Raw genomic sequence first — 214,747 nt, forward strand, 5'->3', positions numbered from 1 at the left:
AGTATTGCAAATAATATCGAGATGGCCGCATTTTTCTGGTGGCTTTTCGGAATACTGATGATCTCTGCTTTGATATTTGTATCAAGCATGTCCGGATCCGGAGGTATCGTTCTTGCAGGAACAGGATTGTTCTATATCATTATGGTGCTTGCGGGGATGTTTCCGAAAATCAGAAAATATATATGCCTCAGGCTGACTGACGGAGTTGAAATACTTAAAGGTACGGTATCGGTTGAGGATTATCTGATACCGGCTGTGATCGCCGGGGCAGTATCGCTTTTCATGTTGATACTCAGTATCTGTATATTTAATAAGAGAAGGATATGATACTGATCGGATTATGCTTCCGGAGGATTTTCAGGAAGATATTGATATATAAAATTTTAGAAATAGCAGAATAAATAGTGACCGTAGTCATATATATAAATATGACCGCGGTCACTATTTTGATGTGAAGACGGATGATATTATAAGTGAAGAAAATGACTACATGATACCAATACTACCTCATTTTGAAAGGGGATTTTGAATATGAAGAAAAAATATTTGATGGCAGTAATGATAATTATGATATTATGCTTTGGACTGACTGGTTGTGATAAATATTCATCCAGCTATAGTGCAGTACTTCTTGTAAGAAGTAATACCTCAAAGAGCGCAAGTACAAGTTTTTATAAATTAAAAGGACAGTTAGCATTTAAGCTTAAAAGCAAAAAAGCTAATGGAGTTATTAAGTATAAGGGGAATGTTGAAAAAGGTGAGATTACTGTTTATGTAGATGATGGGGATAAGAAAGAACTTTTTACTGTAAAGAGCGGAGAAAAGGTCGATACTTCTTCGGTTTCCGTGAATAAAGGAAGTGTTTATGTTGTCATCAAGACAAAGGGGACATGCACAAATGGGTCATTTGATTTTGAGGTGAAATAAATTATACAATTTTCATTTTTTGCAGGGAGGAAATTAAAAATGAAGAGTCGTCTATCGGCTATGAAGTATATAAAAAATAATAAAAAGATATGTGGAGTGCTTATAAGCTCGCTGGCCATGACATTTATGGTCATGTATATAGTAGCATTTGCTTTATATGTAAATGTTGAAAGTGCTAAGACTTCGATCATCTCTCAAAGAGAAAATATCATTTATGTAGACCTAAGTATGGAAACTTTGGGTGTAAACAGGGATGATTATGAAGAAGGGCGAGAAGGCTTTATTAAATTCACTGAGGATTTAACTGCCGCAAAGGAAGAGCTGGCCCAAAAGCTTGAGGCGATAGACGGAATAGACAAGGTATATCCGTATGAGCAGGTTCTCAATGTGAATTATGAAGCTTTGATAGGTGAAACAGGTTATATATTCCCTTTGGTAGCTCCTGAAAAAGTTCCTGAAATTCTTGAACATTCCGGTGCAGAGCTTATAGACGGAAGACTCCCGGAAGCGGAAGGTGAGATTGTAGCCGACGAAGCTATTATGAAAAATCAGTCCATAAAAATAGGTGATTATTTCATGAGTGATACTTATGGAAGAGGTTTCAAGGTCGTGGGTGTTGTTAAGTCTGATAATCTTACTGTGGTAGGAACCCCAACAGGAACAAACTGCGGTTATTATATGATAATACTTTGTAATAAAGATACCGCATCATTCTATGAATTGGCTGAAAAGATCGGATTAAAGTGTTCTGAAAAGGATAATATCGATGATCTTACGGAAGGCCGGAGATTCTATGAGGATGAAGTTGAAGGAGCCATGGTACCGGTTATAAAAGGAATTATTTTGGTTGTTGTGGTGTTTCTCGCAATATCTCTTATCATCGCATATATTTCATTTTTACGAAATAGAGTTAATGAATACTGCCTTTATACATCTTTGGGATATTCACGAAAAGATGTATATATGATGATCATGAAGGAATTGCTTTTTATGATTGTGGCGGGGGTCATTATTGGATTCTTTATTACCTTAGGCGTAATGAAAATCTTTGATGTGACAATGATCTACCCGAGCGGTCTTAAGTCAAAATGGCTTTTGACAGAACAGCTGGAATTTATATTTGCTGCTTTAATCGTGATAATCGGTATTCTGCAGATTCCTGTTATTCTTGCAATCAATAAGATAAAAACGATTGATATGATGGAGGATTAAGATATGTTTGAGATAAAAAATCTTAGTATGATATATGACATGGAAAGTGATGATAAATTATATGCGCTTGATGGTATAAACCTTGAACTGCCGGACACGGGACTGGTAGGTATAATAGGCCCTTCAGGAAGCGGAAAAAGTACCCTTATGTACTGCATGTCATCGCTTAAAAAGCCTTCAGAAGGAGTAATAAAATATAAAGATAAAGATATTACCTCTATAAAGGACAGGGAGCGGGAAGTGCTCAGAAGAAAAGAATTCGGATTTGTATTCCAGAAGCATTATCTGGTTCCTTATATGAGCGCCCTTGATAATATACTTGTTGCAGGAACCGACAGCACTGAAGAATTGGTTGAAAATGCAAAAACATATATGAAGCAGCTTGGCTTAAAGGAAGCTGAATTTAGAAAAAAACCGGCGAAGCTTTCCGGCGGACAGTGTCAGAGAGTTGCTATAGCAAGAGCTATGATCAATAATCCGAAAGTTCTTTTTGCTGATGAACCTACAGCATCACTGGATCATGAAAATTCATTTAATGTAATGAAGATTTTGAAGAAATATTCTAATGACAGACTGGTAATAGTTGTTACACACGATAGAACAGTATTAAGTGATGTCGATATCTTGATCGAGATGTGGGATGGAAAGATCAGCGGTGTTAATTCCGGAAATTAATAGAAAGGGATAAAGTGATGAAGCCTTTTTCAGCAGGATATTATATAAAAAAGAATAAGGGAAGAGCGATAATCATTATCTTTATGATGTTACTGACTACCATGATGTATATGGTGGGTAATTATATCGAAAGCCTGTGGTGGAACTGGGGCAAAGGAATAGAATATGATGACAAGATGGCGATTGCCACAGTTGTACCACCGAATATTGATGAATATAGAGACTTTGTTAATGAAATCAACGCTGATGAAAATTTAATTGTGTTTGGACAGTCAGGTCATAGTTTCGGCGGAGAATTATGGAAAACAACTATGGGATTTGAAATGGGAGGACCTTCCATCTCATTTAAAAGTGTTGATGATATGAAAGTTGTATTTGAACGTTTGGGGATCAAATGTGATTATACAAATCTGAAAAATCATAGTGTGGTTATGAGCAGGATGTATGCTGACAATCTTAATAAGAATATCGGTGATACATTTAAGGATGGACTTTTTACTCTTGATGCTCTGATAGATGATGATAGTTTTGTATTCTTTTACATTTATGAAGAGCCTGATCCTGACGACTGGTACAATATGATGATCATGAGTGACACGATGTCAGGTGATGAGCTTAGAAATTATGTCAGAAATATCATAGGTGATAGAAACATTGCGGTAGGAGATGGGGTAAAGCATGGACTTGAAGGACCTTTAGGTTCAGTGAAGTATATATTTTATGCTGTAGTGGCTATCATATCAATAATGATAGCTGTAACTCTTAACTCTGTAATTACGGGACAGTATATTAAGAGAAATTATGAATTCGCCATCTATGGTGCGATAGGAATATCAAAGAAAATGATAAGGCGAAAAGTGGCGAATGAGCTTCTTACCATGGATTTTATCGCTATCGTAATTGGTACAATAGTTATATTCCTTGCGTCATTTATATTAAATGAAATGCTCTACAAACCAAAGGGAATGTATCTGCCGTATTTTTCAATCATCGGAGTGATTGGAGTTATAATAGGAAATGTACTTGTTGTAGGACCACTGATATTTTTCAAAGGTCGCAAGATGTGCAAGATCGATGTTACGGAATTCTAAATTAAAAACGGTGAAGGATAAATAATATAAGAAAAGCCGGGTCGTATCTCGAAAGATATGACCCGTTTTTTGTCGTACCGATTTGAATTATAAAAAATGATGTAAGAATTTTTATATTTTTATACTGAGAGTATATTGAATAAAATTTTGATGTTTGTTAATCTCGATAATGCTGATACTATATTTATATTATATTATTCAGCAATAGTAGTTTGGAAAATTATGGGATTTTAACGGGAACGATAGATTTTACAGGGACGATAGAGTTAAAAAACGATATATTTTCTGTAGAAACGATAGGATTTTGAACAGACAATAAAGGTAAGAAATTTGAATTAGGTGATAAAGTTATGAAGTACGCAAATAAAAATCAAAACAGTATATATAAAAAGGCACTTATACTGGCTGTTCCGATGATGATACAGAATGGTATAACCAATGCTGTCGGACTCGTTGATAATCTTATGGTTGGAAGCCTTGGAACTGAGCAAATGACAGCTGTTTCCATAGTTGGACAGCTTATATTTGTCTTCAATCTTGCTATATTCGGAGGCTTGTCCGGACCGGGCATCTATAGTGCTCAGTATTTTGGTAAGGGTGATATTGACGGAGTCAGGAAGATATTCAGATTGAAGTTCTGGATAGGACTGACATGCACAATACTTGGAACGATAGTATTTATACTCTTTGGAAAAAATCTTATAAATCTGTATCTTCACGGAAATAGCGAAGAGATTGATAAGGTGAAAACTCTCGATTTTGGAATGAGCTATATGTGGATAATGATCATAGGATTTATTTTCTTTACGATCACGCAGGTTTATGCATCAAGTCTTAGAGAAACCGGTGAAAGTATAAAACCTATGATAGCAGGTATATGCTCCGTTGCGACTGATGTTGTACTGAATTATTTACTTATTTACGGTAAATACGGTGCGCCTAAAATGGGAGTAAGGGGTGCTGCAGTTGCAACAGTAATTGCAAGATTTGTTGAAATGACGGTTATCATTACGTCTGCTCATTTAAGAACCGATAAGCATAAGTTCCTTAAGAATATTTACAGAACACTGAAAGTTCCGAAGAATGTTGCATTTACAGTTATTAAAAAGGGATTTCCGATATTTATAAATGAATTTTCATGGGCCGGAGGAATTGCTGTTTTAACTCAGTGCTACTCACTTAGAGGACTTGAAGTTATTGCAGGAATGAATATATCAAATGCAATATGCAACCTTCTGAATGTTGTATTTATCGCTATGGGAGGTGCCGTTGGTATAATCATCGGACAGATGCTTGGAGCTTCACAGTATGATGAAGCTGAAAAAAGTGCCATTAAACTTATGTGGTTTACCGGGACTATATGTATAATCCTGACGGCTATTCTTATTTCCCTATCCGGTATATTCCCGAAGGCTTATGATACAACAGATATAGTAAAAAGATACGGAACAAGATTCATTATCATAACCGCGGCATTTTTCCCGCTTCAGGGATTTTTGAATTCTTTATATTTTACATTGAGATCCGGAGGAAAAACGCTTATAACGCTTTTCTTTGACAGCGGATATACATGGGCCGTAGCTGTAACACTTGCATTGATTTTATGTAATTTGACAAACCTTTCGATATTTACGATATATCTGATAATACAGCTTATGGACATTATAAAAGTAATTATTGGATATATACTTATCAAAAAGAAAATATGGCTCAATAATCTCGTTGTATGATAAAAAGGCACAAACCATTTTATACATTCGCTGAAAATACAGACATAAGAACCGTAATGGAAATAATCGACACTATTGTCGATATTGCAATGGCATTGGATAATATCTCTGTGTCTTCACCCATTTTTTCCGACTGTATAAGAGGGAGATTTCCCACAGGCATTGCAGCCATAAGGCAAAGCCCAAGTATAGTTACAGAATTAAATTTCATGGCTTTAAGTGCGAAGAATAATCCTATAGGTACTATGATCATTCGTATAGCTATATAAAGCCAGATACGGATATTCTTGAAACCTTTAATAAAATTAGATCTTGCGATACTTACACCGAGAAGAGTCATTGAAAGGAATACAGTTGCATTTCCTATGAAACTGATACTGTCATTGATGATTCTCGGTGGTTTATAATCAAACCAAAATACAACCAGGGCAAGGATTGCTGTGATCGTTCCCGGACTGAAGATCTTGCTGAATTTCATTTTTTCTTTTCCGTTACTGAGAACCACAAGTCCGTGAGTATAGAAAAGAAGGCTGTACATTACGTTACATACGATAACATAAAGGATCGCATTTTCCGGAAGTATAGCCCTTGCAACAGGAAGACCGATAAAACCGACATTGGTATAAATGGTCATAAGATTATAAAATCTGCTGCTATATTTGTCGCATCGAAGTATCTTCGGAAGTATGAAGCCGAGTATAATAAGGCCTGCATAAAATGAAGCGCCGAGAATAAGCGCTGTAATGAGGTCCTTATGTGTGGCAGTGATATTTCCGGATAAGATTGACGCAAGTATAAGAGCCGGGTTGCAAATATCCATGATGATCACGGAAAGCTTTTGAGAAACGGTGTCATCTATGGTTTTTCTTTTGTATAAATATATTCCTATTGCAACAAGTATGGTGATGACGCCCATCTGCTGCAAAACTATTTCTGAACTCATTTTCTTCCTCACATATCATAAAGTATCAGTATTATAGCACATCTTTTATTTTTTCCAACAAATATTTATCTTATTACAATTTACAATAACGGTATTTATCTTATTACAATTTACAATAACGGATCTACGATCATAAAATTATATACCACGAGGCGATTGACAGAATGCCCTCTAAATTATACTCTAAAATGTATCACTTAAGAGTAAGGAGGGCACTATGAAGAATAATCTGAAGAAAATGGCAGGGTATTATAAACCTTATATGGGAACGTTCCTTACGGATATGTTCTTTGCATTTTTAGCGTCCATTATCAGTTTGGTGATCCCTCTTGCAGTAAGATATATAACTTCGGAAATTATAAATATGTCCTCAAATGAGGCTGTCAAAAGAGTTCTGATAATCGGCGGAGTGCTTATTGCTCTTACATTGATCCAGTGTCTTGCGAATTATTATATTATCAACATCGGTCACGTCATGGGAGCGAAAATGGAATATGACATGCGTGCTGAGATATTTGCCCATTATCAGAAATTATCATTTTCATTCTTTGATGAGCAGAAGGTCGGTCAGCTTATGAGCAGGATCACATCGGACCTTTTTGATATTTCCGAGCTTCTTCATCATGGACCTGAAAATATAGCAATTTCAGTTATCAAGATACTTGGAGCATTTATCATCCTTATGAATATAAGCGGTTATCTGACTATAGCTGCATTTGTACTTGTGCCGGTTATGTTTATCTATTCTTATTTCCTGAATAAGAAAATGAAGAAAGCATTTATGGAAAACAGGGTTCAGATAGCTGAGATAAATACTCAGATTGAGGATAACCTTTCGGGAATAAGAGTTGTAAAATCATTTGCAAATGAAGATATTGAAAGAGAAAAGTTCAAGGTTGGAAATGACGGATTCCTGAAGGCCAAGAAGCAGAGCTATTATTATATGGGACTTTTTCATTCGGGAATGAAAGCATTTACGATGCTCATAAATGTAGTTGTAATTATGAGCGGTGGTGTACTTATTGCGAAGAATAAAGTAGATGTTTCGGATTTTGTGGCATTTCTGCTTTATATCAATATTTTCACTGATCCGATAAGAACCCTGATCGATTTCACGGAGCAGTTTCAGAATGGATATTCGGGCTTTGAAAGATTTATGCAGATCATGGCTATTGAGCCGGATGTCAAAGACAGTAAGAATGCGGTACCTCTTAAGGATGTAAGAGGAGATATAGTTTTTGATGACGTATCATTTAAATATAAAGATACAGAACATAGAGTTTTAAGACACATAAATCTGGATGTAAAAGCAGGTTCGTATGTTGCTCTTGTAGGTTCGTCGGGAGGTGGAAAGACGACTCTCTGCAGCCTTATACCAAGATTTTATGATGTTACTAATGGAAGCATAAAGATAGACGGAAAAGATGTAAGAGATGTAACTCTTCAGAGCCTCAGGGAGAATATAGGTATAGTTCAGCAGGATGTTTATCTTTTCTCGGGAACCGTATATGACAATATAAGATATGGTAAGCCCGGGGCTACGAGAGAGGAAGTTATAGAGGCTGCGAAGCTGGCAAATGCTCATGATTTTATCATGGAACTTCCGAATGGATATGATACCGATATCGGACAAAGAGGAGTTAAGCTTTCCGGAGGACAAAAGCAGAGACTGTCTATTGCAAGAGTATTTTTGAAGAATCCTCCGATTCTTATATTTGATGAAGCAACAAGTGCTCTTGATAATGAAAGTGAAAATATAGTCAAAGAATCCTTGGAAAGACTGGCTTCCAACAGAACAACATTTGTTATAGCACATAGACTTTCAACGATTAAAAATGCTGAAAGGATACTTGTTCTATCCGAAAATGGAATAGAAGAAAGCGGTACTCATGATGAACTTATGAAGAAGGACGGTCTTTATGCTCAGTTATACAAATGGACAAAATAGAATTATAACGCCTGTTATAACGAAAAAGACCGAAAAAATGAGTGATTTGCAGGGTTTGAAGGCCTAAAAACAAATGTTAAGATTTTATTAATGAAACAGGATCAATGTGTAAATCTTCATATTGCATTGATCCTTTTTTATTTGTCGAAAATAGCCGAAAATCCGCGAAAAATATAGGGAAAAGCAGAAATCGGTACCGGTTGAAATGAATGTTAATAATTTATTTAGAATTAAATATAGCCAAAATTATTCGTCAAAATGCACAAATTAGATTTGTTGATTTATGCATATCGTATGTATTATCATATTCCAAGAGTCATAAACGGGGCGTGAGTTTATGATCTTGCATATTTATTTATGTAGTGAGGTTAAAGTTTTTTAAGAGAGAGTCGGAAAAAACAAAGTATTGAAGGTGATAAAGTATTTATTGAACGATAGTTCGGTTATCAAATGCATTTCATATGCATAAGGGCTTTATGTTTAGGAGGTAAGTTTCACGTGGCAAATAATGAGAAGGCAACATTGATTGCTACAATTAAGGCACAGATGGAAAGAGAGCAGAACGCAAAAAAAACTCAGGTTTCCATCAACCAGGATTTGTTGGAATTAGTAGGTAATTCAAAATCCAAAGTCGTTGTTGAGGAGAAGAAAAAGAAAAAACCTCTTAGGTTTTTGTCTCCTGAAGAAGTAGATATGATTGAAGAACGAAAGAGAATCAAGATGAGACAGGAGTTCGAGGGCCTGGCTCAGTAACTTTAAAAAAGATGTGTTTTGGCGGCGCATCTTTTTTAGTTGACAATAAGTGAAATTGTATTATACAATCAAAAAAAATAAAGTAACGGAGGATACCAATGAAGAGATTTTCTTGCTAATAATTTAAGATACCCATTAATAGCATTAGGATAATTATGCTTATTTTTGGATGGATATAGCAGGAAAATTCATTGCGTTTATTATATATTGTGATAAGAGCTTAATTAAGACTCTTTATTTCGGTTATTAATGCTACGGATTTTTTCCGTAGCATTTTTGCTTTATATGTAATTATGTTTTTGATAAAGCAGAAATCGCTGTTCTATATGAAACTTTTTGGTGAAACAGAACATGATGATTACCTGTGCATGATCCATCCTGCTTATCGGAAGGGAGAAGATTATATGTCATTAATAAAAGTTTCAAATCTAACATTTTGCTATGAAGGTAGTTTCGATAATATATTTGATAATGTATCATTTTTGGTTGATACGGATTGGAAGTTAGGATTCGTAGGAAGAAATGGAAAAGGAAAGACAACATTTCTGAAGATTCTTCAAGGTGAACTGGAATATGAGGGGGCTATATCCAAGAGTGTCGAATTTGATTATTTTCCTTATACATTTGATAAGGATGATAAAGAGATTACGGCAATCGATCTTATGGATAAATGGAAACCGGGTGTGGAGTTCTGGAGAGTTATGATTGAACTGTCTGAATTAAAGCTGGACAGTGAGATACTTTATAGACCATTTATTACATTAAGTCACGGTGAACGCACAAAGGTTATGCTTTCGGTTCTTTTCTCGGGAGATAATGATTTTCTTTTGATCGACGAACCGACAAATCATGTTGATATAACCGGGCGCGATATTATAAAGGATTATCTGGCGCGAAAGAAGGGATTTATACTTGTATCCCATGACAGAGATCTGCTTGATGAATGTGTCGATCATGTGCTTGTACTGAACCGTTCGTCCATAGAAGTTCAGACAGGTAATTTCAGCAGCTGGCTGGAGAATAAAGAAAAAACAGATGCTTTTAAATTAGCTGAAAATGAAAAGCACAAAAAAGAGATAGTCAAACTTAAAATAGCAGCTGACAGAATGTCCAGATGGGCTATTAAAAATGAAAGTACCAAGATCGGATTTGATCCATTAAAAGAGCCTGAAAGATGTATAAGCACCAGATCTTACATCGGTGCGAAGACAAAGAAAATGCAGTCAAGAGTAAAAAGCGTTCAGAACAGGATTCAAAAAGAAATAGATGAGAAAGAAGGGCTTTTGGCCGATATTGAAAGCATATGCGAGCTGAAGATCAATCCGCTTACTCATTATAAAGATACGCTTATTGTGTGCAAGGATGTAAGCATCGGATATTCCGACAGCAGAGTCGAAGTGAGCAGCGAATGTTCGGATAGCAGGAGCGATGGAACCAACAGAGATTCCGGGGATAAAGTCGATGTGATAAGCGGCATTTCATTTAAACTTAATCGCGGAGACCGTATGTTTATTTCAGGGCAAAATGGCTGCGGCAAATCAAGTCTTATAAAAGCCATACTTAAAAAACTTGGTAAAGAAGAGGCGAGTGCTGAGAATATAAAGATATCCGGGGAGATGTATCTGGCTTCGGATCTTACGGTATCATATATCAATCAGGATACTTCAAGGATAAAAGGAAAGCTTAAAGATTACGCGCTAAATGAAGGGGTAGATTATACGCTATTACTTACATTGCTTAGAAAGCTTGATCTAAATGCAGTTCAGTTCGAAAAAGACATAAGTGAGTTTTCTGAGGGACAGAAAAAGAAAGTGCTTATAGCTACAAGCCTTATTACTCCGGCACATATTTATATTTGGGATGAGCCCCTTAACTATATTGATGTTTTTTCGAGAATGCAGCTTGAAAAACTGATAGAAAGATATAAGCCTACAATGATCATTGTCGAGCATGATAAGTATTTCGGAAGTAAACTTGCGACAACTGAATTAAAAATATCAGATGGTACTGTGAAGTTTATCTCGGAGGTATCAACAACAGAAGGTTTATGATATACTCTATAAAGACAGTTTATGACTTATTTATATAGAAGGAAGGTAATAAGATGTATAAGAAACTTGCTAAACTTGTTATGTATAGAGACGCAGGTGAAAATAGTATTTTATATAATGTTTCAAGGATCATATATGATTATAAGAATAATTGTATAGATAAAGAAGAAACCGTGAGCCGCATTTATCAGGAGATAAGAAATCTGCTTGAAGTGGCAACAAGCTTCGGTTTCGATAAGAATCTTTGGAGAGATTATATTGCATTTTATATCATCATGAATGAAAATCCATTTTCTTTGACATGTGAACGTTCAGGCGCAAGTGACGGAAGTGTAAATGAATTTGCAAAAAATGATATGAAGATATTTAAGGAAATATCGGAATATGATTTCAGCGAGCTTGAAAAGGAGCTGGGCATTGATTGCTTTTCTGTCATCACGGATTACAAGTCAATCGAGAAAAGAGAGCAGCTTTATAACAGAAATGTAAGCAAATATGTTCGAAGAATAAGCGATGGTATAGCTTCTTCAAAGGATGAAAATGAAATATTTGATATAATCACTTCCTTCTATAAAGATCATGGCGTGGGAATGTTCGGTCTTAACAAGGCATTCCGAGTAAATAGAGACAGAAGGGGTAGACTTGAGTTTACAGCTATCAAAAATTCGGACGAGGCATCTCTTGATAAGCTTGTGGGATATGAGATACAGAAGAAAAAACTTCGTGATAACACTGAAGCTTTTGTTATGGGAAGAAAGGCCAATAACTGCCTTCTTTACGGTGACAGAGGAACAGGAAAGTCTACAAGTATCAAGGCTATAATAAATGAATATTACAGCAGCGGTCTTAGAATGATCGAGATATTTAAGCATCAGCTTGGTGAATTGGCAGCTGTCATTTCAGAGGTAAAGAATAGAAATTATAAATTCATAATCTATATGGATGATCTTTCATTTGAGGATTTTGAGACAGAGTATAAATATTTAAAGGCTGTTATAGAAGGCGGTCTTGAAGAGAAGCCGGATAATGTTCTTATCTATGCGACTTCAAACAGAAGACATCTTATCAAAGAAACATGGAATGATCAGAATGATTATGATATGGATAAGCATCATTCGGATACAATGCAGGAGAAACTTTCCCTTGTTGATAGATTCGGTGTAACTATTAATTACAGTAAGCCTAACCAGAAGGAGTTCTTCGAAATAGTTAAAAAGCTTGCTGAGAGAAATCCGGATCTTGATATTGATGAGGCAAAACTTCTTGCTGAAGCAAATAAATGGGAAATGATGCATGGCGGCCTTTCGGGAAGAACAGCCCAGCAGTTTATTGATTATATGGTGGGAACTGCGATTCACGAGCAGTAATTTCAAATGACATCGAAAAGGAAGACAAGATGACAAAGAAGGAAAGAGCGGCAGCTGTAGTGGAAAAACTGAATAAGGAATATGGCACGGATTTATATTGCTATCTTCATTATGAGACACCGTGGCAGCTTCTTTTTGCAACCATTTTGTCTGCACAGTGTACAGATGAAAGAGTGAATATGGTGACGAAGGATCTTTATAAGAAATATCCTTCGGTTAAAAGCTTTGCTGAGGCTGATGAGAATGAACTTATGAAAGATATTTATTCCACAGGATTTTATAAGAATAAGGCGAAGAATATCATAGCCTGTGCCAAGGTCCTGATGGAGGAGTATGACGGAGAGGTTCCTTCGGATATAGATAAGTTGGTGGAGCTTCCGGGAGTGGGAAGAAAGACAGCCAACGTTATCAGAGGAAATATTTATAATGAACCAAGTATAGTTGTTGATACCCATGTGAAAAGAGTATCAAAATTGCTGGGACTTACCTCAAATGACGATCCGGTCAAGGTTGAATTCGACCTTATGAAGATCATCCCGAAAGAGCAGTGGATTCTTTATAATTTCCAGGTTATAGCTCACGGAAGAAAAGTATGTATAGCAAGACGTCCGGATTGTGATAATTGCACTCTTCGTGATGTATGTAAATCGGCAAAGTAATGCAACATATTTTTGACACTTATAAAAGATAAATGTATAATTCTAAGCATCGATTATTACGAAGAGCGTAAATGATTTTTGGGATAAAATCGGAACAAAAAAGAGTGTAACGAATCTTGTGATAAAGAATGACAAGGTTTTTTTGAAAGGAGAATTTAAAATGATAGATTTCAGTAAAAAGGGAAGTAAGAAGAAGAGAATGATAGCAGCTGCAATATGCATACTTCTTATTGCCGGAATGATAATCGGAATGCTTATAGCAGGTAGATAGGATAAGAATCGGGCCGGGAGAAGTTATGAATAAAGGAAGTATTTCGGAACTCGTATTAAAAAGAAGTGTATTGAAACATGTTCGTAGAGATAAGGATGTAGTCATAAATGGAGCAGCCATCGGAAATGATGCGTCGCTTATAAAGATTGATGATAATGAAATCCTTACAGCAAGCGGATATGCAGACAGTTTTGAGATTGGCTCCGGTGCGACAGATAAAACGGAAATAAGTGTCATGGATATGGCATTTATAAGAGCCTGCAATAATATATATGCATCAGGAGGAAGTCCTGTAACAGCCGAGATAACCGTAACTCTTGGGGCTTCTAAAAGAGAAGGATGCATCAGAAAAATGATGCATGATATCGTTGTTTATGCAGCGGAAAAAGGCATATCCATAATCGGTGGTGATACGAAAATATCAGGAGCCTTAAAAGATGATGCTGTTACTGTATCAGTCAGAGTCATCGGCAAAAAGGTTTATGAAACCGATAAGATAAAGGCCGGCGACAGATTGATCATTTGCAGAAATGCAGGAAGTTACGGCGCGTCAAATCTTGTGACTGAACATAGAGACAGATTATCCGGAAAACTTCCGGAGAGTTATCTTGATGAAGCAATCATAAAAGATAAAGAATATTTTGATATTTCTTCTCTTTCTGCTGCAGCATATGGCAGCGGTGCGAAATATGTTCATGATATTTCATTTGGCGGTATTTATACAGCCATATATCAGTCTACTGATAGAGCGAGTCTCGGAGTAAAAGTGATACATGAAAATATTCCTATCGATCAGAAAACCATAGAGATATCAGAGGCACTTGGCATTAATCCATATCTTCTTTGTGGAACAGGCGGACTTATAGCAGTATGCAGTCCTGAACATGAGGAGGAAGTGCTGAAAAACCTAAGCGCCATGCTTTATCAAAAAGAAGGAATAAATCCGGGAGATGATATTTCCGGTATTTGTCATCCGGAAGTAAAATCTGCAGGTGAATATACCAAGGAGAAGCTTAGATATATAACTTCCGAGGTATATAAGATCAACAGAGTAATAGATCTTCCTGACGGAGACAGTATATTTATTTAATACAAACCCGTAACTCAAGTGTTTATAAGATACGAGGCTACACAGGATTCAGGTGTTTATATGAAACGGGCTACACAGGATTCAAGTGTTTATATGAAACGGACTACGCAGGATTCAAGTGTTTATAAGATACGAGGCTACACAGGATTCAGGTGTTTATATGAAACGGGCTACACAGGATTCAAGTGTTTATATGAAACGGACTACACAGGATTCAGGTGTTTATAGAATCCGGAGTTACATAGGATTTATGACATAGAAATAAATTATGCAATTATAAATCGGAAGATAAATGTAGTGGGCTAAAAGATTAAGGAGGCAGCAAAATGAGTGAAGATATAAGAGGTAGTATACTGAATATTCTTGAGAAAGACAGCAGATTATCGGCGAAAGATATAGCTGCCATGCTCGGAACAGAGGAAGATATAGTAAAAGAAAAGATTCAGGAAATGGAAAAATCCGGTATCATTGGTGGATATCATACGATGATCAACTGGGATAAATATGAAAATGATGAGAGAGTGACTGCACAGATCGGAGTTAAGATCGCGCCTATCAGAGGTGAAGGTTTTGACAGAATAGCTGAAAGGATCAGCAAGTTCGATGAAGTCAGTTCGGTATATCTTATGTCCGGAGCATCACATGATCTTATCCTTATAATTGAAGGCGAAAGCATGAAGGATATAGCTCATTTTGTTTATGACAAGATTGCACCGATGGATTCGGTGGTTTCTACTGCAACATTTTTTGTGCTCAAGAAATATAAAGAGCATAATGTAATATTTAAATCTGATAAAGATGTTGATGAAAGGATACAGGTACTGTTATGAGAAATCCTCTAAGTAAAGTGGTAACTGAACTTAAACCTTCGGGAATCAGAAAATTTTTCGATATAGTTAGTGAAATGCCTGATGCTATCTCGCTTGGAGTCGGTGAACCTGACTTTGATACACCATGGCATATTTGTGATGAAGGAATATATTCACTCGAGAAGGGTAGAACTTTTTATACCTCAAATTCAGGCCTCATCGAGCTTAGATCGGAAATTTGTAACTGGTATAAGAAAAAATACGGATGTAATTACGATCCTAAGAAGGAATGCCTTATTACGGTAGGTGGAAGTGAAGGTATAGATGTTGCTCTCAGGGCACTTATAAATCCCGGAGATGAAGTCATTATACCTGAGCCGAGTTATGTTTCATATGTACCTTGTACTCTTCTTGCCGGCGGAAAACCGGTTATCATAAATCTTAAAAATGAAAATGAATTCAAGCTTACTGCAGAAGAGTTAAGTGCAGCAATTACAGATAAGACAAAGGTACTTATTCTGTCATATCCTAACAACCCTACAGGGGCTATCATGACTAAGGAAGAACTTATTCCGATAGCAAAACTTGCGGTTGAAAAGGATATAATCGTCATTTCTGATGAGATTTATTCTGAACTTACATATGGTGACGAAGGACATTTTTCTATAGCGGCTCTTCCGGGAATGGCAGAGAGAACTATAGTTGTAAATGGTTTTTCAAAAGCATATGCAATGACAGGATGGAGACTTGGGTATGCACTTGCACCTGAAATGATCGCAGTTCAGATGACTAAGATTCATCAGTTCGCAATCATGTGTGCACCTACAACAAGCCAGTATGCTGCGATAAATGCAATCAAAGAAGGCGACAAAGATATAGCAAATATGCGTGAGTCTTATGATAAGAGAAGAAAGTTCCTTTTGAAGCAGTTCGAAGTTATGGGACTTCCTTGTTTTGAGCCGCACGGAGCATTTTATGTATTTCCGTCTATCAGTAAATTCGGTATGAGCAGTGAAGAGTTTTGTACAGAACTTCTGAGGAAGGAGAAACTTGCGGTTGTTCCGGGCTCTGCATTCGGAGAGTGCGGCGAGGGATTTGTAAGAATCTCTTACGCATATTCAATAGATGAATTACGTGAAGCTATATCACGTATTGAGCATTTTATCAGTGAGTTAAATGCGTAAAAAAGAGTTTTATTTTATGTTTTTGGGGATTACAAAATGAATGAATTTTTTACTTTAAATGATGGTTCTAAGATACCGAAGATCGGATTTGGAACTTACAATGAAGAATTTGCTGACAATAAGGAGGCAATACTTCAGGCAATTGATTGTGGATACAGATTTTTTGATACAGCTTCTCTTTATGAGACAGAGAGACCTTTAGTTAAAGAATATTCTTGAAAATGCAGAGATTAAGCCGGTTGTTGACCAGCTTGAACTTCATCCGGGTTATTCACAGGAAGCAGCAACGGAGTACTGTAAGAAAAATGATATAGTACCGATGGCATGGAGTCCTCTTGGAAGAGGAAGAGAGAATGCGACCATCGGAAATATATCCCACAGGCTAAGAGTAATCCGAATAATTAAAAAGGAAAATGATTGAGGTTTTTGCCTCAATCATTTTCCTTTTTCTTATCTGTTTTAAGATTTTTTGTTGAAGACAGTATCGCTGAAACATTTTGAGGAGACAGAGTATCTGTTGTTCCCTTTATATGTTTCTTGGTAAGTGAGAATGTGAATACTGAACCTTCACCTTCCGTACTGACTACATCAATATTTTCATTATGTGCTTTAATAACTTCTTTGGTGATAGCAAGACCGAGACCGGTTCCCTGCTTATCCTTACCTCTTGAAGGATCGCCTTTATAGAATCTGTCGAAAATTCTCTTCTGAGTCTTTTCGTCCATTCCCACACCTTCATCTTTAACTGATACGAATATCTTTTCTTTCTTGTCTGTGATGGTAACAGTTATCTTCTTGCCTGAAGGAGTGAACTTAATGGCATTGTCTATAAGATTGTAAATAACCTGCTGAATCTTTGATTTATCAGCAGTTACAAGCGTATTCTCAACATGGTTGTTAAGATAGATTGCTATATTCTTATCAATACATTTCATTTCAAATGTATTGAGTGTAGGTTTAATGATATCAATAAGATCGAAATCCGAAAGCTTAAGATATGGACCGTATTTCTCCAATTTACTAAGCTCCAGAAGACCGGTTGTCAGCTTTGTGAGTCGCTGAGTCTCGTTAAGGATGATATTGAGATATCTGTCCTGCTTGTCAACCGGGATAGTACCGTCCTTTATAGCCTCTACATATCCTTTGATAGATGTAAGAGGAGAACGGAAATCGTGGGAAATATTTGAAATAAAGTCACGTCTGTAATCTTCGAGTTTTGATAATTCTTCAGCCATATATTCCATCGACTGCGCAAGCTGGCCAATTTCATCATCGGACTTGATCTCTGTTTTTGTATCGAAATTACCTTTTGAATACTCAGTGGCTACAGCCGAGAGTTTCTTTACAGGTGACATGACCTTTTTGGAAATGATCTGTATAAATGTAAAGGCAATAACAATAATTATAAGACATGGCAGATAAACAATACTGAAGATACTTCTGAGAAGAGTATTTACCTGAGTTGCAGGTGTATGTATAAGAAGTGTTCCTGCGAATGCAGGTTCATTTCTGGTCTGCACTTCATTAACTGTTGAATCCTCGCCATCGGAAGGGACAGTGTTCGTATACATCGGTATATTTACAGTTATCATGTCCTGTGAAAATACATTATAAAAGTTACCTGTTTCAGTATGTTTATTCTTCAACTGGAAGGTTCCGGATATCATGAAGATACCTGCCGGAAGCTTGTCTCGCAGATTACTATCAGATGAAGAAACTATGATTCCGCTTTTGTCTACATACCAGATATCTGAGTTAAATGTATTGGCAAAAATGTGGAAATCATATGTCAGCTGTTCATCTGTAATCTGTCCGTTGAGATAACTCTGGATGAAATTGTTAATTATAAATTCGCCTTCCTTATACATTGTATGTTCTTTTTCGGAAGTAAGAGTTCTTTTGGTTGAAATAGTTGTAAATGTAATAAGTATTCCGAAAGAGAATATAAGTATAAGCAGGAATGATAAATATATCCTATCAAAAATCGAATGTTTCATATTATCTTACCTCAAATTTATATCCTATACGCCATACTGTAGCAATTGTCCAGTTATACTTATCAGATAATTTTTCACGAAGTCTTTTAACATGAACATCAACGGTTCTTGTATCGCCCATGAATTCATAACCCCAAAGCTGGTTAAGAAGCTGCTCACGGGTAAATACCTGGTTTGGACGACTGGCCATAAAGTAAAGAAGCTCAAGTTCTTTAGGCGGCATTTCAACATGATGGCCTTCAAGTGTAACTGTATAATGAGATATGTTTATGATCAGGTTATCATATTCAACATATTCGCCGTCATGATCATAATTGGCCTTGCCGATAGGCTTATCTTCTGAGGCAGGTTCGTCCTTACTTATAGTTGCAGAACGTCTTAATACCGCATGAACTCGCGCAACAAGCTCATTGGAATCAAATGGTTTCATGATATAGTCGTCGGCCCCCATCTTAAGACCGAGAACTTTATCAAATACTTCACCCTTAGCTGAAAGCATGATAATAGGTGTGCTGAGAGTTTTTCTTATCCTCTGGCAGACCTCATATCCATCGATGCCCGGAAGCATGAGATCAAGAAGTATAAGATCGGGCTTGAAAGATTTTACTTTTTCAAGCGCAGTCTCGCCATCATTTGCTATATCTGTATCAAAACATTCTTTCATAAGATAGAGTGAGATAAGTTCTGCTATATTTTCATCATCATCGACTATAAGTATTTTTTGTTTAATCATCATGCACCCCCTGTTTGTTAAAATGATACGATGGTTACACCGGCATCGCCTTCACCGAATTCACCGAGTCGGAAGCTCTTTACGTAAGAGAGGCGTTTCAGGTGGTCGTGGATACCCTTTCTGAGGGCTCCGGTTCCTTTACCGTGGACAATACGAACATTTTCAGCATGTGAAAGCATTGCATCATCCAGGAATTTATCGAGTTCAGCTACAGCTTCATCTACGGTTTTTCCAAGAAGATTAATCTCAGGTTTGAAACTGTAGGATTTGTTGAAATTATGATTTCCGGCAACTTTCTTGCCTGCCTTTTCTTCTTTGACATCATCAATGATTATGAGGTCAGAGATAGGAAGACGGGAGCTGAGGATACCCATACCAACAAGGGCGGTACCTTTCTGATCCGGAAGTTCGAGGATATGTCCCTCAGTATCAAGGCTTATAACTTTTACAGTATCTCCGATATGGAAATCCTTCGCTTTATGTCCGGAAGTAACCTTGCCGGATGTTTCCTTCTTGCCGTTTGAAAGTTTTTCTGCTTTCTCTCTTAAGTTGGTACGAAGCTTCTCCATACTCCTTGCATCTGCAGATGTAGGATTTTTAAGCCATTTATTGTAATCTCTGATTGCACTGTCAGCTTCTTCCTTGGCATTTTCAAGTATTTCCCTTGCTTCTTCGCGTGCCTTGGAAAGAATTCGCTGTCTGTCTTCATTTGCAGCCTTTTCACGTTCGGAAAGGCGCTTCTTAAGATCTTCTATCTCAAGACGGCTCTTGGCAATCTCTTCTTTATCGCGTTCAGCCTCTCTTCTTGCTTTATCAAGATCGGCTATAAGCTCTTCAACATTGACAACATTTTTGTCAATTCCCGAACGGGCTCTTTCGATGATCTCATCCGAAAGACCGAGTTTCTTTGAAATGGCAAATGCATTTGACTTACCCGGAACACCCATAAGAAGTTTATATGTTGGCTGAAGTGTTGAAATGTCAAATTCACAAGAAGCATTTTCAACTCCGGGTGTTGCGATAGCAAAGCTCTTCAGCTCACTGTAGTGGGTTGTGGCCATTACAGTTGCTCCTTTTTCCTTGAGATTTGAAAGGATTGCTGTTGCAAGTGCTGCTCCTTCAACAGGATCTGTTCCGCCACCCGGCTCATCAAAGAGACAAAGGCTCTTATCATCCGAATGATTAAGTATATATACAATATTGCTCATATGAGATGAGAATGTAGAGAGGTTCTGCTCTATACTTTGTTCATCACCGATATCAGCAAAGATATCAGTATAGATAGAAAGCTTTGTTCCGTATCTTGCAGGAATATGCAGTCCTGACTGAGCCATCAGCGTAAGAAGACCGAGGGTCTTAAGTGATACGGTCTTACCACCGGTGTTTGGTCCGGTAACTATAAGAAGAGTGCAGTCTTCACCGAGTCTAAGATCGATAGGAACAGCAGTCTTTCTGTCCAGAAGAGGATGTATGCCGGACTTGATATCGATGATTCCGTCTTCGTTGAGGAGTGGCTCAGAACCGTCATATGAGTTGCTGAACTTGGCCCTTGCAAAGATAAAATCAAGATCTGTAAGAAGTTTAAAGCATTCCGTAAGCTCTTCAACATGTGAAGCACAACGCTCCGAAAGTTCGGTAAGTATACGTTCTATCTCGATATGTTCTTCATTTTCAAGCTCTCTTATATCATTATTGAGATTAACTACATCAAGCGGCTCGATAAATAATGTTGAACCTGTCTGAGACTGATCGTGGATCATGCCGGGAACCTTTGAACGGTATGCCGACTTTACAGGTATACAATAACGACCGCTTCTTGTTGTGATCAGAGAGTCCTGAAGATAATCCTTTGCCGCCTCCGAGTGTATAAGTTTTTCAAGCTTCTGTCTGATCCTGTTATATGAAATCTCAATATTCTTTCGTATCTCTTTTAATGCTCTTGAAGCATCATCTGCAATCATATCAGTTGAAATGATACAGCGCTTTATTTCTGATGATATTTCAGGAAATGCGGTAACAAGGCTGAAGTAGCTGATAAGACTGTCGCTTATAGGAGCGTCGCCTTCAGGTCTTTTCTCACTGTAACTGATCACTTCGGCAGCTGTATCAAGCATTGAAGCGATTCCAAGGAGCTCTGCAGCCGAAAGCGGAGAGTTGATGGAAAGCAGTTTAAGTGAAGCTCCGATATCCGTAAGTCCGGAGAATGAAAGGTTACCGTTTTTTCTGATCCTTTCTGATGCATCACGTGTTTCTTCCTGAAGTGAGCGTATCTTCTCGAGCTCCTTATACGGAAGGAGTCTGAGACAGCGTTTTTTCGCCATCGGAGATGCTGCATATTCAGAAAGCATATTAAGTATTTTGTTGTATTCCAGTATTCTTAAAGTTCTTTTATTCATGTTAAATATAATACCATATTTACATATTTTTTGTACTAATTTTTCTTAAATACTTATGAAAAAGAAAAATATAAAATGACGAAATTTTAAATTGGTGTTATAATGGTGCATCGAATAACGTTTAAATCATTCTGAAAGGTTGATCGAATATATGTCAGAAGTAAAGAAACAACGTGGACAGAGCTTCGTTAAGGCCACTACTATCATGGCGGTTTTAAGCCTTGTATCGAGCTTCCTTGGAATAGTTCGAAATATGGTAATGAATGCTATTTTCGGACTTGGTACGGATCAGGACTGTTATCAGGCGGCATTTCTTATTCCGGATCTTATATTTATGATGCTGGTAGGCGGTGCTCTTAGTTCTGCATTTATACCTATATTCAGTGTTTATATTTCGAATGGTGAAGATGATAAGGGATACAGAATGGCAAGTACCATAATGAACCTTGCAATCATATTTGCTTTTGGTCTGTGTCTTATCGGTGAGATTTTTACACCACAGCTTATGAGGATCATAACAAAGCTTACAGGTGACAGATTCTGGCTGGCTGTCAAGCTTACGAGAATTATGTTCTTCCAGTGCTTTTTCATGTGTTTATGCGGCGTTGCCCAGGGTATATGTCAGTCATACAGAAATTTCACTCCTTCATCTGTCGGTGGTGCTTTATATACATCATGTACGGTTGGTATAGGATATTTCTTATGGAAATTTTTTGGATTCGGTATCGAGGGATTTGCCATAGGTGTTGTTATAGGTGCTCTTGTGAACTTTCTTGTTCATATCAGGCCTATGAAGAAAGAAGGATTTAGATATTATCCAAAGATTGATCTAAAGCAGGAAGGCGTTCGAAAGTTCTTCGGACTTTTCTGGCCGATGCTTCTCGGTATTTCCGTAACCCAGATCAATCAGGTTGTAATAAAACGTTTTGGTTCGGGACTCGGAGACAGCGTTCTTTCCGCTATGGGAAATGCCACAACAATTACAGAGCTTCCGGTCACCCTTTTCGGAGCTACTATTTCACTGGCTGTTTTCCCTGCAATGTCACAGCATTACGCTTCGGGACAGGTGGATGAATATAAGAAAGACCTTTCTCTTAGTATGAGAACCATGATGTTCATCACAATACCTGCTTCAGCAGGACTTATGGCTATAAGAGAGCCTCTTATAAGAGCTTTATACAGACAGGGAATGTTTACGGAAGAAAATGTTCATGCCGTTTCTGTTCTTATGATCTTCTACATTATCGGTATAGTCGGATATTGTTGCAGATCTGTATTTTCAAGAGGTTTTTATGCGATAAATGAAACTAAGGTTCCGGTAAGGATCAACATAACAATCCTTACGCTTAATATTATCCTTAGTATGATATTTGTTAAATTCTGGAAAGCTAAAGGATTGGCACTCGCTTATTCCGTTGCAGGTCTTTGCAGTATGACTCTTCTTGGTTTCTTCCTTAAGAGAAGAATAGGAAATATGCGTGGCCGCGAGATGTTTGTATCATTTATAAAGAGTCTCATCGGAAGCTGCGTAATGTTCATTGCATTAATTCCGATAAGGAATTATCTTATGGACGTAATGCCTCCTGACAGAAAGCTGATACAGATAGCTCATGTTGCTATACTTATAACTATCGGTGCGATCATCTATGCTGTAATGGCATTGATACTTCGCATGCAGGAAGTGTCGGCAGTTACTGATTTTATGAAGAAGAAGTTTAAAAAGAAGAAAGCTTAGTAGAAATTTAAGAGGAAAGCTTAACAGGAAATGAATATAGATTACGAGATTAAAACAGATAATGACGGTATTGATTTTGAAGAAGTTGCCGAAATACTTCATTTTCATGGATTGAGTGATCTCGATACCGAGACGCAGAAAAAAGTATTTTTAAATAGTTATGCGGTTGTATATCTTATATCCGAAGGAAAGATCATCGGACTTGGAAGAGCTATCTCGGATGGCGTTTGCCAGGCGGCGATATATAATATTGCCGTACGGGATGAATATAGAGGAAATGGTCTTGGCAAAGTTATAGTTGATGAGATCTTAAAGCAGGTTGAAGGATGCAACGTTATCCTTTATACTCATCCGAAACATTTCGGGCTTTATGAACATTGGGGCTTTTCAAGACTTAAGACAGCATATGCTATATATCCGGATGCGGATCATTACAGAGAAGCAGGATTTATTGACTGATCGGCTGAGGCTGAGATAATGAGAGGAAACAGGTGATAATATGAATTATTTACTGTACTGTATTAGAAGAATTGATTTTAAAAACTGGATGAGAGTATCGAAGAATGTTGCAAAAAGAGCTCATAAGCCAAGAGCACTTATACTGCTTGATATGGCTCAGTGCGGTCTTCGTTATCAGATAGGATATAATGATTATGACTGGGATGATTTCTATATGCTTAATCATAAGCAGCGTAAGACTATGCTCTCACGAGGAATCAACAATAAGATCATAGCAAAGTATAACAACAGAGAATTCTACAAATATTTTGATGATAAGGGCCTTTTCTATAAGACTTATGATGAATTCCTTCACAGAGACTGGCTTGATCTTCGTTATGCAGATCAGGAAGATTTAAAGAAATTCATTGAGAAGCATTCTGAGTTTATTGTAAAGCCTGCAGACGGACATGGCGGAGCAGATGTAGAAAAGCTTTCAGCTTCACCTGAAGATGCAAATGAACTTTACAAAAAGCTTCTTGATAAGGGACAGAATCTTGTTGAAGAGATTATTGTTCAGCATAAGGAAATGGGAAGACTTCATCCTGAATCCGTAAATACAATGCGTATCTTCTCATTCTTCGATGGTGAGAAGGGACACATCGTTCAGGCAGTTCTTAAAATGGGAAGACATAATGCCATAACTGATAACTTCAGCGGCGGCGGACTTTATACTTTCCTTGATAATGATGGCGTGGCTCTTTATCCTGCTACCAATTCAGATGGCGAGATTTATGAAGTTCATCCACAGAGCGGAACTGACATAGTAGGATTTAAAGTTCCTTTCATTAAGGAAGCATTCAAGATGGTAGTAAAGGCATCAGCCGTCACTCCTGAGATGAAATATATCGGATGGGATGTTGCTGTTACAGAAGATGGCCCTGTTATAGTAGAGGGTAACAATATTCCGGGTGTATTTGAACCTAGAGGCCGTTTCCTTAAGGGAAAACCGGGATGCCTTGTTCGTTACAGAAAATATATGGATATATAATCATAAAGAAGTCCCCCGGGACTAAATATCTTAGTCAGTCGGATTTGATCCGGCAAGACGAAAGATATTTGGCTCCGGGGGATTTTTATATCATCCATAAGGATTCTTTGTCAGAAAGTCATTTCTTGACTAGAAATTCATATACCATAAATATTTTGCTTCATCCTGATTCCATGCGTTTTTTATTTTTTTAAAAAAACAAAAATTCATACACCTTGTAATTATTAGATTGAAACAGGACATTTTAAGAGATATGATATAAAGTGTAACTGATCAAAATGTATCAGTTTCAAGAAAATGAAGCAATTTGCGGCTCATTTTTTTATATTTGGGAGTTGCCACCTGCATGTAGGGAGAAGGAGTTTTTATGTGGATAGCTATTTTTGGAATTGCCCTGTTTCTTATGTTAGGAGCATTAATATATATATTTAAAAGATTCAGATATTTCCGGTTTGTCCAGAAATTCTCTAAAGAAGATAAGAAGATGTCCGGTCTGATAAGGCTCATTCCTATAGTCGGATTTGTCATATATGGTATTTTTGATCTGGTAAATGCGGCAATCGTTTTGATCCATCTTGCAATCATATGGATGATAGCAGATCTGGTTGCTTTTATTCTAAAAAAGATAACCTCTGCCGGTAAGAAGGAAGATGAAGCAGTAAGTGAGACGGCAGCAGTAAGAGAAGAGGCAAGTGAGGCGACAGCAGTAAGAGAAGAGGCAAGTGAGACGGCAGCAGTAAGTGAAGTGGTGAGTAAATCGGCGAGTGAGCCGGCAAGCGATAAGAAAGTATATTGGCCGGGCCTTATAGCTTTCGCGGTAACGTGCATTTATCTTACGATAGGATATTATTTCGCCCACCATCTTTATGAAACAGACTATAATCTCAGATCTGATAAGGATATCGGTGGAAAGCTTGTGATCGCTCAGGTTTCGGATTCTCATGTAGGTGCAACATTCGATGGAAATGGATTTAAGAAACGTCTTGAAAGAATCCAGAAAAAGAACCCTGATATTCTTGTTATAACAGGAGACTTTGTTGATGATGGAACCACAAGGAAGGATATGGAGATTTCCTGCAAGGCGCTAGGAGATTTTAAGGCAAAATACGGTGTTTATTTCATTTATGGAAATCATGATAAAGGATATTATAACAGCAGAGATTTTAGTGTGAGTGACTTGGTTCGAGAGCTCGAGAAGAATAATGTTTATATTCTTCAGGACGAAGCTGTGCTTATCGAAGATAGATTTTATCTTGTGGGAAGACAGGATGCGAGTGTCGAAAACAGGATGGAAATAAAAGATATCGTGAAAAATCTCGATAAGGATAAATATATAATAGTGCTGGATCATCAGCCGAATGATTATGATAATGAAGAAGCTGCGGAGGTCGATCTTGTACTTTCCGGTCATACTCACGGTGGACAGATGTTTCCTATCGGAATTATCGGAGAAAAGCTTTTCAAGGCGAATGATAAGACATACGGTCTGGAAAAAAGAGGAAAGACAACATTTATAGTTAATTCCGGGATTTCAGACTGGGAGATAAAATTTAAGACAGGAACCATAGCTGAATATGGTATTATAACTATTGAAGGAAAATAAAGGCCGGAATGTACACGCAATTATTTTCCGGTAAGACTAGTATATTACCAAAGAATAAGAGGAAAATGATATGTATAAAATATACGTGATTGAAGACGAAAAATCCATCAGAGACGATCTTGTAACATTTTTGTCGAATTCCGGATATGACGCCGATGCATTGACAGACTTTAAAAATGCTAAAGAAGAAATTATTAAAGCAAATGCCGATCTGATTCTCATGGATATTAATATTCCATATCTTAACGGGCAGATGCTTCTTGCAGAATTACGAAAAGAAATTGATACCCCGATAATAATGGTAACAAGTAAAGTTTCAGAGGCAGACGAAGTTCTTTCCATGAGCTTTGGTGCGGATGATTATATTACGAAGCCGTACAATCCGACAATACTTCTTTTAAGGATATCGGCAGTATTGAAAAGATATAATAAGAATACTGTATCATCCGGTACTCAGAAATACGAAGGACTTGATGTGAATGTTGCTAAAGGCAGTCTGACCGACGGCGAAAGAGAGTTGATACTTACCAAGAATGAAATGATCATTTTTGAGGCGCTTCTTGAGAAGAAGGGTGAGATTGTTTCAAGAGACTATATCATGGATAAACTCTGGAACAATGAAGAGTATATCAATGATAATGCGCTTACGGTGAATATAAGCAGGCTTAGAAGTAAACTGGCTGATTTTGGCATTCCGGATGCGATTGAGACAAGAAAAAAGCAGGGGTATGTTTTAAAATGAAATTTATATCTTATTTAAAGGATAAATTGTACAGTATTATTATATATTTTGTTACTATGCTGCTTATCATGGCATTCTTGAGTGTGGTAGGAACACATTTGAGCTTTATCATTGCAGTTGAGATATTGTGCCTTCTGGCATGGATAAGTATAACGGTTATTGATTACTCCAGAAAAAAGAATTTCTATAATGAAATCATCAACAAAGTAGATACGCTCGATCAGGCATATCTTGTAAATGAGATAGTTGAGGAGCCAAACTTTTATGAAGGTAAAATTTTCTATGAGATCATTCAGACCACGGATAAATCAATGTATGAAAATGTCGCAAAGGCAAAAAGATACAGTACGGATTTTAAAGAATATATAGAAATGTGGATCCATGAGGTAAAGCTCCCGATAGCAAGTCTTGTTCTTAAAGTCAATAACATGAAAATGAATGATGAAGAAGGAGAAAGCGAAGGATTCTCGGAGATTCTTAATCGTCTCAACAATATGATCGACCAGGTTCTTTATTATGCAAGATCAGAGAATAGCGAGAAGGATTATATATTTAAAGAGGTTAAGCTTGGTAAGGTCATTAATTCCGTTCTTCAGAGGAATCGTCTTGATATACAGGCAAGAGATGTTGAATTGGATGTCAGGGATGTTTCAGAAAGCGTTCTGACAGATGCTAAATGGATGGAATTTATCATAGGACAGTTTTTGAGTAACAGTCTCAGATATACAGCAGGAAAGAAGCAACCGAAGATTTCTATTTACTCTGAAAAATCCGGAGATGATATCATACTTCATTTCAAAGATAATGGTATAGGTATTCCGAAAGAAGACATTAAAAATGTGTGGGAGAAATCATTTACCGGATCAAACGGAAGATGGGAAACCGATTCTTCCGGCAATATGAGTTCAACAGGAATGGGACTTTATATCGTAAGAAATTTATGCAATAAAATGGGGCATAAAGTTGCGGTGGAATCTGTTCAGGGTGAGTTTACGGACTTCATGATATATTTTGGGAAAAATGATATGTATAAGATTGGCGATAAGTAGTAAAGCACCTTGACAAGGGATACTTTGCGGATTAAAATCTCGTTGTTTAAAAATATATTACCGGCGTAAGGAGACATAAACAATGAGATACAGAAGCAGAAGTATGAGACGTATGTTTAGGAGACTTGTAGCAGGCATACTTATTGCAGGGACGGTTTTTGACCTTGGTGCAAGACCTGTTTTAGCGGCAGGAGGCGGCACCGTAAGGCATGAGGCGCAGATATCGTATGATCGAGAAGATGAAGGTTATCAACTTCAGGATAGTCAAACCGATGATAAAGATTCAGGCGATTCATCAGATAAAGGGTCAGATAAAAAATCGGTATATCTCAAAAAAGAAGACTGGAAGGGACTGGAATATGCCCTTTTCTCAGCTGGCGATAAAGAAAATTTAAATCTATATCTTGATAAGATAAATGTAAAAGGTTCTATTCATACGAATAGTGCCTTTTATTATAGTGGCAGCAAATTCAGAGTCAGCGACGCACTTGAAGCATCTAAGGGAATAAATATATACGCAAATACTGATCCTGAAAATTTCTCAGTTAAATCACAGGCAGCCAATTCGGCAAAAATCGAAATGCCTGATATCACAAAAATCATCATATCTGACATTGAAGAAAATACTTGGGATAAATATAAATCCGGAAAAGTATTCAGTGGTAAAGATATAAATCTGTCAAAAAATGTATATTCGGACGGAGAACTTACCATCAGTGGAAATAAGCTTGCATCAGAAGGAATGATCGTTGCAAAAGAAAATATAATGGTGGCAGTGGATGAAGCTCATTCTGTAAAGAAAGCTGATAAAGAATCCTGTGACGACAATAATAAAGAATCCGGTGATGATGAAAAAGATAATAAAAATGATGACAAGGAAGAGAAAACCCTTCCTTGTTTTATCATGTCTGAAAATGGAAATATAAGTATTTCCGGAAACAACATAACACTTGATGCGGTAATCTATGCACCTGACGGAACTGTTCAGATTAATGCAAATGAAATCCACTTGAACGGAAGAATCATAGCTAAAAATATAAATATCAGCGGAAGTCTTTTGGAAGTCAATACGACTGCTATGGATTTTGATGTGTTACCTGAAGTTGATGAAAAAGATGATGAATCATCAGAGGCAACAACAGAAGAAGTGACAGAAAAAAACACAACAGAAGAGGTTACTGAATCTACAACAAGTGAGGACACTACTGAGAAAGTAACAATAGAAGAGATAACTGAAAAACCAACGACCGAAGAAGTAACAGAGAAACCGACAACAGAGGAAGTAACAGAAAAACCAACGACCGAAGAAGTAACAGAAAAACCGACAACAGAAGAAGTAACAGAGAAACCGACAACAGAGGAAGTAACAGAAAAACCTGTTACAGAAGCTCCAACAACAGAAGAAGTTTCTGCAAAAAAAATCAAGTATGTTATTTCAGATATTAAAGAATCATATAAGTTTGACAACATTACTCTCGATGAAGAAATTTCCTTAGAGAATGACACAGAGCTTGATGGAAGCATAGATATTGACATAAAAAAAGAGGAAAAGGCAAATGATTCAGCTGTTTTCTTTAGAAATAATCATGCTTATTTTGTGTCGAATGATTTAAGAACATGGAAAGATGCGGAAAAAGTATGTGAGGATATGGGAGGCCACCTCGCATGTATAAATGACGGGGGCGAAAATGAGTATATAAGATCTATAATCCAGCAAGTAAGTCCTAATGGATATACCGCAATCGGATTTACAGATGAAGTAAATGAAGGCGAGTGGAGATGGATTAACGGTCAGCCTGTAACATATACACGATGGGATATAGAAGAACCTAACAACGGTTTTGGGGGTCAGAATTATGCATACATGTATGATGATGGTACCTGGGATGATGGAAAAAGTGACAGAGATAGATACTATATATGTGAATGGGATGATGTAAAGAATTTTGGTATGTTCGAGACAAATGCAGTGATCATCTGCATTACAACGGACAAAGATGTGATCATAGATAAAGACTTTCTTGAAAAGAATAAAGCGGTAGTAGATGATACGAATCCGGATGAGACAAGCATATATTGGAAGGTTGATCTTAAAGAAAACTCTTCAATCAAGATACCTATAAGTTATGACAAAAATATAATATATAAAAATATAAACAATGACAAAATGCATGATGGTACAGAGAATGATACAAGTCATGAAAACATACCGGAAACAGGAAAAACTCTGATAAAAAGTATAAAGATAATCTATGCATACAATGGTGAACTGAAAGAAGGTCAGCTCAAAAGTGTAAATGCCCAAATAGATGATGAGGTATTAAAACTTACATCAGGAAATATAGATGATATCACTGAAGGAAAAAGCATTTCGGATGATTATAAGAAAAAGCTATCTGAACTGATTGAGTATCCATTTTTCAATATATTTCTTGATAAATCATCATATGTAGACGGTGAAGATATCAATGTGACAACTGATATAAATAAGATCCTTGGGGATAAAGATAAGATCAGAATCTTTGTTAACAGAACTGAACTTTTCCCGGAAATGGTAGATGGAAAATTCAGTATAAAAGGACTGGATATCGGTAATTATACACTGAAGATTAAAGTGGAGAAAGAATCGGGATGCTCATTCACAAGAGAGGTGTCCTTTTATGTTTATGGAGAACCGCCGGCTGTTAAGATCAGTTACGATAAAGATAAATACTATGACAATGATGATGTAACTCTTTTTGTAGATGATGCATATAGCATTACGGCCTGCAGATTCGATAATGAAATACAGGATGTAAATGAAGGGGATAAATCTCTTACATTTGAGAAAGTTAAAGGCGGACTTCATAACATTGTTCTTACAGTGTCTTCTGAAAATGTAAAAACAGAAACCTTATATCTTTATCTCTATGTAAATCAAGTGAAGATTGGTCCGAAGTTAAATGATGAAGCAGTTAAGTATGATGTGACATCGCAGATAACAGGAATAAGATTCAGTGAAGATGAAAAGTATATTGAAATTCTGGGAAGTGCCGGTGCAGAAGGATATCTTGATAGGTCTGTACTTTCTTATTCGTGCATTAATACGGAAAAAGAAAGCTATATCTTAATCTCAGAAGATGTTGAGGATAAATATGACACAGTCCTTGGAAAGATAAATGTTGAAGATCTAAAAGATGGACAGTACAGCATCCTTCTTAGTGTTACAGATATTCTTGGAAATACTGCAAGAGGAAGGGCGGCATTTACATATGAGGAAGGTAAGGAACTTACTATATTGATTCCGAAGGGATCGCAAAATATCAGTGGGGAAGATTCGGGTAGTGAATCCGGAAATGATGAAAATCCGGATGTTCAGGAGAAATATAAAAATGATCATGAATCACCGATAACAGATATAAGCTCACCTGATGAGACAACTGAAATAAAAGATAAACTTACTGTCATAGGAACGGTAAGAGATGAAACGGCTCTGGAAAAGTATGAGCTTACACTAAATAAGGTTATTAATAAGGATGAGAAAAACAAAACTGATAATACAGAATCAGAAGATGCTCTTGCTTCAGAGGGAGATGCTCTTGCCTCAGAGGGAGATGCCACACTTTGCCGAGTCATTGCAACAGGTACAGAACCGGTTAATGAGGGGGTACTGGGTGAAGTAGATATAAATGAATTAACAAATGGTCACTATATCATCCGCCTTGAAGCCTGGGATAAGAACAAAAACAGCAGCTTTGCAGAAGTTGATATAACTGTCACAAAGGATGTGCAGGCCGGTGACGGAGAAAATAGTACAGAAAAGATAGAAGAAAAGACAGAAGATATAACAACTGAAAATCCGGGAGAAGAACCGGGAACAGAAGAACTGCCTGAGGATCCGAAGGATAAGGATAAGCCGGTTGTTCAGTTTACAGCGCCTGAAAGTGGCGATTCATTAAAAGTGCCGACAGAGATCATAGGAACGGTATATGATAATGAGTCATTAAGTTCATGGAAACTTGAATACAGAAACTCTGCAGATGAAGAGAAATATAATAATGCAAACAGAACTGAAGGAGTGGATAAAGCAACAGATAATCACGAGATTCAAAACAAAACCACATCCGAATCATCAAGTGAAAATGATGGATATATCCTCATCGCAGAAGGAAAAGATGAAATAAAAAATGCATCCCTTGGTACCCTCGATACAACTATGTTAAATAATGGTCTGTACGAGATAAGACTTACTGCAAAGGATAAGGGACAAAATGTAAGCAGAGTTTCAAGATATGTTTATGTTGAAGGAAACTTAAAAGTCGGAAACATGAATATCGGATTTACTGATCTGACAGATAATTTCGGCAAGCTAAAGGTAAATGTTAACAGACTCTATGACAGTAGGAATAAGGAAAGTAAAGATTTCGGATATGGCTGGAATTTAGACATATCAGGGATGAAACTTATAGAAAGCCATCCGATCACAGATGGATACAACATGTCGATAGACGGTGCAGCTTTCAACATGACATACAGGATGTATGAAACAGTAAGTCATGATGTGATGATAACTTACGGTGATGGAAGCAGTGATAAATTTTCGCTTGTCATAAATAATGGAATAAGCAGGCTTACTCCGGTTTCTGAAGTGAGCTTTGGTTATCGCTGCGTAACAAATCCTAAGAATAAGCTGGAGATACTCACAGATACAACAGCTGTTTACGAAGGTGGAAGTCTTGCATTTGTTGATGATGAAGTTTATTCATCATTGACTTATAAGCTCATCTCAGAAGATGGAATGAGCTACTACATAAATAAAGAAAATGGCGTGTTCCGAATAGAAGATAAAGACGGTAACGCTATAAGTGTAGATAAAAATGGATATCACAGCGAAGACGGTTCAGGAATCACATTTGTCAGGGGTGAAGCAGGAAGAATCACGTCAGCGACAAATTCAACCGGTAAAAAGATTGAATACATTTATGATAAAAATGGCAATCTTAGCGAGGTGGTAGATTCATCAGACAGAAGTGTCAAATTTACATATGATGATAAGCATAATCTGACCGGAATCACAGATCCTACAGGCAAAAATGTTGCAAGAAACGAATATGATGACGATGGACGCCTTATAGCAACGATAGATGCAGATGGTAACAGAGTAGAATTCAATCATGACATTGAAGGCCGTGAAGAGGTTATCACTGACAGACTCGGAAACAGTACGATTTACGTATATGATGACAACGGAAATGTAATAGCAAAAACTGATGCAAACGGAAATACAGTTAAGACAACATATGATGAATACGGAAATATACTGACTTATACAGATGCAAGAGGAAATGAAACTGTATCAAAATATGATGACAAGGGAAATCTGACTTCAGTAAAAGATGCAGAGGGAAACAGCATTTCCGTACAGTATGATGCAGAGAACAGACCTGTAAAACTTGTTACAGTTGATGATGCAGTCATGCATATCAGCTATGATGATAAAGGCAATGTCACAGAGACAACAGATGTAGATGGAAGTGTTATACAGTACGAGGTGGATAATGACGGAAATGTAACGGGCATAACTGATGAGATCGGAAAGGTAATATCATCAGAATACGACTCTCATGGAAGGGTTATAGCTTCAACAGATGCTGCCGGAAACAGAGTCGAATATACTTATGACAGTCAGGATCATAAGCTCACAGAAACTTATACAGTCATAACACAGGAAGGCGAGAAAGAAAGGACAATAAAATATAACTACAATGAGGCCGGAGAACTTATAAGTACGGAAGATCCTGATGGAAATATAAGTACAGTTGAAAGAAATATCCTTGGATATGCATCAGCTGTTATTGATTCTGAAGGACATAAAACGTCATATGAGTACGACGTTAACGGAAATGTTGAAAAGGTTACATATCCGGACGGAACAAGTGAAAGCTTTACTTATGATGCTGAGAGTAATCTTATTAAGGCAGTAAGCAGAACAGGAAATATAGCTGAATATACTTACGATAAGGTTGGAAATCTCAAAAAGATTGTGGATGCAAGAGGGAATGAGACTCTTTATGATTATGACGAAAACTACAATCTAACATCTGTAACATATGCTACAGGAGCGAAGATCAGTTATAAGTATGACAGCCTGAACAGGAATACCGAAGTAACGGATAATGACGGAAATACAACATATTTTGCATACGACTCAAGATCTCTTCTCACATCTGTAACAGATGCGAAGGGTAATGTAACTCGTTATGAATATAATGCAAAAGGCGAGAGAGTAAAGGTAATCTACCCTGACGAAACATCAGTATCTATCGGCCTTGATGTAAGAGGACGAGTAACATCAAGGACAGATGTATCAGGAGGTACAACTTATTATACTTATAACAACATTGACAGACTTATATCCGTAAAGCAGCCGGATGGAGCAGTAACAGAATATACCTATGACAGGACAGGAAATCTGCTTTCATTTAAGGACGCAAAGGGAAGAGTCACACGTTATGAATATGATGAATCAGGAAGAGTTATAAAAACTGTCATGCCTGATGGAAGTGAAACTTCAGTCGAGTATGATAAACACGGTTATGTTATAAAGACAGTCGACATGGACAAGTCTGTGACAACATACAGTTATGATGATCTTGGAAGAGCGGTAGCTGTTCAAAAGAGCGGAATAAGGAATGAAAATGAAGTAAAGGAAAAAGCTGAATATAAATATGATAAGCTCGGAAGAGTCGCTGAGATCATTTATACAAAGAGTGGATATTCAGATAGAGAAAATCCGAATAATTATACATCAAGAGTTGATTATACATATGATAAATTTGGCTGCATAACAGAAAAAACATATGACAACGGTCAGAAGGTTTCATATGGATATGATAAATTCGGAAGAATAAATGAAGTCAGTGTAAATACAAAGAAACTCACAACCAAGTATGAATATGACGCTATGGACAGACTGGTAAGAGTCATAAGTCATGATGGAAAAGCTACGGTATATACATATGATGAAAATGGAAACCGAAGCACAGCCAAGTATGCAAATGGAATAACGATCACATATACATACGATGAGTGTAACAGGCTGAAAATTGAAAAGGTAACAGATAAAAATCAAAAACTGATATCAGAGTATAGATATACCACAGAAAAAGGTGAACGTACAAAAGTAAGTGAGAAAGACTCTGACGGAAAAGAAATCGAAACAGTCTATAAATATGATGAATGTTCTAGACTTCTGTCAGAAAGTATATCAGTTAAAAAATCTGGCGAAGAAGATGTTACTGATATACAATATACATATGACAGCGTAGGAAGCAGAATATCCAAAACTGTCAACGGATTAAAAACTGAATATAGTTATAATGAGCTTAACCAGTTGATCGGTGAGAAGATAGTTGGCGAAAATGCCTCAGATGATCAAAGCCAGAATTCATCAGATAACAGTAAGACGTCAAATACAAACAATGATTCGTCAAGTGATGTAGATTCATCATATGACACTGTATATCGATATGACAAAAATGGAAACCTTATCGAGACTGTAAGTAAAGACAAGAAATGCACATATACATATGACCTGTTCAATCGTATGACAGGTTACACGGATGGTGTAGTAAACTACACTTACACATATGATGCAGAAGGTGTGAGAAGAACTAAAACCTGTTATTCAGGTGATCACAGCACAACAGTGATGTATATAACAGATACACTTACAGAATTCTCACAGACACTTGCAGAAACTGATGAAAATGGACAGATAGGTACATGTTATACTTCAGGATTTGAACTTATAGGCAAAACAGACTTTATCTATGAAGTTAGTGGCGGTTCGAAAGATAAAATTGAAAATGAATCGGTAACAAATGATAGTACCGTAGAATTAAGTAATGAACCGAAACACGAAGACAGCTACTATATCCTTGATGGTCATAGTGATGTAAGAATGGTTCTTGGTTCATCAGCTGAAGTTAAGGCATCATATAGATATAGTGCATACGGTGAAATCCTCGAAGGAACAGCGGATTTGGAGGATGGTTACTATTATACCGGAGAATATATGGACTCCGAGACAGGACTCTACTATCTCAGAGCGAGATACATGAATCCTGCAACGGCAACATTTACTTCTATGGACAGCTACGCTGGTAATATCTACGATCCTGCGTCCCTGCACAGATACCTCTATGCAAACGCAAATCCAGTAAAATACACAGATCCAAGCGGACATAAGCCTTTTTTGCAAGTAATGGTAGCTGTCAGTATAAAGGTTATCCTTTCGGCGGCGGTAACATCATGCATCATGGGAGTTATCGGCGGAATTGTAAGTGCAGGTTATGCAATAGTTAAAGGTGGTGATGGTAGGCAGGTCGTAAGTGCGTTTATCGATGGCTTTAGATCCGGTGCAAAGATCGGAGCCTATCTTGGAGCACTGACTGCTTTTGTTTCATATTATTTCTCAATAAGCATAATAAAGGCTAGCGCAGCTGTCGCGCTTAGCCATGACGGTGCTATTGCCTTGGCGGAATTTGTAATCGAAAGAGATGCAAAAAAACTAGCTAAACGGGTGCCTTTCATTCTTCTTGATATAGTGTTTTTCAGAGCGGCATGGATTAGCGAAGCAAAGTCATTTCTGCCTGGGTATGATGGCCATAAGGGAAGTATAAGTGAGTATAATAGCAAGATGGCTGAGTATTTAGATGAGGCAGGAGGGGATAGACCCAATATAGATATAAAAATAAAATCTCAGCAGTTAGGGAAAAAATGGGGAAAGCATATGAATGATTATCCTGATATCTCGTCTTATACCGAATATGAAGAAAAGGTTAAAGATATATTCAATGATCCTGATAAAATAATTTTAGATTCAGCAAATGGTGAATATTTATATATTAAAGGAAAGGATTTACTTAGAATAAAACTGAGTGGTGAGTTTGTAAGTCTATATCCTGGTGTTGATTCAAGTAGGGTGGCAGATGCTTTGAATAAAGGAGGGTTACTGTGGGAGAAGTAGTGGAAATTAGTATGTTAGGGAATAAATTAGATATATATGCTCAGTTATTGAGATTTTTAACTGACTATATTAACGAGGACTATACCATTCAAAGTATACAAGCAATAGATAATTGGAAATACGATAATTTAGTTTCGTTGAATTCGTTTTCAGATATTAGCGAGGTTGTCAAGGACAAAATTATATGCGTTACAATAAAGACAAAAAATAAATATATAGGAATATCCGTTGAAAAAAATAAAAATCTATTTAATGTAGAAGGGTGGATTAATTCTAATGAGGAGATTAAGGGGCGAGAATATGATATATTTATTAATACTTTTGTTGATACATTTAAGCATAATAAATCAGTGAAAGTTTGTGGAATTGGAAAGGAGATATATGTAGATTTTAATCTGGGTGTTGGTCAAGCAATTGAAAATGCTCACAATATTGATGTATGGTTAATCAATAGTGATGAAAATATTAATTTTAGAAGAATAAAGCAAAAAGTGATATATATTCAATAATGGTCAGTGACAAAATCAAAAAAACAGCAATATTGGAGGGGGGCTTTGCAACATTTAAGGGTCAGATTTATAAACTTTATTTCCGATAATTGTAGTGACAAGTAGGTGTTTTTAAGCTTTTAAATAATACCCAAATATGATAAAATAAAAATGTGTAATGGGGTTTATTTGAATATTTGGAGGGGTCATGTTTGGGTATGTAGCATCTTTGTCAATTTTGGCATTGGCGGTTATAATATGCATCATGCGCTCGTACGGAAAGAACAAGAAAATTGCAAAGACCGTGCGAGTTATTCTTTATGCGCTCCTTCTTCCGGTGGCAACCAATTTTGTGATGGCAATATCCATCAATAAGCAAACTCATGAAATCTTAAATATAGTTTATTTCATGAGTGTGGATGTGTTGCTTTATTTTCTTATGAAGTATGCTTACGAATATAGCGACTACAGTTTCAAGAAGATAAAGTACTTATGTATGTTGGTGCTGGCGGGGGATATGGTGAGCCTTGCATTTAATCCGTTCAAACATCATACGTTCACCTTGTTAAAGGTTGTAGACAATAATAAGGTCAAGTATGCCGTGATTTCAGAATGGTATAATTTTGTACATCTGAGCATATCATTTGTCTTTATTGTTGCGCTGCTTGTTGTTTTTGCGATTAAAATGGCTCATGTATCAAAACTGTATTTTGAGAAATATCTTGTTATTGAACTGGCTTTGGGATTCGTTGCTATTTGGGAATTCTACAGTGTGCTTCTTGATGAATTATATGATAGGTCTATCATTGGTTATGAGATTGCGGGAATACTTATCTATTTCTTTAGCATAGAGTATAATCATGTGCTTTTGTCACATCAGATGTTTGATAAACTCGTGACAAATGTATCCGCTCCGACATTTTTCTTTGATGACAGTCACAATTGTATTTATATGAATCCTGTTGGAATGGAAATGTTCAATATAGATAAAGATGATTTTGAGAAGCCGAAGAAAGTAATACTTGATTTCCTCGAGAAGAATAATAAAATTGATTCGGATGGATTTCAAATAAAAATCCCTTTTGTCAAAGAGGATGGAGAACATATATTCCAGACCGAATATAAGAAATTATACGATAAGAAAAATGAACTGATAGGTTCTTACATCATTTTCAGCGATGTAACCGATGATGAGAAGAAGGCGGAATTTGAGCGCTACAGAGCAGATCATGACAGCCTCACAGGGCTTTATAATGACAGCGCTTTAAAGAGAAAAATCGAAGAGAGACTGCGTGAAGATCCGGATACGGAATATTATATTGTTACGTCTAACATAAAAGAATTTAAGATAATAAATGATGTATTCGGTCGGGCATCCGGTGATGCGCTTCTGAAGCAGTGCGCCGAAATTTTAAGTAAGATATCCGTAAACGATGAAATATTCGGAAGAATAGGTGCTGACAAGTTCGGACTTCTTGTGCGTAAGGAGTTATTTGATGAGGAATTATTCCTTAAATCCAGCAAGGATATGGTGAAAATTCCGGAAAATGAAGATTATCCGCTTATAATACAGATAGGTGTTTATGAAGTGGTTGACAGAAATATGCCTGTTTCAGCCATGTTTGACAGGGCATATATGGCAATGAGCAGTATTAAAGATGATGTAAATATCAGGATTGCTTATTATGAAAATGAAATGCGTGAAGATCTGGTTTGGGAGCAGAAGATACTCGGAGAGCTTGAGGATGCAATCAAGGAAAAGCATCTTCTTCCTTATCTTCAGCCGCAGGTTGATGTTGACGGCAAAATCGAAGGTGCAGAAGTACTTGTAAGATGGCGCCATCCTCAAGAAGGTCTGCGTATGCCGGGCAAATTTATAAATGTTCTTGAAAAAAATGGTAAGATTGTCAACCTTGATATGTATATTTGGGAAGAAGCCTGCATAATTCTTAAGAGTTGGAAGGAAAGAGGCTTTGACAATATGTATCTTTCTGTTAACATATCACCTAAGGACTTCTACTATGTAGATTTGTATGAGGTATTTATGAAGCTCATTGAAAAGTATGAGCTTGATGCTAAAAATCTGAGACTGGAAATTACAGAATCAGTTGTAATGAATGATATAGAGCAGAAGCTTCTTGTTATAAATAAGCTTCGTTCTGCAGGATTCCTTATAGAAATGGATGATTTCGGAAGCGGATATTCATCACTTAACCTTCTTAAGGATCTTCCTGTAGATATACTTAAACTGGATATGGTTTTCCTTAAAGAGACCAGAAATCCGGAAAGGGCAAAGATAATTCTTCAAGAGATAATAAATATGGCTCGTAAACTTATAATTCCTGTAATCTCGGAGGGCGTTGAAACCGAAGAGCAGGTTTCATTCCTGTCTGATATGGGATGCGGAATGTTCCAGGGATATTATTTTGCAAAGCCTATTAGTCTGGAAGAATTTGAAGAAAAGTATTTAGTAAAAAATGAATAACAGTGATACTGAAGAAAAAAGCAGAGCAGAGAAAATAACCGAAGAAGAGACAAAAGATGTAAACAGGGAGAAGAATTCGGATTTCGCCGGATGGTTCATGTTAAGCCGCGTTAGGCAGGAATTATTTGGCGTAGCTATGATTGGTGTTATACTTTTGCACATCTGTCAACAGATCGAAAAATGCGGAAAAGGCAGTAAGCTATATAGATTTGGATTCTTATATGATCTTATGTTTAGCAGCTCGGGAGTTGAGATATTTCTGATGCTTTCCGGCGTGGGACTTTGTTTTTCTTATCATAAAAATAAAAATCTTATAGCATACTATAAGAGAAGATTTCTAAGGATTTTAGTTCCGTATGTGATATTCGCAATTCCGTTTTGGCTGGTCACAGATCTTGTTATAGAAGATAAAAAAATGAATGATGTCTGGGAAGACTTCTTCTTCGTAACATTTTTCAGGGGTGAAAAAACAACATTTTGGTTTATTATATTCATACTGGCTATGTATATAATATATCCTCTTCTTTTCAAGCTTTTCTGTTACAGGACAGGAAAAGAGAAAAGTAAGAGTGAAAGAATGCGGCTAATGATTATTGCTTTGGTGCTGATCGTTTCCCTTTATATGTTGTTATATTTGACAAAAAAGGTGTGCCCGATATTTTATAACAATATTGAGATAGCGATATTAAGAATACCTGTATTTGTATATGGTGCATATATCGGAGAAAAAGTTTACAGAAGAAAAATGCTTTCCGTACTTGATATTCTGTTACCTGTGATCGGAATGATACAGAAGATGGTACTTATTGTCGACAGGGCTGACAGAAAAATAGACATCAAGAGGGTTTTTAATGCAAGACTTACAGCATTTCTCTACAGTACAGCACTCATATTAATATTTGCGCTTATACTGGATATGCTTAAGTCAGCGGACAAACTGAAAATACTTAGAAAATTTTTATGTATTATCGGAAAATATTCTCTCGAACTTTATATAAGTCACATTATGATAAGAAGAGTCATGATAGGGCATTATGGGAATAGAGGCTTCGTTGAAAGACTTTATATTTTTATCCTGGCAACGGCTGTTTTGGCTTATATAATCAAACTCGTGAGTCAGCTGATATTCAAAAAAATTTACAAAAAAATATAATCTTATAATTGATATATTTGTGAATTTAGATTAAAATAGAAAGTAGCTGTATAGTATATGATTCAGGGCAGCTTTATTCAGTTTTTTGAATATTCCGTTTTACTAGATATTATATCTAAAAAGGGATTCTGTCATAATGGCAGGTTACTTATTTCAATATAATCAGGAGGGTCTGTTACTATGGAAGATGAAGAGAAGAAGAAACCTTTTACTAATGTTTTTCAGAAGTTGAAGAACATTCTGAGGAGGATGTCTAAGAAAAAGCGAGCAGAAGACGAGGCAGCTAGACTTGCCGCTGAAGAAGAGGCAAGACTTGCAGAGGAAGAAGCTAAGAAGGCAGCTGAGGAAGAGGAAAGGCGAATCTTAGAAGAACAGGCCAGAAAAGCGGCTGAAGAGCAGGCTGAAGTCGAAAGACTTATGAAAGAGACAGAAGCTGCTAAGGAAGCTAAGGCTAAGCGTGAAGCTGAAGCCAAGGCTAAGAAAGAGAAAGAAGCTAAGAAGAAAGCTGCAGCTAAGAAGGCTGAGGCAGTTAAGAAAGTTGCCAGCGGTGAAGTTGGAACAAAAGAAGATCAGGAAAAAGATAAGAAATATCAGGAAGAAGTTAAGAGAAGAGCAGAACAGGCAGCAAGAAGAGCTCAGCAGGATGCTGAGGAAGAAGCTGCAGAGGATGCATCAATCGATCCAGTTACAGGAGAGAAGATTTCTACTGATGATGGACTTGATCTTCCTGTATATCTCAACAAATATCTCAAGCTTGCTAAGACAGGTGATGATATAAAGGTTGCTATCAGTTCAATCCAGACACATCCGGAAACATCAAAGAACCTTGTTATTCTCGGACATAATGGATTCGGTACTGTAAAGGTCGGTGAAGACCTTGCAAGAAGTTACTTTGATCTTGGATTCGTTTCATCAGATAAGATTGCCAAGATTAAAGCTAAGCAGCTCAACAAGATAGGTCTTGAGAAACTTTCAGGACTTAAGGGAGGATGCCTCATCATCGAGAATGCAGGTCTTGTATCTCCTGATAAGCTTGTTGAAGTTATTAGGGATTCTAACAAAGATGCTAACGATTATGTCGTTGTTCTTACAGGTGAGATTGATTCACTTGCAAGATTCTTCGAACAGAATCAGGAAATCGTTGATGAATTTGTTTACCTCATTGATATCCACAAGATCAAGGAAAGAGGTATGTCAATAATCGCTAAGGGATATGTTAAAGAGAAAGGCTACAAAGCTGATAAGGTTATCTTTGATAGATTTAAGTCAGCACTCGGAAGCATGGAAGTTGGTAACATCGACAGATTCCTTGAATTCATTGATAACGTAATGAAGAAGTGCGATGACAGAGAAGCTTCAAATGGTGAGACCGGTAAGAAGGTTCTTTCAACTGAAGATTTTTAAGTTAATGATATCAAGTCCTCAGTTTTCTGAGGACTTTTCTTTATGCACAAAATAATAAAAGAAGGGGATAAATCTAAAATATGTAGGTGTATTTTTCTGGAACTTTCGTGTAAAATTTATTATGTGAAAAAATGTTTATTTATATCGACAAGGGTGTAAATATAGTTCTATGGGTGTCAGGAGGTATTTATTATGGCATGTTTTTTAGTTTCAGGCGCTGAGGCGGTTGCAGTAACTGTAGTTAAAAAAGTAGAAGAGAAAAAAGAAAAAAAAGCCCGGGAAAATGGTGACGATATAAAGGCAGATACAAGTAATTATCGTATTCCATTATCAAGAAAGATAGGATGGCTTACTAAGATGCTTTGGGGAGGTGCATTTCTCCTTTTGATCGAGCATATATGGCATGGAGAAGTTGTTCCTTGGCCACCATTTCTTACAGCAATGAAATCAAAAGAAGATACTAAAGTGATGCTTAAAGAAATCAGTACAGTCGGAGTCGGTATGGCACTTCTTGTTACAGCTGTATGGTTGGTTATGTTTATAGTATCAACAGTTATGGAGAAGAAGGGTATGATCAAAGAATCAAAACCTTCAAAGCTCAACCTTTCAGTACTTTTCCTTGCATATCTCGGAGCTAGACTTATGTGGTGTGTTGACGGAATTGCAGCTGTACGTGAGGGTGAGAAATTTTACGAATTTACAAAAAACAATATGTTACTTGAAGGACTTATCATTGTATGCGCGATCGCATATTGGTTACTCTATCAGCTGATCCACAGAAAAGAGATAAAAGCAAGATAACATTTGTCTTAGATGAACTAAAAATATAAGAAAGCGTAGGTAGAGAGATGTTAGAAGAATTAAAGAAAAGAGTTTATGAAGCTAATATGCTTCTTCCAAAATACGGTCTTATTACATTTACGTGGGGAAACGCAAGTGAGATAGACAGGGAATCGGGACTTGTTGCTATTAAGCCAAGTGGAGTTGAATATGACAAGCTCACTCCTGATGATATCGTTATACTTGATCTTGACGGAAAGATAGTTGAAGGAAAGCTTAATCCATCAACAGATACACCGACACATATTGAGTTATATAAAGCATTCTCTGATATTGGCGGAGTTGTTCATACACATTCGACACATGCTGTTGCATGGGCACAGGCAGGACTTGATATTCCATGTTACGGAACAACACATGCTGATTATTTCTATGGGGCAATTCCTTGTATAAGAAATCTTACAGCGGAAGAGATCGAAGACGGTTATGAGGAAAATACTGGTCTTTCCATAGTAGAAAGATATACAAAATCTGACATCAATCCTAAGTTTGTACCGGGATGTGTTTGTAAAAATCATGGTCCATTCACATGGGGCAAAGATGCAAAAGAAGCAGTTCATAATGCTGTAGTACTTGAAGAAGTTGCCAGAATGGCTATTTTAACAAGACAGGTTAATCCTTCAGCAGGAGAAACACCTCGCTATATGCAGGATAAGCATTTCATGAGAAAACATGGTCCGAATGCATATTACGGACAGAATAATTAATAAAATAAATGGGAGAGGTCACGTCTGTTTGGTGTGGCCTTTTTCAAACGAAGGGAGACATAAAAAATGAGTAAAGAGAAGATTGTTAACGGAGAGACATCGCTGGGTATCGAGTTTGGCTCAACCAGAATTAAGGCAGTACTTACAGATTATTCCGGTGCAGTTCTTGCCATAGGTACATATGATTGGGAGAATTCCCTTGTGGACAACATATGGACATATAGCGAGGAAGAGATACTTGCCGGCCTTAAGGGCTGCTATTCTTCGCTTGTTTCAGCCGTTGATTCAAAGTATGGTGTTAAGATAACAAAGATCGGTGCTATGGGTATCTCAGCAATGATGCATGGTTATCTTGCTTTTGATAAAGACGGAAAGCTTCTTGCACCATTCCAGACATGGAGAAACAGTAATACAGGTAAGGCAGCAGACGAACTTACAGAACTTTTCGATTTCAATATTCCTCTCAGATGGACAATATCACATCTGTATCAGAGAATCCTTGATGGAGAAAAGCATGTAAAAGATATTGCATTTGTAACAACTCTCGATTCATTTATACATTGCCTTCTTACAGGCGAGAAGATAACAGGTATAGGTGATGCTTCAGGTATCTTCCCTATTGATTCAAAGACATGTGACTATGATCAGACTATGGTTGATAAGTTTGATAAACTTCTTGATGATAAGGGTTACAGAAAGAGCCTTGGATTTAACTGGAAGTTAAGAGATATTCTTCCTAAGGTTCTTGTTGCCGGGGAGAAAGCAGGACAACTTACAGAAGCAGGTGCAGCTCTTCTTGATGAGAGCGGAAATCTTCAGGCGGGCGCAGTATTCTGCCCATCTGAAGGTGATGCAGGTACAGGAATGGTTGCTACAAATTCAGTTGCTCCTAAGACAGGAAATATTTCGGCAGGAACAAGTACATTTGCGATGATAGTTCTCGAAAAGCAGTTATCAAAGCTTCATAGAGAGATAGATATGGTAACAACACCTGACGGTTATCCTGTTGCTATGTCACATGCTAATAACGGAACATCGGATCTTAACTCATGGGTTGGTCTTTTTGCGGAATTCGCAAATCTTCTTATGGCAAAATATTCAAATGAAGATATAGAAGAACTTGAAAAGTTAGATGGCGCTGAGGCACAGTCAAGAGTAGATATCGGCGATATCTATGAGATCCTTTACAAGAATTCTTTGAAGGGTGATCTTGATGCAGGCGGACTTCTTTCATATGGTTATCTTTCAGGAGAAGGAATTACAGGATTCAACGAAGGTCGTCCACTTTTTGCAAGAAGACCTGACGGAAATATGAATCTTGCAAACTTCATGAAGTCACATCTTTATACATCACTTGGTGCCGTTAAGATGGGTCTCGATATAATCCTCAAAGAAGAAGGAATGGCTTGTGAGAGTATCAATGGCCATGGTGGTTTCTTCAAGACAGAAGGAGTAGGACAGAGATATCTTGCTGCTGCAGTAAATGCACCTGTAACAGTAATGGCAAATGCAGGAGAAGGTGGACCATGGGGAATGGCACTTCTCGGAATCTATATGCTTGAAAAAGATAATTATGCTTCTCTCAGTGAGTTTTTAGAGAAGAAAGTATTTAAGGATGTTGCTAAAACTACAGTTTGTCCTGATGCTAAGGAAGTTGAAGGATTTGAGAGATTTATGGATAGCTACAAGAAAGGTCTTGCTATCGAGAAGGCAGCTATCGAAAGTTTATAATTGATGATAAGCCACCGCACAATTATGATTATGTATGACTATAGTTGTGCGAGGCTTCGCTTAGAAATGTAAATAAATATGGGGAGGGGATAATATGCAGTATCGTAAAGATAAATACGGAAATGATATATCGGTTCTTGGTTTCGGGTGCATGCGTTTTACCAAGAAGGGAAGTTCCATTGATATAGATAAAGCTGAAAAAGAAGTTATGGCAGCTGTTAAAGCCGGCGTTAATTATTTTGATACAGCATATATTTATCCCGGAAGCGAAGCGGCAATGGGTGAGATCATTGCGAGAAATAATATCAGAAAAGATATTAATATAGCTACAAAGCTTCCTCAATATTTGATAGTCAGCAGAAAAGCCATTGATAAATATTTTGCTGAAGAGCTGCAAAGGCTCAGAACAGATTATATTGATTATTATCTGATGCATCATCTGACGGATGTTGATATGTGGGAAAAACTCAAGAAGATCGGCATTATTGATTGGATCGATGAGAAGAAAAAGTCTGGAACGATTAGAAATATCGGATTTTCATATCATGGAAATACAGAGAATTTTCTGAAGATACTAAATGATTATGATTGGGACTTCTGTCAGATACAATATAATTATATGGATGAAGTTTCTCAGGCGGGAGTTGAAGGTCTTAAGAAAGCTGCCGAAAAAGGTATACCTGTTGTTATCATGGAACCTTTGAGAGGCGGACGACTTGTGAATCTTCTTCCTGAAAAGGCGAAGAAGCTGATAAAGGAAAATAAAAAGCATTATAGTCCTGCAGAATTGGCATTCAGATGGCTTTATAATCAGCCGGAAGTTACCTGCGTACTTTCAGGAATGAACAGTATCGAAATGGTTGAAGAGAATTGCAGGACAGCAGATGATGCTTTGGCAGGTCATTTTACGGAAGATGATCATGCACTTATTGATAAAGTAAAAGAGATCATAAAAGAGAAAGAAAAGGTTGGTTGCACAGGTTGCAGATATTGTATGCCCTGCCCTAAGGGAGTTGATATTCCGGGAATTTTCAGATGCTACAATGCCATGTATACCGAAGGAAAAAGTGACGGAAGATTTCAATTCGCGCAAACGGTGGGGCTTACAAAAGAACCTGCATTTGCAAGCCAGTGCATAGAATGCGGTAAATGTGAAATGCATTGTCCGCAGAATATTCCTATAAGAAAGAAACTTAAGGAAGCCGACAAAAAACTTAGACCATTGCATTATAAGATAGCAATAGGCGTTGCCAGAAAGGTAATGTTCAGAAAAGCTAAAGTTAAAAAGAATAAGGACTGACTTTGCTTATGATGAGGTCAAAAAAACAGCTTTGATAAAAATCAAAGCTGTTTTTTGTAGTGCTTTTGTATGATTATAAATCTTTACCTGTAAGCATCTTATAGGCCTGAAGGTATTTGTCGATAGTCTTGTCAACAATCTCCTGTGGAAGGAACCAATTTTCAGGCTCTTCCTTATTCTCGTCAGACTTGAGCCAGTCACGAGCAAACTGCTTATCAAATGATGGCTGTCCGTGTCCTGCTTCATATCCGTCTGCAGGCCAGAAACGTGAGCTGTCAGGTGTGAGCATCTCGTCACCAAGAACGATATTTCCGTTCTCATCAAGACCAAACTCAAATTTTGTATCAGCGATGATTATTCCCTTTGTAAGAGCATAATCAGCACATTTCTTATATAAAGCTATTGTATAGTCACGAAGTTTCTCAGCGTATTCTTTTCCTTTTCCAGGGAATTCTTTCTCAAGAACATCGATACTCTGCTCAAATGAAATATTTTCATCATGATCACCGATCTCAGCCTTTGTTGAAGGTGTGTAAATTGGTTCAGGAAGCTTATCTGACTCGATAAGTCCTTCAGGAAGTTTAATGCCGCATACTGTGCCGTTCTTCTGATAACTAGCCCAGCCGCTGCCTGTTATATAACCACGAACGATACATTCAACAGGGAGCATTGTGAGTTTCTTAACCATCATGCTGTTACCGTCGAATTCAGGCTTCTGGAAGAATTCAGGCATCTCTTTAACATCTGTTGATATCATATGATTAGGAAGAATATCCTCAGTCATATCAAACCAGAATTTAGACATCTGTGTAAGAACAGTTCCTTTTTTGTGAATGATATTTTTAAGAATAACATCAAAGCAGCTGATTCTGTCAGTTGCAACCATGATAAGACTGTCGCCGTTGTCGTAAATTTCACGAACTTTACCTTCTTTAAAAGGCTTCATCTCGTTTGCCATTATTAAAATCCTCCTTAAAATGAAAACGTATCACAGATTAATAATGAGAAATATAGCATTCTCAGAATGAATGTAACTAGCATAGTTTATTTATATGTAAAAATCAAGCAAAAAAATCATTCTGAGATATCTTTTTTTGTATATATGATATATCCTGCCACGACACCGAGTATCATATAAAGCATTCCGGGAATTAGATATTCCGGCTTTATTGAATGGGTGGTTAGAATGTCCGAGCCTTCGGTATAACCAAAAGGAGTGATATATTTTAAAAACTTTGCATTAGAAGTTATGTTGGCAATGAGGTTGATAAAATATAAAAATGTGGCGAGACCTATTCCAAGACCGATTCCGGATTTATTCAAAGCTGCAGATATTCCAAAGCATATTCCTGCGATTTCAAGCTGAAGAAATACATTGGCAATATGTATTAAAACAAGTTCTTTAAATGCATTTCCCTCTCCGATAATAATGAGCGACGAAATTGAAAAGATAAGTATGATCACGTTAAGCAGAAGGATTATAACAGTTGTACCTATAAGTTTTTCTGTGAGCACACGTTTTCTTGAAACGGGATGCATAAAGAGGAAACTTGCGGTACGGTCTCTTTCTTCTTTCATGAGAACGGATATACCGGTAATCGCCGCAAAAAGAGCGCCGCCTATACCAAGGAGGTTTCCGCTTTCAACAGAATAAAAACCTGTGATGGTTCCGAGACTCAGCTTGTCGAGACCGAACATTGTAGAGAAAGAACCGATGGAAGAGAACATATCCGTAATCTGATCGGACTGATCCTTCATTTGCGGGAAGATAAATACGCAGATGGCCATAAATATTCCGATGGAACAGCTCCATATGATGAGTGACAACTTTTGTGTTTTAAGTTCATGTTTACAGATTGGCATCGGATTCACCTCCCTTTGTATCATAGTAATGCATAAATATCTCTTCAAGAGACGGCTCGGAAATATTGATATCCGTTATTTCCTGATTGGAAAGATTATAAAGTAGGCTTTTTATCTCTCCGTTATATAAGAATGTTGTTTTGCCGTCATCCGATGTGGATAAATGAGTTATTTCTTTTAATATGTCGGTATTAAGAGAACCGGCAACTGAAATCTTCTTGGCACCGGTCTTTTTAAGATTTTCAACTTCGTCTGCCACAAGAATTTTTCCATCTTTAATAAATGCAGCCATGTGGCAATGTTCCTGAACTTCGGTAAGAATATGAGATGAGAAGAAAATAGTAGAGCCCCTTTTATGTTCTTCCTTCAGAATATTAAAAAACTCTCTTTGCATCAAAGGATCCAGACCGGAGGTAGGTTCGTCCAATATCAGCAGATCCGGATGATGCTGAACCGCGCATATGATGCCAACTTTTTTTCTGTTACCGAGAGACAGCTCATCAACTTTTTTCTCGGTATCAAGACTTAACTGATCGCAAAGTCTTTTTGCTTCGCTGGTATCCTTGAGATTTCTGAGGGAAGCGGAATACTTGATGATATCTTTTACCTTCATTCCTTTGTAGAAGGTTATCTCTGACGGAAGATATCCGGTTTTTTCATGTATCTTATCAATATCATTTTCTATATCAAGATCCAGAATTTTGGCAGTTCCGCTGCTGGCTTTTATATATCCGAGAAGAGTTCTTATGGTTGTTGATTTACCTGCTCCGTTAGGACCTATAAAGCCATAGAATTCGCCGGCTTCCACTGATAATGAAAGGTCGGTGATTCCTCTTGAGGTTCCGTATTTTTTTGTTAGATTTTTGGTTTCGATAGCTTTCATATATTCTCCTTTTTATGTGACTAAGCATTTCGAAGATAGATCGATCTCCAGAAATCAATCATTTTCTTATAATCATCGGCCATTTTATCTATACTGAAATCTTTACTTTGCATTTCATGATATAAGAATCCTTCTGATGCGAGATACATATCTCTATACATCATTGAAAGATCGAGACCTTCTTTGAAAAGGGCAGGATCAAGTTCGGGAATCAAGATGTTGGTAGAGAGCTGGCGGAAAGGTTCTATAATCTGGGATAATTCATTTTTTATATCCTCATCATCGTCATAGTAAGCTTTCAGTGCAAAATTGGACATGTCCGGATATTTATGCATCATTTCGATTTTTGCCTGAAGTCCTTTATACATCATTTCAAATATATCCTTTTCTTCATATATATTTGAATTACTTAGATGATCGATAGTTATCTGTCTTACGCAGGACCAAAGAAATATATAGAATTCTTTTTTATTCTTAAAATAGAAAAATAAAAGAGATTTGCTTATGCCTGCCTCAAGAGCTATCTCATTCATAGGACTTTTCCTATAGGTATTTTGAGAAAATACTCTAAAGCCGGCATTTATAATCCGATTTCTTTTTTCTTCGGGAAGGGCAAAGAACTTATCGTTCATATAGTTAGTCTCCTCGTATTATAGTCATACATCGAGTTATGCAATAAAAATATTACGTGATCGATTCATTTTTTATTCAAGCTTCTTTGACAGGTATGGTTTTTAAACTCGTACCTCGTTGACCGATTCGGTTAATTAAAATTATACTCCATTGACCGTTTTTGAGAAGACATAATATTTATGGTGTGATATAATTTTTTTTGGCTTGAAAATTATAATAAAACAAGAGGATGTATTATGAATGTAAAAATCAAAAATATAATTGTATCTTATTTGTGTATGTTTTCTTTGTCGTTTTGGTTCATGTTTACATTTTGTGCGATCACTGATACCTTAATATTTAAACACAGAACGCTTAAGTCATTTGGAATCATGATTCTGGCAGTGATAATTGTAAGTGTTATTGCTTTACTGATATATATAAATACCAAGTCTTACAAAGCCAGGGTGGGAATAATTGCGGAATATTATGAAAAAGGTTATACACCGACACTAAGAGATCTGGTGACAACTGAGATAAATCGCATATATGAAGAAGGTAATCTTAACGTTAAGATTGATTGGTACAATTTGTTAATATGTATTTTAACGGAATATTATACTATCAATGGAGATATAGAGAATGCCTATATGACAATAAATAAGATTAACCGAAAGTTTATTTATGATACAGGAATGCTCAATCATCAAAAAGCATTTTTCTCACATTATGCCAGCAGGGCGGAATTATATGAAATAACGAATAATATTCAGGGAATGCTCAGTGTAATTGATGAGACAAAAATTGCTATTGATAAGTGGTATCATAAGAGTAAAGCTACAGATATATGTATAGATTATATTATTTCAATATACATGATGATGGTTGGAAATTACGATAAGGCATTTGAATATGCAAACCATAGCATGAAAAAAGGAAAAGTTGGAAAAGAGTATGCATTTATCATTTTGGGACGCCTTTATAGACGTATGGGAAATTATGCGGAGGCTGAAAAGAATTTCAATATGTGTTGTTCCCTAACAAAATGCGCGAGTGTTAAACAGAGTGTCCTTTGGGAGATGACAAGAACAAAACAGAATTAAGGAAAAATCCGATAAGAAGGCGATGACTGATATGAATGAAAAATTAGGTAATTCAGTAAATGATGAAGAGAAAGTTAAAAGATATAATGATCTTTTGGCGGAAAGATACGAGCTTCTGATGATAGAATGTCCGATTATCGATTATAAGTACTGGGATAAAATTGAAAATATGCAGGCTGAGGTATTTCGTAAAAAATTGAAGCTTCTTGAACTTACTGAGGAAGGAAGAGATTTTTCAAATCAGTATAAGGCTCTTTCAAAAATGGAAGAAAAAAAAGCGGAAGTTGAAAGAAGATATAAAGATGCCTGTCATCTTAAGGAAGAGGGGAAAACCTTCAGCCCGGAAAAGATAAAAAGAGGAGAGGATCTTGAGAAAAAGATTCAGGAACTTACAGAAGAGATCAAACAAATAAAAACATCTTATCCATATAATAAAAGGTTTATCGTGAATAGTCCCAGAGCTGTTGCGAGACATAGGGAAAGACTTCAGTTACTTATTGATGAGTATGATAAGGAGATAGAAGAATGTTATATAAAGATAAGATCACAAAAGAATTGATAAGTGTACTTATAAAATCAGCATTTTCAGCAAGAGAAAAGTCCTATGCTCCATATTCGAAATTCCATGTCGGGGCAGCGGTGCTTGCGGATGATGATAAGATTTATACAGGATGTAATGTTGAAAATGCATCATATCCTGCAGGAAGTTGTGCTGAGACCATAGCTGTAAATAAGGCGGTTTCTGAAGGCGTGAGAGCCATAAATGCAGTAGCTATTGTCGGAGGTGCAGATAAAGTTACCGATTTTATATATCCTTGTGGAATATGCAGACAGGTGATCTCAGAGTTTAAAGGTAGCGAAGGCGTTGCAGTGATCATCGCAAAGAGTGAAGAAGACTATAAAGTTTTTGACATATCCGAGCTTCTTCCGGGGGCTTTCTCAAGTGATGATATGAACTAAAGTCGGGATTAATGGGAAGACCTCAGGTAGATGTAATTATTATATGACATGGGCATATGACATGGGCATATGACATGGGCATATGACATGGATATATGATATAGGTAGATGTATTAATCCGGTAAGGATACTCCGAATATGATTATTGGGTGTCCTTTGCCATTGTTATATCCGGTAACGGCATCATAGAGAGTCGGATATGACTTGCTTCCCTCATAATCATTATGGATTCGGTAAGAAGCTTTTTGTGAGGCAGATAAGGAATCTCTTGTGATACACATTGTATGAATCATTGACCATGGATTCTGACCTTCATTAAAAGTAGAAAAAATATATACAGGATATTTTTCTTCAAATGACCTGCAGTTTTTTTCATTTATCTTTGAAGATTTTATTTTTTCAACATTATATTTATGATTCAAAAGATATTTATATAAGGCATTAGGATTTGTGCCAAACATTCCGCGCAGCGATATCCCTTTCTTGGAAAAAAGTCGAAGGAGCTGTGGGAAAGAATGATGAGACGGTTTAAATGAGTCGGGAACAGATTGTTCCGGGCTCTTTTTTTGTGCAGAAAAATTTTGATACTCCAGAAAATGCATAGCATTATAAAGAGCTATTACCTCACAGGTGTTATCGGCACCTGTCATTTCTTTGCCGTTAAAAAGTTTCTTTCCGATAAATCCTTTATTGGTTCCGTATCTGAATTCGGACAAGAGGGTCTGGTCTTCTATAAGATAAATGGAACCTGCGGCCGGAGTATTGTTTAGATACTTATGCCATGCTTCTTTGTTGTTAAGATACTGTTCATTAATAAGTTTATTTTTAATATGTCCTGAAAGAACAGACATTACAGCCAGCGATAATCTATCTATTAAATTAGAAATTATTCCTTTTTTCTTCATATAAAAAACCGCCATTTTTCTACAAATTCTCTGGGTTTATCTCTTTGTTGATTATAACATTTTCGGGCGTATTGCTGTCAAGTTGTGAGGGTATCCCGGCACAGTTATTCTTAATTAATCATTTTTTAATGTGTTTTTAATTTTCGGCACATTCTAAATTAATTTTGCGTTGTTATATTTTTCACATGAAATCTTGATAAGGAGGAAAGTTATGAAAGTATTTATAAAGTATATTTTCAAAAATATGACTGAGAAAAAAGGAAGATTTGTTCTGCTGATCTTATCCATCGCTTTAAGTACCGCGCTGCTTGTTGCATGTACCGGTCTTGTGGATGTGATCAAGGATGGATTTACATCTCAGTTGACAGAGATGAGTGAAGGTCAGGATATATATGTGGTCAATAATAGTGATAATCCGTACTTCACTGAGCAGGATATAGATACAAGTAACCTGGAAAACATCGTAGGAAGATTGGAAACGGTGGGGGTTATATCTGAAAATGAAAAGATAAGATATGTATCTGTAAGTGGTAGAAAATCATATGATAAAAGTATTATCGAAGGTGAAATGAATTATGAAGATAATTCAGCATCATGTATGATCTCCAAGAGAATTGCAGATGAGAGAGATATCAATATCGGTGATATCCTTTCAATCAATATTAACGGAGAAGAAAAGGGCTTTGAAGTAGCATCCATTGCTGCAAATGAAGGAACCTTCTACGGTGATACAAATAACAGTTTTAATATAATCGTTCCATATGAATATTTGAACGAGGAAATGGATGCTCACGACACATATAATGTTATAACAGCTCAGGTTAAGTCGGGAAGCGTAAAAAAGTTCGTTAAGCAGTTTAATAATGCAAATGAGTTTTTTGAAGCAAGTAACATAGGTGATATTTCCTTTATAGGAGTTGGTACCCTGAATGTATCATTATACGGTATGCTTTCAATAGTCGTTTTGGTAAGTTCGATCATTATTTACGGAGTATTTAAACTTATAATAAATGAAAGACTTTCTGTCATAGGAACATTTATGAGCCAGGGAGCTACCAAGAAGAAGATAGAACGCATCATCCTTTCGGAAAGCTTAATGTATTCTATCATAGCAGGAATAGTCGGATCGGCGATTGGTGAGTTAATCCTCTTTGGCATAGGCCGTATGGTATCCCCTCTCGCAAAATATAAAATATACCTTCCGTTTAATGTTAATTATGTTCATGTAATAATCGGAATCATTTTTGCCATCATTCTTTCGATACTTTCCGCATATATGCCGGTAAGAGCAGTCAGAAAGCTGGAAGTAAAAGACGTAATTTTAAACAGAGTTGAATCAATAAATAAAAAAGGCAAAGCTAAGTTTATTATTGGACTGATCATTTTCGTAGCATCAATTGTTTTATATGAAGTTGATAAAAAGCCGAGCGTATTAAGTGTAATAGAGATGATAGGCATCATCGTAGGACTTATAATGATTGTTCCAACTATTGTGAAATTAGTATCGTCACTGTTCTGCAAGATATTTAAAAATAATACAAATGTCTACCTTGCAATGAATAATGTAAGAACTTCAAAACTTCTGAGAAATAATATAGTTCTTATAATCATCTCTCTTACATCGGTATTCTTGGTATCTTCGGTAGGAGAAACAATGAAAGATGTTGTAAATGATGCATATGAAGAAATGAAATATGATTACAAAATTCAGTCTATCATGGCAAGTAATGACAGAATATCTACAACAGATCGAATCATTGAAAAGTTAAATAGTATTGATGGAGTTGATAAGGATTCTATTTGTCCTGAACTTCGTACAATGGGCGAAATAAAAGGACAAACGATCTTAGTAATGGGTGTTGAACCCAAAACCTATGCAGATATGAATCTTTATTTAAAATTAAAGGAAAAGAAATATAAAGATGACTATGAAGAGTTTGCAAATGCTGAAGATAATGCAGTTGTGATCACAGAGGTTAAAGCTAAGGAATTTAACAAGAAAAAAGGCGATATGATAGATATCGTTGTTAATTCTAAAACATATACATTCAGAGTTGCAGCAATCATTGATGGCGGACTTTATAATAACAGCACCTTCTGCCTTATCAAAAAATCCGATATGATCCGCGAAATGCATATAAAGGAAGCGGATGAAATCACATTCAAAGTTAACGGCGATTCAGAACAAGTAATGGATGAAGTAAGACCATACCTTTACAGTATTGGTGTTCAGTATTCAACCAGAGCTGAAGATACACAGAAGAATATTGAAAATAATGAAATGATGAGTAAAGTAATCTCAGCCTTCTCATATCTCGCAATGTTTGTCGCTTCAATAGGTGTATTAAACAATATCGTTATTTGTTTCAATCAGAGAAAGAAAGAATTTGCAGTACTTGCATCTGTAGGAATGAATGTAGGCAAGAGAAGAAATCTGATACTTACAGAAAGCTTAATATGTGTATTATGGAGCATCATAATAGCAATTCCATTTACATTATTTGTAAATCTGCTGGTTTCTAATTCACTTAAATATTCAGGATTGCTGTTTGATATCGCATTTTCATGGACATCGGTTCCGGTATTCTCAACCCTTATAGTAGCAATCATTCTTCTGGCTTCACTTTCTACAGTAAGAAAGAGCAAAAAGTTAAGTGTAGTCGGAGAACTTAAATATGAGTAAAAACATTTAAATTTATCAATAAATCGTAGTGATCGATTTGATTACAGTATGGAGGAAAAAGTTATGAATATTATAGAAGTAAAAGATCTCAATAAGAAATTTGTAAATGGTAAGCAGGAAGCACATATTTTAAAGAATATAAATCTTACAGTTGAAAAAGGAGAATTCGTTTCGATAATGGGTCCTTCAGGAAGTGGTAAATCAACACTTCTTTACCTTCTTGGCGGACTTGATAAGCCAACAACAGGCAGTGTCAAGATTGAAGGAACAGACATTAGTACTTTATCCGATAAGCAGTTATGTTCAATGAGAAATGACAAGATCGGTTTTGTATTCCAGTTTTATAACCTTGTTCCAAACTTAAGCGTTGAAGATAATATTGCGCTTCCGTTAATGATCAGCGGAGCCAACAAATCTGATTATAAAGATAAACTAAATGAATGCCTCGAGATTATCGGAATGAAGGATAAGAGAAAGCTTACACCTCGTGAACTTTCAGGAGGTCAGCAGCAGAGAGTAGCAATTGCACGTGCACTTGTATTTGACCCTGAAATACTTTTCCTTGATGAGCCTATCGGAAACCTTGATACTAAAACAGGAATGAAGATCATGGACCTCTTCAGAAAGATAAATCATTCTTTAGGAATGACAATAGTTCAGGTTACACATTCTGAGAAATCAGCAGAGTATGGAACAAAACTTGTAAAACTTGTTGATGGAGAAATCGACATCGTCAAGGACATTGATCAAATTACTAAAATTGCATAAAAATATTTAAATATAAATCCAGCCCCTAGGGTTTTCGCTCGCTAACAAAATGCTTCGCTCAAATCCCCGGGGGCTGGATTTATTCAAGGCAACCTCCAACAGATTTGAGCAAGGAATTATATTGAGCGATATATCTGTGAGTGAAGAATGTATAAATACAGCCGACAGGACTTTGAACGTATAATATTGTTAACAGGTGATATTCTGGAGTGAATCATATAAAAATACAGCCGACAGGACTTTGAACGCAGCATTTTGTTAGCAAGTGAAAAGTCCTGTCGGCTGTATAAGAATTAAACGTAGCATATGTTAGCAAGTGAAAAGTCCTGTCGGCTGTACATGAATTATTTACCACGCTAAATATAATTCTTAGCGCAAAATCTCAATAAATTTTTTGAATGAATCCATCCCCTCCGGCGTCCTCTTAAACACCCCGGCGCACTCAAGCACCTTCGTGAATACATATCCTATTTCAGTCTGAAGCGCCTTATGAAGCGACTCTCTGTCACTTAAGATCTGAGGACTGTATTTGTGCAATACATCTGTAAGCCAGTCAACGTGCTTAGAGAGAGTTTCATTATTTGAAAGCTCCGATATAGGCTTTCCGCTTAATATGTGATCCTCAAGTTCTTCAACCTCTTTCTTAAGTCTGGCAGGAAGAACCGCAAGTCCCATGACCTCTATAAGTCCGATATTTTCCTTCTTGATATGATGATATTCGCTATGAGGATGATATACGCCCATAGGATGTTCATCTGTTGTAATATTGTTGCGGAGGGCGAGATCAAGAACGAATTTTCCGTCTTTCATTCGAGCTATAGGTGTTATGGTATTGTGAGGCACACCCTCTGTTTCCGCAAAGATAAATGCATCCTCATCTGTATATGAACGCCATGCAGAAAGTATTTTATCTGCTGCATTTACGATGTCTTCTGAAGATTCGGAACAAAGTCTTATGACTGAAAGAGGCCATTTGATATATCCGGCTTCCACAGATGGAAACTCACTCATGGTAAATTTATATTCATAATCGGCTTTTGCCATTGCAAATGTATAAGCGCCGCCCTGGAAATGATCGTGGGAAAGTATGGATCCTCCGACTATAGGAAGGTCGGCATTTGATCCCGCGGTATAGTGAGGGAACTGCTCAACAAATGAAATGAGCTTTTTAAATGTATCTTTATTTATGACCATAGGAATATGATTTTCATTAAGAATGATACAGTGCTCATTGTAATAAACATATGGAGAATACTGGAGGAAATAGTTTTCACCGGCAAGTACTATAGGAATTAGTCTATGATTCTGTCTTGCAGGATGTGAGAGGTGACCGCTGAATCCTTCATTTTCCTTACAAAGAAGGCATTTAGGATAGCCGGAAGCTTTAGCTTTTCCGGCTGCAGCGATATCTCTTGGATCCTTTTCAGGTTTAGAGAGGTTGATGGTTATATCGATATCGCCGTACTCTGTGGGAGTAATCCATTTTTCATCCTTTACAACACGACTTGTACGGATGTAATTGGTTGCCTTGCTGAATTTATAATAGAAATCTGTTGCCTCTTTTGAATTGTGAGCCATTTTTTCAGAAAATTTTTGACGGATAACCGATGGAGCGGGAGTGAGGCAGCCCATTATTTTTGTATCGAAGAGGTCCTTCTGATTTATGGTTGTAAGTGGGGCCAGATCTTCAACTGCCGCATAATCCAGGATGTCATCAAGAATGTCCTGAATAGGACGGATATTATCATTGTCTGTAACTTCCGGGTCTTCCACAAATGATGAAAGCCCTAAAGTAGCCATGACTGAATTAATAACATAAACTTTATCGGCTTCATCAATAAGATCATTTGCCATTCCGTATTTGATAAGTTCAGTTACCAGACTGTTTACATTATTCATAAATTTATTCCTCCTTATACTCGATACAATCATGTCTGGTTAGAAGAAATTAAGATGTGCTGTAGAACCTATATATTTCGTGCATTTTATCAGTCTGACCGACAGATTGTTTTGATTTTAGAAAAGTTTGATTCCGCCTACAGGGCGTATCTGGAGAATACTGCATGAGCCTTCTCCGAAAGTCTTGTCCATTTTTTCTTTATAAGTTGATACATAATCATTTTCCACAAATGCTGCTATAGTTCCTGCAAAACCGCCGCCGTGAACTCTTGCAACACCGTGATGGGAGTTGTCTTTATGAAGAAGGATATCGCTTATTGCAAGGGCTATGGAAACAGCCTGGTGGTCGATATCTCTGTTGGTATATACATTCTGAAGATACTTAAATGAAGAATCTCCCGATGCACTGACGGACTTAAGGAATCTGCTAAAATCGCCGTTTTTGAGCGCATTTACCTGTTCTTCAACACGGGCATTTTCGGTTATAAAATGAAGTGCTCTTAATGCTGCGCGGTCGCTTACCTTTTCTCTTATAAGAGAGATGTTGGCAAATATTTCTTCAGGTGAAACTTCGCGGAGATATTCTTTGCCGAATACAGCCGCTGCCTTCTTCATTTCCTCAGGAACAGCTGCATAATCAGGCGTAAGATTAACATGATCAGCCTTTGTGTCTGTGATGCAGAGAGAATAACCCTTTGAAGAAAGGTCAAAATCAACCTTCTCAACGATAGGTGTTGATGGATCCTTAAAATCAATGGTCACAAGACCACCTACGGAACTTGCCATCTGATCCATAAGTCCGCAAGGTTTTCCGAAATAAACATTTTCTGCATACTGGCCTATCTTGGCTATTTCGATAGGAGAAATCTCTCCGTTATTATAAAGTCCCGAAATGATGGTGCCGATCAGAGTTTCGAATGCAGCGGATGATGAAAGACCGGCTCCGATAAGTACATCGCTTGTAACATAAGCATTAAATCCGCCAATCTTAAATCCGCTTTTCTTAAGTCCAGCCAAGACACCTCTTATAAGAGACTCTGTTGTTCCTTCTTCGGAATCCTTTTTATCAAGATCGTTAATATTTATAGAAATGATTGAATCACTTGCACTTGACAGGAGTTTTACATTTTCTGCAGCCGACACAACAGCGATTGCGTCCTTATTTATAGAAGCGGCAAGTACTCTGCCGTGCTGATGGTCTGTATGATTTCCTCCAACTTCTGTTCTTCCGGGAGCACTGTAGATTTCAATGTCATCATCATGAAAGATATCATGAAAACGATCGATCGCAGTACAAAAACGCTCCTGTAGATATGGGATGAGAGAGCTATCCTTATAAATTTCAAGCAATACATTGTCGAGTGATTTGCTGATTATTTCCTCTTTAAGTTTGCAGTAGTTTGTCATTGTTAGTTCCTCCGAAATGTGATTTACAAATACAGTTTACTAAACAATATCATTAGTTTACTAAAATGTCAATTAATAAAATTAAATAATATATAAATCAAATCTTAATCTTTGAATATCGACTTTTTTAGTAACGGATGATACACTGTTTACTAAACATAAGTAAACGAAAACGCAATTTTTAACCTATCAACCATTATACACGAAAAAGGACAATCATGGCAACTATAAGACAAATTGCGGAGAAAGCGGGTGTATCACCGGCTACTGTCTCCAGAATACTCAATAATGACAGTACTCTGTCAGTTGCAGAGGAAACGAGAATCAGAGTTTTTTCGGTAGCAGAGGAACTTCATTATACTAAAAAAGGAAATAATGATAAGGCTGCATTTAAGATGGGTATCCTTCAGTGGTTTTCGGCTGAAGAAGAGCAGAGAGATGATTATTATCTTAAGGCAAGACAGGGCATAGAGGATTACTGCATACGTAATTCTATTTCCATCATAAGAGCCTACAGGTCGGATGCAAATTATAGGGAAGTTATCAGTTCTCTTGACGGACTTATATGTGTCGGCAAATTTAGTGTTAAAGAAACCAAAGAACTTCTTGAAAGCTGCAATAATGTTATTTTTGTTGATATGGCAGTTGACAGCAGAGATGTTTCTACTCTCACTATTGACTTCAGAACGGCTGCAAAAGAAGCGCTTTATTACCTTAAAGCTTTAGGACATGAGAAGATCGCTTATATAGGTGGTCTCGAATATGCTTCCGGCACAGAGGCTATAGAAGACAGTCGTAAGAAAGAATATCTTGCTTTCATGAAGAAGCATAAATTTTCAACAGAAGGACTTATTAGAGAAGATCAGTTCAGCACTGCATCGGGATATGAGATGATGAATAATATTCTTGATGAGAAAGTTTCGGTTACAGCTGTATTTGCTGCGAGTGATGCAATCGCATACGGAGTGCTGAGGTCTATCAAGGAACATAAAATGTCAGTTCCGAAGGATATTTCTGTTATAGGTATAAATGATTCGGAAATGAGCCGCTTTTCAGAACCTGCGCTCACTACGATGCATGCACCTGTTTATGAAATGGGTCAGCATAGTGCAAATCTTGTTTACGCAATGTCAAGGCTCAGTATTAAAACGCCGCTCAAGGCACATCTTTATTGTGAACTTGTTGAAAGAGAATCATGCGGCAAAGTAAAAAAATAATTAATTAAACTGATATATATACTAAAATGTGGGGCTTAAAAGTGATCAGGTATGAAAATTAGGAGGATATTATGAATATCGAAGAAACTATGAAAAAGCTTACACTTGAAGAGAAAGCCAAGCTTGTTGCAGGCAGGGATATGTGGAATACAGAGAAGATTGAAAGACTTGGGATTCCTTCAATAATGGTATCTGATGGCCCTCACGGACTCAGAAAGCAGAATCCGGCTGAAGGCAGTGACATGAATTATGGTGAGGGTGGAACCATTGATGCGGTTTGCTTCCCTGCTGCCTGTGCTACATCGGCTTCTTTTGATAGAGCGATGATGGAAGAAATGGGAAAAACCATCGGTGAAGAATGTCTTGCAGAAGATGTACAGGTTATACTTGGACCTGCAGTCAATATAAAGCGTTCACCACTTTGCGGTCGTAATTTTGAATATGTTTCTGAGGATCCGTATGTTGCAGGTGAACTTGCTGCTTCATTTATAAATGGTGTTCAGTCAAAGGGTGTCGGAACATCAATCAAGCATTTCGCAGCAAATAATCAGGAATTTGAGAGAATGTACGGTTCATCTGAAGTAGATGAGAGAACTCTCAGAGAGATTTATTTCCCTGCATTTGAGACAGCTGTTAAGAAGGCTGATCCATGGACATTTATGTGTTCATACAACAAGATCAACGGTGAATATTCAAGCGAGAGTAAATGGCTCCTTACAGATTTACTTCGTAAGGATTGGGGATATAAGGGCCTTGTTATGAGTGACTGGGCAGCTGTTTCCGACAGAGTTAAGGGCATCGCTGCAGGACTTGATCTTGAGATGCCGGGATGCCATGGTGTTAATGAAGAACTTATTATAAAGGCTGTTAAAGAAGGAAAGCTTAAGGAAAGCGCTCTTGATAAAGCAGTTAAAAATGTTCTTAAACTTGTTAAGAAAGCTCTTGCCGGAAGAATTGAGCCGGGAAGTAAAAAGTTTGATAGAGAGAGTGATCATCGTAAGGCAGTTGAGTTTGCAAGAAATTGCATTGTTATGCTTAAGAATGAAGGAGAAGCTCTTCCGCTTAGAAGAAATATCGGAAAGAGTGAAAGAGTTACATTCATCGGTGAGTTTGCAGAGAAGCCAAGATATCAGGGCGGCGGAAGCTCTCATATAAGCACATCAAGAATCGATTCTGCACTTGTTGTGGCAGAAAGATATGCTGAGAGATACGGAAATGTTGAATATGCAAAGGGATTCCCTGCTGACAAGGATGTAACTAAGGAAGAAGAAATAGAGAAGTATATTGATGAAGCTATCAGAGCTTCACAGAGTGCTGACAAGATCGTTGTATTTGCCGGACTTCCTGACAGCTTTGAATCTGAAGGATATGACAGAAATCATATGAAGCTTCCTGAAATCCAGAATAAAGTGATCGAAACGCTTCTTACACTTGATAAGCAGGTTATAGTTGTTCTTCATAACGGTTCACCCGTTGAGATGCCATGGGCAGATGAGGTATCAGCAATAGTTGAAGCCTATCTTGGCGGTGAAGGAATCGGTGAAGCAGTTGTCGATGTACTTTACGGTGCAGTCAATCCATCAGGAAGACTTGCTGAAAGTATTCCATACAGATATGAGGATAATCCAAGCTATCTGAATTTCCCTGGTCATTCTCATAAAGTTAATTATGCAGAGGGACTTTTCGTAGGATATAGATATTATGACAGCAAGGATATGGATGTTCGTTATCCATTTGGTCATGGTATATCATATACAACATTTGAATATAGTGATCTTAAGGTTATGTCTGATGCTAAGAATAATACAGCAGTTGTAACTGTAAATGTTAAGAATACAGGCTCTATGGAAGGTAAGGATGTTGTTCAGCTTTATGTAGCTGATAAGACAGGATTTGTAACAAGACCTTCACATGAACTTAAGGGATTTGAAAAGGTTGACCTTAAGGCCGGAGAGCAGAGAATGATAAGCTTCACTCTTGATAGCAGAGCATTCAGTTACTATGATGTTGACAGACATAGCTGGGAAGTTCCTGAAGGAAAGTTCGTTATCGAGATAGGTCATTCATCTAAGGATATCGTTCTTACAGAAGAGATTTCACTTGATGGAACGATCAAGAATATTCCATTCATCAGTAATGATGTTCAGCTCGGAGAACTTCTTGAATGTGATCTTACAAAAGATTATATTGTTAAAGCTATTGAAAAATACATTACTGCTTTCGGAATTGAGCAGGGTGAAAGCAATTCATCTGAAATGATGGCTGCCGTACTTAAATTCATGCCTCTCAGAGGATTAAGGAATTTTGGCGGCATTACCAATAAAGAGATTGATAAGATCGTTGAAAAGCTTAAGAAACTTGTAGGTCAGAATTAAGCTAATTTTATATCATAAATGGAATTAAGAGGGATACGTTCATTGATTATAAGAATGTATCCTTCTTCTTTTTTTATCTTTCCGACGGCACCGGTTATCTGTTCATAGTTAAAACAACCTTTGCCATTTTCATCCAGATAAGGAAGTCTGTAAATGATGGTTACTACATCGCCGGGATTCAGTGAATAAAGAAGCTGATTGATCTCTTCTTCTCTTTCAGGTGTAAGATCGTTGGTCGGAGCCGGAACTTTGATCCTTGCGGATAGAGATTTATTCAGACCGCGGAGCGCAGAAAAAGGCGCAAAAATCTTAGCCCGTTCCATAAGGTCCATTTTAGGATGATCTGCACTGAACTGATCATTATCATGAACCGGGCGTTCCTTATCGATTATATCCTTATATTTCCTTCTTGTTTCTTCTACGTCCATTGCGTTTATTATTTTCTCCTAAGCTTTGTGACCACCAATCTGACTGTTTCTATCCTTAGCAGTCGCGCCTTCCATAAGACTGGTTCCGCGGAGAACGGCATTATTTCCGAACTTTTTTCTGATGGAAAGCATGGCTTCCTGAAGATTCTTCTCTTCCTGCAATGCTTCAGGTGAAGTAAAGATGTCATATTGATACGAGCCTTCCTCTTCCGGAAGAACATTATTGGCTGATATATTAAGTCTTCTGACTGTAAGATTTTTGTTGATGATCTTATCAAAGAGATTCATGGCAGCTTCAGTTATGATTGAACCGGAAGACGTATGAGACCCCAGGCGTACTGTGCCGTGAGCCTGTTTCGGAATGCTCCTGCCGTATCTATCTGTATGGGTCTCGCCCTTATAAAATCCACTGTCAACGGATTCTCTGTCATATCCTATATCAACTCCGATACCGTCCGTTACAAGTCCTTTATCAACAAGGTCATATACCAGGGAATCAACCATTTCAAAGAAAACAATCCTTGCTTTATCAGCCGGATAAGGCGACTGAAGAACCTGACCGCTGCTTATACTGCGGTTGCCGGCTTTGTAATTCTTGATATTTTTCATGGTTGTCGGTTCGATACCCCAGGCGTGGTCAATCAGTATCTCTGCATCGATACCGAAAATGTTGTAGAGACGATTTTCATTTATAAGGCTCATTCTTGCAACATCGCCCATGGTGAACATGCCGTTTTCCATAAGCCTTTTTGCTGTGCCGGGACCTATGCGCCAGATGTCCGTAATAGGTGTATAGTTCCACATCTGTTCGCGGAAGGTCTGTTCATTCAGCTCGGCGATACGTACACCGTCTTTATCAGCCTGGCAGTGTTTTGCGACTATATCCATGGCAATCTTGGCAAGATAAAGATTCGTACCTATACCTGCAGTTGCAGTGATGCCGGTATTCTTGAGAACGTCCTTGATCATGCGCATGGTAAGTTCATGAGCGGTAAGGCCGTATAAAGTCAGATAATCCGTTACATCGATAAATACTTCATCTATGCTATATACATGCATATCTTCCGGAGCGATATATTTGAGATAAATGGCATAAATATCTGATGAAACCTTGAGATAACGGGCCATCTGTGGAGGAGCGATGATGAAATCCACCTTCTCTCCGGTAGTTCTTTCCACTTCGCGGAGCTTCTGCTTTGCTTCGAAAAGTCTGGCTCTTCCGGGGATTCCATAGGCTTTTAGGGCAGGAGAAACCGCAAGACAGATGGTTTTATCTGTCCTTGATTCATCTGCCACAAGCAGTTTAGTTGTGAGTGGATCCAGTCCGCGTTCACGGCATTCCACGGAAGCATAGAAGGATTTAAGATCTATGCAAATGTAGCATCTATTTTTATTTGTCTTTGAAAATTTCTCCATGATCGCACCTCGAACTTATATTCGATTATAACATATTGCAGATTTATATCAAGCATTCATAGCAAATTGAACAGTTTAATGAAGGGGAGATTTATGATAAAATACAGTTATAAGATTAATCAATAATTTTGGTTTTAAATTGTTCTTCAGACCGGTAATAAGTCTTAGACTTTGCCGGGGAACGATAGTTATATGTGGGGGAGGCATATGAAGAAAAGAATACCGGAAATGATAAGGAAGAAGATATGTATCCCATAACGATATTCAATCCGAAAAAGGTTGATAAAAAAGAACAGAAAAGACTGGAGAAGATATTTCGTAAGTATGATCTCGAATGGGATAATATAGAATTTAGCGGGACAGTCAGCGAGAAGAATCTGAAAAAGATATATGCTATTTGTGACGAAGAGGGGCTCAGACTTAAGATAAGAAATTCCCTCGGGCATAGGAGAACGGATTACAGAAGAAGATTCTTTTCTGAAAATAAAGGCGATATCGGCGGAAAATATATATGTGCATATTGCGGGAAATGGCTAAAAAAAGATAAGGTCGTGGTTGATCATCTTTATCCCGTTAAAAATGCATCCCAAAGTGTCGAGTATCAAAAGAAGCTTAGAAGGCACGGGATCAGAAATATAAACGACAATAAAAATCTTGTGGCCTCATGCGATAAATGTAACAGGAAAAAAGGTACCAAAGGCGGTTTGTGGATACTAAGAGGAAAGATAGGAAGACACAGAGCAGTATGGTTTATAAGATATTTTATAAGGTTTCTTATCATACTCTTCGGAGCGTACAGCCTATGGTATTTATATAGAGTTATAGCGGTTTTCTAGAAGTTTTAAAATGAATCATTTACATATGAATTACCCGGAAAAAGTTCGGGAGAAAGGGGAAGGTCCAAGCAAAAATGTTTGGATTATACAAAATGATATGGCAGAAGAAAGACCATTTGTTCCTTGGAAACTTATGAATGATTTTATTACAGATGCATTTAAGGGTTACGGAGTACCTGAGGAAGATGCAAAGATATGTGCGGATGTGCTTCTTGAGTCTGACAGAAGAGGCATAGAAAGTCATGGGTGCAACAGATTTAAACCTATTTATCTGGACAGGATAAAGAAGGGAACTCTGCTGCCGGTGACTAAGGTGGAAATAATCAAAGAAACCCCGACGACTGTAGTTATGGATGCCCATGATGGAATCGGCATGGTTGCAAGTTACCATATGATGAAGAAGCTTGTTGAAAAGGCGAAAACCTATGGAATGGCTGGGGGAGCGATCAGGAATTCGACTCATTACGGTATAGCCGGATACTGGACTACTATGGCCAGCGATGAAGGTCTGATAGGAATAACAGGTACAAATGCAAGACCATCCATCGCACCGACTTACGGTGTTGAAAATATGATGGGAACTAATCCGCTTACATTTTCTCTTCCGACGGATGAGGAATTTCCTTTCTGCCTTGACTGCGCAACTTCGATAGTTCAAAGAGGCAAGATAGAGTATTATGCAAGAGAAGGTAAGGAGAGCCCTGCGGGAACGGTTATTTCAGATCATGGCGAAGCTCTTACCGACAGTAAAGAAATACTGAAGGCCCTGGTTGACGGAACGGCGGCTCTTGCTCCTCTCGGTGGAATAGGCGATGAGCTTGCAGGCTATAAAGGATACGGCTATGCAGCGGTTGTTGAGATCCTTTCGGCTGCCCTTTCCGGAGGAGGATTTATGAAGGCTCTTTCCGGAGTTGATGAAAATGGAAAGCCTAAAATGTACGGGCTTGGCCACTTCTTCTTTGTGGTGGATCCGGATGCATTTATGGGACGAGAAGAATTTAAAAAGACGGCAGGCGAGATCTGTCGAGAACTAAGAAAATCCAAAAAGGCACCGGGGCATGACAGGATTTATACAGCAGGTGAAAAAGAGTATGAAACATGGGAATTCAGGAAAGATAAGGGGGTTCCGGTAGGTAGCGGAGTGCAGAAAGATATTATTTCTGTAAGAGATGAACTCGGTCTTGATTACAAATTTCCTTTTGAATAAATATTAAGATTTAATTAACGGTCGGCTTGATAGCCGGCCTTTTTTATGATATGATATTGTCGGCTGTTTGTAGGAGGAATACAGCTTTCGAAAAGTTAAAAACTTTAGCGCCAGGCTGATATAAGTCAGCTGACGAGGTGAAGGGTTATCGAGGTGATTTCGGCGGGTGCCCTTCCGGACCGCACAATACGTTAGCTTCATTACAAAAAGGGAGGCGACTCCTGAACAAAAGGTGGAGCAGTGCATAAAAACTGAACAAAGGATAGGTGATTTTATGTGCGGAATAATCGGATTTACAGGCGATAAGCCGGTGAAGAATATACTTATTAATGGACTTGAGCAGCTTGAATACAGAGGATACGACAGTGCCGGAATCGCTGTACTCGGAGATAAAGGAGTCATCATCAAGAAGAGAACCGGAAAGGTTGCACAGCTTAGAGAAGCTGCAATGGATCTTTCTGATGGTGCTTTATGCGGTATTGGTCATACAAGATGGGCTACTCATGGAGGAGTTACAGATGTAAATGCTCATCCTCATAAATCAGGAAAAGTTGTAATCATTCACAATGGTATCATTGAGAACTATAGAGAACTTATAGTTGAGTACGGTCTTAAGAATAAACTCGTTTCAGAGACAGATACAGAAGTTGTAGCTGCACTTCTTGATACACTTTATTCGGGAGATCCGATCAAGACTATCAAAAAAGCAGTTGAACGTATTTCAGGATCATTTGCACTTTGCATTATGTTCGAAGATCATCCGGGAGTAATCTACGCTGTAAGGAATGTCAGCCCAATGGTTGCCGCAACATTCGGAGATTGTTCTATGATCGCTTCTGATATTACAGCAATTATTCCTTATACAAAGAAATATTTTGTTGTACCGGAGTATCATATCCTTACAATCGATAAGGGAAATATCAAATGCGAAAACTTAAGCGGTGAAGTTATTGAACCTGAGATGCTTGAAGTCAGCTGGGATATCTCATCTGCTCAGAAGGGCGGATATCCTCATTTCATGCTTAAAGAGATTTATGAGCAGCCGGATGCTCTCGACAGAACAATCAGACCAAGAGTATCTGACGGACTTCCTTTCCTTGAGGAAGACGGAATCAGTGATTCATTATTTGATGGTATCAAGAATATCACTGTTGTTGCATGCGGTACTGCTATGCATGCCGGAATGGTCGGAAAGTATGTATTTGAGAGTAAACTCAGAATTCCTGTAAATGTTGAGATTGCATCTGAATTTAGGTATAAAGATCCGATAATTGATAAGAATACTCTTACTATTGTTCTTTCACAGTCAGGAGAGACAATTGATACACTTGAAGCATTAAGACTTGCTAAGAAGAAGGGAAGTCCTGTGCTTTCAATCGTAAATGTTAAGGGTTCAACTATAGCAAGAGAAAGTGATTATGTTTTATATACTCATGCCGGCCCTGAGATTGCCGTAGCAAGTACAAAGGCTTATACAGTACAGATCTCAGCGATGTATCTTATCGCTTGCAGATATGGACTTGTTAAGGGAATCATTTCAGAGGATGAGGCAAGAGAATTCATTAAAAATCTCGAGAATGTAAGAAGCATTATCGAGGACACTCTTAAGAATGCGAACACAATCAAGATGGTCGCCAATCGTATAATGATCTCACCTGATGTATTCTACATCGGAAGAGGAATCGATTATACTCTCTGTCTTGAGGCATCACTTAAACTTAAGGAAATATCATATATCCACTCTGAGGCATATGCAGCGGGAGAACTTAAGCATGGTACTATCGCGCTTATTTCTGAAAATGTTCCTGTTATAGCAATCGCTACAGAGAAGGATGTTTACAGTAAAGTTATTTCAAATGTCAAAGAGGTTAAATCAAGAGGCGCATTTGTTATTCTTGTAAGCCATGATGATGACATAAATGATACAAGTGTCTGCGATATGCAGATAAAGCTTCCTGAAGCAGATAGTGTATTTTCAGTATTTGCAACAGCTGTTGTGCTGCAGCTTATTGCATACTATACATCAGACGCTAAGGGATTAGACGTGGATAAGCCGAGAAATCTCGCAAAATCAGTAACAGTAGAGTAAAGGAATTAAAAATGAAACTTAAAAAATTTATAACTGTGGTACTTGCATTTTCATTAATACTTACATTAACAGCTTGCGGCAAGGACAATAAGATCAAGAAATACAGTACATATATCGAAAATCTTATAGCTGTAAATTATCTTGGAGCATCTGATGCTTATATCGAATCTACGGGAGCCAATAAGGAAGACGCAGAAGCGATGTATGCTCAGAATGTCGACAGACTCGCAATTGCTCTCAAGAATTATTACGGACTTGTTCTTACAGAAGATGATGAACTGTTTAAAGATCTTCATACCCTTGCTGAAATGGTTTACGGAAATGCAAAATATTCCGTTGATAAGACATATAAGAGCAGTGGTCATTATAAAGTTGATATAACTATTTATCCGATAGATATCATTACTCAGGCAGATCAGGATGCCAAAGCCTATGTAGAAAAATTCAACGAGAAAGTCGCAGCAGGTGAGTTCAATAATTACGATAAAGAGACTTATGAACATGAATTTGCTGAAGGATTGGTTGATATCCTTAAAGATGCGGCAAAGAATATGACTTATCGTGATCCTCAGACGATCACAGTCACAATTGTTGAAGATGGCGATACATTTTATATAAGTAATGAAGACTTTATAAAGATTGATGATGCTATGGTTGCAGGCAGTACTGCTGTAGAATCAACAGAATCAGAGACAACGGAGTCTGAAAGCACAAGTGAATAATTTTTTAATGTGACTATATAAATTCTTTGTGCTATACTGTTTAGCGTATAGTTGATTATATCATTTTTTATATAATTATATCTATCACCCAGGTGATATGAAAGGAGTTTACGAGATGGAATTTAAGACAGTATCTTTCGGTGGATATGATAAGAAGGCAGTTGACACTTATATCGAGGAATCTGAAGCAAACTATACTAAGGAGATTGAGGAATACAAAGCTAAAGCTGAAAAGCTTGGAGATACAGTAAAGAGCCTCCAGACAATGAGAGACGTTAATATGAACGAATCAAAGGAGACTATCGATAACCTTAAGTCAGTTAATGAGAATCTTCAGAATGAGCTTACACGTTTAAAGGAAGAACTCGAGACATATAAGAAGAAGGAAGGCGAGTCAGCAGCCAGATATGAGTCTATTTCCAGAACTCTTCTTGCAGCTCAGGAATCTGCAGCTGCTCAGATACAGAGCACAAATGATCAGTGTGAAGCAAGACTTGCTGAGACTACAGCACAGTGTCAGCAGATGATTGAAGAGACAACAGCACAGTGCGAAAGCCTTAAGGCTTCAACTGAAGCTGAGTGCGAACAGCTTAGATCAGAAACAGAGAACAATTGTGCAAATAAGAAATATGCAACAGAAGCTTATTGCGAAGACCTTACAAAGAAGACAGAAGAAGAAGTAAATGAGCTTAAGACTCGTACAGAACAGGAAGCAAACGAACTTAAGACTCGTACAGAACAGGAAGCAGAGAACCTTAAGAATGTTACAGAGGTTAACTGTGCTAATCTTCTTGAAGAAACAACAAAGCAGTGTGATGAGAAGAAAGCTGCTACACGTGAGGAAGTACTTCAGACAAGAACAACAGTTAAGCGTGAGTGTGAAAGCATCAGCGAGTTCATCGCTCAGCTTATGGAATCTGTTAAGAAAGTTTCTGAAGCATGTGAAGAGACAAAGGCTTATGCAGACAGCGCATTTGGGGATGTAAGCGGCCGCTCATAAGTATAAAATCTTTGCATAAATGTAATTTATTATTCGGTGTAAAGGCGGATATATCTGCTCCACCACTATTTTCAAGGTAGTGGTGGAGTTTTTCAGCAATAGAATTTTTGGGGTGTCTAATATTCATGAAGGGGGTGTTCATGCGTGAATTCGGAATATGGGTATATTTCACATGCTCTGAATAAGGAGAAACTTGTGGTTATAGTCCAGAAGGTCAGTTTTTCGGGGTTTTCCATAAGACGTAAGATCGAATTTGTGTCGGATAATGCCGACTTATTTGGTATGAACACTAGCGCCATGAAGAACGGACTGCGCCTGCCGGTTGATTATATTCATCCGGAAGACAGAGATGATTTTGAAAATGCTCTTCATATGGCAACAAAGAGCGGTTCTGATTTTATTTATTGCTGTAGAGTTGTCGGAGATGACGGAAAGATCTATAAGGTAGAGATAGATGTTTCATTTATTTCCAAGGGTGAAACTGAGTCTGTAGTTGAGTTTATATATAGAGATGCTGAAAGAATCGTTGCAGAGCAGACTGTTAGTATTCCTGACGAAGACGATGATGACGAGGAAGTGAAGAAGGTCGTAAATGATGAGGCCAGAATTTTGGATATTCTCATACGTAATGATCTTGCCGGATTTTTCCAGAATGTGTCATCGGCATTTGATATATATTCAAGCATAGTTGATAACAGAGGTCGTATACTTACGAGACCTATCGGTCCGGAAGGCTATCTCGGGGATTTCTATGATCTTTTTGAAAGAACTCAGTATAAGGACTTTTTCAACGAGATTAAAAGGCAGATCACAGAGAAGAATGAACCATTCATAATGGATATGTCGGAATGTCATCCGGGAAGCAGCATTTCAGCAGCGCCTGTATATGTTGAAGGTCGTCATGTTGCGACATGGCTCCTTTGCGCATATGATGAAACTCAGTCCAAGGTGCTCCGGAAGATATACAAAAGGCAGTGGGATATAGCTGAAAATGTTACTACCTATGTGGACAACATAAATGCTAATTCTAATAAGGCATTAAAGCTCAAAAAGCTGGAAGAAGATATAGAGAGAAGGATACATCAGAAGGAAATAATCTCTGATGCTATCATGGAGCTTTCAAGAGGAATAACCGGAGTCGGTAATCTATTTAAAGCTGCCGGAAAAGAATTAAATCTTGACTACATTATAATGTTTGGACTCATGTCTATGGATTCAAACGTATTTGAATATAAAAAAGGCTGGTTCAAGAATACTCGTGACAGAGATATCATGGGAACGACATGGACTGCCGGAAGATATGAAGATCAAGGCAAGATCATTCGTGAAAACGGTGCCCTTGTTATTGATCACAATAATATGACTAACAGGATCAGAGTAGGAATATTCAGAGGTAAAGTCAGAGCCGTAATGATATTTCCTGTGATCATAGATGGTATTACAGTCGCATATGTTTCATTTTGCGAGAATACCAGAGAGAGAGTCTGGACAGAAAATGAGATAGAATTTGCGAAGGAAGTAAGCTGTGTTGTTGCCAGAATAATCAAGTTTACAGATGTTGAAGAAACATCCGACATGGCCAACAAGACACTGCTTGAACTTTTCAATTACCTCCATGCAGGTATATATGTTAAAGATGATAAGACGGGTAAGGTTCTGTTCTCCAACAGAACGTTAAACGAATTAATTGGATATGATTTTACGGGTAAGGATAGTGCTATCCTGATACCGCCAACCGGTGGTGTTACCGGATATCCGGATAGTCACAATCAGGATAATGTGACTAATTGGCGGAAATATATTGATTCTCTGGTTAAAATCGTAGATGTTACAGAGATCAAGATTAAATGGCTCAGAGGTGAGCCGGCAACGGTCTATATTGTCAGACCGGTTGAAAATTAGCAGGAAGGAAAAGAAAAATGGCAAGTACAGATATTGGAATTGATCTCGGAACAGCGAGTATACTTGTGTATGTTAAAGGTAAGGGGGTTGTTCTGAACGAGCCTTCCGTAGTTGCTTATGACAGAGATACGGATAAAATAGTTGAGATTGGCGAGGAAGCAAGACTTATGCTGGGAAGAACACCCGGTAATATAGTTGCGATCAGACCACTCAGACATGGCGTTATTTCAGACTATACTACAACAGAAAAGATGCTTAAATACTTTATACGTAAGGCCGTCGGACGAAATCTTTTCGGAAGAAGACCATGTATAAGTGTTTGTGTGCCTTCCGGTGTAACTGAAGTTGAGAAGAGAGCTGTGGAAACAGCTACATATAATGCAGGTGCAAGAGATGTTACTATCATTGAAGAACCTGTTGCTGCAGCTATAGGTGCAGGTATCGATATTATGAGACCTTGCGGTAATCTTATAGTTGATATCGGTGGTGGTACAACCGATATAGCAGTTATTTCCCTTGGAGGAACAGTTGTAAGTTCTTCTATAAAGGTTGCCGGTGATGATTTTGATGATGCGATAATACGTTTCATGAAGAAGAGATTTAATCTTCTTATCGGTGATCGTACAGCTGAAGAGATTAAGATAAATATCGGTACATGTTATAAGAGACCTGAGAATATTTCTATGGATGTAAGAGGAAGAAATATGGTTTCAGGCCTTCCAAAAACTGTTACTGTTGCTTCTGATGATATTGAAGAAGCTCTTAGAGAAACTACAGGTCAGATTGTTGAAGCTATTAAGGGAGTTCTTGAGAGAACACCACCTGAACTTGCTGCTGATATTTCAGACAGAGGTGTTGTTCTTACCGGTGGAGGTGCACTTCTTCACGGTCTTGAAGAACTTATTGAAGAGAAAACCGGTATAACTACTATGACAGCGGAAGACCCAATGTCAGCAGTGGCTATAGGTACCGGAAAGTATGTTGAATATTTCAACGGAAATGTATAAATGATTACTTTGCACCGCCATGGGAAGTTTTGGCGGTGCTGTCTTTTGGAGAATATTAAATGATCAGAGAAGGCTATATAGAAAAAATCATATTTAGAAATGAAGAAAATGGATATGCAGTCTTTAATGTAGAAACTGTTGAAGGGGATGAGATATTTGTCGGAACCCTTCCTCAGGGCGGAGAGGGCATGTTTATTTCTGCTGAAGGTGAATATGTTCATCATCCTCAATATGATATTCAGTTTAAATTTACTTCCTGTGAGATAAGATTTCCGGAGGACATTAATGGTATAGAGAAGTATCTTGCTTCCGGTATTGTAAAAGGAATTGGCGAAGTTACAGCCAAAAGACTTATACAGAAATTCGGAACAGATATACTTAGGATTATGGATGAGGAGCCGGAAAGATTGGCCGAGATAAAGGGCATTTCCATGGCAAAGGCAAGAAAGATCGCTGAGTCTTATTCGATGAACAGAAAGTTCCAGGAAGTTATTATTTTCCTGGCACAGTATAATATCAGCATAAATCTTGCGATGAAGATCTATAATGAATACGGCGATACCATTTATTCGGTTATTGCAAATAATCCTTATAAGATCGCAGAAGATATTCCCGGAGTGGGATTTAAAACTGCGGATGATATAGCGAGAAAGGTTGGTATTCCGGATGATTCGGAATTCAGAATAAGATCAGCTATACTTTATGCTTTGGGACAGGCGATGAGTATGGGGCATATGTATCTTCCGAGAAATATCCTTGTAAATGAAGTGCGAGGACTGCTTAATCTTTATGTAGATATTCCGGATGATATTATACATGACCAGATTGAAGTGCTTCATGTCGAAAGAGAGATATTTGTTGAAATGAATACTGCCGAGGATAATGAAGAAGAACCGGCAGTTTATACTACATATAATTATTACATAGAAAAGAACAGTGCAAGGATGATCACTGATCTTAGAGTCAGCTATGAGATTGCTGATGATGAATTTGAAAAAGCTCTAAACCGAGTTGAAAATTATCAGAAAATAAAGTTTGATGATAAGCAGGTTGAAGCTATCAAAAGTGCAGTCTGCAATGGCGTTGCTGTCGTTACAGGCGGTCCCGGAACAGGTAAGACCACGATTACTAAAGCCATCATTGAATATTTTATTTATAGTGGGATGACAGTCAAACTTGCTGCACCTACAGGAAGGGCGGCGAAGAGGATTACCGAAGCCACAGGCTATAAGGCTGTAACGGTTCATAGACTTCTTGAATTTGTTGGAGAACCCGGCGAAGCAGAGAATACAAAAGGGCTTAAATTTGGAAGAAATAAGGAGAATCCTATAGAAGCTGATGCTATACTTGTTGATGAGGCTTCAATGTTAGACAGCATTTTATTCTGCTCACTCCTTGCAGCTATAGATGACGGAACGCGACTTATTCTGATAGGAGATACAGACCAGCTCCCTCCGGTTGGAGCAGGAAATGTTTTAAGAGATATAATCGACAGCGGATGCTTCCCTGTTACTGAACTTGAAATGATATTCAGACAGTCAGCTGAGAGCAGGATTGTAGAAAATGCTCACAAGATAAAAGTTGGAGAATATATTTCAATAGATAATAAGAATAATGATTTCTTCCTTATTCCGAGAAATACACCGGAGCAGATCATAAATGAGATCAATAAACTTGTCACAACGAGCATACCGGATTTCCTGAAAATAGGTTCTGAAGATATTCAGGTTCTGACACCTATGAGAAAATACGAGCTGGGCGTTGAGAATCTCAATAAAAGATTGCAGCAGACACTTAATCCTGCGGGCAAGGGGAAGAAGGAGAAAGAAAAGGCCGGAATCATTTACAGAGAAGGCGATAAGGTCATGCAGATACGCAATAACTATAAGCTGGAGTGGCGTATCTATGATGATGACTCTAATATTGAAGAAGAGGGCATCGGTGTATTTAACGGCGATACAGGTGTCATTACTGAGATAAATGAAATAGAAGAAGAATTAGTAGTTACATTTGATGATAAAAGAGTTATAGTATATCCATTTTCAATGTTGGACGAGATAGAGCATGCATTCGCCGTCACCGTCCATAAATCCCAGGGTAGTGAGTATCCTGCGGTTATTTTCCCGATATTCAATGGAAATTGGAAGTTGCTTAACAGAAATCTTCTTTATACAGCTATAACAAGAGCCAAGAGAATGGTAATAGTTGTTGGAAATCTTCAGATGTTAAACAGGATGATAGATAATATTTCCGAGTTGAAAAGATTTACTAAGTTTTCCGACAGAATAAAGGAATTTGCATAAGTACCTTTCAAATAGGCTTAAATAGCATTTATAAGAAGAATGTTATAAAGGGATATTGAAAGAGGTATAAATGTTTGATAATTTAATAGATGCCATATTCCCGCCAAGATGTGCAGTATGTGATGAAGTGCTGCCTGTGGGAAGAAAGGGGATATGTGATTTTTGCCGTGGAAGATTAAGTTATATCACTGAACCGAGATGTTTAAAATGCGGTAAGGAGATTGACAGCGAAAATGATGAATACTGCTTTGATTGCAGCCAAAATATAAGAAGCTACGATCTTGGATTTCCTGTATTTAATTATATTCCGCCAATATCGGACGCATTAGTCAGGTTCAAATACCATGGCAGAGAAGAATATGCTTCATTTTACGGCAGAGAAATTGCCGGAAGATTTAAGGATGAATTCAGAAATTTATGCATAGAAGCAATCGTTCCTGTGCCTTTATCTAAAGAAAGATATAGGAATAGAGGGTATAATCAGGCAGAGCTTTTGGCGGATGTTATCAGCGAGCGGACAGGGATTGTTAAATTAAACCTTCTTGCTAGAGTTAAGAATACAGCACCGCAGAAAGAGCTTGATGATGTCCAGAGAGAAAAGAATCTTCTTCAGGCATTTGCTATTGACAAAGCATATTCAGGTGGTATACCTAAAAGCATACTGCTTGTGGATGATATATATACTACCGGTGCAACCATAGAAGGCTGCACGAAGATCCTAAAAAATGCAGGAGTACAAAGAGTTTATTATACCAGTGTTGCCATTGGAAAGGTTTAAGTTCCGGTGACGTCAGAGGTAAGAATATAAGGAGATTACAGTTATGAGTAAGAAAAAAGTTGTAGTTGTTTACGGTGGGCGCTCTTCGGAACATGAAGTATCATGCGTTTCTGCGGCTACGGTTATAGATGCTATCGATAAAGAAAAGTACGATATTATAATCGTTGGAATTACAAAAGATGGTAAATGGCTTCTTGCCGACAGCGTTGACAGTATAAGAGACGGCAGTTGGAGAAAGAGCAAAGTCGGAGCTGTTATATCTCCTGATACTTCTCGTCAGTTACTTCTCATATATGATACAGAGAAGGTTGAGAAGATAAAGATTGATGTTGTATTTCCTGTTCTTCACGGACTTTTCGGTGAAGACGGAACTATACAGGGACTTCTTGAAATGGCTTCGATTCCATATGTTGGCTGCGGTCATCTTGCATCAGCCATCACTATGGATAAGTTCTTCACAAAGGTTATAGCTGATTCTGTAAATGTAGCTCAGGCAAGTTATGTACCTGTTCGTTCATTTGAACTTGAAGATGTTGAGAAGGTAGTTGAGAAGATTGAAAGCGCTAAGGAATATCCTGTATTCGTTAAGCCTTCAAATGCCGGTTCATCAGTAGGTATAACAAAAGCTCACAACAGAGAAGAACTTATCGAAGGACTTAAACTTGCTGCTAAACATGATACAAAGATTCTTGTTGAAGAGACAATTAACGGTCGCGAGATCGAGTGTGCTGTATATGGATACGGCGGAAACGCATTTGCCTCCGGTGTAGGTGAAATAGTTGCTGCTGCTGAATTTTATGATTATGATGCTAAATACAATAATGCGGCCTCTAAGACTGTGCTCGATCCTGATATTCCTGCTGATAAGCTTGAGGAGATCAGAGAGGCAGCTGTTAAGATTTACAGAGCATGCGACTGCTTCGGAATGTCCAGAGTTGATTTCTTCCTTGAGAAAGACACCAACAGAGTTGTATTTAATGAGATCAATACTATTCCGGGTCATACTTCTATCAGTATGTATCCTATGCTTATGGAGAGAGCAGGACATCCTATGGGCGAATATGTAAACAACCTTCTTGAGATGGCTTACGAAAGACATAATTATACTGATAAATAAATTGATTTTGGAGACGGATATATTTGGAAAAGATAATAGATTTAAGCATTACCGGTGCATCAGAGGCAGGTAATGTTGAAAATAAAACAAAGGGTACTTTAGAGGAAATAGATGGAAATATCGTCATAAAATATTATGAGCAGTTTGAAGGCGACAGTATTCGTACTGAGAATATTCTTACTATTTCCGGCAATATAGTTACATTAGAGAAAAAGGGCGGCGTGAATGTCATTATGAGATTTGAATCAGGCAAAAGCCATGATGCAATCTATAATACTCAGGCAGGGCCTGTAAGTCTTCTGATCAAAACAATCAGTGTTTACAGTAAAACCCACGAAAAAGGGGTTGATCTGGAACTTATTTATAAGATTTGTTTTTCACCTCAGGATGAGGCAGAGAACAAATTGAATCTTAAAGCAGTATATAATTAATAAAACCCTTCCGTATCGGAAGGGTTTTAAATTACCTTTATTTATTTACATTCTTTCTTTTATTGCGGTTATTTATATTATTATTTTTTTTACTAACATTATTTTTGTTAGTGTTGTTATCGGTGGCATCGGATTTCTTGCTGCCGTCTTTTGCATCACTGCTGTCATCGGCGGCATCGGATTTCTTGCTGCCGTTTTTTGAATCACTGCTGTCATCGGCGGCATCGGATTTCTTGTTGCCGTTTTTTGCATCACTGCTGTCATCGGCGGCATCGGATTTCTTGCTGCCGTTTTTTGCATCACTGCTGTCATCGGCGGCATCGGATTTCTTGCTACCGTTTTTTGAATCATTGTTGTCAGCGGTAATATCAGTTTGTTTCGACCATATAGTTCCGTATTTTATTATATAAATCACAAGGAACATAAGGCTCGCAGAACCGACTAAAGTAAAGAGCAGTGTGATTATATTCTTGAAAAGTATATCAGGAACAAGATACGCACTGAGGTTTATAACTACATGCAGCATAATGGCAGGTAGTATTTTTCCGGTCTTCGCAACGATGATTCCGAGTATGATACCTGCTATAAATGCATAAACTCCCTGAACTATATTGCCGTGATATATAGCAAACAGAACAGATGATATGATGATAACTGTCTTTGGTGGGAAGAGTTTATTTGAATATGTTGTAATAACTCCTCGGAATATAAGCTCTTCGGCAATAGGCGTTATGATAATGACAGTAAGCATAAGTATCACGGAAGTTTTATTATTTACAAGGCTTCCGATATTTTCATCATATTCCTGGATGAGCTTTGGCGCAACTTTCTTGACCAGATTTAAAATGGAATCTATAAAAAGCTGGAAGCTGTAACCGAAAACGATGATAAGACCGGCGTTCTTAAGGAGACTGCCTTTCTTAGAAGTTTTTTTCTTGCTTTCATTATTGTTGCTACTGTTATTTTTTATGACAAGATACCACCATCCGAAGATTATGAGGCAGAGCATTGCGTATAAAAATAACATGACCACTGTATTTACAGGCATCGATCCTCCCGCGAATGATTTTTCGTCAAACTCGATGGATGCGCCCATGTAAGTATTCAAAACGAATACAATGGCAAATGCTGCGAAATATGCTATTAAATTTAGTAAATAAGTTAGGAGGAATGGTACTATTATAAGTACCAACCCTCCTATGATATTCATATTAGTTTGTGATTTTCTTGGCTTTTTCTCTTTCACGTTTAGCCTTTTCCTTCTCAGCCTTAAGCTGTTCTTTTGTTTTCTTATTATCTATATCGGCCTTAAGCTGTGCCTGATACTGTGCACGTTTTGCACGAAGTCTTTCGTCGAAGCTCTTTCTCTTTTTCTTCTTGCCGTTTGTTTCTTCTTCAACCGGCTGATTCTTCTGCTTTCTTACACTCTTAACGCTAACGATATAGATACCGCTTACCATGGCTTTAACTTCACCTTTTGTAGGGATATCATCGTAAATTGCTTCGTCACACATAAGTGTTACGATCTGTGGTCCAACCTTAGCCTTTACTACAGGAACTTTAGCCTTCTGATATTTCTTAGGTGTCTGTTCCATAACGATCTTAGGGAATTTTGCATCCTTAAGAGGCATATACTTCTTATCGATAATGAGCATATTTGCTGGCTGAGCCTGTGCAAGCATCTCTTCCTTCTGCGCAAGTTGTTTTTTCTGCATCTTATTACCGGCGATATAAAGTGCTATTAATGCACCGATTATAACGACGAGAACGATGATGAATATTATCCATCCTATACTCAATTCTTTGTCCTCCAATTTCTCATAGCTTTATAGATTTTTATTATTTTTTTGAAGCTTTTCGTTTATCCTGTTAGGGATGTCTGCATAAAAAGCTTTTCTTTCGTGAACAGGTAATTCCGAAGGATATACCGGCTCCATGAATTCGATTATAACATGTCTTTTCTTAACCGCAAAATGTTTATTTTTCTCCCATATATCATCTGTACCGCTGTTGGCAACCAAAATGATAGGAGATTTAGACTTTTCAGCCATTTTATAACCACCCTCTTTGAAAGGAAGAAGAGTATCTTTGTGATTTCTTGTTCCCTCAGGGAAAAGGCTGAGTGAAAGTCCTTTCTTCATTCTTTCGCCACCCTCTTTGATGGTTTTTAACGCCTCTCGAGGATTCTCTCTGTCGATATAAAGTGTACCGATATCTCTCATATACATTGAAAGAAGCGGAGTGTGTGCGAATTCTTTCTTGGAAATATATCCTATAGGATTCTTCGCAAGTGTTTGAAGAATAATTACGTCAAACCAGCTTCTGTGGTTTCCGACGAATAAACAAGCGGTATTTTCAGGAATGTTTTCCTGACCGATGACAGTGACTTTGGTTCCTGCGATAAATAGCAGGTCTTTAAAGAATCTGTTTACAGCCTTTGTAGCTGTCCTCCATCCATTCATCGGATCTTTTTTGATCAGATGCTTATAATATAAATGACGTGGGATAGAGAATACCATAACTATGACAGCCCAAATATAGCATATAATAAGTCTTATCATATATTACCTTTCTTGATATTGAATTTAACGACCGTACATTTTTGCTGTCTCAAAAAGTCTTGAAGCGAGCTGATCGGTTAATGCTTCTTTTTTATAGCGCCATGACCAGTTTCCGCTTCCGACTCCAGGTGTATTGAATCTTGCCCATGAGTCCAGCTCGAGAACATCCTGCATAGGGATTATGGCCATATTTGCTACCGAACCGAAGCAGGCGCGTATCATTACCCAACATATATCACTTGCATCAGTACTGTAATATCTTCTCAGCTTATCCTTGGATGCCTCATATGCATGTTTGTACCAGCCCAGTGTTGTATCATTATCATGAGTTCCGGTATAACATACACAATTTCTGATATGATTATGTGGAAGAAAATGATTTTCATTTGGATTTTCAAAAGCAAACTGAAGTATCTTCATGCCCGGGAATCCAAATTTATCTCTTAAGTCGATAACGGATTCGTCAATCTCGCCAAGGTCCTCGGCAATGATAGGCATATGATATCCGAGATTTGCTTCAAGCATGGTGAAGAAGTTTTCACCCGGTGCTTCGATCCATCTTCCTTTAACGGCGGACTCATCACCATATGGGACTGCCCAGAATTTATCAAATCCACGGAAATGATCGATTCTCAGAAAATCAGTTAATTCCAGTTGGTGTCTGATTCGCTTGATCCACCACTCATACCCGGTCTTTTTATGCTCTTCCCAGTTATAGAGAGGGTTGCCCCAAAGCTGTCCTGTTGCTGAAAAATAATCAGGCGGAACACCGGCAACGTCTGTCGGATAACCTTTTGAATCCAGCATGAAAAGCTTCTGGTTGCGCCATACATCGACACTGTCCCAGGCAACGAAGATAGGAATATCACCTATTATCGAAATGCCTTTTTGATTGGCATATTCTTTAAGCTTTGTCCATTCAGTATAGAAAAGATACTGAAGGAATTCATAGTAGCCAATCTCTTTTGAAAGCTTTTCTTCCCACTCGGCACGCTCACTGTCTTTTGGATTCTTGAGACTTTCGTCCCACATATACCAAGGAGCGCCCTTATGATAATCTTTGCCGGCCATGAAGAGAGCATAATCTTTGAGCCAGTCGGATTCATTTATGAATTTGTTGTAGTCAGCCATTAACTCTTCATCGGTAGACAGTTTATCGGTAAACTCTTTATCAATGAATCGTTCATAAGCTGTGCGGTAGAGTTCTGTCTTAAAGGCGATAACGTCACCATAACTTATATCTTCCGGATTCCACTGAGGCATATCCTTGAGATCATCCTCATCCAAAAGATCAAGCTCAATGAGATGATCTATACTTATAATGAGTGGCTGACCTGCGAAAGAAGAAAATGGCTGATAAGGTGAATCACCGAAACCGGTATGGCCCAGCGGAAGCACCTGCCATGCTGTCATGCCTGCTTTCTCCATGAAGTCTATAAAGTCAAATGCACCCTTGCCAAGATCGCCAATTCCGTATGGATTAGGAAATGAAGTAGGATGCAAGAGTATTCCTGCGTACCTTTTAGTTGCAACATCCAAATGTTTTTTATCCATAGTTACAGTCCTCCAGTCCACAATTTTACAACCTATTAATTATACATAAGTAAAGCTTAAAATACAAGTTTACTAGGCGAACATTTTATACAGTTTCTCAAACAGAGGGATTGCTTTTTCAATCCTTTCTGTCGGAACACAGTAAGAGATTCTGAAGTGACCCGGACACTCAAATGAATTACCCGGAACTGTTATAAGTCCAAGCTCCTTTGCGCCTGTCCAACAGAATTTATCTGCATCATCTATAGGTGTCTTAGGGAACATATAGAATGTTCCGCCTGGTTTTACGCAGTCATATCCGATGTCTGTAAGTGCATCATAGAGAAGTGTTGCATTTGTTTCATATATTGAAAGATCACTTGTATCATCGATAACTTTCTCAACTGCGAGCTGAATTATAGAAGGTGGGCAGTTGTGACCTGTGAATCTTGAAATCTGTCCACACATAGGAACTATATAATCGCTGTCCTTTGCCTTAGGATTAACTGCCACATAACCGAGTCTTTCTCCCGGTATTGAGAGAGATTTACTGAATGAATAGCAAGAGATTGAGTTGTCATAGTATTTTGATACATATGGCGAATCGGTTCCCTTGAAGACGATCTCTCTGTATGGCTCGTCGGAAATAAGGAAGATCTCGTGAGAATATTCCTTTTCCTTAGCTCTAAGTATGTCAGCAAGTTTCTTGATTGTTTCTGTTGTATATACGATTCCTGAAGGGTTGTTAGGTGAGTTGATGAGAACCGCAGCAACCTTTTCATTTAACATTTCTTCGAATTTTTCAAAATTGATCTGGAATGAAGATATATCTGCAGGTACAACCTTAAGAGTTGCGCCGCATCCTGTAATATAAGGGATATATTCAGGGAAATAAGGTGCAAATGTAATTATCTCATCACCTTCACCAGCTATACATCTTACTGCATGTGCGATAGCACCGGCAGCACCTGTTGTAGGGAAAATGTGCTTTGCTTCGTAATTCATTTCAAATCTTCTGTTAAGAGAAGAAGCGATAGCTTCTCTTGTTGAGTCAAGACCGAGAGTTGGGCTGTAACCGTGAAGCTTAACAGGGTCAACATTGTTAAGAAGATCATTCATAGCTTCTGTAAATGAAGCAGGGGCAGGAACGGAAGGATTTCCGATAGAGAAGTTATAAACCGAATCAGGTCCAAGTTCTTTCTCACGCTCCATGCTATATGCGAAAAACTGTCGGATAACAGATGATTTACCTGTCATTTCCTTGTAAAATTCTGAAATCATAATTGCCTCCCATTTCGGCACCCGGAACTGTTTCATTTCTAAATCTGATGCCGGATACCTATTATAAATATCAGAGTTTATTTTAATTCATATTAGGGTAAATGACAATAAAAAGAGAGAAAATAGAAGTTTTATTTAATAATAGGAAAAATAAAGGAAATATCTTGCTATGGAAAAATATATTGAAATAAGTTAAACTGAATCATTATACAGATTCGGGAGATATTCCCGTGGGAAGAGGATAGTTGTGAAGATATTTGAAACACATGCTCATTACGATGATGATGCATTTGATGATGACAGAGAAGAACTTATAGAAAAAATGCATGCTTCCGGTATTGAAAAGATAGTAAATATCGGTGCAAATATGAATAGCTCAAGAGTAACGGTTGAACTGGCGGATAAGTATGACTTTTTCTACGGTGCAGTCGGAGTGCATCCGAGCGATACCGATGAAATGGTGGAGAAAGACATAGATGAACTTAGAAAAATGGTAACTGATAATGATAAGATAGTTGCAATAGGCGAGATCGGACTTGATTATCATTATGATGAGCCGTCAAAAGAGCTTCAGCAGAAATGGTTTAAGGCGCAGATTGAACTTGCCAAAGAATTAAATGTTCCGATAGTTGTTCATTCAAGAGATGCGGCAAATGATACTGTGAAGATCATGGAAGAGTGCGCGGCCGGTGAGGCGGGAGGAGTTATTCACTGCTTTTCATATACCAAAGAAATGGCAGAAAGATTCGTCAAAATGGGCTTTTATATAGGAGTCGGAGGTGTTGTGACATTCAAGAACGGACGAAAGCTTGTGGAAACTGTTGAGGCTATTCCGATTGAAAGGATAGTTATCGAAACCGACAGCCCTTATCTTTCACCGGAGCCCCTTCGCGGCAAGAGAAACTCATCGTTAAATCTGAGAAATGTTATCGCAAAGATTGCAGAAATCAAAGGAATCAGCGCCGAAGAAGTCGCTGAGATAACATACAAAAATGCATTTGATATGTATCGGATAAAGTAGACTGAATTAGCTTAGTCGACTCGGTGTTGGACAAATGGATTGCTCCGGCGTGGTAGATGCAGGATTGGATAATGCAAATTGAATTAACTTAGTCGACTCGGTGTTGAATAAACGGATTGCTCCGGCGTGGTAGATGCAGGATTGGATAATGCAAATTGAATTAACTTAGTCGACTCGGTGTTGAATAAACGGATTGCTCCGGCGTAGTAGACACAGTGTTGGATAATAGATAAATAAAATTGATTTAGGAGAATGTAATGATCCCTGATAATGAAAAACTCAGTAACCCACAGGTTACTATATCGGTAATAAAAAAATATGATTTCAGTTTTGCCAAGAAGTTCGGACAGAATTTCCTTATAGACGATCATGTGATCAAGAAGATAATTAAGGCAGCGGAAATCACAGAGAAGGATATGATCATCGAGATTGGACCGGGAATCGGTACTATGACACAGTATCTTGCAGAGAGTGCAGGACATGTCATTGCGGTTGAGATCGATCAGAGACTTCTGCCTGTTCTGGCGGAAACTCTTGCTCCATACGACAATGTCACAGTGGTAAATGAAGACATTTTAAAATGCAATATCGAGGAGCTTATTAAAGAAGTAAGCGCCAAGATGGGAATGAATGTTACAAAAGAAAATATCAAGGTTGTGGCTAACCTTCCTTACTACATTACAACACCGATAATAATGGGATTATTTGAAAATCACATTCCTGCAGCAAGCATCACTGTAATGGTGCAGAAAGAAGTTGCCGATAGAATGAATGCCGAACCGGGCGGAAAAGATTACGGCGCACTTACACTTGCGGTAAAATATTATTCAGAGACATATATAGCTGCAAATGTTCCGCCAAACTGCTTCATTCCGAGACCGGGAGTCGGTTCTGCGGTTATCAGACTGAAGGCATTTACTGAACCGCCGGTTAAAGTTAAAGATGAAAAAATGATGTTCAGACTTATAAGAGCTTCATTTGAACAAAGACGTAAGACTTTGAAAAATGGAATCGGAAATGCAAATATTCCGGGAATTACAAAAGAAGCAGTTGATGATGCATTAAGAGAAATGGGACTGGATGAGAATATCAGAGGAGAGAGACTTTCTCTCAATGAATTTGCTGAATTAACCGACAGACTCATAGGATAATCGGGCGAGCATTAGACTAAGATGATCAGACGGTAGTGTGTGTTATTGCGTAATAAACGCATAGATGATCAGATGTAGTCGTACTAAAAAGTGGGAAGAAATATGAGAAAATTGTCAGAAGATGAAAAATACATGCGCCAGGCCATAAGACTTGCGAAGAAGGCTGAAGAAAACGGAGACGTTCCGATAGGCTGTATAATAGTTTATGAAGGAAAGGTCATCGGAAGAGGGTATAATAAGCGTAATAAGGATAAATCTACCCTTGCCCATGCGGAGCTTCTAGCAATGAAAAAGGCAGGTAAGATAATAGGTGACTGGAGGCTGGAAGGCTGCAAAATGTATGTCACTTTGGAGCCTTGTCAGATGTGTGCCGGAGCTATAGTTCAGGCGAGAATTCCGGAAGTTGTGATTGGATGTATGAATTCCAAGGCGGGATGTGCCGGTTCTATAATCAATCTCCTGGAAATGCCTCAGTTTAATCACCAGGTCAAAGTAACAAGAGGTGTGTGTGAAGAAGAGTGTTCAAACATGCTGAGTTCATTTTTTGCCAAGCTTCGCGAAAAGAAGAAAGCAGAAAAAACTTGCTTGACGTAAATAGCACTCTTGGTTATACTAACTATGTTTAAAATTTCCGTACAGCCGGGGAGTTAGCGGTGCCCTGAACCTGCAATCCGCTATAGCAGGGGTGATGGCTGGCCTCGGGTTGAATACTGTAGGGCTGCCCTCGGTAAGTGATGTTGATATCTGGGTCTTACGCGACAGAAATCTATGAACCGTGTCAGGTTGGGAACAAAGCAGCACTAAGTAGAAACTTCTGGGTGACGTGAGGTTGCCTGGATTGAGTTAACTGCTGAGGTAACGCCTATTGGTTCATCACAAAGCCAGCCGTGCGGTTTATTTTTTTCGCTAAATGACGCATTTACCTTGATTTGAGTATATCTGACATATAAATTTGTGCAATTTTATGTAAATAAAAATAAAGTTTTTATGGAAATAAATCTAGGAACGTGTTAATATTACATATGATGTATTTTTCCAGAATAATGAAAAATTCTGGATAAGGGGCGAAGAATGAATTATTCAGAAGTAATAGATTTTGTTAAAAAGAAAACATTGGATAACGGCAGACCGTCAAAATATCCATTTAGGAACAGATATGAACACATTATGCGTGTTTATAGATGGGCCATAAGACTTCAGGCAAAGCTTGGAGGAGATTTGGATATTATAGTTCTTGCCGCTCTTTTACATGATGTGGGTTGGGATGATACGAAGCCTCATGCGGAAGTTAGCGCGGAAGTTGCGGTCGATTATCTTGATAGTATAGGTGTTGATCCTGAAAAGATTCAAAGGGTTGGCGAAATAATCATGAGGCATGAAGACAAGGATACAGAGGATGATCTGTCGTTGGAGTGCCGTATTGTTATGGATGCGGATCTTCTTGATGAAGTAGGAGCAGTTGAGATTATGTGGGACTGCATGGCAACAGCACTTGATGAGGAAGCTAGTTATAAGAGAGCTTACTACAGAATCAAGGAATATTATCGTGGAAATAAACCTAAGATCAAGAGATGTAAAACAGATGCAGGACGCGCTGAGTTTACAAAGAGAATGCAGTTGATCGAAAGTTATATATATCAGCTTGAAAGAGAATTGTTTTAAAAACAGGAGGATGAAAAAATGTTTAATAAATTATTGAGAATCATTCTTGGAATAGCTATTGTATGCGGAATCTTATTCCTGCTTTATACATATCTTCCATTGAATATCACAGGTGGAATCAGACAGTGGATTCAGGAACAGATGGAAAGCGAATCTAAGAACATTGCAGATGGTGCAAGAAATGCTTTGGTTCCAACAGTTGATCCTGTTACAAAGAGAAAAGTTTCGAGTGGTGTAACATATGGTCAGCTTATGACAAAGAACTGTAGTGATGTTTCATGGTACGTTAGAAAGAACGGCGAAGGATGGAAGGTCGAGTGTAACGGATACAAAGTAACAATCGAGGTTGATGACCTTGTTACTCCTGATAACTCAAAGACATGGACAGATGCTCACCTCAGAATTAACTACTTTGTTTCAAAAGATAAAGATGGAAATTACGTTCTTGATAGTTACAAGATAAAGATAAATGATGATGACGAGCTTGATGATACTTATGCAGCACTTGTTATCGATGATCTTCTTTCGAAAGCTAAATAATAAGGCAAAAAAAAAATTACCGGCTGAACAGTCGGTAATTTTTTTTGCTTATAAATATTTAAAATACAAATCAGTATAAGAAAATTGATACATGAATCTTACATTGTATATTTGTAAAAGAGTATTTATTTAACAGGATTTTTATTAACAAGTGTTTCAATCAGTTCTGTGATCTTTGTGATGGCATCACTCTGCTGACTTTTACTCATTGATTCAATATAATTCTCACGGTTATTATATGCTTCCTTTATAGCACTTACCAGTGTGTCAGGAGTCATGTCCTCTTCTTTAAGAAGCTTGCTGTAACCGCTCTTCTCAAATGAAGCTGCATTTAAGATCTGATCGCCTCTGCTGGCTCCGAGTGAAAGAGGGATAAGCACATTTGGCTTACGTAAAGCAAGAAGCTCGCATATAGCATTTGCACCTGCTCTGGAAACGGCTATATCCGCTAAAGCAAAAAGATCTGCAAGTTCCTTCTTGATATATTCAAACTGAACATAACCTGCCTTATTGGCATTTTCCTTGTTGGCCTTGCCTTTTCCGGTAAGGTGGATGATATTGAAATCCTCAAGGAGAGTATCTATACATTTTGCTAAATTGTCATTTATGATCTGGCTGCCCGAACTTCCTCCGATGAAAAGGATGACAGGTTTATCATCTGTGAATCCACAGAATTTTTTAGCTGCTTCTTTATCACCTTTGAAAAGTTCTTCTCGTATAGGTGTTCCTGTAACTACGGCCTTTCCATCAGGAAGGGTTTTAGAAGTTTCAGGGAAATTGCAACATATTTTATCAGCCTTTTTAAGTGCAAGTCTGTTGGCAAGTCCCGGAGTCATATCAGATTCATGAAGAATGACAGGAATATGCTTTTTGGCAGCTGCACGTGTAACAGGCATACTTACGAATCCACCCTTTGAGAAAACAATATCAGGTTTGATCTTTCTCATGAGCTTTTTAGACTGTAAATATCCGATCACAACTTTAAAAGGATCTATAAAATTTCTGAAATCAAAATATCTTCTCAGCTTTCCGGATGAAACCCCGTGATAAGGGATACCCAGTTCTTCTATAAGTTTTTTCTCAATACCTTCATAACTTCCAACATAATGTATCTCGTAGCCAAGCTCTTTAAGACGTGGCATAAGAGCGATATTAGGTGTGACGTGACCGGCGGTTCCGCCACCTGTAAGTATTATCTTTTTCATTACGACTCCTTATTGTCTCATTTTTTCAACTTCCAATTATATGACTAAAAAATGATGATTGCAATTTATAAATATATAATATATTTTTCATTGAAAAACCATGGGGCATTTGCTATCATTTAATGGAATGTGCATATGCTTGATGTGCAAGGGGACATGGAAGAGCAGACAGCCTTTCATAAAGAGTTTAGAAAAGGAGTGTAAGATAATGACACAGAAAATTTCATTTGATTTCAGCAATGCAAAATTTATGGCAAAAGATGCGGATATTGAGGCTATAAAGTCTCGTGTTTTAGAGGCTAAGAAGACTCTTGTTGAGAAGACAGGAGAAGGAAATGACTTCCTTGGATGGATCGATCTTCCTGTAAATTACGATAAGGAAGAGTTTGACAGAATTAAGAAAGCTGCCGCAAAGATCAAGGATGATTCTGATGTGCTTTTAGTTATTGGTATCGGTGGTTCATATCTCGGAGCAAGAGCAACTATCGAGGCGCTTCGTCATTCATTCTATAATATGGTTGATAAGAATGTTCGTAAGACTCCTGAAATTTATTATTGTGGTAACAACCTCAGCAGTACATACTATGCAGAACTTGTAGATGTACTTGCAGATAAGGATTTTTCTATTAATGTTATAAGTAAATCAGGTACAACAACAGAGTGTTCTGTTGCATTTAGAATCTTCAAGGAACTTCTTGAGAAGAAGTATGGTAAGGCTGAAGCTTCTAAGAGAATTTATGCAACAACAGATAAGGAAAAGGGTGCTCTTAAGACACTCGCTAACTCTGAAGGATATGAGACATTCGTTGTTCCTGATGATATCGGAGGCAGATTCTCAGTACTTACAGCAGTAGGACTTCTTCCAATTGCTGTTTCAGGTGCTGATATCGATCTTCTTATGCAGGGTGCTGCAAACGGAAGAGAGTACTGTCTTAATAATGATTTTGATAATAATGATGCTCTTAAATATGCTGCAGTAAGAAATGTGCTTCATGAGAAGGCAGGTCTTGGAATGGAGATTCTCGGTAACTTCGAGCCATCACTTCATTATGTATCAGAGTGGTGGAAGCAGCTCTACGGAGAAAGCGAAGGAAAAGACGGAAAGGGTATCTTCCCTACAGCTGTTGATTTCACAACAGATCTTCATTCACTTGGACAGTTTATCCAGGAAGGAACAAAGAATCATTTTGAAACATTTATCAATGTTCTTAATCCTAGAAAAGTTGTTACAATGCAGCTTGAGGAGACAGATCTCGATGGCCTTAACTATCTTGCAGGTAAGGATGTTGACTTCATCAACAAGTGTGCTATGAACGGTACTATCCTTGCACATGTTGACGGTGATGTTCCAAATATCAGAATAGATATGGATGCTATCGATGAGCTTTCACTTGGAGAGCTTTTCTATAAATTTGAGTTTGCATGTGGTGTAAGTGGTTATACACTTGGTGTAAATCCATTTAACCAGCCTGGTGTTGAAAGTTACAAGAAGAACATGTTTGCACTTCTTGGCAAGCCGGGATTCGAAGATATGACAGCTAAACTTAAGGCAAGACTTGGAGAGTAATAAAAGTTTTTACTCTGTAATTTATGTCTGATGAACTGTTAACCGGTTCGGAGGATTTTTGGAGATTTATATGAACGATGAAAAGTTTACTCTTATAGCACCATGTCATTTTGGACTTGAATCAGTGCTTAAGAGAGAGATTCAGGATCTCGGATATAATATAATAAATGTAAGCGACGGAAGAGTAACTTTTGAAGGTGATTCAAAAGCTATTGCCAGAGCGAATATTTTCATCAGAACTGCAGAGAGAATACTTCTTAAATGTGGTAGCTTTAGGGCTACCACATTTGATGACTTATTTGAAGGTGTTAAGGATATTCCATGGGAGAGATATCTTCCAAGAAATGCAAAGTTCTGGGTAACCAAGGCTACGACCAACAGAAGTGCGCTTTTCAGTGCTTCTGCTATTCAGTCGATTGTTAAAAAGGCTATGGTTGACAGAATGAGTAAGACCTACCACACAAGTCATTTTGATGAGGATGGCGATGAATATCCGGTAAGGATATTTATACTTAAAGATGAGGTGGAAGTAACTCTTGATACTACAGGTGTTTCCCTTCATAAGAGAGGATATAGGAAGCTTGTTGGTAAGGCACCAATATCTGAGACACTTGCGGCGGCACTTATAATGCTTACACCTTGGAGAAGCGACCGTATACTCGTGGATCCATTTTGCGGTAGTGGAACATTTCCAATCGAAGCAGCTATGATAGGAGCGAATATTGCTCCGGGACTCAACAGAGAATTTACTTCAGACAAATGGCTTAAATTCATGACTAAGAAGGAATGGTATGAAGCCTACGATGAAGCTGCATCTTTGGAAAAGACAGATATAGAGATGAATATTCAGGGCTACGATCTTGATTCTGAGATGGTTAAATGTGCTATCCAGAATGCGAAGGAGGCTGGAGTCGACAAATATATTCATTTCCAGGCAAGAAATGTAAGAGATCTTCGTAATCCTAAGCCATACGGATTTTTGATAACAAATCCGCCTTATGGTGAAAGACTTGAGGAAAAGGAAGCTTTACCTGAACTTTATAACATGATAGGTGAGAGCTACAGAGGTCTCAAAGATTGGTCAATGTTTATCATCACTTCTTATGAAGATGCTGAACGTTACCTTGGTCGCAAGGCCGATAAGAACAGAAAGATTTACAACGGTATGATCAAATCATATTTTCTTTCATATATGGGTGCTAAGCCACCTAAGAGAAAACCGACAAACGGAGAGTAAGTGTCGGTAAATAACACCGGTAAATGGAGAATAAATGTCGGTAAATATTACCGGCGAAATATCACCGGTATATGTGATGCCGGTGTAAGCTTACAGGACTAAAATTGATTGGTAAAGGAATAGATTACCGGCGAAATTTGGGGTAGGATAAATAATATTTTAAGAAGGTTTTAACGAATTGAAAAGGGGAATCTTTGTATTGGTGCTGCTTATTATAGCAGCACTTGGATTTTATAAAATTTCAAATAAAAAATCAGGCGAGATAAAAAAATCACAAAATTACGATGCGGCAGTTGAAACCTATAAGACAGATACACTTTCAAGAAATGAAAGTAAACCTGTAGCTGTAAAACTTGCGGATAAAAGTCTTGGAGATTTTTACAAGGCATATATGGATGAAAATCTGAATATCCTTGTAGAAGAAGATTTTTTTGAGGAAGTAATGGCTTGTTCCGTATTTAGATATAAGGACGGCAGAATAAGGATTGATAAGGGCAACATCAGCATCATTATGAATCTTGATAAGAATGGCTATACTGTTGATAAGGCAAGCCATGAGTCAAAGGGAAATCCAACTTTGGTCGATGATATTTTATATATTCCGGCAGATGGACTTTCTGATTATCTGGATTACAAATGTGAATATGATTATATAGAAAACAGCATTAATTTTGTGCGTGGCAACATTCAGACAAGCCTTCCGGAAAAGTATGATCTTAGAGAAATGGGACGTGTTACTCCTGTAAGAGATCAGGGAAGATACGGGACATGCTGGGCATTTGCGTCTCTTGGGGCGCTTGAGACTACACTCATGCCTCTTCAGGAGAATATTTATTCTACTGAGCATATGACGCTGAATAACAGCTACAATCTTAATCTGTCAACAGGTGGAGAACATACAGTAAGTATAGCTTATCTTGCTGCATGGCAGGGACCTGTATATGAAGAAGATGACAGATATGGTGACGGTTATACCAACAAGTCCCTTAAAGCAGTAAAGCATCTGGAAGAAGCAATCATCATTAAGAATAGAAATGATGATACCATTAAGAGAGCTATTTTCAGATATGGCGGAGTAGAGACTTCACTTTACCTGCAGATGTCATATACCGGAGATTATTCTGAATTTTACAACGAGGAAACTGCGGCATATTACTATAATGGCGACAAGGCTTCAAATCACGATATCGTTATAGTCGGATGGGACGATAATTATCCTAGAGAAAATTTCAGGAGTATGCCTGAGAAAAATGGAGCATACATCTGCAAGAACAGTTGGGGAAATGAATTTGGCGAGGATGGATTCTTCTATGTCTCATATGAAGATGTAAATATATGCAGTCAGTCTATAGTTTATACTAAACTTATGGGCGATGATAACTTTGATAATATCTACCAGTCGGATTTAATGGGCTGGGTTGGACAGATAGGTTTCGGAAGTGACAGCGGATATTTTTCAAATGTTTATACAGCTAAAAAGGATGAGAAATTATCTGCGGTTTCATTTTATACAACAGACGATGATACGAAGTTTTCGGTTTATGTTGTTCATGACTTCGAGAGCGACAAATCATTTGACAATAAATATCTTATAGCATCCGGAGAGATGCGATACAGCGGTTATTATACTGTTCGTGTAGAAGATAAGGTTAATCTGAAGGCTGGAGAGAAGTTTGCGGTTGTGGTAAATATCATCACACCAAATAGTACAAAGCCGATTGCTATTGAGTATAGAGCGGACGACAGAACTAATATGGCCGATATCACAGATGGCGAGGGATATATAAGTCTTTACGGCGATGTGTGGCATAGTGCTGAAACAGGACAGAAATGTAATGTGTGCCTCAAGGCATTTACTGATGATATAGATGGTGACGCCGAGACAGAAGCGAGCCCTGAAGAAACCGGTGTGAATGCGGGTGAAAAATCCGGTGATGAAACCGGTAAGAATGCAGGTGAAAAGTCAGGTGACGAAGCCGGTGTGAACGCAGGTGAAAAGTCAGGTGACGAAGCCGGCGAGAATACGGATGAATAACTTAATGTAAATATATGTTTGCCGATGGAAGAATACAGTACGATTGGTATGAGTAAGGAGGAAGAAATGCAGAAGATAATATTTGCAACAGGAAATAAAGATAAAATGCGCGAGATAAGAATGATCATGGAAGGACTTCCATATGAAATCCTTTCTATGAAGGAAGCAGGGATCAATCCGGAAATAGTAGAAGACGGAAAAACATTTGCTGAAAATGCTCTTATCAAGGCGAGAGAGGTTGCAAAATATTGTGATGCGATAGTACTTGCCGATGATTCGGGGCTCGAGATTGATGCGCTTAATAAAGAGCCGGGAATATATTCAGCCAGATATATGGGAGAAGATACTTCTTATCATATCAAGAATGCGAATCTCATAAGCAGACTTGAAGGTGTAGCTGACGAGGATAGAACAGCAAGATTTGTATGTGCAGTTGCGGCTGTATTTCCTGATGGAAGAGAAGAAGTTAAGATTGCCACAATGGAGGGCAGGATAGGATATGAGGAAAAAGGCGAAAATGGATTTGGATATGATCCTATTCTCTTTATTCCTGAGTTCGGATGCATGTCGGCCGAACTGTCTCCGGAGCAGAAAAATGCAATCAGTCATAGAGGAAAGGCTCTCAGAATGATGAGAGAATGTTTGGGAAATAATGATGGAAAAGAAGAGAATTCTAATAATCAGTGATTCTCATAGGCATACTGAAAATGTAGAGAAAGCGATAAAAAAATCAGGACCGTTTGATATGCTCATTCATCTTGGGGATATCGAAGATGATACGGAGAAGATCAAGCAGAGTGCCGGATGTCCTTGTTATTTTGTAAGAGGAAATTGTGATCTTGATTATAAGCTTCAGGAGTGCCAAATAATAAATCTGCTGCCGCATAGAATATTTGCTGTGCATGGGCATAAGTATGCGGTAAGAGGAGATACTTTCAGACTTGAATATGCAGCCAGAGAAGTTGGTTGTGATATAGCTTTATTCGGACATACTCATGTTCCGTATTTCTATGATGGAAGAGAGACGGAGTATAAAATGGTTGTACTTAATCCGGGCAGCTGCTCACTTCCGAGACAGGCTGACGGAAAGAAAACATATGTCGTAATGACAGCGGATGAAGAAGGAAATCTGTCATTTGAATTTTGTCATATTTAGATGCTGCGGTAATTTATTTGCCAAGTAGTTCGTGATTGTGAAATTTACAGGTGATATTTATGTTAAGGCGACCGAAACACCTGCATTTCACTATATTTTCAAATGATTATTTATTGATATATACAGTGGTATAGGATGATAAGGAGGCAGTATTGAAAAAAGGCGATATTGTTGAGGGCGTAATTGATAAATTCAGCTTTCCAAATAAGGGAAGCATGATGGTTGAGGATAAGAGAGTAACGGTTAAAGGAACAATTCCGGGACAGACAGTCAGAGCTAGGATCATTAAGAAAAAGTCAGGACTGTTTGAAGCTGCAGTTGTAGATACACTGAAGCAGTCAAAGCTTGAAAATAAAAAACCGCTCTGTCCTCATTTTTTTGAATGTGGCGGATGTACATATCAAACTCTTTCTTATACTAATCAGCTTCGTGTTAAGGAGAAAATGGTTAAGGAACTGATTGACGGTGCTATTGGCGAGGGTACTTATGCATGGGAAGGCATACTTGCCTCACCTGCCCAGTGGCATTACAGGAATAAAATGGAATTCACATTCGGAGATGCTCAAAAGGACGGACCGCTCACATTAGGACTTCATAGACAGTATTCAAATTTTGATATTCTTCCGATAGACGGATGTGCCATAGTTAATAATTCATGGAATGAAATTTTAAAATATACTCAGAACTTTTTCAGAGAGAAGAATGTTTCATTTTATAAAAAAATGCAGCATACCGGTATCCTCAGAAATCTTGTAATAAGACAGTCTGCGGCAGACGGTGGAATTCTCATAAATCTTGTTACAACTACAAAACATGCGCTGGACGTGGAAAGCAAAGAAGATAAGAAGGAAAAAACTGTTTTAGATGTTATTTCCGGCGAAAGACGAAATGAGATCATAGAAGAACTTTGTCTTCCTGAATATGTTTCGGGCCTTGTTGCATTGTCTGAATCAGGCAAGTTTGAAAGCCTTGAAAGCTACAGTAAGATAGCGGGAATTTTGTATACAGAAAATGATTCTGTGGCTGATTTTGTTAAGAGTGACTCAACTACACTGCTTTATGGTCAGGATTATCTTATCGAAGAGGTGCTGGGACTTAAATTCAAGATATCTCCATTTTCATTTTTCCAGACAAATACCAGGGGATGCGAAGTGTTATACAGCAAGGTTCGAGAATATGTACTTTGGGCTCTGAATAAGGATTCTTCCGAGAACGAGAAGTCTGAGAAAGATGGAAAACTGGTAGGAACAGTTTACGATCTTTACAGTGGAACAGGTACTATCGCGCAGCTTATGGCACCTGTAGCTGAGAAGGTTATAGGAATTGAAATCGTTGAGGAAGCGGTAGAGGCAGCGAAAGAAAATTCTAAGAGAAATAAACTTAAAAACTGCGAATTCATAGCAGGAGATGTTTTGAAAAAACTAGATGAGGTTGAGGATAAGCCGGATCTTATCATCTTAGATCCACCGAGAGATGGAATTCATCCGAAGGCATTGACAAAGATAATCGATTATGGTGTTAAAAACTTGGTATATATAAGTTGTAAACCAACTTCGCTTGCAAGAGATCTCATCATTCTTAAAGAAAATGGATATGAAGTAATTAAAGGCTGTGCTGTGGATGAATTTCCAAATACACAGCATGTGGAATCCATCGTGCTCCTTGAGCGTGTGAGCAACCGAAAAGCGGATTCTTATGTGTAACTGAATGTGAAGATGGCGGGAATTCTTGGATGTTCCGATGCGACTATAAAGAGAACGTTAGGATCTATGGTACAGAAAAATGTTATACGTCGTATCGGGTCAAACAAGAAGGGCGAATGGATCATCAATCTGTGAATAGGACAGCTAAGTGATTAAAGACTAAGAGAGAAGGAGTTTTTTGGAAATGCCGATTTACAGGATAATGAACATAGATGATTATGAAGCCGCTTATGCCCTTTGGATCAAATGCGGGAACGGGCTTAATGATAAGGATGATTCCAGAGAGGGCATCGAAAAATATTTAAAGAGAAATCCGGGAACATCCTTTGTCGCGATAATTGACGAAAAGGTCGTTGGAGTAATTCTCTGTGGGCATGACGGAAGACGCGGTATCATACAGCATGCCTGTGTATCCCCTGATTGCAGACGTATGGGTATAGGCACAGAGTTGGTAAATCTGGCACTCACTGCTCTGAAAGAAGAAGGAATTAATAAAGTTTTGCTTGTAGCATTTAAAAAGAATGAAAAAGGCAATGCTTTTTGGGAATCACAGGGATTTACGCTTCGTGACGACTTGAATTACAGAAACAAAGCGCTTGCTGAGATGGTCAGAATCGATCCTGATTATTTGAATGATTGATAACTTTTTGCAAAAAGTATTCATGAATCCTGGTATCGTTTGTCATTTCGGGGTGGAAAGCTAATCCAATTTGATTTTTATATTCTACACCTACGATATGTTGATCAACTGATACCAGTCTTTTTGTATCTGGCGAAACATTTGTAATATATGGAGCTCGAATAAAAACCAGAGGGAAATTTTCTATCTCTCCTACATTAGAAGAGACAGAAAAACTTCCAAGTTGTCTTCCATATGCATTTCGCTGAACTGTGACAGGAAGTGTGGATAGATGCTTTGTAGAATCATTCTCCAGTGTCTGTGCAAGAAGAATAAGACCAGCACAGGTAGCAAGTGTTGGAACACCTTGGAGAATCATGGCTTGTAATGTATTGAAGATTTCAAGGTCTCTTATTAGTTTTCCTTGGACAGTACTCTCACCTCCGGGAAGAATGATTCCATTCAGATTTTCCAAATCTGTTTTTTGTCGTATTTCAATGCACTCTATCTGTTCGTCAAAATGATCGGCAATGGAAACAAGTTGTTTTTCATGTTCTATAAATGCCCCTTGAACTGCTAGGATTCCAATTCTCATATTCTACTTTCCTCGTTCTTCCATAATAATTTTTATCTCACTTGGATTTATACCGACCATAGCTTCACCTAAATCTTCAGAAAGCTTTGCAATCAGCTTTGCATCCTTATAATTGGTTACAGCCTGAACAATGGCTGCGGCTCTTTTTGCAGGATCACCTGACTTGAAAATACCTGAACCTACGAATACACCTTCTGCCCCAAGCTGCATCATAAGCGCTGCGTCAGCTGGAGTTGCTACTCCACCAGCTGCAAAATTTACAACGGGAAGCTTACCATTTTCGTGAACATACAAAATCAAATCAAATGGAACCTGAAGCTGCTTTGCTTCTTCGTATAATTCATCCTTTGACATAGCAGTAATTTTTCTTATTTCTGAATTCATCTTTCTCATATGACGGACTGCCTGTACGACATCTCCAGTACCTGGTTCACCTTTGGTGCGAATCATGGATGCGCCTTCGTTGATCCTTCTAAGGGCTTCTCCAAGATCTCTGGCTCCACACACAAATGGAACCTTAAATTTTTGTTTATCAATATGGTAGATATCATCTGCAGGTGAAAGTACTTCAGATTCATCAATATAATCTATTTCAATGGCTTCTAGTATCTGAGCTTCAACAAAATGTCCGATACGGCATTTTGCCATGACAGGAATGCTGACAGCTTCCTGTATTCCCTTAATCATTTTTGGATCACTCATTCTTGATACACCACCAGCTGCACGAATGTCTGCAGGAATTCTTTCAAGGGCCATTACGGCACATGCACCAGCTGCTTCTGCAATTTTTGCCTGCTCAGGTGTAGTTACATCCATAATCACGCCACCCTTTAACATTTGGGCTAAGCCTTTGTTTAATTCATATTGTGTTTGACTCATTTATAGTATCCTCCTTCAAAATATTGTTTGTATTTTTATGAAAGCTATTATACAATTAGACTGGTTATAAAAAAATGCTCAAACACGTAATAAATAATATTCCAGATGGAGAGAAGAATATGCTGACATATAATTTTGAAAATATAGATTGTCCGATATATGAATATATCTATAAATGTATTAAAAATGATATATTATCGGGAAATATTCTGCCAGGAACAAGGCTTCCATCTAAAAGAAGCTTTGCTAATAATCATGGGATTAGTACCATAACGATTCAGAATGCATATGACCAGTTGATTAGTGAGGGATATGTATGTACAATACCCAAGAAAGGCTATTATGTGTCAGATCTTCAGGAAATGACCAGCAGAGTAGTTCCTTCGGGACATATAACCTACGATATTACTATTCCGGAGAAGGAAATGTATGAAATTGATATTTCTGGAAATAGTGTTTCGTCTGATATGTTTCCATTTTCTGTTTGGACAAAAATATCACGAGAGGTTATGGCTGGTAAAAAAGAAGAACTGATGAGGACGTCACCTGTATGCGGTGTAAAAGAATTAAGAGAAGCAATTTCAGATCATTTAAGATCTTTTCGAGGAATGATTGTAGATCCTAATCAGATAATGGTAGGTGCTGGAACGGAGTATCTTTATGGTTTGCTGACGGAGCTATTGGGGAATGAAAAGAATTACGTTATAGAATCGCCAGGATATAAGAAGCTTGTTCAAATATATAAACAACGTGGAATAGATTGTAGATTTGCGTCCATGGATAAGCAAGGAGTCACGGTAGAGGGATTAGAACATTCACAAGCGGATGTGGCACATATTTGTCCTAATCATCATTTCCCTACGGGTATAACTATGCCTGCAAAAAGAAGGTATGAGATACTGTCATGGGCTAATGAAAAGGATGGAAGGTATATTATAGAGGATGATTATGACAGCGAGTTTAGAACAGTAGGAAAGCCAATGCCAACTTTATTTTCTATTGATTCTTGTGAAAAAGTGATCTATATGAATACATTCTCAAAGTCTTTATCCCCTACGATCCGTATTAGCTATATGGTTTTGCCAGTGCATTTAGTATATCTTTTATTTCGTTCGTTATATTTTTATTCTTGCACGGTGTCAAATTTTGAACAATATACGCTTGCTGAATTTATTAGACAGGGATATTTTGAAAAACATATTAACCGAATGCGTTTGTATTATATGAAAAAGAGAGCATTGGTTATGGATGTCGTTATGCAAAGCAAACTTGTTCCATACTGTGAAATATGGGAAAATGATTCTGGACTTCATTTTCTTCTTAAACTGAAAACCACTATTTCTGATCAAGAAATAGAACATAAACTTATGGAACGAGGAATACGAATAAATACCTTGTCAGATTATAATCTGCTAAATGAAGAAAATAAATCACACTATTTTATAATCAATTATTCAAATTTAGATATGGAAAAGATTAAATATGCACTTGATGTAATCGAAGAGATTTTAACAGAAAAATACACCAGTTAATGATATGGAAATTTCGGTTATTTCCAAGAAAATAGGATACATCCGGTGTTGGTAATTTCGTGATTTGGATTGATTAATAGATTTGCAGATTATCCATGTTTTTTGGGACAGAGTAGGAAGTTCAAAGTAAATTGAAGTTCATTTGAAGTTGACATTGAAGTAACATTGAAGTGGTATTGAAGTAGTTCAAGAACGAGAGGTGAATTGTCACGTATTTGGAAGAGATAATTGAAGATGTGTAGTTGGAGAGTGATAAATTTGAGACAAAAGGGGTTTTGAATCGTGAAGATGTTGTTGGCTGGTTAAAAAGTATTGCAGGATTTGCCAACGCTTCTGGTGGTGAGTTTTATATAGGAGTAGAAGATAAAACAAATAAGTTAATTGGCTTCGATAGAAGAAATGCTGATAATGAAAGGAACTATTTTAATAACCAGGTAAATGAGCATTTAACACCTAGACCAGCAATGAAGATTTCCTTTGTGAAACAGAGAATGAACCATTCAATGATAAAATTGGATGATGAGAGAATTAATATAGATTCATATCCTGCCAGAGCATTGTTTGAAGGTGTGATAAATGCTGTGGCACATCGTGATTACTATTTGGATGGAACACAAATCCAAGTGGATATATTTAAGGATCGACTAGAGATATCATCACCGGGAGGATTTTACAGGGGAGAAAAACTTGGTAAGACATATGACTTGTCAGGGGTAATATCCAAGAGAAGAAATGAGCTGATAGCAGGAGTATTGGTAGCCTGTAATGTAATGGAGGCTGCTGGAACAGGATTTGATAAAATCACAGAAGAGTATGCATTTGCTGATGAAGCTCATAAACCATACATTTATTCATCATCAGATCATTTTACATTAGTACTTCCTGATTTAACTTATGAGAATGGAGTAGAAGATGAGGCATTACCTATCTTAAATTTTGCTCCAGTTCCTAATGGAACTGAGCTTGATGGAAAGGTCTTGTCATTCTGTTATTTGAAGGCACACAAGGTATCGGAAATTGCAGGACATCTTGGAATTAGTGATTCAACATACCTCAGAAAGCAGATTCTTGGAAATATGGAGAAAAACGGATATTTAGAAAAGAGTAAAGTTTCCAGAGCGACCTATTATAAGACTAACCCGGATGTAGTGACTGTCATATAGTTGATATGTTCCCTGTTACGAGCGAAGCCCTAAAAATGGGTGGTTTGACATTCATAGTGTTTTCGCAACCCATGTGGAGACCATCGTATTGATCGAACGGACCAGAAATGCGTAGGATTTTGTGCAGATAGGTAAAGACGCTGAAGATTACTATAGGATAAAGGATTCGGGGAAGGATCCTTATTAGACATGCTTCCAATGAAAGGAAAAGGAAAAGGTAAGTATCTCTTCAAAAGGAAATGATTAAGGAGAATTATTGTTTGATCAAAATTGAATTATTATCAGAAACAAATTTTAGTTTGAATTCATTAGATTCATACAACAGAAAACAGGATGTAAATAAGGTTTATCGCAGAATAGGCGGAGAATATGCATTAGTAGAATGCAAATATACCGAAGATTGGGACCTGGACAAAAAGCGTGCTATAGCAAAGAAAATATGCAGTGATGAATATATTACATACATTGCATTAGATAATGATAAAGTGGCTGGCTTTATAGGACTGTTAAGGAAGCTTAGTGGTCCGTATATGATTCTTGATATGATGCAGGTATCTTCTGAATGCCGAGGACAAGGCGTTGGCAGAAAACTATTTGAGGCAGGAAAAGAGGAAGCAAGAAAAGCCGGTGCAGAGGCTTTGTACATATCTGCCTGTTCTTCTGAGGAGACGATCGCATTTTACAGAGCAATGGGAAGTGATCTGGCAAGTAATCCCATAAAAGAAATTGCTGAAGAAGAACCATTTGACCTTCAGATGATTTGTCCTGTAAGATAGTATATAAGCTTAAGTTTGAGAAAATAAGTGGTTAATCAACGAAAACGACGTCGAAAGCTGTGTGCTCCTTGAGCGTGTGAGCAACCGAAAAGCGGATTCTTATGTGTAACTGAATGTGAAGATGGCGGGAATTCTTGGATGTTCCGATGCGACTATAAAGAGAACGTTAGGATCTATGGTACAGAAAAATGTTATACGTCGTATTGGGTCAAACAAGAAGGGCGAATGGATTATAAAACGATGAAGAATATGGTTTTGAGAAAAATAGACAGAAGTGAATATATAGAAGACCTTAAATATGCCAGAGGGTGTACAGCGAACCGAGTTTATCCGGTATCAATTGCGACCGGGACTCAGGATGGAGATATTTATTTTGATGGCAAAGGCTGTGTACTGTTTTGGCATTATTGTGGTTTTGCGTATATCTCCGGGGATGTGAGCGAAGATGTTCTTGAAGAAGTATATCACAATTTTTTGGTGTCTGATACGGAGCGAAGATTTTTACTCATTACAGATTCGAAGTTTGTTTCCGACTATTATTCGGGCATGGACTTGCTTCGAGTTGATAAAAGGATTGAATACACTCATAGCGGAATCCTTGAAAAGCAACCGGAACTTGATGGCGGCTTTGTCATTGAACGTATAACTTCAGACAATATACGTGTCATTCAGGGAAGAATCACTCCATCTTTTTCCTGGAATGACAGTGACATGTTCCTTCGAAATGGATTTGGATTTAAGCCAATAGGAATAAATACGGTAATCCATAAGAAGTAATAAACTTAAGTCACACATGCGGCAGTAGAGGATATTATGATATTCGGTTACTCAAGTAAACAACAGTCGAGACGGTTGTCTGCTTGAACGACTTCGAAGTGCAAAAGACCATATTAGCTTTACTCTTGATATGGAAGACTATTACAGACTCAAAAATGAAACAGAGAAGGCTTAGTTGGAGACTCAATCGGAGGTAGAGTTGCTGGAAATCAACCTGTGGTTCGTGTCAATCCACAGTGCCTTTGGTTATGCTTTGACTATGAAAGGAGGTGCCTGATATGGATCAGATCAAAATCGGTAAATTCATAGCATCCTGTCGTAAAGAACAGGGCATGACTCAGGCTGTACTTGCTGAGAGGCTCGGAATTAGTGATCGGGCGGTTTCGAAATGGGAGACCGGAAAGTCAATGCCGGATTCCGGGATCATGTTGGAACTATGTGATTTTCTGAAAATAAACGTTAACGAACTCCTGTCGGGCGAAAGAATTATGGCAGAAGCATATGACAAAAGGGCAGAAGAAAACCTGCTGGCGATGAGACGAGAGGTTGAAGAAAAGAACAGACAGATGCTCGGGACGGAATACTGGATTGTGTTTCCGACCGTAATTTCCGGGCTGGTCATGGTATTTGTGGCTTCATTTACAGAGATGCCGGTTTGGCTGCGAATCGTACTTATCGTATTCGCTTTCGTGATGATATTTACGGTCGCTTTTATTGCTGTGGGAATTGTGCAAAAGGCTGGATACTATGAATGTCAGCATTGTCATCACAGGTACGTACCCACCTATTGGAAGACAAATCTTGCTATGCATATTGGCAGGACAAGATACATGAAATGCCCTAAATGTGGGAAAAAAAGCTGGCAGAAAAAAGTTCTGACAAAAGAAGATTAAGACACATTGTTGGGATGATGGAGGTGCTATGGTAATAATTTTAACAGGGGCGTCCCATACGGGAAAGACACTACTTGCTCAGCGGATGCTGGAAAAACATAAAATACCATATTTTTCTATAGACCATATGAAGATGGGGCTTATCAGAAGTGGAAATACTCTTCTTACTCCATCAGATGATGAAGAAATGACGACATTTGTCTGGCCGATAGTCCGTGAAATGATCAAGACTGCCATAGAGAATAAGCAGAGTCTTATAGTCGAAGGATGCTATATTCCGTATGACTGGCGAAAGGATTTTGAAGAGGAATATCTGAGGGATATCAGATTTTTCTGCCTTGCTATGACGGAAGAATATATCGACACTCATTTTCATGAGATAAGAAAACATGCTTCGGATATAGAGTCAAGATTAGATGATTCCGATTGCACTGTCGATTGGATAAAAGAAAATAATAACAGGTTTATAGAAGGATTTGAAAAGACCGGTGAATTTATAGATCTGATAGATGCGGATTACGAACAGGTTATAGAGAAAGTTCTTCTACTGATTCCGGATAGCATCAGAAAAATGATCGCGGGAAAGAAATATGAGACCAATGACATCGGAATGTCCGGTTCAAAGGTGCTGATATTTGACGACTGTGTTTTTAAAATATTAGAATTTTATGCCTGTGACAATAAGGAACACTGGCTTAATGAAATTGAAAAAAGTGATTGGAGAGCCGGAAAATATTTATATGAGCTGCTCCGGGATCAAAAATTGAAGGAGCTGTGCGGTGAGTCAACCAAGGTGCTTCTTCTTGTCGAGGGTGAAAAACTGATTGCATTTTGCACATATGCTGAGCAGGATGAAATACAGGATGCTTCACTTTCACCTTGGGTTGGTTTTGTTTATACATTTCCGGAGTATAGAGGAAAAAGACGTGCAGGGAAACTGCTGCAATACGCCTATTCTCTTGCTAAAAAGGAAGGACATAAGCACATTTATATCTCAACCGGTGAGACAGGTTTATATGAGAAATACGGCTACACTTTCTGGAAAATGATGAAAGATATCAACGGAGATGATAGCCGTGTTTACAAAACTGATATTGTCAGCATGGACTACAGTGAAGTGCTTGGAACATCTGTTAGCGGTACGATAGACAGACCCCTCGGAAGTGGTCACCCGAAGCATCCTGAGATGATCTATCCAATCAATTATGGATATGTAGATGGTGTATTTGCCGGTGATGGAGCCGAACAGGATGTTTATGTGTTTGGAACCGATAAGCCACTGAAAACTTATACCGGAAAAGTTATTGCTGTTTATCACCGTCTTAACGATGTGGAAGATAAATGGATTGTGAGTCTAAATGGAGAGAGTATTCCACCCGAAGATATTCTGGATGCCATAAATTTTCAGGAACAGTACTACATGGGCGAACTGTACACACTATGATCAAGTTTAGATTTGCTTTGATCGAAGCAAAAGGAGAACATCATGTATAACGAATATTTAGAAAAATCAGAATATGTGGATTATGACGATCCGGAAATTAAAAGTTTGGCGGAGCGATTAAGAAATGAGTCAAAGGATGAATTATCGCTTATAAAGAATACATTTTATTTTGTAAGAGATGAGATTAAACATTCCTGGGATGCACAGGATAAAAGAGTTACTGTATCTGCAAGTGATACACTCAGGGAGGGTGTCGGGATCTGCTGGGCAAAGGCGAATCTTTTGGCGGCTTTACTTAGAGCGAACGGTATCCCTGCAGGCTTTAGCTATCAGCGACTTACTCTTGGCGATACACCTGATACAGGATATTGCATTCATGCTATGAATACGGTTTATATAGCCGGAATAGATAAATGGATAAGACTCGATGCGAGAGGAAATAAGGAAGGTGTGAATGCAGAGTTTTCGACGAATGAGGAGAAGCTTGCTTTTGAGACTAAGAGTGAAGGTGAGATAGATTATCATGATAATCATTCTTATCCGGATGAAAGCCTGATGAAAGTTTTACGTGAGAGTACGGATGCTATAGATATGTATCTTCATCATTTGCCGGATCAGCTTAGTTATGCTCCGGAGTATAAGATTGCAACAGCTGAAGATATGGAGCTTCTGATGAGTAGTAGGATTGAAATGCTTAAAGTTGTAAATAATCTTGACTTTTCATATGAATTCAGTGACGAGTTGATCAAATGTAGTAGAGAATATTTTGAAAAAGGGGAGCATACAACGGTTCTCGCTATGGATGGTAACAGAGTTATAGGCTGTGCATCGATATGCTACATGTATATAATGCCGACCTTTGATCATCCGACAGGAAAGAGAGCTCATCTCATGAATGTATATACGATGAAAGAATGGCAGAGAAAGGGCATCGCTAAGAAAATGGTATCGATGCTGATTGATGAAGCCTGGAACCGTGGAGTTACTGAAATAAGCCTTGATGCAACCGAGGAAGGTCGTCCTTTATATGAAAAGCTTGGATTTGTTCCGACGACAGAAGGGATGGTTAACATTCGTAACCGCGTTCATTGATATTCACATAAATGTATTTTAAAATATTCTTATAAAAGAATAAGGAGGTACATTGTTATGGGGTTTGATGATTTTGATTTTAATGATCCGATGGATGATCTCGATTATTTTGAATACATGAATCGTACTGGTATGTATGATGACAATGAAGAGCTCGAAGAAGAGTTTGAAGATGACCTTCTTATGGCAGGACTTGATCCGACAGATCTTGAATTAATGTCGGAATCGGAAAGAAGGGAAGCGCTTGAAGAAGCGGGGCTTGATCCGGATGACTATGACGAAGAGGATTTTCTTACTATTTTCGGAAGTAGACATTCTGCAGGTAATTATCGTCCGCCGGCGCCATATCAACATTCCAACACTCGTAATATGACGTCAGGTAGTAGCGGAGCAACGTCATATAGTGGGGGCACATCGTATAGCGGAGCAACGTCATATAGTGGAACATCATCACATAGCGGAGCAACGTCATATAGTGGAACATCATCACATACCGGAGCGACGTCATATAATGGGGGCACATCGTATGGTGGAGCTGCATCAAATAACAGTATCTCGTCAGGTAATAGGACGGCGGCATCATACAACAGGAATACGACTTCATCGTATAGGACTCCGAAAACAAATAATACATGGGGGCCTCTGAAGTTTATTCTTTTAGTTGCAACAATTTATCTCATAGGATATGCCATTAAATTAGCTTTGGGCGAATTGGTCGCAGTGGTATTTATTATAATTGTGGGAGTTGTTCTTATGAAATCGTAAAAGGTTCTGAATTTTAGGGCAAACAAGTTTGTTTGCTCTTTTTTATTTTGGGCATGGACAAATAAGTTTGAAGGTGCTATCATACATTGTTAGTTATAGCTAACATAAATTGTAAATAACTAACATGCGACTGATATGCGATTGCCAAGTGATCGGCAAATAGCAAATATATGACTGATAACTGACAGATGGAGAATGAATATGCCTAAGGATAAAACACTGAGTCATATAAAGGTTAATAAAGCTATCAAAGAGGAATTCCTGGAAAAAGGTTTTGAAGCAGCGTCGATTCGTGGTATAGGTGCACGTGCGGGGATGACATCTGCCGGACTGTATAGGCATTATACCAGTAAGGAAGCCATGTTTAGTGCGATGGTGGATCCTTTGATAAATGACATAAAGGAGTGGACGAGAAAACATACCGAGAAGAAGCAGAAGATGTTAGATGGTGATTTTGATGAGGAAGAACTTTTTGATGAATCATTTGTAGATCTGATAAACATGGTAATACTACCGAAACGCGATGAATTTAAGTTATTGATGACTTGTTCAAGAGGTACAAAATATGAAAATTTCATCCGTGATTATGTGAGTGATGGTCAGATGATATTTCATGATGCTATTAAGCGCATGAGGGAAAAAAGATGTATAGATAAAGAGATTGAAGAGGAGGAATTACACGTGCTGTTTTCAGCATATATAACAGCATGTTTTGAAATAATCATGTATGACTGTAATGGGGATAAGATAGAAAAATATTTAAATACGCTTCATGATTTTTTTATGCCGGGATGGTCAAAAATGATGGGATTTAACTAAAGAGCCGTAAGGCTCTTTTTTAATGCTGTTAGCTATCAAGCGGGCACTAATGATAACTAACCACACGTTGCATGATCATTTAGCGGTGGGTTGTTATTATAAATAAATTTATATACAGTAGGAGGATAAAAATGGGCAAGAAAATGGGATTTGATCACATGAAACTGATCAGGAAATATGCCGGAGGGCATAAGAACTTGATCACGCTCGGAAGATTGATTGCAGCAATCAGTGCGATTGTCGTACTGATACCCTATTATGATCTCTGGAAGATCATAAGAATAGCAGTAAAAGGCGAGGATACATCTCGAATAAGTCATTATGCATGGCAGGCTGTACTGCTAACGGTTGCGTCTTTGTTAATATACATAGCTGCGCTTTTATGTACACATATAGCAGCATTCAGAGTGCAGGCAAATATGCGTAGTTCCCTGATGAAAAGGATTATCACACTTCCACTTGGAGTATTTGATGAAGATGGTACGGGAAAGATAAGACGTGTTGTAAATGACTCAACAGCGGCTACTGAAACATTCATAGCTCATCAGCTTCCCGATAAAGCTGTTGCAGCGGTCACTCCGATAGGACTTCTTGTTCTGATATTTGCATTTAACTGGAAGATTGGACTTATTTGTCTGATACCGGCCGTCATAGGATTTTGCGTTATTATGTCCATGATGGGAAAAGATATGCAGGAGAAAATGAAGCAGTACCAGAATGCACTTGATACCATGAGTTCCGAGGCAACAGAGTATGTCAGAGGTATACCTGTTGTAAAGACTTTCGGTCAGACTATACATTCATTTAAAAGGTTCAAAAATGCTATTCAGTCATATGGAAAATGGACGACAGACTATACGATCATGCTTCGAATACCGATGACGGCATTTTTGACCTGTATCAATTCAATTTTTGTATTTATCGTGATAGCGGCATTTGCATTTTCAAAGGACGGAGTAACTTCCGGACTCATTCTGAATATTATGTACTACATAATCATTACACCTCTTATTACCGTGGCGCTTACCAAGGTGGCATATTCCGGCGAAGCTGAGATGACACTTATTGATGCACTTATGAGAGTGGAATCCATAATGGAAATACAACCTCTTCCGGAAAGCAGTTCCGGTAAAATGCCAAAGGATCACAGCGTAGAACTTAAGAATGTTACTTACCGCTACAAAGATGCAACAAGAGATGCGGTAAAAAATGTGTCACTAAAGATCGGTTCCGGAGAGCATATCGCTTTAGTCGGACCATCAGGCTCCGGTAAGACGACCCTTGCAGAACTGATAGTCAGATTCTTCGATGTAAGTGAAGGAGAGATACTTGTCGGTGGCGTTAATGTTAAGGAGATTCCATCAAGTGAACTGATGAAAATGGTTTCATTTGTATTCCAGGATAGCCGCCTTATAAAAAAATCTATTTTTGAAAATGTAAGAATGGCCAAACCGGATGCAACCGAAGAAGAGGTAATGGATGCTCTTAAGAAAGCTCAGTGCATGGATATCATTGAGAAACTTCCAAATGGCATACATACGGTTATAGGCGAGAAAGGTACCTATCTTTCAGGCGGTGAACAGCAGAGAATAACTATTGCAAGAGCAGTGCTTAAGAATGCACCGATTCTTATTCTTGATGAAGCTACTGCATTTGCGGATCCGGACAATGAATCGAAAGTTCAGGCGGCTTTTGAGGAAATGTCTAAGGGTAAGACGATCATTATGATCGCACACAGATTAAGTACTGTCATGAATGCTGACAGAATAGTTGTATTTGATGATGGAAGATGTGTGGAGAACGGAAAGCATGGTGAACTTATGCAGAAAAATGGACTGTATAAGAGAATGTTTGATGAATATTCAAGATCCATTAGTTGGAAGGTAGGTGCATAAAGGATGATAAATAAATTAAAACATAAATACGCACTGTCAACCCAGGGTGCTAAAGATATGATCAAAGCCTGCATCAGTGTTACTGTAACAAATATCACGATGATGATGCCGGCAGGAATTCTGTACAGCCTGATCAAAGATCTTTTGGATAATACACTTACAAGGGGCAAGATACCATTTTATGCAATAGGGTCTGCGGTGGTTTTGATCTTGATTGCGTTAACTAATTTCATTCAGTACAATACAACATTTTTAACGACGTACAGAGAAAGCGGAGTCAGAAGAACAACGATTGCTGAAAAGCTTAGAAAACTTCCTCTTTCATATTTTGGTAAGAAAAATATAACGGATCTTACAACTAATATCATGGGCGACTGCGCGCTGTTGGAAACAGCATCCAGCCATTGGATTCCGGAACTTATAGGTGGAGTGATTTCTGTATGTATCGTGGGAACAAGCCTCTTCTTTGCATTTGATTTTAGAATGGTACTGGCTAGCTTCTGGGTTATACCTGTTGCGTTTATCATCATAATCAGCTGTTCAGGTTTGGAGAAAAAAGCAGTCAGAAAAAATGCTGCAGTTATCCTTGATATGAATGACGGAATACAGGAATGTCTGGAATCCATGAGAGATTTAAGAGCGAATAATGCCGAAGACAGATACATGGAGGAACTGGACGGCAAGATAAAACATGTAGAAAAAATGGCGCTCTTTACTGAGTTAAAGATGGCAATATTTGTTAATTCAGCGTCCATAATCCTTAAGCTGGGAATAGGCACTACGGCCGTGGTTGGTGGATCGCTTTTTGCCAAAGGTGAGATATCACTACTTACATTTTTCATGTTTCTTATGCTTGTTGCAAGGCTTTATGATCCTATGCAGATTTCACTTCAGAACTTTGCGGCCATCATTTCCTGCGATATTCAGAGTGAAAGACTGGATGAGATTCTTTCAACTAAGATTCAGACCGGAACTGAAGATTTAAATAATAAGAGTTACGATATTGTATTTGATCATGTGGCATTTAGTTATTCTGATGATGCCCGAGTTCTGAAAGATGTAAGTTTCAGAGCAAAGCAGGGACAGGTTACGGCCCTCATTGGACCTTCAGGCGGAGGAAAGACAACTATATCAAGACTCGCTGCAAGGTTCTGGGATATTAATGATGGAAGGATAACTTTGGGTGGAAAAGATATATCCAAGATTGAACCGGAGACATTGCTGAAGAATTATTCCATCGTTTTTCAGGATGTAACTTTATTTAATAATTCAGTTATGGAAAATATCCGAATCGGCAAAGAAGGTGCGACGGACGAAGAGGTTATTAGGGCGGCAAAGCTTGCCAATTGCGAGCAGTTTATAGAGCAGCTTCCTGATAAATACAACACATTTATCGGCGAGAACGGAAGTGAATTATCCGGTGGTGAGAGACAAAGAATATCAATTGCGAGAGCATTTTTGAAAGATGCACCTGTCATACTGCTTGATGAAGCTACAGCATCACTGGATGCAGAAAATGAAACCGTGATACAGGAAGCTTTATCAAGACTTATAAAGAATAAGACAGTCCTCATTATTGCACATCGTATGAGAACTATTGCAAATGCGGATCATATAGTAGTCCTTAAGAATGGAGTTGTTGCCGAGCAGGGTAGTCCTAAATTTTTGGATGGCTATGACAGCATTTATAAAAATATGAAAAAGCAGCAGATGATTTCGGAAAACTGGAGAATGTAAGAAAAAATGTCTGCCGGAAATAAATTAAACAATTGGTGTTAAGGTTGATATTTTTTTAAAGCTATTGCAGAAAATAAATAATGCATTTATAATCTGAATCGAAATGTTTGGTAATTTCACATGGGGATATAGAAATGAAAACAAAGAAAGATTATCTTACGTTGATCAGTGTTGTTTCTGCATTTGCAGTACTTTTGCTACACACTAATAACTGCTTTTGGAGCTTTAACCCAACGGAAAGATATTGGAAAACAGCTAATATTATTGAATGTGTTAATTATTTTGCTGTGCCGCTCTTCTTCATGATAAGCGGAATAACATTAATTGATTTTAGAGAAAAATATACGCTGAAAACTTATTTTATCAAAAGAATAAAGAAAACTGTGATTCCATTTGTATTTTGGAATTTTGTAGCATTGGCATATTTGATAAAAAGGGATAAGGTTGAAATAAATCAGATAAATCTGAAATTTATCTATCAGGGAATCTGCAATTCAAAACTTGTTTCAATATTCTGGTTTTTTGGTCCTTTGTTTATTATCTATCTGTGCATGCCTTTATTCGGAGCAATTGATAAAAGTAAAAGAAAAGAAATATTTACATATCTGGTGATCTTAGGCGGTATTTTAAATATACTAATCCCATTTTTATTTGCAGTATTTTGGCCGGATCTTACCTTCCCATACAGTATAAGAGCTGTGGGTGGTTATCTGTACTGGATACCTCTCGGATGGATACTTGATAATACAGAATTCACCGGAAAGCAAAGATGTATGATCTACTTAGGAGCTATTGTGGGCCTGGTTCTTCATATTGTCGGAACTTACAATCTGTCCATGGAAGCCGGAAAGATAGTTGAGACATATAAAGGATATGAAAATTTACCGAGCGTTTTATATGCGGCCGGAATGTTTGTATTCCTTAAACAGGTCGGGCTTAAATGCATGAATGGGAAAAAAGGTCGATTCATCAATTGGCTTGGAAAATATACTTTCCCAATTTATCTCATTCAGGTATTTTTACTCTGGGAAGTTCGTTACAATACATCGATTGATGTTAAGTCCATAACTTACAGACTTGGCGCACCGTTTGTAATGATACCTATCATCATAATATTTACGGCATGTCTTAGAAAGATACCGATTGTTAAAAATATAGTTCCATAAGATAAATCAGAGAACTTTGAGTTAATCCTTGAAGTTCTCTTTTTTTGACCGCATCTTTTTATTATTGAGATAAGTTAAAATATGGCATAAAATAAAATGATGAATATGAAAGGTTTCTGGTATCGGAATTTTGGATATAAAGTTAGAAATAATCAGGTCAAAACGAAAAACATTTGCTATTCAGATGGTCAGCTCAACTCATTTTAAAGTCAGAGTTCCGAATAGGGCAAGTAAGAAGGAAATCGCAAATGTCATTGAGAAGAACAAGACATGGATAGAGAAGCATTCTGCCAAAAGATATAAGGAAGAGCAGGAAGTTTCGGAAGTTAGAACTATTTCACCCCTTGAGCTTAGAGAACTTATGCAAAGTGCAGCGGTGGTTTTCAAAAATAAGGTTGAAGCATTTGCGCCCATAGTTGGTGTCACATACGGCAGGATCAGCGTTAAAAATCAGAAAACCCGCTGGGGAAGCTGTTCTGCAAAAGGAAATCTGAATTTCAATGTTGCTTTAATGCGGGCGCCTATTGAAGTTCTGGAATATGTGGTTGTTCACGAACTTTGCCACAGGATTCATATGGATCATTCGGCGGACTTCTGGAAGGAAGTTGAGAAGGTGATCCCGGATTATAAAGAGAGAAGAAAATGGCTTAAAGAAAATGGCAGACGCCTGATGAAGGAAAGCGGAATTAAGTAGATAAATTTAGTGGATTGGTACATTAAAAACTATTTGTAGATAAATGGTGACAAGATGTCGGAGTTTCAAGAGCTTATTAAAAAATTTGATAAGTGCCGCGATTATGTAAGAGACTTTTATATTTACGGGTTTAAAAGCAGAAATGATTTTACCGGAAAAAGTACGAGAACATATGACGATGAGAGAAGAAGGATTGTGGATTGGCTTGGTGAGATAGTTTGTGAAGATATCTCCGATGCTACATCAGAGAAGAATCTTTCTTTGCAGATTTCTGCAAATCTTCTCGGCACGAATCCTCTGTACAAAGTATGGCAGACAAAGAGTTTTACGGACAATGATGCGATACTTTATTTTCATTTGCTTGAACTGGCAGAAGATAAGCATACCGTAGATGAACTGACTGATGAGCTCGGAGAACGTTTCGGACTTATTTTTGATTCGCAGATAGTCAGAAGAAAATGTAAGGAACTGGCGGAGGAAGGGATTTTCCTGGAAATAAAAGAAGGAAGAGCACTTTATTATGTAAGAAATATTACCTTTAATGAGATGCTTCAGGATAACGAAGAACTGAAAAATCTGTATGACGATCCGGAGAGATTATTCGATGCTATATGCTTTTTTCATCTTTGGTATTCATTTGGATTTGCGGGATATACAATCATGGAAAATGAAAATGTTTCGAATGACATTTTCAGAGTTAAACATAGCTTCCCTTCATTTTGTCTTGATGATGAAGTGCTTTATCGCATTATGGAAGGAATCAGAATCGGAGCAAAGATGAAGCTTATAACTGCGCCGAATCTTAAAAGAGATTTGGAAAGCGAAAATGTCGGAATACCGATCAAAATATTTTTCAGTTCCAGAACCGGAAGAAGATTTGTTGTAATATATGATGCGGATAGATATAAAAGATTCTCAGCCATACGTTTGGATCAGGTTAAGGACGTGACAATCATAAAGCCTGACAAGGATCAACCGGCTTATGATATTGAGAAGATACGAGGCAGTCTCGACAAGAATCTCGGATATATGTGGAATGTTTCATTTTCCTCTGATATAAGAGGCAGTCATTATCAGAAGGTTGAAATGAAACTTCATATTGATGAAAGAAGAGAAAAATATATTATTAACAGAATCCATAAGGAAGGAAAAACAGGAACCCTTACAAAGATAGCCGACAATACATATATGTATGAAATTGTTGTATTTGACGCGCGTGAAATGATGCCGTGGCTAAGAACATTTATCGGGCGAATCGAAGATATAAGATTTTTCTTTGTTGATCAGGAAATGGAAAAGTTGAAGGAAGTACCGAAACTCAGGGACACCTTCATTTATGATATAGAGAAACTTTACCGTATGTACGACATATAAGTATTTGGATTAATCTAGGTGTGATATGAAGATATTTTCGGAAATATATGGTTGCTATTATAATATTATATATAGGCTTCTGTCTGACTACAGAAAGATCAGCGACAAGGATATTTCAGATATAATAAATGAAAAAGGCTTTGGCGAGTCGATGCTATTTCTGCTTCCAAAACTTAAAGATGATGAATGGAATCTTTTTGGTGAGGCGAGACCGGAATTTTCTATGCCGCTTACAGATTATCAGAAGGCATGGCTGAAGACTATTCTGATGGATAAGAGAATAGGGCTTTTTCTCACGGATGAAGAGAGAGATGGAATGCTTGAAAAACTGTCAGCTGTTGAGTCTTTATTTGAGCAGGATGATATATATGCGACAGACATTTTCTTGGATGGAGATGATTATGAGAATGACACTTATAGGGAGACCTTCCGAAGTGTTGTTGATGCCATAAAGAATCATGAAGTTCTGGATATTGAATACAGTCAGGCTCCGGGAAAAAGACTAAGACATTATTATATTCCTTGCAGGATTGAGTATTCCATCAAAAATGACTGCATAAGGGTTTACTGCATCGAGAAGAAAAAAACAGGAAAACTTCAGCTGATCAATCTTGGGAAGATTAAAGAAGTAAAGCATACAGGGCAATTTATTCCTGAAGACGAATGGCCGGATATTGATGAAATCATGGATAGGTCTTATCTGGATGAGCCGGTTACGGTACTTATAAAGCAGGAAAGAAATGCGCTGGAAAGATTTATGCTTCAGTTTGCCAACTACAAGAAGAATACTTCCCGCTATGTTGAAAAAAGAGATGATGGATTCGACGGTTCGGAGAATCCGATATATAAATGTGAAATATTATACAGTTCGGACAATGAAACAGAACTTCTTATAAATATTCTTTCATTTGGTCCGGTGGTTAAAGTTATCGGAAGCGAAAGATTTCTGAATCAGCTCCGGGAAAGACTTAAGATGCAAAAGTGTCGGTTTACTTAGTGAACCGACGCTTTTTTGATATCTCTATTTTTGTTCTCGTTTTCTTCCTCGTTTTTGCTCGTGTTTTACTATATCCATTTTTATCTTTTGCATATTTTTACCGTTCGCAACTTTTTTGAAATGAATAAAAATGTTGTTGATGATATCTTATGTACATCGAAGCGATACACAAGCAAACGTGAGGAAAAAATCAAATAAACAGATTAGTGAAAATAGCAGAAAAAAGCTGACAACAAAGAAAACGAAAACAAAAAATAAAAAAAGAAAGAAGGAATGGATATGTTCGTATTAAGTGATGCAAAACATCCAATGAAGATTTGGACTAAAGATATAAATTGTATAGAGGATTCATGTGTTGAACAGATTAAAAATCTTGCAGACCTTCCATTTATTCACAAATGGGTAGCTTGTATGCCGGATGTGCATACCGGAAAGGGAATGCCTATAGGAGGAGTTATCGCAACAAAGGGTGTGATCATTCCAAACTCTGTCGGTGTTGATATCGGATGTGGAATGAACTTCATTGATACAGATATTGATGCTGCAGATATAAAGGAACTCAAGACAGGAAATGGTACAGGAGTTCAGGCGATTGTCGGAGGATTCATGAGAAATATTCCTGTTGGAACAGAAAGATATAAGAAGGCGCGTCCTTGTGCAAGTATCGATAAGGCAAAGGAGGAACTTGATAAATATCAGATGGATGAGGAACTTATTCCACTGCTTGATGATGGATATTTTCAGGTGGGAACTCTTGGGGGCGGAAATCATTTCGTAGAGCTTCAGGAGGATGATAAAGGAAAAATCTGTATCATGATCCATTCCGGAAGCCGTCATCTTGGTAAGAAAATCTGTGATTATTTCAACAAGCATGCAAAGAGACTGAATGAAATGTATTACAGTGAGGTTCCGGCTTCAACCGGACTTGCATTTCTCCCGGTTGATTCATCAGAAGGTCAGCGCTACATCGACTGGATGAATCTTGCTATGGACTACGCATTTGAAAATAGAGCACAAATGATGGACATTGCAAAAAATGTAGTTTCAGATGTTGTGAAGAAATATCTTGGAAGAGATGTTATTTTCGGTGAGGAGATTAACTGTCATCATAACTATGCTGCCCTTGAGAATCATTTTGGAGAGAATGTTTGGGTACATAGAAAGGGTGCCAACAGAGCTCGTATCGGTGACAAGGCTGTCATACCGGGAGCTATGGGATCTTACAGCTACGTTGTTGAAGGGCTTGGAAATCTTGATAGTTTTACATCTTCATCACATGGAGCAGGCAGAGCTTATTCCAGAACAAAAGCGATGGAGAAGTTCTCTGTTGAAGAGGTTATAACAGATCTTAAAGCTCAAGGTGTTGTACTTGGCAAGTCCAGAAAAAGTGATGTGGCTGAGGAGTGCAGATTTGCATATAAGGACATCGATGAAGTTATGGAGCAGCAGAAAGATCTGGTGCGTCCGATCAGAAAGATGAAAACCATAGGTGTTCTTAAAGGATGATCAAAGTAAGTGATGTATTGTATGAGAGTATCGTTTTTGTGCTTCAAAACGCACTATTCTTCTCCATGATGCCTGAAAAGGTATATCATACATGCTTAACATATTGGTTAGGTGAGTAAACTTAACCATTAACCAAGTGATTTTTGGTTTTTTTAATCTAGTGTTGAGGGTTCGAATCCCTCCGTACTCCGGTACGTAGCTTAAAGGTAGAGCATAGATACAAATGAATTGTGCCGGTGGAAGATTCTACCAAACTATTTCTTCCGTATGGAAGTTATGGTGAGGACCTTTTTTCACCCCAGCAGTGCCAGGATACCGTTTCAAGTTATTACCCTGATGGGTGACAGGCATCGGATAATAATTTGATACTGAATGAAACTCCGGGCGCAAAGAGGAGAATCTTTCCGCGGGTACATTTAAAAAAGTTAATTATTTAATTCACATATTATTTTGGATAGATTTTTGAGAAAAGAAGGTGAAAAGAAATGAAGTATTTAATAAGAGATGATGAAATGGGTTTTCTTATAAAGAATGGTAAGTTTGAAAGATTACTTACACCGGGAAAATATTCATTTTTCACAAAGAGAGGTTACGAAGTTCAGGTTGTAAATGCAACAGGCGAAGTAAAGAGTAATATACCATTTGAAATTTTGGAAAAGGATGAAACCTTCAAAAAGTCTGTGGTTAGATATGATATAGACAAGAATCAGATTGGTTTTGTTTATGTAAATGGAAACCTGATAGGCGTAACAAATAAGGGCACATATGTATACTGGAATTTATTCGAAAAGATTGAAATGAAGGTATTTACAATGGATGGATACAGAATTCCGGATGAGATAACAAAGGATATGATCCAGTTTATTCCGGCAAAGTATTACACAAAGGTTGTTGTATATCAGGGCCAGATAGGTCACGTATATGTCAACAAGGTATTAAGCGAAAAGCTTGAAAGCGGTCTGTATTATTACTGGAATGTAGTAAGAGAGATAACAGCTGATACTGTTGATATGAGATGGAGAGAACTGAATGTTGCAGGTCAGGAAATCCTAACAAGAGATAAAGTTGGAATAAGACTAAATATGGTGGTTAACTTTAGGATTACAGATGCTGAAAAGTATTTATCCGACAGAACCAACATGGAGGAACAGCTTTATTCGTTCGTTCAGATGGTATCAAGAGAGATGATAGGAAACTATAAGCTCGATGAGATACTTGAGAGGAGAGACGAAATAGGCGAGTTGATGAACAAGAGACTTATTGAAGCGGAAAATGATTTCTGTGTTGAGCTCAAGAATTTTGGTATCAAGGATATCATTCTTCCGGGCGAAATAAGAGAGATCATGAATACAGTGCTTGTAGCCGAAAAGAAGGCACAGGCAAATGTTATAGAAAGAAGAGAAGAGGTTGCGTCGACAAGATCTCTGATGAATACAGCGAAGCTTATGGACGAGAACAAAACATTATTTCAACTTAAGAAGCTGGAATATCTGGAGAGAATCTGCAACCGTGTCGGTGAAATATCCGTATCGGGTAAGGGGGACTTGATAGAACAGCTCAGTCAGTTGATATAGATGTATGAGAAAAAAGTATAAGATAAAAGTATAAGGAGCTTCGGTTCTGTTAGGACTGAAGCTCCTTTTTCTTAATGTATGCCTTGATAGCATCAAATGTTTTATCGCTGATATAATGCTCGATGCGGCATGCATCGTCTGCAGCGGTTTGTTCGTCTACACCGATCTTAATGAAAAGATCTGTAAGAAGAGTGTGGCGTTCATATATACGTATTGCGTGATTTCTACCTTTTTCTGTCAGGATGATATGTCCATCGGAATCTTTTTCAATGAAACCGTCATCCTTAAGAAGTCCCAATCCTCTTGTAACAGAAGGTTTGGAAAAACCCATATGATTAGCGATATCGATGCTTCGAACCGCGTTTTTCTCAAGTGAAAGAACATATATAGTTTCCAAATACATTTCTCCGGATTCCTGTAAATGCATAATGCTCACCTCTTTTACTGATCTTCCTATCAGTAGCTTATCATAGTACATAGTGTGCTTCAATACTTTATTTGAGACCGGTAGGCACGGACCATATAGTAGATCTCAGCCATGTAGTCGCGGACCATATAGTAGATCCCGGTTTCTGTGATCGTGCACTACACAGAAGTATTCGATATAGTATTTAAACAGTGCAAACTCATTAGGATATATTTATATAAAAAATAATATAAAAAACTTCTTGACAGGTTAGCAAAAGCTAACTATTATTTACATGATAGGTTAGCACGAGCTAACTTTTATTTAAAACCTTATGTTAGCATTTGCTAACTTATATTTTTAAATTACAGTTAGCATCCGCTAATCATAATAAGAAGTGGGAGGAATGAGATGATGCCTCTGGTTTATGCGGAGCCGGGAGTGCCTCAGATCATCAGAAAGATCGGAGGAAGTCCTGAATTAAAGAAACACCTTAATGATCTGGGCTTTAATGTCGGAGGTCAGGTTAGCATCGTAAGTTCACTTGGAGAAAACCTGATAGTAAAGGTCAAGGAAAGTAGAGTGGCCGTTAGTGATGAACTGGCGAGAAAGATTTATGTATAGGAGGAAAGCCGGATGAAGACATTAAAAGAAGTTAAGGTAGGAGAGACAGTTACAGTGGTGAAATTACATGGTGAAGGCGCAGTTAAGCGTAGAATCATGGATATGGGGATTACTAAAAATACAGATATTTATGTGCGTAAGGTTGCACCGCTTGGTGACCCTGTCGAAGTGACAGTAAGAAATTATGAATTATCACTTCGTAAAGCGGATGCCGAGATGATCGAAGTTAAGGAGGCATAAAAAATGAGTATACGTATTGCACTTGCGGGTAATCCTAACTGCGGAAAAACCACGCTTTTTAACGCTCTTACAGGATCAAATCAGTTCGTTGGTAACTGGCCGGGAGTTACAGTTGAGAAAAAAGAAGGAAAATTAAAGAAACACAGCGATGTAACAATCACTGATTTACCTGGTATTTATTCGCTGTCGCCATATACTTTGGAAGAAGTTGTGGCAAGAAATTATCTTATAAATGAACGTCCTGATGCAATTTTAAATATTGTTGACGGAACAAATCTTGAGAGAAACCTTTATCTTACAACCCAGGTTACAGAACTTGGAATACCGGTTGTAGTTGCGGTAAATATGATGGATATCGTTAAGAAGAACGGTGACCAGATCAATATTTCCGAATTATCACGTCGTTTGGGATGTAAGGTAGTTGATATATCAGCTTTAAAGGGTGACGGAATCACAGAAGCTGCTGAAGAAGCTATAAAAGCTGCAAAGAATGGAAAGACTATTCCTCAGCATACATTTTCAGGACCTGTTGAACATGCGATAGCTCATATCGAAGAGGCTATTTTACATGATATGCCTGAAGAGCAGCAGAGATGGTATGCAATTAAGATCTTTGAGAGAGATGATAAGGTTCTTGAAAAGTTAAATATTCCTGCAGACAAAATGACTCATATTGAAAATGACATTAAAGCTGCAGAGAAAGAACTTGATGATGACTCAGAAAGTATCATCACAAATGAAAGATATATTTATATCGCTGAAGTTATAAAGTCATGTTATAAGAAGAAAAATGTCGGATCCAAGTCAACATCCGATAAGATAGATAAGATCGTAACAAACCGCTTCCTCGGTCTTCCGATATTTGCGCTTGTAATGTTCCTTGTGTACTGGATTGCAATGGTTGCAGTGGGAACACCGGCTACAGATTGGGTAAATGATAACCTCTTCGGAGATGGTTTCCACCTCTTCGGTAAGGATGGCGGTTACGAAGAAATTGCTGAACGTTACGGCGAAGCATCAGCTATTGTTGATGGATATGATGCATATGTAGAAGAAAATGGAGTTGCTCCTGAAGGTGACTTTATCTACACCATAGAAGATGAAGAGACACTTGAAGTCAGCGAAATAACAGCAACCAAGGAAGAATATGCAGAAGCTGTTAAAACTCTTGAAGAGATAGGTGAGGAACCGGATCCTGCTGATTACGGAACATGGGTTCCAAGTATACCTGCTCTTGTTGAAAAAGGTCTTGATTCTGCGCATGCTGCAGGATGGCTGAAGGGACTTATTCTCGATGGTATAGTTGCAGGTGTTGGTGCGGTACTTGGTTTCGTTCCTCAGATGCTTGTACTTTTCCTTCTTCTTGCTTTCCTGGAAGCTTGCGGATATATGTCAAGAATAGCATTTATCCTTGATAGAATATTCAGAAAGTTCGGCTTATCAGGAAAATCATTTATACCTATGCTTGTTGGTGTAGGATGCGGTGTTCCGGGAATCATGGCAAGCCGTACTATTGAAAATGAACGTGACAGACGAATGACTATAATGACAACAACATTCATACCTTGCGGTGCAAAGCTTCCATTCATTGCAATGATCGCCGGTGCACTCTTTAGCGGTTCTGCGTGGGTATCAACATCTGCATACTTTATCGGTATGGCTGCTATAGTCATTTCAGGTATCATGCTTAAGAAGACAAAAATGTTTGCAGGTGATCCGGCTCCATTCGTTATGGAACTTCCGGCTTACCATATGCCAACACTCGGAAATGTACTTAGATCGATGTGGGAAAGAGGATGGTCTTTCATTAAGAAGGCAGGAACCATCATCCTTCTTTCAACAATTGTTGTATGGTTCACATCAAGATTCGGATTTGTTGAAGGCTCCTTCCGTATGCTTGAAGAGGAGGAACTAAAATTCTCTATTCTTGCCAAAATCGGAAATGCTATCGCTTGGGTATTTGCTCCTCTTGGATGGGGCAATTGGCAGGCAACAGTTGCTTCTTTCACAGGACTTGTTGCAAAGGAAAATATTGTAGGAACAATGGGTATTCTTTACGGTGGCGGAGATCTGACAACATGGCAGGCTCTTGCTGCAGCATTTACAGGAGTTACAGGATTCTCATTCCTTGTATTTAACCTTTTATGTGCACCTTGCTTTGCAGCAATCGGAGCTATAAAGAGAGAAATGAATAATGCAAAATGGACATGGTTTGCTATTCTTTACCAGTGCGGATTTGCTTATGCAGTTGCTCTTATGATCACACAGTTTGGAAATGCATTTACAGGTAAAGCTGATGCAATTGGACTTGCATTTGCGGTTGCAGTACTCGGAGCAATCATTTATATGCTGTTCATAAAGGGATATAAGGAAGCAAATAAGCTGGAAAAGGTTGGCGCTTTCAGATAAAGAGGTAATTAAAATGGTTGGATGGATAACAGATAATCTTGGAACATTGTTGATATCGATGCTGCTTATACTTATGGTTGTGGGAATAATCATTTCGATGATTAATGATAAGAAGCAGGGCAAATCAAGCTGCGGCGGTAACTGCGCTAATTGCAGGTTATGTACGGCCTGCAAAACTGTGAATAAAAACGGTAAAGGTATCAGGAAGAATTCCGGACATATCTAAGATTCCATCCGGGTTCTTATGAATATAATATTGTAGCAAAATAGGGCTATAGCGGCTGTATGATTTAATTGATCTGCAGCCGCTTTTTTATCTATACCGGTAAATAGTTGATTTTGATAACTAGCCGCCGCACACTTGTGACTTTAGTTGTATGAGGTTTCACATTTTCTCATTTTACACAGAGAGGGTCAAAGCAGTGGTTTTACAGAAAAAATAATGTTAATTTAGCATTTTATTTGAGATAATTTTTTGTTAAAATAAAATTGATTACTGATATATTGGGTTACTATGGAGGGGGTATCATATGTCAGATTATTTCTTGTACTATTCAACCATAAATGTCGTGGGTGCGATTACTTTCGGCATTATGTTCTTACATGACAAGTTCAGCATAGACAGACAGGAAAAACAGTTAAAGTACGATCATGCTCTTTTGGCATACATTTCGTATTTTCTTATTGATGCTATATGGGTTGGCATGGACTCCAGATTATTTCCGTTTAATGAAACATTTGTAATTGCGATAGACCTGGCGCTTTTCATTGCAATGACGGCCATTACTTATATGTGGCTTAGATTTGTTATGGCTTATGAACAAGTCGGCAACAGAAATAAGCTTTCGATGCGTATCAAACTTATTATGCCGCTGATATGTTCTACCATCATTTTGATAATTACATATATTATCGATCCGGCTCTTTTCATTGATGAAGATTACAAGACAACAGGAATATATGACATCTTTCTTGTATGCATTCCTTGCCTTTATATCGCGGCAGTGATTGTTTATACGATGAGAATGGCAGTGAAAGAAAGTAGCAGATCCGAAAGACAAAAGCATATGTTTATAGGTTTATTTCCGATAATGGTTGTTGCGGGAGGACTTATTCAGATGCTGCTCATTCCGAGGCTTCCGATTTACTGTTTCAGTAGTACGATCCTTATGATCATATTTTATATTCAGTCAATGGAAGCGCGTATTTCAACCGATCCGCTTACTCTGCTCTGTAACAGGGGACAGCTGGAAAGATATATTTCTCAGGAGAATAATCTGAGAATTGAAGGCAGGAAGAACTATGTTCTCATGATAGATGTAAATGATTTTAAGATCATCAACGATACCTACGGTCATGCAGAGGGAGACAGTGCTTTGGTTATCGTTTCCAGATCTCTTATAAGAGGCGTAGAGAAGATGGGAATTCCAACATTTATCGGTCGTTACGGCGGAGATGAATTTATCATGATCACTCATCCTTATTCTTTTGAAGATGTGAAAATGATGATAGCCATAATTCGTGAGGAAATAAGAAATTCATGCAGAGTACTTAGTAAACCGTATCTGATATCTATAGGTGTAGGATGTGACGAACTTCTTGATCCGCCGGATACATTTGTTCAGTGTCAGGAGAGAGCAGACGAGAAGCTCTATGACGATAAAAAACATCTTAAAGACACCGGAAAGAGTACCAAGATTGGGTGAGATGAAATACCGGGATTCGAAGGGGATATTTATGAATGAATCAATGATATCAGCTAAAAATGAATATATGAAAGAAGCTATAAAAGAGGCTTATCAGGGAATAGAGCAGAAACATGGCGGACCATTCGGAGCAGTTATTGTTAAAGACGGGAAGATTGTAGGGCGCGGTCATAATAGCGTTCTCATTAAAAATGATCCAACATGTCATGGAGAGATTGAGGCTATCAGAAATGCATGCAGCAATCTTAAAACATATGATCTTTCGGGATGCGAATTATATACAACAGGCGAGCCGTGCCCTATGTGTCTTTATGCGAGTCTTTGGGCAAAGATAGATAAGGTTTATTATGGCTGCACCATTGCAGATAATTCTATGATCGGTTTTAGAGATGAAGAAATGGATAAGCTTGGAACAGGCAGAGAACAGTTGGGGGATTTTTTAGAATGTATTGACAGAGATGCATGCCTTGACCTTTTTCATTATTATAAAGAAATGGAACATACGATATATTAGTTTATAATATACATTTCTTATGTTTTTTTATTGACACATATCAATATCAGGTTATATCATATTCTTTATGTGCCGGGTCATAAAAAGGTAATTTTTATCCGGCGGTTTCAGTTTCTAACTTGAAATATCCGGTTAAAAACTGAATTCAGGGGGGCGAAATAAAATATGCAAGGGAATAAGATTATTGCATAATAAATGTGTTTATATGAAAGGATTTAACATGCAGGCGAATAATACAAAGGAAAGACTGCTTCTTTCCGCATTGGAGTTGGTTTCTGAAAAAGGCAGCGCTGCTACAAGTGTTGATGAGATTGCTGAAAAGATTGGGATGAAAGGTCCTGTTATTTATAAATATTTTAAAGGTAAAGAGGCTCTGTTACATGAACTTTTTGATATGACTTCAACATATTATAAAAATAATATGACTATGCATAATAAAGAAAGTATTGTACTTAAGAGTGGTCAGGAATTAAAAGAATTCAGCTTAAAGCTGATCAACTTTACCATAAGTGATGATATTGTCATTAAACTCAGAAAAGTAACAATGCTTGAGCAGTATAACAGTGACGAAAATCGAAAAAAGATGACTGAGTATCAGTTCTATAATATTATCAGACAGTTCACAGGTATATTCAAATCAATGATGGAAGCAGGTGCTATAAAGGAAGTCGATCCGGAAGTCCTTGCCCTTGAATATACAGCACCGATAACGATTCTTATTCAGTTGTGCGATAGAGAACCGGAGCTTAAAGATGATATTATTAAAAAGATAGAAACACACATTGATTTCTTCATCAGTAATTACTGTACTAAATAATCAATCTTATATGGCTTATCGGCCATATAAATATCCTTTTTTTTGACTTAGAAACTCTGCGGGAGTTGAATAAATCAAATAAAAAACGTATCGAATTTTGGCTATATTTTTCCGGGATAAATGTTGACTTTTTTATAACGCGCGTTATAATGTCAATATAACGAACGTTATAAAAGCAATGAGATATTTGCGTTGTTTGTGGGCATCGTATTTCATTGCATCGCTAAAATCGGTAGTTTTTCATAGTATTACAATACATGCTTTGGCAGTGACACTTCTGTAGTCACTGCCAAATCTATTTTACGGAATCTTATAAAAATTCTTATTAAAAATCTCCATTTATACATATTTCACAAATATATTTGTACATTTAATTTATGAAGAAATTGTTGACAAAATACATGTAATATTATATCACTATATTAATAGTTAGTGCTCGTTAACGTTAACGGGTATATGGGTCAAATTTGGACTAAGATTAGTGAGGTATTGTATTGCAAAGGGTTTTGGCAACGGTGGAAAACATCGTTGCCAAAATTTCTTTTATTTATTCTTTTTTTGTGTTATTGTGTTTGTATGAAAAAATATGCTGAATTTTGTCGAAATTCAGAAATTTATTTCGTGAGGGTTATTTGCGGAGGTGGCTCCGTTTTGTATTTCTATTTATTAAGCATGAAAAATTATGAAAAACTACAAAGAGGAAATTTATGGAAGAGAATAACAAAAGACAAGCTATTCTTAAGGCTGCCCTTGATCTGTTTGCTCAAAAAGGTTATAACTCAACCAGTATTGATGCAATAGGTGATGCAGTTGGCATCAAAGGGCCTAATATCTATAAGTATTTCAAGAATAAAGAAGATATTTTTCTATCGCTGAAAGATTCGATAGAAGCTTTATATTTGACCAAAATGAAGGAAAATTCCAAGGCTAAGGTGAGTAGCGGCAAGGATTTAAAAGAATTCAGCATTAACCAGCTGCTATTTACAATGGACAATAATCTGATCAAGAAGATGAGGCGTATGGGGGCCGTAGAACAGTTCAGAAATGAAGAGCATAAAACTATGTCTACCCAGTATCAGTATGTCAAAATCAAGACAATGTTCACGGAAATTTTCAAGAGTATGATAGAAGATGGGATCATGGTAAATGAAGATCCTGAGATTCTTGCGCTCGCATATATGTCACCTACTTCTGTTCTTATCCAGGTTTATGACAGAGATCCTAAGAGAAGAGAGGAAGTTATTAAGTTAAGTGAAGCTCATTTTGATCTATTTATAAAGACATATTGTTTGAAATAAAGTTAATAAAGGTTAAAAAATATCAATAATGCACAAGTAATTTTATGCATTACATTGAAATATTATTCGTAAAGTTGCGAAGACTTTAATTAGTGCACAAATCCTACCAAAATAAACGAACTTTTTTCGTAAAAATGTATAAAAAGTTGTTTAATTTTTATAGCTGCAATGCTATAATGTATATATATTCTAGCTTAAAGGGGTGACACTATGATCAAAAAGGAAATGATAGCAATGCTTCTTGCCGGGGGACAGGGAAGTCGTCTCGGAGTTCTTACCTCGAAGCTTGCTAAACCGGCGGTCGCATTTGGGGGCAAATACAAGATCATCGATTTTCCACTTAGCAATTGTATAAATTCCGGTGTTGATACAGTTGGAGTTCTGACGCAGTACAGACCACTCAGACTTAATCAGCATATTGGGATAGGTATGCCATGGGATTTGGATAGAAATCTTGGCGGTGTGACTGTACTCCCTCCTTACGAGAAGAGTACTAACAGTCAGTGGTACACCGGAACCGCAAATGCCATTTATCAGAATCTTGAGTATATGGAGTATTACAATCCGGATTATGTACTCATCCTTTCGGGTGATCATATTTACAAAATGGATTATGAAGTAATGCTGGATTTTCACAAGAGTTCTAAGGCTGATGTAACTATTGCAACTTATCAGGTGCCTATGGAGGAAGCTAGCAGATTCGGTGTTGTTATCACCGATGAAAATGGGGTTATTCAGGAGTTTGAGGAGAAGCCTGAACATCCAAGAAGCAACAAAGCTTCTATGGGAATTTATATTTTCAGCTGGCCTGTCCTTAGGGATGCACTTATTGAGATGAAGGATGTACCTTCTTGTGACTTCGGAAAACATGTTATACCGCATGTTCACGAACAGGGCAAAAAAATATGTGCATACGATTATAAGGGTTATTGGAAGGATGTAGGAACACTCGGTTCTTACTGGGAAGCCAATATGGAACTTGTTGACATTATTCCGGAATTCAATCTTTATGAAGAGTTCTGGAGAATTTATACAAAGAGTGACACACTTCCACCGCAGTATATTGCTGAGGGAAGTAAGGTCATTAAGAGTATTGTGGGCGAAGGAACGGAGATACATGGTATAGTAGAAAATTCCGTTATAGGCTCAGGCGTAACTATTGGTAAAGACGCTGTAATCCGCAATTCCATCATCATGAACGGTGCGGAAATTGGGGACAATGCAGTTGTTGATAAAGCCATTCTTGCAGAAGGTGTAAGAATAGGCGAAAATGCGGAACTTGGTGTCGGAGAAGAACTTCCGAATGAATTTGCTCCGCATATCTATTCATTTGGCCTTGTAACTATTGGTGAGAATTCAGTAATTCCTGCAAATGTCAAGATCGGTAAGAATACCGCAATATCAGGTGTTACTGTTCCGGAAGAATATCCGGATGGAATTCTTAAGAGCGGTTCTAGTATTATAAAGGCAGGTGAGTGATAATGAGAGCCATTGGTATTATATTAGCAGGTGGAAATAGCAGCAGAATGGGTGATCTCTCAGCAAAGAGAGCGATTGCAGCAATGCCTATAGCAGGCAGCTACAGAGCTATCGATTTTTCACTCTCAAATATGTCGAATTCACATATTCAGAAGGTTGCTGTATTTACACAGTACAATTCAAGATCTCTTAATGAGCATCTTAATTCTTCTAAATGGTGGGATTTCGGTAGAAAACAGGGTGGACTTTATATAATCACTCCTACCATAACAGCTACGAACAGCTATTGGTATCAGGGTACAGCTGATGCATTATATCAGAATATTAATTTCCTTAAAGATGCCCATGAACCATACGTAGTTATAGCATCCGGCGACGGTGTTTATAAACTCGATTACAATAAGGTTCTTGAGGAGCATATAGCAAAGGGAGCTGATATAACAGTTGTTACAAAGGATTTAAAACCTGATGAAGATGACATAAGTAGATTCGGTGTACTTAAATGTGATGAGGACGGCAAGGTGATTGACTTCGAAGAGAAGCCGCTTGTAGCTGAAACTAACACAGCATCGATCGGTGTATATGTTATCAGAAGACGTCAACTGATCGAACTTCTTGAGGCATGTGCCCAGGAAGGCAGAACGGATTTCGTTAAAGATATAATCGTTAGATATAAGAGTGTGAAGAAAATCTATGCATATAGACTTGGCACTTATTGGAGAAATATCGGTTCAATTGATTCTTATTACAGAACCAATATGGATTTCCTGAAGAAGGAAGTAAGAGATTATTTCTTCAGAACACAGCCGGATGTATATACAAAGGTAGAAGATCTTCCACCGGCAAAATTTAACGGAGAGGCAGTTGTTTCAAACAGCCTTGCATCAAGTGGTTGTATCATCAACGGAACTGTTGAGAATTCGCTTCTGTTCAAAAAGGTTTACGTAGGCAACAATACTGTAATCAAAAATTCTATAATTCTTAATGATGTACATATCGGAGATAATTGCTACATTGAGAACTGTATAGTAGAGAGCAGAGATACGATCAGGGCAAACACAGTTCATACCGGAGAAGTGGGTAATCCGAAAATTATCATAGAAAAGAGCTTTAGGTATACTGTTTAGAAATGCATAAATATAAAAGGGGTTATAAGCTCAAAGGAGGGTGTAGTAATGGAGATTACGGACGTAAGAGTAAGGAAAATTGATAAAGAGGGCAAGATGAAAGCTGTTGTTTCAATAACAATAGATGATGAATTTGTAATTCATGACATCAAAGTTATTGACGGAGAGAAGGGGCTTTTCATTGCAATGCCTAGTAGAAAATCTACGGATGGCGAGTATAGAGATATCGCTCATCCTATCAATTCTGACACAAGAAGCAGAGTTCAGGATATCATACTTAAAAAGTATGCAGAAACTGAAGCTGAAGCAGCGGAAGAGTAATTCGCTGAACTAAAAAAAGAAGCATATATCTTCTGTTTAAACGGAGGATATGTGCTTCTTTTTTTGTTTAATCTAAATCGTTACATTAAACGGCAATTTTACCGTTGAGTTTATCGATGATGATCGGAAGTTCTGCATCCACAGTGTCATTATCAAGCTGGCAGGTACCTGCATTTTTATGACCGCCGCCTCCGTAAGAGAGGCATAATGCACCGATATCAAAATTTGAATTTCGATTAACAATGGATTTACCAATCATGACTGCTGTATTCTGCTTCTTGAATCCCCATGCAACATGCACAGATATTTCAACTTCAGGATACATCGCATAGACCATGAAACGGTTACCTGTGTATATAACTTCCTGATCTCTGAGATCGATAACGGCAACCTTGTCATGAATCTTTGTTATCTCTTTAAGCTGAGCCTTGAAAAGTTCCTGCTGTTCGAAGTACATTTCTGTACGTTCCTTGACATCCGGGAGTTCAAGTACATCTTTGATGCTGTGATCAACACAGTAATCAATAAGCTCCATCATGAGATTGTAATTGGAAATTCTGAAATTATGGAAGCGGCCAAGACCGGTTCTCGCATCCATAAGAAAGTTCATAAGTACCCAGTCGGTAGGGTTGAGAATCTCTTCCTTGGTGAAATCAGCGCTGTCGCCTTTATCAACAGCTGTCATGATCTCATCGGAAACTCGTGTGAAAACCTTAGCACCGCCGTAGTAATCATAAACAACTCGTGCAGCGGATTTTGCATTTCCGTCAATGATATAGCGTCCTTCATAAGCGTCGACTTTATTTCTGATAAGCTCACTTTCGTGATGATCGAATGCAAGTCCGACTCTCGGATCAAATGGAAGGTTGGTTGTGATATCATTTTCGGATATGTCTATCTTGCCATCCTGAACATCCTTCGGATGGACGAATTTAATCTCTTCAATAAGATCAAGCTCCTTAAGGAGCATCGCACACACTAACCCATCGAAATCGCTTCTTGTAACAAGTCTTTTCTTCATGATATGCCTCCTCTCTTTATATGTAACCCCATGTAAATATTATATCGAATCTGAGGGGATTATACAATGATATTTTCATCCGCGCTCGTTGACTTTGAACCCTTATATTGTTAGAATTAGTAAGGTTAAACAGGCACAATAAACCGAGTTATATGGGCGGTTAAAATACAGGAGGGGTATTGAAAATGGATAACAATTTAAAGGTAATAATTCTTGCGGCAGGAAAAGGTACCAGAATGAAATCGGACTTGCCAAAGGTTGTGCATAAATGCATGGGAAGCTCAATGGTTCATCACGTTATTGAAGCTTCAAAGAAAGCCGGAGCCGGTGCAATCTGTGCGATAGTCGGTTATAAGGCTGATGAAGTGAAAAATGTGATCAAGGCTGAAAATGCTGCAGATATAGAAAATGGAATCATTTCATTTGCGCTTCAGGAAGAGCAGCTCGGAACAGGGCATGCAGTTAAATGCGCAGGTGATTTTATAAAGGGTAAAGGAAATGTCATCGTTCTTTGCGGAGACACACCTCTTATCACAGGCGAAACACTAAAGAAGCTTTATGAGAAGCATGTTGAAGAGGGAAATGGAGTTACAGTTCTCTCGGCTATATTTGATGATCCTTCAGGATACGGACGTATCATCAGAGATGAGTCAGGTGCATTTCTTGCGATCACAGAGGATAAGGATTGTACAGAGGAGCAGAAGAAGATTCAGGAGATCAATTCCGGAATGTATATCTTCGATGAGGAGATGCTTTATAAGGCTCTTGACGAGATTAAAAATGATAATGCTCAGGGCGAATATTATCTTCCTGATGCCATCGAGATCATTAGAGGTTACGGAAAAAAGGTCAATGCATTTGCAACAGGAAGCAAGGAAGAAATACTTGGAGTAAATACAGTCGAGCAGCTTAAGAACGCAGAAAAGATTTATGCATCAAGATAGATTTTATGGGGAAATTAGCTTAGCTGTGTGAGCGGTAGGGATTATAATACTGAAAAGTCAGAGGATATAAAATGAAAGTTATAGCAGGTCTTGGGAATCCAACCAAAAAATATGAAGGAACAAGGCATAATATGGGATTTTCTGCGATATATCAGATCGCAGACAGATATAATATCAAGATGAATATCCTTAATCACAAAGCTTTGATCGGAACAGGTATCATTGCAGGTGAAAAGGTTATGCTGGTGATGCCGCAGACATTTATGAATCTCAGTGGTGAGTCCATTGGTGAAATTTTGAGATATTATAAGCTTACACCGGAAGATCTTATTGTTTTATATGATGATATAGATCTCGATATCGGTAAGCTTCGTATACGCGCAAAGGGAAGCGCCGGCGGACATAACGGCATCAAGAATATCATTGCTCACATCGGAACGACAGAATTTGACAGAGTGAGAATAGGCGTTGGACATAAGCCGGAGGGACGCGACCTTGCAGATTATGTTCTCAGCAGATTCAGTAGCGAGGAACTTCCGGTAGTAAGGGATTCGGTAAGTAAGGCGGCAGACGCTATAGAAGTTATCATTACAACAGGCATTGACGCTGCGATGAATAAGTTCAACTAAGCATATTTATTTCATAAGAGATTTATAAGGAGAAAATGAAATGGAAGCTGTAAGAGCAGTCTTCAGAAAAGCTGATGAATTTAATATTATAGATAAAGCTGTGAAGAAAGAAGAGTATCCGCTTCACATCTGGGGACTTACACGTGCAGCGATACCGCTTCTCGTTGAAGAGATTAAAGGTGATCAGAAGGTTTCCCTTATTGTTACTTACGACGATGCAAGAGCGGACAAGTTATATAATGACTTCAGGCTTTACAATAAAAATGTATTTATCTATCCTGCGAAGGATGCCCTTTTCTATTATGCTGATGTGCACGGAAATACAACCGTCAGAAAGCGTCTTGAGATCATAAGACGTCTCAGCGAGGGTAAAGACACTGTGGTTATCACAACTGTCGACGGACTTATGGATAAGATTCCAAGAATGGATGATATTACAGGCGGTGAGATAAAACTTAAAGCTACAGAAGAAGTTGATATAGAGGAACTTAAGAAAAAGCTTGTAAATCTTGGATATGAAAATGCAGCCCTTGTTGAGTCGGAGGGTGAGTTCTGCGTACGCGGAGGCATTATTGATATATTTCCTCTTACAGAAGATACTCCTTATCGTATAGAGCTTTTTGGCGATGAGATCGATTCCATAAGAAGGTTCGATCCTGAGACTCAGCGTTCGGTTGAAGAAGTTGAAGAATTCTGTATTTATCCTGCAAGTGAGTTTGTTATGTCTGAAGGTAGAGTTGCCAGAGGACTTAGACGTATCCAGGATGATTATGAGAAGGAAGCGGCGGCATTTAAGAAGACCTTCCATACTGAACAATATGCAAGACTTACAAAGGCTGTTGAGGCCATCAGAGAAGAGATAGAAGAATTCAATTCAACCACAGGACTTGATAGTCTTGTGAATTATTTCTATGATGAAACGGTTTCATTTTTATCTTATTTTTCCAAGCAGACAGCTGTATTTGTGGATGAGCCTGACAAGGTGGAGGAGAGAGCGAGGGTCTATGCCACTGAGATAGCTATGTCCATGGAAGCCAGACTTTCAGGTGGATATATACTCAGCAAACAGGCGGACATCCTTTATGATGACAAAATGGTACTTGGCATGCTTGCGGACAGAAAGACATTTACGGTTTCGGAAATTTATGCCGAAAGCAAGATGATCAAATCCGCAAAAACACTGAATTTTGAAGCCAGAAGTATCAGTTCATACGAAAATAACTTTAATTTCCTTAAAGATGATATAAAAAAATGGAGAGGCGAAAATTACTGCGTAATTATTGTTTCACCTTCAGGTACCAGAGGTAAGAGACTTGCAGACAATCTTTCAAGAGAAGAGATACCTGCATTTTTCTCTCAGGACACAGGAAGAAGACTTCAGGCGAGAGAAGTAATGGTAACCAAGGGAAACCTTGACGAAGGCTATGAAATAAGAAGTGCCGGCCTTGTTGTTATCAGCGAAAGTGAAATTTTCAGTAACAATAAAGTACGCAAGAAGAAACATTTGCCTAAATTCAAGGGAGAACATATAAATGCGCTGGATGAGATCAGTGTTGGTGACTATGTTGTACATGAGAGACACGGTATCGGAATCTATAAGGGCATTGAAAAAGTTCAGACCGACGGACGTTTAAAAGATTATATAAATATAGATTATGCAGATGGCGGTAAACTTTTCATCCCGGTTGAGCAGCTTTCGATGATAGGAAAGTATGCAAATAAAGACTCTGCCAAGCCGAAGCTCAATAAGCTTGGTAGTGATAAATGGGAAAAGACGAGAAGTACTGTCAGACAGCATGTTGAGACTATTGCTCAGGAGCTTGTGGATCTTTACGCACTGAGAAGTGCAAAAAAAGGTCATATCTATCCGCCTGATTCGGTATGGCAGACAGAATTTGAGGAATTATTCCCTTATGAGGAAACTCCTGATCAGATGAAAGCAATAGAAGAAACCAAGAGTGATATGGAAAGTGACAAGATCATGGACCGTCTCATTTGCGGAGATGTTGGATTCGGAAAGACGGAAGTTGCGATACGTGCTGCATTTAAGGCGGTTCAGGACAATAGACAGGTTGCATATCTGGTGCCTACAACCATACTTGCCCAGCAGCATTTTGAAACATTTGCGGAAAGAATGAAGAATTATCCCGTAAATATAAGCATGCTTTCAAGATTCTGTACTCCGAAAGAAGTTAAAGCTACTCTTAAAGGTATCAAGGAAGGAAGTATCGATATTGTTATTGGAACCCACAGACTTCTTTCGTCGGACATCGCATTCAATAACCTTGGCCTTCTTATCATAGATGAGGAGCAGCGTTTTGGAGTTAAGCATAAGGAAAAGATCAAGCAGCTTAAGACAAATGTTGATGTTCTTACTCTTACAGCAACTCCTATACCAAGAACTCTTCACATGAGTCTTATAGGTCTTCGTGACATGAGCCTTCTTTCGGAAGCGCCGGTTGATAGACGTGCTATCCAGACTTATGTAATGGAATATGATAAGGAATTCGTCAAAGAAGCAATCGGACGAGAACTTGCAAGAGGCGGACAGGTTTACTACGTTTATAACCGCGTTGACAATATTGAGCATATTACTTCGGAACTTCGAAGCATATTGCCGGATGCAAGGATAGAGTTCGCTCACGGAAAGATGCGCGAGCGAGAGCTTGAAACCATCATGCATGGTTTTATAAATAAAGACATAGATGTTCTCGTTTCAACAACCATAATAGAGACCGGTCTGGATATTCCGAATGTAAATACTATCATTATCCATGACGCTGATAATTTCGGACTTTCACAGCTTTATCAGTTAAGAGGACGAGTAGGAAGATCCAGCAGAAATGCTTATGCATTCCTTATGTATAAGAGAGATAAGGTAATTAAAGAGGTTGCAGAGAAGAGACTTAAGGCGATAAAGGAATTTACCGATCTTGGATCGGGATATAAGATTTCGGTTAAGGATCTTGAGATACGAGGCGCCGGAAATCTTCTGGGAATGGATCAGTCGGGACATATGGAATCCGTTGGTTACGACCTTTATGTAAAAATGCTTAATGAGGCGATTCGTCGCAAGAAGGGCGATATTACAGAGGAAGATTTCGATACCTCGATCGATCTTCCGGTAGATGCTTATATTCCGGATGATTATGTCAAAGTATCATTCCTTAAGCTGGAACTTTACAAGAGAATCTCGAGAGTTACAGATAGCGAAGATACCGACAATATCAGAGAAGAAGCGAGAGACAGGTTCGGAGATCCACCGAAACCATTTGAAAGACTTCTTAGGATTGCGCTTCTCAAGACCGCGGCACATAAGGCCGGAATGGTTGAAATCAGATTCAGAGATGATGAAGTGCAGTATCTTATCAAAAATGATACTCCTGTTGATGTGGAAAGCATTCCGAAATTCATCAGAAGATATAAGAGAATGGGCAAGACTGTACGTCTTATAACAGGCAAGGTTTCAGGACTCGGAATACGTGAGTCAAAGCTTATCCAGGATGAGCTTATCGAAAATGCAGAAAAGGCTATTGCAGATATTTACGATTCACTTATAATAAAAGAAGCGGAACCTGAAGAAGAATGATCATTTATAGGTTTAATATAAAGGCAGAAAAATGATATTTAACAGAGAAAGAGAAACGAATAAATTTTTATTCAAAAGAATTCCTTTAATCCTTGTTATGATATTTACGTTTGCATCCTTAAGTGGTTGTGGCAGTAAGAAGGATGAGGAAAAGAAGGATACGGTTTTTGTATTTGCGGGAAATCCTATATCCAAAGGTGAGGTTTATATCTACGCTCAGACCATTATAGAGGATTATGAAGCGACCTATGGTAAGGATGTCTGGAATATGCAGGTAACTGTTTCGGACGGAACTGAAATGAATATGGAAGAAGCAACCCGAAGAGATATTATCGATGCAATCGTTAGAGTAAAGGTTCTTTCATCCATGGCAAAGAATAAAGGCATAGAGCTTGACGATAATGAAAAGGCTGCCGAGATCAACAAAGCAGACATTTTCTTCAACAGGCTTACTGATGAACAGATAGACAGAATGGAACTTACAGAAAGCCTTGTTCAGAATGTCTTCTGTGAAAATCTTCTTGCAAATAAGGTTTATACAGCCATTGTGAAGGAAGCGGGCATAGAGATGTCTGATGAGGATGCCAGGGTTACCACATTTTATGATATGTTCTTCTCTTATTATACAGAGAATATAAATGGTGAGATTTTCGAGATTAATGATGAGAAGAAGAGCGAACAGTTAGAAAAAGCTGATCAGGCATATGCGACTCTTACAAATCCTTCAAGTGAGGATGGAGTTGATATCGAAGGGCTTTCGACATTTTATAAGCTTAAGAATTCCGGTTACTATACTCTTACTCCAAAGGAGATAAAGGCTGAGTATGGTGAGAAGATATATGATATTCTGTATGAACTTGAGGATGGTTCTTACAGCGTCGTAGTCGAGACAGAGTATGGTTATCATATCTTCTATATGAAATATAAAACAGACCAGGAAGCAACTGCTGAGCGTAAGGCAAAGCTTGTTGCAGAAGCTGAGGAAAGGTATTTTGCTTCCAAGCTTCCACAGTGGATAGCTGACCTTGATAAGGGATACAGTTACACCGGATCTGTTAACTTTGATGTTTATAAACAGATATCATTCAGATAAAAATACGCTACACTTTTGTGTAGCGTATTTTTTATACACATGTTATTGCAACGTGTTTTCAACGTGATCATAGATGAAGTGCGAATGATGCAATCTGAAAATAAATGAAAAGTGAGATGGCATCAACGATGGTTGTGATGAATGGGCTGGCCATAACTGCCGGGTCAAATCCGATTCTCTTGGCGAGGATAGGAAGTGAACAACCAACGAACTTTGCTATGATAACTGTAAGTACAAGAGTTAAACATACAACAAGTGCAATGGTAAGTGACACCTTATCGAATAAAAGGAGCTTTACGAAGTTCGCAACAGCAAGTGTTGAACCGCACATTAAAGCAACTAATAACTCTTTACTTTGTATTTTGAAAATGTCTTTATATTTTATCTCATCAAGTGAAAGACCACGGATGATGGAAACTGACGCCTGGCTACCTGCATTTCCGCCTGTATCCATTATCATAGGGATATAAGCTGTCAGGATGACATAGGCACCTAGGGCGGCTTCATATCGGTTGATGATCGCTCCGGTAAATGTCGCTGAGATCATGAGGAGAAGAAGCCATGGGATTCTTTTCTTGTATGTCTCAAATGGAGTCGTCTTGATATATGGCTTATCGGTAGGTGTGATAGCGGCCATCATTTCGATATCTTCTGTAGCCTCTTCTGTGATGACATCAATAACGTCGTCGATAGTTATGATACCAACAAGGCGCTTTTCATTGTCAACAACAGGGATGGCAAGGAAGTTATACTTATCGAATGAACGAGCAACATTTTCCTGGTCTTCAGTAGTATTAACGAAAATGATATTCGTGATCATTATATCTTTGATCTTTTCCTCATAATTTGAAAGGAGCAGATCCTTAACTGTTACGATTCCGAGAAGTTCTTTCTTCGGGTTAGTAACGTAACAAGTATAAATAGTTTCCTTATCAACACCGACATTTCTGATACGCGTAAATGCCTGTTGAACAGTCATGTCTTCTTCGAGTCGTACATACTCGGTTGTCATGATACTTCCGGCGCTGTCTTCCGGATACTTAAGGATTTCATTGATCTCCTTACGTGTAACAGGGTCCGTATTCTTGAGAATACGTTTAACAACACTGGCCGGCATTTCTTCAATCATGTCGACGGTATCATCCATGAAAAGATTGTCGATGATATAACGGAGCTCCTTATCAGAGAAAGCTTTGATAAGTTCCTCCTGGATGTCCGAATCAAAGTAAGAAAATGCATCAGCAGCCAGCTCTTTTGGAAGAATACGGAAAGCTATTGAAAGCTTTTCTATATTCAGGTCAGAAAGACAGGCAGCTATATCGGCTTCATTCTGTTCGCTGAGCATTTGTCTTAATTCATGAAGTTTCTTGTCATCTATAAGTTGTTCGATCTGGTCTTTGATAAGTTTTTCGTTCATTTTTTCACCTTCTTTCCGATTATAAGAAAGTGTGCCGTTTAAGACACGAATTATACCATTTCGAAATAAAAAAACTCCGTAATGATACGGAGTTTCGTAATGTCTGTCATATAACAAAGTTAAACAAGGATATATTTAATGTGTTCCTGTTGAACCAAATCCACCGGAACCTCTTTCTGTATCTCCTAAAGCATCAACTTCTGTGAAGATACCCATGAGATAAGGAGTTATAACCAACTGAGCGATTCTTTCGCCCGGTTCAATAACTGCATCCTTGTTTGAGTGATTATGGAGTGCAACCATAACCTCTCCACGATAGTCCGAATCTACTACACCAACTTTATTGGCAGGGGCAAGCCCCTTCTTACTGGCAAGACCGCTACGGGCATAGATAAGTCCCGCATAACCTTCGGGGAGTTCCATTGAAAGACCTGTAGGTATAAGTATTGTCTCACCGCTTGCGATTGTTATATCGCTGTCAATGCATGCATACAAATCCGCACCGGCAGCGTTAGCGGACCCATAAGTTGGGACAGTGGCATTCGGCTTTATCTTCTTAATATTTACAGGTAACTTGTTGATCATGATTTTATCCTTTATCCAAATAACTTTTGATAAGTTATATAATTCGAATTTTATTAGACTGTTTTGTTCACAAACTGTTGTATCCGCTGACTGTTTGTAGCGGGTTGCTCGTTTGCAGACTGTTTATCTGCGGAATGTTCGTTTGCAGATTGTTTATCTGCAGAATGTTTGTTTGCAGATTGTTATCTGCGGATTGTTTGTTCGTGAAACATTTTGCCCACAGACTAGTTTAACACATAATAATAAAAAAATATAGGTTTTATTTTTAAATCCTTCCTTCCATATATTCGGAAAGAACAACTTCGCCTTTTGCAAGGCTTTCAGGGACGTTGATGATGCGCTGATTATCACTTCCTCTGAATCGGAGTCGGAGATTTTTTCTCTCAAGGATAAACTCGCCGTCCACAAGGACATCTGTCAACTGAAGCATCGGAAGAGTATCTTCTGAGTGACATCTTTTATTATCCGGATCGATGAGTTCTTCGAAGAGATATCCGGAATAAGTCCAAATAGTTTTGTCAGGGCATTCCTTACGGCAACGCTCGATAAAAGGACGAAGAACCTTCTGGTTTGATATTTCCCAAGGCTCGCCGCCGAGAATAGTAATGCCTTGTATATAAGGTTTCTTTAGTGAATTGATTATTTCATTGGCAATCTCTTCGGTAAAGAGCTTGCCGAAATTGAAGTCCCAGGTATCTTCATTGAAGCAACCCTTACAATGATGAGTACAGCCTGAAACATATAATGATGTTCTGATACCGACACCATTTGCGGTATCACAATAATATATTCCGCAACAATTCATACGTAAATATGGTCTGATCGGCCTGCCTTTCGGAGGATGATCTTTTCCTTTCTAAATTTATAGGGGACCGGATGACCGATCCCCTGAAATGGTTTAAATCTTATTACTGAGTAGAAACTGTATTCTTTTCAGAAACTGTTTCAGCGATATAATCAGGAGTACCTACATGAAGCACACGTGACTTGATCTCTTTTGTCTTACCGACATTCCAGAAGTTTTCACCAAGATAACCGCAGGTTCTTCTTGTAACATTCATCTTGGAATGATCTTTGTTGTGGCAGCATGGGCATTCCCATTCATTATTTTCATTTACCTTGATCTCACCATCGTAACCACATACATGGCAATAGTCAGATTTTGTATTGAACTCAGCATACTGAATATTGTCATAAATGAACTTAACAAGTTCTGAAAGTGCTTCAAGGTTGTTGGCCATATTTGGAATCTCTACATATGAGATAGCTCCACCGGATGAAATACTCTGGAACTGGCTCTCGAACTGGAATTTCTCAAATGCATCGATGTCTTCACGAACATCAACATGGTAAGAGTTTGTGTAATAACCCTTATCTGTAATGTCAGGAATTGTTCCAAAACGCTCTTTGTCGATTCTTGCAAATCTGTAGCAGAGAGACTCAGCAGGTGTTCCGTATAAAGCGAAACCAAGACCTGTTTCCTTCTTCCATTTCTCGCAGGAATCTTTGAGTTTATGCATAACACGAAGAGCAAATTCAAGTCCTTCAGGAGTTGTATGGCTAACGCCCTTCATGAGTTTAGTTACTTCGTAAAGTCCAATGTATCCAAGTGAGATAGAAGAGTATCCGTTAAGAAGATACTTGTCGATTCTTTCGCCCTTGCCAAGTCTTGCAATGGCACCGTACTGCCAATGAATTGGGCTGACATCACTTGTTACACCCATAAGTGAATTGTGTCTGCACATAAGTGCTTCGTAGCAAAGGTCAAGTCTCTCATCAAATATCTTCCAGAAGAGTTCCTCATCACCTCTGGCAATGATACCAATCTGTGGAAGGTTAATGCTGACAACACCCTGGTTGAAACGACCTTCGAATTTATAATTACCCTTTTCATCTTTCCAAGGAGCAAGGAATGAACGGCATCCCATAGGAGAGAATACATTTCCTTCATAATTCTCACGCATCTTCTTAGCTGAGATATAATCAGGGTACATTCTCTTAGCTGAACATTTAACAGCCATCTCTGTGATGTAATCATACTTACCGCCCTTGAGACAGTTGAACTCGTCAAGAACATAGATAAGTTTAGGGAAAGCAGGTGTTACATATACACCGGCTTCATTCTTGATGCCTTCATATCTCTGACGAAGAACTTCGATGATGATACGAGCATTTTCCTCAATATATTCATCATTTGGATCAAGGTGAAGGAAGAGTGTAACGAATGGTGACTGACCGTTAGTAGTCATCAGAGTATTGATCTGATACTGGATAGTTTGAACACCTGAACGAAGTTCGTCGTTAAGTCTTTCCTGAATCATCTTCTCAAGAGTTTCGTCATCAACCTTGTCTCCGAATGATTTGGTAAATCTTTCTTTATATTTTTCATAACTCTTTCTGAGATATTTTCCTAAATGAATGAGGTCTACTGACTGTCCGCCGTACTGAGAAGATGCAACAGATGCGATGATCTGTGTCATAACAGTACAAGCAACCTGGAATGACTTTGGACTCTCGATGAGCTTACCGTTCATAACGGTGCCATTTTCAAGCATATCTTTGATATTGATAAGGCAGCAGTTAAATATAGGCTGAAGGTAATAGTCAGCGTCATGGAAATGTAAAACACCTTCATCATGAGCCTTGCTGATCTTTTCAGGAAGAAGAACTCTTCTTGTAAGATCCTTAGATACTTCGCCGGCTATAAGATCACGCTGTGTAGATGCAACAGTGGCATTCTTGTTGGAATTCTCCTCCATAACATCTTTGTTGCGGTTTTTAATAAGACTGAGTATTGAATCGTCAGTGGTATTGGCCTTACGAACGAGTTCTCTTGTATAACGATAGATGATATATGTCTTCGCCAATACATATTTACCATCTTCCATAAGATCCTGCTCGATCATATCCTGTATATCTTCTACAAGGATTCTCTTGCGTTTTTTAGTCTCAATACCATGTACAATATCTTCGATCCTTTCTTCCCCTATCTTTTCTTCAGGATCTACTTCTGCATTTGCCTTTCTGATGGCAGTCACAATCTTACTTCGGTCAAAATCAACTATATGACCGTCTCTCTTTACAACCTTCATCTTACCTCTCCTCACATAATTTTGTAATATATATAGTATGAATGTAGTAGTATTTATACATTAAATAACACTGGTCGATTCAAGAACAAATTATAGCAAACGGTATATGGTTTGTAAATACCAAAATACTAAATCTAGTGTCTGACTATTTGGGTAGTTACTATATTTAGTAGACATAAAATTAAATGAGTAAACACGGGAAAACCTTGGAAATACGTATATAGAGCGTGTAGATTATGTGAATTAAGAAAATAATCTTTATTTTTTATATTATTTGTGATATATATTTTAAGGTATAAAATTTCCTGGGAGTCGCAAGATATTGTTTCTTATATAAAAAGGTATTTAAGGGGTGCTATACAGGATATAGTGTCATGAAGAGAATACATCAGGGATATATTTATATAATAAGAAGAGTTTCAATTTTAGAAGGGATTGTATTATGAAGAAGAAAATTTGTCTTGTTCTTGTCGGAGCTATGTGTCTCACAGCTTTTGCATCCTGTGGTAAAGGAAAGAACAAGGATAAGAAAGATGAGAGTACAGTTGCAACATCAACAAGTGCTGAGGAAAATGACGTTATCGCAAAGATGAAAGATAAGTACAGAGATTGCGTTAAGGTGTCAGACTATAATGGCGTTGAATATGTTCCGGTAAAGTCAGAAGTTACAGATGAAGAGATTGAACAGGATCGTCAGTCACTTATCAATCAGGGAACAACTCATACAGAAGATAAGACAAAGGTTGCTACATATGGTGATGCAGTAAATATTGATTATACAGGTTATGTTGATGATCAGACATTTGAAGGTGGCAGCACACAGGGACAGGGAACACAGATCACCCTTGGGTCAAGCGGATACATCGATAATTTCGATGAGCAGATCGTTGGTCACAAGCCTGGTGATAAATTTGATGTAAATGTTACTTTCCCTGATCCATATTCAGGAAATCCTGATCTTTCAGGAAAGAAGGCAAGATTTGAGACAACACTTAACTCAATCATCATTCACCATATTCCTGAATATAATGATGAACTTGTAAAGAATAACACTTCATATGAAAATGTTGCTGAGTATGAAAAGGCAATGAAGGAAAAGCATGAGGAAGAACATGCAAAGAATGATCTTTCAAGTAACAAGGAATCAGTTATTTCAAGCATAATTGAAAGTTCAGAAGTTGTTCAGTATCCTGAGGAAGAAGTTAAGAAACTCATCGATCAGATGATCAGCCAGGTAAAGCAGCTTGCTGAAAGCAACAATGTTGATTTTGAAACAATCATTTCTTATTACTATGGTAAGAGTACAGAGGATGAGTTCAAGGAATACATCAGCGATTATGTTCGTGATTACATTAAGCAGAAGATGATCCTTGTAAATATCGCAGATAAGGAAAATATCTCAGTTACAGCTGATGAATATGATGCTAAGAAGAGCGAATTAAAGAAGAACTACAACATCGCAGATGATAAGCAGTTCGATCAGTATTACTCAGAAGAAGATGTTTATTACATGATCCTTGCAGATAAGGTTATCGACCTTGCATTTGGTAAGGCAAAGGCAGTAGATAAGCTTAGCTCAGACAAAGAAGTTCCTAATGATAATGAGAAGGTTCTTGAAGAGCTTGAGAAGAATAAATCAAGTGAAGAAGCATCGACAGGAGAGGCTACAACAGAGGCGGCAAGTGTGGATGGCGAATAAGTCCTGCAGTCTTGACATAATAAATTGAAAATGATAAGATTCAGAATGTTCGCGGGCTTAAGCGGACATTCTGATATATAAGCAGTTGTGGCGGAATTGGCATACGCGCATGATTCAGGTTCATGTCCACGCAAGTGGGTTCGGGTTCAAGTCCCGTCAACTGCACTAACAGGAGCGGTAAATACCGCTCCTGTTTTGCAGTTAGACCTTGAACCTCGGGTTCAAGGTCTCGCCTACCGGCTCGGTCGGTGCTAAACGCTTGCCACGGGCAAGCAGCACCCCGTCAACTGCACACGAGGGAATACATACTACGAGTTATGCAGATAAGAAACTGAACCCCGGGTTCAAGGTTAATATTTGTTTCTTGACTTTGGGAATGTGTTGGGTTATAATTGACTCCGTGTCTATCGAAATAATATTTCAGGAAGGAAGTTAAAGATATGGCAGAGCAGAAGAAAAATATTCTTACCAGTGCAGGTCTTAAAAAGCTTGAAGATGAGCTTAATGATCTCAGAGTATTCCGTCGTAGAGAAGTTGCTCAGAAGATCAAGGAAGCAAGAGAGCAGGGAGACTTATCAGAGAACGCAGAATACGATGCAGCTAAAGATGAGCAGCGTGATATAGAAGCTAGAATTGAAGAGATAGAGAAAATCCTGAAAAATTCTGAAGTTATTGATGAAGATTCGCTTGATAAAGAGACAGTTAACTTTGGTGGTACTGTTCATATTCAGGATATTGACAGCAAAGAAGAATATAAATATATGATCGTTGGTTCAACTGAAGCAGATGTTCTTAATGGAAAGATTTCGAACGAGTCACCAGTAGGAAAGGCTCTTATCGGACGCAAAGCAGGACAGACTGTTATTGTAAATGCACCAAGCGGTACATTTAATTATAAGATATTAGACTTTACAAGAGGTTAATATATCTCGAGAATACTGCAAGATCAGGATGAACCGCCGTTCCGGAAGAGGGATGGAATCATTTTGGTGATGCGGTATTTTGTAATAATATGAATTAAGTGAGTATTGTCCGTGCAGGTGTATGTGTTAGCATGTATCATATGCATGGACAATAGTTTTTTTATGACTTATATCAGTTTGATGGATGGTTTTGACATTTGTGCGGATTCATTTTGAAAACTGTATTATCAGAATATATTGAATTATAGAGGATGATAAAATGGCAGAGAATAATCAGAACAATAAGAAGGGACAGGCAGCTCAGCCTGTTCAGGATATAAATCAGCTCCTTAAGGTTCGTCGCGAGAAGCTTGCTACACTTCAGGAAGCAGGAAAGGATCCATTTGTTATAACAAAATACGACCAGACATATCATGCAGAGCAGGCAAAGGAAGAATATATCGCCCTTGAGTCAAAGCTTCTTGTAGGTAAGGATATGCCTGATACAGAAGGTATGGATCCGGCTGAAGCAAAGCAGGTTAAGACAGAGGCATACAATGAGAGACGTGCCATAATGGATGCAAATCCTATAACAGTAAGCATTGCAGGTAGAATGATGTCAAAGCGTGTTATGGGTAAGGCTTCATTCTGCAATGTTCAAGATAAGAGCGGAAATATTCAGGTATTTGTATCTAAGGATACTCTTGGTGAGGATGCATATGCTGCATTTAAGAAGCTTGATGTTGGAGATATTGTAGGTGTTACAGGTTATGTATTCCGTACAATGATGGGTGAGATTTCAATCCATTCAGACGGAGTAACACTTCTTTCAAAGTCGTTACAGGTCCTTCCGGAAAAATTCCACGGACTTACAAATACAGATATCAGATATCGTCAGAGATATGTAGATCTTATAATGAATCCGGATGTTAAGGAAACATTTATTAAGAGATCTAAGATTATTGCAAGTATAAGAAGATTCCTTGATGATCAGGGATTCATGGAAGTTGAGACACCTATGCTTGTAGCTAATCCGGGTGGAGCTGCTGCCAGACCATTTGAAACTCATTTCAACGCACTTGATGAGGACCTTAAGCTTCGTATTTCACTTGAGCTTTACCTCAAGAGACTTATCGTTGGTGGTCTTGAAAGAGTTTATGAGATTGGTCGAGTATTTAGAAATGAAGGTGTTGACACAAGACACAATCCTGAATTTACACTTATGGAGCTCTATCAGGCATATACAGATTATCACGGCATGATGGACCTTACTGAGGCTATGTATCGTCATATAGCTAAGGATGTTCTTGGTACAACAACTATCACATATAATGGTGTTGAAATGGATCTCGGCAAGCCATTTGAGAGAATCACAATGGTTGATGCTGTTAAGAAATATGCAGGTGTTGATTGGAATACAGTTTCAGATCTGGAAGCTGCTCGTGCGCTTGCAAAGGAACATCATATTGAATTTGAAGATTTCCACAAGAAGGGTGATATACTTAACCTCTTCTTTGAGACATATGTAGAAGAGCACCTTATTCAGCCAACATTCGTAATGGATCATCCTGTAGAGATATCACCTCTTACAAAGAGAAAGCCGGAAGATCCAAATTATGTTGAAAGATTTGAGTTCTTCATGAATGGATGGGAAATGGCAAATGCATACTCAGAGCTTAATGATCCTATCGATCAGAGAGAAAGATTTGCAGCTCAGGATGCCCTTGCAGAAGCAGGTGATGATGAGGCGGAGCATACAGATGAAGACTTCCTCAACGCTCTTGAAGTTGGTATGCCACCAACAGGAGGTATCGGATATGGTATCGACAGACTTGTCATGATCATGACTGATAGCCCTGCTATAAGAGATGTACTTCTCTTCCCGACGTTGAAGAGTTTGTCGTAAAGAATCCAGTATTTATGCGGTTTTATGGCGCGTTTTATCCTTTAGGTCACACAAAGGTCACACATATTATTATTGAATAATGCGTAATAATACGCGATTTATGAGTCTATAATAGAGAATTAAGGATATAAGGACACTTTCTAAAAGAAAAAATTTAGAAAGTGTCCTTTTTTGCGTTATGGTCGTAACTCGTGATTAACAATGGTTCAGTGATAAAGGTGGTGATCCGTAAAAAACAAGCAACTGTCATCTATGAGGCTCCGATGGAAAGAGTTCATTCCATCGCAGTCTCATAGGTGACTTTTTTATTTTGGGGACTGCCCGTCCCCAATCCCCGGGGAGAGAGAAGAGCAATTCTTAGAGTATGTTTCATATGATAAGAGGAGTATTTTGGTTTACATAGTGTATCTACATAAGTGGTGGCCTTTTTATCGACCACCATTTTTGAGACAATGGTATCAGAACCGTATCAGAACAATCAGAAAGAAATCAGAAAAATCAGAAAAATGCAAAAAGTAAATGTTGGGTTAAAAATGATATATTTTCGAAGATCTCAAGAAGGAGGGAATGGTTTATGAATAACAGCAATAACAAGAAAGATAATGCTCAGGCAATTCCAGTAGGTTGGACGATAGCAATAATAGGGCTTTCTGTAATAGGGTTTTTCTTTATGTGTAAGGATATAAAATCCGCTCTTAATCAGAAAGATCAGTGTATTCTTTGTAACCGCGAAGCAGTTGATGGAGAGCTATACTGTTATTACCATCAGAATCATAAATACAGTTTTTCGAATAGTAGAAATACAGGAAATTCTTCTTCGACAAAAAGCACAACACAAAGTACTGGAAAATCATCCGGAAGCACTTCGTCTTCAAATAAAGCGTCAAAAAAGAAAAATAGTTATTCAACGCCTAAGGTTGATCCTTCTGATCATGATATAGATATGTATTACGAGGATTACAAAGAAGAGTTTGAGGATGAGGATGACGCTTGGGATGATTTTGAAGATAACGAAGAGTATTGGGATGAATACTGATGGGAGGATATATGTTTAAGAGATTTAAGTTTTGGATGATGAAGAAGAGAACATGCAGGTGCTGCTGTTTGACTTGCAAGTATTATGTTGAATGCAGGAAGGAACTGTTGGGAGATAAGAATTAATGGAAGGATGGTGAGCGGATATGATGAACCTACTGAAATTATGTTTGTTTCCATTTTGGCTGATGCTTAAGGCGATGGGGTTTATGTTAAAGTTTCTTTTGGTACCACTGATAATACTGGGATTTATAGCGGATGACGGAAAAGGTGTGTTTTGATTACAGGAATAAATGGAGGAAATTCCGGTGTTTGTAGGAGTGCTTATCACGTATAAGTTTAGATGATAAAGGAGGCTGAGCATATGGGACAGGCATATAGTGGAGTTTGTACGAATTGTGGTTTTAAAATAACAAAAAATATAGGTGTAGGCTTTATGTTTCCGACGGTCTATGGAGAGGTCAGAAAAAGAGCATGGGATGGAGAATATGGAGAAGAGATGATGTATTTTCTCAGGAAGAACCCTCAGAGAGCTATTGATGCAGAAATTGATCTGTATGTTTGTGAAGAATGTGGTGATATCTCATCGGACTATAATCTGGGAATGTATATTCCTCGGGAAGAGGATGAAGAGATGCTCAAAGAAGCCGATTTTTCGTCAGACGACACAGGTAATTCAAATTATTTCATGCACGATGAATTAAGGCGCAAATTCAAGAAATTCAAGGACTATGATCATAGATGTGAGAAGTGTCATGGAAGACTTAAGATTGTTGTGGGAAAGGGATATGATAAACTCAAATGCCCTCGCTGTAAGAATAAGCTTATTCCGGGGGATATAATCATGTGGGATTAGCTGGTTGTGAGAAGAAAATCATGTGGATGTCTCTGTTATAACCCTTTGTATAATGCCTCGAAATGTGGTACAATTAGAACGTGGTTGTGGGACCACAAATACAAGGAAAACCGCAAGGAGAAGGCGGGTTTTCCGGAAGACAGGGGTAGGCCGTTATGAAGGGGAAAAATCAGAAGCTTAAGCTTCTTTATTTGGCGAAAATAATGCAAGAGCAGACAGATGACACTCACGCTCTTTCCATGTCCGAAATACTTGCGGAGCTTGCGAAGCATGAAATTCTGGCACAGCGGAAGAGTATTTACGAGGATCTGGCTGCTCTTGATGATTATGGGATAGAAATAATCAAAGAGCGTGACGGCTCGAAGACGCTGTATCACTGCGGCAACAGGACATTTGAGATCGCTGAGCTGAAGTTCCTGGTGGATGCGATTCAGTCCTCGAAGTTTATTTCCGAGAAGAAGACCAGGGAGCTGATTAAGAAGCTCGAAGAAAACATCAGCGTGTATGATGCGAAGCTCCTTGACCGTGAGGTGAAGGTGACAGGGCGCGTCAAAAATATGAATGAAAGTATCTATTATGCCATCGATTCCCTTCACAATGCGATAAGCGAGGACAAGGCCATCCGCTTCAAATATTTCAGCTGGAACGTTAAGGGCGAAGAGGAGTTCCGCAGGGACGGGGCGTTTTACAATGTGAGTCCGTGGGCGTTGCATTTTGACGATGAACGGTATTATCTGATCGGGTATGATCATGATAAGGATGAGATCCGGCATTTTCGCGTGGATAAGATGCGCGAGGTTGAACTTACGAATAAGAGACGTAAGGGCAAGATGAAGTTTAATAAACAGGACAAGGCGAAGTGGAGTGAGCAGTATTTCCGCATGTTCGGTGGAGAGATAGAGACCGTAACCCTGAAATGCAAAAATGAGATGGCAAATGTCATCATCGACCAGTTTGGCAAGGATGCCTGGCTGCATCCGATAGATGACGAATGGTTCACCGCAAGTGTAAATGTGGCGGTGAGTGACCAGTTCCTCGGATGGATCGTGGCGCTGGGCGGAAATGTAGTGATTACTGGCCCGGAGAGTGCGAAAGAGAGGATGAAGGGGCTGGTAGAGAAAAAGTTTGTGGAGTAGTACTGTTGGTTTGGGTTATGAATTATAGTTTTGAAGTGGGACAGCGTTGTTATGAGTAAGAGACCAAGATATAAGACAATAGATTTATGTGCGGGTATTGGAGGCATAAGAAGAGGCTTTGAAATGACTGGTAGATACGTGAATGTGTTATCTGCCGAAATTGATAAATATGCATGCCAGACGTACGAACGCTTATTTGGAGTTAATCCTTTTAATGATCTAACAAGCGAGGATTTTAAGAAAAAGGTTGCTTCTGTCGAATATGATGTTTTATTGGCAGGTTTTCCATGCCAAACATTTAGTAGAGTTGGGTTGCAAAAAGGATTTAATGATGAGGAAAAAGGACAAATCTTTTTCCATATTTCCGAAATAATTAGGTCAAATAGACCTAAAGCTATTTTCCTTGAAAATGTTGATAGATTGATCACTCATGATGAAGGTAAAACATTCGAGAAAATAATAGATGTATTGGTAAATGACCTTGATTATCACGTTGTTGGGGTAGATAGAGATGATAATGGACAGATTCGTTATGATAAGGACAGCTTTATAAGAAATTCAAGATTTTTTGGTATGCCTCAAAATCGTCCAAGAACATATATAGTATGTTTTGATAAAAAAAGATATGACGATAAGGTAAAGAAAGCCGTCCCTGTAGCTACACCTGATAAAGGGAGTATGATGGTTTATGAGAATTTAGATGAGTTACTATCACATGATGTTGATGATAAGTATTATTTGTCATCGGGCTATTGGAATACGTTAAAAGAACATAGAAAGAGACAAGAAAAAAAAGGCTATGGTTATGGATACAGAATAGTAAATATGCCAGATGATGGTGTTCATATTGCCAATACAATTCTTGCTACTGGAGGGTCAGGCAAAGAGAGAAATTTGCTTATTGATTATAAAGATGGTGTTTCAGGAAAAAGCATTGTTGGGAAAAAAACCCCATTGAACGATGAGTATGTTAGAGTGATGACTCCTACGGAATGGGGCAAGCTTCAAGGCTTTATTAATTATGGATTCATAGACAAGGATGGTAAAGATCAATTTGAGTTTCCAGAGGGAATGTCGGATGCTCAAAAGTATAAGCAATTTGGTAATTCGGTTACAATACCAGTAATTAAGGAGTTTGCCGTTTTTATAGATAGATGTTTGAAGAAACTCGAGGAGTCGTAGACTGAATGGGGTGATTACATGAGAATAGATGAGGCGATGAATAAACTCATAGATCAATGTAAAATATTCTATAAAAAAGAGTGTATTTCTGGTGAAAGAATAGTAAAGGATTATTTGCACTTTTTTTCCAAGACATTCAACCTGTCAGAAAAGAGAACAAGCTTTTGTATGAATACGGGGTCAGTTGTATTTGATATTGTTGCCACGGTTGCAACAGTAATAAGTAGTCTCGGCTACAATGAAAATACAAATGATGATATTATCTCGAGCCTTAAAGAAGGAAATATTGTCTTATACAATAACAAACGATACAGATGGGCTGGACTTCAACAAGATAATGGTAAGTGTTATATGGTTCTTGTTAAAGATAATGGAGAAAAGACTTTTTCATCATATGAAAAGAATAAGCATTTAATTAAAGAGTATCATGGTCAATCTCAAACAACTGACGGAAGAGGAATAAAGAAGGGGAAGTCTAATAGAGAAGATTTTTTTGCGTTTCTTTATAATGTTGGCGCTAATGATATCCCAAGTGCAATAGATGCTTCCTTTGTATTTGTTGCAGATAAAGGCTTTGATGAAATCTTAAAAAATGTAAGCATAGAATACGATGGAAAAAATGTTAAACTACTGGAATTGGTTGCTTGTTCTTATTATACAAGTGGGTTGGAAGAAATAATTATCGGAAAGAATCCATCAAAAAAAGAACCAGTAATTAAACTGACGAGTCATATATCGGTTGCTCGTCAAATCGCTTTAAGCAAGGAAGGCAATAATACTGCTGGAATTATTGTATGTACTTCGGGCGGCGTATCAAATGACAATTCAGAATTGAACGATCTGATAGGGAGAAAGAAAATTCGATTTGTTCATTACATGACAAAATATGATACTTCTGTTGGCGAATATATTGTCAGGGAATACACTAATTCGTCTGTGTTTGCATGTACTCCATCCTATTTGAAGGGTACAAATACTATTAGCGGTAATGATAGTAAATTGTTGGATGATTTACATAGACAAATGTATAATTTGGCCAATCTTAGTATAAATGAAGTGGTTGTGGGATCGGGAATATCATTTAAAATGTTAAAAACAATTAGAAACGATATTTTTGCGCTTAAAGACTCTGTTTTAGATGACGATAATAAGAATGATTTTCTAATTAATATCTATACATTACAAAATCTATTCCTTACAGCACCATTTGATTTGATATACATGGAAGAATGTGTTTCGGAAAACAAACTTCACCATGGTGTTATGTCTCCTAAAGAAAGAATTGGAAAACTTGAAGAACACATATCGCTGTTTGATAATGCGAAAACTAAAGCTAAAGAAGTACTTGATTGCATCAAACAAGAATATAAAATGTTAGTGAGGAATAACCCTAAACAGAAAGCATTAGATGAGATCATCAGGAAAAATATTAAAAAGAGAATAGTAGTTGTTGTACCAAAGTCATATTACATAGATGTATTGAAATCCACATCAATCTTCGGCATAAATACGTCGAATGTATATTTTAAAACGACTAAGGAGTTTAGTCCAGAGGAGTTTTATGATGTGGTAATTGTTGTTAGTAATAAGGTGAGTGATAAATTTAAAATATTCGAATGTTGTTCAACTTCTCAAATGTATGTCATATTGCACGAGGCAGAGAATATGTCATTTATGTTGAAGAAGAAAAAAGCCAGAGTATTCGAGGGTAATATTTACAAGAAACATATGAAATATTCCTATGTTATAGATGATGCAAAGGAAAGAGCGGAAATCAATGATAATATAGAAACGCAAGAAGCTGAAGAAGTCGAGAATGGATGGAATGAATTGTCTGAATTTATCGATAACCTAAAATTCAAAGTCCCAATGCAGTATACATACAACAGTGGTACAAAGCTGGTATCAGATACTGGGACAGCGTTGTCGGAGGTATCATATGTTGGAATGTTCGAAACGGGAGAGAGTATATATCTTTCAAAGTATTATTCAGCAGTTGTATATGACGGATGTTCTATAGAAGAAAAAAAACCAGAAAAACTGCAATCTGGAGATGTTCTGGTATTTACGCGTAATGATAACTATACCAAGAACATAGTTGATTATATATTTGATGAGTTACTGGAAAAGAATAAACTCAACGCAAGTGTTAAGGAGGCAAATCAGAAAGCAGAAAAGTGGAAAGAACTTTTGAGGGCATATAAGGATAATGGTGATTATTCTTATAGAGATGTAACGGATTCGTTAAATAAACTTGGACTAAAACATGATGAAGTGACTGTAAGACAATGGATCTATCCGGAAAGTCATATAGTCGGTCCAAGAAGTATGGATGATATAAGAATAATTGGGGAATTGGTTAATGATGACGATTTGAAGAATAATTATACATTATATGATGATGCTTTCAAGATAGTAAGAAAACAGAGAAGGAACATTCTTGGACTTATTTTCAAAGCGATAAATGAAAAACTGTCAGGAAGAAGATCCTCAGGAGATGAAATAATCCAAATGGTATTTGATAATGTTGATAGATTATCACAAACATATGAACTTGAGTCAATAAAGAAGGTAGATGAACAGTATTATATTCCGATAGGATATGCAAATAGACCTATTGATTCGGAGGACGATTAATGAATAGAAGTGATTTAATAAGTGAAATGCTTAAGGCTAGAGATTCATATATTGATATTATCAAAGCGGATATGCTCGGACCTGGCTCGGAGTTTGATATTCCAGATAGAGATCATGAGCTTATTTCAAGCAGTCCAATAAGTAGGTATTCTATGGGGATTCTCTTTCCACAAGGAAACAAGAATGAACAAGATAACGATGAAACTGTATCAATTGGCAATGAAGTCGAGAAGGAACTAGTTGTTGATAAATTCAATGATTCATCTGATATAAAACCAGAAAAAGATAAGAGCATGAGTCAATCTGACTATGGAGAGGATAGTCTTGATGAAGAAGTTGAAATGGCTTCTCAGTATAAGCAGTCTTCAATCGGGATGACATTCATGATTAGTGGTAATCCTGATTCACTAGTGTTAAGGATTTCCTATGCCACATATCATAAGGCTACGGTATCCGAATGTGCAGTTCCATATAAGGTTGACAATTCAGAAAGATATACTATACCAGATTCTCTGATTGGAATTGTTGATTATGATAGAACCAAGTCACACTTAAAACTAAAAAGATCACTTTCATACAAGGAAATAAGAGAATTAAAAGAACGAGAGGCATTTCCAGAAAATGAAGCTGCTACTATAGAAAAAGCATTATACAAGTTATCGGGATATATTAATAATGGGTATGCTAGAGATCCACATAATGATATCAGTGTAAGACTGAACTTTGGAGATAATGATTTTGTTGAGACTGTAAATGTTGAAGGCTTGGAAGACGTTTCGCTGAAGTTGGTAGCTAGAAAGACGGCCATTTCAGATACGGTTGTTTCTGTTACTGTTATGATGGTTAATACTAATGTGGGAAATGCATCTGCAGATAAGTGTATATTTCAGCCTGTAATTAGTGTTGATACAAATGATAATAGTTTTCAATTCGTTCAGTATGATTCGGATGATTTCTATGATTATGATTCTGATGAAAAGTCATTAGCTTTGCTGTATAGAAATAAGGAGAATTATGCTACAGGACTAGGTGTATCGGTAGATTGGAATATCCTTGATGGGACTGGAAAAATTTGGACGGATTTCTTTCCAGTTTCGGAAGTTCCTCAGATGGATTTCAATCTCCCGAAGGAATCAGCTATGTCTTCTGATGAGTTGTCAATGAAGTATTATTCTGATTTGAATTCAATACAACGAGATAAAAAGATAGAGTCCTTAAGAAAACTTGTTGAATCATATGCTAGATGGATAAATCAAATTGAAAATGTATCAAATGGATTAGCTACGAAGTATAAAGAGGCTGCTGACAGGAATATAATCGAGTGTAAAAAAGCACGAGATAGGATGATTGAAGGTATAAATACTCTTGCTTCAGATGATAATGCTTACAATGCATTTCAACTGGCAAATAGAGCTATGTTTATGCAACGTATTCATATTAAACTCCAACAGGACACATCCGATGTTGATAGATATCCTGGGGATGAGGTGATTGAGGAGCGTTTAATAAGTCTTAAGTATGACAGTGAAGGTGATAATAATTGTAAATGGCGTCCGTTTCAGTTGGCATTTTTGTTGATGGATGTTAATTCGATAGTAAATGATGAACATCCAGATAGAGATATGGTTGACCTGATTTGGTTTCCAACAGGTGGTGGTAAAACGGAAGCATATTTAGGACTTACGGCATTTACAATCTTTTTCAGAAAACTTCAATATCCGAATGAATCTGGTGGAACTTCTGTTATGATGCGTTATACATTAAGGCTTCTTGCATCACAGCAGTTTACCAGAGCTTCCACACTTATTTGTGCATGTGAATATATAAGACGTGATTGCGTTGCTAAAAAATCAAAATATCCGAGATATGCTTTGGGTAAAAAAGAAATCTCTATAGGGTTATGGATAGGAGGCAGTCATATTCCTAATAAGATTGATGGGGAGGATGGTGCTAAAGAATGTCTTGAAAAGCTACAACAATCTGATTATTCAACACTAAAGTATAATAAAGAACGTTATAATAAATTTCAGGTTTTAAAATGTCCATGGTGTGGGACTAAGATGACACCAGATTACATTAATAAAAAACAAGTTGGTACCTGGGGATATAATATGAGAAAAGGTAATCATTTTTATATGGTATGCCCTCAGGAAGAATGTGAATTTACTGATAACCTTCCAATACAAGTGATAGATGAGGAATTATACCAAAACCCACCAACACTTCTTTTTGGAACTGTCGATAAATTTGCTATGATGCCATGGGATGTAAGGGTTGGTAGTTTCTTTGGACAGGATTCTGATAACAGGACACCAGATTTAATTATACAGGATGAACTTCATCTGATTTCAGGCTCTTTAGGCACTATTGTTGGATTATATGAAACTGCTATAGATAATTTATGTAGCAGCAAGGGGGTTAGGCCGAAGATTATTGCATCAACGGCTACAATAAGAAGAGCTAAGGAACAGTGCTCGGTTTTATATAATAGGGATGTTGTACAATTTCCACCTCCGGGTATTGATGCATCAGATTCTTTTTTTTCACGAGAAGCTGATATAGATTATGAAAATCTAGTGTTTGGTAGAAAGTATGTCGGAATTATGCCATCGGGTAGAACTAAGGCAATGACTGAAATCAGAATGGCATCATCTATGTTACAAAGAACTAAAATGATGGATTCACCTGACGATATTAAGGATAAATTCTGGACAACTACGGTTTATTTTAATAGTTTAAAGGATCTGGGAAAAGCATCCACAATGGTGGAGGATGACGTCAAGGACTTTATAATAAGAATAGCAAATCGACTTGTTACAGATAGGAGATTAATTATAAGTCCAGACGAATTGACAAGTAGGGTATCTACCACTGAATTAAACGAGACTTTAGATAAACTTGAAAAGGTTGAATATTCATCCAGTAAGGAAAAGAAAAGATACCCATCAGATATATTGTTGGCAACAAACATGATTTCTGTTGGTATCGATGTTGCAAGACTAAATGTTATGCTTATGATTGGCCAGCCGAAACTCACGAGTGAGTATATTCAAGCATCAAGTAGAGTGGGGCGTACCTACCCAGGTATTGCATTTATTCAATACGATGCTACTAAGAGCAGAGATAGATCACATTATGAAAAATTCAAGTCATACCATGAATCATATTATCGATATGTTGAACCGACTGGCGCAACTCCGTTCTCAAAGCCAGCACGAGAAAGGGCAATACATGCCGTGCTATTATCAATTTTAAGACAGAGTCTTTCACTTGGTGATGATAATGGCGCAATTCACTTTGACAAAGAGTTGATGTCAGAGACTGTTAAAAAGGCAGAAGATTATATTATAGATAGAATTAAATCAGTTGATCATCGTGCGGATATTTCTAATACGGATTATGATGAAATTTACTCAGAATTAAATAGTTTTGTTGATTTTTGGCAAATTCTCGTTAATGATTGTGGAAATTCTGAAGATACAAAGACGTTACATTTTGGAAAAAAGTACATGTTTAAACCTCCAGAATTAGATACACAGAAACGATTGATTAAACAGTATAATTCTTTTGGAAAAGATCAAGCATACGATACTTTAACATCAATGAGAAATGTTGATACTTCGGTTTTGGGCGAAGTGATAATATGGGAGAATTAAAAATGGAAACTATAAGAGAAAAGATTCCCTTGAATAAAATCGAATACTCTGTTAGGGCTACGCAGGCGGTACTCCAATATGGTGTTGGAGCAATGGTTGATTTTGCATCACAGACTTTAGTTACCGCTGCTCCAGAAACGTGGTCATCTGTTCAAAAAATCTATGATGAAAGATTTGCTAAAGCATTAGGCGTTGAGTATTTTGCATTACCAATCAAGATTACATATTCAAGGTTCCCGGAGTGGTATTTTTGCCCAAAGTGTCGTGATTTCATGCCAATAGACCATTGGATAAAGAGATGGAAGGAAAAGGTACAAAAGAATGGCAATCTAAGAAAGGTATATGAAAATGATTCGTATCTAATCAAACATATGCGGTGCCCAGATTGCTATCAGGACTTGGTCGTAAGTCGTATTGTTACTGTATGCAAATCTGGTCATTTGAATGATTTTCCGTGGGTTGAATGGGTTCATGCTAAATCAAATAGAACATGTGATAATCCAGTCTTAAAGTTCAAGACTGGAGCATCTGGAACAGAAGGTCTCGAAGGATTGACTATAGAGTGTTCTTGTAAGGCAAAGGCAACGTTAAAGGATGCGTTCGATGAGGATATATTCAAAACATTAGCTGAAGAAAAAGGAACAAGTGCTTTCTTTTGTCAAGGGAATCATCCGTTTAAACATACGAAACATAAATGTATTAATTACCCAGTAACAAAACAAAGAGGTGCTTCTTCGGTGTATTATCCAGTTGAATATAGTTCTTTGGTTATTCCACCATATTCAGATAAACTCAATGAGAAGATAGAGAATAGCAAGGCTTTTGAAAAGTATTGCGGAGTAATTGAGGAGGAGGAACCAGAAGACAGAATACCGAAGATTAATAAAAAACTCTCCGAATGGACTGCTAAAATTGCATTGGAAATAGGTGCTATCGAGAGTGATGTTGAGAAGATACTAAGAAGAAAATGGCTTGATGAATATGAATCGACAGATGTCTCAAGTATACAATACAAGATGGATGAGTATGATGCTTTGACAGGTGAGATAGTATCTCCATCTGGTGGATTTGGCGATTTCTCCAGAGAAGAGATGGATGTGTCTATTTATAACTTACCACATATTAAATCAATCTCCTTGATTGATAAGGTGAGAGTGGTAAGGGCATTAATAGGCTTTTCAAGAATTAATCCTGTTGTTAATATGGAGGATGAAGGGTTTGTAAGTGTTAAAGAAGATAGCACACCTTTTTATCCAGCAAATGAGGTAAGAGGAGAAGGAATATTCATAGAGTTTGATTTTAATGATATTAGTGATTGGATTAGCGATAATCCGGAAGTTATTGAGAGAACAAACCAATTGAATTCAAATTATGCTGCATCATATTTTGGTTCGAAACATCCACGAATCGTTACACCTAAATTCATTTTGTTGCATACGCTAGCGCATCTTCTGATTACTCAGTTGAGCTTTGAATGTGGGTATAACGTTGCTTCTTTGTCAGAAAAGATATACTGTTCCGAAACTTCTGATGGAAAAGAAATGGCTGGTATATTTATATACACTGCTAGTGGTGATTCGGAAGGTACTCTTGGCGGACTTGTCCGGCAAGGAAGGCCAGATGCTTTTCCGAAGATATTTAAGAAGGCCATTAATCATGCGAAGACTTGTTCAAATGATCCGATATGCATAATGAGTCGTGGGCAGGGACGAGATTCCCTTAATCTTGCCGCGTGTCATTCGTGTGCTATGGTGCCAGAGACGAGTTGCGAGGAGAATAATACTTTCTTGGATAGAGGGATGGTTGTTGGGCTGTTTGACAATAAAAAGATAGGGTTTTGGAATTGACCATATATTGCTGAGGAGTTAAGATGGTGAACTTTAAAATATATAATAGCGACTGTATCAAAATAATGAAAAAGCTTGATGCAGATTCTATAAACTTAATAATTACCGATCCGCCCTATAATCTGGGAAAGTTTATGGAGAATAGAGACACCAACCTTAAAAAGATGCGGGATAACTTTTTTGGAGCTGCTGGTTGGGATGATATGAATTTCGAATCCTGGACAAATAGTATGGATAGTTTCTTTGAACAGGCGGCACGAGTTATGAAAAAAGGTGGTAGTATTATTGTTTTTATGGCGATAATTAAAGTGGAAACAATAATCAAACTTGCTGAAAAACATGGTTTTTACTACAAAACAACGGGAATATGGCATAAAACAAATCCTATGCCAAGAAACATGAACCTGCATTTTGTTAACTCTACAGAATCATGGGTGTACTTCACATATAAAACACGGACAGGTACCTTTAATAATAATGGAGAATGCTTACATGATTTTGTTGAAACGTCTGTAACACCTGCAGGAGAGAGAAGATATGGCAAACATCCGACACAAAAACCACTAAAGTTGATGGAATATTTTGTCACAATTCTTTCTAATGAAGGTGATCGAGTGCTTGATCCATTCATGGGCAGTGGAAGCACTGGTGTGGCTGCAGTAAAGAATAATCGAGATTTTATAGGAGTTGAGCTAGACAAGTCCTATTATGAGATGTCGAAGAAAAGAATTGAGGAGATTTTGAATGAAGCCTAAAGTTATTGATTTATTTGCTGGAGTAGGGGGTATGTCCTTAGGTTTTGAAAAAGCGGGATTTGATGTTGTGCTAGCGAATGAATATGATGAATCAATCGCAGAGGCCTACAAAAAAAACCATAGTAGTACAAAAATGGTGGTAGGGGATATCACGAAACTTGATCTGGACGAAACCTTTGGGAAATACAATGGAAAAATCGATGTTATAATAGGTGGTCCCCCCTGCCAAGGCTTTTCTCAGAAGGGACAAAGGAAAAGCATAAAGGACGAGAGAAATTTCTTGTTCAAGTACTACATCAAAGTTGTTGAACTAGTCAGACCTAAATATTTTGTCATGGAAAATGTTCCTAATCTTTTAACGACTGAGAAGGGTTACTTTCGGCATGAAATTGAGGAATTGTTCCGAGAATTAGGTTATGAAAACTTGTCGACAGGCGTATTAAATGCATCTGACTATGGTGTTCCACAAAACCGAAGACGAACTGTAATAATCGGTAAACTCGGCGGTGTAGCACCTGATTTGCCTAAAACTAAAAACAAGACTGTGACAATATGGGATGCTATAAGTGACTTGGCTTTTCTTGAATCTGGTGAAGGAACTGAGGAACAGTCTTATATAAATAAAGCGGAGAGCGAATATCAGAAACTTTTACGAGGGGATTGCAAAGTCCTTCATAATCATGTTGCGACCAAACACTCCGATTTAGCATTGAAAAGGTTAAAAATGATCCCGCCTAATGCTGGAAAAGAAGTTTTGCCACCAGAACATATAACAAAGTCAATTTATAGTGGTACATGGACAAGAATGAGGAAGGATGAGATTTCGGTAACCATAACAACACGATTTGATACACCTTCGTCAGGCAAATTCACTCATCCTTATTTAAACCGAGCCATTACTGTAAGAGAAGCCGCTAGAATTCAGTCGTTTCCAGACGATTTTGTGTTTACGGGTAAAAAGGGCTCACAGATGAAACAGGTAGGAAATGCAGTACCGCCATTGCTTGCCCAAGCGGTTGCTGAATGCATAATGGAAGACATAAAGGAGACGAAAAATGAGCAGACCAAGTAATATTCCAGTTTACCCTGAGATGGATTTAAAACTGGGAATTAAATCATCAATTCCAAAGGTGAAGCAAACTATAGCACTTGCGCTATTATTGTTCGAGAGCGAGGGCAGGAAAGATGCGGTTGCGTATTCAACAGAGGTTGGTTCTGCTACCGTATGTGAAACAGCGGTTGAAGCAAGGCTAAAAGCTATGCTTAACCCGATATACACTACTTATGGTGAATCCGATACATCATTCATGTATGCCGTAAATGATAATTATTTATTTAAGGCTCAGATAGAACATTTACAGGTATTATTTGAATTGATATATAGGATAGGGCAGGTTTTTTTTATAGATACAACAAAAAGCTTTTCTGCTGAAAGAACTGGTGGTGTAAGATATGCTAAAAGACTCAAATATTCTGCAAATGCTGATTTGCTGTCTCCGTTATTTGATGGATCGGATGCAGTGAAGTATAAAGAAACTCTTGTTAATTGGCTTGGATTAGATAGTGTACCAGAAGACGTTAAAGCGGCAGAAGGTATATGCAGAATTATGACTGTAATATCTGAGACAGCAATTTTCAAGCTTGTAGATGGGTCTGCGGATGTTTTCTTTAATCAGAATGAGATATATAAAGCTATTCAGAATAACCCTGGTGTGGCAATTGATATATCGGGAGATTCAGAACCGAAAGGGGCTCTCAGGATTATTAAAAATGCGCTTGATGAGGATATAAATCCTGTTTTGTCATACAACGGTGGAAATGTTACATCAAGAGTGGGTGCAGCTGTTTTGGCGGCATATCAAAGCCGAGTAAATACTTTGTTAGGTTTATCGTCTACAAAGCTTCCTAAAAAGAAAACGGGAGTACTTGTGCGTAATACGAATATATTACCGGGTATTGATAGAAATCTTATTTTTTTTGGGGCTCCCGGTACGGGAAAGAGTTACCAGTTGAATGATAAGGTAAATTCAATGATAGCAAACGATGATCAGATGGAGAGAGTCACATTCCATCCAGATTATTCATATGCACAATTTGTAGGAACATATAAGCCTGTATCAGAAAGCGATGGTCAGATTAATTATAGGTTTGTTCCCGGCCCTTTTGCAAGAATTTTGGTTGCTGCATTAAAAAGTGCGCGAGATCTTCAATCAAACGCATTGCCATATTTCTTGGTTATTGAAGAAATCAATCGTTCAAAAGTTGCAGCTGTATTTGGAGATATATTCCAATTACTAGATCGCAAAGCAGATAATTCGAGCGAGTATAATATTCAGGCTAGCGAAGATTTACGAAAGTATTTGTCTTCCGAACTGGGCGGAGAACCTGATGAATATGCTAGTATATTCATTCCAGATAATATGTTTATTTGGGCAACGATGAATAGTGCCGATCAGGGTGTATTTCCTATGGATACAGCGTTTAAAAGGCGTTGGAATTTCCAATATATAGGAATTGATGATGAAGAAATCACGGAAGAATCATCTGGAACAAATATAGAGCATATCAAATTAATTTTCACTTGTGGTACAGACGATATTCGTTGGAATGTACTTAGAAGAGCGATAAACATGAAATTGTCCTCTGAGGATATAAATGCGCATGAGGACAAACTTATGGGACCGTTCTTCATAAAATGTGAAGGGTTTACACTTGATGCGGCAAACAAAGTAGATCCATCTGAAAATGATAAATTCCTTTCAGTTTTCAATGAAAAGGTATTGATGTATCTATTTGAAGATGTTGCAAGAACCAGACGACCAGAATTGTTTTCTGGAATAGTTGATAAATGTAGTCGATTTTCGCAAGTAAAGGAAGCCTTTTTGTCAGACGGTTTAAGAATCTTCGGTGATGATTTCAAGACGAAATACTATGATGTTCAAGAAACGGAATATGATACAAAGAAAACACGCTTAGGAGTGTGAAGGAATGGCTCTTATAACACGATATGTTAGAGAGGGTAAAATATATACAAAAGACTTTTTAAGAGATCACTTTGCATTTGCCAATGATACTGAATTTGGATCTTTTCTGAAACAGCTAAAAAAATATCGTGTTTTGAAGACGATAAAAGGGAAGAACAGTAAAGAAGAAGATGAATCCCTGCTTGAAGAAGATGATGAGGATTATGTCGGAGAAATTGATGATAATTCTTCGATAAAGTACTTGTTTCGATACGTAGGATTATTGACATGCAAAGGAAGAGTAATCTATGTATATCCCAAATACATAGAACCTGTTGGCGATTACGCTCCTCAAAAAGAGATGCGGCAGGTAATAAATGTACTCCGAAAGTATAATAAAGCCCGAAAAGACATAATAAAAGAATATTCAGGGAAAGAAGGAAAAGATGAAATAAACATTCTATCCTTAATGATTTATTTTATTCAGGATTTCTTGGATCATGGTTTGTATTCAAATGATGAAGAAATTACGGAGATAAATGGATCAGAAAACTATTTATGGCAAAAGACTATTGATGAAACGTTCCCGATTATCAGAGATAACAGACCTTACTATACTGAAATTTACACATTGAGGAAAGTCTTCAATGAAGATGATTTTATTCGCAGATTACACGCTTGGATTATAACAGATGCGTGTCGACAGATGAAAGAAACGGGACTATCTGATATTTATGGATATCCGTATATTGAAATCTCTTCGGAAATAAAAAAAGATTTTGGTGATGACCAATATATTTCAAAACAAATTGAAGATGAATTGAGATTGCAGTTTGATGATAGAAGGATAATGCTTCTTCATGCAATGAACTCATATATTACTCTAAGAGGAAAAATGAGGGAAGGCGATGAAGTTATGTTGCTATTGGGGACCAGAACATTCCATGTTGTTTGGGAAGAAGTATGTGCCAAGGTCTTTAAGAGTCAGAGAAATGAAAAACTCAATAATCTTGGCTCAAGATACAAGCCCGTTATGGATTATATAGTTATTAATCCGTTAGATGGTAGTAAGGAATTAATAGAGTTGATTCAGAAACCACGGTGGGAGATGGAAGGAATGATTAGAGAGCCAAAAGACACTTTTGTTCCTGATTTCTTGAGCTTCTTTACTGAACACGGGAAATATTACTATTATATTCTTGATGCTAAGTATTATTGTCCAGAATTAAATGGAAATAAGATATTAAAGAATCCTGGTGTCGAAGATGTTGCAAAACAGTATTTGTATTATTTGGCATATAAGTATTTTTTGGATGATATAAGTATTACATATGCTGATGTGAAAAACTATTTTTTAATGCCTAAAGAAACTGGTAAGATTGAAGATGTTGGGTTTGTTGAACTCGAGTTATGGCGACATTTTCGAGCTGTCCCAAGGTTTGTGAGAATAAAGAAGCTGCCAGCTGATTTGATGTATGAAAAATACATTTCGGATCAGACGATTCAACTAAAAGAATTAGATATATAATATTTATGTTATGAGAAAAGTTGAATTTATTGTAGGACGAGGTGTACATGGCAAACAAAGATAACAGCAAATTTCATAACATAGATATATCATCAGACTACCTTTCGGACGACTATATGAAAGCTGTCGGGGAGAAAATTGTGGGGATGATGAAGCCTGATACATACGGCTGTGATGCATTTTTTGTAAAGACATTCATCAATGAAGATATGCAGATGGATTTCTCTATCATAGCAAATCTGTTTTATATGAATGTTCCGGAGGCGCTTACATTTAAGAATTATGATTATTTTACAGATACGTCGATCAAAGCGTCATATCCGATAGAAGCGTTTACTGTATTTACGCTTTCACAGATTTTATCGATGGCTAAGTCCGGAAATGAATTCTCCGTACAGCTCCTGAAGTATCTTTACAAGATTTATTACAAGAAAGAATATAAGGTATTGAAGAAGTTCAAGACTATTTCCCCACAGGAGATAATGTCTCTTTCTGAAGATGAAGAAGGGGAGAACATTGGTACAATGGCAAGGATTCTTACGCTGTGCCCATTCTTTGGAATAGAGCTTGATGATAAATGTGCGGTTCTGTATCTCGTTATTGATAAACACAACCTTGAGGACGAGGAAAATATAAAAACTCCGGAAGTTTCCAGGGCTGATATGAAACAGTTTGAGGAAGCGTCACTACAGATCAATGACATATTTGGCGTAGATAATCTTGATGAGATAATAAAAGCATCTAAGGACTATAGAAAATACGACAGATTCCGAAGAACAGTCTATAAAAGTATGGGTTACAGATCGGACTTCGTTGATCTTCAGGATGGTGTTGTCTCAACAGGTCTCTGTTATATTCAGACACTGCTTATTCTGAACAAGATGTATCCGGATAGGAAGTTCACTAAGGAGGAACTTCAGATCTATGCGTCTATTTATTTTGATGCTTCAATTGTCTGCAGATCAATGAATGAGATTGACGATTACTTGAAGGTCATGCTCGGTGAGGTAGATGATTTTACTATTGAAGAGAGCATGTTTGATCCGGAAGAATTTGAAAAGGCGGCAGGGATCAAAATTATAAGATATAATAGTCAGGACGATGCTGAAGGTGACGGTAGTTTGAATGCTGGTACCATGGATCCTCAGAAAAAGCCTTCTGCTGGTTCGGGGGCTAAGACTATCAGTAGTGGAAGAACGGGTGCTTTAAGTGGTGCTTCCGAGAGCAAATCTATGGGCGAGGGAACGCAGACTTATGAAGATGAAATAGACAAACTGAGAAGTAAACTTCATAAGAAGGAATATGATGCAAATCATTTTGCGGATCTATACAGGGATACTAAGAAGAAGCTTGAAGAGGCAGAGCTGGAAAAGCAGATGCTTAAGTCTGAACATGAAGAACTGATAGCGCTCAGAGAGCATGTTTATAATATGACTGAAGAGGATATAGTTCTTCAGGAAAAGAATCGTCGAGAGCTGATAGCTTCCGTTATTGATAAAAGAATCGTTATTGTCGGAGGACATAAGAACTGGGTTCAGAAGATGAGAGATGTATTTCCAAATTGGAAATATATTGACTTCAAATCGGTAATGAATTGTTTGATAAGGAAAATCCATATTGGGCTAATTTTTTTAGGGATAGATGTCTAGAAAAGAAAACAGAGGGACTGAAATATAAATTCTTGAAATATACATATGTAAGTGAACTAGAAGAAGGATACTTAGATGAACTTCAGGAAAAGTATGATTTTGTATATCCGGATATTTTGCGTGAGTACTATGAAAACTATAACGAGTCAGTTATAGAAACGTGTGAATTTGTTGCTAATGGAAAGGAGATTATGATTTATAACATACTCTCAGTAAAATATGGGAATGAAAGTGTTGAAGAATGTATCAGGAATCAGAAAAACAAATTGATTCCGAAATATTATATTCCTTTTGCTCGAGATGTTGAAGGGAGATTTTTTTATCTGAGTAAAAAAGATAGTGGTATATATACCGATATAAATAAAGAGTATTGTTTTGGAATTAAACATCCTATGAAAATCAGTGATTCAGTTGAAGAACTGTTTGATGTCATGGAAAGAAATATCAAAACATATGAATTCTAGAATTCTGGAGGTGGCCTATGAGGTTAATTATTACTGATTCGAATATGATCTGGCATAAGGAAAACCCGCCAAGCTGGATAAGTATATTGAAGAGAACCGGTATTTGATCAAGAATGATATAGAATCAGAGGAGAATTTGTTTTAACTATGATAATTATAATTTTGAAGGAAATTGTATATAAAATAAAAATGACCGCTTCCAAGACGGAATATATTGACAAATATATTTATTTTGGAAAAAAACAGATAATAGATATCTAGTTGACTATATAGGAAAGTTAATAAATGAATATAAATTGTGTGGAATTGAGATTTGGATAGGACGGACTGAATTTGGTATTGACTGGAGAAAAGATTTAATAGACATCGATAATGAAACGTCGCTTCCGGTGTTTGTAGGAGTGCTTAATCATGTATAGGTTGGATAACAAAGGACGAAGCTTCGACCTTTGAAATAGAGTTCATAATTGAAAAGTCTGATGGAGCTATTCCGATTGAGGTAAAATCAACAAACAGTCGTTCAAAATCACTTGATAATATGCTGAAAAAGCCGGAGATTCCGTATGGATATAAATTGATCAGCGGAAATATAGGCGTTTCAGATAAGAAGATAACTTTGCCACTTTATATGGCGATGTTTATTTAGGTATATTTAAAGCAAATAATAAGCAATTGTATACATAATACGCAAAATGTTGCGCAAGGTTGCGCAAGGTTGCGCGGGTTTTGCATATTTTTTTGTGCAATTTTACCATAGTTTATTAAATATTAATGAATAGACTGTCAATTGCTAAAAAAGGGGGCTTAATGTATAATCAAATTATGGTGAACAAGTATGCGCAAACGGTTGCGCGAAGCGTTATGCAGATGGACAAAATGAACGAAAGTCCGAGCACGTGTAGTTTATAGTTTTTACAGTTTTAGTAGCAGATGATTCGGAAAGGAGAGAGGGGAATCATAATGAAAGGATTATTATTTAAAGGAGCAAAGAGAAGAGTCTTCGCCTTCATGGCGGCAATCGCACTGTCATTCTCGCTGATCGGCGTTGTACCGGTAAAGACTAAATCAGTCAATGCAGCAGAGGGGTGGACGAATAAGAACCTTATAGTTAATGGTGACTTTGAAAGCGATTTAAGAACTGGATGGACTGTCCCGGATACTACAAATTGGGATGCTTTTACTAATACTTGGACAAGTAGTACGCAGGGATTTACCAATAATACTTCTCAAGTATTTCATTGGTATAGTGAAAATGGGGGCGAATATACAATATATCAGTCCGTTACGATTGAAGAGGCTGGAACATATAAGATTACGTTTGATGCCGATGGTAAAAACACTGATTATGATCTTTGGTTTAAACCTGAAAATGGAAATAATACGCAGGTTCATAGTGACATTGATTCTGATTGGGATGTGTGGGCTTCAAAAGGTTCAGGCAGTGTTGATCTTGAAGCCGGTAATGTAACAATTCAGATTACTCTTACAGTTGGAGCCAAGGGATGGGGTGATATGGATAATGTTAAACTGTGGAAGTTTGATGGATATTCCTATACAGCAACACCTAAAAGCAATACACATCAGAAGGGTACTGAAAATGGCGCAACAATTACTGTTGATAGCGCAACTGAAAATATAGCTTCTGTTACTGTTAGTAATGATTCTGATTATACAGGAACAAAATATACAATGCCAGACTCTGATGAACAGGCAGTAATCACATTTAGTGCTGCTTATCTGGATACACTTTCTGTTGGAAGCCATACTGTAACAATAGGATTCTCGGATGGCGCACAAGATGTGGAATCTACTTTAACAATATCGGATAAACCTGACCATACAGCTACTGTTTCTAACAGCCCATATACAAAATATGATTCAACCAATGCTGTTAGTGTAACACTTGAAAATTGTAAAACAACTGCTATCAGTGGAGTATATTTGGACAATGCAACTGATGCAATTGCAGCTACTAACTATGAGACTTCAGCATCCGATGAATCAGCTGTTATAACGTTTAAAAAGGACTACCTTAACGGGCTTACGGCAGGTGAACATACAGCGAAGGTTACGTTTACTGATGGTGCTGATGCAAAGACAGGTGATTTCACTGTTTCTGTTCTTCCTACAGGACTTCAGAATGGTGGGTTTGAAAATGGTATCGGCAGCTATTGGAACGGTGGCTTTGCTGTATCAGAAAATGATAACAATAACAACGGAAAGTATCTCAACCTATGGGTGAGTAATAACGGTGAGGCTTCTCTCGTTCAGAACTTTAAAGCAGAATCAACAGGTACATTTGATATATCATATAAAGTTATCGGCGATGGAAATTCGGGAATCGCTTTCTGGGTTAATGATGAAAAGATTGGCGAAATAGAAGGTGGCAGTTATAGCTGGCCGGAAGTTACGACCACAAAATCTTTTGATCTTAAGAAGGATGATATAGTCAAATTTGAAATAAAGGGAACATATAGCGGAACCTGGGCGGCTATAGATGATGTCCAGATAGTAGAGCATAAGGATGTTCAGGAAGAACTTCCGGTTGGACTTCAGAATGGCGACTTTGAGAAATCAGATTACTGGGTACTTCCTAAGGATGGACCATTTGATATTACATATACAAATGGCAAAGAAAATGAAAATGGCGGAAAGAATGGTACAAAATACCTTGCATATTGGACGAATGACTTAACAAAAGAGTACGAAGCAACACAGACTTTCAAGGCGGAAGATGATGGAGAATATATAATTTCATATGACTACCTTGGCGAAGGTGAGGTTGGCCTTGCAATGTATATCGATGGCATAGCTGTTGAGAGTCTTGAAGGCGACGGATGGAATGAGGGTAATTGGACAAGTAAGACAACTAAAACAAAGTTTTCCTTGACCAAAGATAAGAAAGTTACCTTCAGTATCAAGGGCACTACTAAAAATGATAAAGCATATATCAAACTCGACAATATCAAGATAGAAAAATACGTTCCAAAGGACAGAGAGTTTTACTATGATACAACAATCGCAACAGGCGCTCCGGTAGATACAGAGGAGCTCTATGTTGAGAAGCTTGATCTTGCAAATGGATTTATCACAGGTGCTGATATTTCGTCTTATGCATCAATCGTTGCCAGTGGAGCAACCTACAAGGATGCGAAAGGGAAGGTTCTTAGCGACGAAGGCTTCTTCAAACTGCTCAAGGAATCTGGTGTTAACTACGTCAGAATCAGAGTATGGGTTGATCCAAAGGATGCAAACAAAAACTACTACGGTGGTGGAAATTGTGATCTTGCGACAGCTAAGAAGCTTGGTAAGCTTGCAACAGATGCAGGAATGAGAGTTCTTATCGACTTCCATTATTCTGACTTCTGGACTGATCCTAGTAAGCAGCAGGCACCTAAAGCGTGGAAGAATCTCAGCCTTACCGATAAAGCAGCAACACTTAAGCGGTGGACTATTGACAGCCTTACATCACTCATCGAGGCGGGCGTAGATGTTGGTATGGTTCAGATCGGAAACGAAACAACCAATGGCTTCTGCGGCGAGAACAAGATGGAAAACATGTGTACTCTCTTCAAAGCGGGAAGTGAAGGCGTACAGGCTGTTGAAACAGCAAAGAATACAAAGATTATGATGGCTATCCATCTGACCAATCCTGAAAAAAAAGGTAATTTTGCCAGCTTCGCGGCTGAGCTTAAAAAGTATGGCGTTGTTTACGATGTATTTGCAACAAGCTTCTATCCATATTGGCATGGAACACTTGATAATCTGTATACACAGCTCAATGCAGTTGCAACAAATTATGATAAATATGTAATGGTTGCTGAGACCTCATACGTAAGAACACTTGAGGATGGCGATGGCTGGGCAAATACTGAGTCTCAGTCAAGTTATGATTCGGGAAAAGATGAATTCCCATATGATATAAGCGAGCAGGGACAGGTGCTTCATGTCAGAAACGTGATCAAAACTGTTTCAAGTATTAAAGGTGGTATCGGAGTCTTCTGGTGGGAGCCTGCTTGGATTCCTGTAGAGAATTGGGCTGATGCCGAGGATCAGGACAGTGTACTTGCAAGTAATCAGGCAAAATGGGAAAAATGCGGTTCAGGATGGGCTGCTTCCTACGCAGCTGAATATGATCCGGATGACGCAGGTAAGTGGTATGGTGGATCAGCAGTAGATAATGAGTCATGGTTTGACTTTGATGGTACTGCACTTGAATCTCTTCAGGTTTACAACATGGTTCGTTTCGGAACCACGACAGAGGACTATACTATTGAATCAATAGATGCTGAGTATGCATTTGTTGAGGGCGAGGATTATGATCTTCCTGCACAGATAGAGGTTCTTATGGCAAGCGGCAAGACTTCTGAGGCTGATGTAACATGGAACATGGATCAGGTTAAGGAAGCTGTTAAGCAGGGCCGCGGTTCATATCAGATTGACGGTACTTATACATATAATGGTATTGAATATGAGGATATGGCCATTCTTAATCTCATTATTAAGCCGGTCAACCTTCTGACAAACGGAAGCTTTGAGGATGGTGAGACAGGCTGGGATATTGAAAGAACAAATGACGGAGACAAGGTTACAGGCGATGATCCTCACGATGGTTCGAATTCATTCCATTTCTGGAGCGATAATGAGGATGGTGAGGACTTTGAAGTAACTCAGACTCTTACACTTGAGCCGGGTGCATATGCATTTAACGGATTCCTCCAGGGACTTGCAGGAGTTGAAGGAGAGCTCTTCGTTATAGCGGGCGATGATGAATATGTTGCGGCATATACACTTGATGGATGGAGGATTTGGCAGAATCCAACAATCGAGAGAATAATCATAACAGAAGAAACAGAAATAACCGTTGGCTTCAGAACATCATATTCAACTAACGAAGGGGGTACTATCGATGACCTCACATTCTACAAGGTGGGTGACATATTCACAGTAACCTTTGATAATAATGGTCATGGTACAGCTCCTGAAGCTCTTATAGTTGTTGAGGGCGAAACAATTGACGAGCCTGACAAACTTGTAGCAGATAAAAAGGATCAGGTTGAATTCACAGGTTGGTATACCGATAAGGAATGTAAGAATAAGTTCGACTTTGATACAAAGATAACAAAAGATATCACTCTGTATGCTGGCTGGAAGAGCACAACAAAAGACGATACTGATAACGCTAATAAATACAGCTTTGATACTTCATCTACCGGCAGCACATGGACTCCTGGTGACGGTGATATGTTGTTTACAGTTCATGGCAGCATAGATGATAAGAATACGATCAATCGTTACAAAGGCGGTTATATAGCTAAGTATGATAAGGCAAGCGGAAAAGTTGTTGGTGTACTTATTGTATTAAATGAAGAGATTTCAAGCGCTGTTTCAGGAAGTCTTAAGCTTACGATCTTCTCAACATTCCTTGAGTCGCTTGAACCGGGAGATTATCTCCTTCACATCGACTTTGCTGATGGTGCTGTCGAGACAATCTTTACAATTAACGCTAAGGCTGCTGATGCAAGCGTTAAAACTGACGACAAAGCAGCTACCAATTCAGACGGCGCTCCGAAGACAGGCGACGACACACCTGTTTCAGCTGTAATGCTTATTCTTCTTATCTCAGCAGCAGGCCTTTCATACATGCTCGGTCTGAAGCGCGAGAAGAGACGATAAGATAGATTGCGCAGCATTGCGCAAAAAAAGAACGCATTTTATGCGGCTAAATGAATATGTTATGAATGTGACACACTCTCTAATTTCCCCTCTAATGTGAGTAGCATTCACACATAATAAGGTATCCGCGTGCTGGTCACGCGGATGCTTTTATGCTATACGGTTTCTGTGGCGTTAAGAGTCGAAAAACTATATTTATTCGGAGGGCGAAAATATGTTTTATATCGAGAATGATAGGCTTAAAGCCGGTTTTGAGGCGCATGGTGCAGAACTGAGAAGTCTTGTTGACAAGACTACGGGTGAAGAATATATGTGGTGCGGTGATCCGGCCTTCTGGGGCAGGGTTTCACCAGTGCTTTTTCCGGTTGTAGGAAATTATAAAAATATGTTAATTGCGAACTTAAATATGGGATATCAGCTGATGAACAGGCGTGCCGGTGAATAAGAGTCTGCTTATGATATTTATGGCATCAAAGTATGCAGAACAAAGCGGACACGGCGTACCTACAATAGTTGAAAAATATGGGCGGGAAGTCTTTTCTTTTGATGATGGAATGATCAAGGTATCCATCCCCTTGGCATATGACCGTGAAGAAGTGACAGAGCGGAAAAACAGGGTTTTCTTGAGAAAAGGTTTAACCAAAAATCAAGAACAAGTGTTAGATTATCTGAAAAGTAATCCTATGGCAACCTTGCAGGAAGCTGCTTCCGGTTGTGAATTGAGTCTTGGCGGTGTAAAGAAAATATGTTTAAAGCTTCAAGAGATAGGTGTGCTAGAACGAGAAGGCTCGAAAAGGGACGGGCAGTGGATTGTGAAGTAGACTTTAAGTAGACTTTGAAATGTGTCAAATTGATGACCAGTGGCAAATTTTTAAGTTGTCTTAAAGTGAAAATTAAATCAAGGCAGAATAGTTGATGAATGTGATGAAAGATTTGATGATGGAATGATAATCTTTATGTTTTATTCTGAAGAATATCCTGATGTTATAGCGTATTCAGGAAATAACCCTGATGTGATTTAAGGGGGATACCATGATGATTAATTATGATATAAAAGCTCAAATATTTTTAACCGATAAAGATAAATGTTTTTCAGGATATAGACCGGCACACTTGATAAATAATTATCTTACGACAGGAATTCATACATACATTGGTGTCGATTGCTTGAGGAAGGGAGAAAGCACGGAGGGGTATATCAAATTTATATCGCCGGAGTTTTATCCGCATACAATAAAAGTTGGAGATATAATTATCTTTCAAGAGGATTCTAAAACAGTAGGCCATATTGAGGTCCTAGAAGTATTAAATGATTTGTAAAGGCGGATTAGTAATGGATTACCAACTTTATAAAGAACTAAAGAATTCTTTGAATACACATAGCGGTATAGTTCAACAGATTGATAAGTCTGATCAAGATACTTGTATGTTCCATTTTAAAGCTATATGGGAGAATGGTATTGTATTTACGGTTGTCGGACAGTATCAGAATAAGTGGTTTTATGTAGAGAAAGAAAATCATCAGATTTCTGCTACTTTTCATTTTAGAGACATAAATTCAAAAATCATCAGAATAATGCAGAATATGATAGATGAAATTGAATCTGGTAAATACAGGAACAAAATGTCATTAAAAGAAAGAGTTAATAATATCATTTGCAAAAGACAATTGACATCATATATGAATAATACAAAATGGCATGAGTTAATTAATGATATAAGTGAAATAAAGGATTTGCCGATATCATATAAAACGCTTTTTGATGAAAGTGATAAGGATTCAGAGGGATACTGGACACTTGCTGATGACGAATATTTTTATAGGCTTGAGTTGAATACAATCGAGTGGTTTAAAATTGCAGATTAGATTACAAAATCAAAATATATTGGACGGCTTGTAGAGCCTATTGTTGAACAAACTAGTGTTAAAGATTTAATAGATAGTATATTAAAGAAGCATTCTATCAATTATGTATATGATGATGAACAGCATGAATTTATAGTGTATGGATACAAATAAGAGGAAATTTGGGTTTGGGAAAACAAATAAATTATTATATTGAATATGAAACATTTTTATTATTATCACAAAAAGCATTGGACTATGGATGTCTTATCCTGAAAGAAGATAGTATTAATAGAATGATATCTGAATCTAAAACCATTAATATTGTATCTAACGATTGTAGTAATTATTATGGGATAAACTTCCGGATGGATTAAGTGACAGTCAGAAAAATTCAAAGATATAAAATCTTATGTATTCAATGGCGAAAGAAGGAATTATAGAAACTGATTCAGATAATAAAGGATTGGCTAATTGGATATTAAAAAAATAAAATAATCTGATTTTAGCCAATAAATTAGCCAATAAATATTTAAATACGTCCTATTTTGGCGGCTCTATGATTGGCTAATACATATTTATTATCTGATAATAAAGTATTGAGGTTAAAATGACAATAGAGCAGAAGGTTGTAGAATATAAAAAACAATCAATAGATGAAAGAATAAAAATCATAAATAATCAATAATACTATCGAGCAGTGGATATTTTCTTTTGGAATGCCGAGCAGCTTAGGGGAAAGATAAATTTGGTTCATTTATGCTGGAATTATTAGATTCAAATAATGAAGAACCTGAGATAATAAAAGGAAAATGTATTGGTGAGTTTTTTACTGCAGTGGATGAAGTATGTTGGAATGTGAGCGTAGAATAGAGAGTGGGATTATAATATGAAATACAATGAAGTTGTATTTAAAGCAAAACAGTCTCATAGAGAGGGATTAGGAAAAGTATTATTTCAAGAGTGTGATACATGGCGTTCTGGAGATCAGATTAACCTATGGACATACTGGCAAGGGTATCAACTTAAAGATGTCGATGAAAAGGGAGTTGATATTCTACTTGTAGGTCAGGACTGGGGAAATCCTACGAATAATAAAAAGGTTATTGAACGTATTAAATCCATTCAAAGAGGAGAAAATGTATTTTACGAAGCATCAAGTCCAACAGATCGAAAGATGGCAATTATGTTTAAGGCATTTGGAGAGAATATTGATATCATGAATGTAGATCCTGGATTAAGGCTTTTCTTTACCAATTATTCATTGGGTTATAGGGGGTGCTCTGAAACAGGTGGTATGACTAAAAGCATAATGAAACAGGATGAGGATCTTTTTAATGATCTGGTTCTTGCAATAAGGCCGAAGATTATCATTTGCTTGGGTAAAATAACATACGAGATGGCGACAAGAACAGTAACAAAAGGGTTTGTTAAACAGTTAAGGGAAGGCATCCCATTTAAAGCGGCATTTCCGTTGGATGAAAGTATTCCGGTATATGGAGTTGCTCATTGTGGTGCACGAGGCTGTAGGAATGTTGGCGGTGAAAATAATATGAAGAAGGCATGGATAAAGATTGCTGAAGAGTTTAATGCTTAACAGGTATGATAATCCTGAAGCTTTCAGATACTGCCGCGGAAATCATTGGAATAGCCGTATCTGTTGATGCTCGCCATAAAGGAATTGGAAAAGAACTGATCCAAAGCGTGATAAAGTCAGAGGAAATAGAAAAAATTCTGTTTCCCGATTCGTCAGACTGCAAGGAGGGACCATGGTTTATTACAATGATAACGAATTGATAATTCGTAATATGGAAGAAGCAGATGCCCGGGTCTTTACCGATGAAGAGATCGCACAAGGTTGGCATACGGATATCTCCAAATATTTGGCAAGACTCCAGGATCAGTCTGCGGGAAAATGTGTTTCACTGACAGCCGTATATCAAGGACAGCTTGCCGGGTATGTGAGTGTATACATAACAGGGCTCAGCGGTGCGTTCAGCGGAAAAGGATTGCCCGAGATTGTTGATTTCGGTGTGTTGGAAAAATACCAGAGAAAAGGAATCGGCGGCAGACTGATGGATACTGCGGAAGAGATTGCCGGGAAATATGCAGACACTGTATGGCTTGGCGTCGGACTTCACAGTGGATATGGAAGTGCTCAGCGAATATATGTCAAACGAGGCTATATCCCGGATGGGACGGGTGTCTGGTATCAGAATAAACCTTGTGCGCAATACGAAACGGAAATTGCAAATGATGATAATCTCGTGCTTTTCCTATCTAAGAAATTAAAACGGCAAGACGAAAACTAATCTTATAAATTCAAAGTTGCAGTTCAAAAGTCTCTTGAAGAAACTCAGTTGTTATTTGATAGTTTGATGCAGGAGTATTTTGGATAGTAAAAAGGAGATAATGATGGAGAGGATATTCTTTGTCGATTATGAAAATGTTGATACGGGTGGATTGGATGGCTTAAGTAAGTTGAATAGAAATGATGCTGTATATATTTATTACAGTGAAAGCCACAGTAGAATGACATTTGGTCTACATAGAAGGATTGTGGAGTCAGCGGCAGATTTTTATTACAAAAAGATAAGAGACAAAAGTAAAAATGCACTTGATAGTGTACTGATGGAAGATGCAGACAAAACAATTACGGATACAAGAGCAGATTATTATATTATATCAAACGATAAAGATTATGAGTCGTTTGTAAATAATAAAAAGAAAAAAGGTTTTAGAGTATTTTTGTTGCCTGATATTAGAAAATGTAACGAAGTTAAGTTTAATTGGCTTAAAAGAACTATTAAAAATAGATTTGTTGAGGACAATCGTCCACATGCAAATCAATATGATCTAACTGATGAGGATATAGATAGAATTACAAGATGGATTATGGATTCAGAAAGTAAGAGAGAACTAAATAATCATCTTCAAGAAATGTTTTATAACGAAGATGTAAAATATATTTTTAGCCGTTTAAGAGACTTGACTTATAATTTGTAATAAAGGCTAGAAATATCTTAAATGATATACTTCCACAAAAACGGAGGTATAACACATGAAGGAAATAGTATTTGAGATTTTGAGTGATATGGCTGAGGATTTGTCGGTTCTTCAATTAAAGAGATTGCAGGAGGTTCTTCTTAAAAGATTCGCGGAAGAGGAGCATACTTCTGAGCCGGCAAAGAATGAAGAATATCTGAATATGTTTATACATGCGAAAAAGATAGAGGGATGTTCAGATAGAACGATAGCATATTATAGGTCGACTATAGAGACTATGTTTTGTAGTATAACTACCCCTGTTCGGAAAGTTACTACAGAAGATATAAGAAAATACCTGTCAGAATATCAGAAGAAAAATAATTGTGGGAAGCCCACCCTAGATAATATTAGAAGAAATATATCAAGTTTCTTTTCATGGTTAGAGGAAGAGGATCATATATTAAAAAGCCCTGTTCGAAGAATTCACAAGATAAAGACGAAAACGTCTGTCAAGGAAGTTATATCCGATGAGGATATAGAGAAACTTCGTGATAGTTGTGATGTGCCGAGAGATAAGGCTATTATAGATTTGCTATATTCTACGGGCATGAGAGTTGGGGAACTAGTCCGCCTGAATATCGGTGATATCAATTTTGAAGAACGTGAATGTATCGTATACGGGAAGGGCGACAAAGAAAGAAGAGTATATTTTGATGCAAAAGCAAAGTTGCATCTGCAAAACTATATAAACAGTAGAAATGATACAAATCCGGCATTGTTTGTTACATTGGATTCACCATTTGATAGACTGAAGATAAGTGGTGTAGAAATTAGGCTTAGAGAACTGGGAAGAAGAATAAATGTATCAAGGATTCATCCTCATAAGTTTAGACGAACTATGGCTACAAGAGCTATTGACAAGGGAATGCCTATAGAGCAGGTGCAGAAGGTTTTGGGACACTCTCAGATAGATACAACTATGCGGTATGCCGTGGTTAATCAGAATAATGTTAAGAATTCACATAGAAAGTATATTGCCTGAAATGGAGGTATTATGAATACGAGATTTGTTTACTGTGATGAAACTGGAGATGACGGAAAGAATACATTGTCCAGTGACATATTTGTATTAACAAGTATATATATGCCATCTGAAGCATGGAATGAGAACTATAAAAGAATAAAGGATTTTCGGAAAGATTGGAAAGATAAATATGGACTTCATGTAACGGAGGAGATGCATACAAAGCAGTTTTTAACGGATAAGGATCCATTTAGAAATTATGGTTGGACTATTGAACAAAAACAGGAAATGCTCAAAGAGTTTACTTTGTTAATTGCATCCTTGGATATTAGGATTATTAATACGATTATAGATAAAACCAAAATTACTACAGATGAGTATAATGTGTTAGAAAATGCGTTGACATATAGCGTACAAAGAATAGAAAACGATAGTGCAGGTGATTGGAATTATATTATTATATCTGATAAAGGAAGAATTAGTCCGATGAGAAAGACTGCCAGAGCAATAAGGGCATATAATCCTATCCATTCGCAGTTTGGAGGAATGATAAATAAACCCATAAAATATTTGTTAGAAGATGTTTTGGAAAAAGATTCAAAAGAGTCGTATTACATTCAGATATGTGATTTTGTATCATATTTTGTACATTTGTTTTATACAGTTAAGTATTTAAAGAAAGAAAAACCTAAAAGGGTGAGCAGATTAATTGATGATGTATTTGTTGGACGTGTAATGGCTACGTTAAGAGATGCGGGAGTACTTAATCTGAAGGCAAATAGTTCAAATGAATATGGATTAGTAATATATCCCAAATGAAAAACACCACCTACGACACATTCGTGCTTTCAGTGGTTCATATATATTATCCTATAAGTCGTGGTTTTCGTCAAGAAAATAATGATTGTTTTCAAATTGAGATTTGTAGGGATGATAGATGGAATATAAAGCACTAAAAGAAATAGCAAAGATAACAATGGGACAATCTCCGGATTCTTCAAGTTACAACGAAGATGGGGATGGAATGCCATTCTTTCAGGGAAATGCAGATTTTGGAGAAATTTATCCTAACGAAAGAATCTGGTGTAATGATCCTAAGAAAACTGCCGAGCCAGGGGATATATTGATTTCGGTCAGAGCTCCTATTGGTGCGCTTAACTATGCAAAGGATAGATGCTGTATAGGACGTGGATTGGCAGCAATAACAATTGATGATGAGGCTGAGAGAAATTATGTGTTTCATCTGTTGAAAGCAAAGAATTCTGATCTAAATAATCAAGGAACTGGAAGTACTTTTAAAGCAATTGGAAAAGCTGTATTAGAGGATGTACAAGTACCACAGATTTCACGAGAAGAACAGCAGAAATGCATGGACATGATGGATCTTTTGGAATCAATTATTAGAGAACGCAGGGCACAATTGTCATCCTTAGATGAACTTATCAAAGCCCGATTTGTCGAGCTCTTTGGCAATCCAGTTATAAATGATAAAGGCTGGAATACTGATTCTTGTAAGAACCTTATGAGTAAGATAGGATCAGGTGCTACACCTAAGGGTGGTAGAGAAAGCTATTGCGATGAAGGAATTTCCCTGATTCGTAGTATGAATGTTTATAATAACAGATTTGAATATAAAGATTTGGCTCATATTACAGATGAACAGGCTAAACAACTAGACAATGTGACTATTGAGAAAAGTGATGTACTTCTCAATATTACTGGTGCCTCTGTGGCGAGATGCTGTGTTGTTCCCGACGACCTGCTCCCTGCGAGAGTTAATCAGCATGTATCCATTATTAGATGCAAAAAAAGTCTATTGCCTGAATTTGTTTGTAGTATGTTTACAGAGGATAATTACCAAAGACTACTGTGGAATATCGCTACAGCTGGTGGTGCAACAAGAGAAGCAATTACTAAGCAACAAATAGAAGAATTGAAGTTAATAGTTCCGCCAATTGACTTACAGAAACAATTTATGGACTTCGTCAAACAAATCGACAAATCAAAATTTGACGAGATGAGCGAGGTGTAATTTAATGAAACTTGAAATAGAAAACGGCGTGCTGAAAAAATTAGATGTGGTATACTCTGAGGACTTCGACCTTGATATCGTTATTCCATATGGTGTGACAAAAATCGGGTATCAAGCATTTGAGCGCTATGGGTGTCGGGTTAAAAACATAACGATACCTGACACAGTGACTGAGATCGATGACGATGCATTTGCAGAATGCGACTTGATTACAAGTATAACTATTCCTGACAGTGTGATCTCAATAGGAAACTGTGCATTTGATGAGTGTCGCAAGCTTGAAAACGTATCTATCGGAAAAAGCGTTATTTCAATCGGAGACCGTGCATTTCATTATTGCAGGAGTCTTAAAAGTGTAACCATGGGAAACAGTGTTACTTCAATCGGGGATTCTGCTTTTACTTCAGATGAAAAACTCGAAAGCATAACTTTTGGAAACAGCTTAACTTCAATAGGAAGTTTTGCATTTAATTGTTGTACAAGCCTTAAAAGCATAACCCTGCCTGACAGCTTGATTGAGATAGGCGAAAGCGCATTTGAGTATTGCCCTGCTCTTACAAGTCTGACTATCGGTAAGGGCTTGAAGGTGTTCGGAGACTATGCATTTGGTGATTGTGATAACCTAAAGAATATAACGCTACCAAACAGAGAGTTCAAGCTCGATCCAAAAGCATTTGATAGCGGCAGTAACTTTATTATCAACTACAAAGAAGACTAAACGGATTTACTCCATCTCCGTACAGCACTCCGCCACTGTCAGCCCACTTTTGTTTAGCTGCTGGATCATTTCAACCCATTGTTTCAGCTTAGCAAGTTCAATCGGAAGTTATTGCGATTAACGTGCTCATTGAAATTGAATAATTGATTGTATTAAGGCAGAAGCTAAATTATGGTTTCTGCCTTTTGCTATAACAGCAATGGCTGATCGTGTCATTCGTGTGAAGAGCGGGAGGATTTCATCTGTGAAGATGAACGAAAAAATTGCCCGAATATTGCCGGTATCTGATTATCAGTTTTAATTTTTTTAAATCTGTTAGAGAACTGTTAGATAGTTATTTTAATATCGGGATGTATGATAAAAAGGTTTATGGCATTTGCTTATTCTTATAAAATATGATCAAGTGCCGGTATAACAGAATGCAGTGAGGAATGGAGAAGGAAATGAAAAGTTTAAAGGGACTGGTATTTCGATATATTTGGAAGAATAAACTTAGGACTACGATGACGATAGTAGCCATTACTATCGCTTCATTTATCATTTTTGGACTTTTTTTACTTGGATATAATATAAATTATAACATATATGCTAATGCATATGAGCTGGAAGGCAAATGGGATGCTAGTTACGTAGTTGATAAAGAAACAGCAAGGGAACTTCTCAAGTTTAAAAATAAAGAAGGGTCATCTATTGATGATAAGGGATGCAGGATAGATACTCTTTTTGTATCAACCGTAGTTGGGGATTTTACATATATTGATGATATGTCTTTTTTTGTTAAGAAAGATTTGAAATATGGAAGATTTCCTCAGAATGAGAACGAAATTGTAGCGCCGACATACCTGTTAAATAATCCAAATTTTATCACCACCCCGAATCCAAAGGTCGGCAGGATGGTAAAACCCAGAGTAATGGTCCCTTGCGGTATCACTGTTGAAGAATATATTTTACTTGAAAAGGAATATAAGAGAGAGCTTCTTACTACGAGACTTGAAGAATACAAAAAGGATAATAAAGAACTGTACGATTCACTTGTGGAGAAATCTGAAGACTTGGGTGTGCCTGCAACCGAGTGTATGTCACTTACGAAAGCAGAAAGAGAGAGGCTGACAGAATTTTATAATGAACATCACGAAGATATAGGTGAAGAGAAACTGTTGACCGGGGTTTATGAGGTTGATTATGAATATGATACGCCGGGAATAGAATCTAAAATGTACAGTCTATCTATTGATACGGTCAATGAAGATTCTTTAAATGATGGTTATTTTGACGAAGATTATTACAACTATAATATGAACAACTCCGGAGCATTTTTGAGCAGACTTAACATTGACTTAGTTGACAAGGATAGTTTTGCGGTGCTCGTTAGATTCAAAGATAAAACAAATCTTGAAAAAAAGACTGAATTATTGGGGGAAAGAATTGGTTATGAAGGAGAGGTAAATGAGACTGCGGTAAATCTTTTTGATGAAGAAAACGCTAATAAAAATGGTGGCGAACTCTTCATAATAGCTTTTTTTATGCTGATATGTGCTGTGTTCGGACTGGTTGTAATGGTCATCATCAGAAACTCTTTTAATATTTCAGTAAATGAAAGAGAAAGAGATTACGGAATGTACAGATGTGTTGGCCTTACGAGGCGTCAGATTATCAGGATGATCCTGCTGGAGGCACTTATTGTGGGTATTATTGGTACAGCTCTGGGCATGTTTTTTGGATCGGTCGCCTGCAGAGGGCTGTTCAGTCTGTTGAATGATTATGATGGAAATAATAGGATTTTGCAGTCGATACTTATTGAAACAGGTTCACTCAGATTTCATTTTATAGGTAAAGCTTTCGGTATGGTTGTACTTTATATGGCGGTCATTGTGGGATACTCAATGATTTCCCCAATAGAAAAGCTTTATAAGATGTCACCGATCAACTCTCTCAGAAGTAAGGATGGGGTTGATAATAAGACATTGAAGAAGCTTTTGAAGAGGAAAAAGAAAAGTGACGCCAGAATGGGATTTTTAAAATATCCGGAGTGGTATGGATTTAAGAATATAAAGATCAGAAAGGGTCGTTTTTACCTTTTGGTCATCAGCCTTGGAGTATGCTTTGCCATAGTGCTCGTGGTAGGATGTGTCATACAGACGATACTTAATACTGAGTTTAATAATCAGTTGAAACCGACATATACAGTTGACGGTTATCAGGATTATGTAGATGATCCGTTTAGTCTTGAAAAGGTGGATAATTTAGAAAAGGGACTATCTTCTAAAAGTGGTTTAGTGGATATTGAATATTCAATAAGAGATTATTACAATGCACCTGACGAGCTTTCAAAAGAAAAACTTGCAGAAAATCTTGAATCGGTGTGCTTTATGGGTATAAGAGAAAAATACTATAAGCTGATAGAAGGCGAGGCTGAGGGACTTGATTATACTGATAAAGAAGGCGTGATCAATGTTATCCTTTTGAAAGGCGATCTCAGGGAGAAAGATTATCTTCCTGAGATAGGAACGGGAGACGATATAGAGTTATATGGAACAAGACTTCATATAGCAGGAATTATCCCGAATGTACTTTACGAGGATCTTCTCAAAAAAAAGCTGCCTGAAACTATGGACAGCGGAGTAGATTTCACATTTATATACCTGAGGGACTTTGACGGATCGGTGATCGATGAGGATAGAGTAGTAAGAGATGGTAATGATTACTTTTCTATAATAGAGTTCTATATCTATACCGATGTTGAGGAGGAAGACGGCTCTATACAGCGGTATCTTGAAGAGAACGGATATTATATCGATACGGAAGGACACTTTGATTATGATGGCGTGAGGATAGTTAAAAAGATAGTTTACACAATTGTAATTATAATTCTTTTTGTTATCATGCTTAATCTTACAAATATAAAGTCTTCAGATATTCTGCAGAGAAGGAATGAGATAAGGCTGCTTCGCAATATCGGTTTCAGTAAAAGGGAGATTCGCAGAGCTGTACTCGCGGAGGGCATACTGGTAAGCGTGGAATCGGTAATTTTTGGTGCACTTCTTGGAATATTTGTTGCCTATGGGCTTTCACGGCTTCTTTACGCAGGAAACGGTATGACCGGACTTTATCACAGTGATTTTATGAAGATAAGATTTGGTATGGACTGGGCGGTATTTATCATAACTGCTGTATCGATATTTGTAATAAATATTGCTACCAGTCTAATGGCACTCTCGCTTATAAAGGATGATTATAAGTAGCCGAGATATTTTATTTACAGATTAGAAGGAGTAAAGACTCCGGAGGAGTCCGGGGATAATGTATGTGAAACGGAGGAATAAAATGTCAGAACTGATAAAAACTGTGAAATTAAATAAAACCTATGGAAAGGGAGAGTCGGCGGTTGTAGCAGTGAATGATATCGACCTTACAATAAACAAGGGAGAGTTTACGGCAATAGTCGGAACTTCAGGTTCGGGGAAATCAACATTGATGCATCTATTGGGAGGAGTAGATGACCCTACGAGTGGCAAGGTTTTGATAGAAGGAGAGGATATATTTGCGCTGAAGGATGAAAAGCGTTCTATATTCAGAAGAAGGAAGATCGGATTTATATTTCAGGAGTATAATCTGATACCGATACTTACGGTTGAGGAAAATATAGTTATGCCGATTCTTCTGGATGGTAACAAGGTTGATAAGAATGAGGTGGAAGAGCTTCTTGAGAGACTGGGACTAGCCGATCGGCGAAATCATCTTCCGAGTCAGCTTTCCGGCGGCCAGCAGCAGAGAGTTGCGATCGGCAGAGCTATCGTCAACAGACCGACGTTAATACTTGCGGATGAGCCGACGGGAAACCTTGATAAACGTAACAGCGAAGAGGTTATCAATATAATGTTTGAGGCTGTCCGAGACCGAAAGGAAACGCTTGTTATAGTTACTCATGAGATGGATATTGCCGCTATGGCTGACAGAATCATCCACCTTGAGGACGGCAAGATCGTGAGCGATACGATGCAGACGAAGTAATGTATGTTATATGGATGAGTATTTCTATGGCATACAGGCAGTTTCAATGACAGTTTTATGCAGATCAGATACAGTATTAACTGGCTGATAATTCTCATCAGTGTTATAATGGTCGTGGGTTTATATTATCTGATCGGATTAATTGCTTTTCGCTATTCGGAGAAAAAGCGTGAGGATTGATTTGTCTTGACAAATAAAGGAATGTAAGTATGCAGAAGATTCTTGTTGTTGAGGATGACAGTGCGCTTGCTGTCGGACTGAAGATTGCTCTAACAGATGCGGGATATCTCTGTGAGGTAGCGGAGACCTTCACGCGTGCGAAGGAGATTCTTGAAGAAGGGAATAGGATGACTGAATATTCCCTTCTTATTTTTGATGTGATGCTTCCGGATGGAAACGGTCATGAGCTTCTCAGAACATACAGGAATGCCGGCGTAAAGCTGCCGGTGATCTTTCTGACGGCTGTTTCGGATGAAGAGAACGTTGTCAGAGGGCTTGATCTTGGTGCTGATGATTACATTACCAAGCCGTTTAGAAACGCAGAGCTGTTGTCGAGAGTGAGGGCAGTGCTGCGAAGATACGAAAACATGATTACTGCTCCGGGAGGTGAATCCGGTAAGGCAGATGGAGTAAGCAGCAAAAGAAATCCTGTGATCACGGATCAGGATGATATAAAAAATGCAGAGGGAGTTTATTCATACAGAGAACTGGTCATAGATACAAAGGCTTCAACAGTAACTCTTTCCGGAAAAGAGCTTGCGCTTTCTTCGGGCGAATATAAGCTTCTGGTGTATTTTCTGAAGAATCAGGGGATATGCCTCACAAGGTCAAATATTCTTGAGAAGATATTCGATGAATCCGGTAATTTCGTTGATGACAGTGCACTGTATGTCTACGTGAACAGGCTGCGTGATAAGATCGGGGATCTGAAGAGAAAAGATCCTTATATAAAGACTGTCAGAGGAATCGGATACCGCATGGAGAAAATGTGATAATCATGCATACAGAACGTGAGATAAAGATAATAACTACTGTATTTATTTCGGTGCTTCTGATCACAAATACTGTTTTGACGGCTGTGATCAAGGAGCCTCTTTTGGCGTGCCTGATTGCATCTCTTGCGCTTGTAATTCTGTATATTTCGGCGGTTGTTATGGTAAAGCGTATTTATGCAAGAATTGCCGGTGTAAGGACTGCTGCGAAGGAGCTGTCTATTCGGAAGTCAGCAAATAATGAATCGGAAGGTCTTTCGGCGATAAAGCAGGAAATGCTGACCGAGGGTGAGTTTGGCAAGCTTTCGGGAGCAATCTATGATATGTACACAGGTATTCTTGAAGCGGCGGACAGGGAGAAGGAGCAGAAGCTTTATCTGAAGGATATGATCTCTGACATGTCGCATCAGTTAAAAACTCCAATCGCAAGCTTGACACTATTTACGGATATATTATCATCACACGCTACATCACAGGACTGGGGTGAGGAAGAGATAGACATCCTCCGCAGGGAGGAGGGACAATTGGAGCGGATGAGATGGCTCACACTATCGCTTCTTCAGCTTGCTCGTCTTGAAATAAACTCAGTTGAATTTAAAAAGATCAAAACGCCTGTACTGATGCTGCTACAAAATGCAGCGGCAGAGCTCCTTCCGATGGCCGAGCAGAGGGGAGTAAATATAGTAGTTGAGGATGCGTTCGAATATCTTAAAGATGATGTCGAACAGAACACTACAAATACGATGGTTTCCGGTGTTGAACAGAATGAAGCGCATATAGAAGAAAATACAAGACGTGACAATATTGCGGCAGAGATAGAGGCCGATCCGGAATGGATGCACGAGGCACTCAGCAATATTGTAAAAAATGCCATCGAGCATAGTCCTGAGGGTGGAACCGTAACTCTCGGCTGTACAAGGACTCCTCTTATGATAAAGCTCACAGTGACTGATACCGGGAGAGGCATCCCTGAGGCGGACAGACTTAAGGTATTTGAACGTTTCAGCCATTCCTCCGATGCAGCTTCAGTAAATCCGGACAGTGTCGGCATCGGTCTTCCGCTCAGCAAAAATATAATTGAGGAGAACGGCGGACGTATTTATATTGAATCGAGATTTATCGATGAATGCAAGGCTTCGGAGAAATCATACACTACTGTAAATATAATATTTAATAATACGATGAGATAGAACTGCTCTGTGCCTGGATAGCATTTGATCAGGACAGTGCAACGCCGCTATTCTATGAAATGTATCCTGGGAGCATAGTGGATAATTCGCAATGCCGGATCATGGTGGAAAAGGCAAAAAGGTACGGATACACAAATGTAGAGAAATATAATTCCAGTTTTGATTATTAGATGGTGTCGATAAACAGGAGAGAAAAATGATTAATGTTAAAGAAGTAGATAGAACGTATTTTGATTTATACGATCAGGTTTCAATGAATGTTGAAGTTCGTTCGATATATAAATTGAAAAGATTGGACAGTGGGCTAGGTGGTTTCATTTTTGATGAAGTTCCTGTTAAGGAGTGTATAAAAGACTACAGTAAATATGAAATTGCTAAAGAATATGAGAAAACATTTGATATATCCACTTGGCGATTCTATATGGCATTTGACGATGAGAAGCCGGTAGGTGCTGCAACTGTTGCTGGATCAACAGAAAATATATACATGTTATCGGGCAGAAAAGATGCCTGCGTACTTTGGGATATTAGAGTAGAGGATGGATATAAGCATAAGGGAATAGGGCAAAAGCTCTTTGATTTATGCAAAAGCGGTGCAACTGAAGATGGTTATAGTCAAATGCTTATAGAGACTCAAAACATTAATGTTACTGCATGTAAATTTTATAAAAAACAAGGAGCTGTATTATCTAAGGTAGATATGTATGCATATTATTCACAGCCTGACTCAAGAGATGAAATTCAATTTATTATGTATTTGGATTTATAAACTATTTGAGATTTGTTCAAAGAGACAACACCGAGTTTTGTATAAAAACTAAACATATGTTTGACAATGAGTATTAGCGGTGATAGTATAATCTTAAAGGTGCTACCGATAGACGGTTAGCCCTGTATTAATTGGTTAAAAATAACCGCTCAATCTTGTTAGGGACTGGGGCGGTTATTTTTTTGAATACTACATTAGACAGCATCAGGATAATATTGTTTTTGTTAATGGAAAAATCTGTAGAAAATACGGCAGGAAGTGTGTAACAAAAGAAATAATCGTTGATAGTATAAGCTGTTGTATATGTGAAGGAATCGGTGTTTTACCGGTTCCTTTTAATATTCTGTAGATAATTAGGGAACAATAATGATTAAGAAAATAACTTCTTGTTAATGTAACGACTATACATAATGTGCAGGCATTTTTATCGGACACCTAATATGTGAGAATGGTGGTAGTAAAGAAACCGACTTGGGATCTGAAAGTCCCAAAATCAAGAAAATCAGGAGGGAAAACTATGAAGACTATATATTTTACAATCACAGGAATGAATTATTACTACGGTACGGATGTTGTTAAGAAGGGCAGCAAGGTTGAACTGATTAAGGAGCCGGATAATAAGTATGACAAGGAGGCCATACTTGTGAAGGTCGATGGGCTCGGGGCAATAGGACATGTTGCAAATAGCGTAAATACAGTACTCGGTGAGTCTTATAGTGCCGGAAGGATCTATGACAGATTCAAGAAGAGAGCCAAGGGCAAGGTCGTTGTTGTAACTGAAAGAGGAGCTGTATGCGAGCTGAAGGTGGAGAAGTAGGTTTGAGAGACGCAGGTTCAGGAGGACAGGATGTTAAAGCGGTTAAAGTTCTGGTTTATGAGAAATAAGCACTGCAGGGGATGCTGTATGACGTGTAAGCATTATGCGGAATGCAGGAGAGAACTGCTGGGGGATAAGAATTAATGGAGGATGGTGAGCAGATATGAAGAGTTTACTGAAATTATGTTTATTCCCATTTTGGCTGATGCTTAAGGCGATGAGGTTTATGTTAAAGTTTCTTTTGGTACCACTGATAATACTGGGATTTATAGCAGATGATGGAAAAGGTATGTTTTGATAACAGAAATCAGAAATGAATGAAGGAAATTCCGGTGTTTGCAGGAGTGCTTAATTAAGTATAAGTTTGGATGACAAAGGAGGTGGATCATATGGGACAGGCGTTTAGTGGAGTTTGTACGAATTGTGGGTTTAAAATAACAGAGAATATAGGCGTAGGATTTATGTTTCCGATAGTCTATGGAGAGGTTAGAAAAAGAGCATTGGATGGAGAATATGGGGATGAAATGATGAATTTCCTTAGGGAAAATCCTCAGAGAGCTATTGATGCCGAAATAGATCTGTTTGTCTGTGAAGAATGCGGTGATATTTCATCGGACTATAATCTCGGAATGTATATTCCTAGGGAAGAGGATGAAGAGATGCTCAAAGAAGCCGATTTTTCGTCAGAGGACACAGGTAATTCAAATTATTTCATGCCCGACGAACTAAGGCGCAAATTCAAGAAATTCAAGGACTATGATCATAGATGTGAGAAGTGTCATGGAAAGCTTAAGATTGTTGTTGGGAAGGACTACGATAAACTCAAGTGCCCACGGTGTAAGTATAAGCTTATTCCGGGGGATATAATAATGTGGGATTAGCTGGTTGTGAGAAGAAAATCATGTAGATGTCCCTGTTATAACCCTTTGTATAATGTATCCAAATGTGGTAAAATTAGAGCGTGGTTGTGGGACCACAAACACAAGGAAAACCGCATGGAGAAGGCGGGTTTTCTAGATTACAGGGGGATGCCGTTATGAAGGGGAAAAACCAGAAGCTTAAGCTTCTTTATCTGGCGAAAATAATGCAAGAGCAGACAGATGACACTCACACTCTTTCCATGTCCGAAATACTTGCAGAGCTTGCAAAGCATGAAATTCTGGCACAACGGAAGAGTATTTACGAGGATCTGGCTGCTCTTGATGAATATGGGATAGAAATAATCAAAGAACGTGTAGGTTCGAAGACGCTGTATCACTGTGGCAACAGAGTATTTGAGATTGCTGAGTTGAAGTTCCTGGTGGATGCAATCCAGTCCTCGAAGTTCATCTCTGAGAAGAAGACCAGGGAGCTGATCAAGAAGCTTGAAAATAACATTAGCGTGTATGATGCGAAGCTTCTCGATCGCGAGGTAAAGGTTGCCGGGCGCGTCAAAAATATGAATGAAAGCATCTACTATGCCATCGATTCCCTTCACAATGCGATAAGCGAGGACAAGGCCATTCGCTTCAAGTATTTCAGTTGGAATGTCAAGGGCGAAGAGGAGTTCCGTAGGGACGGAGCTTTCTACAATGTCAGTCCGTGGGCGCTGCATTTTGATGATGAGCGGTATTATCTGATCGGTTATGACCACGATAAGGAGGAAATCAGACATTTCCGCGTTGATAAGATGCGCGAGGTTTCCGTCACGGACAAGAAGCGCAAGGGCAAGGCTGCTTTCAATAAGCAGGACAAGGTAAAATATAATGAGCAGTATTTCCGGATGTTTGGCGGTGAGGTTGAAACCGTGTCCCTCCGTTGCCGGAACGAAATGGCAAATGTCATCATCGACCAATTCGGCAGGGACGCTTGGATGCACCCAATAGATAATGAATGGTTCACCGCAAGTGTAAATGTGGCGGTGAGTGACCAGTTCCTTGGATGGATCGTGGCTCTTGGCGGGAAGGTAGTGATTACTGGTCCGGAGAGCGCAAAGGAGAGGATGAAGGAACTGGTGGGGAAGAAGTTTGTGGAATAGAGCTGTAACAACATATAGTTGGAAGGCGAATTATGGGAATAGGAATTTGGATCAGTATAGAGTTAAATGTAGTACTGTTATGTATCATCATTTATCTATATGTAACAAGAAATCGGAATACAGTTGAAGTACAGTATGTTGATCTGGCGGAGAAATTTGCAATCTACGATTACATGTACAGGAATGGTATGACATTTTCGTATGATGATCTCCGGGATTATTCATATTATCAGTGGTATAAGCTGAGATATGAGACATCCCCGAAGAGTAAATTTGCTCCGGAGCCGATACTTAATGATAATACGTATCGCGAGGAGTAATGTGTAGTTTATATGATAAGAGGAGAAGTGTTTTATGGGTGATGAAGCTAAGAAAAATGAAATGACAAGGGCGATAACTGAGATGGAATTTGCTCTGGAGCCGGTTGAGGATAGAAAATCAATAACCGGATATACAAAGATTTCTCTTGATAAAATGATGGGGATGGGCGCCGGATTTGGGCTTATGGCAGATTCTATCATGAAGTGTATGCCGGGAGGCGGTTCTGGTATTTATAAAGTATCTGTTCCTAAGGGAATGCATCTGGCAAAAAGAAAAGATGGCTCCGGGTATATAGGCGGTTCTCTTGATGATATGACGAATAAGGTTAGTGGCCAGGCAACGCTTAATAAGGTTAGTCTGGATCCGACTATGGTATGCATGGCTGCTATGATGGCCAGTGTAAATAAGCGTCTGGATAGCATCGAAGAAGCTCAGAAAGAGATGATGGATTATCTCAAACAAAAGGATAAATCTGAAGTAAGAGGAAATATCAAGTTCCTTGCTGACATAATGAATAATTATAAATATAACTGGGATAGCGAGCGCTATAAAGACAGCAATCATGTTAAGGCACTTGATATCAAGCAGGACTCCGAGAGTAAGATTGATTTCTACAGAAATATAATAATGGATAAGGCTTCAAAAAAGTCATTTATCCAGACGGATCAGTCTGTGAGAAAACAAGTAGAAGTGTTGAAAGAGAATTTTCGGGAATACAAGCTCTCACTATATATGTTTGCATTTTCCTCATGGCAGTCTTGGAAATATGTTAGCGCTTTCGGCGAGAATTAATAGCAAACTACAAAACCGTTCATTTGATTCAAAGATCCAAGAAAGATATAGCAGTGGTTCCAAGAGCGAATTAATGGTTGCTGCATGGCCAAGCAAGGAATGGACGCCAGAAAGCATATTAGAGCGCGGCATGGAGATCCTGCACTTTATCGAAAAGGAATTTGATTTCGTATTTCCAAACGATAAATACAGAAAAGAAGTCCTCGGCTTAGGTTTCATGGTTAATGAAGGCGATGAAGATAGCAATAAGACGGTTGCGATTACTGAATCTGCTGACGAAAAAATAACAAGTCAAGAATTTAAAGCGGAAGATTTCGAAAAGTTATCTAGTGGCGCAAATAAAGAACTCTTAGATATTTTTGAAACTATAAACGATTATTGCCTTTCTATCTCACAAAACATAATCAGAAACACTACAAAGCATTACATTGGATACAGCGAAGGAAAAAGTTTTGCAGACTTTCATTTTAACTCCGGCTACTGCCACTTGATGCTTCGTACTATTAAGTATTCTGATCCACAAAACAAAATAGAACTTCTTGGTGATAACTACAACTGGGCTAAGAAAGCAAAACTCAGGATCTATCCTGGCGATGATTTAGAGTATATTAAAGGCTTAATCAAGCAAAGCTACGATTCATTGTTTAGTAATTAAAATAAAAAGAGCCGATAGTCATAAAAGCTATCGGCTTGATTTTATATATGGTCAGCAGAAAATATTGGTGAGATATGGTGAAGAGGTATGATATGAGGGTATGAGTGGGTTAATGTCGAAAAATCAAATAATAAGCATGACTATCAACTATCTGCTGAGTCGCTATTAGAAAGCGAGCAATGACGGAAGGTAGGAATGCAAAAAGAACAACACCCCTATAAATAGGGATGCTTTTCACTAACGTCAAATGAGAAATATCTCCATTGTGACGTCTAAATATGGGATGTAGCTCAACAGGTAAGAGCCACGGCCTTATAAGCCGTAAGCCCTGACAAGGTAAATATGGGTTCGATAGTCTCACCTGCCGGGTCTTCACTTCGTTACGGTCCGCGCATAACAAGCATCCGCTGGATGCTTTGCGCCGGTCGGTGCTAGACGATGCCCACAGGGCATCAGCACCCCATCATCCCGATTTTTTGCAGACGTGGTGTAATGGATTAGCGCATCGGATTTCTAATCCGGCGGTTGAGGGTTCGAGGTCTCGTATGTCGACTCGGTCGGTGCTGGACACGTGCCACCGGCACGTAGCACCCCTCCGACTGTACTTGCAGTGTAGTTCAGTTGGTTAGAGCAGGATCTTCATACGGTCAAGATCGTGGGTTCGAAAGTCTCCGCTTCGCTCCGGTCGGCTCAGATCAATTCTTCACTTCGTTACGGTCCGCACTTAACGCATGTCACTGGCATGCAGTGCCGTCCACCGGACGCTTTTCGCCCCGCCACATCCACTAATATGATATTTACAGCTTGAGTCGCAAAATCTCCGGGAGTTAAGATTTAATAAAGGATCCTTTGGTCAAATCTGAATATGCCGGACAATAAAGCATCGTCTTGTTTAGATGGAGTACGTTAGTGACATTAATGATAGTAGAAAGATACATAAATCCAACTTGACAAAGTGGTTCCTCAATGATAAGTTAAGCATGTGTACGAGAATAACATAATATAGAGTAAATTACGACAAATAATTAACATCATGGAGCGAGAATATGAATTTGTATTATGAACTGCTACAGTATCCAGTTTTTTCCATGAAAGAAGTAAATGCATTGTATTCTAGCGAACGCACAGCAAGAGCGGCGCTGGGAAAACTTCTTAAGGAGAATATGGTATTAAAAATCCGAAATGGATTATACACATGCGTGAGCGGTGAAAATGGAGGACCGGTGGCGAACAGATTTCAGGTTGCCAGTGCTATCACGTCATCTTCTTATGTATCCCATCACACTGCCTTTGAGTATTATGGAACTGTCGATCAGGTTTTCTATGAGGTTTATGTTGGTTCTGAGACACGTTTCCACGACTTTGAATTTGATGGGTACACTTATCATTATGTCAAAGAACAGATGAAGGAAGGTATAGTTTCTCCGGAGTTTAGCGGTGGAGTGAGGGTTACGGATAAGGAGCGGACGATAGTAGATTCCATAAAGGATATCAATCTTATCGCCGGGTTGGAAGAGGTGCTTTCGTGTGTAGTGTCCGTGAACAGTATTGATGAGGCAAAAATGATAAACTATCTGGCCGGATATGACAGTGCCTTTTTATATCAGAAGACCGGTTTTATTTTTAATGAATATCAGACAGAGCTTGGCGTAAGTGATGATTTTATAAAGATATGTAATGATAGAAGCGGAAATTCAAAGCGATATCTGACAAACGGTATAAGTGAGCCGTGCTATTCGGGTGAATGGAAACTGGTATATCCAAAGAATATAAAGCAAATGAAGAACGGAGGGATAGAGGATGCCGCAATATAACAGAAGAGAGCTTGATGCAAGGGCACGGGAATTTGGATTTAATCGCGATACATTTGAGAAGGTTCTTCGTTTGAAAACAATTCTTGAATTCCTGAATACAGAGGAATATATGCGTGAACACCTATTGCTTAAGGGTGGAACTGCTATAAATCTGACGGTTTTCAACCTTCCAAGATTGTCAGTTGATATAGATATGGATTTTATCCCGAATCTGACAAGAGAAGAGACGGAAAACGAAAGAGAGCGATTGACGGAGATACTGAAGGGATATATGTCGGAGCAAGGATATTCTCTTTCCAATGCTTCAAGATTCAGTCACAGCCTGGACGCATTCCACTATAACTATGTGAATGCTGCTGGCAATAAGGATATGATCAAAATAGAGATTAACTATTCTCTGAGAACACACGTGCTTCCGTCAGAAGACAGAGTCTTTGTAACAGAAGCTTTCGGAGAGCCGATAAAGGTCAGAACGGTAGCGGCTATGGAAATCTTTGCGGCAAAAACCAATGCTCTGATAAGCAGGGCTGCCGCAAGGGATCTGTATGACTTCTGCAATATGGCTGATATGAAGCTGTTTTCAGGTGAAGAGGACATGTTCAGGAAATGCATCATTTTCTATGCGACGATTTCTGCAATAGAAGTGAACAAAGACTTTGATACATCAGTCATAGACAGTCTTGTCTTTTCAAAGATAAAATCTGATCTGTTTCCGGTTCTGGCTGTAAAAGATAAGTTTGATCTTGAGGGGAAGAAACAGCAGGCGAAGGAGTACATAGCATCGCTTATGAAACTGACAGAAGCAGAAATAGAGTATATGGAAAGGTTTATAGAAAAAGAATATAAACCGGAGTTACTTTTTGAGAACGCTGAAATCATAGAGCGATTGAGAGATCATCCGATGGCGTTATGGAAATGTAAATGATATGAGAAAGAATAAGTGGCTCAGAGCACTGATGTTGATACACGGATTATTCTATTTCAGTTGCACATTTATGCCGATGACGGGAATGTTTGCAAAGATGTCATCTGGTGGTGATGGTATCGGTGGAAGGCTTCCCTTTGTGTTGGAGTAGGCTTAATGAGTCTTCGGCTGACAGAGTTTGATGAAAATCCTCTGACTATCGGCAATCGTTATATTATAGATCTTCGAAGCTTATATCATAAATATTCACTAAACTTTGATGTTGATAAATATGCTATAAGACAATTCAGTTTTGCATATAAAAAGGGCGACAATGCGGAAATACTGAATGCAATGAACGAATCTCAGCAGAAACTTATGCCTTTTGTGCTTGATTTTTTTGAGATGACTAAAACACTTGAAGATATATATAAGCTTGCATATTCGGTTTTGTGGGAACTACAAAGAGATGTTGCTGTGCTTACACAAAAGGCCGATGAACTTCTGGATTATAGAGAAAAAGTTTTTCCGGAAGAGCGAAAGACTTTTCTTACAGTAATGGATGAATTTGTTAAGAATAACCCATTTATGCGCCCATTGGCTGAAAGAAAGAAAGCAGAAAATATTGAAATATACAATAATGTAAACAAATGGTTAGCTGATCGAAAAGTCGGTGGAGCAGAATATGAGAGTTATATGAAGCAGGCAAATGAGACAAAAAATGAAAATATGAAAGAAATTTATGAGAAGAGAGGCTTTGTTGATTATACAAAAATATCTATACGGTAAATGTATTTTCCTTCCTAAAACTACCAATTACCTTTTTGGAAAAAATCATATGTTGAAGCAAAAAGGAGGATTATTGAATGAAATCTATATTATCTTCAGCACATGTTCACACTAGAAAAGCAACTGCAAATGATATAGAGGCGCTACGGGAATTGTATTTGGCGCTGGAAGAAGATGGAGTAAGATATCAGCCGGAACATTTTGTTATTGGCGAAAGAACGGATGAGTTCTTTCAGAATATCTTCGAGAGTGATAACCAGGATATCCTTGTTGCGGACATTGATGGGGTGGCAGTAGGTTTTGTACATGTTATGATCCTTCAGCAAAAGAAGGTTTCCTGCCTTAAGCCGCAGAGTGTCGTGTATATGCAAGATCTTTGTGTGCGTGAAGACATGCGGAATAATAAGATTGGAGCCGGGCTTATTCGGGCTGCTAAAGACTATGGCAAAGAAAATAAAGTTGACTTTATTCGCACACAGGTATTTCCGGGAAATGTCGACGGAATGCGTTTCTATGAGCGCAACGGTTTTAGTGAAATGATGAAAACTATAGAATGTCAATCGCTGGACTGATTAAAGGAAAAATTAGAACTATATTTATTGGCATAGGAAAGGGGTGAGGAGAAGTGACTGATTCTGATTTTACGAAGGTCGGATATTCATTATCGATTGACGGAAAATATTATAATACATTGGATATAGAGTCGTTTTCTCTGATGATGAAAGATCCTTCTTATTGCTATAAATTTTATTGGCTGGAAGCGATTGTGCAGCTGATATCTGAGGGTATAAAGGAAACAACTTTTGATGCAATCATAAATGAAATGATCTGCAATGCCTGGTATTCCGTGAGAGAATTTCATATTCATTTAAGCGGAATGCAGTTGGACGGGCAGGTGAGAGATGGCTTGGAAAGAGCGGTTTTACATCTCACACAGCTTTCGGATTTGCCCGCAAATGCTTCAAAGGTTGAGATTAAAAATGCGATTGCAGAGCATGATTCCGAGTTGAAGGCTTATAAAGAGCAGCTTACCAATATGGTTCCATACAGAGCTTTGGCCGGATTCTTTAATAAAAGCGAGGGGACGGTGGACTGGGGAAGTGTTCGCAGGATGACCGCTTTCATCGAAAAAATAAATAAAGACACCGTGCTTTTGCCATACATATTGGGAGAGGAAAGTAAGCTTAAAAAGAAAGTTTATTTTCAAGATGCCTGGGTGGAAATGATACAGGATCAGACCGTGTCGATTTTGGGCTGGATTCAGTATGAGAAAGTAAAATGGCTGCAGAATAATAATCCGGAAGTGCCGGGACTGATATACAAGTTGGCTCCGATGGATGAAAAGATGCGAAAGCTAAATAATGTGCGGAAGCTTTGGGATAGCATTCTGGATGTGAACCGGATTATGGATGTATTTACAGAAGAACCGGTTGAAATAAAGCAGTATGATGTGGATCATTTTATTCCATGGTCATTTGTCATGAATGATGAGCTGTGGAATCTGATGCCGATGGATTCTTCATTGAACTCTTCCAAGAGCAACAGACTTCCGAAATGGGATCCATTTTTCAGCAGATTTGCGAAGAATCAGTTTATCATGTATCAGCTGATTCATGAGAAAGAAGGCATTAGAAAATTATACGAGTCGTGCTACAGAGATAATCTGCATTCTATTTGGGCAGGGCAGGAGTTATATCGCAAGGGAAATACGAAAGAAGAATTCTTCAACATACTTCAGAAGAATATGCAGCCAGTGTATGATTCGGCAAGACGGCAAGGGTATGAAGTATGGGGGAGAGGATAAAGGGGCTGGTGGATAAAGTGGATAAAAGGTACTGATAATACATATAGGATCAATACTTTAGCTTTTTGTAGTGAATTGGATTTGATTGGGTTTGAGGAGTATCTATTAGCGTTATCAAGATGAACTTGATAGACAAAACTCATGTGAAGAAGACGCACCAAAAACAAGAGCAACAGAGAGGCTTTGTTGATTATACAAAAATATCTATACGGTAAATGTATTTTCCTTCCTAAAACTACCAATTACCTTTTTGGGGAAAAAATCATATGTTGAAGCAAGAGGAGGCTTATTGAATGAAATCTATATTATCTTCAGCACATGTTCACACTACCTTTTGTGACGGTAAATCAACCGCACAGGAGATGGCTCGAACGGCATGTGAAATGGGATTTGTATCGCTTGGTTTTACATCACATGCTCCACAGATGTTTGATCCGGCACATTGTATCGATCCTTCAAGGGAATGTGATTATATAAATGAAATACGTAGGATCAAGCAAGAATACAAAGGTCGTATGGCAGTTTATCTCGGGATTGAAAGAGATATGTACAGTTGCTCGGAATCGACGGAGTACGATTATTTTATTGCTTCTATGCATTATTTCAAGATACCTGACGGTAGCTATAGTGGGGTTGATGCGCCGGCTGAGATTATGCAGAAATATATAAATGAATATTGTGACGGAAATGGCCTCGAAATGGCGAAAAGGTATTTTACACAGTTTAGGGATTACGTTATAGAATCAAAGCCCCAAATAATAGGACATTTTGATCTTGTCAGGTATAACAATGCGGCGCTGCATTTATATGACGAAGATTCTTTGGATTATAAGATGATGGCTTTGGATGCCCTTCGAGATCTTGTTGATACAAATGCTTTGCTTGAAGTAAATACAGGAGGAGTTGCAAGAGGGTATATGACAGAACCTTATCCGGCTTTATTTTTGCTTAAAGAATGGAAGAACTGGGGTGGTGAGGTTATAATTAATTCGGATTGTCATGATGCAAAACTTCTGGATGCAGGTTATGTTCAGGCTGAAGAGATTCTGTTATCACTGGGATATGATCACGTGGTGCGGCTGAGCCGGAACCCGGAAAAAGAAATGTGGGAACGAGTTGAACTATAAATTATCATACCCCAAACAACATACAACCAAAGGTGGAAAAGATGAGCGCAACGGTTTTAGTGAAATGATGAAAACTATAGAATGTCAATCACTGGACTGATCAGTAAAATCTAAAATGTATCACCGGGCGCGGAAAGTCCGTGAGAAATTCTTTCCTGCTTAGGTGTTATTCCTTTCCATTTTTTATAGGTCCTGATAAAATGACTACAATCAAAAAAACCGGTTTCCGTGGCAATATAGTTCAGATCATATTCTGAATTGAGGAGTAGATATTGAGCCTTATTTAAACGTATGTAGTTTATATATTCTTTGCAAGAACGTCCGTATTTTTTTCTGAAGAGTCTTGCGAAATTTGAATAACTCATATGGCACATTCTGGCGAGTTCCTGTATTTCAAGGGATTCGCCGGAATGCATATCAATATATTCTAAAATATGAAAAAAGGAAAAATCAGATTCTGTTTGTTTCTTCTGAAATACACGGATATCCTTTTTCAGGTTACGAGCCATAAAAATCAGCAGATTTTGGATATTTGCCTGAATGTTCAACATGTAAAATTCATTTTTATTTCGGTATTCTTCCACAATCAGATTTATCATTTGAGGCAACATTTTGGAAGAGGATTCTTCGCGATTTAACACCAGGCAAAGATCTTCTTCTTTAGTTCTTCTCAAAAAATAATCAAACATTTTTGTCAGATAGGCAGATGGAATATTGAGGGTGTGAATATCAAACTTGATCACCGCATATGTGACGTCGTCATCTTTAGCCTTGGTAATACCATGCAGCTGCAGCGGGTAAAAATAACAAAGCTCACCCTCATTTAGGATTAATTTTTCATCATTACATTCTACTGTTATGGAGCCCTTTTCCATGTATATGATTTCGCTATAATAATGCCAATGAAGCGGTGAATCAACTGAATGCGAATAAAAAATATCATATGGTTGATTCAGTGCGTCTATATATTCAAATATCTGCATTTGTAGTCCTCTTTTGCTTAATAATTCTAACATTTTTATATTTCCATATTACCATATTTAATTGCTTGACATCAAATACATATGATAGATTTGTACAATTATTTCGTTCTTATTTAATGGATTCATAATATCCGCCATGATATAACACAACCATATAAATAACGTGGGTTATATACTATGGAAGGGAGGATGATTTTCATGAGAGAGGAATCATTTTATGATCATTTATGCAATGATCTTATTCCGTTCTGGAACAATATGAAAGATGAAGAACACGGCGGTTTTTACGGGTATGCAGATGATCATGGAGTGGCGGATAAAAATAGTATGAAAGGAGCCATATTAAATAGTAGGATACTATGGTTTTATTCTGCTTCGTATAAACTTCTGAAAAATGAAGGGCTGCTTAGGATGGCGGATCATGCATATAACTTTTTGGTGAACTATTTTTTTGACCACAGATATGGTGGCATATTTTGGTCGGTGAATGCGGACGGATCTGTACTTGATGATGTCAAGCACACTTATAATCTTGCATTTTCAGTTTACGCATTATCAGTTTACTATCAGGTTAGCGGGAGAAAAGATGCTCTGAATCTGGCATATACGCTTTATCGTACCATAGAAGAAAAATGTCGGGATGAAAAAGGATATTTGGAGGCTTTTAACCGTGATTTCACACCGGTTTTCAATGATAAACTTTCTGAAAATGGTGTTCTGGCTGACCGTACAATGAACACTCTTCTTCATGTTCTTGAATCATATACAGAACTATATCGTGCAGACGGATTTTCCAATGTGGGAAAATCAATTCGTGAGATTTTGCAAATTTTCAAAACAAAAATCTATAACCCTCAGAGAAAGATTTGTGAGGTTTTCTTCGACAAGGAATACAATTCGATAATCAATCTTGAATCATATGGTCATGATATAGAAACTTCATGGTTGATTGACAGAGCATGTGATGTGTTGAGGGATGAAAAATGTCATGAGGAAATGTTGCCGATTATCAACGGGTTGGCAGCGGAGGCATATATAAATGGTATAGATCCTCAAAGTCATGCTATGTATAATGAGTGCGAAAATGGTGTTATCAGCCGGAAAAAGATATGGTGGGTTCAGGCAGAGGCTGTTATCGGCTTTTACAATGCGTACCAAAAGAATCCGAATCACACGGAATATATGTACATTTCCCAGCAGATATGGGATTATATTAATAAAAATGTCATTGATACTGTGACAGGTGAATGGATTGAAGATATTGAGCCTGATAATACAGTCAAACCAAATCAGGCACTTGTCCATGCCTGGAAATGTCCTTACCATAACGGACGAATGTGTATTGAAATGATAAACAGACTCCGCCAGACAAACTGAAAGGAGATATTATGCAAATACCTGTAAACAAAAATGCATCAGAGAATGCAAAAATGTTATTGAACTATTTATCTGAGACAGCGGGAAAAGCTATTATAACAGGACAGCACACTCAGACCATACCGATGGAAGAGGTTGATTATATTTTTTCAAAGACAGGGAAAAAACCGAAACTTCGAGGCTTTGAGCTGTTAAGCTATTCCCCAAATATCAATTATGAAAATGCATCAAATGAATGCCTTACAGAAATATACGAGAACCGTGAGACTTTGAAAACTGCAATGAAATGGGCTGAAAATTCAGAAGGGATTTTGACATTTTCTTTTCATTGGTTTTCTCCACTTGGTGGACACGATAAAAGTTTTTATACAAAAAATACAGATTTTGATGCTGCAAAAATCCTGGTAGAAGGGTCTTCAGAAAGAGAAGCATTTTATCATGATATGAAGATAATAGCTGACTATCTGAAACCATTTTCAGAAAAAGATATTCCTATTCTCTGGCGCCCATTTCACGAGTCAGACGGAGAATGGTTCTGGTGGGGAGCAAAGGGCCCGGAAATAGCTAAGAAACTTTATATTCTCATGTATCATTATTTTACGGAGACTTGCCATTTGAATAATCTTTTATGGGTGTGGAACTGTCGTTTGCCTGAGGGATATCCGGGTGATGAATATGTTGATGTTATTTCTGTGGACATTTATCTGACAGAATATAAATCTACCGACTACCGTGATGAATATTTGAAACTAATAAATGATACAACGAAAAATAAGGTGGCGGCACTGGCAGAGGTAGGCTACCTTCCTGATATCAAAATGTTGGAGCAGTCTCATACTCCGTGGGCTTATTATATGACATGGTCGAAGGAATTCTGCATCGGCGAGCAATACAATACTGTAGAACAGCTACGCAACATGTATGAAAGTCCATATGCAATCGTAGAAACGTAGAAGCATTTCGGCTCTTTTTATGTTATATTAGAACTATACTTATCTGCATTCTATTTGGGCAGGGCAGGAGCTGTACCGCAAGGGCAACAGCGAAGAGGAATTCATGAATATCCTGCAGAAGAATATGCAACCCGTGTATGATTCTGCCAGACGGCAGGGCTATGAAATTTGGAATAGAGCATGATCACCACAGGAATTTAAAAAAGATTATGACCGGTAGATGCTGCGTGGAATAGAGCGTGATACGGCGGTATATAATTCACCACAGGAAAAAATGGAGGCTAAATAAAATGGCTTATAAAAAGATATCAATGGATGAGGCGAGAAAGATTTTTGAATCCGGCGCAGATGGTTCATACACTATTTTGGATGTCAGACGCTTGGATGAATTTTCAAGTGGACATATACCGGGAGCAATCAATGTGGCAAATGAATCAATCGGAACAGAAGCGCCGGCAGAACTTCCGGACAAGAATCAGCTGATATATGTATACTGCAGAAGCGGCAATAGAAGTAAGCAGGCTGCCGAAAAGTTAGTAGCGCAGGGATACACTAACATTGTTGATATTGGCGGAATTATTGACTGGAAAGGTAAGATTGAAAAATAATGAATATACAGATTTTTGGTACGAAGAAGTGCAATGATACGAAAAAGGCCGAGCGATTTTTCAAAGAGCGAGGAATCAAATATCAGTTTGTGGATATGAAAGAAAAAGGCATGAGCAAGGGAGAATTTACATCAGTCGCTCAGGCAAATGGCGGAATAGATAACATGATCAACTGGGAAGGAAAGGATAAGGATATCCTTGCACTCATCAAATATATTGCCGATGAGGACAAGCTTGAGAAAATCCTTGAGAATCAATCAGTGATCAAAACCCCTGTTGTAAGAAATGGAAAGCAGTCAACTTTAGGATATCAGCCTGATGTTTGGAAGAGCTGGAATTAACATTGAGATAATCGAATGGGCAGTCAAGCCGTTTAGCGGGACTGCCCATTTATTGAGTGCGCCTAGCGGCGCACGTTTCATATATATGATAGATTTATTATTTACTGAAACGAAGAACGTTCCATGAGTGTGCAGGAAGGATGAGCTGTCCGTCTACCGGAAGTTCTGCAGGAACAATGTTTTCAGGATTCTCAAATGAATTCACTGCTTTCATGTCATCGCAGTTCAATACAGTGTGGGAAGTAAGCTTTAAGCCGTCGAAGCCGATGCTTTCTATCTCAGCGGAATCTTCAAGAGAACGGTTTACAGCAAATACAGTAACCTCGCCATTTTCATTTTCAGTTGCAGCAACAGTTACATAAGGAACATTCTTGAGTTCCTTTGTATCATAAGTATCACAAGCGATATCAACGTTGAGTGCCTTGCCTCTGCCGTATACGGATGCGTGCATAAATGGATAGAAAATTGTCTGCAGCCAGCAGCCGTCGTCTTCGGTCATGATCGGTGCAATTACATTGACCAGCTGAGCCAGACAAGCAATCTTTACACGATCGGAATGGTTGATAAGAGAAATAAGCAGTGAACCTACCACGAGAGCATCCTCAAAGTTATAGATATCCTCAAGCTGATGAGGTGCGATAGACCAACGTGGAATCTGCTTGTCCTGCTCATTGCTATGGAACCATACATTCCATTCGTCAAATGAAAGATTAACAGTTTTATCACTATTTTTCTCTGCCTTTACTTCATCGCAGATGCCGACGATAGTCTGGATGAATGCGTCCATGTTGAGTGACTGTGCAAGATAACCCTTTGTGTCGTCATCACGGTTGCCATAGTAGCTGTGCAGTGAAATATAATCAATATTATCATAGCATTCACGAAGTACAGTTCTTTCCCATTCTCCAAAGGTTGGCATATCTTTTGAAGAACTTCCGCAGGCAACAAGTTCAATCGATGGGTCTGTCCATTTCATAACCTTTGCTGCTTCGCAAGCCTTGCGGGCATATTCCTGTGCGGTCAAATGACAGATTTGCCAAGGGCCGTCCATTTCATTTCCAAGGCACCAAAGTTTGATACCGAAAGGCTTGTCAAATCCATTCTTGCGGCGCATGTCTGCGTAATATGTATCAGTTTCTGCATTGCAGTATTCAACAAGCTGACGCGCTTCATCAGCACCACGTGTTCCAAGATTAACAGCCATCATGATCTCAGTATTTGCACGCTTAGCCCATTCCTGGAATTCATCAATACCAACCTGGTTGGTTTCGATAGTAGACCAAGCAAGTTCGAGTTTGCGAGGTCTCTTCTCCTTAGGACCTGTGCCGTCTTCCCAGTTATAACCTGATACAAAATTACCGCCCGGATAACGAACGATAGGAACGTTCAGCTGTTTTACAAGATCAAGTACATCCTTTCGGAATCCCATATCATCTGCGGTTTTCTGGTCCGGCTGATAGATGCCGCCGTAAACTGCGCGACCAAGATGTTCTATGAATGAACCGTAGAGACGGTCATCAATCTGGGAAATAACTCGGTCTTTGTGTAGAGTTATTTTGGCTTTCATCAGAAATACCTCCGTATTTATCTTAATTATCGTATTTTGTTTTTTTATTTTAGCATTTTGCTATGATATATATAATGGATAATTCTGCAAGAATACTGACATATCCTGCAAAAAAAGATAAATAGAATAAGATTGGGCGTCGACCGGCAGGGCGGGATATGCTATGATATGGATGGAGGATGAGAGCATGCATATAACGAATATTGGAATAAATCACTGGCATGATCCGGATTTTTTTATCAATCGACCACAAGGGTCCGGGGATTATCTTATACTGCTGATAAAAAGTAAGGCTATATTTACATTTTCGGAAGGTGATACCGAAGCATCTGCGGGAAATGTGGTCTTATATAAGAAGGGAACTCCGCAGTTTTACCGTGCGGATGGAGAGCGTTTCGGCAACGACTGGTTTCATTTTCTCCCGGACAATGAGGAGGATTTACAATTTCTGCAGGGGCTGGATATTGCCTATGACCGGCTTCATTTTTCACAAAATCTTTCAGAACCGGCAAAGATTATGGAGATGCTCTGTCACGAGTATTTCTTTGATCATCCCAATAAAACCGAGTCCATTAATCTGTTGCTTCGGCTTTTCTTTATCAAGTTGAGTGAAGCGTTACATTCAACATCACAAGGAAGAAACGGCACGAACTATGAGAAGATATCGGCTCTTCGAATCTCAATTTATAATGATCCAGCGCGGGACTGGAGCATTTCGGCAATCTCCAATGTCTTGGCGATGAGTCCGTCATCATTTCAACATACGTATAAAAAACTCTTTGGAGTTGCGCCGGTAAATGACGTGATCGCCGCTCGTGTTGAACGTGCAAAGTACCTTCTGTCCACCACGGATCACAGTATCAAACAGATTGCTCATATCTGCGGGTATGCATCGGATATGCATTTTGTGCGGCAATTTGGAAAGATCACAGGGATGCGTCCGACAGAGTTTCGAAACAGATCTCAGTAGCAGGGAAAACATAATAATAATTGATATCCTCCCGAACACAAATGTAACGCATCTGATAAAGTCAGCATGGGAAAACATAATAATAATTGATATCCTCGCGAACAATGTTTATACTGAGGAAATAAAAAGAAATACAGACTAATCGGAGAACAATAATGATAATTCAGATAGTAGAAGACGATATATCGCTGAGCGAAGGTATTTCAATATCGCTTTCAGATACGGCAGATACATTTTATAAAGAACATACGATAGAGGCAGCAAAATTAGGCTATATCAAATACGGAAGCGAGATTAATCTCATAATTCTCGATCTCAATCTTCCTGATGGAAGCGGTTATGATTATTTGAAATATGTCAGAGAAAATGGAAATGTTCCGGTTCTGATCCTGACGGCAAATGATCTTGAAATTGATGAAGTGACAGGGCTTACCATGGGAGCTGACGATTTTCTGACAAAACCTTTCAGTCTCGCGGTTCTGAGAGCAAGAGTAAATGCACTTCTCCGCCGCAGTAAGGTCACGGAAGCAGGGGCGGCCAATACTCCATCGCCGGATGTATATGAGATGGACGGGATGGTATTTGATTTCGGAAAGCTCATTTTCAGTAAAAATGGCGAGGATCTGTTCCTCAGTGTTAATGAGCAGCGTCTTCTGAAGATACTTCTGGACAACAAGGGAATAATCCTTACCAGAGATACACTCATTGAAAGAATATGGGGCGACAGCGGAGAGTATGTTGAAGAAAATGCTCTTTCTGTCACAGTCAACAGACTTAGAAGCAAGATAGAAACCCGAGGTGGCGAGAAGCATATAAGTACCATTTACGGCCAGGGCTACAAGTTTGAATAAATAAGGAAGATAATGCAGTATAGCGAAAATGATATTTGCAAATAAAACTGCAACAGGACGAAAATGATATTTACTAATAAAACAATAGATAAACTGGATAAAATGATTGATGATGCGCTGAACGGAACCTTCTCCGAGAGCAGCTATGATGAGACAAGAATGTCGAGGCTGGAATCGAAGTGGAAGGAATTTTTGGGAAACTCCGTGTTATCCAATCAGAATCTTGAGGCGGAGAGACGCAGGCTGGAGCAATTTATATCTGATATATCACACCAGACCAAGACTCCGATGACTAATATAAAAATGTATACGGAACTTCTCTATGAAGAGGCGGTAAAAATCAACACCTCGAATCGATCAGCGGCAGAGGCAGACAAAATGAATTCCTCAACGCACTCAGACACAGAGGCAGACAAAATGAATTCCTCAATTCACTCAGCCGGTGAGTCAGTCAGAATCAACTCATCAAATCACTCATCCGCGGAGTTGGAGAAATCAACACAGAAGATTTTGAAATATGCTGAGGAGATAAAGAGGCAGAATCAGAGGCTGGAATTCCTCATCGATTCGCTTACAAAACTTTCCAGATTGGAAAGCGGAACACTGGAAGTAGTGGCAGAGCATTCTGATGTAAATGAATTGATAAATTCGGCAGTGGCAGCGGCCAAGCCGAAGGCTGTAGCAAAGAACATAACATTTATGGTTCAAAATGATGCAGGCGAAGATGGTAGGACGGCATCATTTGATATGAAATGGACACTTGAAGCATTACTGAACGTTTTGGATAATGCAGTCAAGTATTCGCCTGATGGAGGAAAAGTAACCGTTTCCACATTCGATACAAATATGTATCTCGCCATACATGTGGTGGATGAGGGAAAAGGCATTTCTGAAGAAGATGCCGCAAAGATATTCGGACGCTTTTACAGGAGCAGCGATTATCAGCAGGAGGAAGGCGTAGGAATAGGACTTTATCTTACACGAGAGATTCTCTCGAAGGAGGATGGCTATATAAAGGTCATTCCAAATGATAAGAGAGAAGGCGGAGAGTTTATAATATATCTTAGAAAATAATTATTAGGGGATATCGTGCAAACATGCGGTATCCCCTAATTTTTGTGCAAGCATCCGATATACATAATTCTTACCCAATAATTTATGAAAAACGTAATTTCAATGATTCATGCAGAACGTAATTCCTCTAATTTATGAAAAACGTAATTTCAATGATTCATGCAAAATGTGATTCTTCGAATTCTTTCAAAAATGAAAGAATTCAGAAATAATCTGGAAAGAAACAGATGATATTATAGCTTTTGTAAAATAAAGCATAAGAAACGAGACGGAGGACATAAATGAGTATACTGGTTGCAGAACATATAAAAAAATATTACGGAGAAAATGAAACATTGGTAAAGGCGCTTGATGATGTAAGCTTGTCTGTTGAAAGAGGAGAGTTTGTAAGCATCATAGGTACAAGCGGAAGCGGTAAATCAACACTGCTTCATATGCTTGGAGGACTTGATAATCCGACTGCTGGAAAGATAATCATAGATGATAAAGATATATCGGAACTTAAGGGTGATGAGCTTTGCATTTTCAGAAGAAGGAAGATTGGATTCATTTTCCAGAGCTTTAATCTGGTGCCGAGCATTTCGGTTTATGACAATGTAGTTCTTCCGATACAGTTGGACGGCAGGAAGGTTGATAAGGAATATATAGATAATGTTATTGAAACTCTTGGAATATCAAAGAAGCTGAAGGCTCTTCCTTCTAAGCTTTCGGGCGGACAGCAGCAGAGAGTTGCTATTGCAAGAGCACTCGCATCGAAGCCTGCGATAATCCTGGCAGACGAACCTACAGGTAATCTGGACACAAAGACAAGTCAGGATGTATTGGGACTTCTGAAGACCACAGGACAAAAGTTCAATCAGACCATTGTCATGATCACACATAATGATGAGATTGCCCAAATGGCAGACAGAACTATAAGGATCGAAGATGGTCATATCGTATAATCGTAAATAAATTTGATGTATGAGTTTCCGGAATCTGACAGAACAAACTCTGTCGGAACAGAGCGGAACAGAATCTGCCGGAATCTGACAGAACAAACTCTGCCGGAACAGAGTGGAACAGAATCTATCGGAATATAAAAAAATATAAATAGCTAAATAACAGAGGGACATTAATGAAAAAGGTAAATAACAAAAATGTTATAAATAATCTGACCTACAGCGGGGTGAAATCCAAGAAGAATAAATACGTCATACTTGTATTTGCGGTTATCCTTACAAGCCTGCTTTTTTCGACACTATTTTCAGTTGGAGGAAGCATGATCAATAAAGAGCAGGAATCCACCATGAGACAGGTTGGCGGTACAAGTCATGCGGGATTTAAAAATCTTACTGAGGAAGAATATAAGCAGGTGAAGGATGATCCGGAAATTGAATCCGTATCATATAGGATCCTTGTTGGTTTCGGGGAAAATGAAGAATTGGCCAAGCTGTATTCCGAATGCTATTTTTCGGAAGCAGAAGAGGCTAAAAATAGTTTCAGCTATCCTGCAAAGGGAAAAATGCCTAAAGAGGAAAATGAAGTTGTGGTAAGTGACCGGGTTCTCAACGCTTTAGGCGCACCTTGTGAGGTTGGAGCCGATATCCGACTTGATCTTAATATCAACGGAGAGATTGTATCTAAAGACTTTAAGGTAAGCGGTTACTATGAGGCAGATCCCATCAGCCCTGCACAGATGATCTATGTATCAAAAATCTTTCAGGAAAAATATGCACCTGCTGTTACAGAACCCTATTCAAGGACAAAACCGGATGAAGGTATCGGAAGATATTCTGTAGATTTTAGTTTCAGCAACAGTATAAATATAGAGAAAAAAGTAAAAAAACTCATCGCAAGAACCGGACTCAGAGAAGATGTGGATTATGGAGTCAACTGGGCGTATGCAGCAAGTAAAATCGATCCGTCGGCACTTATAATCTGCGGTGCATTGATAATTATATTTATGTTTTCGGGATATCTCATCATCTATAATATCTTCGACATTAATATAATTTCAGATATTCAGGAATTTGGACTTCTGAAGACGATAGGGACAACCGAGAAGCAGCTGAAAAAAATCGTCATGAAGAGGGCAAATCTTATTTCAATCATCGGAATTCCTATCGGAATCGGTCTGGGTATTCTGGTTGGGGCATATCTTCTTCCGATAATTTCAGGACAATTCAGTTTAAGTAGTGGTGAAAAAGGTGGTCTCGATATAAATATATGGATGCTTATGGCGGCTGCTTTATTTTCGTATATTACAGTGGTATTCAGCGCGAGAAAACCTTGTCGTAAAGCGGCCAGAGTTTCACCGGTGGAGACGGTAAAGTACACGGGAGAACGAGGTAAAAATGGAAAGCCAAAGAAGAAATTGGTAGTAGTAATTCTCTCCTTATCACTGGGTCTTGTCGTACTTAACAGTGTATTTGGATTTGTCAGTGGATTCAGCATGGATAGATATGTTGAGAGTTTTATTGTTACGGATTTTAATATTCAGGACGCGAAACTGGATAATCCTTCTGCAGGAAATGTGAATACTGAGGCTGTGAGCCATGATCTGATCGATGAGATAAGCAGCCTTGACGGTGTGAATTCTGTCGGAAATATTTACATTGCTTCCGGTCATCAGGAATTCAGTGAAGAGAACTGGGAAAAAATAAATAAAAATGTACTGCAGAGTAAGCTGTTTGATAAGAAGCTTAAAGAATACGGCTATGATGCCGATATGAAAAAAGAAGTCATTGATTCCCATATGGAAAGAAGAGACCTTGACGGAAAAACGTATGGAATGAGCAAGTTGGCAGTGGACAAGCTGAAGGTTATAAAGTCAAAGGACGGAAGCGATAAGATTGACTGGGATACATTTAATTCAGGAAATTATGTACTCATGACGAGATTTGTAACAGATGATGGAGAAACGGATTTCCTGGATGTGGGAGACAAGATTGGTATAAAAAGCTATGATCCTAAAAATGCTGAAACCAAAACGGTTGTAAGTGAGTCAGGAGAGGAATTCGAAATTGACAGCTTTGAAAATGCGCCTGTTAAAGAATATGAAATCTATGCGATAGTTGAAATTCCTTTGGCTATCGAACTCAGACATTATGGCATGTTCGAATGCAATTACGTACTTCCTGAAGATGAATTTCTTGCACTTAACGGGTCTGATTGGAATGCCATGAGAGTTATCCTGGATGTAGAGGATTCCAAGAAAGAATATATAAATGACTGGCTGAAAAATTATACCAATTCAGTTAATCCTGATCTGGATTATGACTCCAAGGAAAGCGTCATTAAAGAGTATTCCGGATTTAAAAGAATGTTCGAAGTTGTAGGTGCTGTGGTTGCTATAATACTGGGACTTATAGGACTTATGAATTTTGCAAATACCGTCATTACATCAATACTGGTAAGAAGCAGAGAGCTGGCCATGCTCGAAGCTGTTGGAATGACCGGTAAACAGCAGAGACTAAGCCTTATTAAGGAAGGAGGCAGATATTTCATATGGTCGGCAGTGGTATCGCTCATAGTTTCTTCTATCCTTAATCTGACGCTTATAAAAATGCTGTCGAATGAAATTCCTATATTTGTGTGGAAATTTACACTTGTACCGAATCTTATATGTTTACCATTTATTCTGATTCTGGTAGTCATCATACCGGTCATAGCATATAACAAGCTCAGCAAAACCAGTGTAGTTGACAGACTCAGAGTGGAGTAATCAGTTTTATAGTAGAACTAGTCGGGTAGGAATGAATAAGTATCCTGTTGACGCGGTATGGAGGCGACTCTATAATAGAAGCTCAGATAAAATAACCAGATGGCTTTTAAGGAGGAAAAACGGATGAGTACAGTTTATGTGACCGGGCACAGGAATCCTGATCTCGACAGTGTGTGCAGTGCGTACGGATATGCGGGGCTGATGAACATGCAGGATGCGGAGAATACCTATATACCGGTCAGATGCGGTCATCTGTCGGAAAGTGCGAGACATATCCTGGAACAGTTGGAAATAGATATTCCTGTTTATATGCGTGATGTATATCCAAAAGTTAAGGATGTCATGCTGAGTGATGATTATAAGATCGATGCAGAGGATTCGCTGACCGCTGTAGCTGCGGTATATGAGAAAAATAATCCGAGCGCGATACCGGTCTACAATAAAAATGAATTCTTTGGTCTTCTTACGGTGGATGATATCACCAACTGGACTATGAGAGAATTATCGGAAAATAGTAAGATCACTGCGATTCCGAAGGTTAAAGAGATAATGTCGGTTCAGAAAGAAAGATTGTCTTCGGATGAGCTGTTCGACGAAGCAAGGGCAATACTTCAGAAATCCGATGAAAGAGGACTTGCGGTATATGAGGATGATAAATATGTCGGATTTGTCACAAGACGTTGCTTCCTTAAATTTCCTGAATATAATGTGATACTTGTTGATCACAATGAGCCGGGACAGAGTATCAGAGGAATAGAAACAGCCAATATCGTAGGAATCCTCGATCATCACAGACTTGATGCGATCAAGACCAAGCAGCCGATTTTTATTTGCGCTGAACCACTTGGAAGTACATGTACAATCGTATATCAGCAATATATCAGAAATAACCGTACACCGGACAGCGTGATGGCAAAGGTTCTTTTAACAGGAATTCTGTCGGATACACTCATTTTGAAGAGTCCAACAACAACCGGAGATGATGTGGTAGCAGCGCATGTTCTTGCATCAATTTCAAAAGTTGACGTTGAAGAATATGGTATGTCAATGTTCTCAAGAGTCGGTGGACTTAAGGATAAAGATCCGCAGGTTGAGATAGCTGCTGACTTCAAGACTTATTCAGAAAATGGTGTAAATATAGGCATTGGTCAGTGTGAAGTTACAACACTCAATGATCTTAGGGATTATTCAGACAGATATCTGGAAGCGCTTAATGATATAAGAAATATGAGAGGTCTTGACTGGGCTGTACTGATGATCACGGATGTAATTCATGAACATAGTGCGCTCCTGTGCACAGATCATCGAGGCAACAGACATCTTCCGTATTCAGCAGTTGGAAAGAATATATATGACATGCCGCATGTAATGAGCCGTAAGAAGCAGCTGCTTCCTGAAATCATTCATGCTGTTGGAGATCAGTAAAAATTTAATACACAAAATTAACAAGTCGGATGAGGGCATATTCGCTTTCATCCGGCTTGTTTTATGTATGATCAAAATAATTGAGAAAGTTCTATATGTTTAATCTCGTCAGTCTCTTTTGCTGTAAATCCGGCTCTTGAAAAGAAAACATATTTATAACAATTCAGGTTTGTATTCTGTATCTGACGGATTTCTTCAGCTATAACTTCTTCTGATATCTTCCTTTTTTTGAATTTCACTTCATAGAAAATATATCCTATTTCGTCCTGTGTGACAACATCAAACTCTCCATTGATGGAGTAAATCTGTTGTCAGTTGGGAGAGCATAAAAAGAAAAGCTTCTAGATATAATGATTTAGAATTGTTTGCCTTATTCTACTTTTATCCGTCTGCTTTGTCAAACCCTAGAACAACAACTGATGCAGCCTTATTGAGGCTGTCTTTCGCACTGTCCCCTCCGGTACATGTACCTGTATTCGATCTATATAACTTTTTGCTTGATCATAATGTTCAGAAATGATATCTCTAAGGGTAAATTTTTCAGGCGTAACATTTGTCAACGAAGCTGTATCTATTCCTCTGTTTTCTCTGCTGTACTTTACCAGATTGATGATGCCATCACGTCCGTAATTACGTTCATAGCATCTA

Annotated in this window: 181 protein-coding genes, 1 tRNA gene and 1 other RNA gene (1 of these 183 running past the window's edge); 152 read left to right on the forward strand and 31 right to left on the reverse strand. The window is 38.1% G+C overall.

Annotated elements, in window-relative coordinates; all coding sequences use genetic code 11:
- The 6 genes from B5D25_RS01975 to B5D25_RS02000 form a co-directional block, all read left to right on the forward strand.
- A protein-coding gene (locus tag B5D25_RS01975; protein ID WP_159444051.1) for an ABC transporter permease crosses the window boundary here: on the forward strand, window positions 1-327 show its end. It extends 444 nt beyond the left edge of the window; 327 of the gene's 771 nt are visible here — the last part of the coding sequence; the start codon falls outside the window, past its left edge; its stop codon occupies window positions 325-327.
- Window positions 328-531: 204 nt separating this feature from the next.
- Window positions 532-927 carry a hypothetical protein gene (locus tag B5D25_RS01980; protein ID WP_078786078.1) on the forward strand — a complete coding sequence of 132 codons (396 nt, stop codon included), beginning with the start codon at window positions 532-534 and terminating at the stop codon, window positions 925-927.
- 39 nt (window positions 928-966) lie between these two features.
- Entirely contained in the window at window positions 967-2,139 is a 1,173-nt protein-coding gene (locus B5D25_RS01985) for an FtsX-like permease family protein (protein WP_078786079.1), read from the forward strand.
- 3 nt (window positions 2,140-2,142) lie between these two features.
- A complete protein-coding gene (locus tag B5D25_RS01990) occupies window positions 2,143-2,814 on the forward strand; it encodes an ABC transporter ATP-binding protein (RefSeq protein ID WP_078786080.1) in 672 nt (223 codons plus the stop codon).
- A 17-nt stretch (window positions 2,815-2,831) separates the two neighbouring features.
- On the forward strand, window positions 2,832-3,905 hold the full coding sequence (locus B5D25_RS01995) for an FtsX-like permease family protein (protein WP_078786081.1): 1,074 nt from the start codon (window positions 2,832-2,834) through the stop codon (window positions 3,903-3,905).
- Window positions 3,906-4,255: 350 nt separating this feature from the next.
- Window positions 4,256-5,635: an MATE family efflux transporter gene (locus B5D25_RS02000; RefSeq protein WP_078786082.1), complete on the forward strand. Its 1,380-nt coding sequence runs from the start codon at window positions 4,256-4,258 to the stop codon at window positions 5,633-5,635.
- Window positions 5,636-5,654: 19 nt separating this feature from the next.
- On the opposite strand, the gene B5D25_RS02005 is transcribed toward B5D25_RS02000, so the two are convergent.
- Window positions 5,655-6,578 carry an AEC family transporter gene (locus B5D25_RS02005; protein WP_078786083.1) on the reverse strand — a complete coding sequence of 308 codons (924 nt, stop codon included), beginning with the start codon at window positions 6,576-6,578 and terminating at the stop codon, window positions 5,655-5,657.
- A gap of 217 nt (window positions 6,579-6,795) precedes the next feature.
- On the opposite strand from B5D25_RS02005, the gene B5D25_RS02010 reads away from it, so the two are divergent.
- From B5D25_RS02010 to B5D25_RS13275, 10 genes are all read left to right on the forward strand, one after another.
- The gene (locus B5D25_RS02010) at window positions 6,796-8,526 is read left to right on the forward strand and encodes an ABC transporter ATP-binding protein (RefSeq protein WP_078786084.1); all 1,731 of its coding nucleotides are present in this window, start codon (window positions 6,796-6,798) and stop codon (window positions 8,524-8,526) included.
- Between the two features lie 498 nt (window positions 8,527-9,024).
- Complete coding sequence (locus tag B5D25_RS02015; RefSeq protein WP_078786085.1) at window positions 9,025-9,279, forward strand: hypothetical protein; 255 nt, start codon at window positions 9,025-9,027, stop codon at window positions 9,277-9,279.
- Window positions 9,280-9,683: 404 nt separating this feature from the next.
- On the forward strand, window positions 9,684-11,330 hold the full coding sequence (locus B5D25_RS02020; protein WP_078786241.1) for an ATP-binding cassette domain-containing protein: 1,647 nt from the start codon (window positions 9,684-9,686) through the stop codon (window positions 11,328-11,330).
- A 53-nt stretch (window positions 11,331-11,383) separates the two neighbouring features.
- A complete protein-coding gene (locus tag B5D25_RS02025; protein WP_078786086.1) occupies window positions 11,384-12,697 on the forward strand; it encodes an ATP-binding protein in 1,314 nt (437 codons plus the stop codon).
- Window positions 12,698-12,726: 29 nt separating this feature from the next.
- Window positions 12,727-13,356: an endonuclease III gene (nth, locus tag B5D25_RS02030; protein WP_078786087.1), complete on the forward strand. Its 630-nt coding sequence runs from the start codon at window positions 12,727-12,729 to the stop codon at window positions 13,354-13,356.
- Between the two features lie 296 nt (window positions 13,357-13,652).
- Window positions 13,653-14,717, forward strand: a complete 1,065-nt coding sequence (locus B5D25_RS02035; protein ID WP_078786088.1) for an AIR synthase related protein — start codon at window positions 13,653-13,655, stop codon at window positions 14,715-14,717.
- A gap of 326 nt (window positions 14,718-15,043) precedes the next feature.
- Window positions 15,044-15,547 (forward strand): Lrp/AsnC family transcriptional regulator, encoded by a 504-nt coding sequence (locus tag B5D25_RS02040; protein ID WP_479723621.1) that lies wholly within the window; start codon window positions 15,044-15,046, stop codon window positions 15,545-15,547.
- A complete protein-coding gene (locus B5D25_RS02045; protein ID WP_078786089.1) occupies window positions 15,544-16,710 on the forward strand; it encodes a pyridoxal phosphate-dependent aminotransferase in 1,167 nt (388 codons plus the stop codon). Before B5D25_RS02040 ends, B5D25_RS02045 begins: the two co-directional genes overlap by 4 nt.
- Window positions 16,711-16,746: 36 nt before the next feature.
- On the forward strand, window positions 16,747-16,929 hold the full coding sequence (locus tag B5D25_RS02050) for a hypothetical protein (protein ID WP_078786090.1): 183 nt from the start codon (window positions 16,747-16,749) through the stop codon (window positions 16,927-16,929).
- A 10-nt stretch (window positions 16,930-16,939) separates the two neighbouring features.
- Entirely contained in the window at window positions 16,940-17,131 is a 192-nt protein-coding gene (locus tag B5D25_RS13275; RefSeq protein ID WP_423230076.1) for a hypothetical protein, read from the forward strand.
- A 10-nt stretch (window positions 17,132-17,141) separates the two neighbouring features.
- Here B5D25_RS13275 and B5D25_RS02055 read toward each other — a convergent pair whose 3' ends face one another.
- Genes B5D25_RS02055 through B5D25_RS02065 form a run of 3 tightly spaced genes read right to left on the reverse strand, consistent with a single transcriptional unit; the run spans window position 17,142 to window position 21,836 of the window.
- A complete protein-coding gene (locus B5D25_RS02055) occupies window positions 17,142-18,707 on the reverse strand; it encodes a HAMP domain-containing sensor histidine kinase (RefSeq protein ID WP_078786091.1) in 1,566 nt (521 codons plus the stop codon).
- 1 nt (window position 18,708) lies between these two features.
- A complete protein-coding gene (locus B5D25_RS02060) occupies window positions 18,709-19,443 on the reverse strand; it encodes a response regulator transcription factor (protein WP_078786092.1) in 735 nt (244 codons plus the stop codon).
- 14 nt (window positions 19,444-19,457) lie between these two features.
- Window positions 19,458-21,836, reverse strand: a complete 2,379-nt coding sequence (locus B5D25_RS02065) for an endonuclease MutS2 (protein WP_078786093.1) — start codon at window positions 21,834-21,836, stop codon at window positions 19,458-19,460.
- 151 nt (window positions 21,837-21,987) lie between these two features.
- Here B5D25_RS02065 and murJ point away from each other — a divergent pair, with 151 nt between their 5' ends.
- The 15 genes from murJ (at window position 21,988) to B5D25_RS02140 (ending at window position 47,572) form a co-directional block, all read left to right on the forward strand.
- The gene (murJ, locus tag B5D25_RS02070; protein ID WP_078786094.1) at window positions 21,988-23,571 is read left to right on the forward strand and encodes a murein biosynthesis integral membrane protein MurJ; all 1,584 of its coding nucleotides are present in this window, start codon (window positions 21,988-21,990) and stop codon (window positions 23,569-23,571) included.
- 30 nt (window positions 23,572-23,601) lie between these two features.
- A complete protein-coding gene (locus tag B5D25_RS02075; protein ID WP_242870162.1) occupies window positions 23,602-24,030 on the forward strand; it encodes a GNAT family N-acetyltransferase in 429 nt (142 codons plus the stop codon).
- Between the two features lie 40 nt (window positions 24,031-24,070).
- Entirely contained in the window at window positions 24,071-25,060 is a 990-nt protein-coding gene (locus B5D25_RS02080) for a sugar-transfer associated ATP-grasp domain-containing protein (protein ID WP_078786095.1), read from the forward strand.
- A 367-nt stretch (window positions 25,061-25,427) separates the two neighbouring features.
- Complete coding sequence (locus tag B5D25_RS02085; protein ID WP_078786096.1) at window positions 25,428-26,663, forward strand: metallophosphoesterase; 1,236 nt, start codon at window positions 25,428-25,430, stop codon at window positions 26,661-26,663.
- A gap of 70 nt (window positions 26,664-26,733) precedes the next feature.
- Complete coding sequence (locus tag B5D25_RS02090; protein WP_078786097.1) at window positions 26,734-27,405, forward strand: response regulator transcription factor; 672 nt, start codon at window positions 26,734-26,736, stop codon at window positions 27,403-27,405.
- Entirely contained in the window at window positions 27,402-28,454 is a 1,053-nt protein-coding gene (locus B5D25_RS02095) for a sensor histidine kinase (protein WP_078786098.1), read from the forward strand. Before B5D25_RS02090 ends, B5D25_RS02095 begins: the two co-directional genes overlap by 4 nt.
- An 82-nt stretch (window positions 28,455-28,536) precedes the next feature.
- Window positions 28,537-37,464, forward strand: coding sequence for a lectin-like protein (locus tag B5D25_RS02100; RefSeq protein ID WP_078786099.1), 8,928 nt, complete (start codon window positions 28,537-28,539; stop codon window positions 37,462-37,464).
- Window positions 37,452-37,973 carry a hypothetical protein gene (locus B5D25_RS02105; protein ID WP_078786100.1) on the forward strand — a complete coding sequence of 174 codons (522 nt, stop codon included), beginning with the start codon at window positions 37,452-37,454 and terminating at the stop codon, window positions 37,971-37,973. Before B5D25_RS02100 ends, B5D25_RS02105 begins: the two co-directional genes overlap by 13 nt.
- Before the next feature lie 187 nt (window positions 37,974-38,160).
- Complete coding sequence (locus B5D25_RS02110; protein ID WP_078786101.1) at window positions 38,161-40,437, forward strand: EAL domain-containing protein; 2,277 nt, start codon at window positions 38,161-38,163, stop codon at window positions 40,435-40,437.
- Window positions 40,430-41,590 carry an acyltransferase family protein gene (locus B5D25_RS02115; RefSeq protein ID WP_078786102.1) on the forward strand — a complete coding sequence of 387 codons (1,161 nt, stop codon included), beginning with the start codon at window positions 40,430-40,432 and terminating at the stop codon, window positions 41,588-41,590. The genes B5D25_RS02110 and B5D25_RS02115 overlap by 8 nt, the downstream gene beginning before the upstream one ends.
- Window positions 41,591-41,770: 180 nt before the next feature.
- Complete coding sequence (locus B5D25_RS02120) at window positions 41,771-42,994, forward strand: hypothetical protein (RefSeq protein ID WP_078786103.1); 1,224 nt, start codon at window positions 41,771-41,773, stop codon at window positions 42,992-42,994.
- A 192-nt stretch (window positions 42,995-43,186) separates the two neighbouring features.
- On the forward strand, window positions 43,187-43,795 hold the full coding sequence (locus B5D25_RS12975; RefSeq protein ID WP_200803226.1) for a hypothetical protein: 609 nt from the start codon (window positions 43,187-43,189) through the stop codon (window positions 43,793-43,795).
- Between the two features lie 47 nt (window positions 43,796-43,842).
- A complete protein-coding gene (locus B5D25_RS02130; RefSeq protein WP_078786104.1) occupies window positions 43,843-44,541 on the forward strand; it encodes an L-ribulose-5-phosphate 4-epimerase in 699 nt (232 codons plus the stop codon).
- A 66-nt stretch (window positions 44,542-44,607) separates the two neighbouring features.
- Window positions 44,608-46,272, forward strand: coding sequence for a xylulokinase (locus B5D25_RS02135; protein WP_078786105.1), 1,665 nt, complete (start codon window positions 44,608-44,610; stop codon window positions 46,270-46,272).
- A 94-nt stretch (window positions 46,273-46,366) separates the two neighbouring features.
- Window positions 46,367-47,572 (forward strand): aldo/keto reductase, encoded by a 1,206-nt coding sequence (locus tag B5D25_RS02140; RefSeq protein WP_078786106.1) that lies wholly within the window; start codon window positions 46,367-46,369, stop codon window positions 47,570-47,572.
- A 73-nt stretch (window positions 47,573-47,645) separates the two neighbouring features.
- On the opposite strand, the gene B5D25_RS02145 is transcribed toward B5D25_RS02140, so the two are convergent.
- From B5D25_RS02145 to B5D25_RS02160, 4 genes are all read right to left on the reverse strand, one after another.
- On the reverse strand, window positions 47,646-48,530 hold the full coding sequence (locus B5D25_RS02145) for a phosphoribosylaminoimidazolesuccinocarboxamide synthase (RefSeq protein WP_338082910.1): 885 nt from the start codon (window positions 48,528-48,530) through the stop codon (window positions 47,646-47,648).
- 116 nt (window positions 48,531-48,646) lie between these two features.
- A complete protein-coding gene (locus B5D25_RS02150; protein WP_078786107.1) occupies window positions 48,647-49,435 on the reverse strand; it encodes an ABC transporter permease subunit in 789 nt (262 codons plus the stop codon).
- On the reverse strand, window positions 49,422-50,318 hold the full coding sequence (locus B5D25_RS02155) for an ABC transporter ATP-binding protein (protein WP_078786108.1): 897 nt from the start codon (window positions 50,316-50,318) through the stop codon (window positions 49,422-49,424). The genes B5D25_RS02150 and B5D25_RS02155 overlap by 14 nt, the downstream gene beginning before the upstream one ends.
- A 20-nt stretch (window positions 50,319-50,338) precedes the next feature.
- On the reverse strand, window positions 50,339-50,950 hold the full coding sequence (locus B5D25_RS02160; RefSeq protein ID WP_078786109.1) for a TetR/AcrR family transcriptional regulator: 612 nt from the start codon (window positions 50,948-50,950) through the stop codon (window positions 50,339-50,341).
- Between the two features lie 237 nt (window positions 50,951-51,187).
- Between B5D25_RS02160 and B5D25_RS02165 the strand changes: the two genes are divergently transcribed.
- From B5D25_RS02165 to B5D25_RS02175, 3 genes are read left to right on the forward strand one after another with little or no spacing between them, the layout of a single operon-like run.
- A complete protein-coding gene (locus B5D25_RS02165; RefSeq protein WP_078786110.1) occupies window positions 51,188-52,033 on the forward strand; it encodes a tetratricopeptide repeat protein in 846 nt (281 codons plus the stop codon).
- A gap of 31 nt (window positions 52,034-52,064) precedes the next feature.
- Window positions 52,065-52,592, forward strand: coding sequence for a hypothetical protein (locus tag B5D25_RS02170; protein ID WP_078786111.1), 528 nt, complete (start codon window positions 52,065-52,067; stop codon window positions 52,590-52,592).
- A complete protein-coding gene (locus B5D25_RS02175) occupies window positions 52,559-52,993 on the forward strand; it encodes a cytidine deaminase (RefSeq protein ID WP_078786112.1) in 435 nt (144 codons plus the stop codon). Before B5D25_RS02170 ends, B5D25_RS02175 begins: the two co-directional genes overlap by 34 nt.
- Window positions 52,994-53,106: 113 nt before the next feature.
- Here B5D25_RS02175 and B5D25_RS02180 read toward each other — a convergent pair whose 3' ends face one another.
- On the reverse strand, window positions 53,107-53,898 hold the full coding sequence (locus B5D25_RS02180; protein ID WP_143000628.1) for a hypothetical protein: 792 nt from the start codon (window positions 53,896-53,898) through the stop codon (window positions 53,107-53,109).
- 211 nt (window positions 53,899-54,109) lie between these two features.
- Between B5D25_RS02180 and B5D25_RS02185 the strand changes: the two genes are divergently transcribed.
- Window positions 54,110-56,581: an ABC transporter permease gene (locus B5D25_RS02185; RefSeq protein ID WP_078786114.1), complete on the forward strand. Its 2,472-nt coding sequence runs from the start codon at window positions 54,110-54,112 to the stop codon at window positions 56,579-56,581.
- Between the two features lie 63 nt (window positions 56,582-56,644).
- Window positions 56,645-57,349 (forward strand): ABC transporter ATP-binding protein, encoded by a 705-nt coding sequence (locus B5D25_RS02190; protein ID WP_078786115.1) that lies wholly within the window; start codon window positions 56,645-56,647, stop codon window positions 57,347-57,349.
- A gap of 369 nt (window positions 57,350-57,718) precedes the next feature.
- On the opposite strand, the gene B5D25_RS02195 is transcribed toward B5D25_RS02190, so the two are convergent.
- Window positions 57,719-59,248, reverse strand: a complete 1,530-nt coding sequence (locus tag B5D25_RS02195) for a UDP-glucose--hexose-1-phosphate uridylyltransferase (RefSeq protein ID WP_078786116.1) — start codon at window positions 59,246-59,248, stop codon at window positions 57,719-57,721.
- 117 nt (window positions 59,249-59,365) lie between these two features.
- A complete protein-coding gene (locus B5D25_RS02200) occupies window positions 59,366-60,655 on the reverse strand; it encodes a galactokinase (RefSeq protein ID WP_078786117.1) in 1,290 nt (429 codons plus the stop codon).
- A 218-nt stretch (window positions 60,656-60,873) separates the two neighbouring features.
- Here B5D25_RS02200 and B5D25_RS02205 point away from each other — a divergent pair, with 218 nt between their 5' ends.
- A complete protein-coding gene (locus tag B5D25_RS02205) occupies window positions 60,874-61,872 on the forward strand; it encodes a LacI family DNA-binding transcriptional regulator (RefSeq protein ID WP_078786118.1) in 999 nt (332 codons plus the stop codon).
- A gap of 71 nt (window positions 61,873-61,943) precedes the next feature.
- The gene (locus B5D25_RS02210; RefSeq protein WP_078786119.1) at window positions 61,944-64,247 is read left to right on the forward strand and encodes a beta-glucosidase; all 2,304 of its coding nucleotides are present in this window, start codon (window positions 61,944-61,946) and stop codon (window positions 64,245-64,247) included.
- Here B5D25_RS02210 and B5D25_RS02215 read toward each other — a convergent pair.
- Together B5D25_RS02215 and B5D25_RS02220 are read right to left on the reverse strand one after the other, a co-directional pair.
- Window positions 64,244-64,675 (reverse strand): hypothetical protein, encoded by a 432-nt coding sequence (locus B5D25_RS02215; protein ID WP_078786120.1) that lies wholly within the window; start codon window positions 64,673-64,675, stop codon window positions 64,244-64,246. The two genes, B5D25_RS02210 and B5D25_RS02215, sit on opposite strands and share 4 nt — an antisense overlap.
- An 18-nt stretch (window positions 64,676-64,693) precedes the next feature.
- Complete coding sequence (locus B5D25_RS02220; protein ID WP_078786121.1) at window positions 64,694-66,091, reverse strand: Y-family DNA polymerase; 1,398 nt, start codon at window positions 66,089-66,091, stop codon at window positions 64,694-64,696.
- A 194-nt stretch (window positions 66,092-66,285) separates the two neighbouring features.
- Here B5D25_RS02220 and B5D25_RS02225 point away from each other — a divergent pair, with 194 nt between their 5' ends.
- From B5D25_RS02225 to B5D25_RS02275, 11 genes are all read left to right on the forward strand, one after another.
- The gene (locus tag B5D25_RS02225; protein WP_078786122.1) at window positions 66,286-66,927 is read left to right on the forward strand and encodes an HNH endonuclease; all 642 of its coding nucleotides are present in this window, start codon (window positions 66,286-66,288) and stop codon (window positions 66,925-66,927) included.
- 10 nt (window positions 66,928-66,937) lie between these two features.
- On the forward strand, window positions 66,938-68,134 hold the full coding sequence (locus B5D25_RS02230; protein WP_341465067.1) for an Ldh family oxidoreductase: 1,197 nt from the start codon (window positions 66,938-66,940) through the stop codon (window positions 68,132-68,134).
- A 274-nt stretch (window positions 68,135-68,408) separates the two neighbouring features.
- Window positions 68,409-70,223, forward strand: a complete 1,815-nt coding sequence (glmS, locus tag B5D25_RS02235) for a glutamine--fructose-6-phosphate transaminase (isomerizing) (protein ID WP_078786246.1) — start codon at window positions 68,409-68,411, stop codon at window positions 70,221-70,223.
- Between the two features lie 11 nt (window positions 70,224-70,234).
- Window positions 70,235-70,945: a hypothetical protein gene (locus B5D25_RS02240; RefSeq protein WP_078786123.1), complete on the forward strand. Its 711-nt coding sequence runs from the start codon at window positions 70,235-70,237 to the stop codon at window positions 70,943-70,945.
- A 115-nt stretch (window positions 70,946-71,060) separates the two neighbouring features.
- A complete protein-coding gene (locus B5D25_RS02245) occupies window positions 71,061-71,945 on the forward strand; it encodes a coiled-coil domain-containing protein (protein WP_078786124.1) in 885 nt (294 codons plus the stop codon).
- A 144-nt stretch (window positions 71,946-72,089) separates the two neighbouring features.
- Window positions 72,090-73,847 (forward strand): PocR ligand-binding domain-containing protein, encoded by a 1,758-nt coding sequence (locus B5D25_RS02250; protein ID WP_078786125.1) that lies wholly within the window; start codon window positions 72,090-72,092, stop codon window positions 73,845-73,847.
- 17 nt (window positions 73,848-73,864) lie between these two features.
- Window positions 73,865-74,854 carry a rod shape-determining protein gene (gene mreB / locus B5D25_RS02255; RefSeq protein WP_078786126.1) on the forward strand — a complete coding sequence of 330 codons (990 nt, stop codon included), beginning with the start codon at window positions 73,865-73,867 and terminating at the stop codon, window positions 74,852-74,854.
- A gap of 59 nt (window positions 74,855-74,913) precedes the next feature.
- The gene (gene recD2 / locus B5D25_RS02260) at window positions 74,914-77,157 is read left to right on the forward strand and encodes an SF1B family DNA helicase RecD2 (RefSeq protein ID WP_078786127.1); all 2,244 of its coding nucleotides are present in this window, start codon (window positions 74,914-74,916) and stop codon (window positions 77,155-77,157) included.
- A 70-nt stretch (window positions 77,158-77,227) separates the two neighbouring features.
- Window positions 77,228-77,935: a ComF family protein gene (locus tag B5D25_RS02265; RefSeq protein WP_078786128.1), complete on the forward strand. Its 708-nt coding sequence runs from the start codon at window positions 77,228-77,230 to the stop codon at window positions 77,933-77,935.
- A 43-nt stretch (window positions 77,936-77,978) separates the two neighbouring features.
- Window positions 77,979-79,052: a D-alanine--D-alanine ligase family protein gene (locus B5D25_RS02270; protein WP_078786129.1), complete on the forward strand. Its 1,074-nt coding sequence runs from the start codon at window positions 77,979-77,981 to the stop codon at window positions 79,050-79,052.
- A 23-nt stretch (window positions 79,053-79,075) separates the two neighbouring features.
- Entirely contained in the window at window positions 79,076-79,483 is a 408-nt protein-coding gene (locus B5D25_RS02275; RefSeq protein WP_159444052.1) for a YwiB family protein, read from the forward strand.
- Window positions 79,484-79,520: 37 nt separating this feature from the next.
- On the opposite strand, the gene B5D25_RS02280 is transcribed toward B5D25_RS02275, so the two are convergent.
- The 5 genes from B5D25_RS02280 to B5D25_RS02300 form a co-directional block, all read right to left on the reverse strand.
- Window positions 79,521-80,531: a CPBP family intramembrane glutamic endopeptidase gene (locus B5D25_RS02280; protein ID WP_159444053.1), complete on the reverse strand. Its 1,011-nt coding sequence runs from the start codon at window positions 80,529-80,531 to the stop codon at window positions 79,521-79,523.
- A gap of 163 nt (window positions 80,532-80,694) precedes the next feature.
- Window positions 80,695-81,282: a hypothetical protein gene (locus tag B5D25_RS02285; RefSeq protein ID WP_176755061.1), complete on the reverse strand. Its 588-nt coding sequence runs from the start codon at window positions 81,280-81,282 to the stop codon at window positions 80,695-80,697.
- A gap of 27 nt (window positions 81,283-81,309) precedes the next feature.
- A complete protein-coding gene (locus tag B5D25_RS02290) occupies window positions 81,310-82,044 on the reverse strand; it encodes a lysophospholipid acyltransferase family protein (protein WP_078786132.1) in 735 nt (244 codons plus the stop codon).
- Between the two features lie 24 nt (window positions 82,045-82,068).
- Entirely contained in the window at window positions 82,069-83,598 is a 1,530-nt protein-coding gene (malQ, locus tag B5D25_RS02295; protein ID WP_078786133.1) for a 4-alpha-glucanotransferase, read from the reverse strand.
- A 72-nt stretch (window positions 83,599-83,670) separates the two neighbouring features.
- Window positions 83,671-84,858 carry a pyridoxal phosphate-dependent aminotransferase gene (locus B5D25_RS02300; protein WP_078786134.1) on the reverse strand — a complete coding sequence of 396 codons (1,188 nt, stop codon included), beginning with the start codon at window positions 84,856-84,858 and terminating at the stop codon, window positions 83,671-83,673.
- Between the two features lie 247 nt (window positions 84,859-85,105).
- On the opposite strand from B5D25_RS02300, the gene B5D25_RS02305 reads away from it, so the two are divergent.
- The 6 genes from B5D25_RS02305 (at window position 85,106) to B5D25_RS02330 (ending at window position 89,232) form a co-directional block, all read left to right on the forward strand.
- The gene (locus tag B5D25_RS02305; RefSeq protein ID WP_078786135.1) at window positions 85,106-85,879 is read left to right on the forward strand and encodes a TatD family hydrolase; all 774 of its coding nucleotides are present in this window, start codon (window positions 85,106-85,108) and stop codon (window positions 85,877-85,879) included.
- Window positions 85,880-86,136: 257 nt separating this feature from the next.
- Window positions 86,137-87,030 (forward strand): 16S rRNA (adenine(1518)-N(6)/adenine(1519)-N(6))-dimethyltransferase RsmA, encoded by an 894-nt coding sequence (gene rsmA, locus B5D25_RS02310; protein ID WP_078786136.1) that lies wholly within the window; start codon window positions 86,137-86,139, stop codon window positions 87,028-87,030.
- Window positions 87,031-87,132: 102 nt separating this feature from the next.
- Window positions 87,133-87,624, forward strand: a complete 492-nt coding sequence (gene tadA / locus B5D25_RS02315; RefSeq protein ID WP_078786137.1) for a tRNA adenosine(34) deaminase TadA — start codon at window positions 87,133-87,135, stop codon at window positions 87,622-87,624.
- Window positions 87,625-87,661: 37 nt separating this feature from the next.
- An RNA gene (gene ffs / locus B5D25_RS02320) (signal recognition particle sRNA large type) lies at window positions 87,662-87,923 on the forward strand.
- Window positions 87,924-88,101: 178 nt separating this feature from the next.
- Entirely contained in the window at window positions 88,102-88,692 is a 591-nt protein-coding gene (locus B5D25_RS02325; protein ID WP_078786138.1) for an HD domain-containing protein, read from the forward strand.
- A gap of 18 nt (window positions 88,693-88,710) precedes the next feature.
- Window positions 88,711-89,232 (forward strand): hypothetical protein, encoded by a 522-nt coding sequence (locus tag B5D25_RS02330; RefSeq protein WP_078786139.1) that lies wholly within the window; start codon window positions 88,711-88,713, stop codon window positions 89,230-89,232.
- 125 nt (window positions 89,233-89,357) lie between these two features.
- On the opposite strand, the gene B5D25_RS02335 is transcribed toward B5D25_RS02330, so the two are convergent.
- Window positions 89,358-90,437: an undecaprenyldiphospho-muramoylpentapeptide beta-N-acetylglucosaminyltransferase gene (locus B5D25_RS02335; protein ID WP_078786140.1), complete on the reverse strand. Its 1,080-nt coding sequence runs from the start codon at window positions 90,435-90,437 to the stop codon at window positions 89,358-89,360.
- Window positions 90,438-90,645: 208 nt separating this feature from the next.
- Between B5D25_RS02335 and B5D25_RS02340 the strand changes: the two genes are divergently transcribed.
- The 8 genes from B5D25_RS02340 (at window position 90,646) to B5D25_RS02370 (ending at window position 98,775) form a co-directional block, all read left to right on the forward strand.
- Window positions 90,646-92,004 carry a glucose-6-phosphate isomerase gene (locus tag B5D25_RS02340; protein ID WP_078786141.1) on the forward strand — a complete coding sequence of 453 codons (1,359 nt, stop codon included), beginning with the start codon at window positions 90,646-90,648 and terminating at the stop codon, window positions 92,002-92,004.
- Between the two features lie 70 nt (window positions 92,005-92,074).
- Window positions 92,075-93,241, forward strand: coding sequence for a THUMP domain-containing class I SAM-dependent RNA methyltransferase (locus tag B5D25_RS02345; RefSeq protein WP_078786248.1), 1,167 nt, complete (start codon window positions 92,075-92,077; stop codon window positions 93,239-93,241).
- 178 nt (window positions 93,242-93,419) lie between these two features.
- Window positions 93,420-95,276, forward strand: a complete 1,857-nt coding sequence (locus B5D25_RS02350) for a lectin like domain-containing protein (protein ID WP_078786142.1) — start codon at window positions 93,420-93,422, stop codon at window positions 95,274-95,276.
- Between the two features lie 66 nt (window positions 95,277-95,342).
- A complete protein-coding gene (locus tag B5D25_RS02355; protein ID WP_078786143.1) occupies window positions 95,343-95,963 on the forward strand; it encodes an XTP/dITP diphosphatase in 621 nt (206 codons plus the stop codon).
- Window positions 95,932-96,432 carry a YfcE family phosphodiesterase gene (locus tag B5D25_RS02360; protein ID WP_159444054.1) on the forward strand — a complete coding sequence of 167 codons (501 nt, stop codon included), beginning with the start codon at window positions 95,932-95,934 and terminating at the stop codon, window positions 96,430-96,432. The genes B5D25_RS02355 and B5D25_RS02360 overlap by 32 nt, the downstream gene beginning before the upstream one ends.
- Before the next feature lie 152 nt (window positions 96,433-96,584).
- Window positions 96,585-98,135, forward strand: coding sequence for a class I SAM-dependent RNA methyltransferase (locus B5D25_RS02365; RefSeq protein WP_176755062.1), 1,551 nt, complete (start codon window positions 96,585-96,587; stop codon window positions 98,133-98,135).
- Between the two features lie 12 nt (window positions 98,136-98,147).
- Entirely contained in the window at window positions 98,148-98,270 is a 123-nt protein-coding gene (locus tag B5D25_RS13180; RefSeq protein ID WP_278286080.1) for a hypothetical protein, read from the forward strand.
- 49 nt (window positions 98,271-98,319) lie between these two features.
- Complete coding sequence (locus B5D25_RS02370) at window positions 98,320-98,775, forward strand: GNAT family N-acetyltransferase (RefSeq protein WP_176755063.1); 456 nt, start codon at window positions 98,320-98,322, stop codon at window positions 98,773-98,775.
- On the opposite strand, the gene pdxT is transcribed toward B5D25_RS02370, so the two are convergent.
- Window positions 98,744-99,349 (reverse strand): pyridoxal 5'-phosphate synthase glutaminase subunit PdxT, encoded by a 606-nt coding sequence (gene pdxT / locus B5D25_RS02375; RefSeq protein WP_078786145.1) that lies wholly within the window; start codon window positions 99,347-99,349, stop codon window positions 98,744-98,746. The genes B5D25_RS02370 and pdxT overlap by 32 nt on opposite strands.
- Before the next feature lie 3 nt (window positions 99,350-99,352).
- Window positions 99,353-100,228 carry a pyridoxal 5'-phosphate synthase lyase subunit PdxS gene (gene pdxS / locus B5D25_RS02380; protein WP_078786146.1) on the reverse strand — a complete coding sequence of 292 codons (876 nt, stop codon included), beginning with the start codon at window positions 100,226-100,228 and terminating at the stop codon, window positions 99,353-99,355.
- 119 nt (window positions 100,229-100,347) lie between these two features.
- On the opposite strand from pdxS, the gene pdxR reads away from it, so the two are divergent.
- From pdxR to B5D25_RS02465, 17 genes are all read left to right on the forward strand, one after another.
- Window positions 100,348-101,760 carry a MocR-like pyridoxine biosynthesis transcription factor PdxR gene (gene pdxR / locus B5D25_RS02385; protein ID WP_078786147.1) on the forward strand — a complete coding sequence of 471 codons (1,413 nt, stop codon included), beginning with the start codon at window positions 100,348-100,350 and terminating at the stop codon, window positions 101,758-101,760.
- A gap of 242 nt (window positions 101,761-102,002) precedes the next feature.
- Complete coding sequence (locus B5D25_RS02390) at window positions 102,003-102,923, forward strand: ATP-binding protein (RefSeq protein WP_242870163.1); 921 nt, start codon at window positions 102,003-102,005, stop codon at window positions 102,921-102,923.
- 260 nt (window positions 102,924-103,183) lie between these two features.
- A complete protein-coding gene (locus B5D25_RS02395; RefSeq protein ID WP_078786148.1) occupies window positions 103,184-103,699 on the forward strand; it encodes a GNAT family N-acetyltransferase in 516 nt (171 codons plus the stop codon).
- Window positions 103,700-103,924: 225 nt separating this feature from the next.
- The gene (locus B5D25_RS02400) at window positions 103,925-104,476 is read left to right on the forward strand and encodes a hypothetical protein (RefSeq protein ID WP_078786149.1); all 552 of its coding nucleotides are present in this window, start codon (window positions 103,925-103,927) and stop codon (window positions 104,474-104,476) included.
- Window positions 104,477-104,754: 278 nt separating this feature from the next.
- The gene (locus B5D25_RS02405) at window positions 104,755-105,369 is read left to right on the forward strand and encodes a helix-turn-helix domain-containing protein (protein ID WP_078786150.1); all 615 of its coding nucleotides are present in this window, start codon (window positions 104,755-104,757) and stop codon (window positions 105,367-105,369) included.
- A 28-nt stretch (window positions 105,370-105,397) separates the two neighbouring features.
- Window positions 105,398-106,813, forward strand: coding sequence for a GNAT family N-acetyltransferase (locus B5D25_RS13225; protein ID WP_078786151.1), 1,416 nt, complete (start codon window positions 105,398-105,400; stop codon window positions 106,811-106,813).
- A 42-nt stretch (window positions 106,814-106,855) separates the two neighbouring features.
- Entirely contained in the window at window positions 106,856-107,905 is a 1,050-nt protein-coding gene (locus tag B5D25_RS13095) for a GNAT family N-acetyltransferase (protein ID WP_242870164.1), read from the forward strand.
- 57 nt (window positions 107,906-107,962) lie between these two features.
- Window positions 107,963-108,670, forward strand: coding sequence for a hypothetical protein (locus B5D25_RS12995; RefSeq protein WP_176755065.1), 708 nt, complete (start codon window positions 107,963-107,965; stop codon window positions 108,668-108,670).
- Window positions 108,671-108,871: 201 nt separating this feature from the next.
- On the forward strand, window positions 108,872-109,489 hold the full coding sequence (locus B5D25_RS02425; RefSeq protein ID WP_159444055.1) for a TetR/AcrR family transcriptional regulator: 618 nt from the start codon (window positions 108,872-108,874) through the stop codon (window positions 109,487-109,489).
- 131 nt (window positions 109,490-109,620) lie between these two features.
- On the forward strand, window positions 109,621-111,384 hold the full coding sequence (locus B5D25_RS02430) for an ABC transporter ATP-binding protein (RefSeq protein ID WP_078786153.1): 1,764 nt from the start codon (window positions 109,621-109,623) through the stop codon (window positions 111,382-111,384).
- A gap of 3 nt (window positions 111,385-111,387) precedes the next feature.
- Entirely contained in the window at window positions 111,388-113,121 is a 1,734-nt protein-coding gene (locus tag B5D25_RS02435) for an ABC transporter ATP-binding protein (protein ID WP_078786154.1), read from the forward strand.
- Between the two features lie 134 nt (window positions 113,122-113,255).
- The gene (locus B5D25_RS02440; protein WP_078786155.1) at window positions 113,256-114,287 is read left to right on the forward strand and encodes an acyltransferase; all 1,032 of its coding nucleotides are present in this window, start codon (window positions 113,256-113,258) and stop codon (window positions 114,285-114,287) included.
- Between the two features lie 130 nt (window positions 114,288-114,417).
- A complete protein-coding gene (locus B5D25_RS02445; protein ID WP_078786156.1) occupies window positions 114,418-114,981 on the forward strand; it encodes a M48 family metallopeptidase in 564 nt (187 codons plus the stop codon).
- Window positions 114,982-115,035: 54 nt separating this feature from the next.
- Window positions 115,036-116,355 (forward strand): WYL domain-containing protein, encoded by a 1,320-nt coding sequence (locus B5D25_RS02450; RefSeq protein WP_078786157.1) that lies wholly within the window; start codon window positions 115,036-115,038, stop codon window positions 116,353-116,355.
- A 25-nt stretch (window positions 116,356-116,380) separates the two neighbouring features.
- Entirely contained in the window at window positions 116,381-117,352 is a 972-nt protein-coding gene (locus B5D25_RS02455) for a WYL domain-containing protein (RefSeq protein ID WP_078786158.1), read from the forward strand.
- Between the two features lie 279 nt (window positions 117,353-117,631).
- A complete protein-coding gene (locus tag B5D25_RS02460) occupies window positions 117,632-118,858 on the forward strand; it encodes an RtcB family protein (RefSeq protein WP_078786159.1) in 1,227 nt (408 codons plus the stop codon).
- Between the two features lie 485 nt (window positions 118,859-119,343).
- Complete coding sequence (locus tag B5D25_RS02465) at window positions 119,344-120,432, forward strand: slipin family protein (protein WP_078786160.1); 1,089 nt, start codon at window positions 119,344-119,346, stop codon at window positions 120,430-120,432.
- Between the two features lie 49 nt (window positions 120,433-120,481).
- On the opposite strand, the gene B5D25_RS02470 is transcribed toward B5D25_RS02465, so the two are convergent.
- Window positions 120,482-120,859, reverse strand: coding sequence for a metal-dependent transcriptional regulator (locus B5D25_RS02470; protein WP_078786161.1), 378 nt, complete (start codon window positions 120,857-120,859; stop codon window positions 120,482-120,484).
- 390 nt (window positions 120,860-121,249) lie between these two features.
- On the opposite strand from B5D25_RS02470, the gene B5D25_RS02475 reads away from it, so the two are divergent.
- The 11 genes from B5D25_RS02475 to spoVG all read left to right on the forward strand — a co-directional run bounded on the left by B5D25_RS02475 (window position 121,250) and on the right by spoVG (window position 131,373).
- Window positions 121,250-121,462 carry a FeoA family protein gene (locus B5D25_RS02475; protein WP_078786162.1) on the forward strand — a complete coding sequence of 71 codons (213 nt, stop codon included), beginning with the start codon at window positions 121,250-121,252 and terminating at the stop codon, window positions 121,460-121,462.
- A gap of 12 nt (window positions 121,463-121,474) precedes the next feature.
- Complete coding sequence (locus B5D25_RS02480) at window positions 121,475-121,702, forward strand: FeoA family protein (RefSeq protein ID WP_078786163.1); 228 nt, start codon at window positions 121,475-121,477, stop codon at window positions 121,700-121,702.
- Window positions 121,703-121,705: 3 nt separating this feature from the next.
- Entirely contained in the window at window positions 121,706-124,111 is a 2,406-nt protein-coding gene (gene feoB / locus B5D25_RS02485) for a ferrous iron transport protein B (protein ID WP_078786164.1), read from the forward strand.
- 13 nt (window positions 124,112-124,124) lie between these two features.
- Window positions 124,125-124,337, forward strand: coding sequence for a FeoB-associated Cys-rich membrane protein (locus B5D25_RS02490; protein ID WP_078786165.1), 213 nt, complete (start codon window positions 124,125-124,127; stop codon window positions 124,335-124,337).
- Window positions 124,338-124,641: 304 nt separating this feature from the next.
- Complete coding sequence (locus B5D25_RS02495) at window positions 124,642-125,817, forward strand: GGDEF domain-containing protein (protein WP_078786166.1); 1,176 nt, start codon at window positions 124,642-124,644, stop codon at window positions 125,815-125,817.
- Between the two features lie 31 nt (window positions 125,818-125,848).
- Complete coding sequence (locus B5D25_RS02500; protein WP_423230075.1) at window positions 125,849-126,331, forward strand: nucleoside deaminase; 483 nt, start codon at window positions 125,849-125,851, stop codon at window positions 126,329-126,331.
- A gap of 220 nt (window positions 126,332-126,551) precedes the next feature.
- A complete protein-coding gene (locus B5D25_RS02505) occupies window positions 126,552-127,148 on the forward strand; it encodes a TetR/AcrR family transcriptional regulator (protein ID WP_159444056.1) in 597 nt (198 codons plus the stop codon).
- 707 nt (window positions 127,149-127,855) lie between these two features.
- Window positions 127,856-128,446 (forward strand): TetR/AcrR family transcriptional regulator, encoded by a 591-nt coding sequence (locus B5D25_RS02510; protein WP_078786168.1) that lies wholly within the window; start codon window positions 127,856-127,858, stop codon window positions 128,444-128,446.
- 210 nt (window positions 128,447-128,656) lie between these two features.
- Window positions 128,657-129,925: a glucose-1-phosphate adenylyltransferase gene (locus B5D25_RS02515; RefSeq protein ID WP_078786169.1), complete on the forward strand. Its 1,269-nt coding sequence runs from the start codon at window positions 128,657-128,659 to the stop codon at window positions 129,923-129,925.
- 2 nt (window positions 129,926-129,927) lie between these two features.
- Window positions 129,928-131,052, forward strand: coding sequence for a glucose-1-phosphate adenylyltransferase subunit GlgD (glgD, locus tag B5D25_RS02520; protein WP_078786170.1), 1,125 nt, complete (start codon window positions 129,928-129,930; stop codon window positions 131,050-131,052).
- Window positions 131,053-131,100: 48 nt separating this feature from the next.
- Window positions 131,101-131,373, forward strand: coding sequence for a septation regulator SpoVG (spoVG, locus tag B5D25_RS02525; RefSeq protein ID WP_078786171.1), 273 nt, complete (start codon window positions 131,101-131,103; stop codon window positions 131,371-131,373).
- 85 nt (window positions 131,374-131,458) lie between these two features.
- On the opposite strand, the gene B5D25_RS02530 is transcribed toward spoVG, so the two are convergent.
- Window positions 131,459-132,394 carry a DHH family phosphoesterase gene (locus B5D25_RS02530; RefSeq protein ID WP_078786172.1) on the reverse strand — a complete coding sequence of 312 codons (936 nt, stop codon included), beginning with the start codon at window positions 132,392-132,394 and terminating at the stop codon, window positions 131,459-131,461.
- Between the two features lie 185 nt (window positions 132,395-132,579).
- Here B5D25_RS02530 and B5D25_RS02535 point away from each other — a divergent pair, with 185 nt between their 5' ends.
- The 4 genes from B5D25_RS02535 to B5D25_RS02550 all read left to right on the forward strand — a co-directional run bounded on the left by B5D25_RS02535 (window position 132,580) and on the right by B5D25_RS02550 (window position 138,649).
- On the forward strand, window positions 132,580-133,338 hold the full coding sequence (locus tag B5D25_RS02535; RefSeq protein WP_078786173.1) for a sugar phosphate nucleotidyltransferase: 759 nt from the start codon (window positions 132,580-132,582) through the stop codon (window positions 133,336-133,338).
- A gap of 71 nt (window positions 133,339-133,409) precedes the next feature.
- Window positions 133,410-133,967, forward strand: coding sequence for an aminoacyl-tRNA hydrolase (gene pth, locus B5D25_RS02540; RefSeq protein ID WP_078786174.1), 558 nt, complete (start codon window positions 133,410-133,412; stop codon window positions 133,965-133,967).
- A 40-nt stretch (window positions 133,968-134,007) separates the two neighbouring features.
- The gene (mfd, locus tag B5D25_RS02545) at window positions 134,008-137,556 is read left to right on the forward strand and encodes a transcription-repair coupling factor (RefSeq protein WP_078786175.1); all 3,549 of its coding nucleotides are present in this window, start codon (window positions 134,008-134,010) and stop codon (window positions 137,554-137,556) included.
- A gap of 31 nt (window positions 137,557-137,587) precedes the next feature.
- Window positions 137,588-138,649, forward strand: coding sequence for a peptidylprolyl isomerase (locus B5D25_RS02550; RefSeq protein WP_078786176.1), 1,062 nt, complete (start codon window positions 137,588-137,590; stop codon window positions 138,647-138,649).
- A gap of 67 nt (window positions 138,650-138,716) precedes the next feature.
- Here B5D25_RS02550 and mgtE read toward each other — a convergent pair whose 3' ends face one another.
- From mgtE to nrdD, 4 genes are all read right to left on the reverse strand, one after another.
- Window positions 138,717-140,066 carry a magnesium transporter gene (gene mgtE / locus B5D25_RS02555; protein ID WP_078786177.1) on the reverse strand — a complete coding sequence of 450 codons (1,350 nt, stop codon included), beginning with the start codon at window positions 140,064-140,066 and terminating at the stop codon, window positions 138,717-138,719.
- Window positions 140,067-140,201: 135 nt separating this feature from the next.
- Window positions 140,202-140,651 (reverse strand): dUTP diphosphatase, encoded by a 450-nt coding sequence (gene dut, locus B5D25_RS02560; RefSeq protein WP_078786178.1) that lies wholly within the window; start codon window positions 140,649-140,651, stop codon window positions 140,202-140,204.
- Window positions 140,652-140,916: 265 nt separating this feature from the next.
- Window positions 140,917-141,456: an anaerobic ribonucleoside-triphosphate reductase activating protein gene (gene nrdG / locus B5D25_RS02565; RefSeq protein WP_078786179.1), complete on the reverse strand. Its 540-nt coding sequence runs from the start codon at window positions 141,454-141,456 to the stop codon at window positions 140,917-140,919.
- A 103-nt stretch (window positions 141,457-141,559) separates the two neighbouring features.
- Window positions 141,560-143,743, reverse strand: a complete 2,184-nt coding sequence (gene nrdD / locus B5D25_RS02570) for an anaerobic ribonucleoside-triphosphate reductase (RefSeq protein WP_078786180.1) — start codon at window positions 143,741-143,743, stop codon at window positions 141,560-141,562.
- A gap of 442 nt (window positions 143,744-144,185) precedes the next feature.
- Here nrdD and B5D25_RS02575 point away from each other — a divergent pair, with 442 nt between their 5' ends.
- The 47 genes from B5D25_RS02575 to B5D25_RS02805 all read left to right on the forward strand — a co-directional run bounded on the left by B5D25_RS02575 (window position 144,186) and on the right by B5D25_RS02805 (window position 200,244).
- Window positions 144,186-145,442, forward strand: a complete 1,257-nt coding sequence (locus B5D25_RS02575; RefSeq protein WP_078786181.1) for an FKBP-type peptidyl-prolyl cis-trans isomerase — start codon at window positions 144,186-144,188, stop codon at window positions 145,440-145,442.
- Window positions 145,443-145,523: 81 nt separating this feature from the next.
- Window positions 145,524-145,607: transfer RNA gene (locus B5D25_RS02580), tRNA-Leu, on the forward strand.
- Window positions 145,608-145,882: 275 nt separating this feature from the next.
- Window positions 145,883-146,365: a transcription elongation factor GreA gene (gene greA, locus B5D25_RS02585; RefSeq protein WP_078786182.1), complete on the forward strand. Its 483-nt coding sequence runs from the start codon at window positions 145,883-145,885 to the stop codon at window positions 146,363-146,365.
- 259 nt (window positions 146,366-146,624) lie between these two features.
- Window positions 146,625-148,250, forward strand: coding sequence for a lysine--tRNA ligase (gene lysS / locus B5D25_RS02590; RefSeq protein WP_078786183.1), 1,626 nt, complete (start codon window positions 146,625-146,627; stop codon window positions 148,248-148,250).
- Between the two features lie 574 nt (window positions 148,251-148,824).
- Window positions 148,825-149,286 (forward strand): hypothetical protein, encoded by a 462-nt coding sequence (locus B5D25_RS02595; protein ID WP_078786184.1) that lies wholly within the window; start codon window positions 148,825-148,827, stop codon window positions 149,284-149,286.
- Between the two features lie 363 nt (window positions 149,287-149,649).
- On the forward strand, window positions 149,650-150,141 hold the full coding sequence (locus tag B5D25_RS02600; RefSeq protein ID WP_078786185.1) for a hypothetical protein: 492 nt from the start codon (window positions 149,650-149,652) through the stop codon (window positions 150,139-150,141).
- 155 nt (window positions 150,142-150,296) lie between these two features.
- Complete coding sequence (locus B5D25_RS02605) at window positions 150,297-151,277, forward strand: helix-turn-helix transcriptional regulator (RefSeq protein ID WP_078786186.1); 981 nt, start codon at window positions 150,297-150,299, stop codon at window positions 151,275-151,277.
- 51 nt (window positions 151,278-151,328) lie between these two features.
- The gene (dcm, locus tag B5D25_RS02610) at window positions 151,329-152,459 is read left to right on the forward strand and encodes a DNA (cytosine-5-)-methyltransferase (RefSeq protein WP_078786187.1); all 1,131 of its coding nucleotides are present in this window, start codon (window positions 151,329-151,331) and stop codon (window positions 152,457-152,459) included.
- 18 nt (window positions 152,460-152,477) lie between these two features.
- A complete protein-coding gene (locus B5D25_RS02615; RefSeq protein ID WP_078786188.1) occupies window positions 152,478-155,096 on the forward strand; it encodes a DrmE family protein in 2,619 nt (872 codons plus the stop codon).
- Window positions 155,096-158,752, forward strand: a complete 3,657-nt coding sequence (locus B5D25_RS02620; RefSeq protein ID WP_078786189.1) for a helicase-related protein — start codon at window positions 155,096-155,098, stop codon at window positions 158,750-158,752. Before B5D25_RS02615 ends, B5D25_RS02620 begins: the two co-directional genes overlap by 1 nt.
- 2 nt (window positions 158,753-158,754) lie before the next feature.
- Window positions 158,755-160,599: a DrmB family protein gene (drmB, locus tag B5D25_RS02625; RefSeq protein ID WP_200803227.1), complete on the forward strand. Its 1,845-nt coding sequence runs from the start codon at window positions 158,755-158,757 to the stop codon at window positions 160,597-160,599.
- 26 nt (window positions 160,600-160,625) lie between these two features.
- Window positions 160,626-161,354, forward strand: coding sequence for a DNA-methyltransferase (locus B5D25_RS02630; RefSeq protein ID WP_200803228.1), 729 nt, complete (start codon window positions 160,626-160,628; stop codon window positions 161,352-161,354).
- Complete coding sequence (locus B5D25_RS02635) at window positions 161,344-162,426, forward strand: DNA cytosine methyltransferase (RefSeq protein WP_078786192.1); 1,083 nt, start codon at window positions 161,344-161,346, stop codon at window positions 162,424-162,426. The genes B5D25_RS02630 and B5D25_RS02635 overlap by 11 nt, the downstream gene beginning before the upstream one ends.
- The gene (locus tag B5D25_RS02640) at window positions 162,410-164,338 is read left to right on the forward strand and encodes an AAA family ATPase (protein WP_078786193.1); all 1,929 of its coding nucleotides are present in this window, start codon (window positions 162,410-162,412) and stop codon (window positions 164,336-164,338) included. Before B5D25_RS02635 ends, B5D25_RS02640 begins: the two co-directional genes overlap by 17 nt.
- A gap of 4 nt (window positions 164,339-164,342) precedes the next feature.
- Window positions 164,343-165,845: an LlaJI family restriction endonuclease gene (locus B5D25_RS02645; protein ID WP_078786194.1), complete on the forward strand. Its 1,503-nt coding sequence runs from the start codon at window positions 164,343-164,345 to the stop codon at window positions 165,843-165,845.
- 47 nt (window positions 165,846-165,892) lie between these two features.
- Window positions 165,893-167,494, forward strand: coding sequence for a hypothetical protein (locus tag B5D25_RS02650; RefSeq protein WP_078786195.1), 1,602 nt, complete (start codon window positions 165,893-165,895; stop codon window positions 167,492-167,494).
- The gene (locus tag B5D25_RS02655; protein ID WP_159444057.1) at window positions 167,440-167,958 is read left to right on the forward strand and encodes an SMI1/KNR4 family protein; all 519 of its coding nucleotides are present in this window, start codon (window positions 167,440-167,442) and stop codon (window positions 167,956-167,958) included. The genes B5D25_RS02650 and B5D25_RS02655 overlap by 55 nt, the downstream gene beginning before the upstream one ends.
- A gap of 960 nt (window positions 167,959-168,918) precedes the next feature.
- Window positions 168,919-173,634, forward strand: a complete 4,716-nt coding sequence (locus B5D25_RS02660) for a glycosyl hydrolase 53 family protein (protein ID WP_159444058.1) — start codon at window positions 168,919-168,921, stop codon at window positions 173,632-173,634.
- A 214-nt stretch (window positions 173,635-173,848) separates the two neighbouring features.
- Window positions 173,849-174,079 (forward strand): hypothetical protein, encoded by a 231-nt coding sequence (locus tag B5D25_RS02665; protein WP_078786198.1) that lies wholly within the window; start codon window positions 173,849-173,851, stop codon window positions 174,077-174,079.
- 10 nt (window positions 174,080-174,089) lie between these two features.
- Window positions 174,090-174,455: a MarR family transcriptional regulator gene (locus B5D25_RS02670; protein ID WP_143000631.1), complete on the forward strand. Its 366-nt coding sequence runs from the start codon at window positions 174,090-174,092 to the stop codon at window positions 174,453-174,455.
- A gap of 214 nt (window positions 174,456-174,669) precedes the next feature.
- On the forward strand, window positions 174,670-174,954 hold the full coding sequence (locus tag B5D25_RS02675; RefSeq protein WP_078786200.1) for a hypothetical protein: 285 nt from the start codon (window positions 174,670-174,672) through the stop codon (window positions 174,952-174,954).
- A 13-nt stretch (window positions 174,955-174,967) separates the two neighbouring features.
- Entirely contained in the window at window positions 174,968-175,501 is a 534-nt protein-coding gene (locus tag B5D25_RS02680; RefSeq protein WP_143000632.1) for a DUF6678 family protein, read from the forward strand.
- 868 nt (window positions 175,502-176,369) lie between these two features.
- Window positions 176,370-177,077 (forward strand): hypothetical protein, encoded by a 708-nt coding sequence (locus B5D25_RS02685; protein ID WP_078786202.1) that lies wholly within the window; start codon window positions 176,370-176,372, stop codon window positions 177,075-177,077.
- Between the two features lie 5 nt (window positions 177,078-177,082).
- Window positions 177,083-177,277 (forward strand): GNAT family N-acetyltransferase, encoded by a 195-nt coding sequence (locus tag B5D25_RS13280; protein WP_078786203.1) that lies wholly within the window; start codon window positions 177,083-177,085, stop codon window positions 177,275-177,277.
- Complete coding sequence (locus B5D25_RS02695) at window positions 177,250-177,792, forward strand: GNAT family N-acetyltransferase (RefSeq protein ID WP_078786204.1); 543 nt, start codon at window positions 177,250-177,252, stop codon at window positions 177,790-177,792. The genes B5D25_RS13280 and B5D25_RS02695 overlap by 28 nt, the downstream gene beginning before the upstream one ends.
- 79 nt (window positions 177,793-177,871) lie before the next feature.
- Window positions 177,872-178,486, forward strand: a complete 615-nt coding sequence (locus B5D25_RS02700) for a PIN domain-containing protein (protein WP_143000633.1) — start codon at window positions 177,872-177,874, stop codon at window positions 178,484-178,486.
- A 55-nt stretch (window positions 178,487-178,541) separates the two neighbouring features.
- Entirely contained in the window at window positions 178,542-179,510 is a 969-nt protein-coding gene (xerA, locus tag B5D25_RS02705; RefSeq protein ID WP_078786206.1) for a site-specific tyrosine recombinase/integron integrase, read from the forward strand.
- Between the two features lie 12 nt (window positions 179,511-179,522).
- Window positions 179,523-180,311 (forward strand): DUF3800 domain-containing protein, encoded by a 789-nt coding sequence (locus B5D25_RS02710; protein WP_078786207.1) that lies wholly within the window; start codon window positions 179,523-179,525, stop codon window positions 180,309-180,311.
- Window positions 180,312-180,429: 118 nt separating this feature from the next.
- Window positions 180,430-181,524 carry a restriction endonuclease subunit S gene (locus tag B5D25_RS13000; RefSeq protein WP_078786208.1) on the forward strand — a complete coding sequence of 365 codons (1,095 nt, stop codon included), beginning with the start codon at window positions 180,430-180,432 and terminating at the stop codon, window positions 181,522-181,524.
- A gap of 4 nt (window positions 181,525-181,528) precedes the next feature.
- Window positions 181,529-182,242: a leucine-rich repeat domain-containing protein gene (locus B5D25_RS02720; protein ID WP_078786209.1), complete on the forward strand. Its 714-nt coding sequence runs from the start codon at window positions 181,529-181,531 to the stop codon at window positions 182,240-182,242.
- A 443-nt stretch (window positions 182,243-182,685) separates the two neighbouring features.
- On the forward strand, window positions 182,686-185,484 hold the full coding sequence (locus B5D25_RS02725) for an ABC transporter permease (protein ID WP_159444059.1): 2,799 nt from the start codon (window positions 182,686-182,688) through the stop codon (window positions 185,482-185,484).
- Window positions 185,485-185,566: 82 nt separating this feature from the next.
- Entirely contained in the window at window positions 185,567-186,253 is a 687-nt protein-coding gene (locus B5D25_RS02730) for an ABC transporter ATP-binding protein (protein WP_078786211.1), read from the forward strand.
- A 209-nt stretch (window positions 186,254-186,462) separates the two neighbouring features.
- Window positions 186,463-187,245 (forward strand): response regulator transcription factor, encoded by a 783-nt coding sequence (locus tag B5D25_RS02735; RefSeq protein ID WP_078786212.1) that lies wholly within the window; start codon window positions 186,463-186,465, stop codon window positions 187,243-187,245.
- Window positions 187,246-187,250: 5 nt separating this feature from the next.
- Window positions 187,251-188,435, forward strand: a complete 1,185-nt coding sequence (locus B5D25_RS02740; RefSeq protein WP_078786213.1) for a sensor histidine kinase — start codon at window positions 187,251-187,253, stop codon at window positions 188,433-188,435.
- Window positions 188,436-188,631: 196 nt separating this feature from the next.
- Window positions 188,632-189,204: a GNAT family N-acetyltransferase gene (locus tag B5D25_RS02745; protein WP_078786214.1), complete on the forward strand. Its 573-nt coding sequence runs from the start codon at window positions 188,632-188,634 to the stop codon at window positions 189,202-189,204.
- Window positions 189,205-189,721: 517 nt separating this feature from the next.
- Window positions 189,722-190,021 carry an HIRAN domain-containing protein gene (locus B5D25_RS02750; protein WP_078786215.1) on the forward strand — a complete coding sequence of 100 codons (300 nt, stop codon included), beginning with the start codon at window positions 189,722-189,724 and terminating at the stop codon, window positions 190,019-190,021.
- 389 nt (window positions 190,022-190,410) lie between these two features.
- Entirely contained in the window at window positions 190,411-190,902 is a 492-nt protein-coding gene (locus B5D25_RS02755) for a hypothetical protein (RefSeq protein WP_078786216.1), read from the forward strand.
- Between the two features lie 155 nt (window positions 190,903-191,057).
- Window positions 191,058-192,038, forward strand: a complete 981-nt coding sequence (locus tag B5D25_RS02760; RefSeq protein ID WP_078786217.1) for a helix-turn-helix transcriptional regulator — start codon at window positions 191,058-191,060, stop codon at window positions 192,036-192,038.
- Window positions 192,039-192,070: 32 nt separating this feature from the next.
- A complete protein-coding gene (locus B5D25_RS02765; protein ID WP_078786218.1) occupies window positions 192,071-192,358 on the forward strand; it encodes a hypothetical protein in 288 nt (95 codons plus the stop codon).
- A gap of 34 nt (window positions 192,359-192,392) precedes the next feature.
- A complete protein-coding gene (locus B5D25_RS02770; protein WP_078786219.1) occupies window positions 192,393-193,151 on the forward strand; it encodes a hypothetical protein in 759 nt (252 codons plus the stop codon).
- Window positions 193,126-193,806: a DUF5655 domain-containing protein gene (locus B5D25_RS02775; protein ID WP_078786220.1), complete on the forward strand. Its 681-nt coding sequence runs from the start codon at window positions 193,126-193,128 to the stop codon at window positions 193,804-193,806. Before B5D25_RS02770 ends, B5D25_RS02775 begins: the two co-directional genes overlap by 26 nt.
- 1,046 nt (window positions 193,807-194,852) lie before the next feature.
- A complete protein-coding gene (locus tag B5D25_RS02780) occupies window positions 194,853-195,620 on the forward strand; it encodes a type IV toxin-antitoxin system AbiEi family antitoxin domain-containing protein (RefSeq protein WP_078786221.1) in 768 nt (255 codons plus the stop codon).
- Window positions 195,607-196,545, forward strand: coding sequence for a nucleotidyl transferase AbiEii/AbiGii toxin family protein (locus B5D25_RS02785; RefSeq protein ID WP_035626589.1), 939 nt, complete (start codon window positions 195,607-195,609; stop codon window positions 196,543-196,545). Before B5D25_RS02780 ends, B5D25_RS02785 begins: the two co-directional genes overlap by 14 nt.
- Before the next feature lie 156 nt (window positions 196,546-196,701).
- Entirely contained in the window at window positions 196,702-197,313 is a 612-nt protein-coding gene (locus B5D25_RS02790; RefSeq protein ID WP_078786222.1) for a hypothetical protein, read from the forward strand.
- Between the two features lie 77 nt (window positions 197,314-197,390).
- Entirely contained in the window at window positions 197,391-197,885 is a 495-nt protein-coding gene (locus B5D25_RS02795; protein WP_078786223.1) for a GNAT family N-acetyltransferase, read from the forward strand.
- Window positions 197,886-197,938: 53 nt separating this feature from the next.
- Window positions 197,939-199,117, forward strand: a complete 1,179-nt coding sequence (locus B5D25_RS13005; RefSeq protein ID WP_176755066.1) for an HNH endonuclease domain-containing protein — start codon at window positions 197,939-197,941, stop codon at window positions 199,115-199,117.
- Window positions 199,118-199,410: 293 nt separating this feature from the next.
- Entirely contained in the window at window positions 199,411-200,244 is an 834-nt protein-coding gene (locus tag B5D25_RS02805) for a histidinol-phosphatase HisJ family protein (protein WP_078786224.1), read from the forward strand.
- Between the two features lie 110 nt (window positions 200,245-200,354).
- Here B5D25_RS02805 and B5D25_RS02810 read toward each other — a convergent pair whose 3' ends face one another.
- Window positions 200,355-201,227: an AraC family transcriptional regulator gene (locus B5D25_RS02810; RefSeq protein WP_078786225.1), complete on the reverse strand. Its 873-nt coding sequence runs from the start codon at window positions 201,225-201,227 to the stop codon at window positions 200,355-200,357.
- A 198-nt stretch (window positions 201,228-201,425) separates the two neighbouring features.
- Here B5D25_RS02810 and B5D25_RS02815 point away from each other — a divergent pair, with 198 nt between their 5' ends.
- The 4 genes from B5D25_RS02815 (at window position 201,426) to B5D25_RS02830 (ending at window position 204,506) form a co-directional block, all read left to right on the forward strand.
- On the forward strand, window positions 201,426-202,604 hold the full coding sequence (locus tag B5D25_RS02815) for an AGE family epimerase/isomerase (protein ID WP_341443603.1): 1,179 nt from the start codon (window positions 201,426-201,428) through the stop codon (window positions 202,602-202,604).
- An 11-nt stretch (window positions 202,605-202,615) separates the two neighbouring features.
- Complete coding sequence (locus B5D25_RS02820; RefSeq protein WP_078786227.1) at window positions 202,616-203,557, forward strand: glycosyl hydrolase; 942 nt, start codon at window positions 202,616-202,618, stop codon at window positions 203,555-203,557.
- A 290-nt stretch (window positions 203,558-203,847) separates the two neighbouring features.
- On the forward strand, window positions 203,848-204,165 hold the full coding sequence (locus tag B5D25_RS02825; protein WP_078786228.1) for a rhodanese-like domain-containing protein: 318 nt from the start codon (window positions 203,848-203,850) through the stop codon (window positions 204,163-204,165).
- Complete coding sequence (locus B5D25_RS02830) at window positions 204,165-204,506, forward strand: arsenate reductase family protein (RefSeq protein WP_078786229.1); 342 nt, start codon at window positions 204,165-204,167, stop codon at window positions 204,504-204,506. Before B5D25_RS02825 ends, B5D25_RS02830 begins: the two co-directional genes overlap by 1 nt.
- Before the next feature lie 97 nt (window positions 204,507-204,603).
- Here B5D25_RS02830 and arfA read toward each other — a convergent pair whose 3' ends face one another.
- Window positions 204,604-206,076, reverse strand: a complete 1,473-nt coding sequence (gene arfA / locus B5D25_RS02835) for an arabinosylfuranosidase ArfA (protein ID WP_090168424.1) — start codon at window positions 206,074-206,076, stop codon at window positions 204,604-204,606.
- 160 nt (window positions 206,077-206,236) lie between these two features.
- Between arfA and B5D25_RS02840 the strand changes: the two genes are divergently transcribed.
- From B5D25_RS02840 to B5D25_RS02865, 6 genes are all read left to right on the forward strand, one after another.
- Window positions 206,237-207,043 carry an AraC family transcriptional regulator gene (locus B5D25_RS02840; RefSeq protein ID WP_078786231.1) on the forward strand — a complete coding sequence of 269 codons (807 nt, stop codon included), beginning with the start codon at window positions 206,237-206,239 and terminating at the stop codon, window positions 207,041-207,043.
- Window positions 207,044-207,198: 155 nt separating this feature from the next.
- Entirely contained in the window at window positions 207,199-207,894 is a 696-nt protein-coding gene (locus tag B5D25_RS02845; RefSeq protein ID WP_078786232.1) for a response regulator transcription factor, read from the forward strand.
- Between the two features lie 63 nt (window positions 207,895-207,957).
- Complete coding sequence (locus B5D25_RS02850) at window positions 207,958-208,968, forward strand: sensor histidine kinase (RefSeq protein ID WP_242870165.1); 1,011 nt, start codon at window positions 207,958-207,960, stop codon at window positions 208,966-208,968.
- A gap of 281 nt (window positions 208,969-209,249) precedes the next feature.
- Window positions 209,250-209,912, forward strand: a complete 663-nt coding sequence (locus tag B5D25_RS02855; protein WP_078786233.1) for an ABC transporter ATP-binding protein — start codon at window positions 209,250-209,252, stop codon at window positions 209,910-209,912.
- A 173-nt stretch (window positions 209,913-210,085) separates the two neighbouring features.
- Window positions 210,086-212,674 carry an ABC transporter permease gene (locus B5D25_RS02860; RefSeq protein WP_078786234.1) on the forward strand — a complete coding sequence of 863 codons (2,589 nt, stop codon included), beginning with the start codon at window positions 210,086-210,088 and terminating at the stop codon, window positions 212,672-212,674.
- 123 nt (window positions 212,675-212,797) lie between these two features.
- A complete protein-coding gene (locus B5D25_RS02865) occupies window positions 212,798-214,099 on the forward strand; it encodes a DHH family phosphoesterase (protein WP_159444060.1) in 1,302 nt (433 codons plus the stop codon).
- 71 nt (window positions 214,100-214,170) lie between these two features.
- Here B5D25_RS02865 and B5D25_RS12825 read toward each other — a convergent pair whose 3' ends face one another.
- Together B5D25_RS12825 and B5D25_RS13045 are read right to left on the reverse strand one after the other, a co-directional pair.
- Window positions 214,171-214,338, reverse strand: coding sequence for a hypothetical protein (locus B5D25_RS12825; protein WP_159444061.1), 168 nt, complete (start codon window positions 214,336-214,338; stop codon window positions 214,171-214,173).
- Window positions 214,339-214,503: 165 nt separating this feature from the next.
- Window positions 214,504-214,747, reverse strand: a 244-nt coding sequence (locus B5D25_RS13045) for a hypothetical protein (RefSeq protein WP_341443642.1), incomplete at its 5' end; no start/stop codon positions are given.

The organism is Eubacterium ruminantium (assembly GCF_900167085.1).
GTDB lineage: Bacteria > Bacillota > Clostridia > Lachnospirales > Lachnospiraceae > Eubacterium_Q > Eubacterium_Q ruminantium.

What these genes read in the sequence shown, in the direction of transcription:
- B5D25_RS02495 (WP_078786166.1), top strand. Translation starts at nt 124,642, where the DNA reads ATGTCAGATTATTTCTTGTACTATTCAACCATAAATGTCGTGGGTGCG.
- rsmA (WP_078786136.1), top strand. Translation starts at nt 86,137, where the DNA reads ATGATCCCTGATAATGAAAAACTCAGTAACCCACAGGTTACTATATCG.
- B5D25_RS02160 (WP_078786109.1), bottom strand. Translation starts at nt 50,950, where the DNA reads ATGAACGATAAGTTCTTTGCCCTTCCCGAAGAAAAAAGAAATCGGATT.
- B5D25_RS02505 (WP_159444056.1), top strand. Translation starts at nt 126,552, where the DNA reads ATGCAGGCGAATAATACAAAGGAAAGACTGCTTCTTTCCGCATTGGAG.
- B5D25_RS02600 (WP_078786185.1), top strand. Translation starts at nt 149,650, where the DNA reads ATGGGACAGGCATATAGTGGAGTTTGTACGAATTGTGGTTTTAAAATA.
- B5D25_RS02615 (WP_078786188.1), top strand. Translation starts at nt 152,478, where the DNA reads ATGAGAATAGATGAGGCGATGAATAAACTCATAGATCAATGTAAAATA.
- recD2 (WP_078786127.1), top strand. Translation starts at nt 74,914, where the DNA reads ATGATCAGAGAAGGCTATATAGAAAAAATCATATTTAGAAATGAAGAA.
- B5D25_RS02665 (WP_078786198.1), top strand. Translation starts at nt 173,849, where the DNA reads ATGTTTTATATCGAGAATGATAGGCTTAAAGCCGGTTTTGAGGCGCAT.
- B5D25_RS01990 (WP_078786080.1), top strand. Translation starts at nt 2,143, where the DNA reads ATGTTTGAGATAAAAAATCTTAGTATGATATATGACATGGAAAGTGAT.
- B5D25_RS02405 (WP_078786150.1), top strand. Translation starts at nt 104,755, where the DNA reads ATGGATCAGATCAAAATCGGTAAATTCATAGCATCCTGTCGTAAAGAA.
- B5D25_RS02550 (WP_078786176.1), top strand. Translation starts at nt 137,588, where the DNA reads ATGATATTTAACAGAGAAAGAGAAACGAATAAATTTTTATTCAAAAGA.
- B5D25_RS02605 (WP_078786186.1), top strand. Translation starts at nt 150,297, where the DNA reads ATGAAGGGGAAAAATCAGAAGCTTAAGCTTCTTTATTTGGCGAAAATA.
- malQ (WP_078786133.1), bottom strand. Translation starts at nt 83,598, where the DNA reads ATGGATAAAAAACATTTGGATGTTGCAACTAAAAGGTACGCAGGAATA.
- B5D25_RS02440 (WP_078786155.1), top strand. Translation starts at nt 113,256, where the DNA reads ATGAAAACAAAGAAAGATTATCTTACGTTGATCAGTGTTGTTTCTGCA.
- B5D25_RS02185 (WP_078786114.1), top strand. Translation starts at nt 54,110, where the DNA reads ATGAAAGTATTTATAAAGTATATTTTCAAAAATATGACTGAGAAAAAA.
- B5D25_RS02795 (WP_078786223.1), top strand. Translation starts at nt 197,391, where the DNA reads ATGAAATCTATATTATCTTCAGCACATGTTCACACTAGAAAAGCAACT.
- B5D25_RS02735 (WP_078786212.1), top strand. Translation starts at nt 186,463, where the DNA reads ATGCAGAAGATTCTTGTTGTTGAGGATGACAGTGCGCTTGCTGTCGGA.
- B5D25_RS02085 (WP_078786096.1), top strand. Translation starts at nt 25,428, where the DNA reads ATGTGGATAGCTATTTTTGGAATTGCCCTGTTTCTTATGTTAGGAGCA.
- B5D25_RS12995 (WP_176755065.1), top strand. Translation starts at nt 107,963, where the DNA reads ATGGGGTTTGATGATTTTGATTTTAATGATCCGATGGATGATCTCGAT.
- dcm (WP_078786187.1), top strand. Translation starts at nt 151,329, where the DNA reads ATGAGTAAGAGACCAAGATATAAGACAATAGATTTATGTGCGGGTATT.
- B5D25_RS02130 (WP_078786104.1), top strand. Translation starts at nt 43,843, where the DNA reads ATGTTAGAAGAATTAAAGAAAAGAGTTTATGAAGCTAATATGCTTCTT.
- B5D25_RS02115 (WP_078786102.1), top strand. Translation starts at nt 40,430, where the DNA reads ATGAATAACAGTGATACTGAAGAAAAAAGCAGAGCAGAGAAAATAACC.
- B5D25_RS02685 (WP_078786202.1), top strand. Translation starts at nt 176,370, where the DNA reads ATGAAATACAATGAAGTTGTATTTAAAGCAAAACAGTCTCATAGAGAG.
- pdxT (WP_078786145.1), bottom strand. Translation starts at nt 99,349, where the DNA reads ATGAGAATTGGAATCCTAGCAGTTCAAGGGGCATTTATAGAACATGAA.
- B5D25_RS02845 (WP_078786232.1), top strand. Translation starts at nt 207,199, where the DNA reads ATGATAATTCAGATAGTAGAAGACGATATATCGCTGAGCGAAGGTATT.
- B5D25_RS02490 (WP_078786165.1), top strand. Translation starts at nt 124,125, where the DNA reads ATGGTTGGATGGATAACAGATAATCTTGGAACATTGTTGATATCGATG.
- B5D25_RS02370 (WP_176755063.1), top strand. Translation starts at nt 98,320, where the DNA reads ATGCCGATTTACAGGATAATGAACATAGATGATTATGAAGCCGCTTAT.
- B5D25_RS02515 (WP_078786169.1), top strand. Translation starts at nt 128,657, where the DNA reads ATGATCAAAAAGGAAATGATAGCAATGCTTCTTGCCGGGGGACAGGGA.
- B5D25_RS02210 (WP_078786119.1), top strand. Translation starts at nt 61,944, where the DNA reads ATGAATATCGAAGAAACTATGAAAAAGCTTACACTTGAAGAGAAAGCC.
- B5D25_RS02745 (WP_078786214.1), top strand. Translation starts at nt 188,632, where the DNA reads ATGATTAATGTTAAAGAAGTAGATAGAACGTATTTTGATTTATACGAT.
- B5D25_RS02270 (WP_078786129.1), top strand. Translation starts at nt 77,979, where the DNA reads ATGAGTAAGAAAAAAGTTGTAGTTGTTTACGGTGGGCGCTCTTCGGAA.
- greA (WP_078786182.1), top strand. Translation starts at nt 145,883, where the DNA reads ATGGCAGAGCAGAAGAAAAATATTCTTACCAGTGCAGGTCTTAAAAAG.
- dut (WP_078786178.1), bottom strand. Translation starts at nt 140,651, where the DNA reads ATGATCAACAAGTTACCTGTAAATATTAAGAAGATAAAGCCGAATGCC.
- B5D25_RS02465 (WP_078786160.1), top strand. Translation starts at nt 119,344, where the DNA reads ATGAAGTATTTAATAAGAGATGATGAAATGGGTTTTCTTATAAAGAAT.
- B5D25_RS02355 (WP_078786143.1), top strand. Translation starts at nt 95,343, where the DNA reads ATGCAGAAGATAATATTTGCAACAGGAAATAAAGATAAAATGCGCGAG.
- tadA (WP_078786137.1), top strand. Translation starts at nt 87,133, where the DNA reads ATGAGAAAATTGTCAGAAGATGAAAAATACATGCGCCAGGCCATAAGA.
- B5D25_RS02220 (WP_078786121.1), bottom strand. Translation starts at nt 66,091, where the DNA reads ATGGAGAAATTTTCAAAGACAAATAAAAATAGATGCTACATTTGCATA.
- B5D25_RS02755 (WP_078786216.1), top strand. Translation starts at nt 190,411, where the DNA reads ATGGGACAGGCGTTTAGTGGAGTTTGTACGAATTGTGGGTTTAAAATA.
- spoVG (WP_078786171.1), top strand. Translation starts at nt 131,101, where the DNA reads ATGGAGATTACGGACGTAAGAGTAAGGAAAATTGATAAAGAGGGCAAG.
- B5D25_RS02090 (WP_078786097.1), top strand. Translation starts at nt 26,734, where the DNA reads ATGTATAAAATATACGTGATTGAAGACGAAAAATCCATCAGAGACGAT.
- B5D25_RS02820 (WP_078786227.1), top strand. Translation starts at nt 202,616, where the DNA reads ATGCAAATACCTGTAAACAAAAATGCATCAGAGAATGCAAAAATGTTA.
- B5D25_RS02215 (WP_078786120.1), bottom strand. Translation starts at nt 64,675, where the DNA reads ATGGACGTAGAAGAAACAAGAAGGAAATATAAGGATATAATCGATAAG.
- B5D25_RS02860 (WP_078786234.1), top strand. Translation starts at nt 210,086, where the DNA reads ATGAAAAAGGTAAATAACAAAAATGTTATAAATAATCTGACCTACAGC.
- B5D25_RS02190 (WP_078786115.1), top strand. Translation starts at nt 56,645, where the DNA reads ATGAATATTATAGAAGTAAAAGATCTCAATAAGAAATTTGTAAATGGT.
- B5D25_RS02025 (WP_078786086.1), top strand. Translation starts at nt 11,384, where the DNA reads ATGTATAAGAAACTTGCTAAACTTGTTATGTATAGAGACGCAGGTGAA.
- B5D25_RS02300 (WP_078786134.1), bottom strand. Translation starts at nt 84,858, where the DNA reads ATGATTTCAGAATTTTACAAGGAAATGACAGGTAAATCATCTGTTATC.
- B5D25_RS02675 (WP_078786200.1), top strand. Translation starts at nt 174,670, where the DNA reads ATGATTAATTATGATATAAAAGCTCAAATATTTTTAACCGATAAAGAT.
- B5D25_RS02435 (WP_078786154.1), top strand. Translation starts at nt 111,388, where the DNA reads ATGATAAATAAATTAAAACATAAATACGCACTGTCAACCCAGGGTGCT.
- B5D25_RS12975 (WP_200803226.1), top strand. Translation starts at nt 43,187, where the DNA reads ATGGCATGTTTTTTAGTTTCAGGCGCTGAGGCGGTTGCAGTAACTGTA.
- B5D25_RS02640 (WP_078786193.1), top strand. Translation starts at nt 162,410, where the DNA reads ATGAGCAGACCAAGTAATATTCCAGTTTACCCTGAGATGGATTTAAAA.
- B5D25_RS02280 (WP_159444053.1), bottom strand. Translation starts at nt 80,531, where the DNA reads ATGCCTGTAAATACAGTGGTCATGTTATTTTTATACGCAATGCTCTGC.
- drmB (WP_200803227.1), top strand. Translation starts at nt 158,755, where the DNA reads ATGGAAACTATAAGAGAAAAGATTCCCTTGAATAAAATCGAATACTCT.
- B5D25_RS01980 (WP_078786078.1), top strand. Translation starts at nt 532, where the DNA reads ATGAAGAAAAAATATTTGATGGCAGTAATGATAATTATGATATTATGC.
- murJ (WP_078786094.1), top strand. Translation starts at nt 21,988, where the DNA reads ATGTCAGAAGTAAAGAAACAACGTGGACAGAGCTTCGTTAAGGCCACT.
- B5D25_RS02290 (WP_078786132.1), bottom strand. Translation starts at nt 82,044, where the DNA reads ATGATAAGACTTATTATATGCTATATTTGGGCTGTCATAGTTATGGTA.
- B5D25_RS02330 (WP_078786139.1), top strand. Translation starts at nt 88,711, where the DNA reads ATGTTTAATAAATTATTGAGAATCATTCTTGGAATAGCTATTGTATGC.
- nrdD (WP_078786180.1), bottom strand. Translation starts at nt 143,743, where the DNA reads ATGAAGGTTGTAAAGAGAGACGGTCATATAGTTGATTTTGACCGAAGT.
- B5D25_RS02810 (WP_078786225.1), bottom strand. Translation starts at nt 201,227, where the DNA reads ATGCAGATATTTGAATATATAGACGCACTGAATCAACCATATGATATT.
- B5D25_RS02180 (WP_143000628.1), bottom strand. Translation starts at nt 53,898, where the DNA reads ATGAAGAAAAAAGGAATAATTTCTAATTTAATAGATAGATTATCGCTG.
- B5D25_RS02110 (WP_078786101.1), top strand. Translation starts at nt 38,161, where the DNA reads ATGTTTGGGTATGTAGCATCTTTGTCAATTTTGGCATTGGCGGTTATA.
- B5D25_RS02045 (WP_078786089.1), top strand. Translation starts at nt 15,544, where the DNA reads ATGAGAAATCCTCTAAGTAAAGTGGTAACTGAACTTAAACCTTCGGGA.
- B5D25_RS02535 (WP_078786173.1), top strand. Translation starts at nt 132,580, where the DNA reads ATGGATAACAATTTAAAGGTAATAATTCTTGCGGCAGGAAAAGGTACC.
- mgtE (WP_078786177.1), bottom strand. Translation starts at nt 140,066, where the DNA reads ATGAACGAAAAACTTATCAAAGACCAGATCGAACAACTTATAGATGAC.
- feoB (WP_078786164.1), top strand. Translation starts at nt 121,706, where the DNA reads ATGAGTATACGTATTGCACTTGCGGGTAATCCTAACTGCGGAAAAACC.
- B5D25_RS02145 (WP_338082910.1), bottom strand. Translation starts at nt 48,530, where the DNA reads ATGGCAAACGAGATGAAGCCTTTTAAAGAAGGTAAAGTTCGTGAAATT.
- pth (WP_078786174.1), top strand. Translation starts at nt 133,410, where the DNA reads ATGAAAGTTATAGCAGGTCTTGGGAATCCAACCAAAAAATATGAAGGA.
- B5D25_RS02075 (WP_242870162.1), top strand. Translation starts at nt 23,602, where the DNA reads ATGAATATAGATTACGAGATTAAAACAGATAATGACGGTATTGATTTT.
- B5D25_RS02750 (WP_078786215.1), top strand. Translation starts at nt 189,722, where the DNA reads ATGAAGACTATATATTTTACAATCACAGGAATGAATTATTACTACGGT.
- B5D25_RS02670 (WP_143000631.1), top strand. Translation starts at nt 174,090, where the DNA reads ATGATATTTATGGCATCAAAGTATGCAGAACAAAGCGGACACGGCGTA.
- B5D25_RS02500 (WP_423230075.1), top strand. Translation starts at nt 125,849, where the DNA reads ATGAATGAATCAATGATATCAGCTAAAAATGAATATATGAAAGAAGCT.
- B5D25_RS02650 (WP_078786195.1), top strand. Translation starts at nt 165,893, where the DNA reads ATGGCAAACAAAGATAACAGCAAATTTCATAACATAGATATATCATCA.
- B5D25_RS02455 (WP_078786158.1), top strand. Translation starts at nt 116,381, where the DNA reads ATGAAGATATTTTCGGAAATATATGGTTGCTATTATAATATTATATAT.
- B5D25_RS02165 (WP_078786110.1), top strand. Translation starts at nt 51,188, where the DNA reads ATGAATGTAAAAATCAAAAATATAATTGTATCTTATTTGTGTATGTTT.
- B5D25_RS02825 (WP_078786228.1), top strand. Translation starts at nt 203,848, where the DNA reads ATGGCTTATAAAAAGATATCAATGGATGAGGCGAGAAAGATTTTTGAA.
- pdxR (WP_078786147.1), top strand. Translation starts at nt 100,348, where the DNA reads ATGCTGACATATAATTTTGAAAATATAGATTGTCCGATATATGAATAT.
- B5D25_RS02805 (WP_078786224.1), top strand. Translation starts at nt 199,411, where the DNA reads ATGAAATCTATATTATCTTCAGCACATGTTCACACTACCTTTTGTGAC.
- B5D25_RS02695 (WP_078786204.1), top strand. Translation starts at nt 177,250, where the DNA reads ATGGTTTATTACAATGATAACGAATTGATAATTCGTAATATGGAAGAA.
- B5D25_RS02730 (WP_078786211.1), top strand. Translation starts at nt 185,567, where the DNA reads ATGTCAGAACTGATAAAAACTGTGAAATTAAATAAAACCTATGGAAAG.
- B5D25_RS02245 (WP_078786124.1), top strand. Translation starts at nt 71,061, where the DNA reads ATGGAATTTAAGACAGTATCTTTCGGTGGATATGATAAGAAGGCAGTT.
- B5D25_RS02265 (WP_078786128.1), top strand. Translation starts at nt 77,228, where the DNA reads ATGTTTGATAATTTAATAGATGCCATATTCCCGCCAAGATGTGCAGTA.
- B5D25_RS02660 (WP_159444058.1), top strand. Translation starts at nt 168,919, where the DNA reads ATGAAAGGATTATTATTTAAAGGAGCAAAGAGAAGAGTCTTCGCCTTC.
- B5D25_RS02830 (WP_078786229.1), top strand. Translation starts at nt 204,165, where the DNA reads ATGAATATACAGATTTTTGGTACGAAGAAGTGCAATGATACGAAAAAG.
- B5D25_RS02740 (WP_078786213.1), top strand. Translation starts at nt 187,251, where the DNA reads ATGCATACAGAACGTGAGATAAAGATAATAACTACTGTATTTATTTCG.
- B5D25_RS02470 (WP_078786161.1), bottom strand. Translation starts at nt 120,859, where the DNA reads ATGCATTTACAGGAATCCGGAGAAATGTATTTGGAAACTATATATGTT.
- B5D25_RS02460 (WP_078786159.1), top strand. Translation starts at nt 117,632, where the DNA reads ATGTTCGTATTAAGTGATGCAAAACATCCAATGAAGATTTGGACTAAA.
- B5D25_RS02140 (WP_078786106.1), top strand. Translation starts at nt 46,367, where the DNA reads ATGCAGTATCGTAAAGATAAATACGGAAATGATATATCGGTTCTTGGT.
- B5D25_RS02230 (WP_341465067.1), top strand. Translation starts at nt 66,938, where the DNA reads ATGAATCATTTACATATGAATTACCCGGAAAAAGTTCGGGAGAAAGGG.
- B5D25_RS02095 (WP_078786098.1), top strand. Translation starts at nt 27,402, where the DNA reads ATGAAATTTATATCTTATTTAAAGGATAAATTGTACAGTATTATTATA.
- B5D25_RS02575 (WP_078786181.1), top strand. Translation starts at nt 144,186, where the DNA reads ATGAAGAAGAAAATTTGTCTTGTTCTTGTCGGAGCTATGTGTCTCACA.
- xerA (WP_078786206.1), top strand. Translation starts at nt 178,542, where the DNA reads ATGAAGGAAATAGTATTTGAGATTTTGAGTGATATGGCTGAGGATTTG.
- mfd (WP_078786175.1), top strand. Translation starts at nt 134,008, where the DNA reads ATGGAAGCTGTAAGAGCAGTCTTCAGAAAAGCTGATGAATTTAATATT.
- B5D25_RS02780 (WP_078786221.1), top strand. Translation starts at nt 194,853, where the DNA reads ATGAATTTGTATTATGAACTGCTACAGTATCCAGTTTTTTCCATGAAA.
- B5D25_RS02050 (WP_078786090.1), top strand. Translation starts at nt 16,747, where the DNA reads ATGAATGAATTTTTTACTTTAAATGATGGTTCTAAGATACCGAAGATC.
- B5D25_RS02645 (WP_078786194.1), top strand. Translation starts at nt 164,343, where the DNA reads ATGGCTCTTATAACACGATATGTTAGAGAGGGTAAAATATATACAAAA.
- B5D25_RS02010 (WP_078786084.1), top strand. Translation starts at nt 6,796, where the DNA reads ATGAAGAATAATCTGAAGAAAATGGCAGGGTATTATAAACCTTATATG.
- B5D25_RS13180 (WP_278286080.1), top strand. Translation starts at nt 98,148, where the DNA reads ATGGCGGGAATTCTTGGATGTTCCGATGCGACTATAAAGAGAACGTTA.
- B5D25_RS02855 (WP_078786233.1), top strand. Translation starts at nt 209,250, where the DNA reads ATGAGTATACTGGTTGCAGAACATATAAAAAAATATTACGGAGAAAAT.
- B5D25_RS02480 (WP_078786163.1), top strand. Translation starts at nt 121,475, where the DNA reads ATGAAGACATTAAAAGAAGTTAAGGTAGGAGAGACAGTTACAGTGGTG.
- B5D25_RS13095 (WP_242870164.1), top strand. Translation starts at nt 106,856, where the DNA reads ATGTATAACGAATATTTAGAAAAATCAGAATATGTGGATTATGACGAT.
- B5D25_RS02595 (WP_078786184.1), top strand. Translation starts at nt 148,825, where the DNA reads ATGAATAACAGCAATAACAAGAAAGATAATGCTCAGGCAATTCCAGTA.
- B5D25_RS02150 (WP_078786107.1), bottom strand. Translation starts at nt 49,435, where the DNA reads ATGCCAATCTGTAAACATGAACTTAAAACACAAAAGTTGTCACTCATC.
- B5D25_RS02785 (WP_035626589.1), top strand. Translation starts at nt 195,607, where the DNA reads ATGCCGCAATATAACAGAAGAGAGCTTGATGCAAGGGCACGGGAATTT.
- B5D25_RS02135 (WP_078786105.1), top strand. Translation starts at nt 44,608, where the DNA reads ATGAGTAAAGAGAAGATTGTTAACGGAGAGACATCGCTGGGTATCGAG.
- B5D25_RS02200 (WP_078786117.1), bottom strand. Translation starts at nt 60,655, where the DNA reads ATGACAAACTACTGCAAACTTAAAGAGGAAATAATCAGCAAATCACTC.
- B5D25_RS02100 (WP_078786099.1), top strand. Translation starts at nt 28,537, where the DNA reads ATGAGATACAGAAGCAGAAGTATGAGACGTATGTTTAGGAGACTTGTA.
- nth (WP_078786087.1), top strand. Translation starts at nt 12,727, where the DNA reads ATGACAAAGAAGGAAAGAGCGGCAGCTGTAGTGGAAAAACTGAATAAG.
- B5D25_RS02345 (WP_078786248.1), top strand. Translation starts at nt 92,075, where the DNA reads ATGAACGATGAAAAGTTTACTCTTATAGCACCATGTCATTTTGGACTT.
- lysS (WP_078786183.1), top strand. Translation starts at nt 146,625, where the DNA reads ATGGCAGAGAATAATCAGAACAATAAGAAGGGACAGGCAGCTCAGCCT.
- B5D25_RS02865 (WP_159444060.1), top strand. Translation starts at nt 212,798, where the DNA reads ATGAGTACAGTTTATGTGACCGGGCACAGGAATCCTGATCTCGACAGT.
- B5D25_RS13225 (WP_078786151.1), top strand. Translation starts at nt 105,398, where the DNA reads ATGGTAATAATTTTAACAGGGGCGTCCCATACGGGAAAGACACTACTT.
- mreB (WP_078786126.1), top strand. Translation starts at nt 73,865, where the DNA reads ATGGCAAGTACAGATATTGGAATTGATCTCGGAACAGCGAGTATACTT.
- B5D25_RS02040 (WP_479723621.1), top strand. Translation starts at nt 15,044, where the DNA reads ATGAGTGAAGATATAAGAGGTAGTATACTGAATATTCTTGAGAAAGAC.
- B5D25_RS02205 (WP_078786118.1), top strand. Translation starts at nt 60,874, where the DNA reads ATGGCAACTATAAGACAAATTGCGGAGAAAGCGGGTGTATCACCGGCT.
- B5D25_RS01985 (WP_078786079.1), top strand. Translation starts at nt 967, where the DNA reads ATGAAGAGTCGTCTATCGGCTATGAAGTATATAAAAAATAATAAAAAG.
- B5D25_RS02425 (WP_159444055.1), top strand. Translation starts at nt 108,872, where the DNA reads ATGCCTAAGGATAAAACACTGAGTCATATAAAGGTTAATAAAGCTATC.
- B5D25_RS02760 (WP_078786217.1), top strand. Translation starts at nt 191,058, where the DNA reads ATGAAGGGGAAAAACCAGAAGCTTAAGCTTCTTTATCTGGCGAAAATA.
- B5D25_RS02175 (WP_078786112.1), top strand. Translation starts at nt 52,559, where the DNA reads ATGTTATATAAAGATAAGATCACAAAAGAATTGATAAGTGTACTTATA.
- B5D25_RS02005 (WP_078786083.1), bottom strand. Translation starts at nt 6,578, where the DNA reads ATGAGTTCAGAAATAGTTTTGCAGCAGATGGGCGTCATCACCATACTT.
- B5D25_RS02170 (WP_078786111.1), top strand. Translation starts at nt 52,065, where the DNA reads ATGAATGAAAAATTAGGTAATTCAGTAAATGATGAAGAGAAAGTTAAA.
- B5D25_RS02770 (WP_078786219.1), top strand. Translation starts at nt 192,393, where the DNA reads ATGGGTGATGAAGCTAAGAAAAATGAAATGACAAGGGCGATAACTGAG.
- B5D25_RS02055 (WP_078786091.1), bottom strand. Translation starts at nt 18,707, where the DNA reads ATGAAACATTCGATTTTTGATAGGATATATTTATCATTCCTGCTTATA.
- nrdG (WP_078786179.1), bottom strand. Translation starts at nt 141,456, where the DNA reads ATGAATTGTTGCGGAATATATTATTGTGATACCGCAAATGGTGTCGGT.
- B5D25_RS02635 (WP_078786192.1), top strand. Translation starts at nt 161,344, where the DNA reads ATGAAGCCTAAAGTTATTGATTTATTTGCTGGAGTAGGGGGTATGTCC.
- B5D25_RS02450 (WP_078786157.1), top strand. Translation starts at nt 115,036, where the DNA reads ATGTCGGAGTTTCAAGAGCTTATTAAAAAATTTGATAAGTGCCGCGAT.
- B5D25_RS02775 (WP_078786220.1), top strand. Translation starts at nt 193,126, where the DNA reads ATGTTAGCGCTTTCGGCGAGAATTAATAGCAAACTACAAAACCGTTCA.
- B5D25_RS02475 (WP_078786162.1), top strand. Translation starts at nt 121,250, where the DNA reads ATGATGCCTCTGGTTTATGCGGAGCCGGGAGTGCCTCAGATCATCAGA.
- B5D25_RS02080 (WP_078786095.1), top strand. Translation starts at nt 24,071, where the DNA reads ATGAATTATTTACTGTACTGTATTAGAAGAATTGATTTTAAAAACTGG.
- glmS (WP_078786246.1), top strand. Translation starts at nt 68,409, where the DNA reads ATGTGCGGAATAATCGGATTTACAGGCGATAAGCCGGTGAAGAATATA.
- B5D25_RS02360 (WP_159444054.1), top strand. Translation starts at nt 95,932, where the DNA reads ATGGAAAAGAAGAGAATTCTAATAATCAGTGATTCTCATAGGCATACT.
- B5D25_RS02020 (WP_078786241.1), top strand. Translation starts at nt 9,684, where the DNA reads ATGTCATTAATAAAAGTTTCAAATCTAACATTTTGCTATGAAGGTAGT.
- pdxS (WP_078786146.1), bottom strand. Translation starts at nt 100,228, where the DNA reads ATGAGTCAAACACAATATGAATTAAACAAAGGCTTAGCCCAAATGTTA.
- B5D25_RS02710 (WP_078786207.1), top strand. Translation starts at nt 179,523, where the DNA reads ATGAATACGAGATTTGTTTACTGTGATGAAACTGGAGATGACGGAAAG.
- glgD (WP_078786170.1), top strand. Translation starts at nt 129,928, where the DNA reads ATGAGAGCCATTGGTATTATATTAGCAGGTGGAAATAGCAGCAGAATG.
- B5D25_RS02815 (WP_341443603.1), top strand. Translation starts at nt 201,426, where the DNA reads ATGAGAGAGGAATCATTTTATGATCATTTATGCAATGATCTTATTCCG.
- B5D25_RS02155 (WP_078786108.1), bottom strand. Translation starts at nt 50,318, where the DNA reads ATGAAAGCTATCGAAACCAAAAATCTAACAAAAAAATACGGAACCTCA.
- B5D25_RS02840 (WP_078786231.1), top strand. Translation starts at nt 206,237, where the DNA reads ATGATATGGATGGAGGATGAGAGCATGCATATAACGAATATTGGAATA.
- B5D25_RS02065 (WP_078786093.1), bottom strand. Translation starts at nt 21,836, where the DNA reads ATGAATAAAAGAACTTTAAGAATACTGGAATACAACAAAATACTTAAT.
- B5D25_RS02195 (WP_078786116.1), bottom strand. Translation starts at nt 59,248, where the DNA reads ATGAATAATGTAAACAGTCTGGTAACTGAACTTATCAAATACGGAATG.
- B5D25_RS02060 (WP_078786092.1), bottom strand. Translation starts at nt 19,443, where the DNA reads ATGATGATTAAACAAAAAATACTTATAGTCGATGATGATGAAAATATA.
- B5D25_RS02765 (WP_078786218.1), top strand. Translation starts at nt 192,071, where the DNA reads ATGGGAATAGGAATTTGGATCAGTATAGAGTTAAATGTAGTACTGTTA.
- B5D25_RS02035 (WP_078786088.1), top strand. Translation starts at nt 13,653, where the DNA reads ATGAATAAAGGAAGTATTTCGGAACTCGTATTAAAAAGAAGTGTATTG.
- B5D25_RS02510 (WP_078786168.1), top strand. Translation starts at nt 127,856, where the DNA reads ATGGAAGAGAATAACAAAAGACAAGCTATTCTTAAGGCTGCCCTTGAT.
- B5D25_RS02790 (WP_078786222.1), top strand. Translation starts at nt 196,702, where the DNA reads ATGAGTCTTCGGCTGACAGAGTTTGATGAAAATCCTCTGACTATCGGC.
- B5D25_RS02325 (WP_078786138.1), top strand. Translation starts at nt 88,102, where the DNA reads ATGAATTATTCAGAAGTAATAGATTTTGTTAAAAAGAAAACATTGGAT.
- B5D25_RS02620 (WP_078786189.1), top strand. Translation starts at nt 155,096, where the DNA reads ATGAATAGAAGTGATTTAATAAGTGAAATGCTTAAGGCTAGAGATTCA.
- B5D25_RS02000 (WP_078786082.1), top strand. Translation starts at nt 4,256, where the DNA reads ATGAAGTACGCAAATAAAAATCAAAACAGTATATATAAAAAGGCACTT.
- B5D25_RS02850 (WP_242870165.1), top strand. Translation starts at nt 207,958, where the DNA reads ATGATATTTACTAATAAAACAATAGATAAACTGGATAAAATGATTGAT.
- B5D25_RS13280 (WP_078786203.1), top strand. Translation starts at nt 177,083, where the DNA reads ATGATAATCCTGAAGCTTTCAGATACTGCCGCGGAAATCATTGGAATA.
- B5D25_RS02240 (WP_078786123.1), top strand. Translation starts at nt 70,235, where the DNA reads ATGAAACTTAAAAAATTTATAACTGTGGTACTTGCATTTTCATTAATA.
- B5D25_RS02430 (WP_078786153.1), top strand. Translation starts at nt 109,621, where the DNA reads ATGGGCAAGAAAATGGGATTTGATCACATGAAACTGATCAGGAAATAT.
- B5D25_RS02725 (WP_159444059.1), top strand. Translation starts at nt 182,686, where the DNA reads ATGAAAAGTTTAAAGGGACTGGTATTTCGATATATTTGGAAGAATAAA.
- B5D25_RS02340 (WP_078786141.1), top strand. Translation starts at nt 90,646, where the DNA reads ATGACACAGAAAATTTCATTTGATTTCAGCAATGCAAAATTTATGGCA.
- B5D25_RS02720 (WP_078786209.1), top strand. Translation starts at nt 181,529, where the DNA reads ATGAAACTTGAAATAGAAAACGGCGTGCTGAAAAAATTAGATGTGGTA.
- B5D25_RS01995 (WP_078786081.1), top strand. Translation starts at nt 2,832, where the DNA reads ATGAAGCCTTTTTCAGCAGGATATTATATAAAAAAGAATAAGGGAAGA.
- B5D25_RS02120 (WP_078786103.1), top strand. Translation starts at nt 41,771, where the DNA reads ATGGAAGATGAAGAGAAGAAGAAACCTTTTACTAATGTTTTTCAGAAG.
- B5D25_RS02400 (WP_078786149.1), top strand. Translation starts at nt 103,925, where the DNA reads ATGGATTATAAAACGATGAAGAATATGGTTTTGAGAAAAATAGACAGA.
- B5D25_RS02530 (WP_078786172.1), bottom strand. Translation starts at nt 132,394, where the DNA reads ATGAAGAAAAGACTTGTTACAAGAAGCGATTTCGATGGGTTAGTGTGT.
- B5D25_RS13000 (WP_078786208.1), top strand. Translation starts at nt 180,430, where the DNA reads ATGGAATATAAAGCACTAAAAGAAATAGCAAAGATAACAATGGGACAA.
- B5D25_RS02335 (WP_078786140.1), bottom strand. Translation starts at nt 90,437, where the DNA reads ATGAAAAAGATAATACTTACAGGTGGCGGAACCGCCGGTCACGTCACA.
- B5D25_RS02680 (WP_143000632.1), top strand. Translation starts at nt 174,968, where the DNA reads ATGGATTACCAACTTTATAAAGAACTAAAGAATTCTTTGAATACACAT.